At 55.5% G+C, this 230686-nt stretch carries 205 protein-coding genes, 4 tRNA genes and 1 pseudogene (1 of these 210 cut by a window edge); 105 read left to right on the top strand and 105 right to left on the bottom strand.

Features of this window, described 5'->3' with window-relative positions:
- On the top strand, positions 1 to 173 hold the 3' end of the coding sequence (locus ABJ205_RS01050; RefSeq protein ID WP_348159210.1) for a retroviral-like aspartic protease family protein. The gene continues 829 nt to the left of window position 1, outside the view; 173 of the gene's 1002 nt are visible here — the last part of the coding sequence; the start codon falls outside the window, past its left edge; it ends in the stop codon at positions 171 to 173.
- A 67-nt stretch (positions 174 to 240) separates the two neighbouring features.
- The gene (locus tag ABJ205_RS01045) at positions 241 to 2085 is read left to right on the top strand and encodes an ABC transporter ATP-binding protein/permease (protein WP_348159244.1); all 1845 of its coding nucleotides are present in this window, start codon (positions 241 to 243) and stop codon (positions 2083 to 2085) included.
- 15 nt (positions 2086 to 2100) lie between these two features.
- Here ABJ205_RS01045 and ABJ205_RS01040 read toward each other — a convergent pair whose 3' ends face one another.
- The 5 genes from ABJ205_RS01040 to bamE form a co-directional block, all read right to left on the bottom strand.
- Positions 2101 to 4965 (bottom strand): pitrilysin family protein, encoded by a 2865-nt coding sequence (locus tag ABJ205_RS01040; protein ID WP_348159211.1) that lies wholly within the window; start codon positions 4963 to 4965, stop codon positions 2101 to 2103.
- A 63-nt stretch (positions 4966 to 5028) separates the two neighbouring features.
- Positions 5029 to 5427, bottom strand: a complete 399-nt coding sequence (locus ABJ205_RS01035) for an ACT domain-containing protein (RefSeq protein WP_348159212.1) — start codon at positions 5425 to 5427, stop codon at positions 5029 to 5031.
- Positions 5424 to 6725 (bottom strand): ATP-dependent protease ATPase subunit HslU, encoded by a 1302-nt coding sequence (hslU, locus tag ABJ205_RS01030; protein WP_348159213.1) that lies wholly within the window; start codon positions 6723 to 6725, stop codon positions 5424 to 5426. The genes ABJ205_RS01035 and hslU overlap by 4 nt, the downstream gene beginning before the upstream one ends.
- Positions 6726 to 6837: 112 nt before the next feature.
- On the bottom strand, positions 6838 to 7398 hold the full coding sequence (hslV, locus tag ABJ205_RS01025; RefSeq protein WP_348159214.1) for an ATP-dependent protease subunit HslV: 561 nt from the start codon (positions 7396 to 7398) through the stop codon (positions 6838 to 6840).
- A gap of 58 nt (positions 7399 to 7456) precedes the next feature.
- A complete protein-coding gene (bamE, locus tag ABJ205_RS01020) occupies positions 7457 to 7915 on the bottom strand; it encodes an outer membrane protein assembly factor BamE (protein ID WP_348159216.1) in 459 nt (152 codons plus the stop codon).
- Positions 7916 to 8178: 263 nt separating this feature from the next.
- Here bamE and ABJ205_RS01015 point away from each other — a divergent pair, with 263 nt between their 5' ends.
- Positions 8179 to 8706, top strand: coding sequence for a ubiquinol-cytochrome C chaperone family protein (locus tag ABJ205_RS01015; RefSeq protein ID WP_348159218.1), 528 nt, complete (start codon positions 8179 to 8181; stop codon positions 8704 to 8706).
- Positions 8703 to 9245, top strand: a complete 543-nt coding sequence (locus ABJ205_RS01010; RefSeq protein ID WP_348159220.1) for a DUF177 domain-containing protein — start codon at positions 8703 to 8705, stop codon at positions 9243 to 9245. The genes ABJ205_RS01015 and ABJ205_RS01010 overlap by 4 nt, the downstream gene beginning before the upstream one ends.
- Here ABJ205_RS01010 and ABJ205_RS01005 read toward each other — a convergent pair.
- From ABJ205_RS01005 to ABJ205_RS00990, 4 genes are all read right to left on the bottom strand, one after another.
- Positions 9242 to 9382, bottom strand: a complete 141-nt coding sequence (locus ABJ205_RS01005) for a hypothetical protein (protein ID WP_348159221.1) — start codon at positions 9380 to 9382, stop codon at positions 9242 to 9244. The two genes, ABJ205_RS01010 and ABJ205_RS01005, sit on opposite strands and share 4 nt — an antisense overlap.
- 258 nt (positions 9383 to 9640) lie before the next feature.
- Entirely contained in the window at positions 9641 to 10195 is a 555-nt protein-coding gene (gene ssb / locus ABJ205_RS01000; RefSeq protein WP_348159223.1) for a single-stranded DNA-binding protein, read from the bottom strand.
- A 163-nt stretch (positions 10196 to 10358) separates the two neighbouring features.
- A complete protein-coding gene (locus ABJ205_RS00995) occupies positions 10359 to 11036 on the bottom strand; it encodes a COQ9 family protein (protein WP_348159225.1) in 678 nt (225 codons plus the stop codon).
- 12 nt (positions 11037 to 11048) lie between these two features.
- Complete coding sequence (locus ABJ205_RS00990) at positions 11049 to 11657, bottom strand: ankyrin repeat domain-containing protein (RefSeq protein ID WP_348159227.1); 609 nt, start codon at positions 11655 to 11657, stop codon at positions 11049 to 11051.
- 131 nt (positions 11658 to 11788) lie between these two features.
- Between ABJ205_RS00990 and ABJ205_RS00985 the strand changes: the two genes are divergently transcribed.
- From ABJ205_RS00985 to ABJ205_RS00955, 7 genes are all read left to right on the top strand, one after another.
- Positions 11789 to 12415 (top strand): SCO family protein, encoded by a 627-nt coding sequence (locus ABJ205_RS00985; protein WP_348159229.1) that lies wholly within the window; start codon positions 11789 to 11791, stop codon positions 12413 to 12415.
- Positions 12403 to 12879 (top strand): YcgN family cysteine cluster protein, encoded by a 477-nt coding sequence (locus tag ABJ205_RS00980; protein WP_348159231.1) that lies wholly within the window; start codon positions 12403 to 12405, stop codon positions 12877 to 12879. Before ABJ205_RS00985 ends, ABJ205_RS00980 begins: the two co-directional genes overlap by 13 nt.
- Entirely contained in the window at positions 12876 to 13613 is a 738-nt protein-coding gene (locus ABJ205_RS00975) for a YgjP-like metallopeptidase domain-containing protein (protein WP_348159233.1), read from the top strand. The genes ABJ205_RS00980 and ABJ205_RS00975 overlap by 4 nt, the downstream gene beginning before the upstream one ends.
- A 227-nt stretch (positions 13614 to 13840) precedes the next feature.
- A complete protein-coding gene (locus ABJ205_RS00970; protein WP_348159235.1) occupies positions 13841 to 14419 on the top strand; it encodes a DUF4402 domain-containing protein in 579 nt (192 codons plus the stop codon).
- Between the two features lie 128 nt (positions 14420 to 14547).
- Complete coding sequence (locus ABJ205_RS00965) at positions 14548 to 14988, top strand: hypothetical protein (protein WP_348159237.1); 441 nt, start codon at positions 14548 to 14550, stop codon at positions 14986 to 14988.
- A 29-nt stretch (positions 14989 to 15017) separates the two neighbouring features.
- The gene (ribD, locus tag ABJ205_RS00960) at positions 15018 to 15965 is read left to right on the top strand and encodes a bifunctional diaminohydroxyphosphoribosylaminopyrimidine deaminase/5-amino-6-(5-phosphoribosylamino)uracil reductase RibD (protein WP_348159238.1); all 948 of its coding nucleotides are present in this window, start codon (positions 15018 to 15020) and stop codon (positions 15963 to 15965) included.
- A gap of 29 nt (positions 15966 to 15994) precedes the next feature.
- On the top strand, positions 15995 to 16618 hold the full coding sequence (locus ABJ205_RS00955) for a riboflavin synthase (protein ID WP_348159240.1): 624 nt from the start codon (positions 15995 to 15997) through the stop codon (positions 16616 to 16618).
- 77 nt (positions 16619 to 16695) lie between these two features.
- Here the strand turns inward: ABJ205_RS00955 and ABJ205_RS00950 are convergent, their stop codons facing one another.
- From ABJ205_RS00950 to ABJ205_RS00930, 5 genes are all read right to left on the bottom strand, one after another.
- Positions 16696 to 19809 (bottom strand): hypothetical protein, encoded by a 3114-nt coding sequence (locus tag ABJ205_RS00950; RefSeq protein ID WP_348509973.1) that lies wholly within the window; start codon positions 19807 to 19809, stop codon positions 16696 to 16698.
- Positions 19810 to 19993: 184 nt separating this feature from the next.
- Positions 19994 to 20992: an OmpA family protein gene (locus tag ABJ205_RS00945; RefSeq protein ID WP_348159578.1), complete on the bottom strand. Its 999-nt coding sequence runs from the start codon at positions 20990 to 20992 to the stop codon at positions 19994 to 19996.
- 395 nt (positions 20993 to 21387) lie between these two features.
- Positions 21388 to 22314, bottom strand: coding sequence for a hypothetical protein (locus tag ABJ205_RS00940; RefSeq protein WP_348159576.1), 927 nt, complete (start codon positions 22312 to 22314; stop codon positions 21388 to 21390).
- Between the two features lie 317 nt (positions 22315 to 22631).
- The gene (locus ABJ205_RS00935) at positions 22632 to 23819 is read right to left on the bottom strand and encodes an aromatic amino acid transaminase (RefSeq protein ID WP_348159574.1); all 1188 of its coding nucleotides are present in this window, start codon (positions 23817 to 23819) and stop codon (positions 22632 to 22634) included.
- An 81-nt stretch (positions 23820 to 23900) separates the two neighbouring features.
- Positions 23901 to 24770: a DUF1134 domain-containing protein gene (locus tag ABJ205_RS00930; RefSeq protein ID WP_348159572.1), complete on the bottom strand. Its 870-nt coding sequence runs from the start codon at positions 24768 to 24770 to the stop codon at positions 23901 to 23903.
- Between the two features lie 359 nt (positions 24771 to 25129).
- Here ABJ205_RS00930 and ABJ205_RS00925 point away from each other — a divergent pair.
- From ABJ205_RS00925 to ABJ205_RS00900, 6 genes are all read left to right on the top strand, one after another.
- Positions 25130 to 25220, top strand: a tRNA-Ser gene (locus ABJ205_RS00925).
- 975 nt (positions 25221 to 26195) lie between these two features.
- The gene (locus tag ABJ205_RS00920; protein WP_348159570.1) at positions 26196 to 26465 is read left to right on the top strand and encodes a hypothetical protein; all 270 of its coding nucleotides are present in this window, start codon (positions 26196 to 26198) and stop codon (positions 26463 to 26465) included.
- A 72-nt stretch (positions 26466 to 26537) separates the two neighbouring features.
- Positions 26538 to 27281 carry a trehalose-phosphatase gene (gene otsB, locus ABJ205_RS00915; RefSeq protein ID WP_348159568.1) on the top strand — a complete coding sequence of 248 codons (744 nt, stop codon included), beginning with the start codon at positions 26538 to 26540 and terminating at the stop codon, positions 27279 to 27281.
- Positions 27282 to 27294: 13 nt separating this feature from the next.
- Positions 27295 to 29145 carry a glycoside hydrolase family 15 protein gene (locus ABJ205_RS00910; RefSeq protein ID WP_348159567.1) on the top strand — a complete coding sequence of 617 codons (1851 nt, stop codon included), beginning with the start codon at positions 27295 to 27297 and terminating at the stop codon, positions 29143 to 29145.
- The gene (locus ABJ205_RS00905) at positions 29142 to 30545 is read left to right on the top strand and encodes a trehalose-6-phosphate synthase (RefSeq protein ID WP_348159598.1); all 1404 of its coding nucleotides are present in this window, start codon (positions 29142 to 29144) and stop codon (positions 30543 to 30545) included. The genes ABJ205_RS00910 and ABJ205_RS00905 overlap by 4 nt, the downstream gene beginning before the upstream one ends.
- Before the next feature lie 173 nt (positions 30546 to 30718).
- On the top strand, positions 30719 to 31396 hold the full coding sequence (locus ABJ205_RS00900; RefSeq protein WP_348159565.1) for a phytanoyl-CoA dioxygenase family protein: 678 nt from the start codon (positions 30719 to 30721) through the stop codon (positions 31394 to 31396).
- A 174-nt stretch (positions 31397 to 31570) separates the two neighbouring features.
- Here the strand turns inward: ABJ205_RS00900 and ABJ205_RS00895 are convergent, their stop codons facing one another.
- On the bottom strand, positions 31571 to 32443 hold the full coding sequence (locus tag ABJ205_RS00895) for a LysR family transcriptional regulator (protein ID WP_348159564.1): 873 nt from the start codon (positions 32441 to 32443) through the stop codon (positions 31571 to 31573).
- Positions 32444 to 32548: 105 nt separating this feature from the next.
- Between ABJ205_RS00895 and ABJ205_RS00890 the strand changes: the two genes are divergently transcribed.
- Positions 32549 to 33511 (top strand): sterol desaturase family protein, encoded by a 963-nt coding sequence (locus ABJ205_RS00890; protein ID WP_348159562.1) that lies wholly within the window; start codon positions 32549 to 32551, stop codon positions 33509 to 33511.
- Entirely contained in the window at positions 33504 to 34097 is a 594-nt protein-coding gene (locus ABJ205_RS00885) for a hypothetical protein (RefSeq protein WP_348159560.1), read from the top strand. Before ABJ205_RS00890 ends, ABJ205_RS00885 begins: the two co-directional genes overlap by 8 nt.
- 205 nt (positions 34098 to 34302) lie before the next feature.
- On the opposite strand, the gene ABJ205_RS00880 is transcribed toward ABJ205_RS00885, so the two are convergent.
- Positions 34303 to 35826 (bottom strand): GMC family oxidoreductase N-terminal domain-containing protein, encoded by a 1524-nt coding sequence (locus tag ABJ205_RS00880; protein WP_348159597.1) that lies wholly within the window; start codon positions 35824 to 35826, stop codon positions 34303 to 34305.
- Between the two features lie 206 nt (positions 35827 to 36032).
- Between ABJ205_RS00880 and ABJ205_RS00875 the strand changes: the two genes are divergently transcribed.
- The 7 genes from ABJ205_RS00875 (at position 36033) to ABJ205_RS00845 (ending at position 47321) form a co-directional block, all read left to right on the top strand.
- The gene (locus ABJ205_RS00875) at positions 36033 to 37064 is read left to right on the top strand and encodes an AraC family transcriptional regulator ligand-binding domain-containing protein (protein ID WP_348159559.1); all 1032 of its coding nucleotides are present in this window, start codon (positions 36033 to 36035) and stop codon (positions 37062 to 37064) included.
- A gap of 199 nt (positions 37065 to 37263) precedes the next feature.
- Positions 37264 to 45036 (top strand): autotransporter outer membrane beta-barrel domain-containing protein, encoded by a 7773-nt coding sequence (locus ABJ205_RS00870; protein WP_348159557.1) that lies wholly within the window; start codon positions 37264 to 37266, stop codon positions 45034 to 45036.
- 429 nt (positions 45037 to 45465) lie between these two features.
- Entirely contained in the window at positions 45466 to 45966 is a 501-nt protein-coding gene (locus ABJ205_RS00865; RefSeq protein WP_348159595.1) for an antirestriction protein ArdA, read from the top strand.
- 85 nt (positions 45967 to 46051) lie between these two features.
- Positions 46052 to 46387: a hypothetical protein gene (locus ABJ205_RS00860; protein ID WP_348159556.1), complete on the top strand. Its 336-nt coding sequence runs from the start codon at positions 46052 to 46054 to the stop codon at positions 46385 to 46387.
- 110 nt (positions 46388 to 46497) lie between these two features.
- Complete coding sequence (locus tag ABJ205_RS00855) at positions 46498 to 46707, top strand: hypothetical protein (protein ID WP_348159555.1); 210 nt, start codon at positions 46498 to 46500, stop codon at positions 46705 to 46707.
- The gene (locus ABJ205_RS00850; RefSeq protein ID WP_348159553.1) at positions 46704 to 46934 is read left to right on the top strand and encodes a hypothetical protein; all 231 of its coding nucleotides are present in this window, start codon (positions 46704 to 46706) and stop codon (positions 46932 to 46934) included. Before ABJ205_RS00855 ends, ABJ205_RS00850 begins: the two co-directional genes overlap by 4 nt.
- The gene (locus tag ABJ205_RS00845) at positions 46935 to 47321 is read left to right on the top strand and encodes a Fic family protein (RefSeq protein WP_348159551.1); all 387 of its coding nucleotides are present in this window, start codon (positions 46935 to 46937) and stop codon (positions 47319 to 47321) included. It abuts the gene before it with no gap.
- 3 nt (positions 47322 to 47324) lie between these two features.
- Here ABJ205_RS00845 and ABJ205_RS00840 read toward each other — a convergent pair whose 3' ends face one another.
- Genes ABJ205_RS00840 through ABJ205_RS00830 form a run of 3 tightly spaced genes read right to left on the bottom strand, consistent with a single transcriptional unit; the run spans position 47325 to position 49065 of the window.
- Positions 47325 to 48182, bottom strand: a complete 858-nt coding sequence (locus ABJ205_RS00840) for a hypothetical protein (protein WP_348159550.1) — start codon at positions 48180 to 48182, stop codon at positions 47325 to 47327.
- A complete protein-coding gene (locus tag ABJ205_RS00835; RefSeq protein ID WP_348159549.1) occupies positions 48127 to 48654 on the bottom strand; it encodes a relaxase/mobilization nuclease domain-containing protein in 528 nt (175 codons plus the stop codon). The genes ABJ205_RS00840 and ABJ205_RS00835 overlap by 56 nt, the downstream gene beginning before the upstream one ends.
- A gap of 57 nt (positions 48655 to 48711) precedes the next feature.
- Positions 48712 to 49065: a hypothetical protein gene (locus ABJ205_RS00830; RefSeq protein WP_348159547.1), complete on the bottom strand. Its 354-nt coding sequence runs from the start codon at positions 49063 to 49065 to the stop codon at positions 48712 to 48714.
- Between the two features lie 273 nt (positions 49066 to 49338).
- On the opposite strand from ABJ205_RS00830, the gene ABJ205_RS00825 reads away from it, so the two are divergent.
- On the top strand, positions 49339 to 49455 hold the full coding sequence (locus tag ABJ205_RS00825) for a DDE-type integrase/transposase/recombinase (RefSeq protein ID WP_348159593.1): 117 nt from the start codon (positions 49339 to 49341) through the stop codon (positions 49453 to 49455).
- 251 nt (positions 49456 to 49706) lie between these two features.
- Here ABJ205_RS00825 and ABJ205_RS00820 read toward each other — a convergent pair whose 3' ends face one another.
- From ABJ205_RS00820 to hppD, 5 genes are all read right to left on the bottom strand, one after another.
- Positions 49707 to 53288 carry a M1 family aminopeptidase gene (locus ABJ205_RS00820; protein WP_348159545.1) on the bottom strand — a complete coding sequence of 1194 codons (3582 nt, stop codon included), beginning with the start codon at positions 53286 to 53288 and terminating at the stop codon, positions 49707 to 49709.
- A 15-nt stretch (positions 53289 to 53303) separates the two neighbouring features.
- Entirely contained in the window at positions 53304 to 54203 is a 900-nt protein-coding gene (locus tag ABJ205_RS00815) for an ABC transporter ATP-binding protein (protein ID WP_348159543.1), read from the bottom strand.
- Between the two features lie 131 nt (positions 54204 to 54334).
- Positions 54335 to 56968, bottom strand: a complete 2634-nt coding sequence (locus ABJ205_RS00810) for a M14 metallopeptidase family protein (protein ID WP_348159542.1) — start codon at positions 56966 to 56968, stop codon at positions 54335 to 54337.
- Between the two features lie 48 nt (positions 56969 to 57016).
- Positions 57017 to 57589, bottom strand: a complete 573-nt coding sequence (locus tag ABJ205_RS00805; protein WP_348159540.1) for a VOC family protein — start codon at positions 57587 to 57589, stop codon at positions 57017 to 57019.
- Positions 57586 to 58707, bottom strand: a complete 1122-nt coding sequence (hppD, locus tag ABJ205_RS00800; RefSeq protein ID WP_348159538.1) for a 4-hydroxyphenylpyruvate dioxygenase — start codon at positions 58705 to 58707, stop codon at positions 57586 to 57588. Before hppD ends, ABJ205_RS00805 begins: the two co-directional genes overlap by 4 nt.
- A 150-nt stretch (positions 58708 to 58857) precedes the next feature.
- On the opposite strand from hppD, the gene ABJ205_RS00795 reads away from it, so the two are divergent.
- Both ABJ205_RS00795 and ABJ205_RS00790 read left to right on the top strand, forming a co-directional pair.
- Positions 58858 to 59394: a VOC family protein gene (locus ABJ205_RS00795; RefSeq protein ID WP_348159536.1), complete on the top strand. Its 537-nt coding sequence runs from the start codon at positions 58858 to 58860 to the stop codon at positions 59392 to 59394.
- Positions 59394 to 60038, top strand: a complete 645-nt coding sequence (locus ABJ205_RS00790) for a carboxymuconolactone decarboxylase family protein (protein WP_348159534.1) — start codon at positions 59394 to 59396, stop codon at positions 60036 to 60038. The genes ABJ205_RS00795 and ABJ205_RS00790 overlap by 1 nt, the downstream gene beginning before the upstream one ends.
- An 11-nt stretch (positions 60039 to 60049) precedes the next feature.
- Here ABJ205_RS00790 and ABJ205_RS00785 read toward each other — a convergent pair whose 3' ends face one another.
- Entirely contained in the window at positions 60050 to 61573 is a 1524-nt protein-coding gene (locus tag ABJ205_RS00785; RefSeq protein ID WP_348159532.1) for an acetyl-CoA acetyltransferase, read from the bottom strand.
- Between the two features lie 10 nt (positions 61574 to 61583).
- Complete coding sequence (locus tag ABJ205_RS00780; protein WP_348159531.1) at positions 61584 to 62852, bottom strand: acetyl-CoA C-acetyltransferase; 1269 nt, start codon at positions 62850 to 62852, stop codon at positions 61584 to 61586.
- Positions 62853 to 62992: 140 nt separating this feature from the next.
- Here ABJ205_RS00780 and ABJ205_RS00775 point away from each other — a divergent pair, with 140 nt between their 5' ends.
- A complete protein-coding gene (locus ABJ205_RS00775) occupies positions 62993 to 63754 on the top strand; it encodes a crotonase/enoyl-CoA hydratase family protein (protein ID WP_348159530.1) in 762 nt (253 codons plus the stop codon).
- Between the two features lie 65 nt (positions 63755 to 63819).
- Positions 63820 to 64983, top strand: coding sequence for an acyl-CoA dehydrogenase family protein (locus ABJ205_RS00770; RefSeq protein ID WP_348159528.1), 1164 nt, complete (start codon positions 63820 to 63822; stop codon positions 64981 to 64983).
- 93 nt (positions 64984 to 65076) lie between these two features.
- Here the strand turns inward: ABJ205_RS00770 and ABJ205_RS00765 are convergent, their stop codons facing one another.
- Positions 65077 to 67659: a TonB-dependent receptor gene (locus ABJ205_RS00765; RefSeq protein ID WP_348159526.1), complete on the bottom strand. Its 2583-nt coding sequence runs from the start codon at positions 67657 to 67659 to the stop codon at positions 65077 to 65079.
- A 214-nt stretch (positions 67660 to 67873) separates the two neighbouring features.
- Positions 67874 to 69889, bottom strand: coding sequence for a TonB-dependent receptor (locus tag ABJ205_RS00760; protein WP_348159524.1), 2016 nt, complete (start codon positions 69887 to 69889; stop codon positions 67874 to 67876).
- Between the two features lie 123 nt (positions 69890 to 70012).
- On the opposite strand from ABJ205_RS00760, the gene ABJ205_RS00755 reads away from it, so the two are divergent.
- The 3 genes from ABJ205_RS00755 to ABJ205_RS00745 are packed head-to-tail and all read left to right on the top strand — an operon-like array spanning position 70013 to position 73004.
- Positions 70013 to 71524 carry an NAD(P)/FAD-dependent oxidoreductase gene (locus ABJ205_RS00755; RefSeq protein ID WP_348159522.1) on the top strand — a complete coding sequence of 504 codons (1512 nt, stop codon included), beginning with the start codon at positions 70013 to 70015 and terminating at the stop codon, positions 71522 to 71524.
- A 52-nt stretch (positions 71525 to 71576) separates the two neighbouring features.
- Positions 71577 to 72350 carry a molybdopterin-binding protein gene (locus ABJ205_RS00750; RefSeq protein ID WP_348159521.1) on the top strand — a complete coding sequence of 258 codons (774 nt, stop codon included), beginning with the start codon at positions 71577 to 71579 and terminating at the stop codon, positions 72348 to 72350.
- A gap of 24 nt (positions 72351 to 72374) precedes the next feature.
- The gene (locus tag ABJ205_RS00745) at positions 72375 to 73004 is read left to right on the top strand and encodes a DUF3885 domain-containing protein (protein WP_348159519.1); all 630 of its coding nucleotides are present in this window, start codon (positions 72375 to 72377) and stop codon (positions 73002 to 73004) included.
- An 11-nt stretch (positions 73005 to 73015) separates the two neighbouring features.
- Here ABJ205_RS00745 and ABJ205_RS00740 read toward each other — a convergent pair whose 3' ends face one another.
- The 4 genes from ABJ205_RS00740 to ABJ205_RS00725 all read right to left on the bottom strand — a co-directional run bounded on the left by ABJ205_RS00740 (position 73016) and on the right by ABJ205_RS00725 (position 76670).
- The gene (locus tag ABJ205_RS00740; protein ID WP_348159517.1) at positions 73016 to 73981 is read right to left on the bottom strand and encodes a dienelactone hydrolase family protein; all 966 of its coding nucleotides are present in this window, start codon (positions 73979 to 73981) and stop codon (positions 73016 to 73018) included.
- A 96-nt stretch (positions 73982 to 74077) separates the two neighbouring features.
- Positions 74078 to 74770: a 50S ribosomal protein L1 gene (gene rplA, locus ABJ205_RS00735; RefSeq protein WP_348159515.1), complete on the bottom strand. Its 693-nt coding sequence runs from the start codon at positions 74768 to 74770 to the stop codon at positions 74078 to 74080.
- 4 nt (positions 74771 to 74774) lie between these two features.
- Positions 74775 to 75203, bottom strand: a complete 429-nt coding sequence (rplK, locus tag ABJ205_RS00730) for a 50S ribosomal protein L11 (protein ID WP_348159513.1) — start codon at positions 75201 to 75203, stop codon at positions 74775 to 74777.
- A 240-nt stretch (positions 75204 to 75443) separates the two neighbouring features.
- On the bottom strand, positions 75444 to 76670 hold the full coding sequence (locus ABJ205_RS00725; RefSeq protein ID WP_348159512.1) for a serine hydrolase domain-containing protein: 1227 nt from the start codon (positions 76668 to 76670) through the stop codon (positions 75444 to 75446).
- 129 nt (positions 76671 to 76799) lie between these two features.
- Between ABJ205_RS00725 and ABJ205_RS00720 the strand changes: the two genes are divergently transcribed.
- Positions 76800 to 77873 (top strand): retroviral-like aspartic protease family protein, encoded by a 1074-nt coding sequence (locus ABJ205_RS00720; RefSeq protein WP_348159510.1) that lies wholly within the window; start codon positions 76800 to 76802, stop codon positions 77871 to 77873.
- Positions 77874 to 78317: 444 nt separating this feature from the next.
- Here ABJ205_RS00720 and nusG read toward each other — a convergent pair whose 3' ends face one another.
- On the bottom strand, positions 78318 to 78854 hold the full coding sequence (gene nusG, locus ABJ205_RS00715) for a transcription termination/antitermination protein NusG (RefSeq protein WP_348159506.1): 537 nt from the start codon (positions 78852 to 78854) through the stop codon (positions 78318 to 78320).
- A 27-nt stretch (positions 78855 to 78881) separates the two neighbouring features.
- On the bottom strand, positions 78882 to 79106 hold the full coding sequence (gene secE / locus ABJ205_RS00710; RefSeq protein ID WP_348159504.1) for a preprotein translocase subunit SecE: 225 nt from the start codon (positions 79104 to 79106) through the stop codon (positions 78882 to 78884).
- A 316-nt stretch (positions 79107 to 79422) separates the two neighbouring features.
- Between secE and ABJ205_RS00705 the strand changes: the two genes are divergently transcribed.
- Entirely contained in the window at positions 79423 to 80976 is a 1554-nt protein-coding gene (locus ABJ205_RS00705) for an alanine/glycine:cation symporter family protein (RefSeq protein WP_348159503.1), read from the top strand.
- A gap of 544 nt (positions 80977 to 81520) precedes the next feature.
- Here the strand turns inward: ABJ205_RS00705 and ABJ205_RS00700 are convergent.
- Positions 81521 to 81596 (bottom strand) — tRNA-Trp (locus tag ABJ205_RS00700).
- Positions 81597 to 81729: 133 nt separating this feature from the next.
- On the opposite strand from ABJ205_RS00700, the gene aat reads away from it, so the two are divergent.
- Positions 81730 to 82455, top strand: a complete 726-nt coding sequence (gene aat, locus ABJ205_RS00695) for a leucyl/phenylalanyl-tRNA--protein transferase (protein WP_348159501.1) — start codon at positions 81730 to 81732, stop codon at positions 82453 to 82455.
- Here aat and ABJ205_RS00690 read toward each other — a convergent pair.
- The 4 genes from ABJ205_RS00690 to ABJ205_RS00675 all read right to left on the bottom strand — a co-directional run bounded on the left by ABJ205_RS00690 (position 82404) and on the right by ABJ205_RS00675 (position 84634).
- On the bottom strand, positions 82404 to 82856 hold the full coding sequence (locus ABJ205_RS00690) for a DUF2155 domain-containing protein (protein ID WP_348159499.1): 453 nt from the start codon (positions 82854 to 82856) through the stop codon (positions 82404 to 82406). The two genes, aat and ABJ205_RS00690, sit on opposite strands and share 52 nt — an antisense overlap.
- Positions 82857 to 82941: 85 nt before the next feature.
- Positions 82942 to 83361 (bottom strand): NADH:ubiquinone oxidoreductase subunit NDUFA12, encoded by a 420-nt coding sequence (locus tag ABJ205_RS00685; protein ID WP_348159498.1) that lies wholly within the window; start codon positions 83359 to 83361, stop codon positions 82942 to 82944.
- Positions 83362 to 83426: 65 nt separating this feature from the next.
- A complete protein-coding gene (locus ABJ205_RS00680; RefSeq protein WP_348159496.1) occupies positions 83427 to 83942 on the bottom strand; it encodes a DUF192 domain-containing protein in 516 nt (171 codons plus the stop codon).
- Complete coding sequence (locus ABJ205_RS00675; RefSeq protein ID WP_348159494.1) at positions 83936 to 84634, bottom strand: regulatory protein RecX; 699 nt, start codon at positions 84632 to 84634, stop codon at positions 83936 to 83938. The genes ABJ205_RS00680 and ABJ205_RS00675 overlap by 7 nt, the downstream gene beginning before the upstream one ends.
- 140 nt (positions 84635 to 84774) lie before the next feature.
- Here ABJ205_RS00675 and ABJ205_RS00670 point away from each other — a divergent pair, with 140 nt between their 5' ends.
- Positions 84775 to 86508 carry a fatty acyl-AMP ligase gene (locus ABJ205_RS00670; RefSeq protein ID WP_348159591.1) on the top strand — a complete coding sequence of 578 codons (1734 nt, stop codon included), beginning with the start codon at positions 84775 to 84777 and terminating at the stop codon, positions 86506 to 86508.
- Here the strand turns inward: ABJ205_RS00670 and ABJ205_RS00665 are convergent.
- Positions 86505 to 88121 (bottom strand): TIGR00341 family protein, encoded by a 1617-nt coding sequence (locus ABJ205_RS00665; RefSeq protein WP_348159492.1) that lies wholly within the window; start codon positions 88119 to 88121, stop codon positions 86505 to 86507. The two genes, ABJ205_RS00670 and ABJ205_RS00665, sit on opposite strands and share 4 nt — an antisense overlap.
- Positions 88122 to 88319: 198 nt before the next feature.
- Between ABJ205_RS00665 and ABJ205_RS00660 the strand changes: the two genes are divergently transcribed.
- From ABJ205_RS00660 to ABJ205_RS00650, 3 genes are read left to right on the top strand one after another with little or no spacing between them, the layout of a single operon-like run.
- Entirely contained in the window at positions 88320 to 89552 is a 1233-nt protein-coding gene (locus tag ABJ205_RS00660; RefSeq protein WP_348159490.1) for a toxic anion resistance protein, read from the top strand.
- Positions 89552 to 90358: a hypothetical protein gene (locus tag ABJ205_RS00655; protein WP_348159488.1), complete on the top strand. Its 807-nt coding sequence runs from the start codon at positions 89552 to 89554 to the stop codon at positions 90356 to 90358. The genes ABJ205_RS00660 and ABJ205_RS00655 overlap by 1 nt, the downstream gene beginning before the upstream one ends.
- Before the next feature lie 3 nt (positions 90359 to 90361).
- Positions 90362 to 90658 carry a polyhydroxyalkanoic acid system family protein gene (locus tag ABJ205_RS00650; protein ID WP_348159486.1) on the top strand — a complete coding sequence of 99 codons (297 nt, stop codon included), beginning with the start codon at positions 90362 to 90364 and terminating at the stop codon, positions 90656 to 90658.
- A gap of 49 nt (positions 90659 to 90707) precedes the next feature.
- On the opposite strand, the gene ABJ205_RS00645 is transcribed toward ABJ205_RS00650, so the two are convergent.
- From ABJ205_RS00645 to ABJ205_RS00635, 3 genes are all read right to left on the bottom strand, one after another.
- On the bottom strand, positions 90708 to 91559 hold the full coding sequence (locus ABJ205_RS00645) for a class I mannose-6-phosphate isomerase (RefSeq protein WP_348159484.1): 852 nt from the start codon (positions 91557 to 91559) through the stop codon (positions 90708 to 90710).
- Positions 91556 to 92599, bottom strand: a complete 1044-nt coding sequence (locus ABJ205_RS00640) for a mannose-1-phosphate guanylyltransferase (protein ID WP_348159589.1) — start codon at positions 92597 to 92599, stop codon at positions 91556 to 91558. Before ABJ205_RS00640 ends, ABJ205_RS00645 begins: the two co-directional genes overlap by 4 nt.
- A gap of 82 nt (positions 92600 to 92681) precedes the next feature.
- Positions 92682 to 93407: an energy transducer TonB gene (locus ABJ205_RS00635; protein ID WP_348159482.1), complete on the bottom strand. Its 726-nt coding sequence runs from the start codon at positions 93405 to 93407 to the stop codon at positions 92682 to 92684.
- 120 nt (positions 93408 to 93527) lie between these two features.
- Between ABJ205_RS00635 and ABJ205_RS00630 the strand changes: the two genes are divergently transcribed.
- On the top strand, positions 93528 to 96746 hold the full coding sequence (locus ABJ205_RS00630) for an ATP-binding protein (protein WP_348159481.1): 3219 nt from the start codon (positions 93528 to 93530) through the stop codon (positions 96744 to 96746).
- Between the two features lie 86 nt (positions 96747 to 96832).
- Here ABJ205_RS00630 and ABJ205_RS00625 read toward each other — a convergent pair whose 3' ends face one another.
- The 3 genes from ABJ205_RS00625 to ABJ205_RS00615 form a co-directional block, all read right to left on the bottom strand.
- Complete coding sequence (locus tag ABJ205_RS00625) at positions 96833 to 100276, bottom strand: TonB-dependent receptor (RefSeq protein ID WP_348159480.1); 3444 nt, start codon at positions 100274 to 100276, stop codon at positions 96833 to 96835.
- A 270-nt stretch (positions 100277 to 100546) separates the two neighbouring features.
- Positions 100547 to 101491: a 2-oxoglutarate and iron-dependent oxygenase domain-containing protein gene (locus tag ABJ205_RS00620; protein WP_348159478.1), complete on the bottom strand. Its 945-nt coding sequence runs from the start codon at positions 101489 to 101491 to the stop codon at positions 100547 to 100549.
- Positions 101492 to 101537: 46 nt separating this feature from the next.
- Positions 101538 to 102782 (bottom strand): nucleoside transporter C-terminal domain-containing protein, encoded by a 1245-nt coding sequence (locus ABJ205_RS00615; protein ID WP_348159588.1) that lies wholly within the window; start codon positions 102780 to 102782, stop codon positions 101538 to 101540.
- A gap of 293 nt (positions 102783 to 103075) precedes the next feature.
- Between ABJ205_RS00615 and ABJ205_RS00610 the strand changes: the two genes are divergently transcribed.
- The 8 genes from ABJ205_RS00610 (at position 103076) to ABJ205_RS00575 (ending at position 118819) form a co-directional block, all read left to right on the top strand.
- A complete protein-coding gene (locus tag ABJ205_RS00610; RefSeq protein WP_348159586.1) occupies positions 103076 to 103726 on the top strand; it encodes a queuosine precursor transporter in 651 nt (216 codons plus the stop codon).
- Positions 103727 to 103828: 102 nt separating this feature from the next.
- The gene (locus tag ABJ205_RS00605) at positions 103829 to 104356 is read left to right on the top strand and encodes an RHS repeat-associated core domain-containing protein (RefSeq protein WP_348159476.1); all 528 of its coding nucleotides are present in this window, start codon (positions 103829 to 103831) and stop codon (positions 104354 to 104356) included.
- Positions 104357 to 105750: 1394 nt separating this feature from the next.
- Positions 105751 to 108978 carry a cytochrome P450 gene (locus ABJ205_RS00600; protein WP_348159475.1) on the top strand — a complete coding sequence of 1076 codons (3228 nt, stop codon included), beginning with the start codon at positions 105751 to 105753 and terminating at the stop codon, positions 108976 to 108978.
- 282 nt (positions 108979 to 109260) lie between these two features.
- Positions 109261 to 111222, top strand: coding sequence for a M1 family metallopeptidase (locus tag ABJ205_RS00595; protein ID WP_348159473.1), 1962 nt, complete (start codon positions 109261 to 109263; stop codon positions 111220 to 111222).
- 229 nt (positions 111223 to 111451) lie between these two features.
- Positions 111452 to 113296: a DUF885 domain-containing protein gene (locus tag ABJ205_RS00590; RefSeq protein WP_348159472.1), complete on the top strand. Its 1845-nt coding sequence runs from the start codon at positions 111452 to 111454 to the stop codon at positions 113294 to 113296.
- Positions 113297 to 113381: 85 nt separating this feature from the next.
- Complete coding sequence (locus tag ABJ205_RS00585) at positions 113382 to 116726, top strand: amidohydrolase family protein (protein ID WP_348159470.1); 3345 nt, start codon at positions 113382 to 113384, stop codon at positions 116724 to 116726.
- A gap of 313 nt (positions 116727 to 117039) precedes the next feature.
- Positions 117040 to 118140, top strand: a complete 1101-nt coding sequence (locus ABJ205_RS00580) for an alpha/beta fold hydrolase (protein WP_348159468.1) — start codon at positions 117040 to 117042, stop codon at positions 118138 to 118140.
- Between the two features lie 277 nt (positions 118141 to 118417).
- Positions 118418 to 118819 (top strand): PaaI family thioesterase, encoded by a 402-nt coding sequence (locus ABJ205_RS00575; protein WP_348159467.1) that lies wholly within the window; start codon positions 118418 to 118420, stop codon positions 118817 to 118819.
- A 4-nt stretch (positions 118820 to 118823) separates the two neighbouring features.
- Here the strand turns inward: ABJ205_RS00575 and ABJ205_RS00570 are convergent, their stop codons facing one another.
- A complete protein-coding gene (locus tag ABJ205_RS00570) occupies positions 118824 to 119279 on the bottom strand; it encodes a flavin reductase family protein (protein WP_348509972.1) in 456 nt (151 codons plus the stop codon).
- A gap of 148 nt (positions 119280 to 119427) precedes the next feature.
- Between ABJ205_RS00570 and ABJ205_RS00565 the strand changes: the two genes are divergently transcribed.
- A complete protein-coding gene (locus ABJ205_RS00565) occupies positions 119428 to 119658 on the top strand; it encodes a Na+/H+ antiporter NhaA (protein WP_348159464.1) in 231 nt (76 codons plus the stop codon).
- Positions 119659 to 119662: 4 nt separating this feature from the next.
- Positions 119663 to 120532 (top strand): alpha/beta hydrolase, encoded by an 870-nt coding sequence (locus ABJ205_RS00560; protein ID WP_348159463.1) that lies wholly within the window; start codon positions 119663 to 119665, stop codon positions 120530 to 120532.
- Here the strand turns inward: ABJ205_RS00560 and ABJ205_RS00555 are convergent.
- The 18 genes from ABJ205_RS00555 to ABJ205_RS00470 form a co-directional block, all read right to left on the bottom strand.
- Positions 120529 to 120903, bottom strand: a complete 375-nt coding sequence (locus tag ABJ205_RS00555) for a hypothetical protein (protein WP_348159461.1) — start codon at positions 120901 to 120903, stop codon at positions 120529 to 120531. The genes ABJ205_RS00560 and ABJ205_RS00555 overlap by 4 nt on opposite strands.
- A 15-nt stretch (positions 120904 to 120918) precedes the next feature.
- Positions 120919 to 122370 carry a flagellar filament capping protein FliD gene (gene fliD / locus ABJ205_RS00550; protein WP_348159460.1) on the bottom strand — a complete coding sequence of 484 codons (1452 nt, stop codon included), beginning with the start codon at positions 122368 to 122370 and terminating at the stop codon, positions 120919 to 120921.
- Positions 122371 to 122382: 12 nt separating this feature from the next.
- Positions 122383 to 123519: a flagellar type III secretion system protein FlhB gene (locus tag ABJ205_RS00545; protein WP_348159458.1), complete on the bottom strand. Its 1137-nt coding sequence runs from the start codon at positions 123517 to 123519 to the stop codon at positions 122383 to 122385.
- A gap of 9 nt (positions 123520 to 123528) precedes the next feature.
- Positions 123529 to 124347: a flagellar biosynthetic protein FliR gene (locus ABJ205_RS00540; protein WP_348159456.1), complete on the bottom strand. Its 819-nt coding sequence runs from the start codon at positions 124345 to 124347 to the stop codon at positions 123529 to 123531.
- 14 nt (positions 124348 to 124361) lie between these two features.
- Positions 124362 to 124634 carry a flagellar biosynthetic protein FliQ gene (locus tag ABJ205_RS00535; protein ID WP_348159454.1) on the bottom strand — a complete coding sequence of 91 codons (273 nt, stop codon included), beginning with the start codon at positions 124632 to 124634 and terminating at the stop codon, positions 124362 to 124364.
- An 11-nt stretch (positions 124635 to 124645) separates the two neighbouring features.
- On the bottom strand, positions 124646 to 125389 hold the full coding sequence (gene fliP, locus ABJ205_RS00530; RefSeq protein ID WP_348159584.1) for a flagellar type III secretion system pore protein FliP: 744 nt from the start codon (positions 125387 to 125389) through the stop codon (positions 124646 to 124648).
- A gap of 53 nt (positions 125390 to 125442) precedes the next feature.
- Positions 125443 to 125745 (bottom strand): flagellar biogenesis protein, encoded by a 303-nt coding sequence (locus ABJ205_RS00525; RefSeq protein ID WP_348159452.1) that lies wholly within the window; start codon positions 125743 to 125745, stop codon positions 125443 to 125445.
- Positions 125742 to 126209: a FliM/FliN family flagellar motor switch protein gene (locus ABJ205_RS00520; RefSeq protein ID WP_348159450.1), complete on the bottom strand. Its 468-nt coding sequence runs from the start codon at positions 126207 to 126209 to the stop codon at positions 125742 to 125744. The genes ABJ205_RS00525 and ABJ205_RS00520 overlap by 4 nt, the downstream gene beginning before the upstream one ends.
- The gene (locus tag ABJ205_RS00515) at positions 126206 to 127153 is read right to left on the bottom strand and encodes a FliM/FliN family flagellar motor switch protein (RefSeq protein WP_348159448.1); all 948 of its coding nucleotides are present in this window, start codon (positions 127151 to 127153) and stop codon (positions 126206 to 126208) included. The genes ABJ205_RS00520 and ABJ205_RS00515 overlap by 4 nt, the downstream gene beginning before the upstream one ends.
- Positions 127150 to 127728: a flagellar basal body-associated FliL family protein gene (locus ABJ205_RS00510; protein WP_348159446.1), complete on the bottom strand. Its 579-nt coding sequence runs from the start codon at positions 127726 to 127728 to the stop codon at positions 127150 to 127152. The genes ABJ205_RS00515 and ABJ205_RS00510 overlap by 4 nt, the downstream gene beginning before the upstream one ends.
- Positions 127729 to 127763: 35 nt before the next feature.
- Positions 127764 to 129551 (bottom strand): hypothetical protein, encoded by a 1788-nt coding sequence (locus tag ABJ205_RS00505; RefSeq protein ID WP_348159444.1) that lies wholly within the window; start codon positions 129549 to 129551, stop codon positions 127764 to 127766.
- 84 nt (positions 129552 to 129635) lie between these two features.
- A complete protein-coding gene (locus tag ABJ205_RS00500; protein WP_348159442.1) occupies positions 129636 to 130094 on the bottom strand; it encodes a hypothetical protein in 459 nt (152 codons plus the stop codon).
- Positions 130087 to 131454, bottom strand: coding sequence for a FliI/YscN family ATPase (locus ABJ205_RS00495; RefSeq protein WP_348159440.1), 1368 nt, complete (start codon positions 131452 to 131454; stop codon positions 130087 to 130089). The genes ABJ205_RS00500 and ABJ205_RS00495 overlap by 8 nt, the downstream gene beginning before the upstream one ends.
- Positions 131455 to 131460: 6 nt before the next feature.
- Positions 131461 to 132345, bottom strand: coding sequence for a FliH/SctL family protein (locus tag ABJ205_RS00490; protein ID WP_348159438.1), 885 nt, complete (start codon positions 132343 to 132345; stop codon positions 131461 to 131463).
- Positions 132329 to 133378, bottom strand: a complete 1050-nt coding sequence (locus tag ABJ205_RS00485) for a FliG C-terminal domain-containing protein (RefSeq protein ID WP_348159437.1) — start codon at positions 133376 to 133378, stop codon at positions 132329 to 132331. Before ABJ205_RS00485 ends, ABJ205_RS00490 begins: the two co-directional genes overlap by 17 nt.
- Positions 133378 to 135096 (bottom strand): flagellar basal-body MS-ring/collar protein FliF, encoded by a 1719-nt coding sequence (fliF, locus tag ABJ205_RS00480; protein ID WP_348159435.1) that lies wholly within the window; start codon positions 135094 to 135096, stop codon positions 133378 to 133380. Before fliF ends, ABJ205_RS00485 begins: the two co-directional genes overlap by 1 nt.
- Before the next feature lie 50 nt (positions 135097 to 135146).
- Entirely contained in the window at positions 135147 to 135506 is a 360-nt protein-coding gene (gene fliE, locus ABJ205_RS00475) for a flagellar hook-basal body complex protein FliE (RefSeq protein WP_348159434.1), read from the bottom strand.
- Positions 135503 to 136873: a sigma 54-interacting transcriptional regulator gene (locus tag ABJ205_RS00470; RefSeq protein ID WP_348159433.1), complete on the bottom strand. Its 1371-nt coding sequence runs from the start codon at positions 136871 to 136873 to the stop codon at positions 135503 to 135505. Before ABJ205_RS00470 ends, fliE begins: the two co-directional genes overlap by 4 nt.
- A 403-nt stretch (positions 136874 to 137276) precedes the next feature.
- Here ABJ205_RS00470 and ABJ205_RS00465 point away from each other — a divergent pair, with 403 nt between their 5' ends.
- Positions 137277 to 138095 carry a flagellin gene (locus tag ABJ205_RS00465; RefSeq protein ID WP_348159431.1) on the top strand — a complete coding sequence of 273 codons (819 nt, stop codon included), beginning with the start codon at positions 137277 to 137279 and terminating at the stop codon, positions 138093 to 138095.
- A gap of 103 nt (positions 138096 to 138198) precedes the next feature.
- On the opposite strand, the gene ABJ205_RS00460 is transcribed toward ABJ205_RS00465, so the two are convergent.
- The 15 genes from ABJ205_RS00460 to flgB are packed head-to-tail and all read right to left on the bottom strand — an operon-like array spanning position 138199 to position 151608.
- The gene (locus tag ABJ205_RS00460) at positions 138199 to 139017 is read right to left on the bottom strand and encodes a class I SAM-dependent methyltransferase (protein ID WP_348159430.1); all 819 of its coding nucleotides are present in this window, start codon (positions 139015 to 139017) and stop codon (positions 138199 to 138201) included.
- Positions 139014 to 141578, bottom strand: a complete 2565-nt coding sequence (locus tag ABJ205_RS00455) for an HAD family hydrolase (protein ID WP_348159428.1) — start codon at positions 141576 to 141578, stop codon at positions 139014 to 139016. Before ABJ205_RS00455 ends, ABJ205_RS00460 begins: the two co-directional genes overlap by 4 nt.
- A gap of 50 nt (positions 141579 to 141628) precedes the next feature.
- On the bottom strand, positions 141629 to 142633 hold the full coding sequence (locus ABJ205_RS00450) for a flagellar motor protein MotB (protein ID WP_348159427.1): 1005 nt from the start codon (positions 142631 to 142633) through the stop codon (positions 141629 to 141631).
- A 13-nt stretch (positions 142634 to 142646) separates the two neighbouring features.
- Positions 142647 to 143510: a flagellar motor stator protein MotA gene (gene motA / locus ABJ205_RS00445; protein ID WP_348159426.1), complete on the bottom strand. Its 864-nt coding sequence runs from the start codon at positions 143508 to 143510 to the stop codon at positions 142647 to 142649.
- A gap of 50 nt (positions 143511 to 143560) precedes the next feature.
- Positions 143561 to 144478, bottom strand: a complete 918-nt coding sequence (locus tag ABJ205_RS00440) for a hypothetical protein (RefSeq protein ID WP_348159425.1) — start codon at positions 144476 to 144478, stop codon at positions 143561 to 143563.
- Entirely contained in the window at positions 144478 to 145836 is a 1359-nt protein-coding gene (locus ABJ205_RS00435) for a flagellar basal body rod C-terminal domain-containing protein (protein WP_348159424.1), read from the bottom strand. Before ABJ205_RS00435 ends, ABJ205_RS00440 begins: the two co-directional genes overlap by 1 nt.
- Positions 145836 to 146147, bottom strand: coding sequence for a rod-binding protein (locus ABJ205_RS00430; protein WP_348159422.1), 312 nt, complete (start codon positions 146145 to 146147; stop codon positions 145836 to 145838). The genes ABJ205_RS00435 and ABJ205_RS00430 overlap by 1 nt, the downstream gene beginning before the upstream one ends.
- Positions 146144 to 147247 (bottom strand): flagellar basal body P-ring protein FlgI, encoded by a 1104-nt coding sequence (locus ABJ205_RS00425; protein ID WP_348159420.1) that lies wholly within the window; start codon positions 147245 to 147247, stop codon positions 146144 to 146146. The genes ABJ205_RS00430 and ABJ205_RS00425 overlap by 4 nt, the downstream gene beginning before the upstream one ends.
- Positions 147248 to 147261: 14 nt before the next feature.
- On the bottom strand, positions 147262 to 147942 hold the full coding sequence (locus ABJ205_RS00420; protein WP_348159418.1) for a flagellar basal body L-ring protein FlgH: 681 nt from the start codon (positions 147940 to 147942) through the stop codon (positions 147262 to 147264).
- A 16-nt stretch (positions 147943 to 147958) separates the two neighbouring features.
- Positions 147959 to 148750 carry a flagellar basal-body rod protein FlgG gene (flgG, locus tag ABJ205_RS00415; RefSeq protein ID WP_348159417.1) on the bottom strand — a complete coding sequence of 264 codons (792 nt, stop codon included), beginning with the start codon at positions 148748 to 148750 and terminating at the stop codon, positions 147959 to 147961.
- Between the two features lie 30 nt (positions 148751 to 148780).
- The gene (gene flgF / locus ABJ205_RS00410; protein ID WP_348159416.1) at positions 148781 to 149542 is read right to left on the bottom strand and encodes a flagellar basal body rod protein FlgF; all 762 of its coding nucleotides are present in this window, start codon (positions 149540 to 149542) and stop codon (positions 148781 to 148783) included.
- 24 nt (positions 149543 to 149566) lie between these two features.
- The gene (locus ABJ205_RS00405) at positions 149567 to 150379 is read right to left on the bottom strand and encodes a flagellar hook basal-body protein (protein ID WP_348159415.1); all 813 of its coding nucleotides are present in this window, start codon (positions 150377 to 150379) and stop codon (positions 149567 to 149569) included.
- 30 nt (positions 150380 to 150409) lie between these two features.
- Positions 150410 to 150826 carry a flagellar hook capping FlgD N-terminal domain-containing protein gene (locus ABJ205_RS00400; RefSeq protein ID WP_348159414.1) on the bottom strand — a complete coding sequence of 139 codons (417 nt, stop codon included), beginning with the start codon at positions 150824 to 150826 and terminating at the stop codon, positions 150410 to 150412.
- 2 nt (positions 150827 to 150828) lie between these two features.
- Positions 150829 to 151239, bottom strand: coding sequence for a flagellar basal body rod protein FlgC (flgC, locus tag ABJ205_RS00395; protein ID WP_348159413.1), 411 nt, complete (start codon positions 151237 to 151239; stop codon positions 150829 to 150831).
- 15 nt (positions 151240 to 151254) lie between these two features.
- Complete coding sequence (gene flgB, locus ABJ205_RS00390) at positions 151255 to 151608, bottom strand: flagellar basal body rod protein FlgB (protein WP_348159582.1); 354 nt, start codon at positions 151606 to 151608, stop codon at positions 151255 to 151257.
- A 254-nt stretch (positions 151609 to 151862) separates the two neighbouring features.
- On the opposite strand from flgB, the gene ABJ205_RS00385 reads away from it, so the two are divergent.
- Positions 151863 to 152543: a MotA/TolQ/ExbB proton channel family protein gene (locus ABJ205_RS00385; protein WP_348159412.1), complete on the top strand. Its 681-nt coding sequence runs from the start codon at positions 151863 to 151865 to the stop codon at positions 152541 to 152543.
- Positions 152543 to 153013 carry a hypothetical protein gene (locus ABJ205_RS00380; RefSeq protein WP_348159411.1) on the top strand — a complete coding sequence of 157 codons (471 nt, stop codon included), beginning with the start codon at positions 152543 to 152545 and terminating at the stop codon, positions 153011 to 153013. The genes ABJ205_RS00385 and ABJ205_RS00380 overlap by 1 nt, the downstream gene beginning before the upstream one ends.
- A gap of 86 nt (positions 153014 to 153099) precedes the next feature.
- On the opposite strand, the gene ABJ205_RS00375 is transcribed toward ABJ205_RS00380, so the two are convergent.
- On the bottom strand, positions 153100 to 154212 hold the full coding sequence (locus ABJ205_RS00375; protein ID WP_348159410.1) for a diguanylate cyclase: 1113 nt from the start codon (positions 154210 to 154212) through the stop codon (positions 153100 to 153102).
- 229 nt (positions 154213 to 154441) lie between these two features.
- Here ABJ205_RS00375 and ABJ205_RS00370 point away from each other — a divergent pair, with 229 nt between their 5' ends.
- The 6 genes from ABJ205_RS00370 to ABJ205_RS00345 all read left to right on the top strand — a co-directional run bounded on the left by ABJ205_RS00370 (position 154442) and on the right by ABJ205_RS00345 (position 159941).
- The gene (locus ABJ205_RS00370) at positions 154442 to 155002 is read left to right on the top strand and encodes a flagella basal body P-ring formation protein FlgA (protein WP_348159408.1); all 561 of its coding nucleotides are present in this window, start codon (positions 154442 to 154444) and stop codon (positions 155000 to 155002) included.
- Between the two features lie 89 nt (positions 155003 to 155091).
- Positions 155092 to 155421, top strand: a complete 330-nt coding sequence (gene flgM / locus ABJ205_RS00365) for a flagellar biosynthesis anti-sigma factor FlgM (protein ID WP_348159406.1) — start codon at positions 155092 to 155094, stop codon at positions 155419 to 155421.
- Positions 155421 to 155810 carry a flagellar protein FlgN gene (locus ABJ205_RS00360; RefSeq protein ID WP_348159405.1) on the top strand — a complete coding sequence of 130 codons (390 nt, stop codon included), beginning with the start codon at positions 155421 to 155423 and terminating at the stop codon, positions 155808 to 155810. Before flgM ends, ABJ205_RS00360 begins: the two co-directional genes overlap by 1 nt.
- A gap of 86 nt (positions 155811 to 155896) precedes the next feature.
- Positions 155897 to 157021 carry a transglycosylase SLT domain-containing protein gene (locus tag ABJ205_RS00355; protein WP_348159404.1) on the top strand — a complete coding sequence of 375 codons (1125 nt, stop codon included), beginning with the start codon at positions 155897 to 155899 and terminating at the stop codon, positions 157019 to 157021.
- Positions 157022 to 157080: 59 nt separating this feature from the next.
- Positions 157081 to 159198, top strand: a complete 2118-nt coding sequence (locus ABJ205_RS00350; protein WP_348159580.1) for a flagellar biosynthesis protein FlhA — start codon at positions 157081 to 157083, stop codon at positions 159196 to 159198.
- Complete coding sequence (locus tag ABJ205_RS00345) at positions 159195 to 159941, top strand: sigma-70 family RNA polymerase sigma factor (RefSeq protein ID WP_348159402.1); 747 nt, start codon at positions 159195 to 159197, stop codon at positions 159939 to 159941. Before ABJ205_RS00350 ends, ABJ205_RS00345 begins: the two co-directional genes overlap by 4 nt.
- Positions 159942 to 160161: 220 nt before the next feature.
- Here the strand turns inward: ABJ205_RS00345 and ABJ205_RS00340 are convergent, their stop codons facing one another.
- A complete protein-coding gene (locus ABJ205_RS00340) occupies positions 160162 to 160353 on the bottom strand; it encodes a hypothetical protein (protein ID WP_348160457.1) in 192 nt (63 codons plus the stop codon).
- A gap of 429 nt (positions 160354 to 160782) precedes the next feature.
- Here ABJ205_RS00340 and ABJ205_RS00335 point away from each other — a divergent pair, with 429 nt between their 5' ends.
- Positions 160783 to 161745, top strand: coding sequence for a bile acid:sodium symporter family protein (locus ABJ205_RS00335; RefSeq protein WP_348160455.1), 963 nt, complete (start codon positions 160783 to 160785; stop codon positions 161743 to 161745).
- On the opposite strand, the gene ABJ205_RS00330 is transcribed toward ABJ205_RS00335, so the two are convergent.
- The 4 genes from ABJ205_RS00330 to ABJ205_RS00315 form a co-directional block, all read right to left on the bottom strand.
- Positions 161742 to 163028: an acyl-CoA dehydrogenase family protein gene (locus ABJ205_RS00330; protein WP_348160453.1), complete on the bottom strand. Its 1287-nt coding sequence runs from the start codon at positions 163026 to 163028 to the stop codon at positions 161742 to 161744. The two genes, ABJ205_RS00335 and ABJ205_RS00330, sit on opposite strands and share 4 nt — an antisense overlap.
- On the bottom strand, positions 163029 to 164375 hold the full coding sequence (locus tag ABJ205_RS00325; RefSeq protein ID WP_348160451.1) for a phosphotransferase: 1347 nt from the start codon (positions 164373 to 164375) through the stop codon (positions 163029 to 163031).
- A 29-nt stretch (positions 164376 to 164404) separates the two neighbouring features.
- Positions 164405 to 165199: a M48 family metalloprotease gene (locus ABJ205_RS00320; RefSeq protein ID WP_348160449.1), complete on the bottom strand. Its 795-nt coding sequence runs from the start codon at positions 165197 to 165199 to the stop codon at positions 164405 to 164407.
- A gap of 127 nt (positions 165200 to 165326) precedes the next feature.
- On the bottom strand, positions 165327 to 166754 hold the full coding sequence (locus ABJ205_RS00315) for an aldehyde dehydrogenase family protein (RefSeq protein WP_348160447.1): 1428 nt from the start codon (positions 166752 to 166754) through the stop codon (positions 165327 to 165329).
- A gap of 177 nt (positions 166755 to 166931) precedes the next feature.
- Between ABJ205_RS00315 and ABJ205_RS00310 the strand changes: the two genes are divergently transcribed.
- From ABJ205_RS00310 to ABJ205_RS00300, 3 genes are read left to right on the top strand one after another with little or no spacing between them, the layout of a single operon-like run.
- Complete coding sequence (locus ABJ205_RS00310; RefSeq protein WP_348160445.1) at positions 166932 to 167636, top strand: glutathione S-transferase family protein; 705 nt, start codon at positions 166932 to 166934, stop codon at positions 167634 to 167636.
- A 40-nt stretch (positions 167637 to 167676) separates the two neighbouring features.
- On the top strand, positions 167677 to 168552 hold the full coding sequence (gene mtnP / locus ABJ205_RS00305) for an S-methyl-5'-thioadenosine phosphorylase (RefSeq protein WP_348160444.1): 876 nt from the start codon (positions 167677 to 167679) through the stop codon (positions 168550 to 168552).
- Between the two features lie 10 nt (positions 168553 to 168562).
- Entirely contained in the window at positions 168563 to 169834 is a 1272-nt protein-coding gene (locus ABJ205_RS00300; protein WP_348160442.1) for a Xaa-Pro peptidase family protein, read from the top strand.
- A 2-nt stretch (positions 169835 to 169836) separates the two neighbouring features.
- Here ABJ205_RS00300 and ABJ205_RS00295 read toward each other — a convergent pair whose 3' ends face one another.
- A complete protein-coding gene (locus ABJ205_RS00295) occupies positions 169837 to 170259 on the bottom strand; it encodes a YciI family protein (RefSeq protein WP_348160440.1) in 423 nt (140 codons plus the stop codon).
- A gap of 94 nt (positions 170260 to 170353) precedes the next feature.
- Here ABJ205_RS00295 and putA point away from each other — a divergent pair, with 94 nt between their 5' ends.
- Together putA and ABJ205_RS00285 are read left to right on the top strand one after the other, a co-directional pair.
- The gene (gene putA, locus ABJ205_RS00290; protein WP_348160439.1) at positions 170354 to 173539 is read left to right on the top strand and encodes a bifunctional proline dehydrogenase/L-glutamate gamma-semialdehyde dehydrogenase PutA; all 3186 of its coding nucleotides are present in this window, start codon (positions 170354 to 170356) and stop codon (positions 173537 to 173539) included.
- Between the two features lie 69 nt (positions 173540 to 173608).
- Positions 173609 to 174148, top strand: a complete 540-nt coding sequence (locus tag ABJ205_RS00285) for a hypothetical protein (protein WP_348160437.1) — start codon at positions 173609 to 173611, stop codon at positions 174146 to 174148.
- Positions 174149 to 174151: 3 nt separating this feature from the next.
- Here the strand turns inward: ABJ205_RS00285 and ABJ205_RS00280 are convergent, their stop codons facing one another.
- A complete protein-coding gene (locus ABJ205_RS00280; RefSeq protein WP_348160435.1) occupies positions 174152 to 174778 on the bottom strand; it encodes a methyltransferase domain-containing protein in 627 nt (208 codons plus the stop codon).
- Between the two features lie 163 nt (positions 174779 to 174941).
- On the opposite strand from ABJ205_RS00280, the gene dcd reads away from it, so the two are divergent.
- Both dcd and ABJ205_RS00270 read left to right on the top strand, forming a co-directional pair.
- A complete protein-coding gene (gene dcd / locus ABJ205_RS00275) occupies positions 174942 to 175496 on the top strand; it encodes a dCTP deaminase (RefSeq protein WP_348160433.1) in 555 nt (184 codons plus the stop codon).
- 2 nt (positions 175497 to 175498) lie between these two features.
- Entirely contained in the window at positions 175499 to 176287 is a 789-nt protein-coding gene (locus tag ABJ205_RS00270) for a hypothetical protein (protein ID WP_348160431.1), read from the top strand.
- Positions 176288 to 176373: 86 nt separating this feature from the next.
- On the opposite strand, the gene ABJ205_RS00265 is transcribed toward ABJ205_RS00270, so the two are convergent.
- Positions 176374 to 176811: a globin domain-containing protein gene (locus ABJ205_RS00265; protein WP_348160429.1), complete on the bottom strand. Its 438-nt coding sequence runs from the start codon at positions 176809 to 176811 to the stop codon at positions 176374 to 176376.
- A gap of 186 nt (positions 176812 to 176997) precedes the next feature.
- Between ABJ205_RS00265 and ABJ205_RS00260 the strand changes: the two genes are divergently transcribed.
- Positions 176998 to 178173, top strand: coding sequence for a saccharopine dehydrogenase NADP-binding domain-containing protein (locus ABJ205_RS00260; RefSeq protein ID WP_348509971.1), 1176 nt, complete (start codon positions 176998 to 177000; stop codon positions 178171 to 178173).
- Between the two features lie 88 nt (positions 178174 to 178261).
- Here the strand turns inward: ABJ205_RS00260 and ABJ205_RS00255 are convergent, their stop codons facing one another.
- Entirely contained in the window at positions 178262 to 180412 is a 2151-nt protein-coding gene (locus ABJ205_RS00255) for a TonB-dependent receptor (RefSeq protein WP_348160425.1), read from the bottom strand.
- A 25-nt stretch (positions 180413 to 180437) separates the two neighbouring features.
- Between ABJ205_RS00255 and ABJ205_RS00250 the strand changes: the two genes are divergently transcribed.
- On the top strand, positions 180438 to 180761 hold the full coding sequence (locus ABJ205_RS00250) for a hypothetical protein (RefSeq protein ID WP_348160423.1): 324 nt from the start codon (positions 180438 to 180440) through the stop codon (positions 180759 to 180761).
- Between the two features lie 28 nt (positions 180762 to 180789).
- On the opposite strand, the gene ABJ205_RS00245 is transcribed toward ABJ205_RS00250, so the two are convergent.
- Entirely contained in the window at positions 180790 to 181848 is a 1059-nt protein-coding gene (locus ABJ205_RS00245) for a haloalkane dehalogenase (RefSeq protein ID WP_348160422.1), read from the bottom strand.
- Positions 181849 to 182177: 329 nt separating this feature from the next.
- On the opposite strand from ABJ205_RS00245, the gene ABJ205_RS00240 reads away from it, so the two are divergent.
- Positions 182178 to 182945, top strand: a complete 768-nt coding sequence (locus tag ABJ205_RS00240; RefSeq protein WP_348160421.1) for a glutathione S-transferase family protein — start codon at positions 182178 to 182180, stop codon at positions 182943 to 182945.
- Positions 182946 to 183157: 212 nt separating this feature from the next.
- Here the strand turns inward: ABJ205_RS00240 and ABJ205_RS00235 are convergent, their stop codons facing one another.
- Positions 183158 to 183703, bottom strand: a complete 546-nt coding sequence (locus ABJ205_RS00235; protein WP_348160419.1) for a hypothetical protein — start codon at positions 183701 to 183703, stop codon at positions 183158 to 183160.
- A 106-nt stretch (positions 183704 to 183809) separates the two neighbouring features.
- On the opposite strand from ABJ205_RS00235, the gene ABJ205_RS00230 reads away from it, so the two are divergent.
- From ABJ205_RS00230 to cobA, 10 genes are all read left to right on the top strand, one after another.
- Positions 183810 to 184391 carry an ANTAR domain-containing protein gene (locus ABJ205_RS00230; protein ID WP_348160463.1) on the top strand — a complete coding sequence of 194 codons (582 nt, stop codon included), beginning with the start codon at positions 183810 to 183812 and terminating at the stop codon, positions 184389 to 184391.
- Positions 184388 to 185596 (top strand): CmpA/NrtA family ABC transporter substrate-binding protein, encoded by a 1209-nt coding sequence (locus ABJ205_RS00225; RefSeq protein WP_348160417.1) that lies wholly within the window; start codon positions 184388 to 184390, stop codon positions 185594 to 185596. Before ABJ205_RS00230 ends, ABJ205_RS00225 begins: the two co-directional genes overlap by 4 nt.
- A gap of 226 nt (positions 185597 to 185822) precedes the next feature.
- Positions 185823 to 187250 carry a CmpA/NrtA family ABC transporter substrate-binding protein gene (locus ABJ205_RS00220; RefSeq protein WP_348160415.1) on the top strand — a complete coding sequence of 476 codons (1428 nt, stop codon included), beginning with the start codon at positions 185823 to 185825 and terminating at the stop codon, positions 187248 to 187250.
- Between the two features lie 49 nt (positions 187251 to 187299).
- Positions 187300 to 188361, top strand: coding sequence for an ABC transporter permease (locus ABJ205_RS00215; protein WP_348160413.1), 1062 nt, complete (start codon positions 187300 to 187302; stop codon positions 188359 to 188361).
- A 17-nt stretch (positions 188362 to 188378) separates the two neighbouring features.
- Positions 188379 to 190082 (top strand): nitrate ABC transporter ATP-binding protein, encoded by a 1704-nt coding sequence (locus tag ABJ205_RS00210; RefSeq protein WP_348160412.1) that lies wholly within the window; start codon positions 188379 to 188381, stop codon positions 190080 to 190082.
- Positions 190083 to 190246: 164 nt separating this feature from the next.
- A complete protein-coding gene (locus ABJ205_RS00205) occupies positions 190247 to 191461 on the top strand; it encodes an alginate export family protein (protein WP_348160410.1) in 1215 nt (404 codons plus the stop codon).
- A 45-nt stretch (positions 191462 to 191506) separates the two neighbouring features.
- Entirely contained in the window at positions 191507 to 194026 is a 2520-nt protein-coding gene (gene nirB / locus ABJ205_RS00200) for a nitrite reductase large subunit NirB (RefSeq protein WP_348160408.1), read from the top strand.
- Positions 194023 to 194385 (top strand): nitrite reductase small subunit NirD, encoded by a 363-nt coding sequence (gene nirD / locus ABJ205_RS00195; protein ID WP_348160406.1) that lies wholly within the window; start codon positions 194023 to 194025, stop codon positions 194383 to 194385. The genes nirB and nirD overlap by 4 nt, the downstream gene beginning before the upstream one ends.
- A gap of 9 nt (positions 194386 to 194394) precedes the next feature.
- Positions 194395 to 196971, top strand: coding sequence for a molybdopterin-dependent oxidoreductase (locus tag ABJ205_RS00190; protein WP_348160404.1), 2577 nt, complete (start codon positions 194395 to 194397; stop codon positions 196969 to 196971).
- On the top strand, positions 196968 to 197762 hold the full coding sequence (cobA, locus tag ABJ205_RS00185) for a uroporphyrinogen-III C-methyltransferase (RefSeq protein WP_348160403.1): 795 nt from the start codon (positions 196968 to 196970) through the stop codon (positions 197760 to 197762). The genes ABJ205_RS00190 and cobA overlap by 4 nt, the downstream gene beginning before the upstream one ends.
- 145 nt (positions 197763 to 197907) lie before the next feature.
- Here the strand turns inward: cobA and ABJ205_RS00180 are convergent.
- Positions 197908 to 198273, bottom strand: a pseudogene (locus tag ABJ205_RS00180) (tyrosine-type recombinase/integrase); the annotation flags it as partial.
- On the opposite strand from ABJ205_RS00180, the gene ABJ205_RS00175 reads away from it, so the two are divergent.
- Positions 198157 to 198711: a hypothetical protein gene (locus ABJ205_RS00175; RefSeq protein ID WP_348160465.1), complete on the top strand. Its 555-nt coding sequence runs from the start codon at positions 198157 to 198159 to the stop codon at positions 198709 to 198711. The pseudogene ABJ205_RS00180 and the gene ABJ205_RS00175 overlap by 117 nt on opposite strands.
- 193 nt (positions 198712 to 198904) lie before the next feature.
- Here ABJ205_RS00175 and ABJ205_RS00170 read toward each other — a convergent pair.
- Positions 198905 to 198991, bottom strand: a tRNA-Leu gene (locus ABJ205_RS00170).
- A gap of 206 nt (positions 198992 to 199197) precedes the next feature.
- Here ABJ205_RS00170 and ABJ205_RS00165 point away from each other — a divergent pair.
- Positions 199198 to 199452: a hypothetical protein gene (locus tag ABJ205_RS00165; protein ID WP_348160401.1), complete on the top strand. Its 255-nt coding sequence runs from the start codon at positions 199198 to 199200 to the stop codon at positions 199450 to 199452.
- A gap of 27 nt (positions 199453 to 199479) precedes the next feature.
- Here ABJ205_RS00165 and ABJ205_RS00160 read toward each other — a convergent pair whose 3' ends face one another.
- Complete coding sequence (locus tag ABJ205_RS00160; protein ID WP_348509970.1) at positions 199480 to 200481, bottom strand: zinc-ribbon domain-containing protein; 1002 nt, start codon at positions 200479 to 200481, stop codon at positions 199480 to 199482.
- Positions 200482 to 200645: 164 nt separating this feature from the next.
- Between ABJ205_RS00160 and ftsE the strand changes: the two genes are divergently transcribed.
- From ftsE to ABJ205_RS00140, 4 genes are read left to right on the top strand one after another with little or no spacing between them, the layout of a single operon-like run.
- Positions 200646 to 201398 (top strand): cell division ATP-binding protein FtsE, encoded by a 753-nt coding sequence (gene ftsE / locus ABJ205_RS00155; protein ID WP_348160397.1) that lies wholly within the window; start codon positions 200646 to 200648, stop codon positions 201396 to 201398.
- Positions 201395 to 202339 (top strand): cell division protein, encoded by a 945-nt coding sequence (locus tag ABJ205_RS00150; protein WP_348160396.1) that lies wholly within the window; start codon positions 201395 to 201397, stop codon positions 202337 to 202339. The genes ftsE and ABJ205_RS00150 overlap by 4 nt, the downstream gene beginning before the upstream one ends.
- Positions 202340 to 202360: 21 nt before the next feature.
- A complete protein-coding gene (locus ABJ205_RS00145; RefSeq protein ID WP_348160395.1) occupies positions 202361 to 202897 on the top strand; it encodes a YdcF family protein in 537 nt (178 codons plus the stop codon).
- A 37-nt stretch (positions 202898 to 202934) separates the two neighbouring features.
- On the top strand, positions 202935 to 203654 hold the full coding sequence (locus ABJ205_RS00140; protein ID WP_348160393.1) for a lysophospholipid acyltransferase family protein: 720 nt from the start codon (positions 202935 to 202937) through the stop codon (positions 203652 to 203654).
- A 61-nt stretch (positions 203655 to 203715) separates the two neighbouring features.
- On the opposite strand, the gene ABJ205_RS00135 is transcribed toward ABJ205_RS00140, so the two are convergent.
- Positions 203716 to 204624, bottom strand: a complete 909-nt coding sequence (locus ABJ205_RS00135; RefSeq protein WP_348160391.1) for a prephenate/arogenate dehydrogenase family protein — start codon at positions 204622 to 204624, stop codon at positions 203716 to 203718.
- Positions 204621 to 205745 (bottom strand): histidinol-phosphate transaminase, encoded by a 1125-nt coding sequence (gene hisC, locus ABJ205_RS00130; protein ID WP_348160461.1) that lies wholly within the window; start codon positions 205743 to 205745, stop codon positions 204621 to 204623. Before hisC ends, ABJ205_RS00135 begins: the two co-directional genes overlap by 4 nt.
- Positions 205746 to 205865: 120 nt before the next feature.
- On the opposite strand from hisC, the gene ABJ205_RS00125 reads away from it, so the two are divergent.
- A complete protein-coding gene (locus ABJ205_RS00125; RefSeq protein WP_348160389.1) occupies positions 205866 to 206963 on the top strand; it encodes a homoserine O-acetyltransferase in 1098 nt (365 codons plus the stop codon).
- Positions 206960 to 207559, top strand: coding sequence for a methionine biosynthesis protein MetW (gene metW / locus ABJ205_RS00120; RefSeq protein ID WP_348160387.1), 600 nt, complete (start codon positions 206960 to 206962; stop codon positions 207557 to 207559). Before ABJ205_RS00125 ends, metW begins: the two co-directional genes overlap by 4 nt.
- 3 nt (positions 207560 to 207562) lie before the next feature.
- Here the strand turns inward: metW and ABJ205_RS00115 are convergent, their stop codons facing one another.
- Positions 207563 to 207955: a VOC family protein gene (locus ABJ205_RS00115; RefSeq protein ID WP_348160385.1), complete on the bottom strand. Its 393-nt coding sequence runs from the start codon at positions 207953 to 207955 to the stop codon at positions 207563 to 207565.
- 139 nt (positions 207956 to 208094) lie between these two features.
- Here ABJ205_RS00115 and ABJ205_RS00110 point away from each other — a divergent pair, with 139 nt between their 5' ends.
- The 4 genes from ABJ205_RS00110 to ABJ205_RS00095 all read left to right on the top strand — a co-directional run bounded on the left by ABJ205_RS00110 (position 208095) and on the right by ABJ205_RS00095 (position 211992).
- Positions 208095 to 208463, top strand: coding sequence for a hypothetical protein (locus ABJ205_RS00110; RefSeq protein WP_348160384.1), 369 nt, complete (start codon positions 208095 to 208097; stop codon positions 208461 to 208463).
- 81 nt (positions 208464 to 208544) lie between these two features.
- A complete protein-coding gene (locus tag ABJ205_RS00105) occupies positions 208545 to 209216 on the top strand; it encodes a glutathione S-transferase family protein (protein ID WP_348160459.1) in 672 nt (223 codons plus the stop codon).
- Between the two features lie 14 nt (positions 209217 to 209230).
- Positions 209231 to 209638: a peptide-methionine (R)-S-oxide reductase MsrB gene (gene msrB, locus ABJ205_RS00100; protein ID WP_348160382.1), complete on the top strand. Its 408-nt coding sequence runs from the start codon at positions 209231 to 209233 to the stop codon at positions 209636 to 209638.
- 140 nt (positions 209639 to 209778) lie between these two features.
- Positions 209779 to 211992: a PBP1A family penicillin-binding protein gene (locus tag ABJ205_RS00095; protein ID WP_348160381.1), complete on the top strand. Its 2214-nt coding sequence runs from the start codon at positions 209779 to 209781 to the stop codon at positions 211990 to 211992.
- 112 nt (positions 211993 to 212104) lie between these two features.
- Here the strand turns inward: ABJ205_RS00095 and ABJ205_RS00090 are convergent, their stop codons facing one another.
- From ABJ205_RS00090 to ABJ205_RS00080, 3 genes are all read right to left on the bottom strand, one after another.
- Positions 212105 to 213637: a Do family serine endopeptidase gene (locus tag ABJ205_RS00090; protein ID WP_348160379.1), complete on the bottom strand. Its 1533-nt coding sequence runs from the start codon at positions 213635 to 213637 to the stop codon at positions 212105 to 212107.
- A 160-nt stretch (positions 213638 to 213797) separates the two neighbouring features.
- Positions 213798 to 214640 carry a protease modulator HflC gene (locus tag ABJ205_RS00085; protein WP_348160378.1) on the bottom strand — a complete coding sequence of 281 codons (843 nt, stop codon included), beginning with the start codon at positions 214638 to 214640 and terminating at the stop codon, positions 213798 to 213800.
- 1 nt (position 214641) lies between these two features.
- A complete protein-coding gene (locus ABJ205_RS00080; protein ID WP_348160377.1) occupies positions 214642 to 215796 on the bottom strand; it encodes a protease modulator HflK in 1155 nt (384 codons plus the stop codon).
- Between the two features lie 74 nt (positions 215797 to 215870).
- Between ABJ205_RS00080 and ABJ205_RS00075 the strand changes: the two genes are divergently transcribed.
- The 4 genes from ABJ205_RS00075 (at position 215871) to ABJ205_RS00060 (ending at position 221928) form a co-directional block, all read left to right on the top strand.
- Positions 215871 to 216872: an Mrp/NBP35 family ATP-binding protein gene (locus ABJ205_RS00075; RefSeq protein WP_348160376.1), complete on the top strand. Its 1002-nt coding sequence runs from the start codon at positions 215871 to 215873 to the stop codon at positions 216870 to 216872.
- Positions 216873 to 216877: 5 nt separating this feature from the next.
- Complete coding sequence (locus ABJ205_RS00070; protein WP_348160374.1) at positions 216878 to 219187, top strand: molybdopterin cofactor-binding domain-containing protein; 2310 nt, start codon at positions 216878 to 216880, stop codon at positions 219185 to 219187.
- A 94-nt stretch (positions 219188 to 219281) separates the two neighbouring features.
- Positions 219282 to 220316 carry a ferrochelatase gene (hemH, locus tag ABJ205_RS00065; protein WP_348160372.1) on the top strand — a complete coding sequence of 345 codons (1035 nt, stop codon included), beginning with the start codon at positions 219282 to 219284 and terminating at the stop codon, positions 220314 to 220316.
- Positions 220317 to 220518: 202 nt separating this feature from the next.
- Positions 220519 to 221928 carry a cytochrome P450 gene (locus ABJ205_RS00060; RefSeq protein WP_348160370.1) on the top strand — a complete coding sequence of 470 codons (1410 nt, stop codon included), beginning with the start codon at positions 220519 to 220521 and terminating at the stop codon, positions 221926 to 221928.
- A 12-nt stretch (positions 221929 to 221940) separates the two neighbouring features.
- On the opposite strand, the gene ABJ205_RS00055 is transcribed toward ABJ205_RS00060, so the two are convergent.
- Entirely contained in the window at positions 221941 to 222123 is a 183-nt protein-coding gene (locus ABJ205_RS00055; protein WP_348160368.1) for a DUF1674 domain-containing protein, read from the bottom strand.
- Positions 222124 to 222183: 60 nt separating this feature from the next.
- On the opposite strand from ABJ205_RS00055, the gene ABJ205_RS00050 reads away from it, so the two are divergent.
- Positions 222184 to 223425 carry an RsmB/NOP family class I SAM-dependent RNA methyltransferase gene (locus ABJ205_RS00050; protein WP_348160366.1) on the top strand — a complete coding sequence of 414 codons (1242 nt, stop codon included), beginning with the start codon at positions 222184 to 222186 and terminating at the stop codon, positions 223423 to 223425.
- Here the strand turns inward: ABJ205_RS00050 and ABJ205_RS00045 are convergent.
- Complete coding sequence (locus tag ABJ205_RS00045; protein WP_348160365.1) at positions 223409 to 224233, bottom strand: hypothetical protein; 825 nt, start codon at positions 224231 to 224233, stop codon at positions 223409 to 223411. The two genes, ABJ205_RS00050 and ABJ205_RS00045, sit on opposite strands and share 17 nt — an antisense overlap.
- A gap of 2 nt (positions 224234 to 224235) precedes the next feature.
- On the bottom strand, positions 224236 to 224781 hold the full coding sequence (msrA, locus tag ABJ205_RS00040) for a peptide-methionine (S)-S-oxide reductase MsrA (RefSeq protein WP_348160363.1): 546 nt from the start codon (positions 224779 to 224781) through the stop codon (positions 224236 to 224238).
- Between the two features lie 135 nt (positions 224782 to 224916).
- Between msrA and ABJ205_RS00035 the strand changes: the two genes are divergently transcribed.
- The 4 genes from ABJ205_RS00035 to folK are packed head-to-tail and all read left to right on the top strand — an operon-like array spanning position 224917 to position 228022.
- Complete coding sequence (locus tag ABJ205_RS00035) at positions 224917 to 225786, top strand: hypothetical protein (protein WP_348160361.1); 870 nt, start codon at positions 224917 to 224919, stop codon at positions 225784 to 225786.
- 3 nt (positions 225787 to 225789) lie between these two features.
- Positions 225790 to 226662, top strand: a complete 873-nt coding sequence (locus ABJ205_RS00030) for a methyltransferase (RefSeq protein WP_348160360.1) — start codon at positions 225790 to 225792, stop codon at positions 226660 to 226662.
- Positions 226663 to 226679: 17 nt separating this feature from the next.
- A complete protein-coding gene (gene aguB, locus ABJ205_RS00025) occupies positions 226680 to 227546 on the top strand; it encodes an N-carbamoylputrescine amidase (protein WP_348160358.1) in 867 nt (288 codons plus the stop codon).
- An 11-nt stretch (positions 227547 to 227557) separates the two neighbouring features.
- Positions 227558 to 228022 (top strand): 2-amino-4-hydroxy-6-hydroxymethyldihydropteridine diphosphokinase, encoded by a 465-nt coding sequence (gene folK / locus ABJ205_RS00020; RefSeq protein WP_348160356.1) that lies wholly within the window; start codon positions 227558 to 227560, stop codon positions 228020 to 228022.
- Between the two features lie 88 nt (positions 228023 to 228110).
- Here the strand turns inward: folK and ABJ205_RS00015 are convergent, their stop codons facing one another.
- A complete protein-coding gene (locus ABJ205_RS00015; RefSeq protein ID WP_348160354.1) occupies positions 228111 to 228632 on the bottom strand; it encodes a PEP-CTERM sorting domain-containing protein in 522 nt (173 codons plus the stop codon).
- A 211-nt stretch (positions 228633 to 228843) separates the two neighbouring features.
- On the opposite strand from ABJ205_RS00015, the gene ABJ205_RS00010 reads away from it, so the two are divergent.
- Together ABJ205_RS00010 and ABJ205_RS00005 are read left to right on the top strand one after the other, a co-directional pair.
- Complete coding sequence (locus ABJ205_RS00010; RefSeq protein WP_348160353.1) at positions 228844 to 230415, top strand: tetratricopeptide repeat protein; 1572 nt, start codon at positions 228844 to 228846, stop codon at positions 230413 to 230415.
- A 138-nt stretch (positions 230416 to 230553) separates the two neighbouring features.
- Positions 230554 to 230629, top strand: a tRNA-Lys gene (locus ABJ205_RS00005).
- The last annotated feature ends 57 nt before the right edge of the window (positions 230630 to 230686 follow it).

Raw genomic sequence — 230686 nt, 5'->3', positions numbered from 1 at the left:
TGGGCCTTGGAAACCAACCTGTTCTTGCCTTGGGCATGCAGCATCTTCGCACTTTTGACCGGGTGGCCATTGATTTTTCAGAGAGCCGTATCTTGTTCGACGTCCCTCGCGATATTGAACGTGCTTTACGCCGGGCCCGCACGCGGGGGCCAGGCGCCCTCATACGTCCCTAACTCTTAATCGCCTAAAAGGCTGATAAACCTTGCGGTGACCAGCACTGGCCGCCACATGACGGCTGTAATGCCGCCTGATACCGCCACCTCTGATCGCCCCACGGCGCCCGCCGAAGCCGAAAGTTGGATAACGCTTAAGCGTTTTCTTCCTTACCTCTGGCCGGCCGATAATCCCGGTCTTCGTATGCGTATCGTTGTGGCGATGGCGTTGGTGATCCTCGCCAAGGCCGTCATTTTGTCCTTGCCCTTTGCGTATCGAGGTGCGGTCAATGCGATGGAGGACAGCGGAGTTGCGTCAGAAATGTCCGGCGCCGCTCAAGTCGCAATGGCGCTGGTCGCAGCTTATGTGCTTGGGCGGTTTACCTCGCTGTTGTTCGACAACTTGCGAAATGTCGTATTCGAGCGCGTGGGGCAGATGGCAACGTTAAGCCTTGCCCAGGACGTCTTCCACCGCCTTCACCGCCTCTCCTTGCGCTTTCACCTGACAAGGCGAACAGGTGAGGTCACCAAGATTATTGAGCGCGGGACCAAGAGCATCGACATGATGTTATATTTCCTGCTGTTCAACATTGCCCCTACTGCAATCGAGCTTATTGCTGTCGGCGTCATCTTTTACCTGAATTTCGGTTGGGAGTTGGTCGCAGCAACAGCTCTCACGGTTGTCGCCTATATCTTTACCACACGCTGGATCACCGAATGGCGAACCAAACTGCGCCGTGAGATGAATGACCTTGATGGGCAAGCCCTTCACCGCGCGGTTGATTCGCTCTTAAACTTCGAGACAGTCAAATATTTCGGAGCCGAAAAGCGAGAGGAAGATCGCTATTCGCAAGCAGCGCGCGCTTATGCAAATGCCGCAATGAAATCGGAAAATTCACTCGCACTTCTCAACGTTGTGCAGTCCGGGATCACCAACGCCTTGATGGCAGGCGCAATGATGTACAGCGTATGGGGATGGAGCAAAGGTGAGTTGACCGTCGGCGACCTTGTCTTCGTCAACACTTACCTGATGCAGCTTTTCCGTCCTCTCGATTTACTGGGCTGGGTTTACCGCACCATTAGGCAAGGCCTTGTTGACATGGCAGAGATGTTCCGCCTGATCGACACATCTGTCGAAGTCGAAGACAAACCTGACGCACCAGAACTCACCGTCTCACAGCCCAGCCTTATCTTCGACAATGTCACCTTTGGTTATGATCCAGATCGCACCATCCTGAACGGTCTAAGCTTTGAAGTTCCGGCCGGATCAACTTTAGCGGTTGTTGGACCATCCGGTGCCGGCAAAAGCACCATCGCAAGATTGCTGTTCCGCTTTTATGATCCAGGTGACGGCCGCATCCTTATCGATGGTCAGGACATCGCCGAATGCCAACAAGACAGCGTACGTTCGGCGATTGGAATTGTCCCGCAAGACAGCGTTCTGTTCAACGATACGCTGGCCTACAACATCGCATACGGCGCGGAAGGTACAGACGAAGAAGCGGTCGAACAGGCTGCTCGCGATGCGGCGCTTATGCCATTAATTGATCGACTGGGGGACCGGTTTGAGACGATGGTTGGCGAGCGTGGATTGAAACTCTCCGGCGGCGAGAAGCAACGCGTCGCAATTGCGCGAACTCTTGTGAAAAATCCACCGATACTGCTGCTTGATGAGGCGACCAGCGCGCTGGACACGCGCACAGAACAGGAAATCCTTGGCACTTTGAAACGGCTCGCACGTGGCCGCACCACAATTGCGATTGCACACCGGCTTTCAACCGTTGCGGATGCCGACCGGATAATTGTGCTGGACCATGGCACTGTCCATGAAAGCGGAACCCACAGCGAGCTTTTGGCCCAGCGAGGACTTTATGCCGAAATGTGGGCCCAACAAGCACAAGAGAAGCCTGAGGCCGAAGCCGCGGATCAATAGAATTTATCCACGAAGTTACTCTTCGATCACTTTGCGCAATGACGGGTTAGACAGGTCCAGATCATCCAGCCCGATCACCTCAATATTGTCTCTAATTTTCCTAAGGTCATCGAGGAACTTGGCCGCCTCACCAACCACAACAAGAGTGGCCTGATCGGCGTTGAGTACGCTGCGAGCAGCGGCGTTCGCCGCCGCGCTATCAACCTTTGCCAAGCGATCCGCCAAGCGACTTGCGTCCGATGCCGGTAAACCATGGAGCAATAGACCAGAGACAATGGAATTGAACCCAGCGCTCGTTTCCATCACGCGGCCATAGCTACCATCAAGATACGTCCGCCGGCGGTCGAGCAATTCTTGACCCAGATCTTCTTCATTAAGCCTTGAGATTTCGGTCAGCATGATCGCCGCAACTTCATCCGCCGTTTCATTGCGCGTTTGCGCCCTCGCCGTGAGGAGCGAACCGTCCTTGTGTCCCTCAATGCGCGAATATGCACCGTAGGAAAGGGAACGTTTGGTGCGGATTTCTTCAAACAGCCGCCCGCTCGAACCACCCCCCAGCACAGCGTTGGCAATTTGCAGAGCGTCGAAATTCTCTGCGCCGCGTGCCGGCGCGCGCAGCGCTACGAAGATCGCAGCCTGACCCGAACCAGGCATGTCCACGACAATTGTCCGAGGCGCCAATGCCTCACCACCAGCATCATCGACAATCAGGCCCACCCCATTGGGGGTCACCCAATCGCCAAACATCGCTTCTGCTGCGGCGAGGGCATCATCACTTGTCAGCCCCCCTGAAATGACAATCTGCATACGTTCAGGGTGGAAGAAGTGTTGGCGGTGATAAAGAAGGTCACTGCGATTGATATTGGCTAGGCTTTCCGGCGTGCCCTGAGGATGACTGCCGTAAGGAGCATCACCATAAAGCGCTGTTCGAGCAGCCCGGCGTGAAACACCGGTGGGATCTGTCATCGTCACGCGCAAAGTTTCAATTCGGCGAGCCCGCTCGCGCAGAAACTCTTCATCGGGATAAAGCGCGCCCTTCACAATATGCGCGACCAACTCTCCTGCTTCAGCTAAATTGGCTGTGGGTGCGGTTAAGGAGAAGATCGTACCATCATTGTCCGCCTCTCCGCTAAAATTCGCCCCCAAGCTCTCGAACCTTGCCGCAATAGTTTGTGCATCGACCTCGTGATACCCGCTCGCAGCAAGGGAAGCTGCCAGCTCAGCAATGCCGTCATGTTCTTGCGGATCGGTCTTACTCCCGCCGGGAAACACGATCGAAACAGTGGCGATCGGCACATTCCCGGTCTGAGCGGTGATTACCGGAATGCCATTGGATAGCGCAGACTGAACCATTTTAGGAGGCGCGATTGAAGGGGCTTTTGCAGGTCCGGGCGGTTGCTCTCGCGCTTCTTCAGGTTTGACCGAACGAATGGGAGCAGATGCAGCTGGTAATGTACCAAAATCGGGCATTGGAACCGGGTTTGCGTAAGAAGCAGCGTCCTCCGGTCCGCTGCTGTAATTGATCGTGACCCGGCGTTCTGGATCGAGATAGCGCTGGGCGACACGCAGCACATCACTCGCGGTGACTTTGGTTATCAAACGCAGACCGCGATCTGCGTAATCAGGATCACCGCTTGCCATTAAAGCTTCGCCGAGCTCAAATGCACGCCCTCGGGCTGTCTCGCGGCGGCGAAGTGAGCTTGCGACAATTTCGCTCTTGGCTTCGGCGAGTTCTTCTGGGCTTACCAATTCAGCCCGCAGCTTAGCGAGTTCGACGTCGAGCGCCTCACCAGCCGCTTCAATCTTATCCGGCCGGGCGAGTGCATAAACATTCAAATGACCCGCTTCCCGGAACATCGGCGCATTACCAGAAGCTTCAACCGCAAGCCCTTTTCGCACAAGCGCATTCGCGAGCCTGTTGTTCTCGCCCCCACTAAGGAGGGTCATTAAGACCCGGATGGCAGGCGCGTCCTCATGGGTGATCGCTTGGCCTTTCCAAACCCCTCCGATGACCGGCAATGGCACGTTGGGCGCGGTTGCGTGGATTGATCGCGGGCCGTCGATCTCAGGTTCGAACTGCTCGACAGCGGTCGAGATAGGATCGCTGCGCGCAGGGATGTCTGCGAAATATTGATCGACCAGTGCGCGCAGCGTTTCCAGTTCGAAATTACCTGCAACAATAAGGGTCGCTGTATCAGGTCCATAATAAGCTTCGTAAAAGGCGCGCGCATCTTCAAAGCTTGCCGCATCAAGATCCGCAATCGAACCAATACCTGCCCGGCGATGAGGCATAAGGTCATAGGCGTTTTCCGGGATAATGAAGCGTTGGAGCCTGCCATAGGGCGGTGCCAGCACCCTTTGACGAAGTTCCTCTTTGACAACCCCGCGCTCGGTTTCGAACACTTGTTCGTCGACGACCAAATTGGCCATCCGCTCGCGGTGAGTCCACAGCATTGTCTCGAGGTAAGCGGCGGGCACTTGCTCGAAGTAATTGGTTCGATCAACCCAATTGGACGCATTGCGCGTTCCCCCCACATCCGCTGTCAGCGAATAAATCAGATTGTAGGGCATATTCTCTGTCTTGCGACTGCTGATATGCTCAAACAAATGGGAGAAGCCGGAACGCCCCTGAGGGTCGTTCTTTGAACCGATTTCATACCAAAGAGACGTCGTAACCGTGCTGGTCCCGTCATCCCGAACCGCAATGACCCGAAGCCCATTTTCGAGCGTCCACATGGTGTATTCGATTGGGGGTGCGGTAAGTTCGGAGGCGTGTTCTACGCCATGGCCATCTGTGTGCCCATTGTTATGGGCAAAGGCAGGCGCGCTCACAGCAAGGCCCAATGCAGCCGTACCTGCGAGAAGAAAATTACGAAGCATTAAGGGAGCCTTTTTGGCGAGAAAATATCAGGCCCACACTTAAAGCGTGTGCGCCTGTTAGTTTCAACCTCCCCCACGCGGCTTTTCGCTTAAAGCGATAAGAAGTGTCATGGCCTCATCGCGGCGTTCCCATGGGACGAACAGGTGGTCGTGGTAATATCCGGCAATGACGTTGCAGGCGATGCCCGCTTTGGCGAGCGCGGCTGAGACGGCTGCTGTGAGCCCAACGCCTTCGAGGTCGGAATGAACCTGAAGGGTGATACGGGCAAATTGTGACTCCGCCTGCTCCTTGGGCAGCACCACCGTGGTTCCTTCGTTTTCGCGAATAACGGCAAAGGCAAAGGCAAAGTCTGGAATCTGCTCGCCTTCATCAAGAAGGGCAAAGGAGTAAGGCCGATCATCAAGCTTTGGTGACATGCCCGAAAGCATGGCCCCCAATGCCGAGACCGGGCTTTCACTCACAGAATATACTTGGAAAGATCGCTGTCGCCTGCAAGTTCGCCCAGCCGCTCGTGAACGTAAGCGGCATCGACCTTGATCGTCTCGCCCTCGTGTTCTTCGGCTTCAAAGCTAATCTCTTCGAGCAGCTTTTCCATCACCGTTTGCAAACGTCTTGCCCCGATATTCTCGACGCTTTCGTTCACTTGCGCAGCGATAGTCGCCACCGCCTGAACCGCGTCTTCGGTGATATCGAGTTCTACCTTTTCCGTGCCGAGAAGCGCGCTGTATTGTTCGACGAGGTTGGCGCGGGTTTCGGAGAGGATGCGCACAAAATCCTCCGTCGTAAGCGCGCGCAGGTTTACCCGGATCGGCAAACGCCCTTGCAGCTCGGGAAGCATGTCGGAAGGCTTGGCCACATGGAACGCGCCCGATGCAATGAAGAGAACATGGTCGGTCTTCATCGGACCATATTTGGTCGCAACAGTCGTCCCTTCTATCAGCGGCAGAAGGTCGCGCTGGACGCCCTCGCGGCTGACGCTTCCGCCGCGTACATCGGAAACGGCAATCTTGTCGATCTCGTCCAAGAACACGATGCCATTGGTCTCTGCATTTTGCAGGGCAGCACGGCTGACGTCTTCATCATCAAGGCGCTTATCTGCTTCCTCATCGACGAGCTTGTCCCAAGCTTCGGGCACGCGCATTTTCTGTTTCTTGGTTTTGGCCTTGCCGAACGCCTTGCCCATCATATCGGACAGGTCGATCATCTGCATATTGCCGCCCATATTGCCCATATCGAAGGGCATGCCATTGCCAGCATCGGTGATGTCGATCTCAACCTCAACATCGTTCATGGCATTTTGAACTACGCGTTGGCGGAAACTTTCGCGGGTGGCTTCAGACGCGTTATCCCCAACGAGGACCGTAAGCAGCCGCTCCATCGCCGCCTCGCTCGCGGCCTCGCGCACGCTTTCACGGCGGCGCTCTTTCTCAAGGCGGATCGATTCTTCGACCAAATCACGCGCGATCTGTTCCACATCGCGCCCGACATAGCCGACTTCAGTGAACTTGGTCGCTTCGACCTTCACGAAAGGCGCCTCTGCCAATTTCGCCAAACGGCGGCTGATCTCGGTCTTACCGCAGCCGGTTGGGCCGATCATCAAGATGTTCTTTGGCGTCACCTCATTTTTGAGCTCAGAGCCCAATCGTTGACGCCGCCAGCGATTGCGAAGCGCCACGGCAACCGCGCGCTTGGCTTCTTTCTGGCCAATGATGTGTTCGTCCAATGCGGCGACAATCGCCTTTGGGGTGAGATTATCCATTTCAGTTCAGCTTCCAAATCCAGAGAACCATGGTTCGTGCTGAGCTTGTCGAAGTACGATTGGCAAGCTCGAGGCCGCCCTTCGAAAGGCTCAGGGCGAACGGGTGCGGTGTTTAAACTTCTTCCACCGTCAAATTGCCATTAGTGAAGACGCAGATGTCGGCGGCAACAGCCATAGCCTTACGCGCAATTTGCTCTGCATCTTCTTCATAATCGGAGAGCGCACGGGCGGCTGCGAGCGCATAATTCCCGCCAGATCCAATCGCCGCGATCCCGCCTTCAGGCTCCAGCACATCGCCATTGCCGGTGAGCACCAAAAGGCTGTCTTCATCAGCAACAATCATCAAGGCTTCGAGATTGCGCAAGTATTTGTCGGTCCGCCAATCCTTGGCCAGTTCAACCGCTGCCCTCAAAAGCTGCCCGGAATATTGCTCAAGCTTCGCTTCAAGGCGTTCAAACAGGGTGAAGGCATCCGCGGTTGCGCCCGCAAAGCCAGCAACAACCTTACCGCCTTCACCAATGCGCCGCACTTTGCGCGCATTGGGTTTCATCACGGTGTTGCCCATGGAAACCTGACCGTCGCCCGCGACAACGATTTTGTCGCCGCGTTTGACGCCAATAATGGTGGTGCCGTGCCACTGTACAAGGCCGTGGCTAGCCGCTTTATCATCCATCACCCGAATATGGGGGGCCGGATCAATGCGTCAAGATAACGCAGGGTAAAGCCTCACCTTAAGGCCCTCCTGGACCACCAGCGCCACCAGGAGCACCAGCGCCAACCTGTCCGATATTGCCGAACAAATCTTCTAGGAAGCCGCGCTCACGGCCAAGGGTTGGCGTCTTGTCACCGTCAGGCTGAAGGAAGACAACTTCGTCCATGCCTTTGGTATCCACCGATGCAACATTGCCCGCTTCGTCAAACCGAACGGTCAGAACAGCATGATCATTGATGCGTGGCCGCACAAAAGGACGGCGGCCTGTGACGCTGGAAATGTAATACCAGGTCTTTTCGCCATATTGGCTTTCGTATGTTGGGCGGCCCAAAGCGCCTTCGACCGAACGACGATTGTCGATGCCCGGTTGCACTGTGCCTACCAACAGAGGGTCATTCACAAAACCGCGCGATTCGCGGATCGAAGAACAACCTGCGACGGCCAGAACAGCCATGCTGATCGCTGTTGCTTTGATCATTCGTTTCTTAGGCGATAGTGTTGCACGCATAAGTATAAGTTTAATCCCGTCTTGTCCTGCCACTTGCCGCATTGCGCGAGTGGCCTATATCGCGTTGCACACGCCTTAAGCCGTGTATCGGGCGCTGGCAATGTGCGTTCACGCGAAAGTGCTGGAGTTTGCGCGGTGAATTGCGGCTGAATACACAATAGGGCGGTAGCTTGTGAGCAGTCGGGAAGTGTATTCACAGCCAGACCGTTCACCGCTATTTCTGAAAGGAAACTATGTCATTTCTCTCCCGCCTCCTTGGCACTGGACCCGATCCTCGCGAAACGGTGCGCCCATTGTGGCACAAGGTGGTCGAGCTTGCCCGTGAACCTCAATTCTACAGCGCGCACATGGTCGCGGACACTGTTGCGGGGCGGTTTGATATGATCACCGCGATTCTTTGCGCGGTTATGGTCCGCGTGGAGGCAAGCGATATGCGGGCCGAGAGCGCACTTTTGGCTGAGCTTTTCGTAGAAGATATGGACGGCCAGCTGCGCCAGTTTGGCGTCAATGATGTCGTCATTGGCAAACGGGTAGGCAAATTGATGAGCGTGCTGGGTGGCAGGCTTGGGGCCTATCGCGGAGCGTTTTCGAACAAGGACCACGCGAAGTTATCTGACACCATCGCGCGCAACACCACTTTTAGTGAGGATGCCGATGAGGCCTCTTGCAGCGCTGGCATCGCCAATGACCTGCTGGCTCTTTCAGAGCGTTTGAACTCACTTGATGACAAAGCGCTCCTGAATGCGAGCGCAGTTAAATGAACGATCTTCCCCCAAGCGAGCTGGAGCGTCTGATCAAGATCAAAGGCCTGCCGGCAGAGCCCATCATTGTTGAAGCAGGCGCAAACGAGCGCATCGCCTTGGCGCAGCGTTTTGGCCTCGCAAGCATCGAAACGCTTCGTGCAAGCGTAGATGTAGAGCAACGCCCCAGTGCGATCCGAGCAACAGGCAATCTCACCGCGTCGATCCAGCAACTGTGCGCGATTTCGGGCGAAGAATTCCCCGTGGAGGTCAAAGAAACGCTCGATCTTAGATTCGTCGAAGAAGGTTTGATCGACCCTGCCCTTCGGGAAGACGGCGAGATCGAAGTCGAGCTGGACGCAGATAATTGCGACGAGATCGAATATTCAGGCGATGCCTTTGATCTGGGCGAAGCTGTGGCGCAAACCCTTGGCCTTGCAATTGACCCGTATGCCGAAGGGCCAAATGCCGATGAAGCCCGCAAAAAAGCGGGCATCCTTACCGAAGGTGAACAAGAAGGGCCGCTCGCCGATATGCTCAGAGGCTTGACGAAGGATTAGCCTTCAACTGGAAACTCGAAATAGGCCGCCAATTGATAGGCGATCGGCAGCGACGCAAGATAGTTGAGCACTATAGTTCCCATCACCTCTAACGCGAAACGCTGAACGCTTCGGCCTAGCCTATCTGATTGAGACATTGTGTTTTCCTAAGTTCGCGCAGACGGTTTTCACTCTGCTGCACCTCCAGAAAACGAGCCCTCCCGCGTCGCAACATGGCCTCGCTGGCGTCAGTCATATTTTGAGATGCTCATGGCTCACCCATACAATATGTAGAAACCTCTACGCATCTCGGAGTTGGAGATGTCGAAAGCTCTTACTTTTGGGGATGCGAACAAGAAAAAGGCCTCACGAATTGCTCGCGAGGCCCTTTGATCTGACTGAGTGCTGACCATCCATCAAAACGGAATGTCGTCATCAAGATCGTCATAACCGCCAGCATTGCCGCCAGTATTGCCGCTTGAACCACCAGCGCCGCCGCCCGAACCGCCGCCCGAACCGCCGCCCTGGTTCCAGCCGCCGCCACCTTGGCCGCCGCCGCCTGAGCCGCCACCTTGGCTCCAGCCGCCGCTTTGACCTCCACCGGAGCCGCCGCCCTCACCGCGTCCATCGAGCATAGTCAATGTCCCGCCAAGGCCTTGGATCACGACCTCGGTTGAGTAACGATCTTGCCCGTTTTGGTCCTGCCATTTGCGGGTTTGCAGCTTGCCTTCGACAAAGACCTTGGAGCCTTTTTTGAGGTAGCGCTCGACCACATTGACAAGGCCATCTGAGAAGATGGCGACCGTGTGCCATTCGGTTTTCTCACGGCGTTCGCCCGTGTTCTTGTCTTTCCAATTTTCAGACGTCGCAATGCGCAGGTTGGCAACCCGGCCACCGTTCTGAAACGAGCGAATTTCGGGGTCTGCCCCCAAATTGCCGATAAGCATTACTTTGTTAAGCGAACCTGCCATGGCGTGATGTCTCCCTAAAAATGGTGTGCGGCCGCATACGCCCCACGCGAATCTGTTGCACCATTAATAGGGAAGCGGCCCAAAAGTGGCTATTCGCCTTCGCGTTCGCATGGGCCGTTATCCCAATGAGAATTCTAAACGCCTTTCATGCGGCGCGTCAATTTTACCGGCTGGGATAGCGCAAGCGCCCCAAAAAGCGCGAAAGGCTGGGCAGCTCCACGTCATTGTTTAAAAACTGCGCCTTGGCTTTTTCGAACTTCATCACACCGTCGATTCGGCGGCCGAGAAATTCGTGAGTCTTTGCCTTGCCTTCGCTGTCATCGTTCACAAACACAGCAAGCGTTGCTGAGTAGATACCGCCAAGGATAGCGCGCTTGGAATAGTGGTTGTAATCGGTCGCAGTATCCCCTGCGAGCCGCCACATAATGTCCGCTGAACGCCAGCCTAGTTGTAGTGCGCGCGGGGCATTTTGCGGCATAGCCATGATTGAAAGCGCGCGGCGCAAGGCCTCATCCACATGCTCCACAGCGTTAAGCCGGAATGCCACAAGAGTGCGAATGCGCTCGCGGATCTTTAGCTCAGCAAGACGTTCTTGAGGCCATTGAGCCTCCATTGCCTCGTCAACATGGTTGATCCACGCCTCAATCATATCCATCGATTGCGACATGCCGCTGGGAAAGGCGAGCTTTGCCACATCAACGTCTGCACCTACCATCTCTGCTGCGGCCACAAGTGCGGTTTCATTCCATCCGTCAAACACAGCAGACGCAGCGATTTCTGGAGCAAGCGCCACGCGAAGCTCATCTAGCGTCATATCTGCGAAGTCCGGAGAAGATGTCATCGGTGGCAATTCCTAGAATGAAGGGCCGTATTGCTTCGGCTTGTCCTGACCGCCGCGTTTCTTATCAGCGTCTTCGAATTCACGAAGCAAGAGCGAGTTGGAGCTCAACCGCAGCATGTGATCGCGCGCGGAACGTCCAGTGTTGTCGTTCACGTCCGGATCCGCGCCATCTTCCAGCAATTGGCGCACAAGCGTCACATTGCGTTGATGCACTGCGGTCATAAGCGGGGTTTCACCTTGGCTGTCGGCGATGTCGACATCCGCGCCGCCTTTAATCAGTTCTTCAACGCCCTCGACAAAGTTCAGTCTAACGGCAATTTGAAGCGGGGTAACGCCTTTACTATCGCGCACGTTCGGATTGCCCCCCTTCCCAAGAAGGAAGCGAATCCAAAGCGTATCGCGGCGCAGCGTGACAATATGGATTCCAGTTTCACCCGTTGTGATATCACGGGTATTCACGATCTGTGTTCCGGGTTCACTCAACATTTCAGTGACAACATCCCCGTCGCGGTCCCCTACCGCTTGGAGGAACTTATAGCCATCCGACTGACCCTGAGCAAAAGCAGGTTGCATCGCGCTCACAGCGAAAAGGCTGACAAGCAAAACCATAGCAATCCGCATTTTTGATCCTAATTTGCATAAAACAGAGAAACCCACGCCTTGAACCTTTCGATTTTCCTGTCAGATAAACGGTTGATGGGAGATAGATAGTTACGTTCTTCCCCATGTCACCGATGAGCAATTAGCAGACCATGAACATTCAAGCCAATACCCTTCGTTCTTTTGTAAAACATGCCTGCTTCGGCCTTTTTGCGTCGGCTGCCTTGACTTTGTCTGCTTGCAGCGCCGGCAGCGCCCCAGCGCCAGAACCTCCACTCGCTGGCGCGGACATTGGCGGTGACTTTGAGTTAACCGACAAGAACGGCGAAACCGTGCGATGGAGCGATTTTGAAGGCCAATATCGAATTGTCTATTTTGGCTTCGCCTATTGCCCAGACGTCTGTCCAACGGACATGCAACGGACCGCCCAAGGGCTTGCCGCATTTGCAGAGTTCGAGCCTGAGCTTGCAAGCCGGGTCCAGCCGATTTTCATAACCATCGATCCAGAGCGCGATACGCCCAAAGTCGTAGGTGAATTTGCCAGCGCATTTTCGGATGACCTTATGGGCCTCACGGGAACGCCGGAACAAATTGCCGACGCCGCGTCAAAGTTCCGTGTATTCTATGCAAAAGGCGAAGAAAGCGAAGGGGGTGGCTACCTCATGGACCACTCGCGTATAGTGTATCTGTTCGGGCCTAGCGGCGAACCTCTTGCGACCTTGCCCGCCGACAAAAACGCCGACGCAGTGGCTCAGGAATTGGCAAAATGGGTGAGCTAAGAGACAGGTTTTGGGAGCTGCCACTAGCAGAGCTTAGCCGCGCCGAATGGGAAGCGCTTTGCGATGGTTGCGGCCGCTGTTGTCTTCATAAAATCGAAGACGCCGATACAGGCGAAATCGAGGACACCAATGTCGCTTGCAAATTACTCGACTGTTCGACCGCACAATGCAGCGATTACAGGAACCGTAAGGCATTCGTACCAGATTGCATGCGCTTGACACTGTCGATTGTCGAAGACGTGCCTTGGCTGCCTTCAACCTGCGCTTACCGGGTGCGGGCCGAAGGAAAGTCACTGCCTGATTGGCATTATCTGCTGACCGGGAATCGAGAGGACGCCGCGCGCGCAGGGATTTCTGTCGCCGGTCGAGTGATCAGTGAAACCGATGCAGGACCATTAGAACATCACATCGTCGATTGGGACGCTCGCGCAAGCGGAGCACTTTTTGAAGCAGATGAGACATGATCGACTGGCTCAAACGCTCCCATCTTGAACCCGAAATTGAACTCAACGAGGTGATGGTGCCAATCATCCTAAAACGGCATCGCACAGCCAAACGCCTGACCTTGCGGCTCGCCCCTGATGGAAGCGAAATTCGCATCACCTTGCCGCAATGGGCCCGTTCAACCGAAGCGGTCGCCTTTGCCAATTCGCGCCAAGAATGGCTGGCACAACAACACGCCAAGGTGCCCCGCAAGATCGAAGTTGGCGATGGAGCCACGATCCAGTTTCGCGGTTCCCAATTGCGGATTGATTGGAATGAAGCACATGCGAGGAAGCCAGCTCTTTGCGCAAACACTATAGCGGTAGGGGGGCCTAAGCCTGGGCTTGAAGGTCGCATCAAACGCTGGCTTGAGAAAGAGGCGCTCGCTCTGTTTGAAAGGGATGTGGCCCATTACACCAAAGTCGCAGAGCTTGACCTTGTGCCTGTGGGATTGTCGCGGGCACAAAAACGGTGGGGCAGTTGTTCGGACGGCGGAGCGTCAGGCTCAAAGCGTATTCGCCTTAACTGGCGTCTTGTGCAGGCTCCCGATAGCGTAAGGCAGTCTGTGGCCGCACATGAGGTCGCACACCTAGTGCATTTTGATCACAGCCCCGCTTTTCATGCGCTACTGGGCAGCATCTACGAGGGCGATATTAAAGAAGCTGATCGCTGGCTGAAGACCAATGGACGCGGGCTTTATTCAAGCTTCGGCTGAGGCGAGCTTCGGCTTTTTGCTATTCCAATGCTGGCCAAGCCCATTCGGGCCTCTCTGGCCTCAAATAGTCTCGCCGCCAGTTTCGGGTCAGGCCCTACATCTTTATACGTAGTGGTTCGTTAACCTTGTAAAATTAGAATGCAGTCATGTTTTGGACAGGCTTCATCCGGGATTTAAGAAAAGCCACGCGTCTTTTCGCGCCGCTAATGGTTTTGGCGGCCCTAAGCGTGTCCGCGTTGACCTTGCCTGTCTTCGCGCAAGGCAACTGTCCAAACTGCGATTTGCCTCCTGGTTGCCGAGGCAATGGTAACGGCAACAACAACGGGAATGGGAACGGGAACGGGAACGGGAACGGCAATAATGGCAATAACGGCAATGGTAACGGGAACGGCAGACCCAATTGCGAACGCCTTGCCATTTCGATCGAAAGCGATATTGATTTTGGCCGTGTCGTGCTTTTGGGCGATGGCGAAGGTCAGATAATTCTTGACCTTAGCACTGGCGAGAAAACCCTCGTCGGAGATGTCGATGATCTTGGCGGAATGCCTTTTACTGGCCGCGCGATGATTACCGGCGCACCATTTGAACAAGTGATGATCAGCCTACCCAGCGAAGTCAGTATGCGTGACAACCAAGGCGGTAACGCGATCATCCGAGATTTCGTATCCAATGTAGATACCTTCACGACGCTCGACAGTTTTGGACAATTGGAGTTTAGCTTTTCGGGCACATTGATACTCGCAGCGGACCAGCAAGCAGCAGGCAATTTACGTGGACGCGTCCCGATTAGCGTTGAGTATCCTTAAGCCCACTGGCGCAGCACTAAGACAAGCCCTATATCCATAGGCCTATGCGCAGCCGTCTTGCCAATTCTCGATTCAATCCGGCCCCAGGGTTCGCCGATTTCTGGAGTGAATTCCGGAAGCCGAACCCTTTGCGTCTTCCGATATTGCTGGCCTCTATGGTCCCCTTTGGGTTGATCTTATGGTGGCTTACGGGCGAAACACTTTACAAAGATCCCGAACGTCCAACCATCACCTATATCACGACCTTTGATCCTAACCGGACCGACGCAGAGATTGTGGCTTCGAACGAAGCAAATCAGGAGATCAACGACCTTCGGGAGGCACATGAAGAGGCCTTGGCCGATCGCAAGCGCGAACTCTATAAAGCTCTGGGCGCAGCTGCTGGCATGGACGTTGAGGAAATCGATCGGCGCGCACGCGAAGCTCGAGTAGCAGAAGAAGCTGCCGAACGGGCCGAGAGAGAAGCGGCGTTTGGGCCAGTCGATCAAGGTGCAGGCTCTGGGGTACGTTCTGGGGAACAGGGCAGCGAAGGCGGTGCTGGCTTCGAATCCGAAAGCCCAGCACCATAAGCGCCTCAGGCCCGAGCGATGCCGATTGGATGGCGGCGACCGCGCGGCTTTCCGCTAGAGCCTATCCGCATTGCTGCCCTAACCCCGGGGTCGCCGCTATACTCGTCAAAGAGGGGCGCGTTATCTCCCGCGGGATCACCCAGCCCAGCGGCCGGCCCCATGCAGAAGCGCAAGCCTTAGACGGCTTTGCCAACGGCGGTGCCGCCGGCACAGCATTATTCGTTACATTGGAGCCTTGCGCGCATAAATCTGACCGCGGTCCAGCATGCAGTGATCTCGTGGTCGCAGCTAAACCTGACCGGGTGGTCATTGGCCAATGGGATCCGGACAAGCGCACCAAAGGTATCGGGGCGAGGCGGATCGAGAAAGCCGGTATCAAGGTGACGGTTTTGGAAGATGACGCCTCACGCAATTCTCTTAAGGGTTATCTCACAAGAGAAACTCAGGCTCGCCCATACGTGACACTCAAACTGGCGATGAGCCTCGATGGGAACATCGCCTTAGCAGATGGATCAAGCCAGTGGATTACAGGTGAGGCCGCACGGGCCCATGTCCATGCGCAGCGTGCGCGGCAAGATGCAATCCTAGTAGGCGGCGGGACTTGGCGCGCAGACAAACCGCGCCTTGATGTTCGCTTGCCGGGATTAAGGGATCGCTCACCCGAACGCGTGCTGCTGACCCGAGGCATTGCGCCAGACGGCGTTCGCGTCATCAATGAACCGGCACAGATTGCACGATTGAACGGTGTACAATCCCTCTATGTCGAGGGCGGTGCGCAGGCCGCAGCAAGTTTCCTGGCTCAAGACCTGGTTGATGAGCTGCACCTTTACCGTGCGCCAATCCTTATTGGACAGGGGCAAAGCGCGCTTGGAGATATCGGGTTGGAGCATTTGGCCGCCGCACATGATCGCTGGCAGCTTAGCGAAACTCGTAAGCTTGGCATCGACACCTTCACCGCTTATGTGCGTGTTCGATAATTCGACCCGATAAAAGGGAAAGTCCGAAGATGTTTACTGGTATTGTCACCGCCATTGGCACAGTCGCCAAAGCAGATCAGCGCGGCGACCTGCGCCTGCGGATCAATGCGCCACTCGACCCGGCTCGCATCGACATTGGCGCATCGATTGCCTGTTCTGGCGTGTGCCTGACAGTGGTCGCGCGCGGAGGTGAGACAGGCAATGCCTGGTTCGATGTCGATGTCTCGGGCGAAACCGTCAGCCGCACCCATGCGGGCATGTGGGAAGAGAACGCAAAGCTCAATTTGGAGCCGTCCCTGCGACTTGGCGATGAACTTGGCGGGCATATCGTCACAGGCCATGTGGATTGCGTTGGCGAAGTCGTCACGGGCGAAGTCACGGGGGACAGTTGGAAGCTGATCATCCGCGCGCCTCAGGAAATGGCCCCTTTCATCGCTGGCAAAGGCTCGATCACGGTCAACGGCGTCTCTCTGACCGTGAATGAGGTCCATGACCAAGCCGATGGAACGTGCCACTTTATGCTCAACATCATCCCGCACACCGCCGAAGTGACCACCTTGGGAGAGCTTAAGTCAGCCGATCAGGTCAACCTAGAGATCGACGTGCTGGCGCGGTATTTGAAGCGGATGCAAGGGCTCGCCGCACAAGGTTAGAGCCCAGTCACCCAGATACAAAAAGGGCGGGAAAGCGATGTGCTTTCCCGCCCTTTTTGTTTGGTTTGCCGCAGGGCTTACTGAGTAACAGTGACCGAGTTGCCTGTACCGTTTTGATTGACGGTAGAGACATTGCCGTTGCTTGCCTGTGTCACTGTGGCGGTGTTTGTCGCACCGGCCTGAATGATCGTGCTTTCGTTCAGATCACCCGTTTGGAACAGTTCAGCAAACTGATCAGTGCCGCTTTGCGTCAGGGTCGAGATGCCATCATCACCGCTTTGGTTGATGTCACCCTCGTTCGATACACCGCCGACAAGCTGATTTGAAATGGATGTATTTCCAGCACCAATTTGGGTCACAAATACGCGATCATCAGTGCCCGATTGAGTGACATTGGCCGTGTTGCCATCCCCGGTCTGATCGATATCAGAAAGCGCACTAGAGCCGTCATTAAAGCCGTTCACAAGTCCATTTTGGAGCACCGTGACCGCATTGCTGTTACCGGTGATATTCACCTGACTCGAAATGAGGTCTCCCGCCCCGCTCACCACATTTGACGATTGGGTAACGGCGACGTTGTTCAAATCTCCGATCACATCCGTGGTCGACAATGTGTGCGTACCATCCTGGAACAACACCTCTGAGTTGTTATCACCGGTCTGAACGGTGGTTGCGAGGTTTGAGAAGCCGGTTTGGTTAGCGTTGAAGGAGTTGCCCGTACCATTCTGAGTGACCTGCGCCGCTGGCGAGGTTAGAGTGCTGCCATTGTTAAGGAAGTTACCAAAGCCACTGCCGAGAGGACCAGACACCTGACCCGTCTGATTGATGTTGGACACATTGTCAGCACCACCCTGTGTGACTTCCACACCGCCCGGGGCGTTAAAGACCGGGTCGGTCGAGCTGGTGAAGACTGTCGATGTCTGGTTTGTCCCTGTCTGATTGATATCAGCAAAGTTCAATGTACCAGCTTGGGTAACGATCGAAGTGCTGTCATCGCTGGCCTGATTGACAAGGACTGTCCCTTCGCTGGAGGCACCGGTCTGCACAACCACCGAGTTGTTGTCGTCGCCGTCTTGGTTGATGTCGACATTACCAAGAGTGCCGTCTTGGGTGACGGCTGAGCCGTTGCCAAATCCGCCGGTGACAACAGTTGCCAAATTGTCAGCGTTGTTCTGAACCACGGTTGAACTGTTCTCGTCACCAACCTGTGTGACCGTTGCATCCTGACCCGTGCCAGTTTGTGCGATGGTGCTTTCGTTCGTGAAGAGGTTGGGTGAGAGCAGATCAATCCCTTCTTGAAGGACAGTGGCAATGTTGCCTGAACCACCTTGAGTGATGGTTGAAGATGAAGCCAAACCAATCTGATCGACATCGGCCTCCACATCGACGCCGGTTTGAGTCACGAAGGACGTGTTCTCATCGGCGCTTTGAACAATGTTGGCGACATTCTGGTTAGAGAACTGAACAACCTCTGAGGTGTTGTCAGAGCCTGACTGCGTAACCGTCGCATTGCCAACGCCCGTGCCCGTGCCAGCATTGTCGAGTTGGTTGATGATCGAGCTGTTATCATCGCCAGTTTGCAGGATGATCGCATCTTGCTCTGCGCCAGCCTGAATGGCGTTTGAGAAGTTGTCTTCACCGGTCTGGTCAAGATCAACTTCGCCATCATTGCCGTTTTGCGTGATGAACGATGTGTTCCCAACACCGCTTTGGTTTACATCGGCAAAGTTGCTGTCATTGTTTTGTGTCACTTCGCTGCGGCTATTCAGGCCAGCTTGAAGGACAACCGCCTGCTGATCGGTGCCTGTTTGCGCAACGATCGAGGTGTCTTCGTCACCGTTTTGCGTGACGGCCACGTCGCTCAGGCTATCGGCCTGTGTGATAGTTGAAGAGTTCGAATCACCGTCTTGGCTCACGGTCGCGGTCACATCGGTGCCGCTTTGCGTGATGCCAGACGAGTTACCAACGCCGCCTGTGACAAGCGTCGCAGTGCTGAGCAAACCACTTTGCGCCACGAAAGAGCTGTTGTTGTCGCCAACTTGATTGACTGACGCGGTGTTGTCGCTGCCAGGTTGCAGAACGGTGCTGCTGTTTGCAGCCAGACTGCCATCGAGGTCGAATCCTTCTTGGGTGACAGTCGCAGTGTTGGCTGAACCATCTTGTGAGACGGTTGAGCTGTCGAATGCGCCCAATTGCGTTGTAGTCGACACACCATCTTCGCCCGGCTGGTCGACGCTTGCAAAGCTGTCATCGCCGCTTTGCGTGATCGTTGCGGTGTTTTCTTGGTTCGTACCGCTCGACAGCCCGTCACCCTGACTTTCAACACGGGCCTCGTTGCGGTCACCTGACTGCAGGATGGTTGCAACATTCTCTTCGCTGATCTGACGGACCAACGCGTCGTTGTCATCGCCGATTTGCGTGACGGTCACCACATTGTCGTTATCGAGAGGACCAGCGGCGTCGAGGCCTTGCTGGACATCGGAAGTGTTGCCGTCACCGCTCTGAACGATGACTGCCTCTTGGTCGTCGGAAAGATCGCCTTGAACCAAGAGCGAGGTGTTGGAGTCACCTGACTGCGTAATGACCGCCGTGCCATTCGACGCGCGCTGGAACACGGTTGAGGTGTTGTCGTCGCCCGACTGGCTAAGGACGGTGTCGTTATCAATCCGGGTTTCCTGCGTGATCGCACTGGTATTGCGATCACCGGTTTGGTCGATATCGATTGTGCCATCTTCATTCGACTGGACGATGTTAGAGATGTTGTCATCTCCGTCTTGGAACACATCAGCGAAATTGTCCGTGTCCGACTGATTGATCGTCGATGAGTTGTTGACGCCGCCCTGCGTCAGCAGAACTTCCATCGCAATACCGCCCTGCACGACGGAAGAAACGTTATCATCGCCCACCTGGGCGGACTGCACATCTTGCGTATCGCCTGATTGCGTTACCGTGCTGGTGTTTGTGAGGCCATCGACCACACCAATATCAAAGCCTTCTTGAGAGACTGTCACATTGCTGTTGTCGGCGCTTTGATCGATTGTTGAATCGTTTCCGCCATCAGGACCTGTCTGCGTCACACTAACCGTGCTGCTATTGCCGGATTGTGTAACTGCGCTTTGGCTCTGCCCAACAGCAGGCGCCGCGACAGACAATGCAAGGATGCTCACGCCGAGCAATGCGGTATTTCTCATCTGGGAATCCCCCTCTAACCCACGCCCAACGGGCGTTTTCAGGCGGGAGGGTTAACAGATTGTAAACCATATGCAAGTGCACTTAGTCACCTAGCCGGATTTTGTCGTTTTCAGTCCCAAAATGAAAAGGGCGACCCACGACTGCGCGGCCCGCCCTTGTTCAAATAATCAGTCGGATTGCACGTTAGCGGCGAGCGGTCCGCCCGGCGTCGCTCTGATATCCATCGACGCTTTTCGATACGAGTATATTGACCGCAACGCGGCGGTTTTGCGCTTTGCCTTGTGCGGTAGTGTTGTCAGCCACTGGGTTTGATTCCGACATGCCTGTCGGGGTTAGCATCCTGTATGGTGCCCAACCGCACTGCTGCTGAAGGAAGTTCACCACATTGCCAGCACGTTTTTCAGACAGGCGCTGGTTCACCTCCTGACTGCCGGTGGAATCGGTGTACCCGACTACAAGCAATAGAGCATTGTCGATCTCGTTGGCTTGAGCGGCTGCATTGCATAGCTCACCGCGCGCTTCTGCCGAGAGGCTCGATCGGCCTGAGCCGAAATAGACATTTGTGGTCGACTTGACGTTATATTGGTCGATATCGCCAAAGCGCCCGCGCAATTGTTCAGCCGCGGCGGCGTTGGCTTCGACGCCTTCTGCATTTTGGCCAATCAGCGCCTCGTTACGAACAAAGCGGCCGTTCGTGCCCTGTGCAATCATCAAAGCCGTTTCGTAGTCACTGCCCGAGAAACGGATGCGTTCAGCGGCCAGACCGCCTTTCCATTCACGAGTTGTGACTTTCACAGGCAGCCCATCAAGCAGCGCGTCTGCAGCAAGGTCCTTGCTACCAAGCCCCAGAAATCCGCCACGAGCCAGGATGCGTGTTTCAGGCGTAACTGCCAACATGACGGCTGCACCATCAGATGTAGTCACTTCAACGCGGTCACCGCGGCGGCCAGAGATAAAGCCCTCGACCTCCGGGCCAACAGCCAGTTCACCAAGCGCACCAGGCAAAGGCGCGGTCACTGTTGTCAGAACTTCTGCTGGACCATTCGCGGCCGGAACAGGTTGTACATCTTGCGCCGACGCTCCGGTTGCAAGCGCGGCCGCAGTCAGAGGCAGAGAAAAAGCGGCTGCCATCAGAATGGCTCTTGAGCTTTTCCCGGGAGTTTTCTTTGGGGTCAAATTCATCAATTTTGCTCCTTCAAGCATGGCCGCCAACCAAATTAAGATGTCGCTGCGGGACACAGTCTATCCTGTAACCCATTTAGCAGCTTCTTCAATCCACGGCTGACTTGCCTTCCCCCCATTCAAAAAACGGTTAATTCGCAGTCCTATTTGTATAACTTACGCCCATTGCAAACCTGCAAGAATTTCGAAATGCTGGCGCAAACCTTTCCGTCAGATGAACAAAGATCACGATCTGGTGCAATGCGCGGATGTTCAGTGGCAGCCTTGCGGTGAGCGGATTGGCGTAGTGGATGTCATTTCTACAAGCTTGCCATTGCATGGCAGAATCATGAAATGGGGCGCGCAGCTTCCGCTCCGCACCCCATCCGCTCCTAACCCGATCCGGTTGAATTGGCTTAGATCTGTGTGATCTCATTGATCATGCCGCTGCCCTCTTGATCGATAGTCAGCTCAAATCCGTCGCCAATCTGGTTAATAATCGCGCGGTTGCCGGATCCAGAGGTTGTCGCGTTCTGGTTGATTGTCAGACTGTTGTTGTTGCCGCTCTGCACACCTTCAGCATAGTTGCCATCACCGCCAAGGCCGGTCCCATTGTTGAAACCTTGATCGATGAACAGTGAATTGTTGTTACCGGTTTGGGTGGCGATAGCTTCGTTACCGGACCCATTTTGACCGATGGCGATCAAATTCCCTGATCCGGTTTGAGATGCGGTCGCAACATTTGTTCCTGTACCACCAAGGTCACCCTGGACGATAAAGACGACATTGCTCGAATCTTCTTGATCGACGGTCGCTTCATTGTTGTCGTTGACCTGAAGAATATCGACATCGTTGCTTCCACCAATGGTGTCGAAGTTCTGGCGAATGGTCGCTGTGTTGTTATCACCGTCCATACGGATCAAAGTGTTGTTCCCAACTCCATCGGCCCCTGCCCCATTGGCGAAGCCTTGATCGATAGACAGGACATTGCCCCCGCCATCTTGTGTCACAAGAGCGATGTTGGTCGTGCTATTCTGGGTGACGCCCACAATATTGTCAGAGCCGGTCTGACGTATCTCGGTTGAGTTTAGACCAATGCCACCTGTCACCCCTTGGCTAATAACAGTATTGTTATTGCCGCCCGGCAAAGTTTGGCGAACTTGTGCGTTCTGCTCGCTCCCCGCCTGAGTAATTGTGATCGAGTTCAGAACATCCTCTACTTGAAAGATGGATACAGAGTGATCGAGCCCGGTCTGGCTGATCGTGACGTCGGCCTGAGCAAAAACGGTCGCAGGGGTAAGAAGTGCCACTGCTGAAATGACGGCGATAGTGTGGCGATGCATGAGAGAAACCCTTTCCTTTTGGTCTCTCCGAAGCTGTCAGGGCAAGGGCTATCGCGCATCAGGATAATCCCTAAGTTATGGAGGTAAATTGCCTCCAATTGGGTTCTAGTTCGAACCACGTACGAGAGGTAAATACGCAAATGGTTGTTAGCAATCGCTTCGCGAGCGGACAGGTCGAGGATGTTTGAAATCCGAACACCGGCGTCGCCCGAAACCATTCACTGGTGCCAAAACCATTCACTGAGGTCAGAATCCATTGACTGGAGGTTGTCACACAAGAGAGTCAGCACGGCTAAAAACCGATCACCCCCTTTGGATCAGCCCGTTACATCGGCAATCGCACCGATAAATTTGTCGATATTGTCCATGGTAAGGCCAGCAATATTGATCCGGCCTGATCCAGCCATATAAATCCCGTGCTCTTCGCGCAGCTGAACCACTTGCTCCTTGCTCACCGGAAGAGTTGAGAAAAGGCCGTTCTGTTTTGCCAAAGGCGTGAGATCAACGCCCCCAGCTTGACCTGCATCACCAAGGTAATCGCGAACCTGCCGCATTCGGGCGCGCATCTGCTCGAGCTCGTCGAGCCATTCTTGCGTCAATTCCGGATCACGAAGGATAACGCGAACGGCGGCTGCACCGTGATCAGGCGGCATCGACCAGCTCGCACGTGCCAACGCGTTTGCATTTGAAAATGCTTTACCGAGGGTGGTGGAACCTTCGCTGCCCCCATTTGCAAGTATGTAGAACGCGCCGACCCGGTCACGATATAATCCAAAGTTCTTGTCGCACGAATAGGCGATAAATGCCTCAGGCACTTTGGCTAGGACACTGCGCAGTCCGCGCGCATCCTCTTCCATGCCAAAACCCAGCCCTTGATAAGCAGTGTCGATGATCGGGAACGTGCCGCTTGCAACTAAGGCATCGCCAATCGCTTCCCAGTCTTCAGGAGAGTAATCAATGCCGGTCGGGTTGTGGCAGCACCCATGGATCAAAACCGCCTCTCCTGGCCCAGCGCCGTTAATCGCAGCAAGAACTGCATCAGCATTTGCAGTGCCATCGGGATTGGCATGATCGAACGGTTCCCATTCGAGTGCAACATCCCTGATAATCTGCGCGTGGTTGGGCCAGCTGGGCGCGCCCATATGCAGTTTGGTAATGCCCATTTGCTTGGCCAAAGCGATGGCAAGGCGAACCGCGCCCGTCCCCCCAGGTGTTTGCATCCCTTCGAGCCGGCCGCCCATCGTGGCATCCGATCCGAAGATGTAAGGCATCAAGGCATGGACAAAACCCATGTCACCTTCTGGCCCAAGATAGGATTTGCTATCCTGATTATCGACAAGCCTCTGCTCAGCGCCTTTGATCGCACCAAAAACCGGCGTGTCGCCTTGGCCAGTGCGATAAACACCAACGCCAAGGTCAACCTTATCCAGCCTTGCGTCAGCGGCGTAAAGTTTAATAAGCGCAAGCAGCGCGTCGGGGGCTTGTTCTTTGAGTCTATCGAGCATGGGCAAGCCTCATAAGCAACCGCTACAAAGCTGCAACCACCTTTGCGCTATGCATGCCTAAAGGTGCCCTTCAATAGCCTCTTAAAATGGCAGCCAGCGGTGCTTCTTTGAAAAGCGCATATATCCCGCGTTTACGCCCAGCCTTAGCCCCGCACCAACCCTGATCGGGATGAGTACCACGTCGCCGCGCCGCATATAACTCGCATGCATGCCGCCCACGAGGTAGGCTTGGCCTTCGCCCGCAGGATATCGTTTAAAGATGTCCTCACTGTCGAACAGATTGTAGACAAGCACAAATGTGTTTCCAGCATTTGCCCCGGCATCAAGGCCGAGTGAGGGTCCTGTCCAATAGACCTTGCGCTCACCCTCAACCCTGTGATGCAATGTGCCGGAACCGTATCGCGCACCGAAGATGAATGCGCCGCCTGCCTCGCGCCCCACAATATAGCCGTTCGGTTCACCCTGCTTACGCAAGAGGTCTTCAATTAAACCGGCAAGGCCTTTCGCACCTTTTCCAAAAACTCCTTCCGCCGCGCCGATAAGGTCGTCTTGGCCATAGGTCGCAGCTTCGTCAGAAGCATTCGTGACCACGGGGTCTGGTGATGGATTGTCCCATTGCGGAACCGGCTGCACGGCAGCCACAGGCACATCCGTGCCCCAATTATCGGTCTGAACCGCGTCGCCCCAATCATTGACCTCATCGGTAAAACCGGGTTGTGCAGTTGGTTCGGCGCTAGAATCAAGCGACGGCGCCGTCCTGTATGCAGAACCCACTACATCGGCATCGACCACGCCAACCTCAGCAGCGACATTATCGGCTTCTGCTTGCAGAGAGCCTTGAACATCACTTGGCGTGGCTGTGTCAAAGACAGCGTTTGGATCAAATGTTTCCATCTCTTGCGCGTGCGCAGGAACAGACACCCCGACCAAAACTGCTGCGCATGCGCTCATTACAAACTTCGCGCAGACACTGCCTTGCGGCCTGGCTTTAGCAAAAATGGATCCAAGCATCTTCAATACCTTCTATCTGACCTGCGTTTTGGACGCTGGACATATGGTCCCAAGCATAAGCAGAGTCCTTAAGGGCAATTGCGGCAAATGCTGATCGGTCAAGCGAATCGGAAACGCGATGAATCGAGGATGATGCTGGCATGTTATACTCCCGCTGAATGCGTATTGAGGCCGCTCCCAAGGGGATTACGTGATCTAATCGGCGGTCAAATGGCAAATCATGCACATTGACCTCTTGCCGCCCTTGAATGCTGCGACTATAGCCCGCCGCCTAAAGCCAATACGCGCAATGCGTCAGCGGAGACGTGGGTGAGTGGCTGAAACCAGTTCCCTGCTAAGGAACCATACCTACTACGGGTATCGAGGGTTCGAATCCCTCCGTCTCCGCCATTTTTCAAATTTTCCCTGATTTTCTGATGTTTTGAGCAATTACAATTGCTTGAAATTGCCAACTGTAACACAAACCTGTAACACACGGGCATGGGCGAAGTGGGAAAACCAAGCGGGCTTACAAAGCGGAAAAACGGCGTTTGGTATTTTCGTAAGCGATGGCCGAAGCGCTACCTGCAAGACGGTGAAAGCCGCTCTGATTTTGCGCGATCCTCCCTTGGATATGTCACTTGGTACTGGAATGGAGATATTCGCTTCTGGTCTTCTACCGGTAACCAGATCAAAGGAAATGCCCTCAATGGATTGCATAACGGCAAGGTCTGGAGTGTTGCTTGGGCAGGGTGTGGAGCCGTTAGTAGAGGCGTTGACGGATCTTTGAGGCATTGGGAAGTTGGCTCTGAGGTGCGACTAAAATATGAAGCTAGGAAAGCTCATGATGGATCAGTCGATGGATTAGTAAGCTGGGAGTCCGGCTACGTTAGCTGGAAAAGGGATCATGAAATAAGGGTTTGGAATCAGAGGCTAGAGTGCGACGCCACAATTGTCCCTCCCAGTGGTTTCGATGACGTATGTTTCATAGGCGATAAGATGATTGTGTTGGGTAAGCACTGCTATTTTTATCCCTCACCATTTTTCAGATCAGACAGCTGATAGTGACGACAAAGATAGTGGCGCGCTCGCCTTTACGATTCTGTAGATCGCAATATGTACCCGCGCATGCGCTTGGGTCATCTTGTCTCGCCGCACTACGTTAGCTCGGCAGGGAGAGGTAGCTGCGCTTCTCCCGTGTACCCTCTCAGCTAAATCGAGCTCTGCTCGCTAAAATCGTAACGCCGATCAATCAATCACAAACATCAGGCGTGTTTGCATCCACCATTATGCAAGAAAGTCAGCATTGCATCGTTTACGACTGAGAACGGACATTCCGCTAACGACCCAATTGCGGCCGTTGCAGAACGAAGGCACAGTGGTCCAATGGACAGAAATACAAAAGACGTTATTGAGCAACTTCCGCTGACGGAGATCGACAAAGTCACCTTTTACAAGCGCGATGAAGTGACAACTGATTTGATCTGTTGTGATGTGGCGATTGCCGACAAGGTCTGGAGTTTCCATGAGGAACTTTCGGGCTGGAAGCTGTTAATGGATCACTTGCGCAGCCTTCCCAACTTTCGCGTCGATTGGTTCGCCTCGGTGTCGCAGCCGCCTTTCGCAACTAGTGAAACCATTGCGTTTTGCCGCTAGGTCGAACGCCCGCTTTCCACCATTTTGCGGACGCAAGTTGACCCTCACAGCAATGGCTATATGCGCAGAAATATGGATGAAATGTCTAGGCTCCCTGAACCGCCTCAATTATCGGCATTAATGCGCGATGGGCCGGTGGCCCTCTTCCTCGATTTCGACGGCACTTTGGTGGAATTGGCCGCGACGCCGGACGCGATTTCCGTACCTCGCAATATGCCGACCAAACTCCGCGCGCTTTCACAAGCATTGGATGGGCGACTAGCGCTGGTTAGCGGGCGCTCAATCACGGATTTGGAAAAGCATCTGGGGCAATTGGGTGTGGCTGTTGCCGGCTCGCACGGGGCGGATTGCCGGCTGGCATCGGGACAAGCGCTGGGCCAAGCGCCTCAGGGAATAAGCGCTGAGGCGCGCGCATCCCTCAGCGGCTTTGCTCAAAAAGAAGGTCTCGACTTGGAAGAAAAGTCGCATGGTGCTGCGCTGCATTTTCGCAACCAGCCTGAAAAAGAGCGCGTGGCGCATGATTTTGCATCTACGCTTTCCGACAAACACGGCTTGGCGGTGAAGACCGGCAAATGCGTTGTGGAACTGGTCGAAAGCGGCGCCAATAAGGGCGCTGCTGTAAACGCATTCATGGATGATCGCTTGTTTGCAGGTTCGGTGCCTTGGTTCATTGGCGATGATATTACCGACGAAGATGGTTTTAGGGCTTGCCAAGATAGGGGCGGCGGGGGCATTCTTGTTGGTGAGAGAGAGGAAACTCGCGCGGGCCATGCGTTCGCAGATGTAACAGCTGTCCGCCAATGGTTGGGCATCTAAAGCTGGATATGGAATGACGCGCACTCTCGATACGAACTCTAAAAACACTCAAAACCCAGAGCCGAACATTCCAAACTTGGAGTTATGGCCGATTGGAAACTGTCAAATCAGCGGCTTAATCGATAAGGCCGCCGGATTGGTGTGGGGCTGTGTTCCGCGCGTGGATGGCGATCCGGTTTTTTGTGCGCTTTTGAACGGTGATGCCCAAAATGCGGGTGTTTGGCGCTTTGAATTGGAAGGCCAAACCAGCTCTACCCAACGATATGAACGCAACACCGCGATCCTGATCACTCGGCTGGAAGCAGACGATGGATCGGCCGCAGAGATCTATGATTTTTGCCCGCGTTTTGAGCGTTCCGGCAGGATGTACCGCCCTGTTGCATATACGCGCATTGTGCGACCCGTAGCGGGCACTCCGCGTCTCAAAACCAATTTGCGGCCCAAACAAAACTATGGCGCCCAACTCGCGGAAACCAATCACGGCACCAACCATATCCGCTATGTCATGGGCGCGCAGACTATGCGTCTCAGCACAGACGCACCGGTAGGCTACATTCTGGAAGGCCGGTCTTTTCGGCTTGAAAGTGACCAGCATTTCTTCCTTGGCCCAGATGAACCATTTGTCGGCAATGTCCGTTCAGAAGTGCGCCGTATGGAGGCGCAAACCGCCAAATATTGGAAGCATTGGACGCGCGGGCTTCACATTCCGCTCGAATGGCAAGACGAGGTCATCCGCTGCGCGATTGCGCTGAAATTGTGCCAGCACGAAGAAACCGGTGCGATCGTGGCCGCCCTCACCACCAGCATTCCAGAAGCCGCGCATTCTGAGCGCAATTGGGATTACCGTTTCTGTTGGATCCGCGACAGCTATTACACCGTGCAGGCGCTCAACCGGCTCGGTGCGCTGGACGTGCTGGAGAAATATCTCGCCTATCTGCGTAACATTGTCGACGGGGCGAAGGGTGGCCAAATTCAGCCGCTCTATTCCGTGATGGGCGAAAGCGAATTGAACGAGGTGACGGCGGCGCATCTTGCTGGATATCGCGGCATGGGGCCGGTGCGGCGCGGCAATGCAGCCTACAAGCAAATCCAGCATGATTGTTATGGGCAGATCGTTTTGCCGACCGTACAAGGGTTCTTTGACAGCCGGATGCTGCGCATGGCCGATGAAGGCGATTTTGAAAGCCTTGAGCAAGTTGGCGAAATGGCTTGGGCTATGCATGATCAGCCCGATGCAGGTCTGTGGGAATTTCGAACCCGCGAAGAAGTGCACACCTATTCCGCCGTCATGTCATGGGCCGCATGTGATCGGCTTGCAAATGTTGCAGAACATATCGGTAAGGCTGAACGGGCGAAGCTCTGGCGGGTGCGCGCCGACAAAGTTTGCGCCAAAATCGAGGCTGAGGCCTGGGTCTCAACAGGCGAAGGTGGGGATGAAGGGCATTACGGTGCCAGCTTTGAAAGCGATTATCTCGATGCGAGCCTGCTGCAAATGGTCGAATTGCGGTTCCTATCGCCGGACAATCCGCGCTTTCAATCGACCTTTGCCGCGATTGAGAAAGAGTTGCGGCGCGGCGATCATATGCTGCGTTATGCCAAGGAGGATGATTTTGGCGCCCCAGAAACCGCGTTCAATGTCTGCACCTTTTGGTTGATTGAGGCGCTCCATTTGGCGGGCCGCGACGATGAAGCACGCACTCTGTTTGAAACGATGTTAAGCCACCGAACACAGTCGGGCATGCTGAGCGAAGATCTCGATTATAAGACGGATGAGCTGTGGGGAAATTTCCCACAAACATACTCTTTGGTAGGCGTAATCAATTGCGCCGGCTTGCTGTCAAAATCATGGAGTGAAGTACGATAGGACGCTTAGTTGTCATCTCGAACCGTGTCGCTGTGCCCAAGGCACGCGGAGCGGCTGGCGCGCAAGGCGGGCTCGCCGGTGCGCTCAATTCTGCTCTCAAAAAACACAAAGGCCTCTGGTTCGGGTGGTCAGGTCAAGAAAGCGAGGCAGAAACAGGTGAGAGCACCGGCAATATCAATATGCAACGGGCAGACGGCGTCACCACTGCAACAATTGATCTGTCCGCTCGGGATGTTGATGAATATTACAATGGCTATGCCAATTCCACGCTTTGGCCGTTGTTCCACTACCGCCTAGACCTCACCGAATATGAGCGAGAAACCGGGAAAGGGTATGAGCGGGTCAATGAACGCTTTGCTGAATGTGTTCAGCCGTTGATTGAAGAAGAAGACCTCGTATGGGTGCATGATTATCATCTGCTTCCCTTGGGCGAGCGCCTGCGAGCGCGAGGCCTTAAAAACCGCATTGGGTTCTTTCTGCATATTCCATGGCCGCCGACACGGCTGTTCGTTTCACTGCCGTTTCATGAACGGTTGGTGCGGACCATGCTTGATTATGATTTGGTGGGTTTCCAGAACAATGAATGGCTGGAGAGTTTTCTCCATTACTGCCGCAAGGAATTGGGCGCCCAGGTCGATGAAGACACAGGCGTTGTCAGCTTTGAAGGACGCACAGTTCGCGCAAAAGCCTATCCGATCGGCATCGATTGGGACCACTTCCAAGCGCAAGGCAAAACCGAAACAGCCCACAAAGCGGCTGAAAGACTGACGGACTCGATCCGCAATCGTGCTGCGATGATCGGGGTCGACCGGCTGGATTATTCCAAAGGCCTGCCTGAACGGATCGACGGGATTGGTCGTTTCTTTGATCAACACCCAGAGCGCGTGCGCGACCTTGTCTATATACAGGTCGCCCCGCCCAGCCGCGAGGATGTGGAAAGCTACCAGCATATTCGTGAGGTGCTCGAACAGAAAACCGGACAAATCAACGGAGCCCGTTCGGAGGTGGATCTCGTCCCGATCCGTTATGTGAACCGTGGGTATGAACATGCCGAGCTTTACGGTTTTTTCAATGCCGCCAAAATCGGATTGGTCACACCTTTGCGTGACGGGATGAACTTGGTTGCAAAAGAATATGTCGCCGCCCAAGACCCAGAGGATCCTGGCGTTCTTATCCTTTCGCGCTTTGCAGGCGCAGCCCAACAATTGAGCTGCGATGAGAAAGGCGCTGTGATGGTCAATCCGCACAGCCCGGATGATTTGAGCCATGCTATTCTGGCCGCGCTCGACATGCCATTGGCAGAACGAAAATCACGCTATGAAGCGATGATAACCACCATCCGTGAAGACAATGTACAAGCGTGGACTGCAGAGTTTTGTAGCGATCTTGCAGGTGAATGATCAGCCACTTTGAACGTCCGCTTTCCGTCTCAAAAAAGCCTCTTAGAATACCATCGGTTGATCTCGCTTGATGAATGGCAGCTACATCGACTTAGACACTGAAAGCCGACCTACTGCTAACGACCCAATTGCGGACGTTGCTCAGTAACCAAAACAGTGGCTACATAACCGAGATGAATGATCGGTCGAATTTTGATTTTGCCATTGATGGTGCACAGCTTTTCAAAGGCGCGTTGATACCGTGCAAGGCAAAACTAGAGGCGGCGCTTGTGGGACTACCACTTGACGAAGCTGGCACTCGCATACGCAACATAGGCGCGCTTTACCCCTTGCTAGCGAGCGACGGGTGTATTGGAGCCGTAGCTGCATCGGTTTTGGGTGAGCAATCGAAGCCGGTTCGAGCAATCCTCTTCAACAAGTCTTCAGAAACCAATTGGTCTCTTGCATGGCATCAGGACCGAACAATCTGCGTTAAGGAAAAGCGGCAGGTGCATGGCTTCGGTCCATGGACAGTCAAGGGTGGCATGCACCACGTCGCTCCTCGATTCGAGTTACTGGAGCGAATGGTCACCCTACGTGCACATCTTGACGATGTGCCTGCTTCCAACGCTCCGCTGCTTATCGCTTCCGGCTCTCATACTCGGGGCCTGATACCTGTTGGCGAAGTCAATGCGGTTGCAAAGGAATGCATCACAAGAACCTGCTTGGCCGAAGCGGGGGATATATGGCTTTACGCAACGCCAATACTTCACTCTTCGGATGCAGCCGAGAAACCAAGTAGCAGACGGGTGCTCCAAGTTGATTTTGTCGCAGAGCCCCTTTCCGGCGGGCTAGAGTGGTTAGGGGTCTAACGTCCGCTGCCCACCCCATAATCAGACTTAGATTGATCCCGCTCCGATGCCTGAAAGTGGACTGGCAGCTATCCGAGCTTTTCAGCTAAAAGCGGATTGTCTGGAAACGACCCATTTGCGGACGTTGACGCAAGCCTAAACGAATGCCCGCTTTGACCCGATATGCGCCATGCATCAAAGGCAATCGACGAAGTGCTCAACTGTGGGTTCTACTCCCGCATCATAAAGCACCGCGGCGCTCACCGAAAAATTGAACCCACCAGGATGTGGTAAACCATCGATCTCGCCTCGCTCAATCAGCGGACATGCTGCTGTTTTTGGGATCGCTGTGACAATGTCTGAACATCTGGCCAGATCAATGCACGCGGCTTGGCTGAGCAAGCGATATTTGGGGAAGTCATGCGCTTGCAACAGCGCTTGGACATCATCGGACAAGTTGTTCTCAAACAAATCATCAAATCCAGCAATCGCCCAATCGAAGCCGAGTATGTCCTCAAGACTGTCGCCTGCTTGCCTCACTGGATGCCCTTGTCGGAACAACATCCAATAGGGTTCATCACAGACGTTGCGAACGCGAAGTCGGTTGAAGTGCGCGACGCCACGCAGAGTGGCCTCATGATACAACACTAGATGTATCCGGCGTTGGACCAATTCCTCTACCGCAAGATGCGGCGGCATAGTTTCGACATTGATCCGTGTGTTTGGAAAGCGACGCGCAAACTTTTCGATTGCCAGCGGGATCATGTTTTCGAGAATCGCCGGGCCGCTGACAATGTTGAGAATATGTTCGCCGCTCTGGACCGAAGTGCGGACATTTTTGGCAAAACCCAGCAGTTCGACCGCCATGGGGTATAGTTTTTTGCCCGCTTCGGTTGCAACAACCGTCCGCGTTGTCCGGTGGAACAACTGGACATCCCAGCCATGCTCGATCTGTTTGATGCTCTTGGTCAGCGCCGAATGCGTAAGACCCAATTCGTCCGCCGCGGCCGAGAAACTCAACAGTCGATAGACAGCCTCAAAATGCCTCAAGAGTCGTAGATCATCCATTTATTCCATTTAGTAACAAATTTTGGTGTATTATTCAATTTTGCTCAATTCATCATTGGTCTACCACTGATCCATCGCCGCAATTGAACCTTGGGAGGGTGGTCAATGACACTCGAAAATATCGTCAATTCCAACATCGCGCTGATCGTCATTCCGATCTATTTCGCGAGTATCTTTGGTGAATCGATCTTCAATCACTTCTTTCACGAGCGCGGCGCTGGCGACTGGAAAGATAACACCGTCTCGATGGGCATGGGTCTGGTCAGCGCAGTCACCAATGGCGCAACTGCGTTCATATCAGTCGTAGCACTATTTTGGGTCCAGCAGTTTCAATTCTATGCCATTCCGTTGTCGATCGGCGCGCTGGTTGTGTGCTTTGTTCTCGATGATCTGCGTTATTACTGGCACCACCGGATCGCGCATCGGTGTCGCTGGGTGTGGGCAATGCATGTGGCACACCACTCTAGCACTCAGTATAATTTCTCCGTCGCCCTGCGGCAGGGATGGACCAAGCATTTTACCGGAACGATGATGTTCAAACTGCCGCTGGTTCTGATCGGGTTCGACCCTGTGATCGTACTGTTCTGCGGCGTTATCAATCCAACCTATCAGTTCTTCCTTCATACGGAGCTAGTGAACAAACTACCCCGCTGGTTTGAGGCGATCTTCAACACACCATCACATCACCGCGTCCATCACGGACGCAACCCGCGTTACCTTGATGCCAACTATGCTGGCACACTGATCATCTGGGACAAGATGTTTGGGACATTCGTGGCCGAAGAAGATGAGGACAAAGTCGATTACGGGCTGGTGAAGAACCTTGAAACGCTCAATCCATTTGTGATCGTTTTCCACGAATATTGGGGCATTGCGAAAGACATCTCCCAACGCCGGATCACTCTGGGTCAGCGGTTCCTTTATCTCCTTGCACCTCCTGGCTGGTGCCATGATGGCTCGCGGCAATCGTCGGAGCAAATCAAGGCGGAGTACTTCGCGAAAGAAGCCATTGCTGAGCGCGCGAATGCCACGCCCGGGCCTGCCGCAACAAGAAGCACGTATGCTTGATGTACCCGGCCCGCATTTCGCTCTGTCGGAATTGTTGATCGTAGTCGCGGCGATTACCTGCGGCGTTAGATTTGGCAAGGCAGGATTGTGGTTGGCAGCGACAGGGTCCCTGCTGTTCGGATTGATCGCAGCCATCGGAGCATTTCGCTTTGGCATGGGACAGATCGACGCATTGGCTGGCATTCACGGAGCATTTTCACAAACTGGCGGCGCAATTGCGATGTCGTTAATTGCTGCGCAACTGGCCTTGCACGGAGTCCTTGACCGCCGAGGTCTGGAGAGATGGGTGTATGGTACGGTCTTGGTTGGAGCACTCGCAGCCATAATCGTGCCAGTCGCTACATTGCCACTGTTTTTGCTCTGGCTCGCGATAGCCATCGGTTCCGCTGCTCTTATTCCCGTCATTGGGCCATTCCAAAGAATAGGCAGGGCGCTGCTGGTTGGAATCTTCCTGATCAACATATTGGCGGTTCGCCAGTCACCGTTACTTGGAGCAGGCCTAAGTTGGCATCTGTTCCATGCCTTGGTGGCAGTATGGCTAGTTTGCCTCCAATTTGCGTTCTCCAGGGCAAAGAACGCTGGCTAGCGGTCAGTCATCGGGTATCTCGAACGTCCGCTTCCACCCCCAGTTTCGGTCATTGAAAACTGACTTGAAGTGGGCCGATAGCTGACTGTCTGCTCTTGTCAGTGAACTTCGGCAATGCGGTCGTTCAACTCTTCTATTCAAATTGTACAGGTGGTGGCTGGAGGTTGTTCAGATCGCTTTGATGCAAGACCAGCCATTATCTGAACTAACTTAGTATCGCATCCGAAGCTTTCTCAGCAATCATCAAGACAGCAGCTTGAATATTCCCGCTGATTGGTGTTGGAAATACTGAGGCATCCACCACGCGCACCCTGTCCAGACCATTAAGCCGCAAGTTGGGGTCGACCACTGCGTCTTCCGAATTTCCCATCTGGCAGGTGCCGGCTGGATGATAGGCCGGGACAGCATGCTGTCGGATAACATCGGTCATGGCGTCAGCGTCGTTTGAGAGATTGTCCGGAAGCAGAAAGCCGTCGAAGTGATCCAAAAATGCATCGGACTCAAACAGCTTTATTGCCAATCGCGAGGCCGCGGTTAACCGCCTCAGATCATCGCTATCTGAGAACATTTGAGTAAAGAGAAGCGGCTGCAATTGCGCGGCGCTGCTCTGTAAACGCACCCTCCCCCGGCTTTTGGGATAGTTGATATTCACTTGAATCATGAAACTATCTATTGGCAATGGTTTTAGGCCGGTCTCGGTTCGCTCCAAACCGTATGGTGCGAAATGCAATTGTGCGTCTGGGAATTTTTCTTTGATGTCGGACCGGACAAAGGAAATTGCTTCATAAGATGCGGCGCTCAGCAGGCCGCCGCGGCGCACCCACCAGTTGTAGAGATGGCGCGGCATGTGCCAGGGCTTGTTTTGGGTGCTGATCGTTTTTGTCTTCGACCGCGCAACAATTTGTAAAGCCGGGTGTTCGTGCAGGTTCGCACCAATGTTTGGCCTGTCCAACAATACTGGCACGCCAACATCTTTAAGATGGTCCGCTGGGCCGATACCCGATCGCATTAGGATTGCTGGCGACTCAATTGCTCCGGCGCTTAGAATGCTCTCTTGGCGGGCCCTTGCCTGCTTCAGTTCTCCGCGATGGAGATACTCCACTCCCACAGCGCGAAATCCATCAACGATCAGCCGGGACACCAATGCGCCGGTTTGAATTTCTAGATTGGACCGCCTGCGCGCCGGGCGCAGATAACTGGAAACGCCAGACGATCTCCAGTGCCCATCATTGCTAGAGACAAGGATGGAGGCACCCTCCTGAGTACCACTATTGTAATCAGCATTGTGTTGGCCTCCGATTGCATTTTGCGCGTCGATGAAGGTTCGGCTCAATGGATGTGGATGCGACAGTCGGCGTAACGCCATCGTGCCGTCTGTCCCATGAACACCATCCGCCGCCGAAATCCGTTCGATCCTTCGGAAATAGGGTTCTACCTCCTGCCAACACCATCCGCTGCATCCCCCTTCGGCCCAACGGTCAAAGTCGGCCGCCGCTCCGCGAACATATACCATTCCATTCAGGCGACTGGACCCGCCCAACATCTTGCCACGCGGCCAATCTTGCGTCAGCCCGTTTCGACTGGCATCTTCTTGCGTCTGGTATTGCCAATCCAACTTGGAATTTCCGACCCCAAGCGCTGGACCAAGCAATGGAATTTCATACAAGGGACTTCGATTGGCTGGACCTGCCTCAAGCAACAATACCGAATGTCGTGGGTTTTCGCTCAATCGGTTCGCCAGAACGCATCCAGCACTCCCGCCGCCAATGATAACGAAATCAAATTCCGGCAAAACGGCTTCCTTCTAGGCGTGTCGGGAGCCGGATTGACCTCGACCTACTGGACTCTTGACAATTTAGAGTCCGCATTTTCTAAGTCAATTCACGAGTTTTCATCACCAATCGATTGTTAGCTCGAAGGTGGGTGTCCCGTTAAATGATTGATAATGAAAACCTAAACGACGGTTATCCGAATACGTCATCGGCCCAATATTGCGAAAGTTACTTCTCAACTTGCGTTGATCTGGGCGTAAAGTCTGCAGACTTGTTTGACATTTTACAGGCGTCACCTCGGTCGTTTGCCAACCCACTTTACCGGTTTCGATGTGACGCGATTTTAGACATGATTGCTCACGCGCAGAATGTCAGCGGCCACTGCTCAATTGGTTTAATGGCTGGCACTCATTTCAGACCATCGACATTTTTGGATGTAGGACAAGCCTTCATCTCAGCCAATTCTTTGCGTCATGCCCTGCGGGTAAACGCGAAGTATCAACGCCTCACTCAGCAATTTGGGACGACAGGGCTTGAGGTTGATCGACAGTCGGCACGTGTTACTTGGGCGCCTTATATTGAGGACGCCGAACGGCTACGCCCGATCACAGAAGCAGTATATGCAGGCTATGTGTCGATTGGACGTTGGCTTCTATGGCATTACAATGAAGACGCACTGGTGGTGCGCTTTCGCCACTCTAGACCATGCGATCCTGATCCTTGCGCAGAGTATTTCGGATGCGACATTCAATATGATCAGGACCTTGATTGCCTCGAGTTCAAAGCGGCCTTGGCGGATTTCAAGTTACCTCAAGCTAACCCGGAATTGTTGAAGACCCTCGAGTCTCGGTTGGACCGCTCTTTGGAAAACCTCGACAACCTCGATAGGGTCACCAGCAAAGTTCATCAATCTGTACTGTATACGATTGGGAAGGTTCCGGTGACCGCAGAGAGCATAGCTGAAATGATCGATTATACTCCTGCTGGAATGGCTCGAGGATTGAAGGATGAGGGCTCATCATTCCGCGACATATTGCGCGACGTACGGAGGCAGAACGCGGAATTTTACCTCTTGGAAAATCGCAAGACATTGGCGGAGATTTCACTCGCTCTTGGTTATAGTGACCAAAGCGCGTTCACCCGGGCATATCGCAGTTGGCATGGGGTTCCCCCATCACAAATGTCGCAGCGGTAGGTTGATTTCACTTTGGCGATCCCGAGGTTCCGCAATCGCTCGCGGTACAAACAGAACATCCCGACCCGAGATTGCATTTGTAAGAAAATGTAAAACTCAATCGTTGGAAACTGTCAAGACAGGCCATTTTCTGTGAGTTAGCCCACCCCAAGTGTCTTTTTGGCGAAAAGCCATCTGTCAATTTTCTTGGGGGCTTTCTGTGAAATCGATAACGTCTAGCGCGAGCAAATCACTTTTGTTTGGTAAGGGCCGACGCGGGCGTACGTTGGCTGTAACGACCTCTATTGGAGCAATGGCAGCGGCCATGTTGCCGTCGGTGGTTCACGCTCAGCTCAATACCGATGATGAGACTGCTGTCACTGAAGTTGTTGCCATTGAAGGGCAGGAATTGGATGGTGAAACTCTGGGCGGTTTCTTGCCCGTTGTTATTGGCGGCGATGGCGATCTGCTATTCTTAAGTCGGACAGCAGATGATAGCTTCATCACCTTCGATGGTAATCTAGACATTATCGCTGATGTCAGGCCGTTCGGATTGCAGAACATCGTTCGTCCTACTTACAGTATCGACAGTTTTGGCGACCAATTTGCGCTAACCACTCGAGATGGGATTTTTACCGGATCGGTGAGCGACAACATCGCGACGGAGATTGCGATCGGATCTGCTCTAGACGGATTTTCGACACGTGATCTGGGCAATTTGGGCAGCGGTGCAACTCCAATCATTCTTAACCAGCAAACCGCTTTTTTGTTGTCCAATGTCGGCGTCAATGAATCCGATGGAAGCTTTGTCGGGAACACTCAGAACTTTGTTTTATTCGCTGGGGCTGACGATACGCAGTTCGAATTGGTTTCAGGATTTACTGATGCAACCAGTTTGAATTTCGCCGGAGCGGAAGGCCTTTTCTCGAGCTCTTCTCCGCTTCTTTCGTCTGCTAACAGCGCACAAACATCCAATCTGTTCTTGTTAAATCTGAACGATGGCGCAAACGGGAATCCGATACAAATCGGCCCCAACGGCAATCCGCAGCTTGCAGGCGGCGTATTCTCCGGGGGAGATTTTACCTTCGCCGGCTTTACCTTTGTCGACAATACCGGAGGTGGATTCCTAGGCAGCGGCGCGAATTTCGACGCACGTTCGTTCTCGGCGAATTCGCTCAACCAGGCTTTTGTTTTAGGCAACGCCTTGCTCGGGCTCGATGGCGGACCCGGTGACAGCCTGCCTGGCGAGCTTCTGGTTTTTGATGATCAGGTAATCGCGGTTGGTTCGAATTTCCGGTTGGGGGTTCAGACCAGCGTTGGCGAAGTGGCCTTTCGCGATTTCGACAATGTCATCCTCGCTGAAAATGGTGACCTGTTGTTCACTGCTGAGGCCACGCAAACAAATGGGCAACCACTCAACAATCCAATTGGGCTATGGCGCGTGATCAATCCGGGATTGGCCAATCAGGCTATCGTCCCCGTGCTTACATCAGGCGATGGGCTTATTATTTCTGCGGCTAACCTGTCCCAATTATTTCAAGGAGGCGGTGCAACCACGGCATCTGTCGCTGGCTTTGACCTGTTCGACATTTCTCGGTCTCAGGGCATTGCGACCGATGGTCGGCCATCGCTTATCAGCGTCAATGAACAAGGCCATGTGGCAACCATTGTTGAGATCGAAAGCTCATCTGGTACGGTTGAAGCGATTGTGGCGCAGGACGACAATGGCGACTTCCATGTCGTCGCCTTTATTGGGCAAGTGATCGATGTTGATGGCCAGGGCGATCTTCGGCGGATCACAAACTTCACCGCTCAATTTGGCTCGAATGATATTGATGGTGCCGGCGATTTGTTCAACATTGATGAGCAATTGGGCTTCATCGTAACTCTTGATCGGGATTCCACGAGCGCAGTGGAATTTGACCAAGCCGTCTTCCGCGTTTCGCTGAACGGTATCACGATGGCCCCTATCACCGAATTTCTGTGGCAGGGCGGCTGCGGCGATGATGAATTTTTCACACGCTGCGAAATCAATGCTGAAAATGGCAGCAACTGGGTCAACGAAGACGACATCACAGAAATCTCACCCAATCCTCCCGGCGGCGATGCCGGACAGCACAGCGCGACAATCCGAGAATCAGATGTTCGCATATCTGTTGAAAGCGTAAATCTTGCCCGGCTTGATAGCGATTCCACCATCACCTTGCAGGACGGTCGCACTCTAACGCTTACCGGCGGCGGTGATATCAACCGATTAATTATTGAGCGAGGTACACTTGCAACCGCAGGCACGTTGAATGTGGACGCGCTTCAGGTCGACTTTGGCACGGTGACTGCGAATGGCCGGATCGTCGTTGAAGACAATCTAACCATCAGCGGCGGCCGGTTGGAAGGTAGTTCTGGGATCGATGTTGAGGTGGGCTCAGCTATTCAATCCACTCCTCCACAGGGAATGCTGAGCGGCAATCTGGAATTGGAGACCACGCTCAGGTTCTTCGACAGCAGTGCTGTAACAATCGACACGGCTACTCTGGATATTGGTTCGGTCGGGCAGTTGGAATTGAACGACGGATCAAACCTTACGATCCGTGGCTCCACGATTGTTGGTGAAGGTTCAATTCTGGTTGAGAGCGAGGGGTCATCGATCACCTCTGAAGGGCTGAACTTCGTTACCGCCTCGTTGAATTTTCAGGATGCGAATGCGGCGCGGACCAATGGCGCAGAGCCAGATTTGTTGCGCATCGCGAGCCGTACACTTAGCGTGAACCAACTAATATTCAGCGCTCCGAACCTTTCGTCGATTGCTGCCAATCAAGGGGCAGGTGTTGCCATTGATCCCGGTGCAACATTGGCGATCGCCGATGGCGGAAGCTTTGTTGTCCAGAGCTTTGTTGAGTTTGGCCAAACCGACGGCAGCATGGGGGATGACTTCCCTACCATTAGCTTCGGCAATGGCTCCACATTGGGTATCGACACATTCGGCACCGCATTGTTCGATTTGGGCGAAAACGGTGTCGTCAATCTCGATCGGACGACAGTTTCAGGCGGAGGATTGTTCGCCAATCGCTCAACACTCAATGTAAACAATAGCAATTTTGCAGTCGTTCTCGCCAATTTTGGAAGTGCTACTTTCGCAGGCGATAACATCATCGCAACCAGCGAAGGTGCAGCAACAACACGTCAGGACGATGAGCTTTTCCGGCGCGGAGTTGAAGTTGCGACGGGCGTCGATATTGGCGGCGGCGGCAATCCCATTGCGATATCGGCATTGCTGAGCGACGTCACCTATACCGGCGGCAACAATATGATCGCTGGTGATGGCGCGGCGTTCCTGATCGACAACCGGCTCGAAGGCGGAAGGTTGGATTCGACCGCCCGGACTCTGATCGCAGGGGACATTACCCTTGATGATCAAGCTGTCTTCGCGGTGTTTGGGTCCGAAAGTGCGCCGACGGCATTTGCGGTTTTGGCAACCGCTCCTGAAGCAACTTTGGAAGCGTCAGCGACGTTGAATGGTAACGGTTTTGCGTTGCTGGAATTCACAGAGATTCAAGGCCTGATCTCACCCAACAATGATCAGTTCCAATTTGCCAATTTGACCAATCGACTGGGTAGTGAATTTTTAACCGCCGATGCGGGCATCTTGAACAGTAACGCTCCTGTCGATCCCACTCCGGGAGGTTTCCTTCAGATAAGCAACAGCAGCATTGATGATGTGGCCCTAGTCAATGCAGGTGCAGCACGGCTCGAAAATGTTACCTTCTTGCCCCATGGGCAAGTGCTCAACGCCGGCCTGTTGAATATCGCTGGCGCAATCCGTGACAATTCTGAAATTGACGGATTCCGGACAGCAACGATCGTCAATGGCGATGATGGCAGATTGCAATTGACCGCTAGTGATTTGGTAGAAGTCATTGTTGATAATTTCGGACTGATTACCGTTTCGGGCGAGACAGTGAATGTTACGCTTGAAGAGCTTTTCACCGATGGTGCTAACGACGATGGGGAACTTGTGTTTGGCTTCCATGCTGTGAATGATGGCGCTTCATTGACGGTCAATTCCACCAATGCTCTCTTCGTGTCTGATGATCTCCTTACATCTGGCGGCGGCATTTTGAGCGCGGACTGGTTTGTCGAAGATGGAACCGTAAGGCTGCTTGGATCCGATGGTGGAACACCGCTTATTGATACGATTGACGCCAATAGCAGCGCTGAAATCATCGGCACCGGCACTATCAACAATCTGGATGCGAATGGCAGCGGTCTTCGGACGGTCAATGGCGTTTTTGTGGGTAGCGGCGGATTTCAGGGCGGCGATATTGATATCGGCGAACAGGGCGGATTGGTCTTTGATGAAGATAGCCGCTTTGATGCGCTCAACATTGCCAGCGAAGCTCAGTTAAATGTCCTTGGAAATGTGATCTTTAGCGATGCGGCTGTCGCCGGTTTGCTTATCGCGGAAAGCATAACAGGCGACAGCTTGGATGTGACGGGTCTGGACGCCGAGGTTAATCTCACATCCATCCAGTTGGACACAGAAATGCTCACGGCCGAGGTGGGTCAAATCGATGTTCGCGGCGGTGCTACACTTGCCTATCGCGGCACCATTGATGCAGACTTGATCAATGTTTCTGGGCTCGTGACGTCTGACGATTTCGAAGCATCAACTCTGGTCGAAGCCGTCCAAGCCGATAACGTGAACATCTTTGCAGGCGGCACACTCGTTGCAGAAGAATTGGCCGTAGTGGACACGCTGACGATCCGATCGTCCGGCCGTTTTTTACAGGTTGGAACTGGGGTCGTGTCAGCCACCGATGTCGAGCTCGATGGTTTGTTAATGGGTGAGAATATTTTCATCAATCGCGATTTACGCGTTGGCGAAACTGGCGTGCTCGATATCGCGAATAATGTTGATGTCGGCGGGCTATTCGAGGTTGACGGTACTTTGAACGCCGCTTTCCTGCGCGCCAACCTCGTGACAGTCACACCTGGTGCGAATCTGACTGTATCAAGATCAATAGACGTCTCTCAAGACATCGTGATCGACGGAATGCTAATCGCTCAAGCTGACGACAACGAGATTGACGGAAGTGAGGTAGACGAAGGCCTCGTGGCGATGCTCGGCGGCGACCTGCTCGTCGGAGCAACCGGAGTTGTCGGAGGTGAAGCCGACATCGACGTCGGAGGAGTGATTCAGACGGCGCAGGGCAGCCTGTTCGCGATTGATGGCTTGGTTGTTGCCGATGACGGTATTGATTTTCAGGGGGAAACTCAAATCGCGGCCCTGATTGGTGGGGCAAACATCGTCATTGGCGATCAAACGATAATAACCGGAACGGACGATCCCAGCCAATCCACAGCTGACCTAATACGCGCCGCGTTTGATGCTGCTGGAGGTTCCGCGATCCTCATTGACTTTGCGGAAGTCGATCTGGTCGCGGACGGTGATCTAACGGTTGAGGATTCCGCATCGCTAGCGGTTGATAGCGGCACATTGGTCGGAGGGAACTTGTTCGTAGACGAAGGCGCTGATCTTCTTACCGACGGACCGCTTGTGATCTCCGCCGATCTCTTTTCTCGACTGGCGGACTCGATCAACAATCTGGGCGGCGGGTTCGTCGGCGGAAATGCCGAACTGGGAGGGAATTCAAACTTTGGCCAGACGATCATCGGCGGAGATGCGACCATCTCGGGCGATAGTGTATTTCTCGCTATAGGCGAGATTGACCACAGTCCTCCGCTCGATCTTGTCAGAAGCGCAGTGGATGCATTTTTTGACTCCATCGATGGCGTAACTGATGATGACACTGCTTTTGAGTTCAGTCTGGGCTCGTTCACAGTTGGCGCACTCGGCAATTTCCAAATTTCGTCGGGCGCAACTATCGGCACAGATGGAGATGCCTTTGTTGGGGGTTCATTGACCAATGGCGGCGACGCATTGTTCGATGGAGATCTATTCGTAGGGTTTGAACCCGAAGACCCTGGCATTAGTTTCATCAACGAGGATGAAGCCACGATCCATGTCCGGGGACATTTGGGTGTTCAGGGCGGCTTAGTGAATTTTGGCAATGTCCAAGTAGACGAGGATGTCTTGGTAGACGGTGATGTTCGGAACAATGGTACCTTTAGGTACGGCCAATCGTTCACTATCAGTGACATTAGTAGTTTTGAGAACAACGGCGTTCTGATTGGAGGCAATCAAGAAGCCGCCTTCTCACTCGAACAAGGCTTTAGGCTCCATACTGGCGTCGCAATAAATCGTGGCCTTATTGGTGGAACCGGCACAATCGAGGGCGACTTCCTTCAGGAAGCACTCGATGATAGCGCATTGTTACCGACCTTATCGCCCGGATTTTCACCTGGCATTATCAACATCACAGGCGATGCGACCTTCAACGATGGCGTGATCTTGTTTGAGATTGGCGGCCTCACTCCGGGTACAGAGCATGACCAGATCAATGTCGGCGGCAACCTGACCATTGGCTCCAATGCGATGATCGTTGTCGACCTGCTTGAATTGGCTGATGGCAGCGGCATCTTTTTGCCTCAAACCGGCGATGAGATTGTTATTTTCACCGCCTTTGACATTTCGCCTGACGATGTTCAGCAGATCAACTTCTCGGTTCTTGATGAACTACCATTGGGCTTCACTCTGGTCCCGGATATTGTGCAAACTGGTGATGGAGAAATTTTCCGTGTTCTGCGGGGCTTCAACGGATCGACATTGTCCGGATTGGACGGTCTGGACTCTACCCAGTTGGCCGTCGCAGGCGCCCTTGATTTCCTTTCCACGGCGGAATCCGGTGTGCCCTCTCCCGAACTGTTTGAGATTGCGGTTGATCTTCAATTCACCGACGAGCGTGCAATGCAGTTGGATGGCCTGACAGCATTGAGCAGCACGGCGATATCGGCGATCCAGTCAAGCTCCATGCGCGCTGGCAGCATTGGCCGCAATTTTGCAGAAAGCAGACTTAGGCACCATGCCAATAGATTGCTGCGGCCCGATCCGCAGCCGGTCTCAAGAACCACCCAAAGCGGCGTAGCCCTGGCAAACTCGACAGGATCGTCGGGCGGGGTGCTGAACAACGAGGCCGCCGCTTCGATGATCGCTCAAAGAGCGTCACAGGGCGGCGGGACGGAGTTCCTCGCTGGGAACGGTTCAGTCTTCCGCGTAATCGGTAGCACTTCTCATCTATTCGGTGACAGTGCGTCCCGGTTGGGGACTGTCGGTTTTGATTATGATGGTTGGTCCGCAAATGTCGGAGCGGAATTTGAAGGTTCCGATGGCGGATTGTTGCTTGGCGCGGCCTTCGCACTCGGCAGCATCGACGCCGATCTGGATGACAACCGCGGCAATGTAGACACCGACAGTCTGGCGGCGACCATCTATGGTCAATACAAGGCTGGCCGCCTCACGATTGCCGCTGGTTATAGCATCGCCGATCTGGATATTGATAGCGAGCGCCAGGTTTTTGGAGCGACTGCCAGCGGCGAAACATCCGGTGAAGTGCAGCACCTCTTTTCACGCCTGGGTTTCGATTTTGTAGCAACCAATAAGTGGAGTGTTGGACCAGAGATTATGCTCGTCCATAGCGACTTAGACGTTGATGGATTTAGTGAGACCGGGGCTGGAGCGCTCAACCTTTCAAGCGGTTCTTTGGATCGAGAATCAACTCTGCTCAATCTGTCCGGAACGGCCACTCGGCAATTCGATGCAGGCGATTGGTCGGGCCTTCTGACAATCGGTGCTGGTTACCAATGGGCTCTGTCTGGTGATGAGTTCTCGGTAAGTCCGGCGGCGTTCACTGCGGCACCAGCGACAAATTTCTCAAACCCGTTGCGGCCTTTGGCAAATGATGGCTTTGATTTGTCTAGCGATCTATCACTAAGCAGCGGGTCAGGCCTTACCATCGCGCTGGATTATGACGGATATTGGGGCCAAACTGGTCAAGATATCCATGGTTTGAATTTCAGGGTCTCAGTTGCGTTCTGACGGGGTAAGCCATTGTTAGATGTGGTGTTCAGCGAGTGCTGAGATAACCTAGGAGAACGTCCGCTTTCGGGAACTAAGATTTCGGGTGGCAACGTCATCAATTGGGGCGCATTTCAGACATGATGGAAAGACCTTGACGCATCCGCCTGTGGCGGACCGGGCTTTCGTGAACCGAGCCTGCCTTTAGATCAGTCTCCGCCGTTCGGCTTCAATCCCTTGCGCAGGTAAGTCGTAGGGACCAGCCCCTCAGCGCACTTCAAGCAAAATAGACGGTCTCCCGAGGCTCCTTCGCCGCGCTCTGTGCGCCGGCCGCCGACTTTCCTTTCCGTTTGCACACCCCGATCTCGCCGATGGGCAAGGTTGCATGAGCAACCCTGAACCCGAGAAGGAACGAGAAAAATGAGAGGGAACAATCAAACATAATCAGAGATCAAAATCTATGTCGCGTGTTTAGCGGCCTACAATAATGGTGTCCTGTACGGGCGCTGGATCGATGCGAACCAAGACCCCTATGATATTTGGAATGAAGTCAGCACTATGCTTTTGGCTTCGCCCATCGAAGACGCCGAGGAATGGGCCATTCATGACCATGACGGTTTTGAAGGGGCACCCATCAGCGAATATGAGTGCTTTGAGGAGGTCTTACAGAAAGCTGCGCTTATTTCTGAGCATGGAGCGTTGGCCGGAAAGCTGCTCGATCATTTCAGCGATTTCGAAGAAGCCAGAGAAGCGCTCAGCGACCGCTACGCAGGTGAATATGAATGCCTCGCCGACTTTGCGCGTGAGCTAACCGAAGAAACCGCCGTTCCCATCCCAGAAAACGTGGCATTCTATATCGACTACGAGTGCATGGCGCGGGATCTGGAAATCAGCGATGTCCTCACTGTCGAGACACGATGCGACCAAGTGCACGTGTTTTGGGCGCATTGATATCGGCAAGATTGTAGAAAAGCGCATAGTCGAAGCAAGCCCAAGCCGATTGGCAAGCGGTAGCTGGTGCAGCCGTACAAACAAAATGGCTGGTGAAGGTGACATCTGCGCGAGTTACAGCGCGGATCGTATCGGCGGCGAGCAGCCCGTTCGTAGGCCTTTCTCCTTTGAAGGTCAGCTATGGGTCTGCATCGGATCGGATGGGCGAGATCGCCGCGCTTTCCAACTTGTTGATCCTGCAACGTTCCACGACCCGACATTCACTTATGGCGGGCGCGTCAGAGACGGCCATGAAGGTCGCAGAGACCCAAACGGGTACGGCATGCTGGTCACCCATCGCAGGGCGACAATGGTGCTGCGTGGTCCCGAAACCCGCTTTGTAAGAGGCACTGAGCGTCTGGGTGCCTTGTTTCACCTGTAATCAGCGTTCCAAGCCCGGTTTATGCTGGGCTTGGTTTTACCCGCAGATGATGCGGTTCACGCGTCCAAGAAAGCTCGCTTTCTGAGTGATTTCTGTGATAAACTGAAGATATGAGCAAAGAGATTGCCAGACCTGATTTGATAAGCGCAAAGCTGAGACAAGCTTTGGCGCTGCAAGTCATGGAAGATAACCCGCTCACCGACGATGAAGTGGCTATGTTCAAGATGTTTGAGGCCAAGCGCTGGAGCGACGAGCGATGTCGCGCCTACATCATGGAACAGCTATCTGGTGCCTCTGACACTCCCTTAGCCGCTGAATGAGCCACGAAGAGCGCGACACGGCGCTTTATCGATACCCGGACAGTTCCGTTCTAAGAAACAAGCTGGATATCCGCGATAAGGCAGAGCTCAATAGAGCAGAGCGCTTGCTTGTTACCCAGCGTCAGCGCGGCGATATTCCGAAGGGCAAATTCGACCTCGACCACATCTGTGCGATCCATAATCACCTGTTTCAAGATGTCTATAACTGGGCTGGTGAACCGAGGTAGGTGGACTTCCACAAGGGTGAGACCTTTTTCCTCCCGTACAGCTGCATCCCCACAGCCATGGATTACGTGCACAAGCGGCCAGAGGATCAGAGCTACTTGCGCGGCCAAAAGCAGCACGAGTTCGTTCGAGAAGCCGGGTCTGTGATCGGCGAGATCAACTACATCCATCCGTTCCGCGAAGGCAATGGACGCACACAGGCGCTCTACCTAAGGCAACTTGGGGCGCAAGCAGGGCACCAGATTGATCTGTGTCGGCTGAACAAGCGAGCATGGATGGAAGCGTCGATAGATGCAGCCAAAGGCAGCCCTAACTACGACAAGTTGCGGTGGTGCATCGACCGGGCCATCGAGCCAGTTCGGGATCGAACGCGCGACCGAGGCCGCTAGAGTCTAACGATCAAGCGACGGGCCGTTTTGGTCTCGGCCAGGATCTTTGGTCTCAGAACGCGCTTCTCGCTTGCGGCGTTCGATATGTTCGCGCCTTTGCTTCTCGCATGTCTCTTGAGCTGGCTCCGGTGGCGGTTGAGGACGCTGCGGTTCATGTGCGCGCTCTGGCCTGCGTTCCTGCGCTTCCTTCATGCGCATTACGAGGTAGCGCTGTTTGTCAGCCTGCAATTCCTTAGCGCGTTCTCCCAAGCGCTCGGCGCGAACTTTCGCTTTCGATTGCAGCGATCGACATTGCTCCAGCTGTTCGAAAGTGAGCTTGTCACGTTCCCGTTGATCGCGCTGCTGCGCTGCCAATGTTGCGATCTGGTTCTGTTCTTTGATGCGCCGGTGTTCGCCCGTTATTCGATCCCAAAGGCCTAGCAGACCGCGTCGGAACTGCTCTTGCCGTTGGGCTTGCTCTAGAACTTGGCGTTGTCGCAACTCTGTCATCAGCCTTGCGCGTTCGGCGCGCTGTTGTTCGACCAAGCGGGTTTTATCGCGCTCGAAGCGTTCTTTGTTGGCTTGTGCAGCTTTGGCTTGCTCGTTGTAAAGCCGTCCCAAGTTCTGGCCGATATCCTGCGCCATCGCGTCGCGGGCTTCATCCAGCGCTAGCAGTTCCTTAGGGTCACCGAGCCGCTCTTTGATCTGTTTGGTGCGGACATCGACTTGCTTGGGAACCGAGTACACTTCGTAATGCATATCAACCGCAACAAAGCCTCGCTTATCACCTCGCGCGAGATAGTAACCGCGTTCTTTGAGCGCGTGCTCAAAGGCTGAACGACTGTCTGAGATCGCCCAACGACTCTTTGACCTGTCCGGCATCCTTGCCAATCCTCATGGCTTGTTGCCATTGCTCCAGTGTGAAGTTGCGCGGATCGCTCTTGCTTCGATCAGCAAAGCCTTCGAGCATTTGCCAACCATGCTCACGATAGAGCTCGCGAGCGACCTCTTGCATCGGCTCTCGGCTGTAATCCATCCGCCTAGCGGTCATGGTCTCAGCATCAATACGAGACCACACCGCATGGGCATGGCGGCGGCCATCCTTCTCATGAAGGACGATGGCGCGCGGTTGGCCAGCAAGGCCAAGACGATCTTCCACACGGGCAATCGCATCATCAAATACCGGAGTTTCAACCCGCTCATTGGGGGGAGGATTGAGGGACAATGAGAAAAGGAACTTCTCGCACTTCGTTCCTCTGCTTATCGCATATGTTTCGTTCATCGCGCCGTGCAGATCGTCCGCAGCAAAGCCGCGCAGTTCGTACACGCTCACATGGTCGTTTTCATCCTTCATTAGATGATCCGCCAAGTTTCGAGCACCGCCACGGCTGTTGCCTAAGAGGATCATTGCTCAATCCTCACGCTTCACGCCAAGCGCCTTGATTAGATCGAGGCGGATTTTCTCGACCGTGAGGCAGGCCGCTTGCAATGAGAGCAGCACATCAGGCGATTCTGGCAGAGCGCCATTGCGAGCCGCTTCTGCTATGTCTCGCATGGAGGAAGGCATATCGGATGAGCCAAGCGACGCGAGGATACGCGCCAGCATCACCTCATCATTGCGAGGCTTACGTATGCGCTTCTTATTCGCTCCATCTTTGCCGAATATCTGTTCTCGGGCATAGTCCGACAGCGTGCGATTACCTGCCGTAGCGACTAGCTTAGCGTGTTGTTCGGCGGTCAGATTGATTGTCAGGCGCTTATCCACATTGCACCTCACAAATCCAAATCTAATGCTTGAAGTTGCTTCTCCCAGTCCGCAAGCTCGTCAAAGAAGTTCGAAGTCTCTCCCGGAGGCTCCGCCATTTTCCAAATTCCCCCTGATTTCCCGGTGTTTTGAGTAATTACAATTGGTTTTGTCAGACCAACGGGACACTTTTGAGACGATGTGCTCACTGCCCGGCATGAAACAGTGCGGTTCGGGTGGGGCAAAATTGGTCCGTTGTTTGTGGCAGATATCAAACGCCAGCACATCAACCGAATGCGCAGCTTTTGCCATTGGCGCTGCTACCGCGATCAAATGTTTGTGAAAATCAATGGAGAGACTCACTACCTATGGCGCGCGGTCGATCACGGATGCGAAGTGCTTGAGAGTTGAGTCTCTTAGAAGCGAGATAAATCGGCAGTTTTGAGGGCCTTGAGGAAGGCTGCTGGGTATCGAAGATCGCCGCAAAATGGGAAGGTGGATCAACAATCGCGCCGAGAACTCGCATCTACCACTGCGAAGACGGGAATGGGTCATGCAGCGCTTTCGGCGAATGTTGCGGCAAGGCGCTACACGCCTAGCAGAGACGAGTTCGCGTTAAACTGACAGTACCAATCCGCGTATTCATCGCCTCACGCGTCCACTTAATTCGGCTCCACAAGATTATCGTCAGAATTGCGATCGACGTATTTGTTGTAGGGATCAATGCCGAGCCAAGTTGGCCGCTTCTTCGTGACGATCTTGATGGTTTGAATGCCGGACATGATCGGATGGCGTTCCATTGAAAGCACGTTTGCGCGTTCAAAGACCCCGGCACCGGGACGTTCGGTAAAGGCACCGATTTCAATCTGATCGCTCAGATCCGCTTCGGTTTCATTGCCTTCGCCATCGGCATAATACTTGGCCGCCGCAATCGTCAGAGTTGTCTCAAACGTGCCATCGCCAAGCTCTTCCACCTCAGCCTCTTCAGCTTTTAAATCATAGACGGTAATCTTCTGCAGCAGATCGCGAACAAGCGCTCGTTCTTCCTCATTGCGGGCAAGCGAGAAGAAACCAGCGACCAGATCTTTTGAACTTGCGTAAGGCTGGCTCTTGAACCGGAAGCGATCAAGGAGATCGGCTAGCATGGCGTTGACGCGATCTTCGCCAAGGCGATCTTGGAGCAGATACATGACCACTGAACCCTTCCGGTAGTGGATATAGCCTTGGTCCTCGACCCGCTCCAATGGCAGCTCTTCGAGTGCCTCTCCGCCTCGCGAGGTGAGGTAATTATCAAGCTCAAATTTCAGGAACCGGCGCATATCGTCTTCGCCGTACAGTTCCTTCATCACCATGAGCGCAGAATATTGTGCCAGTGTCTCAACGAGCATCGTGCCGCCCTGCTGGTTGGCGGAAATAAGCTGGTGCGCCCAATATTGGTGCGCGGCTTCGTGCGCAGTGATGTAAGTGACGTAATCGATCTCACCAGGATCAGCCAGGTTAGCGAGGAAGCCGATGTCCTCCGAGTAAGGCATCGTGCCCGCAAAAGCCTGAGCAAAGCTTGCATAGCCCGGAAATTCGATGACCCGCGCATAGTCAAATTGATACGGGCCGAAATTAGCACGATAATATTTGAAAGACGCATCCATCGCGTCGATCATCCGTTCTGCGTTATAGGGGTGCTGCGGATCGTAATAGACTTGCAGGTTCACGCCGTCCGCATCGCGGTCCATGATCTCATAGCGCGCCGATTGGATTGAGAGAAAGCTCAATATAGGCGCCGTCGACTGGAAGCGCGCAATCCGGCGATCGCCTTCCACCACATCCGATACCCGCTTGCCCGGTGCGATAGGCACTTGATCAGCGGAGGTGGAAAGAGTGATCTCGGTATTCACCCAATCCGCGCCGACATAATTGTCCAAATGCTCATGCTCATCCTCGAGTTTGGCGGGCCGCAATTCCGGTTCAAGACCATAGCTGCGTCGCGTTGCCCGATCTGTGAGCAAGCCTTGTTCGTTCATCCCGATCTGAGGAGCAAATTCCGCATTGTTGAGGAACGTCCCGTTCTTCACCAGCCGCGTATCGTAACCGCTCGCGCTCATCGCCTTGTGCCAACGCTGAGTTTTAAAAGTCAGTGTTGCCGTTTCATCAGGCGCCAATGGCGTATCGAAACGATATATCCGGTGTTGATAGGTTTCGTCGTCCTTCTCTAGCTTTGCCCCTGATAAATCTGTTTCCAGCAATATTGTTTCGGCATCAAGAAGCCTCACATGAAGTGTCTCGACCGGCGTACCTGTATCATTCACCATCCGGAATGTGCCTGATGCTTCCATCCGGCGTTCTTCAGGATACAGATCAACCGCCAATGTCACATCGGTCAATGAAGGTTGTTTGAGCTTGGCGTATTGAAGGTATTCCTTCTCGTAATTGGCTAGCAGCTCCTCTTGCGCATCACTGTTGCGATAGGTGTTTTGGACATTCATTTGATTGTAGAGGAACGCGCCTGTTCCAACCGAAGTGAGCACGCCCACGAGGCCCAAGGCGCCTGCCGTTGACATCGCACGGCGAGGCAAAGCTTTAAGGCGAGGCATAAGCCGCGTCTCTGTGCCTCTACGCCACATAAGGTGGGCAAGCACTGCCATCACCAAGGCCATGCCGCCAAAATAGAGCCTGAGCCACCAGCCAAGCGCGCCTGCGACACCATCTGCGTTCATATCCGAAACCGGATTTGCGATACCACCGCCATAAAGGAGGAGCGGGTGATCAAGCCCGATCCCTGCGAAGGTGATCGTGGCCACAATGTAGAGGACCATGATGCCCCAACCAACATATTTGTTGGGGCTCAATGCCTGCACAAATACCGACAAGATCGCGATCTGCAGCAGGTCGACAGTCTGAGGCAAGACATACCACATGAGGTATTTATCAAGTTCAAAATCGAAGTATCCGCGGCTCGCCTGTACTGCCATTGCCGCAAGGACTGAAATAAACAACGTCGCAAAAAGCACCAAGGTTACAGCGATGGACTTGGGCACCATATAGGCCCAACCGGGCAGCGAAGTGCTGTCGACTATCTCGTGGAACTTGCGGTCGCGGTCGCGCCACACAAGCTCGCCGCCATAATAGATCGCGATGATCAACGGAATAATCGTGAATGTGCCAACAACGACCTCAATCAATGAGAAGGTCGCTGGGATGCGCGGCGTGCCATATGTTTCCGTGCCAAAGATCATACCAGCAAGGCTATTGACCAGACCAAGGAGCAGCAAAACGGCAAAGGCAGGGCTTCGCAGTACTTGTGAAACCTCAAATCGAGTCGTCGCGATCAGCCTAGCAAGTCCAGCACTCTCTGGCTGAGTTTCTGGCAATACCGGTACAATTTGCGGCTTTGTCCTGCCCAGCTTTTCAGCCTTTTTGGCAAGCGTTCGCGCCTTGCGGGCTGATATGCCTCGCTCAGCAAAGCTGAACCGCCAAAGCGCAATGCAAAGTGCGCCCACGCCCAGAACAATCGCTCCCAGACGGTTGAAGAGCATTGCCCCCGACATTGAAGGCAATTGGCTGTTGAGCTCCGCCACTGTCCAATAACGGGTTTCATTCGCCACTGCAGCAAGGCCCAAAGGTTCCAACAAGGCGGCAATATCGCGGTACTCTGGCTCACCGCCAACAACACCGGTGAAGACAAAATAGAGCACCAAAAAGCCGACCACCGCGACATAGGTGTACATCATCGACCGGGTGATTGTTGCGACCGCGAAGAAGATCGCGCTAAGCATAATCACACTTGGCGCGGCAAAGAACGCGAAACTTGCCGCATAGTCGTTGAACCGGTTTGGACCGACAGTCTCAGGATCGAGCCAAGGCGCCAAGGACCCCAAGAACACCGCAAGCGGTATAGCCGCAAAAGCAATCAGCGCGACAATCACGGCACCTGTGAAACGGCCCATCAGATATGAGAACTTTGTGACCTGAGTGGAACGGACCATAGGCCCAAAGCCGCTTTCATCGTCACGCACCACGACATTGGCTACAAAGGCCGTGGTCACAAACATAAAGAATATGCTCATGATCTGTTGAACCTGAAGGATCGCAGAAGGGCTGTTGATATTGACGTTACCCCCGCCGCCGATCTGAATTTGGTCCCAGACCGTTGCACCGAAGGTCAACAGGAAGAATATTATTAGCGCGACCCAAAACACCGGGTTTCGCAATTGGTAACGCAGCTCAAATAGCGCGATCGAACCGAACATGGATCTTCCCCCCGCTTACGCTGCTTGTGTGGTGTCAGAGGCCCCGCGGCGCGATGCGGCAAGGGTTGAGAAGTACACATCCTCAAGCCCCCCATCGACCGATTGAAAGCCATCGCCCGGATCATGATCGCACAAGATGTGAATGATCGTCTCACCAGCAAACAAGCGGGTTGAGATCACTTCGTACATATTGCGGTATCCATCCAACTCACTGCGCTCGATCGTCTTGGCCCAAACCGTGCCTTGCGCCTTAGTCATCAGCTCCTTGGGAGCACCCTCAAGCTTGATCGAGCCGTTCACCAAAACCGCCATCGACGGGCATAAATCCGCTACATCTTCAACAATGTGTGTAGACAGAATAATCACCACATTTTCACCGATTTCAGCGAGCAGGTTCAGAAAGCGGTTGCGTTCTTCTGGATCAAGGCCAGCGGTAGGCTCATCGACGATGATGAGGTCAGGGTTGCCGATCAGAGCCTGCGCAATGCCAAACCGCTGGCGCATACCGCCCGAAAAGCCAGCGATCGCTTTCTTACGCACATCCCACAGGTTCACCTGATTAAGCAGGGTTTCAACCGTATCCTTACGCGGACCTCTTGCCGAGATACCCTTAAGCACCGCCATATGGTCGAGCATATCGTATGCCGAAACGCGGGGGTAGACGCCGAAATCTTGAGGCAGATAGCCAAGCCGTTTGCGCAACTCCTCAGGCTCGGCGAGGATATCGAGACCATCAAATGTGATCTGCCCTGAACTTGGCGTTTGGAGCGTCGCCACCGTGCGCATCAAAGTCGATTTGCCTGCCCCATTGGGACCTAGAAGCCCGAACATACCCTTAGGGATCGTCAAGCTCACATCATCAAGCGCCTTTACGCCGTTGGAATAGACATGACTTACGTTCTTAAGTTCGAGCATGGCAATCAATCCCTCTTCTATACAGCGAAGCTAGAAGGGTGTGTTGCTCATGTAAAGCACCAGATTCAGATAGACCCCATCCACGACTGATAACGCTCGACAAATGGCAATGCGCTTGGCTGAGCCGCCCTCTATCGCACTCGAGAGGGCGCAATCAAAACGGCATTGGCGATCAACAAGTCAAGGCCGTCCAAATAGGCCCGCGTCGAAGGATCGTGTGCAAATCCAATCGTCAAGCCGCGCCCTGTCCCTTGCGCCATCATATAGGGTTTAAACGATAACTGACGCCGGTTTTCGTCCCAGACATAGCCGCTCTCGATCAGTGTTTCCGGAGCGGCAAAGCGCATGACATTGCTACCGTTTGACCGGTCGAGCGGGGTGTAGACCAAAGATCCGCTGGCGAGAACCACTGCGCCATCATCATAGCCGGCTGAAAGGAAGTGTTCGGTGTCCGCAACCGTGTTCAAGAGTGCACCGGGCAATGTGTCAGGAAGCGCTTCTTGGTCGGCTATCCTTTCGCGGTAATCCTCTTCGCTTGTAATTTCGGTCGCGCGTGTAAGCGAGCCTGCATCGCCGCTGTCATCATTCGCGGAAAGTCCTAGGGCTGCTTCACGCTGAACTGCGAGAAGCGGATTGTCCCCCGATGCAAATGCGCCCAGCGAATTCCCGATAGCGACGAGAACACCGCCGCGAGCCACAAAGCTGCGAAGGTTGCGAATGCCCGCTGCCCCCAAGGCGCTGCGCGGTGAGCCATTAGGGACTAAAACCACATCATAATCGGTCAAATCAGCGCGGCCAAACCGCTTAGTTCGGATTGGCACCACTGGAAGGCCAAGGCGTTGCTCAACAACGAAACGCAGACTGCCAGCGCTAAGCTGTGATACGCCTTCGTCCCATGCGATTGCCACTTTGGGCAGGGTCAGGCGAACAAAGGAAGAGCTACCAAGGTTCGGGCCATCTTCAACCCAGCTATCCGAAATGCCAACGGTATGTGCGCCCACTTGATCGGCAAGTTCCCGTAAACGAGCCATCTTATCCGGGGTGTTCGTTGCCACCGGGAATAGAACAGTACCGCGCGGGAATGTACGTCCGTTTTTAGTAAACGCTTCATCGGTCGCACGCGCATCAATTCCTTCACGAAGGGCAAGAGTAACCAGCCGCGCCTGTCCGCTATCCGTCCATGGAACCGCAACTGCATAGGCTCCTGAATGGTCGCCAACGGCAGCGATTTCTTCTTCACCTGTCATCGGTTGGCCGCCAACTTCACGGTTGCATAGATTGACCGTCACACCTGACATCAGGCCCACTGACCAAGACGTCACATCATAAAGTTCATGGGCCAGATCCTGGCTGCGACGTTTTTCTTGCTCAAGGATAAATTCACGCGGTAATTCGGTATCTTTATCAAGCAGGCTTCGTACCAACTTTCCGGCAGGCTGCGCTTGAGGCACTGCGATGTAACCTTGAGGATAGGAGCGACCGCACACGGTGACGAGGCCATCGCGGCGTACAACTTCGATGCCTTGCGCCGCCAATCTGCGACCAAGTCCTTCCGCATTCCAACGGCGGCTTGAAAGGTCGATCACATAAGAACCGCTGCCCGCCACACCGTTTGCATTTGCACGGCGATAATTGGCGTAGTCGCGCAGGAACCGGTCCGCGTTCATCGCAACCGCTTCGGCAGTTGAAAGGCTTGCAACAAAGTGATTTCGCACCGTCGCCGCGTAAGGCAGCACCGTTCCATCACGCCTATCCCAGACGAGCCCTCTCGCCGAGCCTTGTTCATAGGTCATGCCAATCGCGCCTTGGTGTGCGTTCCATGTATCGCCATAGCCGGGGTAGAAGAGGTCGAAAATTTCGCGGGTAAAATAAGGCTCGCCAATAGTGTCAAAGTTGCGCGCATTATTGCGCCCGATCACTTCATAAAGGTTAAGCTGTTCGGGCGTGATGTTAGGGTTCACAGGGTCCGCCGCAGGGGCGAAGAAATAGGTCTCATCACCGCCCATTTCGTGAATATCTGCGACCACCACCGGGTTCCAAGCCCGCAATGCCGCGACCTTACCGCGCGTTTCGGGCTGACTCAAAGTGAACCAATCGCGGTTGAGATCGAACATGTAGTGATTGACCCGGCCACTGGGCCAAGTTTCATCGTGCTCTGCAGCTTGACGGTCGCCAATCGCCGTCAGCCCCAGAGCGTCCCGGAAATGGTTGACAAAACGGGCTCGCCCATCAGGGTTTTGGATCGGATCAAGTACAACGATTGTCTCAGACATGATCTGCTGCACCCGCGAGTCATCGGTTGCTGCGAGCAGATGATAGGCCATCATAATTGCCGCATCGGTCGAAGCGATTTCGTTGCCGTGTACCGAGTAAGCGAGCCATGTCACCGGCAGAGCATCGCCATTGCTTGGACGCCCTGCTGCAATGTTGGCCATATCGGCTTGGACCGCGTCAATCCGGGCCATGTTCTCAGGCGCGGTCAAGACCACATAGTTGAGCGGGCGTCCCTGCCAACTGGTCGCATATTCGACCATCCGCACCCGGTTAGGCGCGGCTTTCGCCAGAGCTTCCAAGTACTCAACCGTCTCTTCAGGATTGGTTATCCGCTCACCCGGCTTGTGGCCAATCACGTCCGTCAACGTCGGGATCGCTGCATCAAAGTCAGCCTCAACAAATGACTGAGCGAAAGCAGCGCTTTGAAGAGAAAGGAGCGAAAAGGCTGCTGCGAGGATTGCGATGCAGCGCTTAAGAGCATGAACCATCATGCCCCCGGTCTTACTCGTAACGCCTATAAGCGCAAGAGAGGTATTGGGTCAGGCCTGCCCGTGTTCCTTACGCGCAATTTCATGCAGCCAATCAGCATGGCGCGGTGCAGTCTTAGTCTCGCTCCAATCGTCGAGCATCATAGGAGCAACCCGCTTGAGTTCCGTATATTGCTCCTCCGTGCCAATGTCGGTCGCAAGTTCCACGCGGTGGCCGTTCGGGTCGAAGAAATAGATCGACTTGAAAATGCCGTGGTGGGTCGGGCCCAGCACGTCGATGCCCTCGCCTTCGATATGTGCTTTCGCGGCCAGCAGTTCTTCCCCAGATCCGACCTTGAACGCGAAGTGTTGCACCCATTGGGGCGTATTCTCATCGCGGCCCATCTCTGGCTGATTGGGAAGCTCGAAGAAGGCAAGGATATTGCCGTTCCCCGCATCAAGGAAGACGTGCATATAAGGATCATATGCACCCGTTGAGGGCACATGGTCCTCTGCGAAGGCGGTGGTGTAGTCCATGCCCAGCACGCGGCCGTACCACTCGACGGTTTCCTTCGCGTCCTTGCAGCGAAGCGCCGTGTGGTGGACGCCGCCTAGTTTGACAGGGTGGGTTCCAGAAGCACTCATTGCGCTGGCTCCTCTTGGACGTTCAGAACTCCGCGCGCGACTTGGTCACGCTCAATGCTCTCGAACAGAGCTTTGAAGTTGCCCTCGCCAAAGCCGTCTTTGTAATCGCCCACGCGCTGAATGAACTCGAAGAACACTGGGCCAATGCGCGGCTCTGCAAAGATTTGCAGGAGCAGACGCGGTGCGCCGCCTTCAGTCGTTCCGTCCAGTAAGATGCCGCGTGATTTAAGCGCTGCTTCATCGCGGCCATGGCCGGGAAGACGCTCGGATAGCATCTCGTAATATGTCTCTGGCGGGGCGGTCATAAAGGGCACGTCGAGCTTCTTCAGGCGGTCCCATGCCGCGACGATGTCATCGCAGATAAGGGCGATGTGCTGGATACCCTCGCCGTTATATTCGCGAAGGTACTCTTCGATCTGGCCCTTGCCGTTTTCGCCCTCTTCATTGAGCGGGATGCGGATCTTGCCGTCGGGCGCGGTCAGCGCTTTTGAAGTGAGGCCGGTGTATTCGCCCTTGATGTCGAAATAGCGGATCTCTTGGAAGTTAAAGAGCTTCTCATAGAAGTCGGCCCAATAGGCCATGCGCCCGCCGTAAACGTTGTGGGTGAGGTGATCGATCAGCTGGAATCCGCAGCCCTCAGGATGCTTGTCGACACCGGGAAGATATTCGAAGTCGATGTCATAGATCGACAAGCCTTCGTCGCCTTCGCTCGCATAGCGGTCTACGAAGTAAAGGATCGACCCACCAATGCCGCGGATCGCAGGAATGCTCAGCTCCATTGGGCCCGGAGCATTGGCAACAGGCTCTGCGCCTTGTTCAAGCACGTGGGCATAAGCCTTGGCCGCATCACGAACGCGGAACGCCATCCCGCAGGCGCCGGGACCGTGCTCACGCGCGAAGTACCATGCGGCAGACTTGGGCTCATAGTTCACCACAAGGTTGATCCCGCCCTGACGCCACAAAGCCACATCCTTCGAACGGTGGTTGGCGATGTGGGTAAAGCCCATGCTTTCAAAAACCGGCTCCAGCATGCCCTTTTCAGGCGCGGAGAATTCGACGAATTCAAAGCCGTCGAGGCCAGCTGGATTTTCGAACAAATCACCGGGGTGGATGGTCATGGGTCAGTGCCTTTAGTTGATGAAATACGGCCAAACAGCCGATTCAATGAAATTTAGTTTCGTTTGAAACTATCTAGCCATGGGCCGCCTATTTGTCAATTGAACCGAACCACCTTTGCGTGCAGGGTCGCGTCCTGAGAGGTGAGAGAGATGATCAAGACCAAAGGAATCAACCACATCGCGCTTGTGTGCCGCGATATGGAGGAGACGGTGAAGTTCTACACTGAGGTCTTACAGATGCCGCTGTTCAAAACGGTCGAGCTTCCCGGCGGCGGTCAACACTTCTTCTTTGATTGCGGAGGCGGCATTGCGGTGGCGTTCTTTTGGTGGGCCGATGGACCGCCGGCAGCTCCCGGTATCGCATCGGTCAAATCCTTTCCCTATGACGCAAAGACCGCAGTAGGCTCGATGAACCACCTCGCTTTCGACATGGAGGAAAGCGAGCTTGAGGCAGCGCTTGATCGCTTGGAAGAAGCGGGCGTTGAACATACCCACGCGGTCATCAATCACGACGACAGCAAGATGGGAATGTCCAGAGATTTGCACGAGGGCGTCTTTGTGCGCAGCGTCTATTTCACCGATCCCAATGGCGTCATGTTGGAATTTGCCGCGACCACCAAAGAGTTCGGGCCAAACGATATCGCCCACAAGCCAGCGACCGCTGCCGACCGAGTGGAGCCCGCCTGATGCCGCGCCTAAGAGAAGTGCCCAAGGCCGAAGCCGACCCCTCAATCCTTCCGCTCTACAAGCTCCTTTTCGGAGACCGCGACCCGGCGCAGGAGCCCGGCACTGCAACCGGCACTTCCGGGGATTGGTGGACCGTGTTCGCCAATTCACCCGAAGCGCTCGCCCATGCAGCGCAAGGCTTTGCCTATTACCGCTCGCCAAAGCGCAAGCTTGACCCCACTTTGCGAGAGTTGGGGCAAACTTGGGCAGGCTGGGCGACGGGAAGCCAATTTGTCTTCTCACAGCACTGCAAATCCCTTCGCGGGCTCGCCTATCCCGAAGAGAAGATCGACGCCCTGCCCACGTGGCAAACGGCCACTTGCTACACCGAGAAAGAGCGCCTTGTCCTTGCCTATGCCGACCGCCTCGTGGTGCACCAAGGGCGCGTGCCAGACGCTCTCTTTGATGCGTTGAAGGCTGAGTTTTCCGATGAAGAGATCATGGAGCTCACCTACACCACTACCATGTACCTCATGCATGCCGTGATGAGCCGCGCGCTGCGCACAGAGTTCGACGACCGTGACGATCCCATAACCGAGGTGCCAGCACCCGAAGGATTCGACGCGCTCGATTTCCTCGGCGGGAACCGGGATCAGAAGGACTAGGCCCTAGCGGTTTAGGCGACGCGCCCGATATTGCGGCCGCGATCATCGCGGGTGACGGTGAGCTGTGCGCCGAACGGGCTGCCGCTCTCGAACGCCGCTCGTGTTGGTTCGTGTGAGAGGTCGCCATTGCCGACCACGCGCTCGCCTGCGTCATTGCGGCCAATCCAGACGGCATCTGCGCCCTTCTTGATCACGTTGATCGTGTAGCTTTCGATTGTCGCACTCTCGAAGGGTTCGCCCGAACGCGGCACTGCATTCTCGGCCTTGGGCACTTTGGCCACACGCGGGCGCGACCAATCGGCAGGGTTGGTTGAATAGACGCCGGTTGCATATTTGCTCATCCAACCGCCATTTGCGCCCACCAGAGCAAACTTGCCGCGTTCACCGCGGACCTTCTGAACCGCCTCAACAATCGCGTGGGCGGAGTAATTGTTTCCCGCTCCTCCAAAGAACGGCAATCCGCCCGTCAGCGTCAGGCCTCTCGGGTCATCGACGCTGAGGTCAAAATGCTCAATCTGGTTAAACACTGGGATCGCAAAGCAGGAATAGAAGTCGATAAAGACCATATCGTCCATGCCCTTGCCTGCAATCTCCAGCGCCTGCTGGGCGCTCGCAATCGAGGCGGGGTTGGCCGCCAAATCAGGCCGCTCTGACAGCTCCAGCTCCGTCGCCGAAGTGACGCCGTGGATATGCACCCACCTATCTTCTGGCACACCCAGCTCACGCGCTTTGGCAGCGCTGGCGATGATGATCGCCGCCGACTGGTTCACCTGATCGCGCGCCACAGTCATGCGGGCATAGGGTTCGGCGACGATGCGGTTGCGTGTCGTGATCGTGGCAAGTTCCTCAGCGCTACGCTCTTTAGGGGCCGCCGCATGGGGGTTCGCCGCCGCAACGCGGGTAAAAGGTTCAAACAGCTCGCCGATTTTGAGGCGATATTCATCAAGGCCAAGGCCCAGCTTTGCCCGGCGCGCATTCTCGGCCAAAGCATAAAGCGGGATGGCCCCTGTCGCGCCATGCGCAAACAAGCCCATCTCCATAAGACCATCATTGCCAAAGCCGCGGTCTTCGAGGGTGCCCTCAATTTCTTCAGACCAATCGGGTTTCTCACCCTTGGCAGCAAGCGCAAGAACGGTTGAGATCGCTTCCGCCCCCACAATCGCTGCACAGCGACTTGTCCCCGCAGTAATCGCCTCAGCAAACTCGCCAACGAGATATTGATTATACTGCCCGCCCGTGGTTGAAAGGATCGCCCTCTCAGGGTTCGCGCCCACCCGCGCCGCCATAGAACGCGGCACATTGTTGGAACCCCCGAAAGGCGGCTTTCGATCAGGGCGAGAGATTTCAAACGCCCGGATCGCTCCCACAGTATCAATCGCAGGCGCGATAGGTTGAGCAGCGCCGCTGTCGGCAATCGCTGCCTCCAGCGCGCGCCCGCCCAGATCCATATAGGACAAAGCTTCGTAGCCGGGCTCGCCGACTTTTTCGGAATATTGCCCGACGCCGATGATGACCGGCGTGTTGTCAGCTACCATCAAGGCGTCCTCAATCAACGAAGTCTTTGACCCGCTCAACGATGATCGCAGGGGCCATGCCTCCTGCTGCACACATAGTGACAAGGCCATAACGCCCTTCGCTGCGCTCAAGCTCGTCAACGATGGTGCCGATGAGGATCGACCCGGTTGCACCGATAGGGTGACCCAATGCGATAGAACCGCCGTTAACGTTCACCTTGTCCCAGCCAAGGTCCAAGTCTTTCATGAACTTGGCGGTAACCACTGCGAACGCTTCGTTGATTTCGAACAGGTCGATATCGTCGGTCGTAAGGCCAGCTTTCTCAAGAACCTTCTTCGCCGCAGGAACCGGTGCATTCAGCATCAGTGTCGGGCAATCGCCTTGGTTCGCCGTCGCAACAACACGGGCGCGCGGTTTCAGGCCATTGGCTTCGCAATATTCTTTGGAGCAAACCAGAACAGCCGCTGCGCCATCGACGACGCCTGATGAGTTACCGGGGCCGTGGAAGTGCTTGACCTCTAAATCGGGATATTTCTGATTGATCATCCCAACAAAAGTCGGCTTGCCTTCGCCCATCGACATGCCCGCCATTTTCTCAAATGAAGCGGGCAGGCCGCCAAGCACTTCCATGGTTGTGCCCGGCTTTGGAAACTCTTCCTTGTCGAGGATGACATTGCCGTCATCGTCGAGCACGGGGACGAGTGACTTGTCAAAGCGACCCTCTTCAATCGCGCGCGCTGCGTTCTCTTGGCTTTTGAATGCCACCATATCGAGCTCTTCGCGGGTGAAGCCTTCGATCGTTGCAATCGCATCGCCGCAAATGCCTTGCTGGGTCTGGGGGTGGGATTGGGCGAGGCGTTCATTGCCGCTGCCCATGCCAAGCGGCATGATGCCTGCCTGCATTTTTTCCTTCATCATCGAAGACGTAAGGCTCATCATCTCCGTGCCGCCTGCAACAACGCAGTCTTCCATGCCGCTCATAATAAGAGCGGCTGCAAGGTTCACAGAAGTGATGCCGCCGCCGCAAAACCGGTCGAGGGTCATGCCAGACGAGGTCACATCATAGCCCGCATCAAGCGCAGCCATCCGGCCCATATCGCCGCCCTGCTTACCTTCTTGAGAAGAGGTCGACCAGACCACATCGCCAACCGTTGCTGTATCGAGGCTGTTGCGTGTCGCAATCGCTTTAAGACAGGTTGCGGCGAGATGCTGTGGGTGTTCGCCGGCAAGCGCGCCTTTGCCCGCTTTGCCAATTCCGCGCGGGGTGCGCACTGCGTCAACGATATATGCTTCGGCCATGGTCTCTCTCTTCCCTAGAACTCGTTTTTATCGAAATTGCGGTTGACGGGTGCGTAAAGCGTCTGCACTCCATACACAAGAATTGAGTTTCAAATTGAAATGCCAATTGGCATCAGAAGTTCTGCAAGGAGAGAGTGCCCGTGAGCGAAGAAGTCCTGACCCAAGTCGAAGACGGTGTTCTGATCGTCACTATCAATCGTCCCGAAGCCAAGAACGCCATGACCAAAGCGGCCGCCGAAGGCATTGCCGCAGCAATGGATCGCCTCGATGCCGAGGATGACCTGCGTGTTGGCATTCTGACGGGTGCTGGCGGAACATTCTGCTCTGGCATGGACCTCAAAGGGTTTCTTCGCGGCGAAACTCCAAGTGTTGAAGGCCGCGGCTTTGGCGGCGTGGTTCAGGCACCCCCTGCCAAGCCTTTGATCGCTGCGGTCGAAGGATACGCACTTGCTGGCGGTCTTGAACTCATGATCGCATGCGACCTGGTTGTCGCCAACTCCGGCGCAAAATTCGGCATTCCCGAAGTGAAGCGCGGCCTTGTAGCGGCCGCCGGCGGGGTGATGATGCTGCCCGATCAAATCCCAGAGCGGATTGCGATGGAGCTCTCGCTCACCGGTGACTTTATCGGTGCAGGCCGCGCCTATGAGCTTGGCCTAATCAATACGGTGACCGACGGTTCAGCGCTTGAGGGCGCGATGGCTCTGGCAGCGAAAATTGCGGCCAATGGCCCGCTCGCGGTCAAGGTGTCGAAGCAAATCATCAAAGAATCGCGCGGTTGGGCGATGGAAGATCGCTACAACAATCAAGGCAAGCTGATCGCACCGGTCTTCGTATCCGAAGATGCGCGCGAAGGCGCAGCTGCGTTTGCTGAAAAGCGCGCGCCCAATTGGAAGGGCAAGTGATTTGCGTAGGGGCGTCCATCACGGGCACCTTTTCGTATTTAGGTTTGGGATTTTAGGAGAGAGATATGCCCGTCATTGACGTGCCGCAGCCCGAGTTCATGGAAGACGAGGAGATTTCGATCTTCGCGGACGCAGTGGGCAAATTTTATCAGCAACATGCGCCTGAAAAACGCGTCCAGAAATGGCGCGACGAAGGTCAGGTGGAGCGTGAGTTTTGGAACGAAGCGGGGGCAGCAGGCCTTTTGGGCGTGTCAGTTCCGACAGAATATGGCGGGCACGGCGGCGATTTTCGTCACGACATGGTCGTCCTCGATCAACAGTCGAAGAATGACGTCGATGGATTCGCAGCCTCGCTCCATAACACTATCATCCTGCCTTATATCGTGCGTCACGGAACCGAAGAGCAAAAGCAGAAGTATCTGCCAAAGCTCGTAACAGGCGAACTCGTCAGTGCTATTGCCATGACCGAACCGGGTGTGGGCAGCGACCTTCAGTCGATCACGACCACTGCCCTAAAAGACGGCAATGGCTACCGGATCAACGGGTCCAAAACCTATATCTCAAACGGTCAGACTGCCGATTTCATCGTCGTCGTCGCCAAGACCGACCCGAACGAACGCGCCAAGGGCATCTCGCTCATGCTGCTAGAAACAGACGGCGCAGAAGGGTTTGAACGAGGCAAGAAACTCGACAAGATCGGGATGGATGCAGCCGACACATCAGAGCTGTTCTTTGATGACGTCTTTGTACCAGCCGAAAACGTGCTGGGCGGGGTCGAAGGCAAAGGCTTTTATCAGCTGATGGGTGAGCTTCCTCAAGAACGCCTTGTCATCGCCATGGGCGCATGCACCGGGATCGAGAAAGCGCTCGACACCACAATCGACTACGTGAAGAACCGTAAGGCCTTTGGGCAAACCATCTGGGACTTCCAGAACACGCAATTTGTGCTCGCGGACCTGAAAGCACGCGGCACAGCGGCGCGGGTTTTCGTCAACGATTGCATCGCCAAGCTATTGAAAGGCGAGCTTGATGTTGCGACCGCTTCAATGGCCAAATATTGGTGCACCGAGCTACAGGGCGAGACCGTCGACAAATGCCTCCAGCTTCACGGCGGCGCTGGCTACATCAACGATTACCCCATCGCCAAAATGTACCGCGACAGCCGCATCACGCGGATCTTTGGTGGTTCAAACGAAGTAATGAAGATGTTGATCGCAAGAAGCATGTAAGCCTGCAGCCTATCTTCAATCCAAACTAAAAAGGGCGGCTCGATTGTTACCGAGCCGCCCTTTCTTTGTCCCCTCCCAGAGACGACTATCCGTTTAGAATTGGGTACGAAGGGTCACACCGTATGTGCGCGGTTCCTGAATGAATGCAGACCGCGAGTTACCGCGTAGCACAGTGTTAAATGTAACACCTCGCGTCACAACATCAGTCACGTTCTGCGCCCAAACTTCAAGTCCCCAAGACTTATCTTGGCTTCCGATACCAGCCCGTAGGTTGATTTTGGTATTGCCGTCCTGGACATCAAACGGCAGCGGACCAGCCGCAGCAACCGCTGCATCAATTGATCCAGCTGCAGCAACCGCAGCATCATCCGGTAGAATGATCGCTTGAGTCGAAGTTCGACGATCACTTTCCGTCCGGATTTGCCCATTAACAAACCAAGTCAGATTGTTACCGATATCCTGAGTGTAAGTGCTGCCAAGGATGGCAACCACTTCCGGCGCATTCGTTAGATCATTGCCGCACAGGCCTTGCACATTAACAGGTGCCAGAGGATCGTTGCCATCACAGTCTCCCGGATACCGAGCATCCGTCCAAGTCAAACCAGCATTGATGGAAAGGCCATCCGTTGGACGGATAACCGATTCAATCTCAACACCTGTCGACAAAGCTTCTGGGACGTTGAAGGTTTCGAACTGCGCACCAGTGAATTCCAACACTTGGAAGTTCGTGAACTCCTCATGGAATATAGCGAAGTTGAACGTCACTGCATCATCAAGGAACTGCGCCTTCAAACCAACTTCATAGGCGTCCACTTCTTCTGAAAGGAAGGTTGGATCAGCACCGGCAATTGCAGCTGTTGAATCCAAATTTATACCGCCGGATTTATATCCATGCGTAAAGCTTGCATAAACATTGATTGGCGCCGCAAATTCATATGACGCTTTGACCGTATAAATCAGCTCATCATCGTTAAAGGTGGTCCCAGCAAATGTCACTGGGGTCGGGATACCAAGAGCGGCTGTCGGCAAATCGGCAGGCGCAGTGAACGCAAAGCAACCCAAACCGAACAGCCCGTTACCCAACGCAGTACCAAGCGGCGGTGCTGGCGCCGCGCCCGCAGGTGGGGTGCCCAATGCAACATTACTGATAATCGCCGAGCAAAGGTCATTATTCACGGCAGATTGCGAGAAGCCACCGGTCTTGCTTTCGTCTGACCAACGCAATCCAGCCGTCAAGCTCAAGTCATCGGTGATATCGAAGGTATTGTGAGTGAAGATTGACCAACTCTCACTGTCCTGCGCAAAGTTATTGGTGTTAGATATACCGTTAGGGCTAATTCCGCCAGAGAACAGAGCCAGTGGTGCCGGACCAGCAGCGCCCCCAAAGAGAGCACCGGCCAATCCATCGAAATCAGCTCCAAGCGAAGCAGAAGTTGATGAATCGATCGTCTCATCAGAGTAGAAGCCACCGACCAACCAAGACAGGCGCCCATCGAGCAAATCACCTTGGAAGCGAAGCTCTGCTGTGAATGTCTGAATTGATGTGTTGAGATCATCAATGTTGAAAACATCTAGCCCAGTGAAATCTGAATCGTAATTTTCGTTGGATTCGAAGTCACGATAGGAAGCGACAAAGATCGCGTCTGTGCTATCGCCGAGAGGGACTTCAATCTCTCCGGTCACGCCCCATTGATCGACCTCAACGATTGGCAAAAAGCTTGCCGTGGTTGTCCGAGCATCAAGAATATCTGTGACGGCTGCTTGATCAAATGGATTATCGGTAAAAGTTGGTGTCGACTGCCCACCGCGAGCACCAAGGCCCACCGCAGCGAAACCTCCGCCAGTTTCTACTGTACCTTGTAGCAGTTCGACCGCACCGCAGCAGCTTGATGTGCTGCGCGAGTAATCACCGATCAGACGACCACGAATTCCGCCGTCTGACTCAAATCCCAACTGCCCGCGAACCAAAAACTGATCGGTGTCATTTGTCGCACCAATGTCCCCGCCATCGCGATCGAGAACATCCAAAAGGCCATCGCGCTCGCGATAGGCACCTGTAACACGAAGAGCCAAGCTGTCTTCCACGATAGGAAGATTCACGGCGCCTTGCACGTTAAGCAGGTCAAAATTACCGTAAGAAGCGTTTGCGAAACCGCCAAATTCACTGAGGTCCGGACGGACGTTGGTTATGTTTAGCGCACCAGCCGAAGTGTTCCGACCAAACAAAGTTCCTTGCGGACCGCGCAAGACTTCGACGCGTTCTACGTCAACAAATTCAGAAAGGGCAACGCCCGGGCGTGACTGGTAAGCTCCGTCAACAAAGATGCCGACCGCCGATTCAAATCCGATGTTGTTCGATGTCGTGCCGACACCTCGTATCCGCAGCACCACCGATCCGGAGGCGATCTGCGCTGTCGAAGTAGAAAAGCTCGGCGAGACACTTCCAATATTTTGAACGTTTACAACGCCCTGTTGCTCTAGTTGTTCCGGGCTCACCGCTGTCACAGCAATCGGAATATCTTGAACATCCTCGGCCCGACGTGTCGCCGTCACAATAATGACATTCGTATCCTCATCGGGAGCTGCCAGCGGTGCGTCCGCTTGAGCGAATGCCGGTGCGGTGAACGAACTGCAGGCCAAAAGACCGGCGGAATAGGCAGCGAACTTGCGTGTCATAATTTGCTCTCTCCATGTGGCGCCCGGCTTTTTGACCGGTACGTTGTCCGATTAGTAAGAGTATCAGCGCTATTCATCCTGCCAAGAGAGAATGGCCGGTTGTTGGCTGGTAGTGTCAAAAATGCAACATTGTATGCTGCGCCGCAGCAATAATGTGGATATGCCCGTTTTGACCTAATTTTGTTTCAGGTGGAAAGCCTGATCGGCGAACTGGCTAGAGACCAATCTGCACACCAAACCACACGGTCCGCGGCACACCAAGGTCGATTGCGCCATTCGAATTGCGAGTGACGATAGTCTCATCAAAGACGTTTTCTGCCCTGGCGATGATCGACACATTATCGCTCAAGGGAACCTGCGCAAACAGGTTGAGCGTCGTTGCTGCGGACAAAATGTCGGTTTCCTGATCGTCTTCAAACTGAGAGCTCACATGACGAAGTGTTCCTGCAAGACGCACCCCTTGCGAGGGCTCCCAAGCCAAAGTCGCCGAGGCGGCAAAGTCTGGCGTTTGCGGTGGGCGATTGCCATCGAGCGCGATCGAAGCCTCTTCACCATCAATTGTTGCGTCGGTGTAAGCCAGAGACGCGTCCAAGCTGACCGTGCCGAAAGCGAGAGCAAGCGTGCCTTCGATCCCTTGCGCATCAATCGCGGGCAAGTTCTGGCGTTGGCGCAAGTTTGGTTGAAGCGTCACGTTCGCAATCGCATCCTTCACTCGGTTGTCGAATGCAGTGAGCGAGAGAGCCACATCGCGTGATGGCTGCCAATCAAAGCCAAGCTCGAAACCCTCCAGCCGTTCATTTTCAAGCTCAGCATTGGCTTGCGTAACAACAGGGAAGACAACGAAAGGACGGTAAAGCTCGTTCAATGTGGGCAAGCGCAGTCCTGTATAAGCTGCAGCACGAAGGCTAAGTCCGCGCGCGGCATTGACGGTCCCGCCCGCGCGCCAACTCACCGCCCAATCTGAGCGGTCAGGCGCAATCGTCTCGCTAACCAAAGAGCCATCAGGATTGACCGCGCGGAAGAAACCATCCTCAATCCGCGTGTGATCTGCCCGAAGACCGCCGGTCAGAACGATGGGTCCGATCGACCAATCATCTTCAAGAAAGAAACCAAGGTTGCTGTTCACCCCGCCTGCGCGGCGACTTTCGGTAAGGTTACCGGTAAAGGCACTGAAAGCATCTTCTTGCAATTCTCCGTCACTGCGACGGTAATCAGTTCCGATCCGTATATCATGACCTTCGGCCACTGGAGGGCGCAGTTCAATCTTTCCGCCAAGCCCAGTCGAAGGTGTGTTGCGCTGATCCAATACCTGAACAAAGCGAGTAGAGCTGATGATGACATTGTTAAAATTGCGCGCCTGCACATAGGCCAGCGCATCAAACTGCCAATCACCGCGGCCAACAATCCGAATGCTCGCATCTTGCCCTTCATGATTGGAATCTGCGCCATCGAGACGCAAGGTCCGGCCTTCATCAAATGCGCTCACTCTTGCCTGAAGTTCGACATCAGAAGAAAGCGGCGCAACCGTGCGCAGTCCCACCTGCCAGCTATCGAATGCAGCCCGAGCGCTGGCTGGCACGCGTTGGTCGTCAGGTGCGGTGAAGAACCCTTGCCCACGATCCCAACGCCCGCTGACAACCGCAAACCCGCCGCCCAGCTTTTGTGCAACCGCGCCGCTCAGCTCTGTTTCCTCGCGGTCATTGACCAAAAGGCTTGCCGTCGCATTGCCTAGGGTTGCTGGCCCTGCGCTCTCCAACTCGATGGTCCCCGCCAATGCGCCAGCTCCAAACGGGCCAGAACCACCGCCGCGTGTTACGCGGATGTTGGACAACGTATCAGGTGAAATTGAAGATAGCGGGATATAGCCAAAGAACGGATCGGCAATCGGCACGCCGTCGAGCAATACCAAAGCGCGACTTGTCGCATTCCCTCCCAGCGCCCTTAGCGTCACGCCTTGGGCGGTAGGGTTGGAAGAGCGGCTGTCCGAACGGCGGAACTGTTGAAATCCAGCGACACCTGAAAGCACATCTTCGATCCGGCCAGAGCCACTTGAGACAATAGCATCGCGGTCAATTTCAACTGTTGAATAGACGATGTTCGATAGCGCGGGTTCGAGCCCTTCACCTGTAACGACAATTTCGGGTTCGCTCGTTTCATCCTGCGCTACCGCTGGAGAAGTGACACACAGAGCAATGAGAGAAGAGGCGGTCAGCCGATAGAGGGTCTTCATGGCCGCAGCGCCTAGCGCCTTCCCCATGCAGTACGCAACCCAAAGTCAGTTGCTTTTTGCAATCATGACTCGCTTTTGCGCTGATCGTGTGGTTACATCTGCACAATTGGAGAGAGAACACCCATGTTGGCAACACCACCCGATTTCGACGTCCTCATCGTTGGTGCAGGTATTTCCGGCATTGGCATGGCCGCGCACATGCAAATGAAAGCGCCAAATCATACCTTTGCGATTGTGGAACGCCGCGAAAATCTGGGCGGGACATGGGACCTGTTTCGTTATCCCGGCATCCGTTCAGACAGCGATATGCACACGCTGGGTTTTGATTTTGAACCATGGCGGCACGAGAAAACCATCGCCGATGCGCCCGCCATCCTCGAATATCTCAACAAGATCGTCGATGATCGCAATATCCGCGAACGCATCCGGTTCGGCCACAAGGTCATCAGCGCAAACTTCCGCGAAGACGAAGCGCGTTGGCATGTCGAAATGGAATTGGGTGACGGTTCTCGAACGCAGCTTACCGCTAACTTCCTTTATCTCGGCTCTGGCTATTACGACTATGACGAACCGCATGATGCAGGCTTTGAACTAGGCGAATTTGAAGGCCAGGTGCTGCATCCGCAGTTTTGGCCAAAGGACTTGGACTATACCGGCAAGAAAGTTGTTGTGATCGGATCGGGGGCGACCGCGGTCACCATCGTTCCATCCATGTCGGACAAGGCCGAAAAAGTCACAATGCTTCAACGCACACCGACATGGATGTTTGCGCGGCCAGCAAAAGACGGCATGGCGAATTTCCTTCGCAAAATCCTTCCCGAACGTGTCGCCTATGCGATTACACGGTTCAAAAATATCCGCTTCCAGGATTTCGCCTTTAAGCAAGCCCGCAATAAACCCGATAAGGTCAAAGAGGCGCTCTTTAAAGGTATCGAAAAGTCGCTTGGCCCTGATTATGACAAAGCCACCTTCACGCCGCCTTACGACCCTTGGGAACAACGCCTATGCCTTGTTCCCGACGATGACTTGTTTGAGGCGATGAAGGCGGGCAAGGCTGAGATTGTCACAGATCATATCGAGGCATTCGAGAAGAACGGCATCCGCCTCAAATCGGGCAAACTGCTCGAGGCTGATATCATCGTCACCGCAACAGGACTGAAACTCGCTATTGCAGGCAAAATCGCGGTCAGCGTGAACGATGAAGCCGTCGATTTCTCGAAAGCCTATTATTACAAAGGCTGCATGTATTCCGACCTTCCAAACCTTGCAGTGGTGTTCGGATATATCAATGCCAGCTGGACCCTGCGCGCCGATATCAATTCGGACTACGTCTGCCGGATCTTGAATGAAATGCGCAACAGCAGGACCAATATCGCCAACCCGGTGATGACGCCCGCAATCAATGCAACCATTCAAGACGAGGATATCTTCGCCGACTTTTCAAGCGGGTATCTTGAACGGTCAAAAGACATCAATCCTAAGAATGCGACCGAATATCCCTGGCGGCTTAATCAGGAATATGTCCTCGATAAGAAACGCATGGCGAGCGACCCCGTCAATGATGGCGTTCTGATCTTTAGCCGCGCAGGCGCCAACGCGCAAAATGCGGATGAGCAGCTTGAGGCTGCGGAATAAATTGGCCGCTTAGGATTGGATTTCATGGGGTATTTGCCGTAAGCAAGATCCCATGAGTTCTCCCGACAACAGCCAAGCTAAAATATGGACCGCAGGCCTCGTCATTATCGGCGATGAGATCCTTTCCGGACGTACACACGACAAGAACATCGGACAGATCGCCAGTTGGCTCCAGGTCCAGGGCATTCGTCTTGCAGAGGTCCGCGTGGTGGCCGATGACGAAGACAAGATCGTTGCCGCGGTAAACGCCCTTCGCGCAGAAAACGATTATCTCTTCACAACCGGCGGAATTGGCCCAACCCACGATGACATCACCGTTGATGCCATCGCCAAGGCGCTGGGCGTTGAGGTCGTAATCCACCCAGAGGCGCGCTCTATGTTGGAGGGATATTATTCTGAACGCGGCGGCCTTAACGAAGGGCGTCTGCGCATGGCCCGTGTACCCGAAGGCGCCGAGTTGATCCGTAATAAGAAATCGGGCGCACCCGGCATTCGCCATGGTAATATCTTCGTGATGGCAGGCGTTCCGCACATCACCGCAGGCATGCTGGATTCGCTTACCGGAGAGCTTGAAGGCGGCGCGCCTCTGCTCTCAGAAACCGTGGGTTGTTGGACCGCCGAGAGCGAAGTCGCCGGACTCCTTCGCGAAGTCGAAGAGGCGCATGAAAATTGCCAGATCGGCTCCTACCCCTTCTTTCGCGAGGGCCGGGTCGGCGCGAACTTCGTGATCCGCTCCACCGATGCGGAGACTGTGAAGAGCGCTGTCGATACGCTCACCGATGGGCTGGCGACCAATGGCTTGGACTTCACACCGGGCGGGATTTAAGCGCGGGATGTAGGAGCGGAGAGCATGCCTGTCGAATTGAGACCCGATTGGGAATTGGCGTTTCAAAACTCGCCTTATTGGCTGAGATTTGAAGGCAGCGAAGGCAATCCAAGCTCCAAGCAAAGCTATGTCACGATGTTCACGCGCAGCTATGACCGCGCGAGAACTTTAACGCGGGCGCTGTTTGGAGAAACTCCTCCAATCAGCATTTTAGCCGCCGACCCAGACCCCGCGAGGATACTGGGCGCAGAGCGCCATGGCTGGCAAACTGGGTCCGCTTGGCAGCATTTGGAGGAATTGCTTCGTCACTCAACCGAAAACGCAATCGCATCTTGGTCGGGTTTTTTCTGGCCGATGGATCGCGAGGATGAGGAAGCGGAAAAGTCGCAACATCGCGCCTTGCAGCTAAGCTGGGACCAAACAGACGTGTTGCTTTGGAACCAAATAGCGGCAGATATGGGCGTATCACCTCAGGCTCCGGTGCAATCCAAGCTGCTTGATCCAACCCGTGGTCTCATGCTGCATGCTTATGATGATCGCGGGCTGGACATAATTGCCTTGGGAGGCGGTCAATTGGACACCCTCTATCGAGAGTACAATAACTGGCTGCTTGATTATGACCGCGAGCGCATGAAAGCTATATTCGAAGGTTAGATGGCCTTCCGCTAAAGCGAGCTTTCCCAAAACCCCAACATATCTTCGCGGAATTGATCGGCGAGCGTTCCGCTTGATCCAAGCTGCGCACCTGTCACCATAAAGCCTGCTTTCGCCGCATAGACCAAAAAGTCGCGGTCCGTGCCCGCTGGATTGGCCGTGCCAGTGATCGGATCAATGAAAGCGCCCGCATCGTCAATGTAAACCGTAGGTGCCCGCGGGGCGACGGTGGCGGTGGGGAAGGTCTCCATCCCTTGCTGCCTGTCATAGGAATGGTGTGCGCCTTCATACATTTTGAAAGTCAGGTCGCCCGAACTCGCCAGCCGGATCGCCTGCGCATAACCTTGCGCTTGTTGGGGGGAGCACCATTCGTCCTGCTCCCCGATCACGATGCGCATGGTCACGTCGCCAATATCGGGGTTCAGGAATTGCTGCCCCGCCCATGGGTAAACGCCGTAGACCGTTTTGATGGCCTCGCCCTCGCCAAGCACTGTGCGCTGCATCGCCTTCATCGCGGCTTGAACCACTGCGGCCCCGCCTCGGCTGTGGCCTTGCACGCCAATGCGCGATGCATCCACCTCTGGCCGCGCGGCCATGGTTTTAACGGCGGCAAGCACATCATAAGCGCTGGCGGCGAAAGAAAACTGGGTTTGATCGTCATAGGTGACAGCCACCGAGCGCGCGCCAAACGGGTCAACGATAAAGGCTGCATAACCCGCCGCGCACAAGGTTTCGGTGTGCATCAGATGGCTTTCCGCCACGCCAACACTTCCCGGCACGACAATCACGCAAGGCAGCGGCGACCCGTCATGGTCCGGCGGCAGGAATAGCTTCCCGTCGATTGTGATCTTGGGAACATCAGCCCCATTTAAAATGTCATGAAAGTTCGCTGGTCCCGCGCTTTCAAACTCAATCGCCTCGCCAATAGCTCCATTGGCGAAGACGATTTCCCTCTCTAAGAATCTCTCCATAGCCATGATGATACCGCCTGTTTCCAATCGGCGCAAAAAGGGCTGGGAGATCGCTCTCCCAGCCCCTTTTTGTCTTCTAGCGAAGCAAGGAAAGGTGCTTACTTACGCGCCTTCTACCTCGCCAAGATCAAGCTTGAGGCCTGGACCCATGGTCGAGGTCAGCGAGATCTTTTGGACATATTTGCCTCTGGCGCCCGATGGCTTGGCTTTCACAACCGCTTGCGTCAGCGCTTCGAAGTTCGCCTTCAATGCCGCATCGTCAAATGACAACTTGCCGATGCCGGTGTGGATGATGCCCATCTTCTCAACGCGGAACTCAACCTGGCCGCCTTTGGCGTCCTTCACGGCTTGCTCAACGTTTGGAGTAACCGTGCCCAGTTTCGGGTTTGGCATGAGGCCCTTTGGACCAAGGATTTTACCCAAGCGGCCTACGACGCCCATCATATCAGGGGTTGCGACCACGCGGTCAAAATCGAGATTGCCGTTCTGCATCTCTTCCATAAGGTCTTCTGCGCCAACTTTATCAGCGCCCGCAGCGGTTGCTTTTTCAGCGTTGTCGCCGCGCGCAAACACAGCGACTTTTACGTCTTTACCTGTGCCCGATGGCAGAGAGACCATGCCGCGAACCATTTGGTCAGCGTGACGTGGATCAACACCAAGGTTAATCGCCAGCTCAACGGTTTCGTCAAACTTCGCTTTGTGCGTGCGAAGTGTCGTGATGGCTTCGTCAACGGTGTAGAGCTTTTCTGAATCCAGCTCTGCAACGAGTTTTTGCTTTTTCGTTTGTTTCGCCATGATCTTAGCCCTCCACCTCGAGGCCCATCGCGCGAGCGGAGCCTTCAATGATCTTCATCGCGGCTTCGATATCGTTCGCGTTGAGATCTTTCATTTTCGTCTCAGCGATCTCTTTGACCTGAGCTGAGGTGATTTTGCCGACCTTGTTCTTGTTCGGCTCACCAGAACCCGATTTGATCTTCGCTGCTTTCTTAAGCAGGTAAGATGCTGGCGGGGTTTTCGTGGTGAAGGTGAACGAACGGTCTGCGTAAACCGTGATCGTGGTGGGGATCGGAGCGTTCTTCTCAAGGTCCTGTGTGGCAGCGTTAAACGCCTTACAGAATTCCATGATGTTGACGCCGCGCTGACCCAAAGCCGGGCCGATTGGCGGGCTCGGGTTTGCAGTACCAGCTGGCACTTGCAGCTTGATATAGCCTTCGATTTTCTTGGCCATGAATGGCCTCCTTTCGCACTGTTGCCGCGCTCTTTCGAGGGTGGCTCATGTTAAGCGGTCAAACAGTTGATCTAGCGATTAACCTTCCGCGCTGGTTCCCAATTGGGATTCGCGCACAAAACGCGAGGGCGTGCCAATAGCGATCTGCGCCCCTTTAGCAAGGAAAAAAGCCCGTGTGCGCCTCACCATCTGACCCACTGAAATCCAAAGCTTCTAGGGCACTGAAGCAGGAAACGGCCCTCAATCGTGACGCAAGCCTTCGGGTTCATCAAAGTCATCAGGGAAATTGACCTGCCATCCCAGCTCGCGCTCAAGGCTAATCCTAACCTCATAGGCGAGAGTTCGGCCTCCAGCGCCATTGGTGAGGACGACCACGCCGTCGCCCGTGTGCGGATGCGCTTCGAACCAGCTCTGATAGCTGTTGTTCGAACCGCCATGATGAATGACATGCTTTTCGTCTGCACCGTTCACACGTGGGCCAAGGCCATGCCAACTGTTTGGTTGCCGCGTGAACATGGCGGTCCGTAGCTCTTCCGAGAGAAAGCCATCATTGGTGAGCAAAGCGCTTAAGAATTTGCCCATATCCGCAGCGCTTGTCCAAAGACCCGAGGCAGCCACTTCGGGCATAGACTCATAACCGCGAGGAAGTGCTGCTGGTCGCCCCTCGCGGCCATGCGCATAGGCGATATTGCCATAATCCTCGGGCAAGGGGTTGGCGAATGTGCTGCGCGACATGCCGAGAGGATCGAACACATATCGCCTTGCCGCCTCTTCATAGGTCTGCCCGGTCACATCGGTAACAACCAGTTGGCTGATGGTGATACCGCCGCCTGAGTATTTCATCGCGCTGCCTGGCTCGAACAAGATTTCGATCGGATCATGTTTGGCAGGAGAAGCACCGTTCAAAGTCTGGATCACTGTCGGAAGCCGCTCACCCGGATCAAAGTCCCCAAATCCGTGCAGATTGATGCCCGCTGAGTGGGACAGCAAACGGCGAAGGGTGACTTTCTGCGTCCGCGTGAATTCAGATTGCGGAATCTTCCATGAAGAAAGGTAAGTGTTAACGTCAGCATCAAGGTCCAACACACCCTCGTCGACGAGCCGAAAGATCAAAGCAGCATTGACGAGCTTGCTCACCGACCCTGCCGAAAACACTGAATTCTCATCCACTGGGATCGCTTTGCCGGCAACGGCAGTTCCGAACCCTCCAGCCCAGTCGACTTTCCCATTTTTGATGACCGCAACAGCGACGCCGGGAGTGTTTGCCTCCGCCATACGCTCCTCGATGGTTTCGCGCATGGGACTTAGCTTCGACCGATCCTCAAGCGGGATCAGGCCCGCGGCAAGATAAGGAATGTCATGCGTTAACGGTTCGTCATCCTGCGCTTGGACCGTTTGAAATTGTGCAAGAATGCCCAGACCAAGGCCTAGGGTCACAACGAGCGAAATAGATAGCTTTTTGATCATCTCATCTCCGAAAAATTTGAAGAGGAGTAGTGCGGCATAAAGAGCCAGCGCTGATCCAATCGGCGGACCATCAACTCGACTAGATGAACTGCATGCCGCGAATTCACAAAACTATGCTATCGAGCCGTCATGGACTGGTTAGGACATAAGCTCACATGCGCTCTCGCGGTTTGCGCCGCATCCTTGCTTTCGGCATCAGGGACAGCGCTTCCTGCGGCCGCTCAGAACTCCGAGGTTAAGCCTGTTAGCGAAGAGCAGCAAAGGCGTATGCCCGAACTTCCCCCCGCAGAATTTGATGAGGGCCTGTCAATCGGCGGAGACGAGATCGATGCCAGCAAGCTGCGCAGCCGCATGACGGTTGAAGTGAACATCAATGGCACTGGTCCACACAGATTCGTGGTCGATAGCGGCGCCGACACTTCGGTCATTGGTCAGAAACTGGCCGCCGAGCTAGGCCTGCCCGGTGCCGGGCCGGTGCTGCTGCACACTATGACCGAAAGCACAGTGGTCGATAGGGTGGAGGTCGACACGCTCGAGCTTGGCCCATCAACCATCAGTGATCTTGAACTCCCCGTCCTCAAAGAAGCGTTTATTGGCGGGGATGGCATGATCGGTCTTGATGCCCTGGTTGAACAGCGGTTGATGCTCGATTTCGACAAGCGGATCATCACGGTCGAGGACTCCGAAGAAGAGCCTGTAAGTTTCGGGCGCAATGAGATTATCGTGACCGGAAGGCTCCAACGCGGGCAACTCATCCTAACCGAGGTTAGGGCGCAAGGCCGCAAGGTCGACGCCGTGATCGACACCGGCACCGAAGTCACCATTGGCAATCTTAAATTGAAAGAAGAATTGATCCGCCGCCAAAGGAGCGGCGATCAGTCATTCGAGATTTTTGGTGTAACCGGCGCCACGGCTGAGATCGAGTTTGCCATTATTCGCCGGCTCCAAATGGGTTCTGTCACCTTTAGCAACGTGCCGATTGCATTCGCAGATGTCCCGCCATTTGAAGTGTTCGGGATCAATGACAAACCCTCGCTGATCCTTGGTACTGATTTGATGGAAAAATTCCGCCGGGTGTCGCTGGACTTCGCGGAGCGCAAGGTGCGTTTTCAACTCAAGCACTGCAGCTCTCAAGTCACAAGAATTCGGACCGTGCGGCATGCATCGCGCCTAAGAGCAACCGAACAAAGCGCATGCGAGTGATGGGCCCGGTTGGCCTTGCCCTGTTTATGGCGGTGGCGAGGTCGTTTCTTTCTTTGGATGGTCGAGAGATCATGGCGACTTGCGACTGGCGCATTTCTTCAGCCTCCACCTGATGCAAACCGATATGGGTGGAATACTGTGACAGCGGTTTCAGGGGTCACGGTTGTTCGGTTGAGAGCTATTACGGCGCTTTTCTTTCAAGCACTTTCGGGTCCGCCTTTTTGGCCAGCTTAGCCTCACGCCGCTTGATCAGCTCAAATTCGGGCAGTTTCATACCCTTTGTCTTGCTGGTGAGGTGGAATTGGCGGCACAGCTCACATTTGTAAGCGCGCAAGGTCACATGCGCATCGGCCGCGACAGCTTCCGCTGCCCCGCGACTGGCAAATCGTTTCTTGCGATTGCAAATGCGCGAGGTGGTTTTCCTTAACCCGCCCCGCACAGCGCTTACTTGACCAATTCGACCTGTTCAAAGTCGAGTTCAACCGGGGTCGCACGACCAAAGATCGATACCGATACTTTGACCTTGGCTTTGTCAAAGTCGAGCTCTTCGACCACGCCGTTAAAGCTTGCAAACGGACCATCGAGAACCTTGACTGAATCGCCGATTTCATAATCGACAGTGATGTCTTGTTTCGGTGCGGCTTTAGCTTCTTCAACCCCTCCGAAGTAGCGGGCTGCTTCGCGCTCGCTGATCGGTTGCGGCTTATTGTTATTGCCAAGAAAGCCAGTTACCTTCGGCGTGTTTTTGACAAGGTGATAAATGTCATCGTTCATGCGCAATTTGGCCAGCACGTAACCCGGCATAAACTTACGCTCGATTTGAACCTTTTTGCCGCGTTTTACTTCGGTCACAGTTTCGGTCGGAACTTCGATTTCCTCGACACCTTCAGACAGGCCAAGGCGCTCTGCTTCCGAGATGATCGCTTCTTTGACCTTGTTTTCAAAACCGGAATAGGCGTGGATGATGTACCAACGAGACATGGAAATTTTGTCCTTGAAATAAAGCGCTTATGCGAGCGTCAACAGGAAGTTGACGACGGCGTTGAATAGGCTGTCGATCCCGAAGAAGAACAGGGAGAGCACCACCATGAAGATAAAGACAAAGATAGCCGTTCGAACCGTCTCTTCACGGGTGGGCCAAACCACCTTGCTGGTCTCGGTGCGAACCTGATTCACGAACTCAGGAACAGAGGTCTTGCGCTTCTTCTCAGGTGCTTTTTGTGCGTCAGCCATTTTTGCCATCTTTCACGTTACGCGTGAGTGTGTCGGTGTATCCGGCTCTCAGGTAGGGCTCATCGCCGCCGGGAACAAGGTCTCGGGTGGGCTCTAATTGCTACCAATGTCGGAATTGAGTCGCGAAATACGGCGAAACGCAGCCTTTGGCAAGAGTATCCAGCATTGATGCTACCATTTCACGCTCGCCCCGCTCATTTTTGCCTAGCCAGCCGAGCTTCGCGGCTTTAGCGTAGCCACTATTCAACCGCGCCCGATACCTGTTGGAAGCAGGCAAGCGAGGCGTCTACGGGAAACTATCGGGGAATTTCTTCAAATGGCAGCCAATCCGCAAGGCGGTAAAAGCTTAGTTGATCACGTCGTAAACGTGTCTGATTTTATCTGGGGCGGCGAATGGAACGGGGAACCCGTCTCTTGGCTTAGCATCGGCGAAGTCGCGGTGCCCCCCATGGTGGTCATCCTGCTGGGCGTCGGTCTCTACATAATGGTTGGCCTCCGGTTTTATCCGATCGTTAAATTCTGGGCGTCGCTCAAAGGATTGTTCGCAAGCCGCAAAGGGAAAGGCGCAGGCGAAATCTCGCCGTTCGCCGCACTCTCCACCGCTTTATCCGGGCAGGTCGGAACAGGAAACTTGGCAGGTGTCGCATTCGCGATTGCATGGGGAGGACCAGGCGCTGTCTTCTGGATGTGGGTCACTGCTATAATCGGCATGGCGCTCGCCTTTGCAGAAGGTTCGCTTGCAATCCGATACCGTGAGAAAACCTCTGACGGGGCATATCGCGGCGGGCCGATGACATATATCATGATGGGCTTGGGGCCGAAATACACTTGGCTTGCGATCATTTTCTGCCTTGGCACATTGTTCTCTGCCTTGGTGACAGGCAACTCAATCCAAGCGAATGAAGTTGCCACTGGCCTAAACGAATTGTTCGGTATCGAACGCTGGGTCGGCGGCCTAGTCGTCGCATTTGCCGTGTTTGTCGTGATCATCGGCGGAATTAAATCCATTGGCCGGGTCGCAGAAAGCGTCGTTCCTGCGATGGCTGCGGCATATATTTTGCTCGCGATTGTGGCGTTGATCCTCAATGCTGGCGACCTGCCAGAGACGTTTAGTCGTATCTTCGCAGGGGCGTTCAACAATCAAGCAGCAGAAGGCGGCTTTGTCGGCGCGCTGATTATTATTGCAATCCGTGCAGGTGTCGCACGCGGCCTCTTCTCAAACGAGGCCGGCCAAGGTTCCACGCCAATCGCGCACGCGGTGGCTCAAACCGATGATCCTGAACAGCAAGGCCGTATGGCGATGCTCGGCACGTTCATTGACACCATCGTGATCTGCACCATGACCGCTCTGGTGATCCTCACCGTGCAGGGCGATTTCACTGGCGGCGGGCAAGCGGTTGATCATGTGTGGCAATCAGACCTCAGCACGGTTGAAACCGCAGGAGTAGCGACCACTATCGCTGCCTATGCGGCGGCCTTCCCGACCCTGATCGCAGGTGTTCCGCTGGGGACGTTGGTGGTGAGCGTTGCGCTCATTTTGTTCGTATTCACGACCTTGCTCACTTGGAGCTATTACGGTGAACGGGCGATCACCTTCATCTATGATCGTGTGCCGGGATCAACCCGCAAGGGTGAGAAAATACTTCACATTATTTGGCGGGTTATTTGGTGCGTTGCGATCTTTGTAGGCGCGACACAACCTTCGCAATTGGTCTGGCGTCTTGGCGACATCTCAAATGCTGCGATGACATTGCCAAACCTTTTGGCACTGATCCTGCTCTCTGGGGTGGTATTCAAATTGGCGCGGGGCGACAAAACGGCAGGCGAGGATCACCATGCCGATACGCCCGAAGAGCCTGAGGAATATTAATTCTTCAATAGCCAGAAACGGAAATGGGAGCGTTCTATTCGCAAGAACGCTCCCAACACCCGGATAAGGGTCCCCCTTTATAAGTTGCGGCCCTTCTAAAGAGCCCTCGAGGGGCTCAAGCACCCTTGATCAACTTCGCTATAAGTCACTGCCCTTATGGCGAGAGCTTCTCAAGCTGGACGTCAAAAGACTGCTTTTCGACGTCAGGCCGCGAGCAGCGATATGAAGGTTTGGCACACAATGATCTTACCCCCAGTTCGATCATCACATGATATCATCATCAGGCTCTACCCAGAGAGATCTAACCTGATACCAAGCCCTTCGAATCGCTGAACTCGGGGAGGAATTTGGCGAGAGGTGAGTGCGCGCGATGTGCAAATTGGCACATCCGGAAAAATGCGTGGCTTAGCGTGGCAACTCCAGAAATTGGGTAGGCGGCAACGCTGATAAGGCTTGGCAGGACGCATTTGGCAAACGCTGCAATCGCAACGCCCTGCAAAAGCGCGATCAATATGATCACCAGAGATTAAATGGATTCCAAAAATGGCAGGGGCACAGAGACTCGAACTCTGGACCTTCGGTTTTGGAGACCGACGCTCTACCAACTGAGCTACGCCCCTACGCGTGGAAGCGGCCTTTAGAACGTGCATTGGCAATAGGCAAGTTCACAATGAACCGGCGCCCCTTTTTGTAACTTCGCCGGTCAATTGCGTGCTGACGCATCCACAGCGCGGTGGTAAGCTTCACCCCATTATGCACGCGCCCCATCACCCTCAGATGCCTATGCCGGTCCCGGTCGAAACCCTGCTGCTTGCCTATCGCAGCGGCATTTTCCCGATGGCAGATAACCGTGAGGATGAAGAGATTTTTTGGGTGGAACCGCGCGAGCGGGCGATTATTCCATTGGAAGGCCTCTACGTCTCTAAATCCTTGCGCAAGGTGCTGCGCTCTGACCGATTTACTGTCACCATGGATCAGGACTTCGAAGCTGTGATGCATGCCTGTGCTGCGCCCCGCCCTGGCCACCCGGAAAGCTGGATCAGCGGCCGGATCGTTGAAAGCTACAAAGGCTTGCACCGGGCGGGTCATGCCCATTCCATTGAATGCTGGGAACATGATGAAGTCAGCACCCGGCGTCTGGTTGGCGGCCTTTACGGCGTATCATTCGATTCGGTTTTTTGCGGGGAAAGCATGTTCAGCCATGCCGACAACGCCAGCAAAGTCGCGCTGTGTTGGCTGGTTGCAAGTTTGAGGGCAGCGAATTTCAAACTGCTGGATTGCCAGTTTATGACAGATCACCTCGCCAGTATGGGCGCGGTAGAGATGCCGCAAAAAGCGTATTTGAAACTGGTTGGGATGGCGCAGAAAAAACCTGAATTAGAACTGTTCGAGGCTTTCACACGGTTCGCACACGCCCCTGCTGCCCCTCACTCTTCTCCGGGAAAGCTCATCGCACAGTCTTTGACCCAAACGTCATAGACCGGGTGCTCAACCACATTAAGGCTGGGGTTCTCCTTAAACAGCCAGCCTGAAAACACGCGGGAGTGTTCATCCTGACCGCGCTCCAATACGTCGAGTTGGACAAACGCGCCTGTCTCTTGCGGAAATTCATATGGCGCGGTGCGCTCACACGCGTCCAGCCGCACAATCACGGGACCTTCTTCGACACTTTCACCGGGACGAAGCTCGAAATCCTGGCTCAGATTGTTGCGTTTGTTGAGAAGACCAATGGTGGCGACCCGCTGTGCCATTGGAGTGGCACCGTCCTCGGCCTCAGCTGCGGCCAAAGCGGCGGCGACTTCATCCGAAGGCGCACTGATCTGCGACGCGTCGTTCTCTGCTTCGCCTTCGTCCGCTTCTGCTCCGAAAAACGAGCTCACCGCTCCGCATCCCGTCAACGCAAAAGCGGCGAGAAGCGGAAGGGTCAAAGAAAGTCTGCGGTTCACAGTCACTAATACTGGCAGGTCAGCCCTCAGGTGCCCACGCTTCGTAATCGCCATCGGCTTTGGCGCGCTTTCCGCCGCGTTCAATCATGCCTTGCGGCAGATACGCATTGGGTGTGCCGGTTGCGTTGGGCGTGTATTCGGCTTCCCACACTTTGGCAGGGGGCAGATTGCTTTCTGGTACATCATCAAATGCACCGTGAAGCCAGCCGTGCCATTCGCTGGGCACGCGGCTTGCATCATTCACGCCGTCATAGATCACCCAGCGGCGCTCTTTCTGCGTGTAGGATCCCGTGTTGGCACCGCCCGTCCCTTTGGAACGGTAATATTTGTTGCCTTCGGCGTCCGTGCCAACATGCTCGCCGCCAACGCGTTTGGCCCACAAGTGCGTACCAAGCGTCGCACCGTCCCACCAAGTGAATATCTTACCTAGGATTCCCATAAGCCAAGCCGTTAGCGGAATTGAGTGAAGAGGCCAAGCGAGAGCTACTACGTGGCCGCGAAAAACTACAAACTTGCGTCTTTCGGGAGTTCGAATTCAACCAAATCACCCTCGCCAATGCCCAATTCCTCCGACAGTCCGCCGCGGATTTCAAACACCGCAATCGACATGCCGCGCGATGTCACACTATCCAGTGAATAAGGAACACCCGCCTCGATGTTCGTAATACGCTTGTTCGGCCCGATAAAAATGATGTCGAGCGGAAGCGGTGTGTTTTTCATCCAGAAGCTGCGAAATTGCGGGGCATATGACGGGAACAACATCCCCTCATCATCGCCCATTTCGGTACGGAACATCATGCCTTTGGCTTGTTCCTCTTGGCTCGCAGCCAGTTCAGTCTTAAAACTGCGTCTCGTGTCACCGCTCACAATCGTTACGTCAATCAGGCGAAGACCGGCTTCCGAGACCTCGGGAGTTGCCGTAGCAGGAGCAGGTGCGGACGCAGTTTCTTGCGCTGACGTGCCATTCGGAGAACACGCCACCAACGCCAAACCAGCCAATGCTGCTGCAATTCTCACCATGAATTTGGACCTTCTTCTTCTCTGGCTTCTTCTTCGGCTTCGATAAGCCATTCGTCTATGCCACCTTCTTCCCGTGCATCAAGGATGAACGCGATGTGGTCGAACTTGTGGCCTGCTCTTAGCATTGCGGCAACCTGTTTGTCGCGGCGCTTGTGGGCGGCCTGCTCGGATACATCCTCATCTATGTGACGAGCGAATGGCCCAAACCCGCGCTTCTTCGCAAGTAAAATGGCCGCGCGCCGTGTCTCTGCCTCATTCGGAGCAGTTTCTTCACGCGTATGCTCATCAACGCCTGCCGCCCAAAGCGCCTGCTCCACCCGCCGCGCGCCATACCCTCTCGCCGTCAAGTCGCGGGTCTTTGAACGTGCATAGGCTCCGTCATCGACATAGCCGAGTTCAATCAGTCTAGCGACAAGAGCGGGGACATCAGGCGTCTGGACCCTGCCTTCTCCATCCTCAGCGACACCGCGTTCGCGAAGCTTTCTCGCAAGGTATCCTTCAAGCTTTGCGCCAGTCGTGGCGAAGCGTGCGCAATAGGATAATGCAAGGTCGCGTAAGGACGTTTCGTCGAGAGGACGCACCTTTTTGCGTTTACGCACACCTTTCGCACCTGCGCGTTCAGAGCCGTTTTCTGCCGAAAACTGGGCATTTCCGCTTGTCTGCGGTGACGTTTTGCTTCCCTCGGAGGTCATTTCGCCTTATTCGTGCCACAGTCCTTATCAAATGAAAAAGACAAAACCCGTTTTAGAGATGTAAATTCACCAAAAATGGGTTGGGATCGAAAGGGTGCGTTGTAACAAGCGCACAGGAAATGACGGGTACTGCAAACACTATGACCGACGCCGCTTTGACGCCGACGCCGAATGACTGTGAATTGCCAAGGATCCGCGCTCAGTTCGCGACCTTTAATGACGCCATCGACTATGCCGCAAAGAGCCGAAAGGGCCTGAACTTCCACGATATGCGTGGGAATTTGGAGCGCGTGTATCCTTATTCAGAGATGCGCGATGACGCCATTCAAATGGCATACCGCCTGATCGCAGCAGGGATTAAACGGGAAGACCGTGTTGCCTTGATCGCTGAGACCGGACCTGAATTCGCCGCACTCTTTTGTGCCTGCGTCTATATCGGTGCATGGCCTGTGCCGCTCCCATTACCTACAAGCTTTGGCGGCAAGGAAAGCTACATCGACCAGCTTGCTGTGCAATTAAACAGTTCAGACCCAGTCGTCCTGATCTATCCGGAAGAGATCGCCGAAATGGCGAGCGCTGCGGCGCAGCGGCAGGAATGTTCCGGCATCAGCTGGCAAGACTTCGCAAAATATGACGCGGTTGAGGTCGAGCTGCCAAAAACTTCACCAGATGACATTTGCTATTTGCAATATTCATCCGGCTCGACCCGTTTCCCAACCGGCGTTGCGGTCACACATGAGGCATTGCTGCACAATCTGTATGGGCATGCGGTATCGATGCAATTGGGTGAAAATGACCGCTGCGTCAGCTGGCTCCCTTGGTATCACGATATGGGTCTGGTGGGTTGTTTCCTGTCACTCATCGCCAATCAGTTTTCAGTCGATCTGCTTAAACCGGATGCCTTTGCGCGCCGCCCGCTGGCATGGCTCGATATGATCAGCCGCAATCCCGGCAACACGGCCAGCTATTCGCCGACCTTTGGCTATGACATTTGCGCCCGCCGCATCTCTAGCCAAACAAATGTCGCGGAACGCTTTGACCTGTCGCGCTGGCGCATTGCGGGGAACGGCGCAGACATGATCCGCCCGGATGTAATGCAAAGCTTCGTCAACGCATTCAGCGATGCCGGCTTCAAGGCATCCGCATTCACGCCATCCTATGGCCTTGCAGAGGCAGTGCTCGCCGTAACGGTGATGCCACCTGGTGAAGGGATTAAGGTTGAGCTGGTCGAGGAAGAGCGACTGTCTGGTACGCCCCGCGACCTCAGCCGCCCTGCCCGTTACCGTGCAATTGTGAACTGCGGCAAGCCGCTGCCCGATATGGAAGTCTTCATCTCTGGCGAGAACGGAGAGCGCCGCGAAGACCACCAGATCGGCAAGGTCTGGTGCCGCGGCCCAAGCGTGATGCATTCCTATTTCCGCAATACCGAAGCGACCGAGGATTGCCTCGTCGATGGTTGGTTGGATACAGGCGATATGGGCTACACCGCTGATGGATATCTGTTCATCGTTGGCCGCGCCAAGGACATGATCATCATCAATGGCAAAAACCATTGGCCGCAGGATATCGAATGGGCTGTCGAACAGCTCCCTGGCTTTAACCACGGCGACATTGCCGCGTTCTCACTAGAGACAGAAAATGGTGAGGAAGCCCCGGCCGTCCTTGTTCATTGCCGCGTTTCCGATCCGGTTGAGCGGGTCAAACTGCGCGAACAGATCGCTGACAAAGTGCGGTCGGTCACCGGTATGAGCTGCGTGGTCGAATTGGTCCCTCCAAGGACACTTCCGCGCACCAGTTCAGGCAAGCTGAGCCGCGCTAAGGCTAAGAAGCTTTATTTGGCGGGCGAGATCGTACCGTTGGAATTGGCGGCCTAACGTCCGGCCCAGTCGGCTCTTACCGGGCCAAAGCTGGGTTCAACTTCTACGCTTACACCGTTATTTCTAAGCCGCTCAGCCGCTTGCTCGGCCTGCGCTTCGGAGCCCGTGAGCACAATCGGCAGGCCCGTGCGTTTTGCCGCCCATTCGATCACCGCCAATGCCTCTGCGCCTTCGCTTGTTAGGCCGTCATCATCAAATTCAACCCCACCGGGCAAATCGCCAACTGGCGGGAGCAATTCGATCACCCAATCTGGCTCCGTCGCGGCAATGCGCATCTCTAACGTCCGGTAGGCAGCAAATTCTGCACCATCCAATCGCACCGCGCGCACTGTCGCACGGCGGCGGGTCGAATCAATCGTCACATCGCTTTCAGGGACACCGGCCACCAAGGAAAGCCGGTTAGCCAGAGCATTTGCCCGCGCTGAGGCTGCTTGTTCCTCGCTTGCCCTAACTGCGGCAAGCTCCGCTTGTTCCGCATCACCCGCACCAGAACCGGTCTCCACCTGCGCTATCGTCAGTTCAACCTCGCGGTCCAATCGCTTGCTCAATGCATCAGCGATTGAGGCATCGGCATCAGAAATAAACTCAGGACTAAACATCGTAGCCGTCACACCAACGGCACTTTCTGAAAAGGCGATATCGAGCTCTGCCAAACGGCCTTCGCCTTCGAATGCATCGGTGATTTCCTCGCGGACAATCCGCTGCGCATTGGCTTCCCAAGCAATGGTCCGAAGCGACAGCCCCAAGGGTACAGCTAACGCGAAGAACACCAGAATAATGACACCGTTTTGGAACTGCGACTGGCGCTGGCTCAATCGGCCTTCGAACCCGTAGAGCTTGGCAAGCCCCCAAGCGGTAAGAGCGATGGTCACAAGGTTGGTAACGTAAAGCAGGAGTGCGCCGGAAAATACTGTCCAGTTAAAGGTCGCTAGACCAAAGCCGACGACCGCCAACGGCGGCATCAAGGCGGTTGCGATGGCAACCCCGACAATGGCGTTGGCCCTGCCCCTGATCATCGCATATGCGCCTGCAAGCCCGGAAAACAGCGCAACAAACAGATCGAACAAATTCGGCTGAGTGCGTCCGGCGATCTCTGGAGTTATGGTTGTAATAGGTGAGAAAAAGACCAGGAGAAAGCAAAGGAATACGGCCAACACGCTGCCCCAAAAGAGCGAGCGACCGGCCTGTTTGAGCCATTGATAATCGCTTATCGCAATTGCGAAGCCGAGACCAATAATCGGTCCCATAAGCGGCGATAAAAGCATCGCGCCAATCACCACTGCAGTTGAAGATTGCAGCAAACCGATAACCGCAATCCCTGCGCTCATTGCGGTCATGAAAAGATAGTGTTCCGACATGGCGCATTCATCGCGGCGCTTTTCGATGACATCATCGTGCTCCACCGCTCCGATCACATCATCGCGCCACCAACCGCGGAAGGTCGCTATAACGCGCATCAGGCCATAACGGCTTTGCGTTGCGGCCCTTACCGCTTCACCTGCACTGTCCACTTTGCCAAAAACTGCGCCCGGTTCAGGCGCGCCGCCTTCGGGAGCAGGGGCCTTGCCCGGGTGGTTTTCCGTGGTTTGATTATTGCCCTGATCTGTCACTTTGCCCCCTCTGCCTAACAAGGTTAGAGCCAATCTTCGGCAAACAAAAGCGCGAAAGCGGAACTCCTGCTCGCAAAAGCATGGACGAACGGAGCGGAAACGGGCAGTCTTGAAGAACGTGTTTTAGATGCCTAATACAGTAGTGTAAGCAAGGCCGCCTTATGCGGTGGTCAATGAGGGAGCGACAATTTTTTCGCCATGAGCACCGAGACAACACCTGAGCCGAACGTTTCAGCACCGACCAAAACGGCTACCGATTTTGAACTCACTCCGCCCACCCCTGTGCCCCATGTGGCCCCGGAAAAGGCATCGGGCCTTGTGCCGGTCCCAACCGAACAGCAATCGAAGCTGGAATCGAAAGCCGACGCTTTTGTGAATGACCTGATCTCGGTTGACGCAAACTCGCCCGAATTTGGTGCGAAGGTCGATCAAATCACCCGCATGGGTCAGGAACAAATTCGCGCAGCCGCTGCGCATTCCAACCGTTTCCTTGATCGTCCCGTTCGCGCAATGGACGCAGATAGCGGCGTTGGCAGCGATTTGGCCGAACTTCGCCGCACGGTTGAAGATCTGGACCCGGGTAAAAAGAGCAAGTTGCTTGAACCGCGCCGCCTGTTTGGGATCATCCCATTTGGCAGTAAGCTCAAGAACTACTTTGACAGCTACACCAGTAGCCAAGGCCACATTCAGGCGATCCTAGAACGGCTCGAAAACGGCAAAAAAGAGCTCCACATGGACAATGCCGCGATCGACACCGAACGCGCGAAATTGTGGGAAGCAATGGGCGAGTTGGAACAGATGATCCACATCGCCAAGACGCTCGATGCAAAGCTTGAAGCCAAGGCTTTGGAATTGGATGCGAGCGATCCCGAAAAAGCGAAAGCTCTGCGAGAGAGCGCCTTATTCTATGTTCGCCAACGCACCCAAGATCTGCTCACCCAAATGGCGGTGAGCGTTCAAGGCTACCTCGCGCTTGATCTTGTTAAGAAAAACAACGTTGAGCTTGTCAAAGGTGTCGACCGTGCCGGTACCACCACCGTTGGCGCACTGCGCACCGCTGTGACAGTTGCCCAAGCGATGACCAATCAACGTTTGGTTCTGGGTCAAATCACCGCGCTCAACCAAACGACAAGCGATATTATCGATTCCACCAGCACTCTGCTGCGCGAACAGACCGGACAAATTCATGAGCAAGCCGCCTCCAGCACTATCCCGCTCGAAACGCTCCAACGCGCATTCCAGAACATCTATGACACCATGGATGAAGTCGATGACTTCAAGGTTCGCGCCCTCGATAGCATGAAGCAAACCGTCAACGTGCTTTCTGATGAGGTGGAAAAATCCAAAGGCTATATCGCGCGCGCCGAAGGTCAGGCACAGGCGCAAGCCAAGGTTGCAACCGAACCGTCCTTGCTTGCTTTGGATAGCTAATGCCCGACAGCACACGCGAAACTGATCAAATCATGCGAGCGGCAAACCTGTCGCTCGACGCCAATCGCAATGGCGGCGTGCATCGCCGTGCAGCCTCGATTGGCGCCGGCTCTGCTATCGCAAAACGCAAAGTTTGGATGAACCGTGCAAAATATTTCGCAGGCGCGGTTCTCACCATTATGGTCAGCGCGTCAGTAGCGGGCATTGTTCTCGATGGAATTGGGTTTACCGGGGTGATGATGGCTGCACTAGCCGTAATGGCGGCGGCGTTCGTCTTTACCAAATTTCCCAAGATCAAAATTCCAAAACGCTCTGAACTTAAGCAAGGCAACCCCAAGCAAATGGTAACGCGCGTCGAGCTTTGGCTCGAAAATCAGCGCGAAGGCCTGCCGCCGATTGCTGCGACAATTGTCGAGAAAATGGGCGGTCAATTGGATGCGCTCGCTGCGCAGCTTGAAACGATGGATGAAGCCCACCCGGCCATGTCCGAAGTGCGCGAGCTGGTGGGAGATTACATCCCAGAGACCATCGACAATTACCGCAAGATCCCCGCGCATTTGCGTTCAGAAGAGCACGCAGGCGGCACTGCCGACGACCGTTTGGTTGAGAGCCTCTCCAAGCTTTCAGGCGAATTGGACCGTGTGACCCGGCGACTGGCCGAGGGCGCAATGGACGATCTGGCGGTGAAATCGCGCTATCTCGACTACCGGTTTGGCGGAGATGACCTTCTCGAAGACGGCTCTGGAATGCCTGATACGGGCGTTCCATTGCCTGATCTAACACCAGCGACAAAAGCCAAGGGGTAAAAGGTGCGGATAGCGCTTCCCCATAAGCTTGGCCGCGAAGAGGTCCGCCGCCGTATGCATAGCCATGCACATGAGATCGGCAGCTATTTACCTCCCGGCATGGCAAGCGTGGAAACACAGTGGCCCCAAGAGGATCAGATGGACCTGTTCATCACCGCCGCTGGACAGCAAATCGAGGGCAGTATCGACATCACCGATGAAACGGTTGTGATCGAAATCGACCTACCTGCCATGCTGGGCTTTCTGCGCGGCAAACTTGAAAATGCAGTGCGCAAACAAGGTGGTAAGCTGCTCGAATAGGCAGCTCAAATAGACTGCGCAGACCCTGTTGTTTGCCAAAGTATAGCCTTCAAACGCTGCGCGTGAGCAAAGTCACCTTTGCTTCACTGAAATCAAGAGCATCGATGCTGGAGGCGAGAAGACATTCTCCTTCTTCCCCAAGGATCACTCCTGTCCCAATCCCAGCAGCACTTTTCACCGTGCCCGCAAGAGGAAGCGCTAGCAAGGCATCCGGATAAGCTTGCTCAATTTGCAGTCCAGGGGCGCCTTCAATGCGATCAAGCCGGAATTGCGCTCCATCGATTAGCGTTTCCCCGCGGGTTTCAAGGGAGCCTTTAAGATTAGCGGGAAACGGCGCACCAGATACAACAGCCAAGGCGCGTTCAAGATGCAGTTCTCTGGGCCGGCCATAATCATACAGCCGAAAAGTGGTATCGCTGTTCTGCTGCACTTCGACCAGAGACAAGCCCGGACCAATGGCATGGACGGTACCCGGAGTAAGGTGAAAAATATCGCCTGCCTTGACATCATGCCAAGTCAAAAGCTCTTCGATTGTGCCATCTCTGGCCGCTTTTCCAATTGCCTGCGGGTTGATTTCTTCATTGAAGCCAATTGCCAATTGCGCGCCGGGTTGCGCATCCAGAATAAGCCAGCATTCCTCCTTGCTGTCCTCACCATCCTGCATCGTATCTTTGCCCGGATGGACCTGCACAGACAATTTTTCACTGGTGAATAGATATTTGACCAGAAGATCATTCATTTCAGGCGGAGGCTCAAACCAAACCTCTCCGATCCGCTGTCCTGCTGGCGCTCTGAAAGGGACCGGCAATTCCTCACAGCCCCAGACTTTTTCAACCATACGCTTGGACAGTTTGCGGACAAACGGGGCCGAATTGGCGCGATCTTCTTGCCGATCTATCATTGGTTGGCCGCGCCAGGGAGTTTCCCTACCTTCTGTGCGCCTTCCCGCGTGGTTACGAGGACCTCCCCATTGGCAACAACTATGCAGACATCCTGCAATCCGACGGCCGACACACGCAGACCATCGCTCATTACTGTTACGTTCTGGCAATCGATTAGGTCGACGCTTCCTTTAGAAACGTTCCGTTGTTCCGCACCATCGCTGTGTTCAATCAAGGCGTCCTGTAACGCGGCCCAGCTGCCAATATCCGACCACCCCATATCGGCAGGCACCATTGCGGCCCGATCTGAATTTTCCATAACAGCGTAGTCAACAGATTCGCCCTCAATCGCTGCAAAGCTCGCCGCATCGGGGTGCACGGTTGATCCATCGTTCGACGCGCCAGCGATTGAGAGTTTAACTGCATCAGCCATGGCGGGGCGATGTTTTGCCAAAGTATCAAGAAACGCACCGGCGCGAAACGCGAAGATCCCGCCGTTCCAACTATACTCGCCGCTCGCAAGATAGGTTTTAGCGCGGTCCAGATCGGGCTTCTCAACAAATTCGCCAATCGCAAATCCGCTTCCAAGAGCCTCGCCTTGACGGATATAGCCATAGCCGGTTTCCGGGCGATCGGGCGTAATCCCAAAAGCAGTAAGGTAATCCTGCGAAGCCAGCGCACCTGCCGCGACAGACACGTCACGAAAACTCTGCGCGTCAGCGATGTAATGATCGCTAGGGCATACCAGCATAATGTCATCGGGCGCGAGCATTGCTGCTGCCAATGCAATTGCAGGAGCGGTGTTCTTGGCCTCTGGTTCAACAATCAATCGGTGCGGCGTCTCACCCAATTGCTCTTTAATTAGGCCCGTATGCGCACTGCCAGCAACGATGATAGGCGGAGCAAAGCGATCATCCACGGCGACACGTTCAATCGCTTGTTCAAACAGGCTGGTGTCTCCGACAAGCGGAAGAAAGGGTTTGGAACGCGATTTCAAGCTCAATGGCCAAAGCCGAGTGCCGCTGCCGCCGCATAAAATTACCGGGTGGATCACATGTATTCCTATCTTTGCTCCAAGTACCGCCCCGCCTGCAAGCAATGCATCTATTCATTGAGCAGAACAATGGTTGGATACAATTGATTTATCGCTCACGAAAATCGACGCGGTAGCCATAGCGGGATGGAACAAAGTCGCCATTCCTTGTTTGCGCAGGATTGAACCTAACCTTTTGGACGACCAAACCGCACACCAATGCGGTTGTTCCTGCATCGGCCGTTGTGCGCGCGACGGAACAGTCACTGGCTCGGCCATCGGGCAAAACGGTGAAGACCACGGTCACTGACATTCCAAATCGGGTTTCGCGCCCGCCATCGGGCACCGGAAAATCGCGCCTGGCGTCAAGCGAGCCGGAACGCACACTGGGTTTGACCGCCACACCATTGCCTTGGCCGCCTCCACCATTGCCGCTTCCAGTACCCTCTCCCTCGCCTTGATTGCCGGTACCATCTCCAGCATCAGTTGCACCCGATACGTTTGCAGTACCTGTCGATGAAGCACGTGGGCGAGGTTCTGGACGCTTTTCGATCATTGACGGACTTGGGGCAGTTACGGGTTGAGGCACAGCGTCTTTCCCGGCCTCACCTTGCGCCCCTTCATCAGGTTGCGGCGGTGTTTCGGGTTCAGCAGGTGCGGTAATCGTCACGGTCAGCGCGCTTGCCACTTCACGCTCAATCGAGGCGGTCAATTCCGGCGCGAGCAGACGCGAGAGACCGTAGAGCGCCGCCAGGTGAAAAACGACAATTCCGGCAAGCAAGGACCATCGCGGAGATCGCGGTTTTCCCTGATAGCGCGGTTTGGTCTTGATCATCTATTCTCTGCGAGAGTGAACGTGGAATTTTGTGAGTGTGAAAGAAGTTAGCCGCAGACAATCGAGGATCAAATAATCCCGAACACGGCTTGCTCGTTCAACCACCTCAGGTGAATTGCTATGGAGCCTACAATTAGAAGCGAAGCGCAAGCTTGTCCAACAGCTCCCGCCTCTTCAAGGCGCGAAGAGGCAATCGTTGATCGGCTTCCCCAAAACCAGACGCAGGGTTTTGACACCCCCTTCTCCGGCATAAAACTTCACGGTCTCTTCGCACGTGGCGATGGTTTGCGATCATGGTTTTTTGGCGCCGGGCTTGGATTTGTCTATTTCCTAGCTGGGATTTTGTGCCTTTCGATTGCACGCTTTGACGCAACCTTGGCGAGTGTTTGGCTTCCCAATGCAATCGCGATCGCTGCCTTATTTCTAATGCGTTTGCGCAATGAATTTCCAGTGTTTGTGGGAATAGCTTTGGCCAGCATCGCTGCCAACATGGTCTTTGGCACACAGCTCTTGACGGCGCTGGTATTTACGGGCGCCAATCTGGCGAACATTTTCCTCGTCACTTGGCTGACAAGGCGCAGCTGCGGTGCATTGCCCGACCTTTCGGACCTTTCCCATTTAGGGCACTTTCTTCGATATGGCGGTGTGATCGGCCCTGTCGCCGGCGCCCTGATCGTCGCTCCTGCCATGGGCCCAGATTTGGTTGTGATTTGGCAAGGCGTGACAGCATGGTTTCTGGTTGAAAGCCTTGGCATTATCCTGATTGTTCCGGCCTTCTTACTGCTTGCGCAGTTGAGAGTTTCTCCACTGCCGATTGCTCGAAAGGGCTTTCTCGAGGCGGTGCTAATTTCTGCAATGGGCCTTGGCGTTGTCTATCTGGTGTTTCACCACGGCTCGTACCCGCTGCTCTTTCTCATCCCGCCGATCACGCTTCTTGTCGCCTTTCGGTTGGGCACGCTTGGAACCGCCCTGTTTGTGCCTGGCGTCGCAATCGTTGCCTCGCTCGCAAGCTTTGCGGGACTTGGTCCCATCGCAGAAGGAGGGCTTGAAAAAATCGCTCAGGTCAATTTGATCCAGACCTTTGTCGCCGCCAACTTTCTCACCGGTCTCCCGATTGCGGCCATCTTGGCCGGGCGCAAAAGGTTGACCGAAGCGCTGGACAAAGGTCAGCGGGAGCTTGCCCTGCTTACTGAAGGCATCACTGACGCGATATTGATGCTGAATTTCGATGGCGTGTGCACTTATGCCTCGCCTTCCGTTGCAGATGTATTGGGTAGCCCAGCGCAGCACTTGGTCGGGCAACGGTTTACTGATCACACCCATGAAGATGCCCATGAGCGGATCATGGAAGTGTTTGCCAAATTGACCCGTGGGCAAAGTGATAAAGAGCGTCTCACTTACCGCCGGCAAATGGATAGCACGGATGGCGATCCCATCTTCATCGAGGCCGACTGCGCTGTCATCAAGGACAAAAGCAGCTGCAAGCGCACCGGCATTGTGATGTCTGCACGTGATGTAACCGAACGCGTTGAACTTGAACTGCTTTTGACCCGGGCCCGTCGCTCCGCTGAGAAGGCGGCAAGCGCAAAGAGCGAATTTCTAGCCAATATGAGCCATGAAATCAGAACTCCAATGAACGGGGTGCTCGGGTTCGCTGAACTTATGCGCGAGGGCGAGCTTAGCGACGAAAACCGCCGTCACGTCGACATGATCGTCCAGTCTGGACGCTCAATGATGATGCTCTTGAACGACATTCTCGACTTATCAAAGATCGAGGCCGGGCAGGTAGGCATAACGGATGAACCTGTGGATCTTGTTGCAACCATATCTGAATGCGCAGACCTTTACCGTCCTACGGCTGAGAAAAAGGGGCTGAAGCTCAAATTTTCAATGGCCAGCGCATGCTCAAGCTTGGAATGCGATGATGATGCTTCAGGTAAGAGCCCCTGGATCAGGACCGATGGTCTTCGTCTGCGCCAAATCATCCTGAACCTTGTTGGAAATGCCATCAAGTTCACCGAATCCGGCCATGTCGAAATCGCCATGTCGAGCGATGAAGAAGCGATACTCGTCGATATCAAAGACACAGGGATTGGGATCAGCGAAAAGCGCCTGAAAACCATCTTTGCCCCCTTCACCCAAGGCGAAAGCGACACTGCAAGGCGTTTTGGCGGAACGGGTTTAGGCCTTTCAATAAGCCGCCAATTGGCCGAACTTTTGGGCGGCACTATCATGGTTGAAAGCAAGGCGGGCGAAGGGTCGAGCTTTCGTCTCACACTGCCTGCGAATTACACTCGATCACCAACCCGCGAGCCTAGGCTGGATGAGCCGGTCGATCCCTCCATGATAACCCAATCCGCCAGCATCCTTCTGGTCGAAGACCATGACGTCAACCGATTGCTGGCCTCAGAAATGCTCGAAAGGTGCGGCCAGAGTGTGGCGGCGGCGCATGATGGGAATGAAGCGATCGCGATGGTGATCGATTCTATAATGCGCGGCAAACCGTTTGATCTCGTGCTGATGGATATCCAAATGCCCGGTTGTGATGGCTTTGCCGCGACAAAAGCCATTCGCATGGAGGGCATTACTCCCGAAGATCTACCGATTATCGCCTTGACCGCAAATGCTTTCCCAGAGGATTTGGCTGCGGCACGCGATGCAGGTATGCAAACGCATCTGGCAAAACCACTGGTCTTCGCAGATCTGGCGCGGGCGCTGCAACGCTGGTTGCCTACACGGATTGTTGCAGAGCTTGAGAGTGATCAGGCCCCGCGTACCGACACGCCATTGCCAGAAGCACGAGATGACTTAGTTCGAGGCGCCGAGGCACGACAAGCCGAAGCCGGCGGTGCGCAGCGGTCAGGCGAGCATCCAGAAAACGTCCGAGCCGATGATCTGCCCAAACCCACCACTGAGATTGTCGACATCTCGCGCAGCCGCTCGGCGCGACCTCCTAAGATCGGGGAGATCGCTCTTCCTGAAACACAGATAGAGAACGAGCGCAGCTCTAGCCTATCCCAATTCCACTCTCCCAGCCTCATCAAACGCTGGACAAAGCGAAGGAGCGAGGCAGTAGAAGCTGTACGAATTGCGCTCGAAGATGGTTCTTTGAGCGATGAAGGTGGCTCACCTGAAAACTGGGATGAGATCGCAAGATTGGTCCACAAGCTCGCTGGAACCGCTGCGATATTTGGCGAAGCTGAGTTGGGTGATCAAGCGGCAGCTCTTGAACATGCCTTACGCATGGGTCTTCCTAGCGATGTGCGCGAAGCGTTGGCGTTTGAGCTGCTCACCGTGGCTGATGATCCGGCAGACACTCTCTCCAAGATCGGTGCATAGCGCCGGGCTACAATGGCTTTCCAACAAAAAAGCGGCGGAACCCGAAGGCCCCGCCGCTCTTATTTCATATCGAATGCAGACGCGAATTAGAATTCGTAGCGAATACCCAGTTGGATGCGCCATGCCGAGCTTGAGATCGCGATGTCGTTGTCGTCGTCCGGGTTGAAACCGTCGATGATATAACGACCTTGATCGTCCACTCCGCCATCGACAAGGTCGACGAACTGACTACGCGTGCGGCGGATATTGGCGCCGCTGTCTAGCAGGTTGAGGAAGTTCTCGAAGTCAGCAAACACTTCGATACGGTCTTCTTTGATGCCGGTCAGGCTTCCAATGAATGGAAGCTCTTGGCTAAAGCGCAGATCCATGTCGTAGTGCCAATCATTGCGGCAGGTGTTGCGTGCAATTGATTGACCAAACTCGAAGTTACACGCTGCTGTGATCTCGGACCCATCCGCTCCAGAAGCGGTAGTGCCGCCTTGGAGATAGGTAATGAGGTCTGCAACGTCTGCCGCATCAGAAAGAGGCGAGATGTTTGGATCGTTAATCCCGGTTGGGATATAGAGCAGCGCATTATCGTTACCCGACGAGCTGTCGGCAAAGACACCGCCGCCATCGAAGGTCAAGCTGTAAGGCAGGCCTTCTTGCGCACGGAAGAGAACCGCAATGCCGGTGTCGAAACCTTCGAAGAACTCTTCACGAACAAAGAGCGTTGCGGTGAAATTGTGCCGCGTCTCGAAGTTCGAGGTGGAGTTCACTGGGTTCTGACGATCAAAGGCGGCTGTTACGTCGAATGACGAGGTTGCGGTCGATGACCCGACGTTACGGAAGTTGTCTGAGTCAGTGAACGCATAGCCAAAGTTTGCCGTCACAGAACCGCCTTCGGTGAATAGACCTTCGCTGAAGGTCTTGTTCAAGACGATTGAGGCAACGTGGCTGTCGAAGCTGCGACCATTGGTCAGCTGGATGTTATCATCGCGGCGCGTGTTAAAGCACTCAGCGGTGAGCCCTTCGTAAACAGGCGGCGTACCACCAGAAACCAGTGTCGCGTTACAACCAGCAGCCGTTGCATCGACCGCCTGATAGATCGGGCGACCATCAACGGTGAAGCCGCCATTGGTGCGAATGTCAGGTGCCTGTGACAGATCAACGAAGTTCAGCGTGTCATTGAACCGCGAGTAGATGTAATCGAGGTTCAAATTCCAATCGCTGAAGAAACCGCTTTGCGCGCCAATGGTGGTCTGGAAGCCAAGGTTCGCACGAACAACGGTCGGTACATCGAAGTCTGGGTCAGTTGACTGGACATCGTTACCACCAACCGCTGCGACCGCTGCACCAGCAGCCACCGCGCATGCAGGGAACCCTGTGAAAGTGCCACCGCTAAGGGCATTGAAAGAGCCATTTGCGTCAATAAGGCCAGCGCACTCAGAATCAAACGTGTCGCCATTCGCACTCGCAAAGCCATCGTTTGAGAAGGCGTTCGAGTAATAAACGACCGGATCACCCCCTGAGAAGATGCCCACACCGCCAGTTACGCGGCTGTTTGACAAGAAGCCATCGTTGAAAAGCTCATACGTAGCCGAGAGACGCGGCAGGATTACCGGATCAAGACCGCCAAACGAATTGGCGTTGCTGAAGCCATAACGCTCCAAGAAGTTCGGGTTCGCACGAGGTGCATCACCATCGTACAATTGCACACGAACACCGCCATTGATCGACAGTTGATCGGTCGCCTGCCACTCATCTTGAGCATAGAATGAGTAGATGGTCCGGCCAAACTCTGCCGCCGCATTGTTGATGTCACCGTTAAGGCTGGTTGCGATGGTTGCACCGCCCAAATCTCCACCTCCAACAAGGTCATCTACATCGCCAAAGACAGACGAGAAGAAGCCTGGCGCAACCACGCCAGCTTCAAAGTCATCGAGACCGTCGAAGAAGATCGTACCTGTTGCGTTAATGGCGAACAGATTGAAAATCTGGAGATCGTTTACTTCAACACCGAACTTTAGGAAGTGACCTGAGCCGGCATCGATGTTCATCTGGAAACGAGCTTGGTCAATCCGTGTATCAAGCTGGTTCGCCGAACGGAAAATGCCGGGTCCTGTTGAAAGAAGACCGTTCTCTGTTGAAGTACCGTCAGGGGCAACACCCACAGCAAGGCGAACGGTTGGATTGTCAGATTGCGCTTCGCCAAAGCCCAACGGGCCCTGAACGTCGCCAACTTCAGAACGGCTTACACGAAGCTCAGTTGAGATCGTGTCAGTCCAGTCTGAATAAAGACGCACAGCATAGTAGTCAGAGATCGTGCCTTCATCTTCGAAGCTGTTAAAGCCGGTGAGATTCTGACCGCCAAAATCGCTCTCGATGTTGGTTTCTTCGAGACGCTGATAGCTAGCTTCAAGACGGTGATCATCGCTGATGATGGCATCGATACGAGCAAAGTAACGTTTTGAGCTTTCATCGAGCTGTGTTGGGAAGCCGCCAACGTCCTGACCGTAAACGCGGTTTGCGATTTCAGCGAAGCGATCAAACTGGGCCTGACTTACAAAGTCAGCTTCGTTGGTGAAGCCACCGCCAGCTGGACCAAAGTTGTTGCCATCGCCAAGATCGGTTTCTTCATAGCCGAGCGAGAAGAACAGGCGATCTTTGATGATCGGACCGCTAAGGGTTGCACCGTAGCGCTCTTCGGACCCTGCGTTGAGTGGGCGTCCGTCGATTGAGTTGGCGAAGAGGCCTTCGTCAAAATAGGTGTAGAAAGCAGAGCCATGAAACTCGTTTTCACCTGATTTGGTAACAACGTTAACCAAGCAACCAGTGAATTCTGAGTACTCAACGTCAAATGGTGCGAATTCGACCGAAGTCTGCTCAACCACGTCAAATGGCAGCGGCAGTGCGTTACGCGCGGCGAAAGGTGTACCGTTAAGTCCGAAAACGTCGGCTTGAACAGTGCCGTCAACGGTGAACGTGTTTGAACGGTCGTTGCCACCCAGACAGGATACGCGATCAACATCATTGGAACGATCAAGGCTTACGCGGGGATCGATGCGGATGATGTCGCGAATGTCGCGGGTGATCGAAGGGAAAGCTTCGAGCGTTTGTGTGTCAAATGCGGTACCCGGGCCCACAGCAACCTGACTGACTTGAGCGCGAACACCGGTAACAACGATCGTGTTGCCTGCGTTTTGCGAGCTCAGGGAGAAGTTGAAGCTGGTGTTGCCTGAAATGCTCAGGAACACATCTTCGACGGTCTGGCCTTCGAAACCATCAGCGGTCACAGTCACAGTGAACGGGCCGCCTGGCTGAAGCGACTGAACACGGAAATTACCATCGGCACCAGCGGTAAGCGTGCTGGCTTGGTTGGTGCGTGTATCGGTTACGACAACCGTTGCACCGTTCAGGGCACTGCCTGATTCATCGGTGACTGTGCCTTCCACGCCCGACGTAATTTGCTGTGCGTGAACAGGTGTAGCGATAGTCGCTGCCGCTGAAAGACTGACAACACTTGCTGCTAGGAGATATTTTAACTTCATAAGAGGGAGCCCCATACCACTTGAAGGATTGGAAAACTGGACGGGTTCCTAAACCCGCTAATGAGGCCCATGATGAGGTTTTTGTGACAGGTCCATGACGGCCACGCGAGGTGCCCGGTAAAACTCCTCTTCAAACACTATTTGAGAGGCAGAAAAAGCTAGGGATTCCGGGCCCTACAGCTCGGTGTTGCACCGATGCCACGCCATCTACCTTTTTGAATCTGGTGTAACCAGAGCTCGCCGAAACACGAATTTAACGAATCGGAAGCCTCAAGCGAGGTTGATTTCGCGCAGGCGCTGGAGCAGAAAATCATGCGAACTGATCGGCGCTTCGGGGTTCGCGCCTCCTTTCGTGGCGCAACTTTCCAGCGGATCAATCATATAATCGGGACGGAAATGAAGGAAGAATGGCATGGAATAGCGCGAACGGCGTGCACCTGCTCCTTTTGGATTGACCACACGGTGAGTGGTGGAGCGCAGCACACCCGCCGTTAGCCGTTCGAGCATATCGCCAACATTGATCACAATGGACCCTTCCTCGGCGTAGACCGGATGCCATTCGCCAGACTTTGTCAGCAATTCAAGACCGGCTTCTTCCGCGCCGAGTAACAAAGTGATCGTATTGATATCGCCATGCGCTGCGGCGCGAATGGCTCCATCAGGAGCGTCCGGCCCAAGCGGTGGGTAATGCAGCAAGCGCATAACCGAGTTGCCATCCTCAACGGTCGCAGCAAAGAAATCTTGAGGCAGATTGAGATGCAGCGCAATCGCTTGGAGTACCCGAAGGCCCGTCCGTTCAAAAGCCGCATACAGCTCACTAAAGGTCGCCTCGAATTCGGCGATCTCCTTGGGCCAAACGTTGGGAGCCATAAACTCGGCTAAAGCGTGGCCTTCTGGCAGTTCCCGGCCAACGTGCCAAAACTCCTTGAGATCAAAGACGTCTGCGTCCTTCGCCTTCTCGGTTCCGAACGGAGTGTAACCGCGTGCACCGCCGCCGCCTTCAAGCTTATAGCCACGCTTCACCTCGTCTGGCAGCGCAAAAAATGCCTTGGACGTTTCTTCCGCGCGCTCGATCAGCTCTTGTGAAATGCCGTGATCACGCACCACAGCAAAGCCATACTCAGCAAAGCTAAGTCCCAGTTCCTCGGCGATATCCTGAGGAGGCTGAGCAAGGGAAACAGATGCGATGTCGGCGGATGTTTGTGTGTCGGTCATGACCCACACTTAGTGGAGACATCCGCCCCATTCCAGAGTGTTTGCCCTAAAACGGCAAAAATAGACTCGCCAAGGCGGCGCTCATCAGATTGGCAAGGCTACCAGCAGCAAGCGCTTTCAGGCCAAGACGCGCAATCACCGGACGCTGGTTCGGGGCAAGCCCTCCCGTCACCGCCATTTGAATGGCGATTGACGACAAATTGGCAAATCCGCACAGGGCAAAAGTGACAATCGAACGGCTGCGCTCAGTCAAACCTTCGACCGCACCAAGTTCGATGAAGGCGACAAATTCGTTGAGTACGATCTTTGTACCGAACAATCCCCCAGCGATTTGGGCCTGATCCCAGTCCGAGATGCCGATCAGGAACATTACCGGTGCAAAAACATAACCCAGCAATTGCTGGAATGTAATGTCAGGATAGCCAAACCATCCGCCGACGCCGCCGAGCATCCCATTGGCCAACGCAACTAAGGCTACAAACACCATAACCATCGCGCCAACAGCAACCGCCAGTTTGACGCCGGTCGTCGTGCCTTGCGCGGCTGCTTCGATGATGTTGGCAGGCTTCTCGCCCTCCTCAAACGTCTCTGAAACGGTGACCGTTTCCATCAGCTTGTCGTGCTGCGCGGCTTCCTCAGGGTCATCAGGCATGATGATCTTTGCCATCAAAATTCCCCCGGGAGCAGACATGAAGGCCGCAGCCAATAGGTAAGGAACCGCATCTGAACCCAAGAAAGAGGCATATGCAGCAAGGATAGTCCCCGCGACCCCTGCCATGCCGACACACATCAGAGTGAATAAGCGTGATGGAGGAAGCGCAGCCAAATAGGGCCGCACAACAAGCGGGCTTTCGGATTGGCCCACGAAGATATTCGCAGCGCTGCCCAAGGCTTCAACCTTGCTGATGCCGGTCAGCCAGCCAATTGCTCCGCCAAGCCAACGCACCAATCGCTGCATGACGCCAAGGTAATAGAGGATCGAGACGAGCGCCGCGAAAAACACAATCACCGGCAATGCCGCGATCAAAAAGGTGTTTGCGAACGGGTTATCTCCCATCGGTCCAAACAGGGTTTCAATCCCGACCACCGAAAACCCAAGCAGGGCGATCACCCCGTCTGACAAGAATTGGATCGCGACCACGCCAAAACCCGTGCGCAATACAAGGATCGCCATCAACACCTGCAAGGCGAAAGCTGCCCCCACAACACGCAGTTTGATCTGCCGCTTTCCCGAAGAAAGTAAGAAAGCAATCGCCAGAATTGCGACAATCCCAAGGACACTCATCAGCATCGAAGTTGCAGTTTCACTCACCCAAGCACCCAGCCGCAGGTCATCAGCGTTGCAGCCATGACCTGGCCCCTTTTCCTGTTTTGTTGCGCGAGAGGTGGCAGTTTGCACGAAGCTTCGCAAGAGGGCTTCGCAAGAGGGCTTCGTAAGTGGGTTTGGGAAAGAGCCCCGTTGACAGCTGTCACCCGCCCGCTTTCCTTTTGGCAACGCCTCGCCTAGCCATGTTTGTTATGAATGACACCGCAACACCTGCACCCGCCGCTCAATCCGACAACCCAATTGAGTCCGGCATTTCCATGCCTTTGGGATTGTTCGTTTTCACATTGCTTTACGGCGGAATGACGGTTCTTGCTGGCGTCCTTGCATATAAGCAGGTGCAATTGGTGCCGACCGACTTGGCGGTGGAATCGGGCATTTTCGCCTTCCTCCTGCTCGTGGTGATTTCAAGCACGCTGGCACAGCTTTACGGCAAACAAATCGCAACTCGGATCGTGTGGTGGGGGTTCTTGCCCCTGTTGATCGCATCGGTGTTAATGCAATTGGTTTTACACCTGCCGGCTTCCCCAGAAATGCTGGGAGGTCGCGGGGATGATCTGGCCGCGTTTGAACGTGTGCACTCGACCGTTTGGCGGGTTTGGGCAGCGGGCCCTGCGGCCTATATCGTCTCGCTGCTCCTCAATATTTGGATTTTTGACAAGCTTAAAGGGTCAGGCGAAGCGACCACAATTGGCCTTATGATCCGCGGCGCAATCGCCTCAGCGCTTAGCCAAGCGCTCGACTCAGTGATTTTCATCACGCTTGCCTTCTATGGCCTGTTCCCAATCATGAACCTTTTGATCGGCCAAATGATCGCAAAAGTAGCGCTAAGCATCGTGCTCGTACCGTTCCTCATCACCTTTGGCGTGAGAGCCGCACGTTGGCTGGACGCGAGGAAAACCGCGGCCTAACTCCTACGATGAATACGGCATTCCTGACACCGCGTCAGTGGACGACGTCGCGACTAAGGGGCGGTTTCGGTATAGCGCGCCTCGCACAAGTGTCGGGGACACTTGGAGAAGCAAGCGCAGGCGTGGATCCCTGAGCTGGGGCTCGGCTTGGGGCAGTGCCCCCGGCGCTGCCGTCGCCTGCGCTACTACTACAAAGCCCGCATGTATTCGCCCACCATCGGCAGCTTCCTCCAGACCGATCCCATTGGATATGAGGACCAGTATAACCTCTACGCCTATGTTGGGAATGATCCGATTAATGGGATCGATCCGACAGGGTTGGAAAGCAAATGCGTTCCCAATCCAGATGGTGGCCCCGCTATATGTGACGAAGCTGAAGAGAATGAAGTTGTCGTCGAAGGTGAGCGTGAAGAAGAAGGAGACGATGGATGTGGCGCGGAAAGAAGCGTACTTAATGTGGGTAATCTATTTGAAGCTTGTGCTGCCCATGACATCTGTTGGGGAACACCAGGAGCCTCCAAGAGCGAATGCAATACGACTTTTGGGGACGAGATGCTCCCTGAATGTGCTAAGTCTGTTTTAGCTACAGGTGCCGGTTGCAATATCCTTTTACGACTTTGTGCGGATTGATCCCCTCGGTGCTTTTAAGGCGGCTCAGGAAAGCGCCAAACGGCATGTCAAGCGGTACGAGGCTCAAAATTAGTATCGACTGAATATCGGAGGGTTGAAGAACCAATATGAGAACACTCAAGATTTCTCTTTTTTGTAGCTTACTTTTAGGGCTGTTTACGATGCTTTGGAGCAATGCGAATCCCTATGAGGTTTATGTCGGCTCATTGTTATACTGGACTGAAAACCCAAGTGTTGGTCGGCTGTTATTTAGCATTCTGCTCTGGGCACCTGTACCCTGTCTCATGGTGTTAATAGTTAACAAGTTCAGGGAAGGTGAACCAGAAGAGTGAGTTTGGTTTTGGCGATCCGTTGTTGTTCTTTAAGTTCAAGCATTCAGCGAGCTAATCACTCCCGCCGTAAGGATGCCCCCGAATAAGGATCATAGTCCGCAGGCGGTAACTCGGGTCTTGTGAACTCCACCGTAAATGTCGGACGAATTTTCGAAGCGTGTGACGGCCATGACATCTGTTGGACAACATTTGGTGCTGATCGTGCGCAGTGCGATGAAGAGTTTCGCGAAGGTATGCGCGCTGAATGTTTGAGCCGGAGCCCAGACCCAGAGAGTCATGGGGCCTGCCTGGCTATTGCCGAAGCCTTCTATCGTACGGTACGAGGTCGTCTAAGTAATCCAGCGTGGAGATCAGCTCAGAACGAAGCTTCGATCGGAAAATTTTTATACCGGAAACGACAATTGAAAACGATCATTTTGCTCCTTCTTTTTTCACTACCTAGCTTGCTTTTTGCGTCTGTGGTTAGCGGCCTACTAGATTACGGATTCTTCGAAACATACTTATATACTATCAAGTATTTCGATTTCGGGGATTCGTGGAGTTATGTTTTACTCATTTCTCTATACTATCCGATAATTCTCTTTTTGATCGGACCTATGCATTTTTGGCGAAAGAACGGAAGTTAGGGGCTTTGGAACGATCCGGGTTCATTCACCGGATCGGGTCTCGCGATGGTGGAATTTGGGGCGCGCACCGTACGCAGCGGTGCTGGCAAGTAAGCCATTGAGATGTATAGAGAAAACGGCAATGTCCTTTTCTGTGCCAGTAGTGGGTCAGTGCGGTTCTAAGCTGTTGTAATTTCTGACTGATCGAGTGGATATTAGGTCTTGATCAATGTCTCAAACGCCTCCCGCCTCGGGCAATTTGCCGTCACTCTCACCTCAGCGAAGCTCCCGAATAGGGATCATGATCCGCAGGCGTTAGCTCAGGCCTTGCAAGCTCGCTCGCCACACACTCGTCTTGATAAACCACTTGCGGCGAAGGCTTCTCCCCCGCAGCGTCCTGTAAAGGCGGTGCCCGGCTGAGCTTTGCAGGCTCTTTCCTGTCTCGGCTTCGTCTGGCATGACCATATTCATGGTATCCTCAAACGAGCTCAGCCCGATCCCACAACCTCCCGGAGCGCCGGTTCTGGGTAACGCTTTCACGGTAGATTCTTCGCGCCTGATCCAAGAATTGATGCGATTGGCCGACGAATATGGTCCGATCTTCAAACTCGAAGTCATGGGCCACACTCTTATATTTATCTCAAGCGCGGATTTGGTCGCTGAGGTTTGCGACGAAAAACGGTTCGACAAAACCGTGCGCGGCCCGCTCAAGCGGTTACGGCTGATCGCTGGCGATGGGTTGTTTACTGGCGATACCGATGCCCCCAATTGGTCAAAAGCACACAACATCCTGCTGCCTTCCTTTAGCCAAAAGGCAATGGGCAGCTATCTGCCGATGATGCAGGACATCGCTAGTCAATTGATGCTCAAATGGGAGCGTATGAATTCAGACGATGTGATCGATGTTCCCAAAGATATGATCCGCTTGACGCTCGATACGATTGGGGTTTGCGGTTTTGGCTACCGCTTCAATTCATTCTACCGCGAGGACTTTCACCCTTTCATCGAGGCGCTCAACCGCACTCTGAGCACAACTCAAACCATGCGCGGGCTTCCGGGTGAGAAGTTGGTGAAGGCCGCTCAGATCAATCAGCTGCAAAGCGATGCAGCCTATATGAACAATCTGGTCGATGAAATTATTCGCGAGCGCCGCAATCAGGGCGGCGACGGGCCGCAAGACCTGCTCGACTTCATGTTGTCAGGGCGCGATGCACAAACAGGTGAAAGACTGTCGGATGAAAATATCCGTTATCAAATCAATACATTCCTGATTGCAGGGCACGAGACCACATCGGGCCTGTTGTCTTTCACGATTTATTACCTCCTCAAGAACCGTGATGTACTCACCCGCGCTTATGCAGAGGTCGACGAGGTTTTGGGCCGCAATATCGATCAGCTGCCAAGCGCTAAACAAATTGGGCGCATGCCTTATGTCCGGGCCATCCTGCTTGAGGCTTTGCGCCTATGGCCGACCGCTCCGGCATTCGGATTGGCACCGTTTAAGGATGAAGTGCTGGGCGGCAAATATGCAATTCCCAAAGGCACTTTCACCACGGTGGTGATCCCTTCATTGCACCGCGACACCAATGTGTGGGGTGATGATCCCGGCGCGTTTAACCCGGGCAATTTCACTGCCGAAGCGGAGGCTGCGCGCGATCCAGCCGCATACAAGCCATTTGGAAATGGCCAAAGGGCATGCATCGGACGGCAATTTGCCATCCAGGAATCAATCCTAGTGCTCGCCATGATTTTGCAGCGCTTCGAGCTCTACGACCATTCCAATTATGAACTCGACATCAAAGAAACTCTGTCGATCAAGCCCAATGAATTCACCATCAAGGCGCAGCTGCGCGAAGATGTCGAGCGGCTTGGGGCCGATACTTCCGAAACAGATAATGCCGACCCTGTATCCAGCGCCGTTCGCGTGGCCAAACATGGCACGCCATTGACGGTCCTCTTCGGTTCAAATCTCGGCTCAAGCGAAGGTTTCGCCAGGGAACTTGCCCAAAGAGCAGAGTTTGGCGGCTTTGACGTCACACTTGCACCGCTCGACGCTTTTGCTGGAAAGCTGCCTTCAAAAGGCGCGGTGGCGATTGCCTGTGCCTCCTACAATGGAATGCCTCCTGATAATGCTGCCAAATTCGTTGATTGGCTTGAGACAACAGACGCACCGTCTGCAGGGTTAGAGGGCGTTTCATATTTCATGCTGGGGTGCGGCAATAGCGATTGGGCCGCAACTTTTCAGGAAGTCCCACGTAAAATTGATGCGCGCATGAAAGAACTGGGCGCGGCGCGGATTGTGGACAGCACCGAACTCGACGCACGGGCCGACGTCGATACGCAGTTTCATAATTGGCTTGATGCTCTGATTCCGCAATTGGGCGAACATTTCGGACTGGACCTTGAAGACAATGCCACTGCGGTAGCTGAACCTCTGTACTCGGTTGAGATCACTGAGAGTATCACCGCCAATGCCGTTGCTGACCGTGTCGGCACGCGCGAAGTCACCTTGGTGAGCGCCCGCGAGCTTAAGGACATCAGCAAAGATGATGGCCGTTCGACCCAGCATATCGAAATCGAATTGCCAGAAGGGATGGTTTACGAAGCTGGCGATCACCTCTGCGTGGTTCCGGTCAATGACACCGCAGTGGTCGAACGATTGCTAAGGCGGTTTAACTTAGACGCCGATACCTATGTGCGGATTGAATCGCGCAGCGATATGCGTGGTCCCTTCCCCAGCGGCAGTACGTTCTCTGTGCTAAACCTTGCAAAAACAGCGGGCGAATTGCAGGCTGTGGCAACGCGCAAGGATATTTCAACGCTCGCTCGGTTTGTGGAGTGCCCGAACTCAAAAGCCGGATTAGAAGCGCTTGCCGCTCAGCCTGCTGATGACGGAGGCGATCTCTACACCGCCGAAGTCTTGGCGAAGCGCAAGTCGGTGCTCGATATACTCGAAGACTTTCCCGCCTGCGATTTACCGCTCGCTGTCTTTCTCGAACTCATACCCTTCCTCACCCCGCGCTATTATTCAATTTCGTCGTCACCATCACAAACGCCAAACCGCTGCTCGATCACGGTCGGCGTTGTAAAAGGGCCTGCGTTATCGGGTAAGGGCGAGTTTAGAGGCACGTGCTCAAACTATCTTGCAGGGCTTGCCCCCGGAGACCGGTTTCAAGCGCTCGTGCGCAAACCCACTGCAAACTTCCGTCTTCCTGATGATCCGGCCAAACCCATCATTATGATCGGGCCAGGCACAGGCATCGCTCCATTCCGAGGGTTCCTGCAACAACGCGATTTCTTGCAACATCAAGGAGCAGAATTGGGGCATGCCCTTCTGTTCTTCGGTTGCCGTCATCCTGATCACGATTTTATGTACCGCGAAGAACTCGCCGATTTCCATGAGCGCGGCATTGCCACTGTCCACACCGCATTCTCTCGCCATGAAGGCGCAAAGACCTATGTCCAGGACCTGATCGTGCAGCAGGCCGACACTGTGTGGGACATGATCGATGCGGGCGCGCGAATTTACATCTGCGGAGACGGCGCCAAAATGGAACCAGACGTGCGCCGTGCCCTTTCCCAGATATGCATGGACAAACGGGGCTGCGACGAAAAAGCAGCGGAATCCTGGATCGACACGATGATGGACGAAGAGCGCTATCTGCTGGACGTGTGGGTGGGATAGGAGCGCAGTAGCGAAAACCAAACCATGCTGCGGGTCGCCCATACGATGATGGTCAAACCAACCTTTTGGCGTCTCTCGATCCCGAACACTTGAAGGAACTAGTCCGCAAGGACCAGAAACGGCTGAAGCACTTCGCCCCGCCCACTCAATGCGAAAGCCAGCCTCCGATTGTTGGGAAAGCGTCAAAGAGCGATGGTGGGGATGGTTTATTGATTCAGAGGCTGGCAACTCGCTCTGGATCATGTAATCCAGCCCGATATTCTCAATCGTCAGGATCTCCCGATGCGCGCCTACGTTTCATTTCTTGTGCTACCATTTCTGTTCCTCCTTGCCGGTTGCGGCGATCTGGTTTCGCAAGACCCAGATCAACGTGGCGAGATCGCACCGATACTGACAAGCGAAGAAGCGTTTGATGATCAGACTTTTGCAAAGCCGCAAGAGGCGCGTGTTACGCACGTCGACCTCGATCTGGCGATGGACTTCGATGCGAAGACGATCAGCGGGACGGCCACTCTAGATATTCTGGCGGCGGATGAAGCAAGCGAGGTTATCCTCGACTCTAACGGTCTTCGTGTTTCCGCGGTTACCGATCAGACTGGCGATGCTCTGGAGTTTGCGCTTGGCGAGACGGTCGAAGGCAAAGGCGAACCTTTGACCATCGAGCTACCGGCTCAAGAGCTGGAACGAAGTGCCGATCTCGCCGAGGGCGAACTTGCTCCAACGCACCGCATCATGGTCGAATATGTCTCTGCTCCGCAGGCCGAAGCACTGCAGTGGCTAAGCCCTGAACAAACAGCGGGCAGCGAACATCCTTTTCTCTTCAGCCAAGGACAGGCGATCAATAATCGCACTTGGATTCCCACTCAGGACAGCCCCGGCATCCGTCAGACTTGGGAAGCGACCATCTCGGCGCCCGAACCTCTCAATGTCGTCATGAGCGGTGTGCTTCAAGGCGATCCCGAAGCCGAAGACGAGAACCGCCGCGACTTCCGTTTCGTGATGAACAATGCGGTGCCGCCGTATCTGATTGCCATTGCTGCGGGGAATATCGAATTTCGCGAACTTGGCCCGCGTTCTGGTGTCTGGGCCGAACCCGAAGTTATCGAAGCCGCTGCGCAGGAAGTCGGCGATACAGAAGAGATGATCGATGCCGGGATTGCGCTCTTCGGCGACTATCGCTGGGGCCGGTATGACATGATCGTCCTGCCGCCAGCCTTCCCATATGGCGGAATGGAAAACCCGGTGATGACCTTCCTCACACCGACATTCATTGCAGGCGACCGCTCTAACAACGGGCTCGTTGCCCATGAATTGGCGCACAGCTGGTCCGGAAATTTGACCACCTATTCGAGCTGGCGCGATGGCTGGCTTAACGAAGGCGTCACTTCCTATTTTGAGAACCGTATCGTTGAAGCAGTCTATGGCAAAGCCCGCGCCGAGCAGGAATATGCTCTAAGCTATGCCGGTTTGGTCGGCGGCATTGAAGATGCAGGCGCAGACAATCCCGTCACAGCCATGCGCTCACCCAATTCAATAAGCCCGTTCGATACGAGGGGTTTCGCAATTTACGACAAGGGAACCGTGTTCCTGCGCACGGTGGAGAACATCATCGGCCGCGAGAAGTTTGATGCTTGGCTGACCGAGTGGTTTGATGCCCATGCGTTCGAGCCGGTGACATCTGAAATGTTCCTCGCTGATCTGCGCGAAAAGCTGATCGCAGGCGACGCTGAGCTCGAAAACCAATTGATGCTCGACGAATGGGTCTACGGCACCGGCCTGCCGGAAAACGCATGGAAGCCTGATGCGCAAGCCTTTGCCGAAGTGGATGGCGCGGTTTCGGCTTACGCGAACGAGAGCACGATTCCAGATACCGATGCTTGGCGTAACTGGACCGCAGCGGAGCAACGACGTTTCCTTGAGGAACTCCCGCAAGAATTGTCTGCTGAGCAGCTGGCTTCCCTCGATGCGACCTTGGGGCTCTCGCAAACCAACAACAATGAAGTGCTGTTTTTGTGGTTGGAGGCGGCGCTGCGCAATGAATACGGCCCCGCCGTTCCGCAAGCCGAACGCTTTTTGGCGAGGGTGGGACGCAATAAATTTGTCAGCCCCTTGTTCACAGCGCTCAACGAAACGAATTGGGGTAAGCCAATCGCGCAGCGCATCTATGCCGAAACGCGGAGCAGCTATCATGCCTATACGCGCGGCAATGTTGACGAGACGCTGCAATATGATGCGGCCGCTTAGGCGGGTCTTCCTCAACCACGAAGAACCCATCAAAGATCAAGCGTCGTTCGATTTAACAATGGGTGCAAGCTCTCGCGGCAACCATCAGCGGCCAGCGAAGTGTGACACCCGTTGGCGGCGATCATTCGCCAAGCGGAAGGCAGCAACTGGGTCATCCACTTTCGGCTCATTCGCCTGCGCTGCATCTGGCATTTGACTTGGTCCATTCCGCGCGTCAAACCTCGAAGCCATGACCAAAAGACATTTCGATTTAACCCGCCGCCAAACTCTCGCCGGACTTGGCGCAACCACCGCTCTCAGCCTTTCCGGATGCAATATGATGGGCGGTGATGGCCCAGTGACATCACTCGGCCCGGATGATTGGCTCGAACAAGTTGGCTACAACCTGCTGCGCCACGAACCGGAACGCGCGACAGGCCTTGGCGTGGATACCGGTCAATTTGCGAACTTGCGCGGAAAGCTCGAAGATCAATCTCAAGCGGGTCAGGATGCTCTTGCGGAGACGTTGCGGCACGATCTGGAGGTGACCAAATCCTATCCGCGAGATGAGCTTACCCCTGAACAGCTAACCAGCTTTGAGGCAGTCGAAAGCGGCTATCAGGTTGCGCTGGACGGTCTCGCGCTGCCCTACGGCGACATCCCTGTCGGTAGCTGGCGCACTGCGCCTTATGCGGTGATCCAAAATGTGGGGTCTTATCTGGACCTTCCGCGGTTCATGGATTCGAGCCACCCGATTGCTGATGACGATGATGCAGGGTTCTTCCTTGAACGCATGAAGCAGATGCCTGCCGTTTTTGATGGCGAGTTGGATCGGATGAAAGCCGCAAGCGATATAGGCGTGATCCCGCCCGGTTTCCTCATCGACAAAGCCATCGCTCAGATGGAGAGCACGATTGCCACCGCCCAGCGGGCCGAATTGTTTACGACGTCACTATCCGAGCGGTCCGCTGAGGCGGGGCTAGAGAATTCTCCAGTGGAAGAAGCCGCCAAGGTTGAAAGCGAGCAAGTTGTTGCCGCGCTGGGACGACAGCTTGAAGAGCTGAAGCGTCAACGCAAGCTCGCTACAGACGACCCCGGAATGCGCGAACGTCCGCAAGGGGAGGAATGGTATGCGTGGGCCCTTCGCTCCAGCACCACCACCAATCTCAGCGCTGATGACATCCACAATCAGGGCCTCGAAGAACTTGATGAACTGCATGCCCGGATGGACCCCATCCTCCGGGAAATTGGGTTCACCAAGGGAACGGTTGGTGAGCGGATGCAAGGGCTTAGCCAAGACCCGCGCTACAAGTTTTCCGAAGGCGATCCCGGGCGCGCTGAGATCATGACCTTTATCAAAGAGCGGATTGATTGGATCAAAGGCGAAATGCCGCGCGCGTTCAACACGTTGGTTGATCCCAATCTTGAAGTACGCCGCTTGCCGCTTGCCGAAGAGCCCGGCGCGCCAGGGGCTTATGGCGGCGCTGGCAGCAAGGATGGCAGCATTCCGGGGCGAATGTGGATTAACCTTCGCACCACTGACCTGCATCGTAAGTATGATCTTGCCGACCTAACCTATCACGAGACCATCCCGGGCCATGTCTGGGAAGGCGAATATTCCAATCGCCTCCCGCTTATCCGGTCGATTCTCGCCTTTAATCCGTTTTCGGAAGGTTGGGCTCTTTATGCTGAACAGCTGGCGGATGAATTGGGCGCATATGATGATTTCAAAGTCGGGCGGCTGGGCTATTTGCAAAGCCTTGCCTTTCGTGCGTGCCGGATGGTGGTCGATACAGGCCTCCATTCCAAGGGTTGGAGCCGGCAACGCGCCGTCAATTTCTTTGTTGAGCGCAACGGCTCTAAAGAACAGGAAGTGGCAAGCGAGGTCGACCGCTATTGCAGCTGGCCGGGACAGGCGACCGGGTACAAATTGGGCCATAGCCGGATTGCCGATCAGCGGGCCAAGGCGCAAAGCGAACTTGGCGAAGCCTATGATTTGAAAGCGTTCAACGATGCCGTAATCCTTGGCGGGAATGTTCCTATGGATGTGCTCGCCAAGAACGTTGCCCGGTATATCAACGCCGCCAAAGGTTGAATGACTGCTCGCGGCCGCTGGCCTCGTGACAATATAAAAATGCCAGACTACCAGCCATTGGGGTCTGCCAAGGGAGTTTTTGTACATGCGCCGTCTTACCGTTCGCCGTTTTGTCACCGCGATGCTTTCAGGATCCATTTTGGCGAGTGCCAGCGTCGCACTCGCAGACAATAACGAGGGCGATCAGGCCAAATGGGATGTTCAGGCACCCACCGGCGCAACTATCCGCGAAGTTCCTATCGAGACAGACGAAGGCACATGGATGGACGTCGATGTGTCGCCCGATGGCCGGACCATCGCATTCACTATGCTGGGCGATATCTATACCGTTCCGATCACAGGCGGCGAGGCGACACGCATTGCACAAGGAATGGCGTGGGAGGTGCACCCGCGTTTTTCACCTGACGGCTCGCTTATCGCTTTCACGTCCGATCGCGGCGGCGGCGATAATATCTGGATCATGAACGCAGACGGTTCCGACAAGCGCCAGCTGACCAAAGAGAGCTTTCGCTTATTGAACCAACCCACTTGGTCTCCGGATGGGCGCTTTATTGCGGCCAAGAAGCACTTCTCCACTCAGCGTTCGCTCGGCACGGGTGAGATTTGGATGTACCATGTCTCGGGCGGCGGCGGCGTCCAAGTGGTTGAGCGGCGCGACGAAGAGCTGCAAAAGGAGCTGGGCGAACCGATATTCGCGCCCGATGGCAAGGCCATTTACTACACCCGCAATACGACCAGCGGGAACACGTTTATCTACGCCCAGGATTCCAACGCGGGTGTGTTTGCAATTGAAAAACACGACCTTGAAAAAGGCGAAGTCTCAACCGTGGTCGATGGCTATGGCGGCGCTGTGCGCCCCGCGCCGTCGCCCGATGGTAAGGAGATCGCTTTTGTGCGGCGCGACAAGGACACCTCCCAACTGTGGGTGAAAGACCTTGCAAGCGGGCGCGAGCGGATGATCTACGGCGCGCTTGATTTGGATGTGCAAGAGACCTGGGCAGTCACGGGTGTCTATCCCAATATGGATTGGGCACCGGACAGCGGCTCAATCGTCTTTTGGGCGGGCGGCAAGCTTAACCGGGTGGACCGCGACGGGGCGAACCATGCGGTGATCCCTTTCAGTGTGAATGACACGCGCGGTATTGCGGATGCGCCGCATCCCGTCATCGAAGTTTCGCCCGATCGCTTTAGTACCAGAATGGCCAAGTTCGGCATGCTTTCCCCTGATGGCAGCCGCGTCGTGTTTGAAACGCTCGGCAAATTACACACCAAATCGGCGCGCGGCCGCGATGCCGCTCGCCCAATGACAAGCGGCAACAGCGATGCTGTCGAGGCCTACCCTGCCTTTAGCCGAGACGGTTCGAAGCTCGCCTTTGTGCGCTGGACCGATGAAGGGCTTGGCGAGATTGTTGTGGCGGATGCAAATGGCGCGAACGGCAATGTCGTCTCGCCTGCGCCCGGTCACTACGCCAACCTTGCCTGGTCACCCGATGGCCGGATGATTGCTTACGAAAAGCGCCGAGGCGGCTATCTCACCGCGCCTGAGCAATCGGAAAATCCCGGCATCTACTTGCAAGCGGCGGGTGGCGACGATCCCGTGTTTATCACCCGTAATGGCTCTACGCCGCAATTTGGGGCATCAAACAACCGCATTTTCATGGTCGGGCGCGACGGCGAAAAGCTTGCCCTAATGTCTTCTGATCTGGATGGCGAGAAAGTGCGCACCCACGCGACGGGAAGCCTCGTTAACGACTTTCGCATCGCGCCCGATGGCCAAACGATTGCCTTTCGCCAAAACTACGAAGTGTTTGCCATGCCGGTAATACCGGGCGGCAAACCGGTCGATGTCAGCGAGGCCGAAGGGCCAGTGCCCATCACCATGGTCTCAAAAGGCGGCGCAGACTTTATGGGCTGGGCGCGCGGCGGAGAGACCTTGTTCTGGTCGATTGGCCCTGAATTGAAGCAAGCACAGGTCAGCGACTTCTTCGCCTCAAAGCCCAAAGGCGATGACGACGAGGAAGCCGGTTACGAGACGCCTAGCAGCGCAATCTCTATGGCTGTCACCGTCACTAAGTCTGCGCCTTCGGGGACTGTTGCCATCACTGGTGCGAAAATTCTCACTATGGCAGCTGGCCTCGATACCGAAGATGCCGGAACAATTGAGAACGGTGTCATCATCATTGAAGGGGACCGGATCGCGGCTATCGGCGAAGCTGGCGAAGTGGACGTTCCAGCAGGGGCCACAATCGTCGATGCGAGCGGCAAGGTGGTCATGCCCGGATTTGTCGACGCGCACCACCACGGCCCTCACGGCACAGGCGAACTCGTGCCTCAACAGAACTGGAGCCTTATTCAGGATCTGGCGATGGGCACGACGACCACGCACAACCCGTCCAGCGATGCGAGCCTGATCTTCGCCTCAGCCGAACGCCAGATGGCAGGCACACTTTTAGCGCCTCGTATCTTTTCAACCGGAGAGATCGTCTACGGGGCCAAGGCGCCCGGCATTTATGCGCGGATCGATACATATGAAGAGGCGCTTGCCCACGTTCGCCGGATCAAGGCCCAAGGCGGCATCTCGATCAAGAATTACAACCAACCCCGGCGTGAACAGCGTCAGATGGTGGCGCGTGCGTCAGCAGAGGAAAACATGCTGGTGGTGGCCGAAGGCGGATCGCTGTTCGGGATGGATATGAACCTGATCGCAGATGGCAACTCGACCATGGAGCACAACGTGCCCGGCGATGTCTTCTACGAAGATGTACTGCAATTCTTTGGTCAATCAAACACCAATTATACGCCCACTTTGACGGTCACATATGGCGGTCTTGCAGGCGATCCCTATTGGCGTCAGGCAACCGATGTTTTCGATCACCCGCTGATGATCCACTCGCCGCCCAAGGTGCTTCTCGCAAACAACGCGCGGCGCACCAAGGCGCCAGAATGGGCGTTTGTGGATGACAATGCTGCACGCGAGGCCAAGAAGATTTCCGACCGCGGGATCAAGGTGTCGATTGGCGCTCATGGCCAGCAGCCGGGCCTGGGCGCACATTGGGAAATATGGAGTTTTGCACGCGGCGGCTTTAGCGCGGTGGAAGCGCTCAAAACCGCGACAATTTACCCCGCGCAGTCGCTGGGCATGGAAAAGGACGTAGGCAGTCTTGAGGTGGGCAAGCTGGCCGACCTTTTGGTCCTCACCGCCGATCCCACCATCAATGTGCGCGATAGCGATAAGATCGAAAGCGTTATGATCGGCGGGCGGATGTATGATGCCAAGACGATGCAAGAAGTCGCCACAGGTGACGGCGGCCGCCGCGCTTATTGGTGGGAATCGGGCATGGGCGGCAACGCAGGCGGCTCCGAGCGTGCGACCCACGCTGGCGGCGGTCACAATCATGGTGACGGCGATGGTGACAGCCACTCCTATTAAGGATCAAATCGAAGACTGAAGGCGGATGGCAGCAACTGGATCGATGAACGATGGACCGGTGTGCGGCTGCAATCCGCCTGAATTGGTCATTCCGCTAGCGACCCAAATGCGGGCATCAGGATTAAACTAAATTGACGCCGAAAGCCGACATTCGCGCGAAGGTAATCCGGTATGCTCCCAGCCCGAGGAACTCTCACTCATTGATCGAATGCAATTGCCCATTGATCGATGAGTTGTCGCTTAGGCAAAACAACTCAACGAGGATCCAATTACATTTGCACGCAAAAGGTGACTATCCGACGGAGCATGTTCGATGAGATTGATGGTGAAGGGTGTGGCCAAACTGTGGTTGCTGTTGATTATTGGGATTTCTCAACCTGTTTTGGCGAGCAGTGAGAGCAATCCGATCACCTTTGCGGCCGATGGCAACAAGCTCTCCGGACTTCTGGACGTGCCTGCCAACGGCGAAGCGCATGCGCTGGTAATTATCGTCCATGGATACGGTAAGACGAACGTCGTTGAGCAGAACTGGTACTTCGACTTGCGCGTTCATTTTGCCAAGGAAGGTATAGCAACCTTTGTATGGGACAAGCCCGGCTGTGGAACGAGCGAGGGCGAGTTCGATCCAAATCAACCAGTCAAAAGCAGCGCTGGCGAAGTGCTGGCAGCAGCACAATTTCTGCGCGATCAAAACATACCTGGATCCCAGAAGATAGGCCTTTGGGGCATCAGCAGAGCAGGTTGGATAGCACCCCTAGCCATGTCCCAAGATGACGAGATCAAATTCTGGATTTCGGTCAGCGGTGTGGATGCCAAGGAATCATTCGGTTATCTACTGCAGTCGAATTGGAAACTAGAAGGGTATGATAATGCCGAGATCGAGCACTTGTATGGCCAATGGCTCAATGGCAATCGCATAGTCGCCAATGCGGGAGCTTTTGATGACTACCTTGCTGCTACAGTCGATCTGCGTTCCGATCCATTTTTCGACTACATGTCAGGTGGTGACACCTCCATCGGCAAAGCCGGATTTAGTGCTTTGGTCGAAAATTGGAGAGAGCTTGGACAGACGATAGACTCTGACAGCGGCCTCGCGCTTTACGTTGAGGGTTTCCCAGAGATGCTCGGCCAGCTCGATGTGTCGGTGCTAGCACTGTTTGGGGAACGCGACAGTATCGTCGATTGGCGTTCAACCCGGCAGCTCTATGAGGAAACAATCGGGCAAAATCCCAATGCCACCCTCAGGATTGCAACGTTCCCGGATGGCAATCACAACCTCCATCAGAGTGAAAATGGCTCATTCAAAGAGATGTTGGAAATACTCTCCTCACCCAAGATTGTCGCCGGATACTATGACGCAATCTCGGCGTGGATTAGCGAAGTCGTTGCCGCCGAAGAGGAACCAGAAAGCTGACGGTCTGCTTCCACCCCCAGTTTCAGACCTCAAACAGAACCGTTCTTCGAGCTAAAACCGGACCTGCCGCTATCTTGGCTTTGCAGACAAAGACGGCCCTGTCCGCCAAGGTCCCGGCTGCGAACGTTCAAACCACGGGGGCCCCATGGCGACAATAGGGGCAAAAGCAAACTTTGTTATCGGCGCGCTTTGATGGACGTTGCCAACACCTTGCACCCATTTTATTGCGCCGCAATCATCGTACAGGGTGATGGCACACGCCCGATTGGAGAATGACATGAGCGACCCACGCTTTGATCCCGAAAAAGGCGGCCTTGTTCCTCATATGGGGATCACGCTCTTGGACGAAGGAGAAGGCTGGCTTGAGGCCCAAATGGTGATCCAGCAACATCATCTGCGGTCCGGAGCAAACGCGTTGCATGCTGCTTCCATGATCGCTTTAGCGGACAGCGTCTGCGGCTTTGCGGCGGGCAATGTTCTTCCCGCCAGTGCGAAGGGTTACACCACGATAGAACTGAAATCGAACTTCCTTGGGACAGCAAGCGAAGGCACATTAATTGGGCGTGCCCAGGCAGATCACCTTGGCCGAACAACCCAAGTTTGGACCTCAACCGTTACACATCAAGAGACAGGCCGAAAATGCGCCCTGTTCCGCTGCACTCAGATGATTTTGTATTAAAACTCTAGCTTTCGGGAACGCTGACAAATTCGCCTCGATGGAAACCAAGCGCAGCGCTGGCTCCATCCATTGCCCCCGAAATCCCCGTCACCTCCCCAAGGATCATAGTATGATCGCCAGCCGGGTGGTTGCCGAACGCGCTGCATACGAAGCTCGCAAGTGCACCTGCGAGCACAGGAAGCCCGTCGCTGGCCCGTTCAAAATCGCTTTCCCTCGGCGTGTGTTCGGCGCGTGATGCATACGCCGCGGCTTGCTCACTTTGATTAGACGCCAGAATGCTGATCGAAAAGCGCGGTGCCTTTGCAAACATTTCGAACCGGCCCGAATCGTTGTGAAGGCTCCAACTGACCAGCAAAGGCTCCAACGAAACCGAAACAAAGGAGTTGATCGTCATGGCGGCTATGCCACCTGTTTGCGCTTCAATCGCTACAACGCAAACGCCCGTGGGAAATTGGCCCATGGCTTTCCGAAAATCCGCAGCACTTGGCGGCGTTTGGTTCTGAACGTCGCTCAAAAATGGCTCCGGTGGATGACAATGTTTGGACTTCGCCTGCGCAAAGACATTTGTAAGCGCGTTCGGCGCAAGCTAGGCAATTGTCAATGCATGGGTGCCCGCCAAAACAGGTGTTGGATGGCGCAATATCCACGGACTTTCATTGCTGGCGGCGATCGGCTTCACCATGAGCCTGTTTATCGGCAATCTTGCCTTCACCGACCCTGCATTGATTGATGCGGTGAAGGTGCCAGTTTTGTCTGGATCATTGATCACAACGTTCGCCGGGTTTTTTATGTTGAAATCCGCTCTTTCCGAACAGGACACAAACGGGCAAAGCGTCTGACCAGATGAGTCAGACAAAACAGCCCATAACCCGCCAAATCAAGGCGGGGGACATCACCCTCGCCTATCACGAATGGACTGCGCCCATTGGTGCGCCAACCCTTCTGATTGCACATGCAACCGGATTTCACGGGCGGTGCTATGACGCGATTGCCGCGCATTTCCCCGAAACCCGAGTGATCGCAGTGGACATGCATGGCCACGGACAATCAACCGGCGGCCCCTTGAACGAGTGGCAGATCGTGGTGGATGAGTTCACCGATTTGATCGACCATTTGGAGCTTTCAGATACGGTCGCAATGGGTCATTCCATGGGTGGTCATGCGGTCCTTCGCGCGGCCGCAGTGCGTCCAGACACATTTCGGTCGCTTATCCTGTTTGATCCGGTGGTTTTGACCCCGGAATTCTATGGGATGAATATTGAAGGTTTTAGCGCAGGCCAGATGCACCCCGCTGCACGGCGCAAGCGCGACTTTGGCTCGGCCCAGGAGATGATCGAAAGGTTCGAAACCCGCGATCCCTACAAGCTATTTCGCCGTGACGTGTTTGAAGACTACTGCCGATATGGCCTCACTTCATTGGAGGGCGGCGGATTTGAACTGTCTTGCGCGCCCGAAACGGAAGCCAGCATGTATATGTCGAGCCTATCTGGAGCCCCCGCGCTTGACGCTGCTCGCCAAGTTCAAGTTCCAACCACAGTGGTGCGCGCGATGCAGCTGAAGGAACGCGACTTTAAAGGTTCGCCAACATGGCCTGGCCTTGCGGATAGCATGCCAAAAGGGATCGATATGGACCGGTCTGACATGACCCATTTTCATCCCTTTCAAGACCCCGATGACGCAGCGCGTATCATCAAAGAGGCGATGGCGATTTAAATCTCGCGCGCTGCGCGAAAAATGTCGGCCAAATCATTCCGGGCACGGGCAATATCGAGAGGGGAACTCCGGGTCAGGTTGCGGGCGATCGTCGCCGCCACTCCACCATAAAATTGGGTCAATGGACCGCCCAATGGATTATCTTTGGAAACACCTCTAGCAAGCCAGATTGCAATCCCATGCGCACGCGAAAGCGGCTCTTGCGGGACGTCTTGGGGCCTTTGATCAATTGCCGCCAAAGCTTGACCTAAGGCCGCAATCGCTTCTTCAAGGCAGATACGGGTCAAATCCTCACCCGAAGACGCCTCGATGCGCGCATCCAAATCAACCTTGCGATACGCGTTCGCAGCCTCGTGTGACAAAGGCATCATTGCTCTCTGGCTCCCTTAGTTTGATGAATTGAACGCGTCGATCTGCTGCTGCAAGAAGCTGAGTGTCGACTGCGATTGGGTCACATTGCTTTGCGCTGCGATAAAACTCCGGGTGAGCCGATTACGCAAGGATTCCTGATTATCGGCAACTCGCGAAAGGCGTTCCTCATTGCGGTCAATTTGCGCCTCGTAGCGGGTGATCGATCCTCCCAAAGACCCTGGATCGCTAAACAGAGTGTTTTCGCGCGCCAAACCGTCGATGGTTGCAAAAACACCAAACGCGCCTGCGGTAAACATAGCCGCGGCCCCATCAGGTGATGAAGCAAGCGTTGCGTCAAGCCGTTCAGTATCGAGTTGGAAAGTACCTTCGCGCGTGATCGAAAGACCAAGATCGCCCAACGTGCTCGGCTCACCATCTTCTGCGCCCGGCATTACAATCTCGCTCGCAAGAGATGACAGATCGGCGCGAAGACCGCGCGCACCTGAATCGTTGCCAAGCGTGCTGCCAAGGCCCGATGCTTCCTCGTTGAGAAGAAGCACCACATCATTTAGCGCTGCGACGAAATCGGTCATCACCGCAGTGATCGCGCCATCATTGGCGTTAAAGCTCAAAGTGGCAGGCGCACCGACGTTTGTTTCGTTTAAGGTAAGGCCAATGCCTTCTGGCAAGCCTGTAACCGTGTTCGATGCGCTGGTAAATTCGACCGTGTCGAGGTTAAACACTGCATCTTGCGCGGCTTGGCGCAGTTCGCCGGAATCGCTGGCAGGATTCCAATTCAGATAATCAAGATTGCCTGGGGTGCCGCTGGGCAAGGAACCCGTGCTGACCGGCTCCAACACAAAGCCGTTTTGCGCCCCATCTTCGCCTTTGATCACCAATTGCGCGCCGCTTGATCCTTGTGCGACATAAGCAAACAGTTTCCCATCACTGCCCGTGGAAATCTTCGCTGCAATCGAAGCGAGCGTATCATCAGCCGTGACCTCAATCGCCAAACCGTCTTGCTCAGTGTCCTCGGTAAAACTCGTCCCATCCACTGTGCCAAATCGGATATTGAGCGTGCCTTCGCCCACCAGATCCGTGCCTGCGCCGTAACTTTGCGAAGCGAGCGTTTGGCTTTGTGCAAGCTGCGAGACTTCGAGCGAATAGTTCCCCTGCGGCGCAATACCCACGGTGGTTGTTACATCGGCAATCGCAGAATTACCCAGGCTGGGTTGAGGCGAAAGATCGCCATTGCGCACCCGGTCGCCAAGCGCCCTTGCAAGATTGTTCAATGAGGAGCGAAGCAAGGTCGCAGAGGATATCTGCGCTTCGAGGGCCGTGTTGCGGTTTTCCAGATTGGCCCTTCGCGGTTCAAATGAAGCTTCGGAGAGGTCCGAGGCAAGCTGAATAAAATCAATGCCGCTGCCAGCGCCAAGCGCTGTGATGATCGATGAGCCTTGGTTTTCCATGTGTCCAAGGACGGCCATTTGGAAAATTGCTTAAGGCGTTTTTTGAAGGTTTCCATCGGTGTCAAATTGCAACGCCTCTGGCACAGAAATTTGCGGCCTTGTGACCCGCTCCCCGCGTTTTAGGGACAGAACAAATGCAACCAAAGCCGCAATCGCGATATACAGCTCTTCGCGCACCATCTGATTGACCCTTGTGGTGAAGTAAACTGCACGCGCCAATTGTGGGTATTCGAGCACGGGGAGAGCCATTTCCCCTGCCATTTCGCGCATTGCTAGGGCCGTTTCGCCGCGACCTTTGGCAAGCACAATCGGCGCTGGCGCAAGATCGGGATCATACGTCATGGCAACCGCAAAATGCATCGGGTTCACGACCACGAACTGGGCATCTTTCATGGCCTTGCCAAAGCTACCCCGCGCAAGATCACGTTGGCGCTGACGCCGGGCCGATTTCATCTCGGGCGAACCTTCGGCCTGCTTGGTTTCATTCTTGAGATCCTCAAGGCTCATCTTGAGGCGCTTGTTGCGCTGAAATGCCTGAATTGGATAATCAATCATGGCGATGATCACGAGGCCCATGACCAGCAGCAGGATGAGCGACCCACCGGCCTGCCAGGCATAGGCCAGCTGCGCTTTCAATGACCCGCGTCCAAGTCCAAGCAAGCTGGTGAGAGTGGTCGATATCCAATAGGCAGCAATAGTGCCAAGCAGCACCAGTTTTAGGATCGATTTGCCCAATTCGATCAGCCCTTGTGATCCGAACATGCGCTTTAACCCGTTCAGGGGATTTATGCGCTGCCCCTTGGGTTTGAGGTTCTTAGGCACAAACCGCCCCTCACCCAGCAGGAGTTGGGTTGCCGATGTGACGATCATGACCGTCAATCCGATCACCAAAATGGGAGGGAGGATCGCCGAGCCTGCGTTCCATGCAACAATCGCCGGATCAAATTGGGTGGTGCGATTGAACTCAAACTGAAAGCTCGCAAGGGCGACCCCGGCGACGCTGTCCATCAACCAAGGCCCCTCAATGGCCATCATCGAAATGCCGGTGAGCATGGCAACAGCAGTTGCGACCTCTTTGGAACGCAGGACATCGCCATTTTGCGCCGCATCCGCCTTGCGCTTTGGGGTTGGATCAAACCTCTTTTCGCCCGGGGTTTCCTCAGCCATGGGTCGTCCTCACCCTCCCACCCCATTTAGGCCCAAATCACTAATACTGGGCGTGAGTAACGCTGCGGACTGCTCCAAGGCTGTCTTAAGAACGAGTGTGAATTGCTCGACAAATATCGGCATTGCGATGATCATCGCTGTGATCCCAGCAAGCGTGCCCGCCGGAAGACCAAGGGCAAACAGATTGAGCGCGGGAGCGGCACGCGAAATGGTGCCAGTGATGATCTGGACGCAGAGTAAAACCAAGATAACCGGCAGTGCAATCGCAGCCGCTACCGCGATACAATAGCCTGCGAAAAGCACGATGCTCTGCGCTTCAACACCGCCAAACCCTCCACTGCCCGCAGGAAGCAATCGGTAACTTTCCATGATCAGGCGAAACCACAAAAGATGCCCGCCAATGATATAAAAGAGGAGGGTGAGGATTAGCCCAAAGAAGCTGCCTAATGCACCTGATTGTGCGCCGCTTGACGGATCAATCGAGGTTGCAATCGCAAGGCCCATTGTGCCCGATATTTGCTCCGCAGCAATAAGCGGGACCGCAAAGGCAATCTGTAGGACAAAGCCCAATGCAGCGCCGATAATCACTTCTTGGAGCACGGCAAGGACCGCGGCAAAGCTGAGCATATCGGGAAGTTCGGGCACAGGCATCCAAACACCAACAAAGATCGCGATGACGAAGGCGGCCATGGCTCGCGCGGTGGCCGGGACGACCATCCCGCCAACCATAGGCGCCGCCAGCATGGCCGCCCCGCACCGGATCGAGAGGAAAAGGAGCTGCCAAAGCTGCTCGATAAGTGTGTCGAAGCCGAGGTCGAGAAAAGTCATAAGGCTCCGCCGCCCTATCGCGCCATGCCGGCGACCTGCGCGAATATTTCCCGCGTGAAATCTCCGAGGAGCGCCATCATCGTGCCTCCCAGAACGACAAAGACCAAGGCTGAGATCGCAAGTTTTGGCACAAAGGTAAGCGTTTGTTCGTTCACTGACGTTGCGGCTTGAATGATCCCCACGATCAATCCCACGGTGAGCGCGGATATTAAAACCGGCCCTACAATCAAAGCCGTCACCCACAAAGTGCGGTCGGCCAATGCCAATAGCTGCGCGTCGTCTTGCACCCTTCCTGCTCCTATCCAAAACTCATCGCGAGGCTGCCCATCAAAAGCGACCAACCATCCACTAGGACGAATAGAAGCAGCTTGAACGGCAAGGAAATGATGGTGGGCGAAAGCATCATCATGCCAAGGCTCATCAGAACACTGGCCACCACTAAGTCGATCACGAGGAAGGGTAAGAAAATCATAAATCCGATCTGAAACGCGGTTTCGAGCTCGCTCGTCACGAAAGCGGGGAGAAGGATTGAGAAGGGAATATCCTGCCCATTCTCGAACCCTCCTACCCCGGCAATATCGGCAAACATCAAAAGGTTTGTCTGACGCGTTTGACGCAGCATGAATTCGTGGAATGCTCCACCTGCCGCAGCGATGGCATCATCGGCTTCCAATGCGCCGCTGGCATAGGGTTCGATCGCGGCGGTGTTCACCATATCGAGGGTGGGCGCCATGATGAACAAAGAAAGGAATAGCGCCAGACCCACCAAAACCTGTGTTGGTGGTGATCCTTGAAGACCCAAAGCCTGGCGCAGAATTGAAAGGACGATCAGGATACGAAGAAATGACGTCATCATCAGCACGATCGAAGGCAGGACCGTGAGCAAGCTCATCAACATGAGCAGTTGAATTGAGAAGCTTAGCGGTGTGTCCTCGCCGGCCCCATCTGCGCTCAGCGCGCGTTCAATCGCGCTGCCAATGCCAGCCGCGTCAGGCTCCGGCACAGGAACCGCCGCAAGAGCGGGGAGCGATGCGAAGAACATGGTTAACGCAGCAACACCCAAAAACCCCGAGATACGAGTGAAAGCGCGCATGGCTAGATCTCCGCCTTTTGCGCAGAGCCTTGGAATTCACACCGCTCAACCGCGTGTGCTTCGCCCAGCCGCACAATCCCATTTCGCGAACATCCAAGCAGGATTTCGCGCCCGTGAAAGCGCACCACAGCCAGTTTGAGACCGGGGGCAAGCAGGCTCGTTTCCACCAGCTCAAGCGATCCCGATCCGCTGCCCATGCCGACGAGGCGTGTTTGTAAATAACGGGTGAGCTTCAAACTGCCCCAAATCATCAATCCCAAAAGCGGGATAAGCAGCGCCAATCGCATGAGATAGTCAGCCATCATTGGGCGTCGTCTTGCTGGAGCGCGGGTTCGTCAGAAGGTGAGGAAGGTTCACCGGACGCATCAAGCTGAGTATCGCCCTCAGCGCTATCCGAACGCGGCGCTGTTGGTGGCGGTACTTCGGGTGCAGTCGGAGTATTTTGAGCAGAGACATCTGGCATGGGCCCGCTGCTCGGCTTGGTTTTGGGCGGTGAAACTACAGGTTCATCTCCGCCCGCTAGGCTGACAATGCGCAGGGCAAATTTGCCATCTTGCGCGATGACTTCGCCATGCGCGATCACTTGACCATTCGCGGTGATGTCGAGCAGTTCATCGGTGAGCCTGTCGAGTGTTACAACGCTCGCCTCGGCGAGGGACAGCACGTCCTTCAGCGCCATTTGAGTTCGGCCAAGCTCAACCGAAAGGCGAACTGAAACTCCACCCAAGCGTTGTAATGCCGGGTTGAGTGTGTGGCTTAGCGCGCTCATGATCCGCTCTCCATAGGCTTTGCCGCTGGCCCTAGGCCCCGGTGTGGTACGCTTGTTAGGCGCAGCGCCATTTGGTTTTCCTGTGTGCCCGGCGTTCCGTAGGCAAAGACATCTGCGCCAATCCTAAGCGGCAATTCGCGCGGGATATGAAGTGCGACCTCATCGCCAGGGGATAGGTTCTGCAAACGCGCTAAGGGCATTTCAACTTCGCTCAAAACCGCCTCAACCGACAACGGCAGGAAGTTGTAAGGATCACCGCCTTTTGAGCTTGTTTCTTCGGATGAAGACCGGGTCGAATTGGATTGAGGCAACAATTCTTCAAGTCGTTCAGAGGGAAGTGCCAACAGCATCTGCCATTCGACATTTGTCCCATGGGACGCAGTCATCTCTAAAACCGAAATCTCTGCCTCGCCGCTAAATGGTTTTAGCCGTGCGACGTTTTCACTGCGCACCAAAACATCGCCTTGCGCTGGCTCTCCTGTGCCGCGTACCATATCGATGGCTTGCGCGATCTGGGCTCCCAATTGCTCAACGAGAAGGCCTGCCGACCGCGGCAATTGGGCAGGCGCCTTGGTAGGCAGCGAACCATCGCCGCCAAAGGAACTATCGGTAAGTGCAATTGCGGTGGGGTAATCGAGGCTGAGCAATGCCGTCTGATCGCCCGAACCAATGCGCAGCAGGCAGTTGACGGCGACAGGTCCGATTGTCTCGAACACTTTGCTTCCAATCATCACTTGCGGGGCATTGATCTTCACTTCGAGCTTGTCGCCTTGAAGGATTTGCCCAAGCTCCTGCGACAATTCGCTAGAAAGGTCGCGCGTCCATGCCGCGATCACACCGTCGCGTTCGCCGGGGCGCGGGCCGCGCCAAGTCAGTTCATTACAATGCCGTGCAATTGGGCGTGCAAAGGCAAAGTCATCCGCAAAGGTCCCGGCCATATTCATTGGACAAGAAGCCCTTTGAAGTGGACATTTTCGACGCCGCCAAAACCCTCTTTTTCCTCCAGCACAGTGTTGATGGCTTTGGTAAGACGCTTTGCCAAAGCTTCCTTGCCTTCAACCGTGTAGAGATCTTGTTCGCTGGTAGATGCAAGCTGGACGAGCAAGGCGGACCGGATCGCCAATTGATGATTGTGAACCCATTGCAAAACGCGCCCGTCGCGCTGGGTCGAGGCGGCCAATTCCACTTGAATAAGCCCGCTTGAATCCGCCAAATTGGAAGTGAAGCTGTCTTCGAACGTGTAATAGGCGGTGCGAAATTCACTGCCGCCTTCGCCGTGAACCATCGCGCCTGCATCATCAGCGTCGCCGGGCCCCGGATACGGGTCTGCCTCGCCTTTGCGCACCAATTCGGGATGATTTGGACCGCTCTCGCCCCCATCACCAATCAGGCCTGCAGCAAAAACGCCATAAGCACCGCCCGCCCCCACACCAAGCGCAACGACGATCCCAATGATCATCTTCATTGGGCCGCCGCCCTTCTTGCCGTCGTCTTCATCTTCTGGTTTTGCGTCAGCCATCGTGGGTCATTTCCCTGTTTCGGTAGTGGGACAGTTCAGGCGAAAATCTCACCCTCACCTTCTGGCCCATCGCCGCCGATCAACCTGCGGTTGCTGGGATCTGAACCAGATTCTTCGTCTCGGCCTTCGGTTTGCCCCGAGTATGGTTGAGACGTTCCTTGACCTGACCCCGTGGAAGACCCGTAGGTCCCTCCAAAACTCCACCCCTGACCATGACTTTGACCACTCGCCCCGCCAGACGTGCTGGATTGGTGAGCGGTTTGGGACTGGGAGTTCGAACCGGCTTGATCATTGCTCCTATTCGCATTGCCGCCCGCTGTTTCGCTGCTCGCTGCTACGCTGCGTTCAGCAAGCGCGGCTTGGATTGCGGGTACAAAACCGGGATCGCGCGCGGAAAGCGTGGCACGCAAATCGCCCGCAGTCGTCTCAAGCCGCATGGTGATCGCACCAAATTCTTGGTGACGAACGGTGAGCTCTGGCTTGTTTGCCTGCGCCGCGCTGCGGGTTTCGGCGAGCTGTTCGATAGCGTTCTCAAGCTGCTGCGCGGCCTTCGGTGCGCCTGCATCAACGATTGGAGCAGGCGTGTTTGTTGGCACAGGCGGGGGTGCGGCGTTGGCTTGGAGCTGAGAGGTTAGTGTTTGCAGCGCAGATGTGTCAGCTTGACTGTGCACGGGTGGCTGCGCCTGAGACAGCGTCTGACCTGAACTCTGGGCTACGTTAGATGCCGCTGCGGGGAACGGCGCCTTTGGACGATCAGGATCAAGGTCGAGGCCGGCATCAGGCCCGCCTACATTCAACACAGCCAGTTGCAACGGATCGACGTTTGCTCCCTGGATCAATTCCTGCGAAGCATTGGATAGGAGAGCGATCTTGGGGATAGTTTGCACCCTCAAATTATCACCCGCACCATTTGCGCGCCCTTGGACGAAACGCCCTTGCGGTGCCTCTGGATTGGCGACGAGGTTTGCTTGGCTGGCGGATTGGGTGGCTAGTGCAGCAGCAGAGTTAGAGGGAGCATCCGGAACCTCAGCCTGATGGAGCTTCTCATTTGATTGCGCCGCGACCCTTGGTTCGGCGCTCGGTCCCGTATCCGGCGCGGTTTTCAACCGGCGCGCACCATTATCCATGAGCGCAGCCGCTTCGGTACGTATTGCGTTTTGGGGCTGGGCAGGATCGACAGGCGGGCTCTCTGCGCGCGCATCACGATTGGACGGAGGCGCGATTTCGACCGGCTCGACCGAGTTCGGCGGCACTGCATGGCCATCCGGCCCCGTCATGCCGACGCTTTGCGGCTGCGCCTCTGCGCTCGCCTGAACAGGCGTCCCCGGTTTTGGCTGGGCAATCACTTCCTCGGCGAAGCGAATATCGGAAGAATATACATCCAATGACGAGGACTTGACCCTGCTAGCCTCTTGTCCTTGCAATGGCGTTGCAAGGAACGCGTTCGGGCCGATCAAACCTTGATCTACGCCAAAAGGACTTTCGCGCGCTGGAAATTCAAGGTCTTGTTCCCCAAGCACCGGCCAATCCTGATTAAGCGGCGCGTCCTTGCTAAGCGGCAAGGTTGTGCCGGATTGGGGAAGGAACTTGCCGGAATGTTGCTGTGTCGCAGCTTGAATTTCGATCGGCTCACCAGCGCTTTTTTGCGCCCCAAGTTCCAGATCAAAGCCATCTTGGGCCAGCCCCTCTTTTGACGTCGCGTCGCTTGCCTCAATCCCATCCAGCAAGCGCGGGAAATTAGTCTTTGTGATCAGCTCTTTAGGAGCAGTTCCAGACGCGGGAAGAACGGGCGCAGAGGTGAAATCTGATGGCAAAGAGATCAAGGCTTTTGTCCATGGGCTGGGGTTGCAAAGAGGCAGGCTTGGCCAATGCGCCGAAACGCGCCAGCCTCACCCAATTGGTGACTTTCATCGTTTTGGGTTTTGCAACTTGCGTGCCAGCCCAACCAAGCCCGCCAATTCAGGCGGAATATCCCGCCTAGATTTCAGATCAGCCATAGCGCGCTTTTCATCAGTCACCCGACCTTCATGCGTATCCATGCGGGTTTCAGCCGCAGCAAGCGCGCGCATCTGCCATTGTGCTTGGTCTTTTGCATCACTATGCGCCCCTTGCGCATCTTCAGCCATCACTTGAAGCGAGCGAACAAAGGTCAGATTTGCCTGCAAGGTCTGGCTGAGCAATGAAGCATCACCTTGCGATGCACGCTTTGTATATTCGTTCAAAAGGTCTTGCGCGCGTGCATGAATTTGCCCGCTGCGCTCCTCTTCGGCCAAAGCATTGGCCAAAGCAAAGCGCGCCTCTCGCCTTGCAATTTGGGCCAATGCCAATTGCCTTTTGGCGATATTAAGACGTTTGTCTTCACGCATTGTGCGAAGCGCCTACGCTTTGCGTTTGCCGGCTCAAAGCAAGCAGCGCGTTCAAACTCTCGTCAAACCCAAAGGCCTGTCCGCGAGCTTGTGTCAGAAAGTCATCGATGGTGCGGGAATGTTCCAGCGCGCTATCCAATGCCGGGTCGGATCCCTCACGGTACGCCCCCATCATAACCAGATCGCGGTTGTCCTCGCGCGCTGAGATAAGCGAGCGAAGGCCTCTTGCTGCCTCGACAATTTCCGGGGCCACCACCGCGTCCATCACCCGGCTTAAAGATGCGGGTACATCAATCGCTGGATAGTGGCCGCGCTGTGCAAGGTCACGCGATAGGAGGATATGCCCATCAAGGATCGCGCGAGCCGTATCAACGACCGGATCATTCATATCATCCCCATCTGCAAGCACGGTATAGACCCCAGTGATGGAGCCGCCAGACGCGGCCGAATTGCCCGCGCGCTCCACCAGCCGCGTAATCGCGGCCAAAGCAGAAGGCGGATAACCGCGTGCGGCGCCGGGCTCTCCTAAAAGCAAAGCCAATTCGCGCGCGGCATGGGCCACACGGGTTAGGCTATCGAGCACGAGCATCACACTCTTACCTTGGCCCCGAAAATACTCCGCAATAGAACTTGCATATTGCGCTGCGCGCAGGCGCAGATTGGGTGCGTGATCGGCAGGAACGGCGACAACCACCATCCGGCCGCGCCGTGCATCGGTCATATGGCGCAGGACAAAATCGGACACTTCACGCGCGCGCTCTCCGATCATTGCGACCACGGTGATATCGGTCTCAGCCTCACCGGCAATAGTGTCGAGCAGCACCGATTTACCGACCCCCGAGCCCGCGATCACGCCCACCCTTTGCCCTCGGCCCATTGTGGTCAAGGCGTTAATCGCACGCACTCCGCAATCGAACGGCTTTGTCACTGGCGCGCGTTCAAGAGCGCTTTCGCGCCTGCCTCCCAATGGCCAACTTTGGCTCAATTCTATTGCCGGCCCGCCATCTATCGGTGCGCCAAGACCATCGACCGCGCGGCCCAATAAGGCCTCGCCAACGCGCACCATGCCCGGCATCCCTACAGCGCGCACAGCTGATTGCGGGCGCAGCATCTGGGTGTCGCCCAAAAGCATCATCAGCGAATGCCCGCCGCGAAACCCGATAACTTCGGCCAAAGCTTGGTCATCGTAGGAGCCGCCGTCATCACCAGCGATCACCCCAAGCGAACCAATCGGAAGCGGAAGGCCGGAAACCTCGATCAATCCGCCATCGCAGGCGACAACCTTGCCGCAAAGCACAGGTCCAGCCTCCACTTTGGCCGAGCGGTGCCGGGCAAGTTCGATTTGGAGTTCGGCAAGCATCGAGTGCTATCCTTCTCCTCGCCCCCTGATGGCCGCCGCAATCGCGCACCGCCAATCCGATGGTCTATCGCTGACAGAGCCATCCTCACCCTCGAACTTCAACCCGCCTCGCTCAGCAGTGGGATCACCAACCATGGTCCAGTGGCCAAGTCCCCCTTCGTCAATCAAACGCAGATCGTCAGGGTGCAGGTATAGCGTTGCCCTACCCGCGCCTGAGCCTAACCGCTCGGCCGCCTTAAGACAGCGTGCATGGAGCGCACCGGGATCAGGGGTGAATTCGGCCATGGTTTGGGCGCACAGGGATATGACAGTCTCACCTAGCTCGCCTGCTAACGCATCCATTCCCGCTTGATCGAGCGCGCGAAAAGCCTGCCTTAGGTTCAGCTTAAGCGCCGCCTGGCGCCCGTGTTCTGCGTCCGCAGCCATCTTTCCCGCGGCCATCTTTCCCGCAGCCTCTCCGCGCTCAAATGCCTCGGCAATAGGGTCGGAAACAGGTCCGATTTGGGGTTCGGCTTCAGGGTGGGTTTGTGTTTCATGCTCGGATAAGGATGCGCCCACCTCTGCTTGCCCATTTTCGCCCAAAGCGTCGCGAAGAATATCAACCAAATCATCGCCGAGCATCTCATGTGCGGCATCGGCAAGGTCCGGTTCGCGCCGATCCGCGCACACTGGATCGAATGTCGGAGCGGGCACGCGGGGGGGACGGCCAAACGGCAACCCCTGAACAAACCTAATTTGCCCGCCTTGGGTAGACCCGCAATCAGAAGGTCCGATCAGCTCAGAAAGCCAGCCGCTACTTTGAACACCTGCATCGTCACCGTCTTCCTGTTTTGGCCGTTCAAGCAGGGGGCCCAACCAATCTGAGGAGGGTGCATTATATGAATTCGCCATCCCCGCCTCCAAGGTCGATCTCGCCTTGCTCAGCAAGCTGGCGAGCGAGCTGAACGATTGTGCGCTGCGCGTCTTCGACGTCCTTCTTGCTCAGCCGCTGACGCATTTCGATCTCGTCTTTGATGCCATCGGCGGCGCGCGAGGACATGCAGCGGAAAAACACATCGCGCTCGTCCTCTTCAATGCCTTTAAGTGCATCGATAAGTGCATCGCTGTCGACATCACGCAGGACGCGGCCCATCGTCTTGGCATCGAGTTCAAGGAGCATTTCAAACGTGAATAGCTCTTCTTCAATGCGTTCAGCGAGCGGCGCATTGCGCTGGGCAATGGCAGGCAGGATAGAGCCCTTGAGGTCGCCAGCGCCCGCATTGATAAGGGCGGCCGCGTCTTTCGCCCCGCCAATGGTAAGCGCGGCCGGACCAAAGCTTGCGCCAATGCGCTGTGACAAGAGCTTGTCGATCATGTCGATCGCTTGCTGGGACACCGGCCCCATTGTGGCGACCTTTTCAACCACCACCGATTGGATCGTTGCAGGCAGGTTTGAAAGAACCTCTGCGGCGGGCACCGGTTCCAGCATGAGAAGGAGGGCTGCGATAACTTGTGGGTGTTCATCCTCGACCAATTGAAGCAATACAGATGGCGCAAGCCAACGTGCCATTTCAAGGCTTCGGGGACCCGGTTCTGGATCGAGTTTGAGCATCATGCTCTCTGCCTTTGTCGGGCCAAGAGAACGCTCCATCATTTCGCGCACTTGTATTTTGCGATCAGGCACAGGCATGCGGTCGCTGGCGCTTTCGCTCACGAAATCCTCGAGCGCTTCGTTCATCATTTCGCGCTTTATCTCGCCCACCTCAAGCATCGTGGCACCAATAAGTTCGAGCTCATCAGGATCCATCCGCCCCATAAGAGCGGCCGCCTCTTCGTCGTCGAGCAACATCAAGAAGATCGCAACACGTTGAACGCGGGTGAGGATTGACCGTGGCGAAGCTTCGAACAGTTCGCCATCCTCGTGTTGGGCATCATGGTTTTCCATTACGATGCCTCCTCTTCGGCATCTTCGGGCAATTCTTCGGGCTCATCGATCATCCGCTTAAGCACTTCGACGGTGCGTTCTGGTTGTGCCAAAGCCAGTTGGCGGGCGGTTTCAATACGCTTGTTGAACATCTGCTCTGGAGTAAGCCCAGCGTCTTCGACCTCGACAAGGACTTCGGCTTTCAGGGTGCTTGTCCCATCATCATCCAAGGCCGCGTGGCCCGGGCCTTCACCGGCCTTTGTGATCAAGTTGCTGTCCTCAGCCTGATCTTCGAGCTCCGCCTGATCGCCGCCTTTTGCTTTCTTACCCTTCTTGGTCTTGTCTTCTTCAGGCCCTTTGGCGGCCTCGATAAGAGGACGCACAGCCAAAAGCAGGACCAAAAGCACCGCGATGAGCGCCGCAACAATCCGCAATAGCTGTGCGAACCAAGCTTGCTCGTAGAACGCGGGCATCGGCATTTCGGTGCTGTCAAAAGCGCCAACGACAACCTGAACTTGATCTCCGCGTGCATCATCTGCGCCAACAGCTGCGCTCACCAATGTTTGCAACTGTTCAGCGGTCATCGGGGCCGCAGCCTCCAAAGCTGCTTCGCTGACTGCAATCGCAACTGACAGTTTCACAAGGCCGCCGGGGCCGGCAGATGTTACAGCGACCTCGCGGCCAAGCTCGTAATTGCGTTGGAACGCGCTTTCGGTGTCGCGCGGTGTTTGCGCATCTGCGCCTGCCTCCGCTTCTGGATTAGGTGCGCCTTCGACAAGTTCGGGATCGTCGGGCGGCGTGTTCGTAGCAGCCCCCGGGATACCGCCGGGACCGCTCTGCGCAATCCGTGTGGAGTTCCGCTCACTTTCTGAACGTACCGCGCCATCCTGATCGTAGCTTTCGCGCGCTGAAGTCACTTCCTCGCGCACCAATTCGGCCTGCACTTGGCTTGAGAAATTGCCCTCACCCAAAAGCGGCGTGAGAAGGCTGGCGACCTGCTCTTGCAATTTGGCCTCGAACTCGCGCTGTAGTAGCAATCCGTCGAGCGAATCCTCGCGCACGGCGGAGAGTAGGCGTCCGTTTTGGTCCACCACACGCACAGTATCCGGGGTCATGCCAGGAACAGAACCAGAGACCAGATTGACGATCGCTTCCACCTGACTTTGGGCAAGCGAACGGCCACTCGCAAGGCGCAACATCACGCTGGCACTGGGCGGATTGTTCTCGCGCACGAACACCGAACGTTCCGGCGTGGCGAGGTGAACACGTACGTTCTCCACCGCGTCGATTTCGCGAATGGTCAATGTAAGTTCGCGTTCGCGTGCAAGGCGCATACGTTCACCTTCAAGCGTTCTGCTTGAACCCAAAGGGATGGAATCGAGCATTTCGCTTGCCCCCAATGGCGCTGCGATTCCGCCCTCTCCTGCGAGAAGCATCTTGGCCGGTTGAAGATCGGTTTCAGCAACCGTTAGAATGCCGGTATTGGGATCAATATTATAGCCAATCCCGCCTGCCTCGAGCAGCTGCACAACCTGCGCACGCTCTGTGTCATTGAGGTTGGAATAAAGGATGCGTTGGGGCGGGGACGAGATCGCCAGATAGACCGCCGCAATCGCTGCCACCGCCCCAAGGCCAATAAGCCCAGGCAGCGCCCGCTTGAAAGCAGGTTGATTGGTGAAGGCGCTCAATTGCGCGCGCCAGGCTCCGCCGTTCGCAGCGCCGGCGGCGGGGTTACCCATGGGTATTGCACCTTGCGCAGGGACAGGAACACTCATCTCAGCCACCTAGCTCAGCTCCCCATCCGCAGAATGTCTTGATAGGCTGACAAAAGCTTGTTGCGCACCTGAATGGTCGCTTCAAAAGCAACGCCGGCTTCTTGGCGCGCAAGCATGACCTTTGCGACATCGGTGACCTCGCCGCGTTCATAGGCTGCCTGCATATCACCAGAGCGTTTTTGTACTGCACTTACGTCCTGCATCGCGTTTTGTAGCGTATCGGCAAAGCCTGCGACCTGACCTGTCGCCCCGCTTGCAGGTTTCTGCGCGTCCCCAGTGCCGCGCACTTCTTGCAGCGCTTGACTGCGCGCGAGGATTTCTTGGCGCAAAGCCATCACTTGCTGAATGCCGCCTGCTGTGCCCCCAACTTTCATGCTTCAGCTCCCGTTTTCAAGAGCCCGTTTTCGCGCATAGATGCGAGGCGATAACGCAGCGTGCGCTCTGATATGCCAAGGCTTGCCGCAGTCCTAGCGCGGTGGCCGCCATGGTCATCCAAGGCGCGCAATATCGCCTGTGCTTCAGACTGAAACGCAACATCGGAAAGCGAGGAGGCGCTGGTAGGAGTAGTCAATGCGCTGGACCTGACCACGGTGGCTTCTTCTCCTGGCGCACTTGCGAGAAGCGGACGGGCAAGCGGAGAAGGCACCTGATCGAAAACGACATGCTCGGTTTCGATCACCGCGCCGTCGCCCGCCAAAAGGATCGCGCGGCGGATTACATTTTCAAGCTCCCGCACATTTCCGGGCCAACCGTGTTCCTCAAGCCGCGCAATCGCGCCGCTCGACACCCAACTTGGCAACGCGCGGCTCGCCCCGTGGCGCAGCACCATACCAAAAGCCAAAGGCGCAATATCGTCAACCCGTTCGCACAATGGAGGCAGGATCAAGGGAAAGACGTTGAGCCTATAATAAAGATCTTCGCGAAACCGTCCGGCGGTCACTTCCTGCGACAACGTGCGGTTTGTGGCGGCAACGATGCGCACATCGACTTTTACCGGCTTAGTCGCGCCAAGGGGGAGCACCTCGCCTTCTTGCAAGGTGCGCAAGAGCTTTGCTTGCAGCGCAATCGGCAACTCACCGAGCTCATCGAGCAGCAGCGTGCCCCCATCTGCCGCCCGAAAAAGCCCTTCGCGCGCCTCTCCTGCTCCTGTAAATGCTCCCTTGCGGTGGCCGAACAACAAGCCTTCGAGCATCGCTTCGGGCATGGCTGCGCAGTTGACCGCAACAAAAGGACCACTCGAACGCTTGCTCATCTTGTGAACGAAGCGGGCAAAGACTTCCTTGCCTGTACCAGTGGGGCCTTCGAGAAGGACCGGAATTTCGCTTGCCGCGATCCGTTCGCTTAAAGTGAGGAGCGCCAAGCTTTGCGTATCGCGTGCAATTGGCCAACCCCCATGCGAAGCGCTGGCGATCAACGCCGCACGGGCTTCATCGAGGGATGCATCATTGTAGCGAAGGTTGATCTTACCATCGCTAATCCGGGTAAGGGCAGGGACGCCGCCGTCGGGCAGCTTACAAAGATCAACTGCAACCCGGTCGCTGCGAGTACGCAATGCGGCTTGGCTTGGGGTAGAACGTCCGAACTGGCCGTTATTTCCAAGAACCAACCGATCTTGCAGCCAGTTTTGCGCCAGCAAAGGCACAGTGGGATCAATCAAGCTTGCATGTTTTGCCCCCCCGCTTTGCGGTTGTCCCCGCTCACCCTCATGTTTCGAAGAAAGGCTGCTTTTGTGAGCCTGCATTATTCCACTCGCTTGGCTTTTGCCGTTTGATTGCTGGTGGAAAGGATTTGCCGCCCGGGCGGACAAGATAGAGCAAATTTAAGCACTCGTAGGCGCACTTAGGGGACTCTACTATTTTGCCTCCAAGCCCTTGGAAAAGCACAGCTGCGCGCAAGCCCGCGAGCGAGTCTTTCTTCGCAAAAACTGCCATGCTGCGAACGGAAATGCGGCAAGAGGCGGCAAAAGAGCGGCAAAAAAGGACAGGAAACTCGCTCCATGCTCAGCGGCCGAATGCGCCGTTCGAACAGGGCCTCTCATTTTTTCACTTAAACATTTTCAGCAATGTCCGGTCTTAGCTTCGACAGCTGCGGCATCAGGCTGCTCTGTTCCAACAACTTGCACTTGGAAAACGGGAGTAAGACCCATGTCTGTAATCAACACCAATATCTCGGCACTGCGCGCATCTAACGCTAGCGCAGAAGCCAATGAAATGCTCGGCAAATCGATGGAGCGTCTATCGACCGGTAGCCGCATCAACAGCGCGGCTGACGATGCGGCTGGCCTGTCGATCGCAACCGGCTTTACCAGCGACATTCGCGCTCTTAACCAGGGTGTGCGAAATGCGTCGGACGGTATTGCGCTTGCACAAACGGCCGAAGGTTCATTGGAAGAAGTCTCCAACATGCTTCAGCGTGTTCGAGAGCTTGCCGTTCAATCACAAAACGGCACACTCGATGACGTCGACCGCGGCTTCCTCGACACAGAGGTGACCGAACTGGCTTCACAGATTGACGACATTTTGACGAACACCGAATTTAACGGCGTATCTGTCTTCAGCACTACCAGCGGTAGCGATGTATCGGTGAACATTCAGATCGACGCTGGCCGCTCGATCACGCTCACCAGCACTGCAATCGACGATTCCAACCTTGACGCCGCTGGCCTTGATGTAAGTTCAGCAGCCAATGCGGCGACCGCCATCACCAATGTGGATGCTGGTCTCCAGGCTGTGAACACCACGCGTTCATCGCTCGGTGCGGGTCAAAACCGTCTTGAAAGCGCGATTAACAACTTGACCACGACATCGACCAATTTGGCAGATGCTCGCTCTCGGATTGAAGACACTGACTTTAGCCAGGAGACCACCGCATTGGCCAAGGCTCAGATCTTGGGACAGGCATCAACCGCGATGCTTTCTCAGGCGAACCAATCGCAACAGAACGTCCTATCGCTCCTGCGTTAAGGCAATATCTGACACAAAGCTCCCCACCGGGGTGGCAAGGAAACCCGGGGTTCCGATAAGGGCTCCGGGTTTTTCGTGTTTCTTGCGGCATAAGACACGCAAACTAAGACGCGGCCTTATCCTGATAATCAACCACTTCGAGCCAATTGCGCAGGCGGTTTTCCTCCAAGCGTGCAATCAATGGATTGGCGTGAAAGGGAAGGAGAAACTCAGCCAATGCGCCCGACCAATCCGCATTCGCATCAAAAATGATCCCAAGGCCCAAGACCGCCGGCACATGGACGTAGAATAGTGGGCGTTCTTCTGTATCAGCCTCTTTCAAGAAATCCTCAACCGCGGTCAGTACGCCGTTGCGCTCTCCGCCCGCCTGTAAAGCCACAGCAAAAGAACCCATGCCGCGAAGGCCGCGCCCCGCGAACACGCCATCTTCGCCAAGGCGCACCCCGTGATCATAGCTGTGAGGGTGCCGCCACCCCGGCGGCACACGGTCGGGCGCATAGTAGAAATCACGCCGCGCGCACGGCCAAGACACGTCATGCATGAAAGCAAGCAAGGGCTTGCCCGCATCGCGCTGTACCCGGTCAATCGCGGTAAGCTCGTGATAGACGGTGTAATAGTTGTGATCGCCATCGACAAACCATGCATCGACAGGCTCTACCCCATCTTGCAATGCATCGAGCGAGGGCAGACCAATATGTTTCACATTGCCCTGCGCTCTAGCCCAATCGGCAAAGCCATCGGCGGGTTCTGGATCGATGCACGTCAGCGTTCCTCCCGCCTTCCCGGCATGCTGTGTCAAAAGCTTCGACATACCGCCAAACTCGCTGCCGATTTCTGCGATATTCTTGGTTTTTGCATGATCGAGGCAGGGCAAGATCAAGCTTGAAAACTCCGACATGGAATGGATCAATAGCTCACTCATAGCGCAGCCTCCCGCTGCGAAATTAGGAGTGCGGGCTCTGCGGCCTGTCGCTTGATCAAGGGGTCGGAAACTTGCGGCGCAGAAACAGGGTGTGCAACGCCGTGAGTGTGTGTCTTTCTACGGATAAGTGGGCGCATCACAATTTCGATCATTTTGGGCCCAACCTTTTCGGTCGCGCTCTCATCACTTTGATGCGGTGCCTTGACCAGCAGAAATGCCGCCGTCTCGGTGCATTCGAGAATGCCGGGCGCATGGGCCTTCAGACCGTCAAATTGCGCACTAATCTCCTCTATACGTTCTTCGCTTTCGTTCTCGCCTTTCAATGAATCGATGCTGGAGATGCAGATACTTCCAAGCTCAAACCACTCGAAAACCGACCCGATTGTGAGCGCGATACTCTCCACTCCAGCAGGAATTGGGACCCGCGCGCTGTAAAATCCTTCGTGGGTTGGCTGTGCGTGAACGGTGCTTTGTGCGCTGTCGGTTCTGCCCATGAAAAAGGCCGGTATGGCAATCGAGCCTTGCGAAGTGTCGCTATAGGTCAGGCCAAGGCCAAAGCGCTTTTGCACCATTAGGGAGAGCCTGGAGTTGATGTCCTCCCCTTCGAGCTCTGCAGGCAGGAACATGCGCTGCGATCCCTTCATATAGAACAGGCCGCGCCGTTTAAGGCTCTCTTTCGCAAGGGCCTTATCGAACAAAGGCACCATGCGTTCAGAGCCCAAATTCACGTCATGCTCAAACGCCTTGAGCACGCCAAGCTCGCCAGCTTGGGGCAGGAACATAAAACGCGACAACACGCCCAAGGCGCCGGAACAAAGAGCGCGGGCAGCATGAGAGCATTCCTGGCGAATGGCGGGCATGGTCTGCACCGCTTTGACGTAACGCAAGACGCCCGCCTGCACTTTGCCGCGCACCTCGCTTTGCGCGCCTTTGACACCCACCTCTTCACGGATCGGTTCGCCTTCTGGTGTGAAGTCTTTTACCGACCCAAGCTCACAGGTCGCCAATTGTTCAAGGACGGCAACATTGCTGCACAAAGCATCGATCAAATCCAAATCATATTGCCGCTCATTGATGAAGCCCCGCTTATCAAGACCCGTCGCCGCCAACTCTCGCAAGAGCAAATAGCGGCCCGCGACATGGCAATTGAATGCCTTGGTCAAAAGTCCATCCAAATGGCTTTGTACTGACCCATTATAACCAAGATCGACCAACATAAGCGTGTCACCGGCCTCTGGATTGACGCGGTCACGCACATGGGCAATCAGGCGGTCGGCTCTTTCGCGCGCACGGCGCCGGATGATCTTCTGTCGCCGACCTTTCTTGAGTTCGTCAGCCAGCCTATGACTGCCCTCGAGCATGTCATGGTCGGTTGCATCGACACCCACGATCTGAATGATTTCATCCTCAGTAAAAAGCATCTGGCGCGCAAGCGTTGACGGTTTACGGCCCAATTCAGTTGCGAAATATTTAGTGTAGGCCTCCTTCGTAGTGAGCGAGGCCGCGACCGCGACAAAGCGGCTAATCTCAACCAAGGCGGTGCTCGGCGCCGTGCCGCCGACTTCGTGCACCCTATGCGGCAGATACCCATCGCGCAGCATGAAGAGCCAGTGAACCCGTCCTCCGCGTTCCTTTTCCAATGCCTCTGCTTCGGCGCGAAGCCATTGATCGAAAGCATGAAACACGGGACCCAATACGGTCATGCCCAACGCCGTCTCGCGCCCTGTGGCTTTGGGTTCCTCACTAGCCAACACATTACGGTGCGGCATGAGCCCCCGCGCCTCATCCCTGGGCCGGTCTTGGGCATCTCCCACCAATTGCTGGCACGCGCGTTCCAATCGCAGGCGCTGCTTCGCGGTTTCGCTGAATTGGACAAGGTGTAGAGCAGGCACGCCAAGCGCGCGAGAGGCTTCGAAATCGGCGGTACGATTGTCTCCGATGTGAAGCACCTGAGAGGGCCTAACTTTAAGGGTCTTCATCACCTTTTGTAAAAGCCCTTGCGATTTAGAGATGCCTGCTTCGGACGAAACAAAGACCCTGTCGATCAACTCGGCCACCTGCATCCCCGCGGCACTTTCGATAAGCTTTTGGAGTTGACGAGCGCTCAAATAGGTGTCGGAGACTATGACAACCTTATGCCCATGCGCCTTCGCATTGCGCATCAGTTCAACCGTTGGGGCAAAGGCAAAGCAATTGCGTGCCTCGGTATCCAATTCGCGCATAACGGCTTCGGAACGCACCGCTACATCTGCGCCGGGCATGGCATGTTCATAGATCGCCTCAATCCCAACTTCTGTGCGCTGCTTTAAAGTCGCCTCGGCTTTCCGGGCCATCTGCTCTCCAACGATCCGCTGGCCGACAGACAAGTCAGGCAGGGCTGCAAACAGATCGCTTGGTGAATGGCAATCGCGCCATAGAAGTGTGTCGAAACAATCAAGGGAAAGCACTTTGATCCCCTCGCCGACCCGGCCCAGCGCCGAGGGCAGTTCATGCGGAAGAATTGCGTAACTTGGGGTAGCGGTCTGTGATTGCGGGGTGGGCGCGGGTTTGGTCTGTGGCATCTCTCGGATCTCCCAATGGGTGGCAGTCTCGAAAGGTAAATGCTCGTGGTTTACGGTATTAGAGCGCCGCCTTCAGAGGTTTCGCTTAAGGTCATTTGCGGAGTCCCTTCCTCCACAACCCCGGACCCTTCATCTTTGGGCCCAACAATTCTGGGCCCAACAATTCTGGGCCCGCGCCTGTTATTGGCGTTCCCTTGCCCCTCTTGCAGCAGCAGCAATGAGATACGCCGATTGCGCGGATCGGCTGGATTATCAGCGATCAGGGGCTCAGTTTCGGCAACCCCTTCGATCCGGGCAAAGCGCACAGGCGATATGCCGCTGCGAATCAATTGTTGGCGCGTGGCCTCTGCACGGCCAGCGGAAAGCGACCAATTGTTCGCCTGAACTCCATCGCGCCATGGCAAAGAGTCGGTGTGTCCGCGCAGGATCAATGGCTGGCTTTCATCCGCGACAATCTGGCCGATCACCTCAATGATCTTGCGTGCTTCCGGAGTTAGGATCGTCGTTCCCAATGCAAACATTGAGAAATTGGCGTCATCTACAAGATCAATCCGAATGCCATCTTCGGCGCGCCTAACACGGACCTGTTTGGCATATTCGGAAAGTTCTTTGTTCTGCGCCAGTTCTTCGGAGATTTCCTTCTTGATCTCCGCCAACTTCTTTTCATCAAATTGCCCTTCGTGCCCGCCCTCTTTGGGACCCCCCGTGGTGGCGCGCGGCACAGTGATCGTGCGCGTTCCGGTTTGGCCCATGGCGTTGGGGTAATTGTCGACATCGGTCAACGAACTGCCGCCCAGCATGCCATTGGCAGAGCCGGCCGATTGCTGGCGCGTCTTAACAAGAGTGGGCGAGAAATAGTCGGCGAGCCCTTTGCGTTGGTTTTCCTCTGTCGCCCCTAAGAGCCAAAGCAGCAAAAAGAACGCCATCATCGCCGTCACGAAATCGGCATAGGCAACCTTCCAAGCGCCGCCGTGGTGACCGCCTTCTTCGATGGTGATTTTCTTGACGATTATCGGAGCTAATGCTTCCCCTGCTGGAGCGCTGTCATCGGCCATGTACCGTGCCCCCTCACTTACCGCGCATCATGTCGAGAAGATCGGTGAGCTTAGGCCTGTGTGCAGGCGGAAGGCCCGATCGCGCAGCCTCAAGGACGAGCGGCTGTGGGTGGCCATGAAGGCTGGCAACGATCACCTGCTTGATCGAGTGATAGATTTGCATGTCGTGTGTGATGACCTGTTTCACCCGGCTCGCCATGGGACCTGCAAGACCATAGGCAAGGAAAATTCCAAGGAACGTCCCCACCAGCGCGCCGCCGATCATCCCGCCCAATATCTCAGGTGGTTCGTTGATCGAACCCATCGTCTTAATCACGCCTAAGACCGCAGCAACAATGCCAAGTGCCGGGAACGCATCGGCAAGACCTTGGATGGCGTGTTGCGGTTCTTCAAGCTCATGCGCCTGTGTCTTGATTGCATTGTCGATCACATCCTCCACCGCATTGGTGTCGAGCGTGCCGGACGAGACCACCATAAGGGTAAGCGGATCACAGATTAGGCCCGATACCACCGGATCGCTTTGCAGTTTTGGATACTCGCTGAAAATCGCAGAGGTTGACGGTTCTGTTACATGCGACTCAAGCGCCACTGCCCCTTCGGAGCGCAGCAATTTCATTAGCTTGCTGGTCAAGGCAATGGCATCAATATGGTCCTGATCGGAATATTGGGGACCTTTAAAAACCTTGCCGAAGCCGCCGCCAAGCAGTTTGATTTCATGCATAGAATTGCCGATCAAAGTCGCGCCAATTGCCGCGCCGCCGATCATCATCATCTCAAGCGGCAAGGCTTTAATGATCGGACCCATAGCGCCGCCTGCAAGCGTGTAGCCGCCAAAGACCATAATTAAGAGAACAACGATGCCAATCCCTGCAAACACTTTGGTGGTTTCCTTATGTTACGCCGTAGCTGCCTGAAGAACGGCGCGGATTAGATCGCGTTGAAGAGGGTCAAATTACTAACCCGCGTGAAAGTGGTTTGGCTGGCTTCCAATGCGGTCAAAGTCTGCTGCAAACGCACGATCACATCGGCGATATTGGTGTCGCCAATTTCTGAGCGTTTCTCGGCAACGTTGATCGCGCGTTCGGCCTGATCATCTTCAATGGCCTCGACCCATGCCGCCCTTGTGCCGACAATGGTTTGATTGCGATTGGCCGCGTTAAGCGCTTCGTCGATCCCTGCTAAGGCAGTTTGTGCGGCGGCTTGTGGATCGGCAGAGCCCCCGCGAAGGTCGCTTGCGAGCTGGGTGAACACTTCAAAGCTGCTGGTCGGAGTACCGGCCACCTCAAATTCGAACAATTGGTCGCCTGTAACTCCGCGCTCGATGTCGGTACCGGGTGCGACCGGTACTGTGCCAACCTGCCCATTGCCAATGTAAGTCACCGAACCATCAGGTGCCCGCGTAAAGGCAGGCGCCCCAGCTGTTCCAGCGAACAACGGCGCGCCTGTGATCGAAATGGCGTTGGAGCGCGTGAAAAGCTCATCGGCCATCTGCTCCAATTCATCGGCAATCGCCGCACGGCCGTTTTCGCCTTGCGTATCGCTTGCCGCCTGTACCGCAAGTTCGCGCGCACGCTGGATAAGCTCGACCACGCCGGTGATCTGGCCCGATGTCTCTTCCAAATCCTGACGCAGGCGCGCCGCGTTCTCTTCTTCGGTTTCGCCGCGCACTTCGAGCCGGGTGAGCGCCCGCAAACGCGAGGCGGCAACGGGATCTTCCGATCCGCGTTGGATGCGAACGCCAGTGGAAATTTGAGTCTGAAAGGTCTCAGCGCTCTCGCGAAGGGCCGAAAGCTCACCCAGAGACCGCTCAAAGAAGGCGCCGGTCGAATTGCTGACAAAGCTCATCAGTTGAGCCCCAGAATTGTGTCAAAGATTTCGCCCGCGACCTCAATGATCCGGCTGTTTGCCTCAAACGCCTGTTGCAAACGGATGAGAGCCGCGGCCTCTTGGTCAAGGTCAACGCCTGTCTCACTGAGCAATTCGGCTGCCGCGCTTCCTGCGATAATCGACAAACCTTCGCGTGTGTTTTCGAGGCTCGAAATGCGGCTGGAAAGCGATAAGAGCATTCGATCTGTTTCGGCAATCGGCCCGTCATCTGCGCCTATTGCGGCAACCAAACTCGATAGGTTTGTGGTGTCCCGGCTTCCTGCAGGTGAGCCGAGCGGCGCAAGCGCCAATTGGTCGCCACTTGCCAAAACCATCTGAATGTCGCTGGCATTGGTCCCGGCAAACAGCGGCTGCCCCGGTGTCCCGTCAAGCGATGCCCCATTGGCCTGAGCGGAGTTGGCCCGCGTGATCGTCGACAACGCAATTGCATCCAATGTGTCCGCCCGGTCCCTTAGATCATTCAAGGCCGACACGCGGCCGGCTTGTGCACCGCTCACAGGGGTGAAGGTAAGACCATCAAGCGCGAACGACGCGGTGCCATCAGCAGCAATCGTGGATGTGATCGCATTGCTAGCGGGACCATCAACCAGGACGGGACCAACTTCGCCCGCAGGCGCAGGTGTTGTTACAAGGCGAACGGAGGCCGCGCCGCGCGCGTCAAACTCCACCGCAAGGCTGAATTCTTCCGAGATATCGCGCAAAGCTGCATCGCGCGCGTCAAACAGGTTTGCTTGAGAGGCAGAGCCCGGCCTTACATTCACAAGCTCGCGGTTGATCCGGGCAAGCTCGGTCGCGGCCGCATTTGCTTGGTCTGTGCCGACGCCAACTGCATCCTGCGCCAGATCGCGCGCATTGGTGATGCCGAGCTGTGCCGATTGGAATGTGACCGAAAGCTGTCTTGCGGTTTCGACCGCTCCGGTCCGTAGCGCGGGATCCGTGGGATCGCTTTCAAGCACGGTTAGCGAGGCTTCAAATTCAACGAGCCCCCTGAACAGGCCGGATTGCTCAATCCCAAGCTCTGCATCCCGAAGTGCCGCGATATCGGTGTCCGCGCGCTGCACATCGGCCAAACTGTCGCGGGCTCGCGATTGAAGGAGTTGATTGTCAGGGCGGACAATTCCGCCAATGCGTACACCAGAAAGCGCATCGCTGGTCGAAAAGTCGATGACGGCAGAGCCAACAAACTCTTCCAACTGCAAGCTTCGCCGGACGTAGTCGGGGTTGGCCGCATTGGCGATGTTCTGCGCTGTCACCTCAATGCTGGCGCGCGCTGCTCGGGCCCCGCTTTGGCCGATAGATATAAGATCGATGGGCATTACTCATCCCTTTTGACAGAGATGAATTGAGCAAGCTGTTCCTCGATACTCCGTGCAAACCCTAATCCGCCATTCGATACGGCTATGTCGGCAAAGTGTTCATCACGCATGGTCTTATATTGCTTCATCCCGCCCCCTGTGAGCGGTGTATCCTCTGTAAAAGGTGTCTCACGCGCAGCCTCAAGGAACTTGCGGATCATGATTGCCTCAAACCCTTGCGCCGCCTCGCGAAGCTCTTGTTGCTCGGGGGTGAGGGGTTCAGGCTTCGCCATCGCGGCGGCACCCAAGTGACCATCAAGCGGGCCAATCACAAGATCACCATTTCGGCTTGGAGTGCGCCTGCTTGCTTCATGCTTTCAAGGATCACGACAAGGTCGGATGCCTGAACGCCGAGCAGGTTCAATGCATCAACTATTTCGTTGAGATTGGCCGCCCCAGGGAACAGCGCCACCCGGCTATCCGCCTCTTCGATGGTGATCTGCGTGTCTTCTTCAATAGCAGTTTCACCATTGGCGAAGGGTGCGGGCTGCACGACGGTGGGGTTTTCGTCGATGCGGATGACAAGCTTGCCGTGACTGATCGCGGCAGGGGCAAGGCGCACCGCTTCATTGATAACAACGGTTCCCGTGCGCGAATTGATGATCACCTTCGCCGCAACTGGGGCAGGCGTTACAGGGAGCATTTCAATCGCAGCAAGCGCGGCGGAACGTTCATCATTGCCAAACGGCAGCGCCAATTCGATGCTCACGCCATCGGCAACTTTTGCTATGCCCGGATACATCCCATTCACCGCATCACGGACCCGCGCAGCGGTTAGGAAGTCGGCTTGATGAAGGTTAAATCGCAAAGTGCCTTCGCGGTCGAAACCTGTCGCAACGCCTTTCTCAACGGTTGCGCCATCGGCAATGCGGCCAACGGTGGAGACATTGACCGACACCTGAGAGCCATCGCGCCCGGAAACACCAAGGCCGCCGACGGCCACATTGCCTTGTGCCATCGCATAAATTTGACCGTCCGCTCCATAAAGCGGCGCGAGCACAAGCGCGCCCCCGCGAAGGGAGCGCGCCTGGCCCAGGGTTGATACAGTGATGTCGATGCGTTGGCCTGGCTTTGAAAAAGCGGGCAATTCGGCGGTAATTATAACGGCCGCTGCGTTGCGCAGATTGGGGCTGACGCCCGGCGGCAATTGCAGGCCCAAACGGCCCGAAACACCGCGCATCGCCTCGCGGACATATTCAAGGTTATCATCGCCAGTCCCCTGAAGGCCAACAACTATGCCATATCCGGTCAATTGGTTGGCACGAAGCCCTTCAAACTGGCCCAGATCGCGGATCCGTTCCGCATGCGCATTGGCTGGCATTATCGCCAACAAAACTACGATAAAGGTGGCACAGATTCGGGAAAGCGACATCGCGGCTGTCCTCCTTAGAACGGTGAAATTGTGCTGAAAAAGCGCTGAAGCCAGCCGGGGCGGCTTGCCTGTTGAACGGCGCCTTTGCCGGTGTAAATGATCCGCGCATTGGCCACGCGTGACGAGGGTAGGGTGTTGTCGCTGTCGATATCGACAAGGCGGATGCGCCCTGCAAACTGAACCCATTCATCCCCTTGGCTTAGTGCCATCTGTTTCTCGCCTACAACTTCGGCGGTGCCATTAGGATAAACCGCCGCGATCGTGACTGAGACGAGACCATTCATCTGGCTTTGTTGAGACGCGCTTCCATTACCTGCAAAAGAGCTTTGCCCGCTGCTGGCAACGGAATTGGGATTGAGAAAGGCAAGCGGGCCAGCAGTCGGCGGGATCAGGCCAATGGAACCGTCGCGATCAGTTGCACTATTGGTGCTTTTCGATGTGCTGGTGCTCTCCACCAGAGTGATCGTGAGCATATCGCCAAGCGTGCGCGCACGGGTCCCCACGACCAGAGCCGCATAGCCTTGAGCAGCCTGATAGATCGCCCCCTTAGTACCCATATCGGAACCCGCCACTTGGGCAGGCGCGATGGGCGGCGGCGGGGCGTAAAAACCAACCTCTCGCTTGAAACCACCTGACATGCAGGCTGACAAAGACAGGGCACAAAGGCCGATGGAAAAAACCCGAAAAACCTGCATGGCAATTGCCCCAAAATTAGAGTGTTTGTCCTGCGTTGCGCAGCATCTCATCAACCGCGCTCACCATGCGGCTGTTGATCTCGTAGGCACGCTGGGCCTCGATCATCTCGACGAGCTCCTCGACCACATTGACGTTGGAACCTTCAAGCATGCCTTGGCGGATATTGCCGCGCCCAAATGTTCCCGCGGCCCCTACATCGGCAGGACCACTGGCAGCCGTTTCGACAAGGAAGTTGTCTCCGATTGCCTGAAGACCTGCTGGATTGATAAAGTTTGCGATCTGAAGTTGCCCCAATTGAACGGGCGCGGCTTGACCGTCCTGCGCCGCGCTAACCGTGCCATCGGGCGCAATCTGGATGCTGCGCGCGCCTTGTGGGACCTGAATGGGTGGAGAGAGTTGAAAGCCTTGAGCGGTAACAAGATTGCCTTGCGCAGAGAGGCTGAAATTGCCGGCACGCGTGTATCCGATCTGACCGTTGGGCGGCACTTCCACTTGGAAGAAACCCGGCCCATCCATTGCCACATCCAAAGTATTGCCCGTCTGGTTCAGCGTGCCTTGGCTTTGTATTCGGCTGGTACCCATGACCTGCACACCCGTGCCAAGATTTAACCCCAAAGCAAAAGCCGTCTGACTGGTCGATTGCTGACCTGCGACACGCTTTTCTTGATAGGCGAGCGTTGCAAAATCAACCCGGTCGCGTTTGAAACCCGAGGTTCCGATATTCGCCAAATTGTTGGCGATTACCCGCATCCGGGCATCTTGCGCTTCAAGGCCAGTTTTGGCGACGTGGAGAGCTGATGTGGGCATTTCTAATGGTCCTTAATTTCAGCGCCCAGATCAGCGCATCGTGAGAAGGCTAGAGCTGGATTCGTCGAGCTCGCCAGCGGTTTGGATAATGCGGGCCCGCTGTTCAAAGGCGCGCTGTGCATCGATCATTTCAACGAGCGCCTCGGCAGTGTTGACGTTGGATTGTTCAAGTGCACCGGGGGTAACATTGGCAGTGGGATCGGCAGGTAACGCGCCGCCGCCGGGGACTTTCAAAAAGCTATCGATACCTTTGACAAGCGGGCTTCCTTCGGCCGAAACCAGCTTGATTTTGTCGATGGCGGCGGCCGGTTGATCCGGCGCAGCAGGGTCAGCGCCAAGCACCGAACCATCACCTGAAATCCTGATCTGAAAGCCAGCAGGGACCGTAATTGGCGCGCCCGTCTCGCCAAGGACAGGAAGCCCTTCGCCATTCTCAAGAACCCCGGTGGGCGACACCCGCATATCGCCGCGTCGTGAATACACCTCGCCGCCATCGGGAGCCTGAAAGGCAATCAAACCATCGCCTTCTACCGCAATATCCAAGGGCTGGCCGGTCGGTGTCACACTGCCTTGCGCCATATCGGCATTGCGCACGAAGCCCCGCGCCATCGCCCGCGCTTCTAACCCAAGCGCATTGCTGCGCGACGGGTCTGTGACCGTGGCAGAAGTCACGGAGAACACTTCCTGACGAAAGCCCGGAGTGTTCGCATTGGCGAGATTGTTCGCGGTCATCCGTTGGCGGTTCATCGCCGCGTCCATGCCGGTCATTGCAGTGTAGATCAGACGATCCATGGCTTACCTCCTAGCCTCACAAGATTAGCTCTGAAGGTTGAGAACGATCTGAGAAATCGCGGTGGCCGTATCAAGCGCCCGTGCGTTCGCCTGGAAGTTTCGTTGAGCGGTTAGAAGCCCGACCATCTCTTCAGCCAAATCCACATTTGAACGTTCCAAAGTGCCATTGCGGATCTGTCCGAAATTGCCTTGCCCCGGATTGCCATATTGGACCGGGCCGGATTCAGCCGTGGCTTCCCATTTGGTTTGGCCAATAGAACGAAGACCGCCTGTAGCTGGGAAGGAAGCGAGTGCAATTTGCGCTACGGGTTCACTGGTTCCGTCGGAATATGACGCACTCACCAAGCCTTGCGCGTTGACCGAGACATTCGATAGGCCAGATCCGGCAGCATTGGCCGTGGGAATATTGATCGAAGCAGGCACAGTAGATGTCGGCACGCCAGTCGCATCGACGGCAAACCCTTGAACAAGTTCACCACTGGAATCCACCAAACCGCCATCAGCCTGCACTTCGAGCGCGCCATTGCGCGTGAATGTCAGGTCACCCGTCGCCACATTTGAAGTGGCGAAGAAACCATCGCCGCTAATCGCCAAATCAAGGCCGCGGCCCGTTTGCACAAGCGAACCCAAGGCAAAGTCTTGCGTGATGCCTTGTACCGATGATCCGATGCCCGGCGTCAAACGCGGGTCAGTGCTGCCCCCGGTTGCGACGATATCAGCAAAGGCCGTGTTGCTTTTTTTGAAGCCAGTGGTCTCGGCGTTGGCGATATTATGCGAAATTACTGCCAGATCGGTCTGCGAGTTTCTCATGCCGCTAAGCGAAGTAAAGAAAGACATGGGGGTTTCCTTTCCAAAGGGGGAATTGGGTTAAATGACGCTTTGGGTTCCTGAGGGATTGGTGCCAGAATTGTTGGCGGCCGCGTTGTTCGCCGCCGCAGCAGCGGCTGCCTCTGCTGCTTGCGCTGCGGCCTCAGCTGCCGCCGTTTGCGCGTCGATCAAAGCGTCCAATTTGGCCGAAATATCATCAAGCCGCGAATTGCCCTCGATGTTGGATTCAAGCGAAGAGAACTGCGCCAATTGAGCCAGCATCTGCTCATTGCTTTGGGGTTCAAGCGGGTCCTGATTGGCCAATTGCGCGGTCATCAGCCGCAAAAAATCGGCAGAGCCCAACTGTGAGGCCGCGCTTTCTTGGACGACTGTGCTCGGCGCATTAAGCCGATCAAGCGTCTCATTAAGCACGGCTGGCTGATTGGTGTTGATACCATTGGTTGAAACCGGGGTCATCTCTAGTTGCTCCTCAACGTATCCATCATTAGCTGTTTGGCCGTTTGGAGCGCTTGCACCATGTTCTGGTACTGACGTGCGCTTTCCATAATCTCGACCATTTCGGCGGTCTCATCGACGGCCGCATCCCACACTTTGCCTTCGTCATTGGCGAGAGCATTGGTCGGGTCGTAGCGTTCTTCTGGCATCGTATCGCTGCGCACCAGCCGCGTGGATGAAACGGTTGCAATGCCCGAAACCTTGTTGAGCTCTGTCTCGAACACGGCGCGGATCGGGCGATAAGCTTGCGCTTCGGACCCTGACACCGCATTGGCGTTGGCAAGGTTAGATGTCGCGGCATTGATCCGCACAAGCTGCGCAGACATTGCGCCTTCAGCGAGGCTGAACAGAGTGGGCGGGCGGTTATCAGGCATGGTCAATCACCTCGCTTATTCGCCTTTGAGGGCCCGAGTGATCGCGTTCACCTTGCCCTTCACAAATTCGAGCGTCGCCGAATAGGCCAGCGCGTTTTCCGCAAAAGCAATCTGTTCGCGGCCAAGCTCAACCGTGTTGCCATCAAGCGAAGGCATGACGGTTTGGCGGTATAAAAGATCGGGCTCAGCCGGGGCAGACGGATCGCCAGCACTTGCCGAAAGCTTGGCTTCCAATCCTGCAGCGAAGTCAACGTCGCGCGCTTTGTATCCCGGCGTCGCCGCATTCGCGATATTGGACGCGATCACCCGCATACGCTGTGACCGTAATTCAAGCGCGGCGCCGTGTATTCCGAAGATTGTATCGCTCATCATCAAGCCTCGTCGTTGGGGCTAACTCGTGTGAAGCTTGTTTTGCACTAAGCGTGCCAAACCCAGTTTCGCGCGGTATTGCCGGCCACAAACGGGCAAAACGGCAAGCGTTTGCAGGAGATCGGCAAGACCCTGCCCAAAGCGGCGTGAAGGCTTAATCCCAAAGGCAATTGACCGTCCTTGGCTTTGCCACCAATTCATCCAGCTCCCTGCAACCCTTGTGCAGGAGCCGCGACGGGAGACCCAAGATCGCCATGCAAGAGGTTACCGGCCTGTTTGACCCAATGGCCTTGGGGATCGTCTTAATGGGGACAATCCTTGCGACCTATGCCCGCGAAGGAGGGCAAGATGTGGCGGCCGCTATTGCATCGGCTTTCAAGCTTGGCCGAAAAGGGTTCGATGCTGGCGCAACCCGTTCAGCGCTCGCGCGTACAGTCGGTGAGATCAAGCGGCTCGGCCATTTGGGAGCACATCCCATTGATCCACCAGACAACGCCACAACCAAATTGCTCAATGCCTATATTCGCAGCGGTTCAATCGAGGCGATGTTAAAACTTGCCCAGTTACAGCGAATGAAGCGCGATATTCAAAGCGTCGCCGCCACCCGCGTTTATGAGACCGCAGGCGAGCTTGCTCCAGTCTTTGGCCTCGTGGGCACCTTGATTGCGATCACCCAGCTCATGCCAGATATGGAATCGAGCGCTGCTGACATTGTTATGGCAAGCGTCGCCAGCGCGGTTCTATCATCGCTCTATGGTGTGCTGAGCGCCAACCTTTTGTTCTTCCCGCTCGCTCGTGCGATCGAACGGCGCGGAGATCAGGAGGAAGCAGAGCGAAATTTGATCCTGGAATGGTTCGAAAACGAACTCATTGATGGGCGCCAGTCGCCTGCGCCTAGGCCCGCTAATTTAAAGAACATGCGCGGCGCCGCATAATGATTGACTATATGATCGTGAGGGGCAAAGGCTCAACCAACAACGGGTGGCAATTGGTGCTTGCTGACCTATCTTTGATCCTGTTTCTGGTAACACTCACCGCGCTGGTAAACACAAGCGACGAGGCCAATGCCTGGCATGCACGTACAAGCGTCGTCGCCCCGTTACATGTTGCCCCGTTACATGTTGCCCCGTCATATGTTGCACCTTCGCAGGCTCTTTTCCGGCCCACGGCGCGCGGACCAAACTTGGCTCAATGGCTGGCTGAACAACCGGCCGATCCGCGCGCAACCCTAACCATCATTGCCAAATATTCCAGCACTGACAAAGACCTTGTCTGGGCAGATGCGCATAGGATGGCATCGAGCATCGCTCCTTCCGATGTGCCGGTAAGAGTGGTGATCACCAAGGGCGAGCAAAGCGATCTTTACGCCAGCCTTGCCTATGATGAGCCAGAGTTGAGCAACTGACATCCAATCGTGAAAAAAGGCAAAGGCGCATGAGACCCGAGCCGTCCCATGCGCCTTTCATGCGTTGGTTTGCAAACGCCTGCTACCTAACCAATATGAACTCTGTCTCGGCCTGACTCTTTGGCTTCGTATAACGCTGCGTCCGCCCGTGTTAATGCGCCGCGAGTGTCATCGGGATTTTGCACCGCACTGACCCCTGCTGAAAAGGTGATCCTGCCAAAGGATTTACCATTGTCGCGGTTGACCATTTGGCGCGAGGACAGATCAATCCGGATCTCATCCAAGCGATCTGACGCATCCTGCGCGTTAAGCCCCGGGAACAGGACCACAAATTCCTCGCCGCCGTGGCGCGCTGCGAAAAGATGTTTGCCTGCGTGTTTCTTAAGGGTGTTCGCAATCGCGACCAACACTCGGTCGCCTGCATCATGGCCGTGGGTGTCATTGATCGACTTGAAATGATCGACATCGCAAAACCCAAGCGAAAGCCGATCACCATTTTCCTCTGCTCGCTTCGCCGCCAATTCAAGTTGGCGTTCAAAAGCCCGGCGATTTGGTAGGCGCGTGAGGTGATCAACATCAGCCTGCGCCCTTGCCTCGGCAAGGTTCTCTTTTAACTCAGCGGTTTCCGCCTGACTTTTCTTCATCGCCTCTTCAACTTGGACGATCCGTTCCAGCATGACGCGGGACAGATCGACAAGACGATCGATACCTGTACCCGGCCCGACCGCCGCCGCGCTTTCAGCCAATTCAGAAATCTGCGCGTCAATCGCACCGCGATGCTCGCTGGTTTCTGACTGAGCGTTTTGCGTGGTCTCGGTGAACTTTGAGAGCGAGGACTCTACCTTGTCGAGCAGGCCTTCGAGCGCATCAGCGCGTTCATCTTCGCGCGACCGCATCTTGCCTACTTCGTCAAGCCAGCTCTGCGAAATCGACTCTCGCGAAATTTCCCGGGTCGCAAAAATCCGGGCAAGTCCAGCGTCCGAACCCGATAGGCCAGCAACAATCGTGGCGAGGTTTGATCCGGTCAACGCCACATCGTGTTTCATCACGAATTGCGAGACCCGCTGCATCAATTCCTCCCGGCCCTCTCTGGCCCGGTCACGTTTGCCTGCGGTTCCGGTCTTGTTCGGAGCAGTCCCCAACTTAGCGTGATCGACAGCCTCGGTTCGGCTCGTTTTCTTTGGCGACGCTGCGCTCATCTCGGAGGTCCTTTTGCGATCGATTTTGTTGGTGAACATTGAATATCGCTTGAGGCTTAAACTGCGCCTTTAGTCGACACTGCGGCTTCCCCTTAGACAGGTCATCAGGCTCGCATTCGCCGCACGCCGACGCTTCCATACGGGTTGGTACGCAGAGCGTTTGGCACAAGCTTTGCAGCTTCAAGTGCGCGGGATTTTCAGCCCGCTTTGCCAACCGGAAGGAAATGCGATGAATACTAAAATCAGCGCTCAACGTCTCGAGATACGGCTCATCACCACCGCATTGGTGATTGCCGGCCTCCCCCTTTTCGCAGCCCTCGCCTCCGCCCAGGCTGCATCCGCTGACAGCTATATTGATCCTGCCGAAATTGACCGCGCGGTTGAGCAATTCACCGGCTTTGGCATTGGCGAAGCAGGCGGTGCACGTTTGCCTGCAGATCGCCGGTTAAAGCTGGCTGCCTGCGAAACGCCGCTTGGTATTAAATGGCATGGCAGGGCGCAAACCATCGTGCGGGTGGATTGCCCTATCTCCCGTGATAGCGCGGAAGGCTGGCGCGTTTTCATCGCCACAAGCTCTATCAAACCCGCATCTGAAATTACCAAAGTGGTTGCCCGCGGGGACCCGATTACCGTGCTTGTGCGGGGGCGGGGCTTTACCGTTCAGCAAAGCGCAGAAGCGATGGAAGCGGGTGCAATTGGGGATTGGATTGCTGTGCGCACACAAGCACGCGCCGATGCCATAAGCGCCCGTATTGAACGCCCTGGCCTTGCCGTTATCCCGGTGGGTTGAAAACGCTTCAGGCAGATTTTTCTAGCGCACCCTTAATATGTCCATGTGGTGACCGTCTTTAGCCATGTATAACCACCGGGAGACGCTTCATGTCCTCTTTCGAAATGAACAGATTGCAGTCAATTTCGGGTGTTAGCCCGGCCTCTGCTGCTGACCGTGCCAAGGCTAGGTCCTCGTCTGAAACAGGCGTGCCTGGCGCTGGTGGTGTAGCAGGCTCTGCCAATGCTTCGGCTGTTGCTGGGGCGGCGGCAACGGGCGTTGCTGTCGAAATCACTGCCCCTTCCCAAAGCGGTCCCCCTGTCGACACCGACCGCGTGGCGCAAATCCGCGACGCTTTACGCGAAGGGAGCTATCCGCTTGTTCCTGCCAAAATTGCCGATGCAATGATCGCGGCGCAATTGAAGTTTGAGATCGAATAATGACCACGCATACGCCCAGAGTTGCTGTGCCAAATGAGCAAACGTCCGGTACCGACCGGCAAAGCCTGTGCGGCAATTTGCGGCAAATGATTGCCGTCCTGCAAAAAGAGCGGCAAGCTCTTGCCACATTGGAGGCCGATACCCTCAATGCGATAACCCGCGATAAAGACGAACTTTGCGGCAGGCTTGCTGATTTTGGGGCTGAGTTTGGCGGCGAAGTTGGTGTTGGTATCATAGACCCCGAGGCGCGCGCCTTGGTCGAAACAGCCAAGGCGCTGAACGACGTTAATCGCCGGGTCCGCAACCTTTTGGCCGCCAATGTTTCAGGCCGCCTGGACGCCTTGGGAACAGACCGTTCCGGGCGCCACGCCTACACCGCCCACCCCTAAACCAGCTTTGCTCGCAGCCGTTTCTGGCACGATGCTTGCTCAACCTTTCTGGACGTTAACCATACCAGAAAAAAGAAGCAGCGCCCGTGTCCAATCCTGTGACCCAGTCCCCGTTTCCTCCAGCCGCAGCAATGCCCGCGTTTGAAACAGCGCAGCGTAGCTTTGAGCAAGTCCGGGCAGATCGCGAACGCTTCGAAAACGGGGCCTCGCGTCAAATCACGCAGGCGGCCACCGCCAAAGCAAACGGTCCCATTACTGTCGAAGGCGCCATCGCCAGCGCGGCGCAGCAGACGGGGATCGATTTCGACTTTTTGATTGCGCAAGCTCAGGTCGAAAGCGCGATGGACCCATCAGCCAAGGCACGTACGTCCTCGGCAACTGGGCTTTATCAATTTATCGAAGGTACTTGGCTTGAAACCATGCAGCGCCACGGGGACCGGTTCGGTCTTGGCAATGTCTCTTCCCAAATTCGAACGTCGCAAAATGGCAATGCCTATGTGTCCGATCCCGGCACACGCAAAGCGATCTTGGATCTTCGCAACGACCCTCAGATTGCCTCGCTTATGGCCGCCGGACTTGCCGAAGATAACCGCGCGCATTTGGCCCCCATCCTTGGCCGCCAACCTGAGCATAGCGAGCTTTACCTTGCGCATTTCCTTGGGGCAGGCGGGGCTGGGCGTTTTCTGTCCGCTCTTGAAAGCAATCCGCAGGCAAATGCCTCTCAACTTTTCCGAAGGCCAGCGGCGGCCAATCGCCCTGTCTTTTACGAGGCAGGCGGAACCCCGCGCTCTTTACAAGGGGTGATGGATTATCTGTCTGGCAAACTTGAAACTGCACGGAGCAAAGCGCCGCAATCGATCCCAGACAGTTACGCCATTGCAGTCTTGGTTCCGCCTCAAATAGCGGGAGGCAACAATACAAATCCGGCACCGCAGCGACCGCCTTACATGATCGCAGATGAGCGGGTCTTCCAACCCCAATCACCACCTGTGATCACGGGAAGAAACCGGCTGACGATAGCCGCAAGCCCGCCGTTGGAACTTGCAAGGCCGGGTAGTCAGCAGCCAATCTCCAACATGCTTCGTTCGACCTTCGACGCAGCAGACGAGAATGATGCAGGCCAAAATGGTGTAGGCCAGAATGGTGTAAGTAGGGCCACTCAAGACCAGATCGCGCGCGCTTATGAGCAGTTGAAGGCGCTTGGATTTTGATCTTGGAACCGTTTTCTAACGTGTCTTGGGCCGAACGCCTGCGAAGCGCTCCTGCTGCTATGGCATTGCCAGTGGGCATTTTCGCGCTGTTCGTATTGATGGTGCTCCCAATCCCGCCGCTTTTGCTCGACATGTTCTTTGTGCTGAACATCGCAATTGCGATGGCGGTCTTGATGGTGGCCTTGAACGCGCGTGCGCCGCTTGATTTTTCATCTTTCCCAACCGTTCTTCTGTTCGCAACGCTCCTACGGCTTGCGCTCAATGTCGCGTCCACCCGCATTGTGTTGGTGAATGGTCACGAAGGGGGCGCAGCGGCAGGCGAGATCATTCAGAGCTTCGGCCAATTCCTTGTTGCAGGGAACTTTGCCGTTGGCCTGTTCGTTTTTGCCATCCTGTTGATCATCAATATGATTGTCATCACCAAGGGCGCAGGCCGTGTGTCCGAAGTCTCCGCCCGTTTTGTGCTCGACGCTTTGCCCGGCAAACAGATGGCAATTGATGCGGATATCGCAGCGGGGCTTGTCACCGCTGATGAAGCGCGCGAGCGCCGCCGCGAGGTCACCATCGAGGCCGATTTCTATGGCTCGATGGATGGCGCATCAAAATTCGTGAAGGGCGACGCGATTGCCGCGCTGCTGATCCTTGGCGTCAACATTATTGCAGGGTTCGCGCTGGGTATGATCAGCCACGGACTTTCCGCCGCCGAAGCGGGCGAGCTTTATATCACCCTCGCAGTAGGCGATGCTTTGGTGGCGCAAGTGCCCGGTCTCCTCTTGTCTATCGCGGCCGCAGCAATTGTGACCCGCGTTGCCGACAAACGCGATCTGTCAGGTCAGATCGGCGGCCAATTCTCGGACCCTCGCGGCTGGCTCCCGGTTGCAAGTATCCTTGCAGCCATCGGCACCGTGCCAGCAATGCCGCAGCTGATCTTCCTTCCAGCCGCCGCCATTGCGGGCGGGATTTGGTGGGGTCTTCGCAAAAAGGCGCAAGAGCCCGAAGTGGTCGACGAACCCCAGCAGGAGCCCAATCCCGACGCAATTGATATCACCGAGGTTTCCGACCAAACATTGGTCACGTTAGAGCTGGGATATGGCCTTGTGCACCTTGTCGATGAGGCGAAGGACGCCCCTCTTCTCAAACGCATCACCGGCATTCGCAAACAGCTCTCGCGCGAACTTGGATTTGTTCTTCCCCAATTTCGCATCCGTGACAGTTTGGAGGCAGGCGCCAATGAATATGGCGTGATGCTTGGCGGTCTTGCGATTGCACGCGGCAATATCAAGCCCGGAAAAATGTTGGCCATCGACACCGGGGATGTGCGCAGCAGCCCACCTTACACTGACCTAGGCATAAACGGCGAATTCACGCGGGACCCCAGTTTTGATTGCCCAGCATTGTGGATCGACCCGCCGCTGCGCGACCTTGCTACTGCCGAAGGCTTCATGTGCGTCGACGCCAGCACCGTTGTCGCCACCCATGCCAATCAAGAATTGCTTACGCAAAGCTATCAATTGCTGGGCCCATCCGAAGTCAGCACGATTATCGAAGACCTAAAGGCGCGCGCGCCTGCGCTGATCGATGCGGTGCATCCAGACCCGCTTTCTCTCGCCGCTCTTACTCGTATCCTGCGGGCACTCATCGCAGATGGGATTGGCCTTAATCACCCGCAACCTGTGTTCACATCGCTTGCCCTCGCGCTTCAAACAACACAGGAATTCAATGCTGTTATCGATACCGTGCGCGCGGACCTTGGCGCAAGGTTGGTAGCGCGCGCGGCGACCCCGCAAGAACGACTTAAAGTCGTAACCCTCGATGCAGGGCTAGAAAGCGCCATCCTTGGCGGGATGATCGACCCATCAACAGGGCAGCCCATGATCGAACCCGGCTGCGCAGCGCTTATCGTTGAAAGAGTGAACGCGGCCATCACAGAGGCGGGCGGCTCGGTTGCGCTGATTGTTCAACCCCCGGCTCGCCGAGCGGTTGCGGGCCTTTTGAAACAACGCACAGCAAGAGCGCTGGTCTTGTCAATCAATGAACTTCCCCCGACCCAACCAGTCGAAGTTGTGGGTGTGATCGGGCAAGATGCGCCCGTGCCAAATGCGCGCCCTAAGGGTCTTCCCGCACCTGATGGTGAAACGGATGCTCAGGCCGGCATGCCACAAGATGTGACAGCATGAAGCACGATGTTTCAGGATTTCGGCCCCCTACTCATGGGCAGGCCTATGGCGTAGCGACATACACTGCCGCGAGCCGCGAGGAAGTGGACGACCGCGTGCGCCGGTTCCTGCCTCTGGTTCACCGCGCAGCGTGGCATATCTATGGTTCGGGCCGTGATGGATTTGAGGTCGAGGACCTTGTTCAATCCGGCATTGTCGCGCTCACCGAATGCGCGCGCCGCCATGATGGACCAACCGAAGATGGCTTTGCCGCCTACGCCAAAATCCGTGTGCGCGGAGCGATGTTTGACCTCATCCGAAAGCAAATGCACGACACGCGCACGGCGCGAAAGAAACGCGCCCGCGTTGTGCAGGTGGTTGAGGAATACAAAACCCTAACCGGCGAAGAACCCAGCCGCGATCAGATAGCAAAGGCGCTTGGGATTAGCGATGCAGAGCTTTTGGAGATTGAGGCTAGCGCCGTCACCCTCACCTCGATCAGCGACGCTTACGATGAAAGCAATTCTGCCTTCGCCAGCGAAGAGCCCGACCCCTTCGACATCCTCTCAGGCCAAGAAGACCGCGAACGTTTGGTGGCCGCGATGAGCAAGCTGCCAGAACGCTTGATGCTGGTGCTGCAATTGTTCTTTGTCGAGGAGCTCAACCTCACCGAAATCGCCGAGGTGTTGGAAGTGAGCGTGCCGCGGGTGCACCAGCTGCGGGCGAAAGCGCTGAAGGATTTGCGGGGGATTTTGGAGGGGTAGTGCTATGGCTCTGCCCACCCCCAACCCCTCCCGCAAGCGGGAGGGGTTGGGGGTGGGCCGCGTTTGCCGCTTTATGGCGAAGATTGTCTTGCGCATCCCGCCCACGCCCCGATACCTAGGCACCATTAGGTACATAATGCTTCCCGCCCAATCGACTTCATTCTCTGATCGCAGCAATGCAAACAAAGTCTGATCGCCGGGTAAATCCACCGCGACCGCCTCACCGCGCGCGCATCCGCATCGCACCGTTGACGATGACAGTGCCGCGCTTTGCCACCTTGGTACTAACCTCAATAACGCTTGAGCCGGTCTTAAGCCCCTCCGGCGTATCAACCTCAACCGTCAAGCGATAGCGATAGTCGGGTGCCACATCCTCAGCACCGCACCCGCCAAGCAGCAAAGCGCCAGCCAAAACTGATGCAGCATTTTCCTACTCCGCTTGGTATCAAGATGCTCGCATCTAGGAGTACGGTCTTAAATCGGTGCAAACTCCCGCCCACCTTTCCTACAGCGCCCGTTAAGAGCTAAACCGAGGGCATGACACAAGCTTCTTCCTCACGCCTTTTGCCCCCTCAAACGGCCAATTTGGGCGGCGAAGCGTTTTTTGCTCTTGGACAGTGTGTCAAGTGTGTCAAAACTTGCGATAAGCTGCGCCTTTTCAGATATTTGAAAGAAGTCCGATTTCTACACATCCTCGCCAACCCCCAGCCACTGGCCTATGACCTATGGGCGTCTACGACTCCCCGCAACCGGGAGGGGTTGGGGCTTGTGCAGAGACGAGAGAATTCCGTCACCCCAACGGAAGCTGGGGTGACGGTGAGAGTTGCGTTAGGAGCCCCTCATGTTAGTCCGCCTCACCAATAACTTCGCGCTGCTCACCGTTGTCGGTGTGGCGTTCGCGTGGTTCTATCCGCCTTCCATGACATGGATGACCGATGGCTCGATCCGCATTGCGGGACAGCCGCTTTTGTCGGTCGCGCTGGGGCTGATTATGCTCGCTATGGGGCTGACGCTCAGTTTTGAGGATTATCGGCGGCTCGCTCAGCTTCCCAAGGCTTTGGTCGCCGGGGTGGCGTTGCAGTTTGCGGTGATGCCGCTTGCTGGGTTTGGGATCGCTTGGGGGCTAGGCCTTGAAGAGGGTTTGGCGGTGGGCCTTATTCTTGTCGCCTGTTGCCCCGGCGGGACCGCGTCAAATATCGTGACCTATTTGGCGCGCGGCAATGTCGCGCTTTCGGTGGCGATGACCATGGTTTCGACCTTTGCCGCGATTGCCCTCACCCCCGTGCTGACGGGAGAATTGGCAGGCGCCTATGTCGAGATCGACCGCTGGAATTTGCTTAGGAACATGGTGGCGATTGTTCTGGTGCCGGTGCTCTTGGGAAGCCTCCTTAACCGCCTCTTCCCGCGCGCAGCGGAACGGGTAAGCACGTTCCTGCCGCTCATCGCGGTGGTTTTGGTGATCCTGATCGTTGGCGGGATTGTTGGCGGGGCAAAGGCGCAGATCGCTGAGCATGCCGGCGTGCTGCTGATCGCGACACTGCTGCTCCATACGATAGGTTTTGCGCTTGGCCATGGCCTTGGTCGGATGCTTGGGCTGGGCGTCCAAGAGGCGCGCACGATCTCAATCGAAGTGGGAATGCAGAACTCCGGGCTCGGATCAGGCCTTGCCAAAACCCCCGCTTTCCAAGCGCAATTTGCCAGCGTCACCCAAGCCGCCCTGGCCCCTGTACCAGCCGCAATCTCGGCGGTTTGGCATGTGCTGATCGGGTCGATCTTAGCAAGCTATTGGCGGCGTAAGGGTTAGCCGAATTGCCCTCGCTTCGGACCCAAATAGCCAAACAGATACGCGCCCACTTTGCGCATCTGGATCTCTTCTGCGCCCTCGGTGATGCGGTAGCGGCGGTGGTGACGGTAGATGTGCTCAAACGGTTTGTGGCGCGAATAGCCGATGCCGCCGTGCACTTGCATCGCGCGGTCGGCGGCCTCGCACACCAGACGGTTCGCCCAGTAATTGCACATGGAAACCTTGTCACTGATCGTGCGCTCAATCTCTTCGTGGGGCATATTGTCCATCTCCCACGCGGTCTTGAAGATCAGCAGGCGCAGCATTTCGGCCTGCGTCGCCAATTCCACCAGCGGAAACTGGATGCCCTGGTTCTTGGAAAGCGGCTCCCCAAAGGGCTTCCTTTCGCGGGCGTAACGCACGCTTTCGTCGATGCAATACATCGCCGCGCCGCAGGAACTTGCCGCCTGACGGATGCGGTTTTGGTGGACGAAGCTTTGCGCCAAAGAGAGGCCCCGCCCCTCGACGCCAAGGATTGCGCTATCGGGGACCCAGACATCGGTGATCGACAAGCGCGGGTGATCGGTGGGCATGTTGAAGGTCCACATCCACTCCTCGATTTTGAGGCCCGGTGTGGGATTGGGAACAAGGAAGCAGGTGATACCGCTCGCCTTCCCGTCCTCACCGCTGGTCCGGGCAAAGGCGGCGCAATGGGTTGCGACATGCATGCCGGTGATCCACATCTTCTCGCCATTGATGAGCCAGCCATCAACACCGTCACGGGTCTCCCTAACGGCTCTGGTTTCCATATGCGTCGCGTCAGAGCCATGGTCAGGTTCGGTGAGGCCAAAAGCGACCCGGCGCGTGCCTTCAAAGCCGCCGGCGATGAATTCTTGTTTCTGCTCTTCGCTCCCCCATTGCTCGAACATTTCAACGAAGGGGAAATTGCCAACGATGCTGTGCTCGTTTTGGAGGTCATTGTGGAGGCCAAGCCCTGCCCGCGCGAAGTGTTCGCGGATCACCGCCATCCAAAGGTTGGAGCCATCCTTGCCGCCATATTTCTTGGGCGCCGAAAAACGGAAGTGACCCGCTTTGTCGGCGCGGTGTTTGGCTTCGCGCAAGAGCTCTTCCCAGTCCTCGCGCGGCAGACCGCCCGCTTCGAAATCCGTGCGCGCATATTCGCGGCGATGATCGAAGAAACGGATGTTGTCGTCTTGGTTCTCAAGCGGTTTGATCTCGGCCTCGATAAAGGCGTCGAGCTCGTCGAGATACGCCTGCAAGTCGGTGGGAATTGCGAAGTCCATTTAGTCGTCTCCGATCCATTTTTGGCGCGCAACCGCAAGGGCTGGGTACTTGGGTACATCCTGCATAATGGTTGCAAGGATAGCCTTGCGAAGCTCCTCCAAGAGACTTTGGTCTGCAAGGTTTGCATCTCCGCTCAAAATGCGCTGCGCCAAAGGCGCATTTTCGAACCCAGGAATGGCAGCTGCATTGTGGCGGGAGATCATACCAAGCGCATTGCACGCAACCGCCCACTGGAATTTATCGTGACCCTCAAAGCGATCTTTAACGCCTGCCAACCACTCTGAAACCGCAAGGGCAAGCTCACCATCGGTTGCCTCTCCTACTTGCGGCGACGGCTCAGTCAGCTCCACCCGCTTAGCCCGCTCCTCTTCTGGCGCATCTTCCTCAAGCAGCATCAAAAGATCGAGTTCGTTCTCACTCGTGCGGCGCGAAATCACCACGCGTTCCAGCATCCGATCCTCGCCCGAGCGCCAGACGCGGGCCATACGCAGACACCCGAGCGCCCACCACACGGTGCGGTGGATCAGCCAATAGCGGAAGCGTGTCCGGTCCACTTTGCGCCCGCTCTGCGCTTCGTAAGCGGCGAAGTAGTCTTCCAACGACCCCAGCCCCAATGCTGGCCGGTCGTAACGATGGAAACGCCACACGGCCATGCAGCCAAAGGCCAAGTCTTCATGCGGATCGCCGAAATGCGCCAGCTCCCAGTCGAGAACGCCGGCCAGCTTCCCGGGCTCAGCCAGCAGATTGCCCATGCGGTAATCGCCATGGATGAGGACCGGCTCGCATGGATCAAGGCAATTGTCCTCCATCCATTTAAGGCCGAGCGCGATAATCGGGCGATCACCGCCTGCTTCTTCGAATTGGGCTTTAAGCTCTGCAATGGCCTCCCGGTAATCCATCACCGGAACAACGTCAGGCGCATCACCCGGCTTGATCGAATGGATGCGCGCCAGATCGCGTGCAGCGCCTTTGAGAAGAGCGCCTGCACCCTCAAACTCCAATATCTCCTTGGGGTTGGGCGTCCCGGGAAGCGCGCCCATCACGAAGCCCGAACCGATGCCGTCGTCAGGCTCCAGCACAGCGATCACGCGGGGTGCAGTCACGCTTGCAGCACCCGCTGCACGGATGATAGCCGCCTCTACATCGTGACCAAAAGGGCGGCCTTCCATGAACTCCAACGACGGAGCGCGGCGAAGGACGAAACCGCATTCGCCGCTAAAAAAGTGCCAGCTTTCCATAGTCGCCCCGCCCGTCAATCGGGTGAGGCCTGTGGGTTCATCCAAGCCCGCACGGGCACACACCCGTGCAAGACCTTCCGTCAATTGATCTTTTGAAGCGTCACCCATAAGCGCTCACATAGCGCTCTCGGTTGCGCTTAGTCGATCTTTTTGCGCATCCGTTTTGCGCGCGCTTTGGGACTGGGATGAGTGGCAGTCCAAGCCGCCAATCCGCCGCCGCTGCCGCCGCTCATCGCCTCCAGCTTTTCAAGCGCAGTGACGCATGCCTGTGCATCATAGCCTTTGTCCTGCATGAATTCCAAAGCGTAATCATCCGCTTGGCGTTCGTGCTTTTGGCTGTGCTGCGCACCGATAACATCGCCGAAGAACTTGCCAAGCTCTGAGCCTGCGATTGCATTGACCTTGCTGTCGGCTGTACCCGCAACGCTTAAAGCGGCTTCGCGTTGGAGAGCGCCTTGCATCCGTTTCTTGGTGTGTTCGCGCTGAACGTGTCCAATCTCGTGACCGATGACATAGCGTACTTCGTCATCAGTGAATTGATCCATCAGGCCAGCAAAGATGCGGATCGTGCCGTTCGCCATAGCGAAGGCGTTCACATCGCTCACCAGATAGGCTTTGATGTCGAGGTCAAGACCATCATAGTTTTCAAGTCCACTTGAAAGCGCCGCCAAGCGCTGACCATAGGGATCATCGGGGCCGGCAACTGGATTTTTGGAATCCATATCAGCGCTCATCTGATCAAAGAACACTCTCATCTCTGCATCAGAATAGCTGGAGGCTTCAGCAACCTTTTTCGCCGATCCCAATATGTTGCCCAAACTCTGTGCACTTGCCGGTCCTGCAAGGCTCATCCCGCCGAGCAATGCCGCCATCGCAGTGAAATCGCGCCTAGAAACTGCTTTGCGCGAAATTGTGTTGTTGGAACGACCCATGATCTTTCTCCCCAAACGAATATGCAACTTAGAATCAAAAGAGACGAGACCTATGTCGCGCTAGGTCCCGTCTCCGGAAAAGTGTTATAGCCTAATTTGAGCTAAAACTTAAGCGACGGCCCAAATTTTAGGCCACGACATTGTCTTTCTTAATTGTGATGACTTGAGGATAGGTGAATTCTTTCATGCCATCGAGGCCATATTCCGCGCCAAAGCCAGACTGTTTGTGCCCGCCAAAGGGCGCAAATGGCGACAAGTGCATAAATTCATTGACCCAGACCGTGCCGGTTTCGAGTCTTTCTGCGATCTCAACGCCCTTGTCCGTGTCCGCCGTCCAAACAGCGCCAGCAAGACCGTATTCGGAATTGTTCGCCCGCTCGATGACTTCTTCTTCGGATGAGAATTTCATCAAAGGCATAACCGGACCGAACTGCTCTTCGGCAACGATGCGCGCATCTTCTGGTGGGTTATCAAGGATGGTGATCGGCACATAATACCCCGTGCCCGATGGGTCTTTGTCCCCGCCAGTCAGGAATTTGTAACCGTTGTCCTTGGCATCTTCGATCAACTCAAGCACGCGCTCATACTGTTTCTTGTTCTGAATCGGGCCAACACCGGTCCCTTGCTGTGAACCATCACCCACTTTCACCTGCGCTGCGTATTCGGCAAGTGCCGCAGACAGCTCATCATAGATGTCTTCGTGGATGTAGACGCGTTTTGCGGCGATGCAGACCTGGCCTGCGTTTTGGAAGCTTGACCAAAACAGCTGTTCAGCCACCTTTTTAGGGTCCGCATCTGGCAGAACAATCGAAGCATCATTGCCGCCCAGTTCCAGCGTAATACGTTTAAGATCGCTAGACGCGCCTTCCATGATTTTCTTACCGGTTTCGGTGGAACCGGTGAAGGTGATTTTATCAATGTCCGGATGGCCCGTAATCATCGGACCCAATGCGTCTTCTCCGGTAATGATGTTCACCGTACCAGCAGGGACCTTATCCGCGATCAATTCTGCAACGCGCAAGGTTGTCAGGGGCGTGAACGGCGACGGTTTGAGCACGATGGTACAACCGCTCATCAGCGCAGGCACAATTTTTTGGATCGCCATCATCAGCGGGAAGTTCCACGGCACAATGCCGCCAACCACGCCAACTGGAACACGGCGGGTACGCGAAAGTCGCGTATCTGAATCTTCGCTAATCACATCTTCGAGTTTGAGCGTCGATTGCGCTTTGGAAATGCCAGCTGCACCAAAAATCTCGCCCTTAGCCTGTGCATGAGGTTTACCCTGCTCAGATGTCAGAAGACGAAAAAGCTCGTCCGCATTCTCTTTGATCGCAGCGGAGATTGCCATGCAAGCCGCCTGACGTTCTTCGTGGCTTGTGTTTTTCCACGTCTTGAAAGCGGCGCGTGCTGCGCCAACTGCACGGTCGAGATCATCGGCACCGCAGGAAGGTACCTGCCCGATCACTTCTTCATTGGCCGGGTTTACAACGTCCAGCCACTCGCCGGTTTCGACCATCTCACCATTGATAAGGTTTTTGTATTGGGTGACCATTTCTCTCTCCGTCACATGACTCAGGGGATTCCTTGCTGGATAAGGTGGAGCATTGGCCGGAAAAATCAATTGCCAATTGCAACGCGATGAGGCTCATTTGCGATAAAAAGGGCCGCGAACGCGTTGCGATTAGGCAAAGGTCCGCTATCTGTGTCGGACACCTAAGGAGAATTCTTGATGACCGATAACGCCCACGACCTTGTGATCTATGGCAGCCCCGTTTCGCCTTTCGCTCGCAAAGTGATGGCCGTTTGCATTGAAAAAGGTGCAGACTTCGACTTTGAAGCGGTCAACATCATGCCAATGCCCGATTGGTTCAAAGAAATCTCCCCTATGCGCCGCATTCCGGTTCTGCGCGATCGCTCCATTTCAGAAGAAGGTGAAGCAGGAACAATCGCGGATAGCTCCGCGATCTGCGCTTATATTGAACGCAAGCACCCTGAGCCCGCGCTTTTTGGTACAACCAATTATGGCCATGGCCGTGCGCTGATGATCGAAGAATATGCCGATACGACGCTCGCGATGGCTGGGGGGCTTGGCATTTTTCGGCCGATCTTCTTCAACCTGATCCAAGGCAAAGAGCCCGATATTGAAAAAGCGCGCGAGACTTGGAGCAATGAGTTTCCCGCGATCCTTGGTTACCTCAACGGTCAGCTCGAAGGATCAGAATTCTTCGTCGACGATACTCTCACCATTGCAGATATCGCGGTGACCGCCTGTTTGATGCAAATCGCCCTTGTCGCGGACATGCCTCTTGGCGATTATCCAGCACTGGCAAAGCACTATCAGCATATGACAGCGCGCGCCTCCATTGCTGGACCTTTCGCAACTGCTGAACGGTTTATCCGCAAACCCTTGCCCGAGCGCGTGAAACTGACCTAAAGCGGCCTTGGACACGCGAAGAGGGATACACCCAAACAATATGGCCAAAAACTGGTGCATCGGGATCATCGGAGGCTCTGGCCTATACGATATTGAGGGAATCGAGGACGAGCAGTGGCTCGCCTTGGAAACCCCTTGGGGTGATCCGTCAGATGAAATCTTGTTTGGGCGTATTGGGGACGTGCAAGTCCGCTTTCTCCCGCGCCATGGCCGGGGGCATCCTCTTTCTCCAAGTGAGCTAAACTCGAGGGCAAACATTGACGCTTTGAAGCGCGCAGGCTGCACTGACATTCTCGCGATTTCGGCGGTGGGTTCACTGCGCGAAGAGATTGAACCGGGCCGCTTTGCGATTGCTGAACAATTCATCGACAACACTAAGACGCGCACCTCCAGCTTCTTCACCAGCGGATGTGTCGCCCATGTCTCTATGGCTGATCCGGTCTGCCCGCGCCTTTCGGAAATGGCCGCCAAAGCGGTTTCCGCTGCCAAAGGCGGGGTCGCGGTGGGCGCGACTTATTTGGCGATGGAAGGGCCGCATTTTTCCACCCGCGCGGAAAGCCATATGTACCGGGCATGGGGTGCCGACATTATCGGCATGACCGCGATGCCAGAGGCAAAATTGGCGCGCGAAGCAGAGCTACCCTACGCCCTAATCGGCATGGCGACCGACTATGACTGCTGGCGCGAAGGCGAGGATGCGGTGGACGTGGCATCCGTCATGAAAGTGATGAAGGCAAACGGTGAGCTTGCACGCAAAGTTGTGCTGAGCTTTATCAAGGCCTTGCCAAAAACGCGCAAGGCCTCCCCTATCGACACCTGCTTAGACACGGCAATCGTCACCGCCCCGGAAGAACGCGACCCTGCACTTTTGACAAAGCTTGATGCGGTGGCTGGGCGAGTGCTCAAATCAAAATAGGAATTTGGCAATGACAACTCGGCGTGACGTTTTGCAATATGGAGCGCGCGCAGGTGTTCTAGGAATGGCCGCGGGCGCTGTGCCGTTTGGAATGGCTGGCACTCTCAGTGCGGCGAAAGATCATTCTACCTCCGGCGCCATTACCATACCTCCTGCGATCACCAATGAAGAGCGGACCACCCGCATCCGGACCGCGCAAAGCATGATGCAAGCCCAAGGGATGGCAGGCATTGTCGTGGAGGCGGGCAGTTCAATGATGTATTTCTCTGGCCTTGGCTGGGGACGAGGCAGCAGGCTGACCGCTCTGGTGATCCCGGCAAACAGCGATCCGGTAGTTGTCACCCCTGCTTTTGAAGCAAGCAAATTGGCAGAGCTTATGGTTATGCCCATGGAGGTACGCACCTGGGACGAACATGAAAGCCCCACCGCGCTCATCGCTGAAGTGTTCGCAGTGCAGCCGGGTAACGGTTCCCTTGGCGTAGAGCGCACAACGCGCCATTTTGTGACTGACGGCCTTCGCAAAGACGCGCCTTCGCGCAAAATCGTCTCTGCCGACCCAGTCGTCTCCGCGCTTCGTCAAATCAAATCACCACAAGAAATCGCTTTGATGCAGGCTGCCAATGACATCACCATGGCCGCCTATCGCGAAGTTTACGCCCAAGTCCAACCCGGCATGGTCGGCGGCCAGATCGGCGCAATCATGAGCGAAGTTACCCGCTCTCTTGGCGCGCGTCCGACCTTTTCGTCGGCTCAAGTAGGCGAGGCAAGCGCCTATCCCCACGGCTCGAAACAGGTCTATGAAGTGGCAGAAGGCGAAGTGATCCTGATGGATTGCGGCTGCGATGTGCACGGCTATAAATCGGACATCTCACGCACTTGGGTCCACGGCGGTGCAAATGCGGAGCAGACGCGCGTCTGGAACACGGTGCGCAAAGGCCAAGATATCGTCATGGAAATGGCCCAAATCGGCGGCTCATTCGGAGCAATCGATGATGCTGTTCGCAGGTATTACGAGAGCGAAGGTTTTGGCCCCGACTACAAAACCCCCGGCCTTTCCCACCGCACTGGCCACGGCATCGGGATGGATATCCACGAAGATCAATTTGTGGTGCGCGGCAATGAAACACCGATTGCCGTTGGAATGTGCTTTTCAAACGAGCCGGGCATTTACCTTCCCGGCAAATTTGGTGTGCGCAATGAAGACTGCATGTACATGACTGAGGATGGACCAAGGTTGTTCACTCTGCGGGCCCGGTCGATCGACAATCCGATGAACCTATAACCCTATCGGTCTTTCCAGCGGCCTTTCACTGGTTCAAACTTGTCTACCCGGATCGACTGCCACACGCCGCCGGTGACATAAGGATCATCATTGACCATTTCACGCGCCGACGCTTCGTCTTCGGCTTCAATGATTAAAAGCGATCCAACAAATTCGCCCTGCTTGTTGGTGAGAGGCCCGGCGGCGAGGTAATTTTCGGAATGCTCCGCCATATGCTTACGCTGTTCCTTGAGGTGCATCTCGCGCAGCGTCTCTGAGTCTTCGCCATCGCGGCAATAAAAGCAGAACAGGGCCATACGGGTTTCTCCAAAGGTGCGCGCCGGGACACTCACGCCAATATCATACAAGGTGCTTGCGACAAGAGGTACGTGCGCAGCGGCCAACTTTCTATAAGGCAGGTTATCAACCACGCTCACCAAGGTCATAATCGACTTCGCTTGATTGTCGAAGCCGACGCGGGCACAGGCGAATTCAGGGGCGAAAAAGCGCGAATTAAAGGGGATAGGATTTGCTAAGATTATGACCACAAACGACCTGCCAACATCGTCATTCCAACCGCTTGACCGGAGCGATCTGCGCCGGGCTTACCGCGAAGAAGAAGAGGCGTGCATTCGCGAACGTTTGAAGCAAGCCGCCCCGGCCCGAAAAGTGACAAGTGGGGCCGCTAATCTGTCGGAGCAATTGATCGAAGGCGCCCGCGCCCACAAGGCCAGCGGTATTGACGCATTCCTTCAACAATATGGCCTTGACACCGAAGAAGGCATTGCGCTCATGTGCCTTGCCGAAGCGCTCCTTCGCGTACCGGACAATGCGACCGCCGATGCCCTGATCCGCGATAAGATCGGCGACATTGATTGGAGCGAACATCTGGGTGAAAGCTCTTCCACATTTGTAAACGCTGCGACATTCTCATTGATGATGACCGGTGAAGTGTTGGAGCAGCCCGAAGCACAACAGCGCGGGATGGGCTCCACGTTAAAACGCACGATGAACCGGCTGGGTGAACCGGTCATTCGTACCGCCACCTTGCAAGCGATGCGTATTTTGGGCGGCCAATTCGTCTTTGGCCGTGATATGGATGAGGCGTTGAAACGCGCGGCTCCTGAGCGCGCAAAAGGCCTCACCCACAGTTTCGACATGCTGGGCGAGGCGGCAATGACTTTTGCCGATGCGGAAAAATACCGTACGTCTTACGAACGCGCAATTGAACGGCTTTCAAGCGAGGCTTCGGGCAGTGTTGGCACATCGCCCGGTATTTCGGTCAAACTCTCTGCGCTCCATCCCAAATACAGCTATCTCCACGCCGATCAGGCCCGCACCGACATCGTCCCTATAGTCCGCGATTTAGCGATCAAAGCGCAGCGTGCGAATATCCACTTCACCATCGATGCAGAAGAGGCCGAACGCCTTGAACTTAGCCTCGATATTATCGAAGAGTTGATGGCAGACGATGCGCTGTTCCGGCGCTCTGATGGCTCTTCGTGGGAAGGCTTTGGCCTTGCGATCCAAGCCTATCAAAAACGCGGTGTGCCCTTGTGTGATTGGGTCGCGAAATGCGCGCGCCGGCATGGCCGCAAACTCTTTGTACGGCTTGTCAAAGGCGCCTATTGGGATGCTGAGATTAAGCTGAGCCAAGTGGGCGGGTTTAGTGACTATCCGGTTTTCACCCGCAAGGTTGCAACCGACGTGTCGTACCTCGCCTGCGCCGCACGATTGTTCGAACATGAGGACGTAATTTATCCCGCTTTTGCCACCCACAATGCCAACTCTGTGGCGGTGGTGAAGGAGCTGGCTCGCATTCCGGACTTAAGCAACGACGCGGAACGGCAGCCAAGATACCGCCCGTTCGAGTTTCAGAGGCTCCACGGCATGGGAGAGGAGCTGTATCAGGCTCTGGCCAAGCTTGAAGACAACACCCCTACGCCGGTGCGCATTTATGCACCCGTTGGCGGGCACAAAGAACTGCTGGCCTATCTTGTGCGCCGTCTGCTTGAAAACGGTGCGAACACCAGTTTCGTCAATCGCATGGGCGATGCGGAATTTGCAGCAAAAGACCTTGTGCGCGATCCCATGGCTGAGATTGAGCGCCGCTCAACATTGCGCAATCCCGCGATCGTCTTGCCAGAGGATATTCTGGGCGCGCGATTGAACAGTGCAGGCGTCGATTTGTCCGATCCTCTTGTGCTCGAACCTTTGGAGGCAAAGCTCAAAGAGCTCGAGCAATTGCAATGGCGTGCGGAACCGACCTTCGTGGACGATGAAGTGGGCGTGATATCGCCCATTACCATGCCGCATGACCGCTCCATCACAGTCGGCAATGTCCGTGAAGCGGTCGAATCAGAGGTGGATGCAGCTTTCCTACGGGCCGCCCAAGTTCAACCGGGATGGGATGCGCTTGGCGGTGACAAACGTGCGCTCTTATTGGAAGAGGCAGCCGATCTGTTCGAGGCGCACACGCCCGAATTCTTGTCCTTGTGCACACGCGAGGCAGGCAAGACGCTGCTGGACGGTGTCGCAGAACTTCGCGAAGCAGTCGATTTCCTGCGTTATTACGCTTGCGAAGCCCGGCGGCAGTTTGAAGACCCGGTTCAGCTTCCCGGACCAACCGGTGAAGACAACACTCTGAGCCTGCACGGGCGCGGCGTCTTTGCGACGATTTCCCCTTGGAATTTTCCACTCGCGATCTTCACCGGCATGGCCTCGGCAGCGCTGGCCGCGGGTAACTGCGTCATCGCCAAGCCAGCACCGCAAACACCGTTAATCGCAGCGCTTGCGGTTAGGCTGTGCCACGAGGCTGGAATCCCAAAAGAGGCTCTGCAGCTGCTCCCTGGCGGCGGCGACGTCGGGCAAATGATTACTCGCAATCCGCATCTTGCAGGAGTTGCATTCACTGGTTCGACGGCAACGGCTAAGGCCATCAACCGCGCGCTGGCAGATCGTGATGGGCCGATTGCCACCTTGATCGCGGAGACCGGCGGTCAAAACGCGATGATTGTCGATTCATCCGCGCTTCCCGAACAGGTCGTTCGTGATGTGCTGGCTTCCTCTTTCCAAAGCGCTGGACAACGTTGCTCCGCCTTGCGCGTGCTCTATCTTCAGGAAGACATTGCCGATGGTATGATTGAAATGATCAAGGGCGGTTTTGACGCGCTAGAAATTGGCGACCCAGGGTGCCTTTCCAGCGATGTCGGTCCGGTCATTGATGACGATGCCAAAAGACACCTTGAGGCGCATGTTGCCAAGCTTATTGGCGAACGCAGGCCCCTTTGGCGGCGCGAGCTCGGTGAGTTTGCCAGCAAGGGATGTTTCGTCGCGCCAACACTTGTTGAGATCGGCTCAATCAGCGATCTTTCCAGGGAGCATTTCGGACCCGTCCTTCATGTCGTCCGCTATCATGCACAAGATCTGGCGCGCGTGATCGAGGACATCAACGCCACCGGATATGGCCTCACCCTTGGCCTTCATAGCCGCATCGAAGCGACCCACCGTTTTGTGACTGCGCATGCCCGAGTGGGCAATATGTATATCAACCGCAATCAAATCGGCGCGATTGTCGAAAGTCAGCCGTTTGGCGGTGAGGGTCTTTCAGGCACTGGCCCAAAGGCAGGTGGACCGCATTATCTCGCGCGCTTTGCAACCGAACGGGTGATCTGCACCGACACAACTGCCGCGGGAGGCAATGCAAGTCTGCTGGCTAGTCTTTAGGCCAGTATTTATGCGCGCCTTTAATGCCGCCTTGCAAGGGTTCAGAATTGACGCGATAGAGGGCGGGTCATGACGCGCGCATTCACTCGTATCTTAGCCCCGCTTCTGGCCCTCTTCGCACTGTTTTCAAGCGGCGTGGCCATGGCGGCAGTGGAAATTCATTTCCATTCCTTCAATGGCTCTGTTTTTGGGCGATATCCGCATACCTTCATCGTGCTTGATGGTACGCTGGAGGCTGATGGCCGCACCGTAAAAGAGAATTACGGTTTTTCCGCCAAGAGTTCGACCGCCGCGATTTTGAGCGGTTGGACCGAGCATATGGTGTATGTCGAGAAGGAGAAATACATCGGCAAAACCAATCGCCATTTCTCGATGACGCTCACTGATGAACAATATCTGCGGATCGTAGAAGAAGTGCGAAAATGGAAAAATGAGCCGGGTGAGCGTTACAGTCTGGGGCAACGCAACTGCATCCACTTTGTAGGCGAGATGGCAAAGATACTGGGTTTGAAGGTCGAATATCCGCGCAATATGCTGAGGCGGCCAAAGAAATGGCTCAACCACATCACGGGGCTCAATCCTGAATTGGGCGCTGTGCGTATCAAATAGGCGTTAGGCCGCTTTCCAACCCCAGGTAAGGTGGTTGGGTGGCACGTTCATCAGGACATATTTCTTATCCACCCGATCAAACGCTTGTTCGGTCAGTCGGCGTGCTTTTAGGCGGTATTGATAGGTCAGAAATGCGCCGCCAGGTTTCAGTACGCGGTAAGTCGCATCCACCATATCTTCGGCAACTTCTAAAGGAAGGCTGGATATCGGAAGGCCGGAAATCACAATGTCTGCAGCCTCAAACCCTGCTTCTTTCACAATCCGCTCAACATCGGTGGCTGAACCGAAAACCGGCTTGAAGCGCGGATCAGAGATCGTCTTACCTAAATGCTCAACAAAGTGGGCGCTGGTATCAATTGCCAGAAGCTGTGCATCTTCCGGCAAATGAGCCAGCAAGCGATGGGTGAAAGTGCCGACCCCTGGCCCATACTCTACCACCAACTTGCAATTCTTCCAATCCACCCGCTTCATCATATTGTCGATTGTCGATTTGGAAGAAGGAAAGACCGCGCCGACCATTCCCGGCTCTTTGATCGCACCTTGAAGGAAGACGCCAAACGGCCCCAAAAGCCGCGTGCTTAGTTTCACACCGCCGCGTTTCACTTTCTTGGCACTGATATTGCCTGTCATGGACTTCCTATTCCCCCTTAACGCATGTCTTTAATGAAGCCTTCGAGGTCGGCTGTGAAGGGCCAATCGACAGAGCGCGGCAAGTGACCGTTGAGCAGACTCATCGGGATAAGTGTGCAGCTTACCTTGCCGTGCCCGCTGCCTTCCGGAATCAATCGCGGCCATGGCAATTTTATCAGACAAATGGATTCGCGAAGCGGCACAAAACCGCGGCATGATTGAACCTTTCGTTGAGGCGCAGCGCCGCGAGGGCGTGATCTCATACGGCCTTTCCTCTTTTGGTTATGACGCGCGGGTCGCGCCCGAGTTCAAGATATTCACCAATGTGAACTCGGCCACGGTCGATCCCAAGAATTTCGATGCGGAAAGCCTCGTCGACCGGGAAACAGATGTTTGCATTATCCCTCCCAATTCCTTCGCGCTCGCCCGCACGGTTGAATATTTCCGTATTCCCGAAGACGTGCTGGTGATCTGCCTTGGCAAAAGCACTTACGCGCGCTGCGGTATTATCGTGAATGTGACCCCGTTGGAGCCCGGTTGGGAGGGTCACGTGACGCTTGAATTTTCGAACACTACGCCTCTGCCTGCAAAGATCTACGCCAATGAAGGCGCGTGCCAGTTCCTGTTTTTGCAGGGCAATGAACGGCCCGAGGTTACCTATGCCGATAGGGCAGGAAAATACATGGGTCAGCGCGGCGTCACGCTGCCTAGGCTCTAAAGGTGCCCGCAGGTTTTCCATTCTGGCGCGTCGTTCCATCTGAAAGCGGGCGACAGGGTGCCTACACTCTCCCAGTCATGCCGCCTGCCACTGTAGGCCCCGAAGGCGCTCCTCATATTATGGGCGGGGTCGCATTGGCCGCGATAATTGATGCGATGGAAGTGGAAAGCGGACAGCCTGTTCTTTGGGCCAATGCCCAATTCCTTAGCCCAACCCAGCACGCAGAAGAACTGCATATCGAGTGTGAGCAATGCGGCGGAGGGCAATCGGTGGGACAATGGATGGCGAATGCCCATGTCAATGGACGCCCCACCCACCGGGCAAGCGCAGCCCTTGGCGCGCGCGAGCCAAGCGAGAAGGAGGTCTTCATCCGTCCTCCCGACCTTCCTGGGCCTGATGATTGCGATCCAATCGAAGAGGAAAGGTGGAGCGCGCCTGGATCTTTGATTGATCAATGCGAGATGCGGCTTGCGCGGCAGGAACCGGAAACCGGCTTTAACGCGATATGGGTGCGCAATGCTTCAAGCTTTGACAATGACAGCGGTTGGCTAGCAGTGATTTCGGACTTTTTCCTTGGCGCACACCCGAAAAGCGCACGCGGCGGATCGAGCCTCGATGCAACCTTCCGCTTCGTACAATCGGCGCCAGCAGGATGGGTTTTATCCGTCACGCAAATGGGAGCCATTGGCCGGGGCGTAATCCACGGTCAGGCTCAGCACTTTAGCGAAGATGGACAGCTGCTGGCACTGTCCAGTCAGACAGGCGTGTTACCTCGATACCCGCTAGGTTAAGCATGTCGTTTTGGAACAACATGCCGCTGCTGCGGCTTTGATCAGGTAAAATCTGATTTGCAAGCGGTTGGAACTCCGCTCGGCCTCTAGCCAGCGCGTACTTTGTCTTCAGCTGCGATCAAAATGTCAGCAAGCATCCAATAAGCATCGCCCCAAGCATCCAATACTTCGTCTGTGGCAACATCCGCTCCCAAAACATCGCGAATTGCAGGCAGCAATGCCTCTGCGACAAAGGGATAATGTTTCGCCTGAACACCGGTTTGGACATGGCGAGCGACCATCGCCTCTACGGCCGGACCAAGGTTGCCGAGTTTGTCGATATTCTTAGCGTAAGCGAGAATAGCCGCCGCTAGTTTGCGCGGTTGCTCGCCGCTCTTTTGCGCGGCCGCATCAAACATCGCTTTGATTTCTTCATCTTTGAACAAGCGCGCATACATCGCAGTTGTGATGTCTTCGCCATACTTTTGCAAAGCCGGAGCCGTCGACTTCACGATAGCCATTTTTTCCGCAGATACTGTGCGCACTAACTCTTCTCCTAGGGGAATGAAGATCTATCCAATCCGGTCAAATCTTGTCTTGGCGCCCACTACGGCAGGATGTGATGCCGAGCAACTGCAAGATGCTCGTTCAAAGAGCTACGAACGCGCAATTCCCATTTTGACTCTCGTCGCCCCTCGCCCCATGGATCGAGATCACAGGAGAAAATTGCCATGGCTGAGACTGAATTCGATATCATTGTGTATGGCGCCACGGGCTACACAGGCCGTTTGGTCGTAGAATATTTGAACAACCACTATGGCCCGCGCGATGACGCTCCGACATGGGCGATGGCGGGCCGCTCGCAAGAAAAACTCGAAGCGGTGCGCGACGAAGTGGGCGCTCCTGCCGATACGCCTTTGGTGGTCACCAATGCCGATGATCCCGCAGATCTTGAGGCGATGTGCGCGCGTACCAAAGTGGTGCTCACCACTGTGGGTCCATACCAGATGTACGGCGACAATCTGGTCGCGGCCTGCGTCAAGACAGGGACGGATTATGCCGACCTATGCGGAGAGCCTGCGTGGATGGCGGAGAAAATCGCCGAGCACGGCGAGGCTGCTAAAGTTTCCGGCGCACGCATTTGTTTCTCAAGCGGGTTCGATTCCATTCCCTTTGATCTGGGAGTGATGATGACCCAAAAGGCAGCAAAAGAGCGTTTTGGCCAACCATCCCGCAAAATTCGCGGACGTGTGCGGGCGATGGCTGGCACCTTCTCAGGCGGAACTGCGGCAAGCCTTACAGCGACGATGAAGGCGGCGGCTAAGAACCCCGGCATCATCAATGTGCTGCGCAATCCCTTTGCTTTAGCAGAAGGTTTCGATGGTCCCGGACAGCCCACCGGCATGGTACCCATGTATGAAGCAGACCTCGACAAATGGGCCGCACCATTTGTGATGGCGCCGATCAACACGAAGAACGTGCACCGCACCAACTTCCTTCTCGGCCACCCTTACGGCAAAGACTTCCAATATGATGAGATGATGCTCACCAGCCCCGGCGAAGCGGGCAAGAAGATGGCCGACGCGGCCGTTGAGATGATGAAGAACCCATTCGGTGCAAAGCCGCCCAAGCCCGGCGAAGGGCCAAGCAAGGAAGAGCGTGAGAATGGCTTTTACGATGTGCTGTTTGTGGCTGATGGTCCAGACGGTGAAAACCTGCATTTCGGTGTCAAAGGCAAGTATGATCCGGGTTATGGCTCAACCAGCCGAATGATTACCGAGACCGGCATTGCCCTGCTTCACAGTGATGCGGAAGGCGGCGTTGGCACACCCGGCGCGTTCTTGGGCGAGGCCTTGGTCGACCGGTTGCAAGATCATGCGGAGATACAATTCGCCGCCGAGAATTGATCTTGGTATTTGAGGCAAAGCAAAAAGGGCCCGCCGATCCAATCGGCGAGCCCTTTTTCTTTAGAGCTTCACAATCATACTCGCGGAATTAGAATCTAACCCGTGCACTCGCACGAATGTTGCGGCCGGGAAGGGTCACGAAATCCTTCGTGAAACTTGAATGGCGACGACCGGTTGAAGCAAACAGGTTTTCTCCTGCCAATTGCAACACAACGTTCTCATTGTCCGCAAGCGGACGCCAAGACAGGAAGAGATTGACGAATGTGAAATTGTCAGTCGCCGTCTCAAGGCCTGGGGTGCCAGCCTTGCCATCGGTATATTGCACTTCGCCGCGAAGAGTGAACGCATCCACATCCGCTTCAAGCGCGCCAAGAAGACTTAGCGGCGGGATACGCGGCAAATCGCCGTCAAGCTCACCAGAAAGGTTGGCCTTGACGTAAGATGCCCGAAGGTCCGCCGTCAGATTGAAGGCATCGTTTTCAACCAGAGGGATGTTCGCATCGGCTTCGAACCCGTAGAATTTGGCATTCGATTGCAGAAATTCGAACACGGGCAGATCGTCCTCTTCCTCTCCCGTAGGGTTCAGGAAGATGTAGTCGTCAAATTTCTGATAGAATGCTGAGAGGTTTAGCGTTGTGCCGTTGAAGTCCAACCGAGTGAATGCTTCAAGACCCCAAGCGCTCTCAACATCCAAGTCCGGATCGCCGATTTCGAATGTTTGCGTCGCAATGTGAGGGCCGTTGGCAAACAGTTCTTCACCAGCAGGCGCACGTTCTGAACGCGAAAGGGTGACGCCAATTCGTCCCAAATCATTTTGAAGTTCAGAGACGATCGAAACCGCGCCAGAAAAGAGGTCAAAATCGCGGTCTACACCGACGCTGTCCGATTCAACATCAACGCGTTCGTAACGACCCGCCAATTCCAATTGAGCTGCGCCAAGGTCGATTTCCTGCACAGTGAACAGTGCCAGTTGAGTGGTTTCATTAGGCGCAACAAACGCCTCTTCGCCCACCGCTTCAAAATCGCGCGACGTGACTTGGACGCCAATCACACCGCCGCTCGATTGGATAAGCTCGGCGCGCGCTTCAAAGGTTTCGGTTTCAAAGACCGTTCCGACTTCGGTCCCCTCGAATTCGGTGTGAGTGTAATCAGAATAGCCTGCTCTAACCTTCAACCGGTCTGCAAACCCGCCGCCAAGCGCGATATCACCGCGGAAATCAAAGCGCCATTGTTCAAGCCCGATGGAGACTGTTTCTTCTTCCTCGCCCTCTTCCTCTTCACCTTCTTCGCCTTCTTCACCATGATGGCCACCTTCTGGATTGCCAACGATCCCGTAGAACGTGTCATAGTATCCAGCAGAAGCGCCAAACGTCGTGTCGCCAAGGATAACGCCAATACCGCCATTGAAGGTGTAGGTTTCCGTTGCACTGTTAGGGAGGAAACCCTCTTGAGCCGCCGCTTCGCGCAGCTCTTCGGCTTCTTCCAATTCGCCTTCTTCTTCTTCCTCGGCCGCATCGGCGAGAAGGTCAGCGCGCAAGTCATCGGTCAACTGGAAACCCGGAATCTCCAGATCATCAGTTTCGCGGTAAGAACCATCCACGTGAACAACGAACATATCGCCAAGTCCCACGTCAAGCGATGCACCGCCGCTGCGAAGATTGCTAACGGTGTCGAATGCGGTCAGAGCGTCAAACTGGAAACCACCTTCGGGACTTTCAGTAGGAATGCGGCGATCGAGCACATTGACCACGCCGCCAAGCGCCTGACTGCCGTAAAGCAGGGCTGCCGGACCGCGCAAAACTTCGACACGTTTAACGGTCAATGGATCAATAGTTGTTGCGTGGTCCGCCGATGTGTTCGCCGCATCAGCGGTCCCAAGTCCGTCAATCAAAACCCGCACACGCTCACCGTCCTGACCGCGCAGGATCGGACGCGAAGCACCGGGTGAAAAGCTGGTGGCGGATACACCGGGAAGCTTGTCGAGAACTTCGCCAATTTGACCATCAAGATTCTCCTGAATGTCCTCTTCTTCAAGGGAATCTTGACCAGCGATAAAGTCGAGCTCTTCAAGGCCTTCGGCGGAGACGACAATATTGCTGGCGATGTTGACAATGGCCGGCGTTGAAGCGCGATTTGTCGCCGCTTCGCTTTCAGCGTTTGGATCTGCCAGCGCAGGTGCCGCAGTCGCGGCGAAAGAAAGGGCAGTTGCAACTGCGAGATAGGAGGGGATGGTTTTCATAGGAATAACGTCGGCCTTCAATGTTATGTTACACTATATCATTGAGCGCACCAATGACGGCATTCCTCCCGCGCGTCCAGAGCAAAACACTGTGAACACGATGGGTTTGAGGAATGATTGGAAAGGTGCGGCAAAAAGGACACGCGGAACCGAGCGCCTTATCGCTTTGGCCGATCCTTGGGCCAAAGCGATAAGGCGCTCAATCAGCAAAGGGTTGGGCAGCGGCTTCGACCAGGCCGGTGTCTGCTACTTGGGTGCCAAAGCTGACAATCAAGTGGTCCTACGCCAGTCTGCCTTTTCAAGCTTGCGGCGCAGATATGCGTTAAGCTCCAAGGTTCTGGACAACTGATAGCCGCTTAATGCCCAAGGCCTTCTCGCTAATTCGCGCGAATAAACTGGTCCAGAATTCTGACGAGTTCTTCCGGTTGGTCCTCTTGAATAAAATGGGCACCGCCTTCGACCAGAGTATGCGCCTGACCTTTGGCCCCCGGAACATCGTCTTGCCATTGCTTGTCCCGGCCCGCCATCAAGTTGTCATCGGCCCCGAATGCCGTGATGAGAGGTTTATCCCAATTGGCGTAGAACTGGTCAAAGATCGCCTGGTTTTGCCTGAGTTGGCTGGCCACCAATGATGGGAACATCCTTACTCCGGCCATGGTCTCTTCGGTTGGGTATGGCGCAGCATAGCCGGCAAGTTCAGCATCAGACAATTCGCGCGTGGTCCCATTTTGGAAGAGCAAGGAGAAGTCGAATGTGTCACTGGTCTTTGCATAGGCAACCCAAGTCGCAAAAGAGAAATCCTCGCCGCCAAAGTCCAATTCCTGAACATCGCCTTCGTTCCATACAGACGCCCGGAACAGTGGGTATCCAAGCCAACCTTGCACTCCGTCCGCCGCTGGCAAAGTTGTGTTCGACAGCATTATCCGAGCAAAGCGGTCAGGGCGTTGCTCAACCACACGAAGCCCAATTAGACCGCCCCAATCTTGGGCAAATAGGGTGGCGTCTTCGAGCTCAATCGCATCGACGAAACCGGCCATGACATCGACATGCATTTGATAGGAATGATCTGACCAATTCACTGGCTTATCAGATTTACCAAACCCAACATTGTCAGGTGCAATGACCCTATATCCGGCGTCAGCCAGCAAAGGGATCATATGGCGATAGAGATAGCTCCACGACGGCTGGCCATGCATCAATAACACGGTTTGACCGTCCTTTGGGCCCTCGTCGACATAGTGAATCCTATAGTCCGCCACTTCGACATAGTTTGGTTCAAAATCGTAGTCGGGCAGGTTTTCAAATTGGCTGTCTGGGGTGCGAACAACTTCGCCGGTTGTCCATTCTTGCGAGGATTGCATTGAGACAACCGCGACCACTCCAAGCACAGCAAGAACGCCGACACCAATCAGCAGGCCTTTGATTATTTTCATCATAATTTCGCGCTCTTTACTCGTTCTTGGAAGTGTATTTCTAACGCCAACTCAAATGGCCATTTGGCGATTGATACGGAATTTCCGTCCCTTTGTCTTCGTATTTTATTGCCCCGCGATTTCGGCATCCAACACATCAGTTGGGGACATTTCATCGGCATGCAAATGGACCTGCTTGTGGTCGCAGCGCCCCACCAAACCGGGCCTGAGTTGCGTGAATTTATCCGTGTGCAATTTGTGCCTTAGCCACCGCATTGATTGGGCTTTGCCTGTTCAACCTGAGTTCGAAAGAGTAAGCGTTCCAAGGATCCAATGAAAGTGAGATTATTGCGATGAAAGCTGTCAAACTCTACGGCTATGCGACCAGCCCTTTCGTGCGCAAAACCGGTTGCTTTCTTCACTATAAGGGAATTGAGTTCACACATATCCCAGTCGATCCGACAAAGCCTAACGAGACCATCGGTTTTACCGGGCGGACACAGGTTCCGGTCTTGGAAGTCGATGGAGAATGGCGGCTAGAATCGTCTGCGCATGCACATTGGTTGGATGAACTGTTCCCTGAAGCCCCCCTTTGCCCTCCACAGCATCGTGCAAAGATCAACGAGATCGATGCATGGATAAGCGATAGCTTCCTTTTGAGCATTTTCCGGTATCCGATTGACGGCCCGGACACCCTTCAATTTCGATATCGCGGTTGGAGGCTTGCAGCGCTTTTAAGCGCGCATACACCGCTTCCCGAAGAGGTGCGTCATCAGTGGCCCAATGCGCTTCGCAAAGCTCCTTTCATTCGAGCGATGGCTGAACAAATGGACCTTACCGAGAGCATATCTGACATGCAGATGCGGATTGCGATGGAACTGGTCGCGCATATCGGGGAAGGGCCCTTTCTGGGAGGTTTCGCCAAGCCTACCATGCTCGACCTAGCGGTCTTCCCGCAATTGGTATGGAGTTATATGTTTGGTCTTGAAGAGCAGCTTAGTGCTGCTGCGCACCCGGCAATCAAGGCTTGGTTGCAACGAGTTTCTGAGTACCTACCCCCAAACCCCACTCTGGTATCCGACAAGATGTTAGTAAACTCGCTACAAAGCGGACTTAGATAGGTTGGCATTTTCATGCGTGAGAGATGACCGATCATGGAGCGTAAGCTGATCGGCCCTATTCCGGATTTTATCAGCTAGAACCAGTCATTCCGCTTACGCCTCGTCAGCTGACTGCCTGATTTGGCAATAGGTCATGGTTAGAGCGGACATTTCGCGCAGATTGTGCGCGCAGCTTAGCCATTATCTAAGATGCGGAACTTCGCCCCTAGCTTTCAAGAGTCACAGTTACGTTGATATCGCCGGAAAGTTGTGCTTGCGCGACAATTCGGCATTCCAATCCACCTGCAAATGTCACCGTTATGTCTGATAGACCCGCCAAACCGCTGACTTGCGTGTTGCCGCCCCGCGCCTCTGAAGCAAGTCGATTGAAAGCCTGAAGCGGTGCTTTCAATACCGAGCGCGACCGCATTTTCGCCCGTGGCGCTGGCACCAATGCCGCTGGCCGAATTGAGCGCGAAAAACTCAAGCTCGGCCTCATTGGCCTCAGCCACGGCCACGGCCATCGCACCATTCGCAGTTGTTTGAGCCGCCAGCGCTTCCTCGCGCGCGGTATCGGCATCGGCCTGCGCTTCCACAGCGGTCTCGAAAGCCATATCGGTTTGCTCTTGAAGCTCCTCCATATTGGGATCGGCACCTGCAAGTGCCATCAAAGCGCGCTGTGCATCCGCGTGGGCGGCATCGGCTGTGGTTTGAGCGGTGGCTGCATTGGCCTGTGCATCGCCCCCAATTGCGACAGATTCCAACCCAATTCTGGTCAATTGGTGTTCGCCAGAACGTCACCAGAAATGCCTTCGCCTATCTAATTCGCCAACAACAGCAATTTGAGCTTGCTCAACTATGTTTGTGCAGTGCAACATGCTGCATATGCGAATCGCAATTGTCGATGAAAGCGCGCCACGCGCCTCCATTATTGAAGAGGGCCTAGGCTCGTTGGAGAATTGCGAGATATTTACGCTGACTACTCGCGAACGGCTCGTGGATCGCATCGCTGAGATTGCGCCTGACATTGTTTTTCTGGACTTGGGCAACCCCTCGCGCGACGTGCTCGAAGAGTATTTCACCGTTAGCCGCGCGCTTGATCACCCTATTGCGATGTTTGTCGACAACAGCGACGAAGATTCCATCGCTGCCTCGATTGATGCCGGCGTCTCGGCCTATGTGGTTGACGGTCTATCGGCCAAAAGGATCCAGCCGCTATTGCAGACGACAATCCAGCGCTTTGAGGCCTATGCACGGCTTGAAGCGGAGCTCGCTGAGGCGCAAGGCAAGCTTGCCGAACGCGAAACTATCGACAAGGCAAAGCGGATTTTGATGAACACTAAGGGCGTTTCAGAGCCGCAGGCATATGCCGAACTCAGACAGAAAGCGATGTCGTCCAATCGTCGGATTGTCGAGATCGCCGATGCTGTTGTCACAGCACATGATTTGATAGGAGATGTTTCATGACCAATCGCTTGCGAATAGGTTTTCTCCCCCTCGTTGATGCCTGCCTTCCCATTCTTGCGCATGAGCATGGCTTTGCGGAGGAAGAGGGGCTTGAGCTTACTTTCCTGCGCGATGTGTCCTGGGCCACGGTAATGGACCGCTTGCTGTATGGACACAGCGATGCAGCGCATATGTTAGCACCGCTTGCGATCGCGGCGAGTTTGGGACGCGGACGGCCTGCGCAGCCACTTGCTGCGCCCTTTGTGCTTGGCCTCAATGGCAATGCTGTCACCATTTCCAATGCTCTTGCCGACGCACTGGAGACAAGCGGCGAGTTGGAAGGTCCCAAAAGCCTGGGAGAACGACTTAAACGCGTCGCACAAGAGCGCCGAGCAGCTGGCAAGCCTTTGCGATTTGGCGTGGTGCACCGTTATTCGACCCACAATTACATGCTGCGCTATTGGCTCGCCAGTTGCGGGATCAAGCCCGATGAGGACGTCGAGATCGTCACTGTCGCTCCGCCGTTTAGCGCGGATGCAATGGATGCAGGCGAGATCGATAGTTCTTGTGTGGGCGAACCTTGGAACTCCATCGCGGTGGAAAAAGGCGTGGGGCAAATCGTGCTCGCCACCGCTCAAATATGGCGACGCGGAGTGGAGAAAGTTCTGGCGCTGCGTGAAGAACGGCTGGAGGAAATTCAGCCCAGCGTCGAGGGCCTTATCCGGGCCATGCGCCGGGCGGGTGAGCATTTTGTTGATCCAGAGAACTGGGACACCAATGCTGCGATCCTTTCACGGCCTGAATATTGCGATGCGTCTCACCAATTAGTGCGCCGAGCGATCTCCGACAGGTTAGTCTTGCGCCAAGGCAAGGCGTCCCGCGAATATCCAGATTTCATGTTCCAATACCACGAAGCAGCCAACTTCCCATGGGTAAGCCAGGCCGAATGGCTCTATAGCCAATTGGTGCGCTGGGACGGGATGGAATATGACGCCGATCACGCGAAAGCTGCTTCCCGCGTGTTCCGACCTGACGTCTATCGCAGCGCCTTGAAGGATACCGACAACCCCTTACCCACAGCCAATTCAAAAGTTGAGGGAAGCGTTTCTGAGGCGCTTGAAGCGTCGGTCCAAGGCGGAACTATCCTTCTTGAAAACAACACTTTTTTCGATGGCGAGAGTTTCGATCCAGACTTGCTTGAAGGCTACATCAATTCGCAAAAGTAATGCTGCGCTGCAAAAATAGATTTGCATAAACCTCGAACCGAGACTATTCGATTCGAACACGCGGACAAGTTCCAACGCAGGAAACTTACCTCTCCCTCCGTCGTGAATAACAAAATTCGTGGCAATGACGCCGCCCGTTTGCCCTTCCACTTGGGAGAGCTTCGTGGCGGCTTTTTTGCGTTCTACTTCCAGGGCCTTTTGAGGGGCCAGAACAAGAGAATGGGTTATGAAGAAAAAGCTAGGCTTCTCCTTTGATCGTCGCGGTGCTGTCGCCGCTGTTTTGGCGAGTTTCGCACTCGCAGCTTGTGGAGGCACACCGGAAGCTTCGGGTGAAACCGTTGTCGCGGCCTCGCTTGATGGTGAGATTGAAAAACCCAATCTGAAGTTCGGCTTCATCAAGCTGACCGATATGGCGCCGCTCGCGATCGCGAAAGAGAAAGGCTACTTCGCAGAAGAAGGCCTCAACGTAACGCTTGAGCCTCAGGCCAACTGGAAAGTGCTGCTTGATGGTGTGATCGGCGGACAGCTTGACGGGGCACACATGCTCGCAGGACAGCCGCTTGCAGCGACCATCGGTTACGGCACCAAAGCCGACCTCATTGCTCCGCTCAGCCTCGACCTTAACGGCAACGCGATCACCTTGTCGAACAAGGTGTGGGACATGATCAAAGCCGACCTTCCAAAAGGCCCAGACGGCAAGCCGATCCACCCGATCAGCGCCGAGCACCTGAAGCCGGTGGTTGCCGCGTTTGAAGAGCAAGGCAAGCCGTTCAACATGGGCATGGTGTTCCCAGTTTCGACCCACAACTATGAGCTTCGCTACTGGCTTGCCGCTGGCGGTCTGAAGCCTGGTTATTACTCCGATGGCGATGTTCAAGGCGTGATTGACGCCGACGTCAAACTCTCCGTCACCCCCCCTCCGCAAATGCCAGCGACCCTCGAGGCGGGCACCATCGAAGGGTACTGCGTTGGTGAGCCATGGAACCAAGCGGCGGTCTTCAAAAAGATCGGCGTGCCAGTCATCACCGATGACCAAATCTGGAACGAGAACCCAGAGAAAGTCTTCGGCCTTCGCGAAGATTTCGCTGAGAAGTATCCGGCAACCACGGCCGCTATGCTTCGTGCAATCATCAAGGCTCAGCAATGGCTTGACGCTGATGGCGGGGCGAACCGCGCCGAGGCCGTCGAAATTCTCGCACAGCCAAACTATGTGGGTGCCGATGCCGAAGTGATTGCAGCGTCTATGACGGGCGTGTTCACCTTTGAGCCGGGCGATACCCGCGAGGCAGAAGGCTTCAACATCTTCTTCGATAAGTATGCAGGCTATCCGTATTACTCAGACGCCATTTGGTATCTCTCGCAAATGCGTCGCTGGGGCCAAATCGCCGAAGACAAAGATGATAGCTGGTACTTCGAAACATCGAAGGCCGTGTATCGCCCTGACCTTTATCTCGCCGCTGCCAACAAGCTTGTTGAAGATGGCGTGATCGCGGCGGAAAGCGTGCCAGAAACAGACGGTTTCCGGGGCGAGCAAGAAGGCTTCATCGACGGCATCACTTACGATGGCTCGAAGCCTAACGAGTATCTCGCCAAGTTCCCGATCGGCCTCAAAGCTGGCGACACGGTGACAGCATCAGGGGTGAGCGGCTCTTAAGCCGCCACTTCCGAACAATCCTCCCCCTTTCCTTCACAGGAGCGCCATCATGGCCACAGCCTTTGTAGAACCCAACGAGCCAGCCGAAAAAGCGGCGGCAAATGGCAGCAGTCCCACCGTTGACAAGGCATCTGAAACGACATCTTCTGTGGAGGAGGGGGCCTCTTCTGAGCCAAATCCCAATATGCTCAAACTCAAGGCCATCGGCACTGCGATGCTGTGGCCAGCTCTAGGGATCCTTGCATTTCTTGCCATGTGGGCCGTCCTTGCCCCGCAGGTCGACACTTCGCTTGGCACTTTGCCCGGTCCTGTAGCGGTCGCGGAGGCAGGCGTCTCGCTCTACGGCGAATACTCTGCTGCGAAAGACGCCGAAGGTGCTTTCTACGCGCAGCAAGATGCCAACAACCAGGCCGCTATTGCAGCAGGCAATCCGAGCGCGGTTCGCGATTTCTCATATGCCGGTCCGCCAACCTTTCTCGACCAGATTTTCACCTCGCTTCAAACAGTGGCCTTGGGCTTTATTCTAGCGACGGTCTTCGCGGTGCCGATTGGCCTCATGGCTGGCCTTTCAACGCGCTTTAATGCGGCGATCAACCCGCTGATCCAGATCATGAAACCGGTTAGTCCGCTTGCATGGCTTCCGATTGTGACCATGGTCATCTCCGCCATGATCACCAGCGCCGATCCGCTGCTTCCAAAAGCTTTTGTGATCTCCGCTCTCGTTGTGATGCTGTGTTCGCTTTGGCCAACGCTGATCAACACAGCCGTTGGAACGAGCTCCATCGACAAAGACTTGCTGAATGTGGGCAAAGTGCTTCGCCTTGGTTGGTTCGACAAGCTGACGAAGCTCGTTCTTCCTGCATCGCTGCCTTACATCTTTACCGGTATGCGCCTGTCATTGGGTGTGGGTTGGATGGTTCTTATCGCGGCCGAAATGCTCGCGCAGAACCCGGGTCTTGGCAAATTTGTCTGGGACGAATTCCAAAACGGCAGCTCTCAATCGCTTGCTCGCATCATGTTTGCGGTGGTGGTTATCGGCCTCATCGGCTTCCTCCTCGACCGGTGCATGATGGCGCTGCAAACCCTCGTTTCAAAGAACCGCACGGTTTAATCGGGAAGGGCTGACAGATGACTGACACACCTTTTCTATCGCTTAAAGACGTCCGCAAGGATTACACAGCGAAAACCGGCGAAGTGACCCATGTGCTGGGCGGTATCGATCTTGAAATGAAGGAAGGCGAATTCGTTGCTATCCTTGGCTTTTCGGGCGCTGGCAAGACGACACTGATCAATTCGATCGCGGGGCTGGTTGAACCGGACAGCGGTTCCATGACCCTTCGCGGGAAAGCCATCGATGGACCGGATAGAGAGCGGGGCCTTGTGTTCCAATCATACTCGCTTTTTCCATGGCTTTCGGTTGAGCAAAACGTCGCTCTTGCGGTCGATGCGGTCCACAAGGATCGCAGCAAAGAAGACCGCGCCGCTCTGGTAGAACAGAAGGTCGCGTTGGTGGGCCTCGACCACGCGATGGATCGCAAGCCGGCTCAGCTTTCAGGCGGCATGCGTCAACGTGTGGCGGTGGCCCGTGCTTTGGCGATGGAGCCGGAAATCCTGCTCCTCGACGAGCCGCTTTCAGCGCTCGACGCTCTCACCCGTGCAAAGTTGCAGGACGAGATTGAGCGTATTCGCAAAGAAGAAGGCCGCACCATTCTCCTCGTCACCAATGACGTGGATGAGGCCTTGCTCTTGGCTGATCGGATCGCAGTTCTAACCCCTGCGCCAGCGGCCAAGATTGGCAAGGTTTACGACGTGAACGTTGCCCGCCCGCGCGACCGTGAAGCGGTGAATGTTGATCTCAACTACCAAGCTTTGCGTAAAGAAATCGTCGGCTATCTGGGTTCGCTCAATTCAGAATCTGGAACAGTGGGCGATAGCGAGAATGAGCTTCCCAAGGTCACGCCGATCGATCTTCTTGCAAAGAAGAAAGAGGAGGAGCTGCCCCAAGCGTACCTCGATGCGGCAAAAAGCGCTGTCAAACAACGTTACCTTGAGTTCTTTAAGCTCGACAAAGTGTACCCCACTCCTAAGGGGCCATTGAAAGTCGTCGAGGATTTTAACCTCCTCATGGACAAGGGCGAGTTTATCTCGCTCATCGGCCACTCGGGCTGTGGCAAGTCAACGGTGCTCACTATGGCAGCGGGCCTTAATGAGATCAGCGGCGGCGGCATTGTGCTGAACAACCGCGAGATTGAGAGCGCTGGCCCCGACAAAGCTGTGGTCTTCCAAGCACCCAGCCTGATGCCATGGCTTACCGCGCGCCAGAATGTGTCGCTGGGCGTGGAGCGGGTTTATCCGCATGCCTCCAAGGCTGAACGCGGCGATATTGTCGACTATTACCTCGACCGGGTTGGTTTGGTTGATGCGAAAGACAAGCTCGCCGCTGAAATGTCAAATGGCATGCGCCAACGTGTCGGTATTGCCCGCGCCTTTGCGCTGTCACCGCGCTTGCTGCTCCTTGATGAGCCTTTCGGAATGCTAGACAGCCTCACCCGTTGGGACCTCCAAGACGTGCTGGTCGAGACGTGGAACCGCACCAAAGTGACCGCGATCATGGTCACGCACGATGTGGACGAAGCGATCCTTCTCGCAGACCGCGTGGTCATGATGACCAACGGCCCGCGCGCCACGATTGGCAAGGTTCTCAAAGTCGATCTGCCGCGCCCGCGCAATCGCAAGGAGCTGCTCGAAGATCCGAAATTCTACCAATATCGTCAGGAGGTTTTGCACTTCCTTGCCGAATACGACCATGGGCCGGGCGCAAAAGCCGCCTGACCCAACCAAGCTTCCAGGTGGTGAAGGCGCAGCAATGGCGCTGTCCTTCGAAAAAGCCACACCTCTCCATCGGTGCTCTTCTCGCACCTTAAGGCCCTGAGCAATGACGCTCGGCATCCCACAAAACCAGCGCCCCTAGGTTCGGGGCGAAGAAGGGAAAACACATGCGTCACACAGTTAGTACTCTCGCCGTTCTCGCCGCTCTTACAGCAGCTTCACCTGGTATTGCTGGCCCGCTTGATCCGGTTGAGGTCGCCGAAGGCGTTACTCTCGACCCCATCCTCGATGTGCGCCTTCGCTATGAAACATCGGACCAAGATGCGATCTTTGCTGATGCCGCAGACTCGGTCACCATCCGCACCAGAGCGGGGGCCAAAATCTCAAGCGATGGCTTTTCATTGCTCGCCGAAGCTGAAGGCACCGTCGCCCTTGTCGATGACTTCAACGACACGATCCCCCAGAACGGGATTGAGCCCTTCCCTGTTGTCGCAGACCCGAACAGCTTTCAGCTGAACCGTCTGCAAGTGGGCTATAATAAGGGCGGATATGGGGTCACCGTTGGCCGCCAGCGCATCATCCTTGGCAATGCGCGCTTTGTTGGCAATGTGGGTTGGAGACAGAACGAGCAAACCTTTGACGCGGTTCGCGGCACAGCCAAGTTTGGCCCGGTCAACCTCGATGCGACTTACGCAATTCAGCAAAACACGATCTTTGGCTCGCGCTCACCAAACGAAGACTTCGACGGCGACTTAATCTTTTTGAACGCGGGCGTTGACCTGAAGCCGGTGAAGCTGGGCGCATATGTCTATGACCTCGATTACGACACGCGGGTTGGCGCATCGAGCACATCTTACGGCGCATACCTCACTGCCAGCGTTCCAGCAGGTCCGCTAAAGCTCAATGGCCGTCTCGAATTTGCGACACAGTCTGACACTGGCGCAAACCCGGTTGATTACAGCGCTGATTATATCGCCGCTGAACTCGGCACGAGCATTTCAGGGTTCGGCCTTAAAGTGGGTTATGAAGAGCTTGGTACAGATGGCGGCGTTCAAGCCTTCCAAACCCCGCTTGCCACGGGTCACAAGTTCAACGGATTTGCCGACCTTTTCCTTGCGACGCCTGCAACCGGACTTCAGGACAAATATGTGACGCTCTCTAAGAGTTTCAAAGTCCCTGCCCTTCCCGGTCTTCGCGCTTTCGTGACCTATCACGACTTCAACAGCGACATTGGCGGCATTGATTACGGCACAGAGTGGGATGCCGTGGTGGCTTTCAAAGTCGGCCCGGTCGGCATGCTTGCGAAATACAGCAATTACAACGCCAACAGCTTTGCCACGGACACCCAAAAGCTCACCCTCCAAGCCGGGATCAGTTTCTGATCTCGGCCTTGGCTAAACTATCCAAAAATTCGACGGAGATACACAGTGAACGCGCAGACCGGATTTGAGAAAGGCACATCAGTGGCCCCTCAAGAGCGCCTCGTGGTGATTGGCAATGGCATGGCAGGCTGCCGCGCGGTGGAGGAGATCCTCAGCCTGGCGCCTGACCGCTATGCCATCACAATTTTCGGTGCCGAACCGCGGGTAAACTACAATCGCATCATGCTATCCCCCGTCCTTGCAGGCGAGAAAAGCTTTGATGAGATCGTGATCAATACCACCCAGTGGTATGAGGATAACGGGATCACTCTCGTGAGCGGTGATCCCGTTATTCACATTGACCGTGAGGCTTGCCAAGTTGTCTCAAGGGCCGGACGCATCGAGAGCTATGATAAGCTTTTGATCGCCACAGGTTCCGATCCCTTCGTCATTCCGGTGCCGGGCAAGGATCTGCCCGGCGTCGTCACCTTCCGCGATCTCGACGATGTTGAGACCATGCTGGAGGCGGCGAACACCAGTTCCAAGGCTGTCGTTATCGGCGGTGGCTTGCTGGGGCTTGAAGCAGCGCACGGTCTTTCGCTGCGCGGCATGGATGTAACCGTCCTTCACCTGATGCCCACCTTGATGGAGCGTCAGCTCGATGAGGCAGCGGGATACCTACTCAAATCGGAGCTCGAAGGCCGGGGAATAAAAATCCTCACTGGCGCTGATACCGGAGAGATCATCGAAAAGGATGGCAAAGTCGGCGGGGTCAAACTGAAAGACGGCACCGGAATCGAAGCCGATCTGGTCATTATGGCTGTCGGCATCCGTCCCAACGGCACGCTTGCCAAATCATCAGGCGTGATGGTGGAACGCGGGATTGTGGTCGATGACCATATGGTCACCTCGGACCCTAATCTGCTTGCGGTCGGTGAATGCGTTCAGCACCGCGAGCAATGCTATGGCCTTGTCGCACCCCTTTGGGACATGTGCCGTTCCTTGGCCGCCGGCCTTGCTGAAACGCCGAAACCTTACGAAGGCTCCGTCACATCGACCAAGCTTAAGGTCTCTGGCGTTGACCTCTTTTCCGCTGGCGATTTTTCGGGCGGAGAGGATTGCGAAGACATCGTCATGCGCGACGCATCACGCGGGATTTACAAGCGTGTGGTTGTCAATGATGACAAGATCATTGGCGCGGTCCTTTATGGCGATACAGCGGACGGCAATTGGTATTTCGACCTCCTCAAAAAAGAGGAAGACATCTCCGAGATAAGGGAGGCGCTCATCTTTGGGCAGGCCTTTGCCTCGGGAGGGGCCGCGCTGGACCCTAGCGCGGCCGTTGCAGCACTTTCGGACGACGCAGAAATCTGCGGCTGCAACGGCGTGTCCAAGGGCCAAGTTGTTTCATGCATCAAAGAAGGCGCAAACAGCCTTGATGCGGTGCGCGGCGGGTGCAAAGCCTCTGCAAGCTGCGGATCATGCACCGATCTGGTCGAGAACCTGCTTGCCCTGACGCTGGGCGATGAGGTTGAGGAAAGCGCGCAAACCATGTGCGGCTGCACCAGCTTTGGCCATGATGATGTGCGCAAAGCGATCGCTGAGCGCGGCTTTTCATCGATCCCCGAAGTCATGCAGGAGATGCATTGGTCTACGCCCGATGGTTGTTCCAAATGCCGCCCATCATTGAACTATTACCTGCTGTGCGCAGCCCCAGGTGAATATGTCGATGATCAGAAGAGCCGTTTTGTAAACGAGCGGCTTCACGCCAACATTCAAAAAGACGGCACTTACTCTGTGGTCCCGCGTATGTGGGGCGGCGTCACCAATCCGCGCGAGCTGCGCGCGATTGCCAATGTGACTGAGAAATACAACGCGCGCATGGTGAAAGTCACCGGCGGTCAGCGTCTCGATATCTTTGGGATCAAAAAGGAAGACCTACCCGCCGTTTGGGCAGACCTCAATGCCGCTGGCATGGTTTCTGGCCACGCTTACGGCAAATCTTTGCGCACGGTGAAAACTTGCGTTGGCTCTGAATGGTGCCGCTTTGGAACGCAGGATTCCACTGGACTTGGGATCAAGCTTGAACAGATGAGCTGGGGCAGCTGGATGCCGCATAAGTTCAAGATGGCCGTTAGCGGCTGCCCAAGGAACTGTGCCGAAGCGACCATCAAAGACTTTGGCGTGATCTGTGTCGACAGCGGCTATGAAATTCACATCGGCGGCAATGGCGGCATTAAAGTGCGCGTCACCGATTTAGTCGGACGGGTGGAAACCGAAGAGGAAGCGCTGGAACTTAGCGCAGCCTTCATCCAGCTTTACCGCGAGGATGCATGGTACCTTGAACGCACTGCCCCGTGGGTGGAGCGCAAGGGTCTGGAATGGGTGAAATCGCAATTGTTCGATGACCCGGCGACCATTCCGACGCTGGCTGAACGCTTCCGCTATTCGCAAAGCTTCATGCAGGATGATCCGTGGGCTGAGCGTGCTGCGGGCGCACGCAAGGACTTGCACAGCCACGTTGGTTCTATCGGTGCAGGACCGCCTGCGGACGGCGCAATCAAAGAAGTGGAACCCGCCGAATGAGCGTCTCAACACCAGACTGGGTGAGCATTTGCGCGCCCTCTTCGATTGAGCCGGGCATGGCCGGCACTGTCCCTGTCGAAGGCGCGCCTGAAGGAAATGGCGAGATCGCGATATTCCACACCATTGGCGGTGAATTCTACGCGCTGGTCAACAAATGCCCCCACAAAGGCGGACCGCTTTCACAAGGTATCGTCCATGGCGATAGCGTGTCGTGCCCGCTGCACAACTGGCGCATTTCACTAAGGTCTGGAGAGGCTTTGGGCGAGGATGAAGGCTGCACGCCTACCATCCCGCTTAAGGTTGAAGAGGACTTGATCTGGCTTGACCGCGCGGCCATATTGACGCGCCAAGCGGTCTAGAGAACAGCCGTGCGATCGATCAAAACCACCTGTGCGTATTGCGGTGTAGGATGCGGCATCAAGGCAAGCGTCACGGGCAAGCGATCGGTCACAATTGAGGGCGATGTCGATCACCCCGCCAATCGCGGTTCGCTATGCTCTAAAGGCACGCATTTGGGGGAGACCGTTGGGCTTGAGGGGCGCTTGCTCCTCCCGATGATCGGGGGCGAGCCCGTCAGCTGGGACCAAGCCACCACCGAGGTCGCCTCACGCATGAAAACGTGCATAGACGAACACGGGCCAGACAGCGTTGCTTTCTATGTCTCAGGCCAGCTGCTCACTGAAGATTATTACATCGCCAATAAGCTGATGAAGGGCTTTGTCGGCTCCTCAAACATCGACACAAACTCGCGCCTTTGTATGGCGAGCGCCGTGGCCGCGCACAACCGTGCCTTTGGCGAAGATATCGTGCCGTGCACTTATGAGGATTTGGACCATGCCGATGTGATCCTGCTGGTCGGCTCCAACACTGCATGGTGCCATCCGGTGATCTGGCAGCGGATCGAAAAAGCGCGTGAGGAAAACGGCACTAAGCTCGTCGTTATAGACCCGCGCCGCACCGAAACCGCTGAACGCGCAGACCTACATATTTCGGTTGAGCCCGACGGTGATGTTGCCTTGTTTGATGCTCTTTTGGCGGCAAGCGATCTGGACCACGCCAAAGTTGCTGAGACCTGCGAAGTGCCGGAAGGGTTCTGGGACAGCCGTTCGCCAGACCACGGCATTGACCCGCAATTGTTCGCTGAATTGACGCAAATGGTCGCGGGCTCGCAAAACCTCATCACCTTATTCAGCCAAGGCGCAAACCAATCGCGCTGCGGCACGGACAAGGGCAATGCGATCATCAACCTCCACTTGGCGACTGGCCACATAAACCGGCGCGGCGCGGGACCCTTCTCGATCACCGGTCAGCCCAATGCGATGGGTGGGCGCGAAGTGGGCGGGCTTGCCAATATGCTCGCCTGCCATATGGGCTTTTCCGATGAGGAACGCTCAGCGGTCGGCGAGTTCTGGCAAACGGACCGCATCAGCCAAGACATGGGCCTTAAAGCCGTCGATATGTTCGAGGCCGTGCACCGGGGCGATATCAAGTTCATCTGGGTCATGGCGACCAATCCAGCGGTCTCCATGCCCAACGCCTCCCGCGTGCGCGAAGCATTGGAACGCTGCGAGACAGTTGTGATCTCCGAAGTGCTGGAAGACACCGACACAGGGCGGCTCGCCCATATTAAGCTCCCCGCGCTTGGCTGGGGCGAGAAGGACGGAACCGTCACCAATTCGGAGCGTGTGGTGAGCCACCAGCGCGCTCTGTTCCCTGCTCCCGGAGAAGCCCGCGCAGATTGGCGCATCATGGTCGATGTGGCCCGCGCGATGGGCTTTGAAGCTGCCTTCGATTTTGACACACCGGCCAGCGTATTCCGCGAATATTGCGCAATGACTGCGATTTCAGCGGCTCGCGGGCGCAAGCTTGATATGACCCACTGGGCAGACTGCTCAGACGATGAATATGAGGCGATGGAACCGTTTCGTTGGGGCGGTGATCACCCTCTTGCCGCAGGCTATCCCACCCGGTCTGGCAAGGCGAAATTGATCCCGGTGAGCGCGCCGGAGCGCCGCCCACTGCCAGACGCTTTCCCCATGCGCCTCAACACCGCGCGTTACCGCGATCAATGGCACACCATGACACGCACCGGGTACAGCCCGCGGCTCGCGCATCACCGCCGCGAGCCTCTGGTCGAAGTGCATCACGATGACGCGCTGGCTCTGGGCATTGCGGACGGCGACCTTGCTAAGGTCGCGACCAAGCACGGCTCCAGCCTATACCGCGCGCAATTGAGCGCTGGCCAGCAACGCGGCACATTGTGCGTCCCCATGCACTGGACCGACATCACCGCCAGCGCCGGGCGCACCGGCAAACTTTCAAGCGATGACACAGACCCATTCTCCGGCCAACCCGGATTTAAAGACGCGCCCGCCTTCCTAGAATCTGTGGTGCCAGCATGGCGCGGCTTTCTCGTTTCGCGCATTAACGTGGAGACCGCGCCCGAAACCTTCTTGGGCGAATATTGGGTAAAAAGCCGGGTCGAAGGCGGCTGGCTTTATGAACTTGCCGGGATGCAGGAATTGGATTTCGCAAGCCTGCTCCCTGTCGGAGCATTGAGCGAGGTTAGCTTCCCCTCCAAAGGCATGCAGCGCTTTGCTGTTTGCGATGAGGGCGGCGTTCTAGACGCGGCATTGTTCATCACGCGCAACGGAGATTTGCCAGCGCGCGATTGGGTGGCAAAGCAATTGGGCGAACCTCTCGAAGACCTCCCCGCGCTGCTTGCCGGACGCCCCCGCGTGGCCGGACCAGACCGAGGCGCGATTGTGTGCGTGTGCCATGACATCGGCACATTTGAGATTGAGGATGCAATCGCAGGAGGCGCAAACACTCTGCCCGCCATCGGCAGGTCTTGCCGCGCGGGCAACAATTGCGGATCATGCCGCCCAGAGCTTGCCCGTATGCTTGAAAGCGCTGTGCAAGAGATAAAGGAAGCCGCCGAATGACCGACGGTGCGCCCAGCGACTTTCCCAAAGGCACCGTCTGGCTTGTTGGCGCAGGTCCCGGCGATCCCGAACTTCTCACCCGCAAAGCCGAACGCCTGCTGTGCGAGGCAGACATCGTTTTCCACGATGCATTGGTGAGCCAAGGCATCCTCGACCTTATCCCGCAAAGCACGGCTATCACATCGGTGGGCAAGCGCGCAGGGCGCCATTCAGCGCCCCAGCCGCTGATCTGTGATTTGATCGTAAAGGCCGCCAAGCAAGGCCGACGTGTCCTGCGCCTCAAAGGAGGCGACCCCTCCATCTTTGGGCGCTCAGAAGAGGAGATCACCGCCTGCCAAGAAAGCGGCATATTGGTTCAGGTTTGCGCCGGTGTCACCACAGCAAGCGCCGCCGCCGCCTCGCTCACTGCCTCTCTGACAAAACGCGGCCTTGCGCGCCGCCTGACTTTTGTCACCGCACACACAAAAGGCGGCGTAGTTCCTGAGCTGGATTGGGCGTCATTGGCCGATCCGCAGGCAACAATCGCTGTTTACATGGGTAAAAGCTCCGCATCGCATATCTCGCGCGGTCTGTTGGATGCAGGGCTGGCAGCTGAAACCCCTGTCGTGCTTATTGAAAATGTCAGCCTCCCAGAAGAAAAACGCTTTGTTTCCGATTTGGAGCTCCTTCCGATCTCTGCTGGCACGGTCCTTGGAGATGGTCCCGCGCTCATCCTAATTGGCGAAGCTGTCGGCGCTGCGCTGTGCTCGCCTGCCAAACTACGGCGGGGAAACACTCGTGCACAGCTCTGAATGCCTGGTCATAGGAATCTATATGAAACGTTATCGAAAAGCTTGGGAGGCACAGCCAAGCTGAAGCTTATCTGCAAACACCGAGATGTCTGCTTTCACCCCAAAAGCAAACGCCAGCCCATCGTGGGCTGACGCCCAGAAACAGTCAGATTTCGGTCTTCTCAGCGAGCATGAGCGCATCCTTAATATCGACGCCCAGGTATCGGACGGAGTTTTCGATCTTGGAATGACCAAGCAAGATCTGGATGGCTCTTATGTTTCCCGTAGCCTTGTAGATAATCGAAGCCGTGGTCCTCCGCAGTGAGTGGGTGCCATATTCAGCAGGTCGCAAACCAATCGCTTTGACCCACTCATCGACTAGCCGAGCGTACTGGCAAGTGCTGAGATAGCGGGCATGATCAACCCGGCTGGGAAAGACAAAGTCCTCGACCGCTCCTCCACGAAGTTCAAGCCACGCGAACAGGCTTTTTCATGCATCCTTGGCAATCTCAAATTGACCCAGGATGGGCTTGATGCGCGGTGGCTGGAGCAGGCGCTGGCCAAAGCAAATTTGCTAGTGGCAAACCTGAGAAGCGGGACCGGCGATAAGAAGGCAGGCCTCATCAACGCCTTGGTTGATCGCACAAATCTGACTGAGACCGATATCACGGTCCAGCTCAACAAAGCTGGCCTGATGGATGCGCTTATCCTTCCTCAAGGCCAGAATGACGCGCCGCCAATCTCGATCTGTATCCCAGCCGTAAAGGTGAGACTCGGGCATCAGCTTCGCTTCATCATTCCGGGTAAAGACCCCGAGCGCAGCACACTAGCGCAGCGTGACCCGAAGCTCATTGCGCTAATCGCTGAGGCGCTGGCGGCTCGCAAACTGATTGAAGAAAGCCCCGAGCGATCAATCGCCAGCATTGCTGAAGAGAATGGTCGATGCCGAACGAGGCTCGGCATCGGCTAAGGCGCAATAATCGATTGCAGTCAGAATACTGGGCGACTGAGACAGGCGCCCTTTTTTGCGTCTAAAGCCGATGAATGACAGCAGTCTCTGACCGCAATTCCATAAGGGGCACGGCACGAATGGCGCAGAACTGCGCCGTTCCTGTCAGCAGCTCACCCTGCATGGGGAACTTGGTCTGACGATATGGACTGTTTGGTGCGGTCGAGAAGACTCGAACTTCCACGGGCGTTAGCCCACAACGACCTCAACGTTGCGCGTCTACCAGTTCCGCCACGACCGCACTCTTTCAGGTAAAGGGCGGCAAGACTCGCTCACTGCCCCTGGTAGGAGCGCGCCACTAGCAAGGGGTTTGCGCGTGCGCAAGGGCTTTGATGCTTACCGGCGTTGTGGGCATCGCAATTAACATCTCAAGGCCCTGTGTCCCGCATCGGGATAAGGTTTCTGACGTACTTGCAGAAATGGTGAACGCGCTCGTAACCATCTCGCATGAGCTTCACCGCTGCCCTCTTAATCGTCGCCCAAAGCGCGGCACCGCAGATTGCTGAGGCTTCCGCAGCTTCGCCAGCATCAAGAGCGCGTCCGGTTGCTGTACAAGCTCGTGCCAGCGCCCGTGTTCTTCGCCCTGCACGGATCGATTTTTCGCAGTTGCAAGCTGCCAGCACTCAAGCGCCAAACGCATCAGTTAATGGAATGCAGCGCGGGCGCGATGCCGCGGGCACAGAGTGGGTCGAATTTAACTAAGAGCTTTTCAGCTCGGCAGATTGCCCGTCAGTTGGGCGACCAGCCGATCTCTGCGGCCTGTGCGGATGGTGGAATATCCGTGATCGCCTCTGTCACATTCAGGCTTTCGCCTGGTGCAAGTTCGCGTTTGGACGGGACCACGACCCAAGAATAAACACTCTTTTCGCGTGCATCGCGAAACACAATCAAGAGGCTGGGGACGCCAACGCTCTCTTGTCCGACATTGTTGATCGATCCGCGCACTTGGAAAATCTCTTCGCCGCTTTCCAGCACTTCTTTGCGTTGCTGGCTTGCTGGGAAATCGAGCTCTAGGTCGGATTTGCCGATGCCAAATTCTGGCCGCTGAATTGGGACCCAGTCGGGAAGACCATAGTAATTGGCCGCGAGAACCGTGCCTGTTGCAAGGGTCGCAAAGACAGCCGCTGCGATGGTCCACATCTTGAGCGAATTGCGTGGCCGCGTGAATGGCGGGCGATAATCAAAGCTCGACGCCTCGTCATCGTATTCGTCTTGTTGGCCATCGTAGTGATCATCATCGCCAAAGGCGCTATCCGCATCATCGAAATACGGGTCGTCATCGTCTGCGTTTGCCAAAGGGTCGGATGTCCCAGCAAAGCTGTCTTCACCGGATTGCGTGGTTTCAGCGGTTGCCGCGCTTGTGGGTTCACCCTGCGCATCACTGCGCCAATGATCAACCGAAGGCCCTGGAACCTTTGCGTCAGAACCCCCCGTGGATGAGGCTTGTTCGGATGGGACGGGTTCTGGTGAGGGGGCGTCGGCAGTTGCCGGGACGGGTGCAGGTGATGGGGCCTTTGCTGGTGCTTCAGCGGAAGCGGGATCAGGTTCGGGCGTTGTAGCTGCAGCGGTGTCCGCCTCGTCTTCAAGTTCAAGCGGGGTGGAATCTTGAAACCAGCTGTGTTTGCATTTGGCGCAGCGTACCGTGCGCCCTTCTGGCCCGATGGCTGTTTCGGGTACAGCATAGCGTGTTGCGCAGGCAGGGCAGGAGATGATCATTGCGTACAGATGCATGAATCACACTGTGCCGCTTCACAAGGGTGTTAACCGGCGCAAGGAGCAAATCCGCCCCTTTTTCCACATAGAAGCACATTTTTGGGGCAACCTTTGCGAATTGCCGGGGTTTGGCACTTGCTTGGGCTTCCCCAACTGCGAGCACGCTGATAAATTACCAAGCCATGAGCGACAGGCCTTCGGAAATTGTGAAATTCGACAATGTGGGCCTACGCTATGGCACCGATGCTGAGGTGCTGTCTGATATGTCTTTCACCCTTTTTCCGGGTAGCTTCTACTTTCTCACTGGTGCCAGCGGGGCAGGCAAGACAAGCCTTTTGAAGCTGCTTTATCTTTCACAGCGCCCGTCGCGCGGCAGCATCCGCATGTTTGGCAAGGACATGATCACTTTGCCGCGAGGCCGATTGCCTGATTTTCGCAGGCGTCTGGGCGTCGTGTTTCAGGACTTCCGACTGGTCCAACACCTCTCAGCCTTCGATAATGTTGCTTTGCCTTTACGGCTTGCTGGAACCGATGAGGCCAAAGTTCAGCGTTCTGTTTCCGATATGCTTGAATGGGTCGGGCTGTCGCACCGCATGCAAGCGATTCCTGAGACCATGTCAGGCGGTGAACAGCAACGCGTTGCGATCGCAAGAGCGGTGATTGCGCGGCCGCAAATCCTTATCGCGGACGAACCGACAGGTAACGTCGACCCGGAAATGGCGCTCAAATTGCTAAGATTGTTCGAAGCGCTCAACCACCGTGTCGGGACCACTGTGATTGTTGCCACCCACGATGTGCATTTGCTCAAGAAAGTGCCAGAATCCCTGATTATGCGGCTCAATAAGGGACGCCTATCTGACCCCACGGGCGCGCTTCGTTATCCTCCTGCTCCCAAATCAAGGGCAGGCGTCGATCCAGTAGGGGGCGGCAAATGAGTGAAACTCCTTTCCCCGAAGCCAGCTCTCAAAATGACGATCTGAAACCTGCCAAAGACATTTCGGCGGGTCTTGCCCCGCCTGCACGGCTAAGCGGACCGATCCCTTGGGTGATCGCAATCTTGATTGCACTGGTCGTTATTGCGGCAGCGGGAGGGCTTTCTTTGCGCAATTTGGCGCAGAATGCGCGCGCTGACCTGGCCGATGCCGTCACGGTCCAGATAATCGAAGCTGACGCAGATGCTCGCAGCGTCCAGGCACAAGCCGCAACCGCTGCCTTGGGTGATCATCCGCTGGTCACATCGGTGCGCCTTGTACCCGAAAATGAACTGCAAGAGTTGCTCGAACCCTGGCTTGGCGGCGGCGCGGCGAGCGACAATGTGCCCATCCCTGCATTGATCGATGTGGAGCTTTCCCGGCGTGCGTCAGGTGATGAATTAGCGCAGTTGCAGAGCGTCCTTGACGCAGCGTTGGAACCACTGGACGGCAGGGCCCGTGTTGATGCGCAGTCACAATGGCTAAGGCCGGTCTATGACGCCCTTGCAGCGCTGCAATATCTGGCTCTTGCGCTCATCATATTGGTTTCTCTTGCCACAGCAGCAGCCGTTTGGCTTGCCTCGCGCAACGCCTTTGTCAATCACCGCGAAACTGTCGAGATTGTCCATTTGTTGGGCGGAACCGACACACAGGTCACTCGCATGTTTGAACGCGCTGTTATACGTGAAGCGGCCTTTGGGGCTATCATCGGGCTCGTTATTGGCCTTGCAGCCGTTTGGCTTTTGGGACAGCAGTTTTCCAGCCTTGATAGCGGAATGGTGGGCGGCGGCGGTCTTGGGCCGGTCGATTGGGCCATCATCGCTGCTATTCCTGTCGCAGGGATATGCCTTGCGCTCCTAACGGGACGAATAACTATCGGATATGCCTTGAGGTCCATGCTCTAAGGGTCGATATTGCAGGCAGACATGAAGACGTTTCGGAATATCGCAGCCACTCTTGTGATGGTTTGGGCCTTGGGTTTCTTGTGGTTCACAGTCTCCTTGCCTCAGCCTGCGGGCGATGAAAAAACCGATGCCGTGATCGTGGCAACGGGCGGCGCGGGTCGCATCGCTCAAGGGCTCGCTGTGCTTGACCAGGGGCTTGCACCGCGCATGTTGGTGACCGGCGTCGATCCAGAGGTAACACCCGAAGAGTTTGCTGCTGAATTTGAAGTCCGTCCGACACAAATGGATTGCTGCGTCACCCTTGGGTTCATGGCAGTTGACACGCGCGGCAACGGGACCGAGGCGTCCTCTTGGGTGGAGCAACAGCAAATCCGATCCATTCGCCTTGTGACGACAGACTGGCATATGCGAAGAGCAGCCAGGGAGGTATCGCGGCGCCTACCTGACAACGTAACAATTGTTCGTGATGCGGTACCATCTGCGCCAAGTCTTGCGAGCCTATTCCTTGAATATCACAAGCTCATCGCCAGTTTTATAGCAGGCCTTTTTGGCTATTGAGTGCCCGCGCCCCCATATCTACATTGTAATGTGAAACGTGTCCGTAATTCGCAACCTTATCTTTTACCCGCTTTTTTATGGGTTTAGCGCTGTTCTGGTGATTGCATCAGTGCTGGCGATCCCATTTGGACGCGAGGCGTTGAAGAAGGTTGTGGCGATCTGGGGGGATTGGCACCTTTGGTGTGTTGAGACCGTTCTCAACATTAAAATCATCCAAACGGGCGTGATCCCGGATGAGCCGGTCTTGATTGCCGTCAAGCATGAGAGCTTTTTCGAAGCCATCGATATGCCGCGCTTGTTTAGCTTCCCGACTGTTTTTGCAAAACGTGAGTTGTTCTGGATTCCAGGATGGGGGTTCTCGGCGCGTATCTATGGCCTTGTGCCCGTCGCCCGAGATGGCGGGGCAAAGTCGCTACGCAAGATGATTGCAACGGCCAAACTGCGTGTCGGTGAAGGGCGTCCGTTGGTCATTTTCCCCGAAGGAACCCGCGTACCTCATGGAAAAGAGGTGCCTTTGCAATCGGGCTTTGCCGGGATTTACAAGCTGCTTGGTTTGCCCGTTGTACCGGTCGCCGTGAACAGTGGACCGTTTTACCACCGCATCATCAAACAGCCGGGCACCGTCACATACTGTGTTGGTCAGACAATCCCAGCGGGTCTTCCCCGCGCAGAGGTGGAACGCAAGGTTCACCTTGCGATCAATGCACTCAACAAAGGTGAAAACGTGCCCGCTGGAGGCATTCCCGCCGGCGCCTAGGCTGTTCGTAAGAGCTCAGGTCATCCGCGTGGTCAAGACGGCGAGCCTTCGTGAGCGCAAATCAAGAATGATCCTTACGTCCAAAGTCAGGGCGTTCGTCGTCCTGACCTTGGTCGATGACCTCACGTCTGATCGCGCGCGTACGAGAGAAGAGGTCGTGCAAGGTGTCGCCGTCACCCGAACGAATGGCACGTTGGAGAGCGGTAAGGTCTTCCGTAAAGCGTCCCAAAACTTCGAGCACGGCGCCCTTATTGTTCAAGAACACATCGCGCCACATCACTGGATCAGAAGCAGCAATCCGGGTGAAGTCGCGAAATCCGCCAGCGGAGTATTTGATGACTTCTGAGCGGGTAACCTCTTCCAAATCGCTAGCTGTGCCCACAATCGTATAGGCGATAAGGTGGGGGATATGGCTGGTTACTGCCAGCACCAGATCGTGGTGCGCCGCATCCATGATTTCGACCTTCGCGCCAAGCTTTGCCCAGAAATCCGACAGCGCTGCGACAGCGGTCTCGTCAACGTCCAAAGGCGGGGTCAAAATGCACCAACGATTGGTGAAGAGCGATGCAAAACCGGCCTCGGGCCCGCTATGTTCTGTCCCTGCGACGGGGTGCGCCGGGATGATCGTGTGAGCCGGAAGGGCGTTGGTAAGCGCCTTTGTCACGCTCTCTTTCGACGAACCGACATCAGAGATGATTGCGTTCGGCTTTAGATGCGGGGCCAATTCGCTCGCGGCCGTCTCCATCGCTCCAACGGGTACGCACAAAATCACCAAATCGGCATTGCGCACCGCATCGGCCGGGATTTCGCATACTTCATCAACGAGCCCGAGCGCCGCGGCACGTCCGCGCACATCAGCATCGCGATCATAACCTGTGGTGGATATAGAGTTGGCATGCTCTCGCACGGCAAGTCCAACCGACCCACCAAGCAATCCAAGTCCGAGAATGGCAACGTGTTGAATGCTCACTGTGCTTCTCCGCTCAGATTGACGCAAATCGACCGAAGGCAGTCAATGACATTCGCCATATCTTCACTTTTACCGATCGTAATGCGCAGAGCATTCGGCAGGCCTTGGGACGGTAAATGCCGTACGGCGTAACCAGCGTTTGCCAGCGCCCTTAGCGCGGTTTCGGCCTGCACCTCGCCTTCAAAGCGCACGAGGACAAAGTTCGCTTCGCTTGGTACACAGGAAATCCCATGATTGCCAAGCGCGCTGACCGCCTCGATAAACCGCGCACGTTCCGCGGTATTGTGGTCGCGGCTCATCTCGACAAATCCTTGGTCGCCAACCGCAGCGAGCGCCGCCTTTTGGCCGGAAGTCGTCACATTGAACGGTCCACGAATCCGGTTGAGCGCGTCGATGATATGCGGCGCACCTGTCGCCCAGCCAATACGTTCAGCGGCCAGACCGTAAATCTTGGAAAAAGTGCGGGTGACAAGAACATTCTCATGCGCGTTGGCAAGGTCAAAGCCGATCATCTGATGTTCGGGGGCTAGATATTCGCTGTAAGCTTCGTCGACGACAAGGAGCACATGGCTAGGAAGCCCTGCGTGGAGCCGTTTCACCTCGGCAGGTGGGAGCCAAGTGCCGGTGGGATTGTTGGGATTTGCAAGAAACAAAACCCGCGTCCGATCGCTCACTGCCGCCAGAAGCGCATCGACATTAGCGGTGAAATCAGTGTCATCGACCTCAACCGGCGTTGCTCCGCAGCGGCGCGCAGCGATATCGTAAACAGCGAAAGAATGGCGCGAAAACAACACTTCGTCGCCAGCCCCTGCAAAAGCCTGTGCCGCCAGATTGAGAAGCTCGTCAGAACCGGTCCCGCAAACAACCTTATCTGCGTCCAATTGATGAAGTTGGGCAAGAGCGCCGCGCAAATCCTTGGCATCGGGGTCCGGGTAAGGCGCTGCGCCGGCCGAGGAACCCCGCGGCGTTTCAAGCTGTTCCATTGCAGCAATCGATGACCCGAGTGGATTTTCATTGGCTGACAGCTTCACCAGAGGGCGACCGTCTCTGCCGCTGGACTTGCCAGGCACATATGCGTGAATACCTAATATGTATGGCTTGGGTTCAGGACGGTTGGTCATAGCGGGATCGGGCGATAACGGCTTGACGAGCACAAGAACAGCCCAATCAGCACGTTGCAGCAAATGACATGCTGACCCAATTGACATGTCGTAGGCGCTCCCCCAAGCCGCGATGCAGCCATGACGAATACCCTCGCCTCCAAAGTGCACGCGCTAAATGACGCTCTACCGCTCGATAGTGGTCAGGTGCTGGAGCATTGCGAGATTGCATATGAGACATATGGCGAGCTTAACCCGGAGAAATCCAATGCGATCCTCCTGTGCCATGCGCTCACTGGCGATCAATATGTGGCAAGCAATCATCCAATCACCGGCAAGCCGGGTTGGTGGGAACGCATGGTTGGACCGGGCAACCCCATCGACACGGACCGTTTTCACGTCATCTGCGCCAATGTGATTGGCTCATGCATGGGCTCAACTGGGCCCGCTTCGATTGCGCCAGATGGAAAACCTTATGGGATGCGATTTCCGGTCATCACCATCCGCGATATGGTGCGCGGCCTTGTCGGCCTGCTTGATGGGCTAGGCATTGAGAAATTGCATGCGGTAGTTGGCGGCTCGATGGGCGGAATGCAAACGCTGAGCCTTGCTGCCAATTGGCCTGAGCGCGCTCAGCGCATATTGGTTCTGGCCTCCACTGCAAGGCATTCTGCGCAAAATATCGCTTTCCATGAGCTTGGTCGCCAAGCAATCATGGCTGATCCCAATTGGGCGGACGGTGCATATTATGGAGGGGATGCAAAACCTGATAACGGCCTCGCTGTTGCCCGCATGGCCGCGCACATCACCTATCTGTCTGAAGAAGGGTTGACCGAGAAATTCGGACGCCGTTTGCAAGACCGTGATGCCAAGAGTTTCGGGTTTGAGGCCGACTTTCAGGTTGAAAGTTACCTGCGCTATCAAGGAAGTGGGTTCACCCAGCGTTTTGATGCCAACTCCTACCTCTATATCACGCGAGCGATGGACTATTTTGACCTCGCGGAAGAACACGGCGGAAAGCTTGCCGATGCCTTTGCCGAAACATCGGCGAGGTTTTGCCTGATTAGCTTTGACACCGATTGGCTTTATCCAACGGCAGAGAGCCGCCACGTCGTCCACGCATTAAATGCAACATCCGCCAAAGTGAGCTTTGTTGAGCTTAACGCCACTGCGGGGCATGACAGTTTCCTATTGCCCCACGATCAACTTGATCGCGTGGTTCGGGGGTTCATCGAATGAGCACCTTGCGTTTCGACCTTGCGGCAATTGCTGATCAAATCGGCCTTGAGAAGAAAGATGCACGTGTCCTTGATGTGGGCTGCGGCGATGGTGCATTGATGGCCGCACTTGAAGCCGAACACGGTGCCGATGTGCGGGGGGTCGAATTGGATCCGGTGAAGGTTGAACGGTGTGTGTCGCGCGGGCTTTCGGTTGTCCAAGGCGATGCTAACACCGACCTTGCAAACTATCCGGATAAAGCGTTTGATTTTGCTGTTCTCAGCCGCACGCTTCAGACCACAAATCGTCCGGACCAGGTGCTTGAAGAGCTATTGCGCGTTGCCGGAGTTGCTTTTGTGAGCTTTCCCAATTTTGCCCATTGGGGCACACGCGCTGCCCTAATGTTTGGGGGGAAAATGCCGGTTACGAATGCGCTTCCGGTGAGCTGGTATGAAACTGAGAATATCCACCATGTGACAGTGGAAGATTTCCGCGCGCTTGTTTCCCAAAAAGGGGCTAAGATTGCCCGCGAATGGAATTTTGCAAATGAGCGCGCCATCGGCTCGCTAGGAGCCAATTGGCGCGCTGAAATTGCTGTGTTTCAGCTAAGTTGCTGAGGCTCAGCTAGGACGGTGAAGGCCGCAGATTTTGTGGCCGTCAGGATCGGTGAAATAGCACAGATACATTGGACCCATTGAGCCTTCGCGAAGGCCGGGAGGGTCTTCGCAAGTGGTACCGCCGTTTGCGACCGCAACGTCGTGGAACTCCTGAATTTGCTCAGGTGAATCGCATACAAAACCAAGGGTAAAGCCATTGGAAGGTTGAGCAGGCTCGCCGTTAATTGGTTCGCTGAGCGAGAAAGTGCTGCCTTTGTGCATGTAGAACAAGCGAGTTTGTCCCGTGTCATTGACATGAGCCATAGGCTCACCAGCACCAAGAACGCCAAGAGCAGCGTTATAAAAGGCTTTGGACTTTTCGATATCGTTGGAACCGATCATCACGTGATTAAGCATGGAAATTGTCTCCTCTCATGCATTGAACATGGAAGGAGGTAGGTTGCAATTAGAGACGCGGCAAGGTCAAACTTTGCCATGCGGTGCCGGCACGCAAATCGTAGTCGCAGGTTCAGATGTATCCAGCTAAGAGAAACGCATGATCCTTTCCTCACTTGCAGCAGCTCTAGCGCTTCAGGCGGCCACACCTGTTCTTGCCAAACCTTCTTCATTTGCAGATCTGTCACTTGAAGAAGCCACAGCACCGCGATGCGGCGTGGCCTTTGCCATCGTACAAGGATGGCAGGTTTCAGGCGATACGCGCGGCGGTGCTTGGCCAAGCATGGAAGAGGTAGGCGCGCGCGAGTTTTTTCTTGGCGCGATAGCGCGTCTAATGGATAAATATGGCCTTGAGCGTTCCGAGGTGAGCACGCTTATCCTAGGCGAAACGCAAAGGCATCAAACCGATGATTTTGCACGCGTGCAGGCAATGATGCCCGGCTGTTTGGTCCTTCTTCAAGGCACATAATCGACTGGCGGGTGATAGGCTGACGTTGGAGCCTTAAGTTGGTGGATTTTCGATTGCGTTTGAGGCATGACTGACCACGCAATGTGGCATCTCTATCAATTTCCCTTGTGTCCGTTTTCTCGCAAGATTCGCCTTCTTATGGGGGAGAAGGGGATCGCCTATGACCTTGTGCGCGAGGACCCTTGGGCACCGTCCGACATGTTCCCCAACTTGAATGCTGCGGGGACCACTCCGGTGGTGGTCAATCAGGAGAAGAACATCACGCTTGCTGACAGCCGGGCGATTGGTGAATATTTCGAAGAGACGGTTGATACATCGCCAATGATCAACGGAACCGCCGCGGGCCGCGCAGAGATCCGCCGTCTGGTCGCATTGTTTGATGAAAACTTTTACCGCGATGTCACTGCCCCGCTTTTGATGGAGCGGATGAAGAAGCGGTTGATTTACAAACAGCCTCCCAACAGCACCGTTTTGCGCGATGCGATGAAGAATGCGCATGGGCATTTGGACTATATGGATTGGCTTATCGACAATCGTCCTTGGCTCGCTGGTTCCACGATGAGCCTTGCGGATCTGTCTGCTGCTGCCCAAATCAGCGTTGCCGACTACCTCGGCGGAATTGACTGGAAAGGGCACGAGCAGACGCGCGGTTGGTATTCCGTTTTCAAAAGCCGTCCAAGTTTTCGTCCGCTCTTGTCTGAGCGCATGGACGTGATCAAACCTCCGGCGCACTATGCGCTTGTTGATGGCTAGAGTTAGGAACCCCGATGAACGATGATCCCAAGGCCGTAGCCGATGAAGAATGGCGGGCACGCCTCTCGGCGGAACAATTCCACATCTTACGCGAAGCGGGAACAGAACGCGCATTCACCGGGAAGTATGACAAATTCTACGAGAATGGCGAATATCTGTGCGCTGCATGCGGGACCCGGCTCTTTATTAGCGCGGCCAAATACAACAGCGGATGCGGTTGGCCTGCCTTTACCAAGCCTGCTGATGCAGAAGTCATTGACGAACACCGCGACGTATCATTCGGCATGATCCGAACCGAGGTTCGTTGCGGGAAATGCAGCGGGCATTTGGGTCATGTCTTTCCCGATGGGCCACCACAAGAAGGCGGTCTTCGTTATTGCATCAACTCAGCCGCACTCGCATTTGCGCCTGAAGAAGACTGAACTTCGCACAATTTGGCGCATAATTCAGACAACTTGTGGGGATGAGCCTGTCCCCGGCGTTCACGCCTCGTTACAAGTTCCTTAGACATAATGTGTCAGAAATTGGGCAGGTGGCCTGCAACGAAGTGCGAAAACGCTAGATGTCGAAGCGAGGTGACAACCTCTCAAATAAGAACAAGCGTGGCTCGCGCCGCGCCGCTACTGAGCGCTCGGCTTCTGGGAAGTCGAAGAAATCCTCTTCAAAAAAGAAGACGACATTGAAACGCGAAGGCGCACCTTCCCCGTTCTGGAAATGGACCAAACGCTTTGCGGTGTTCGGCGGGGTTGCTGCGCTTTTGGGGACGGTTTTTCTAGCGTTCGCGGTCGGCTTTGCTGCCCGTGAACTGCCCAGCTTTTTCCAACTTAAGGCCAGCCAAGCGGGGCAGACCATACTGGTGCGCGCACGCGATGGTAGCGAGATTGTCGAGATCGGCCCAAGCTTTGGTGAATGGCTTGAGTTTCAAGACATCCCTGAAAATATGCGCAATGCCATGGTCGCGGTGGAGGATAAGCGGTTCTATTCGCACTACGGCGTCGATCCGATCCGGACGACGGGCGCCGTTGTAGAAGGCTTTACCGGGGCGCGCTCGCGTGTGGGCGGAACCTCCACGATTACGCAGCAATTGGCCCGCAACCTTTTCCTAAGCTCGAACCGGACCTTCGATCGTAAGGCGCGCGAGGCGATACTTGCGATGGCGCTGGAGTGGAAGTTTTCCAAAGAGCAAATCCTCGAACTTTACCTCAATAAGGTCTATTTCGGCGGCGGCGCGTATGGTGTCGACAGCGCGTCGCGCAAATTCTTTAGCCACCCGGGCAAGACATTGAGCGTTGCCGAGGCCTCGATTATTGCAGGGCTCGTAAAGGCACCCAGCCGTTACTCCCCCACTGCCGATGTTCAGGCGGCGGTTGACCGGGCGGCGGTCGTGCTCCGCCTAATGAAAGAGCAAGAGTACATCACCTCCGATCAGGCTTCGGTCGATGTGGATGCTGTCCAACTGAAGCAGCAAGCCGGTCAAAACTCAGTCCGCTATTTTACCGACTATGTACTGCCACAGCTCGATATCATCTTGCCGGAGACCAACGCTCCCTTGGAGGTATGGACCACTTTGGACGTGGGAATGCAGCGCGCGGCAACCGCAGCAGTTGCATCAAACTCTCCCGATGGCGCGCAGGGTGCCTTGGTAAGTCTGGATCGTGACGGCGCGATCCTCGCTTTGGTCGGAGGCACCGATTATGTTGAAAGCAATTTCAACCGCGCAACCGACGCCATGCGCCAGCCGGGCTCTTCGTGGAAGCTCTTTGTATATCTTGCCGCTTTGGAAGCAGGCTACACACCTGAAGACAAGGTCGTCGATACGCCGGTGACAATTGATGGGTGGAGCCCGCGAAACTCCAATGGTCGCAATGTGGGGGAGACAAGCCTTCGCACATCCTTCGCTTTTTCGATCAACACCGTCGCTGCGCAATTGGGCAATGAAGTCGGCTTTGGAACGGTTGCGTCTATGGCCAGACGTTTCGGCATCAGTTCGCCGGTTTCAACGTTCCCATCCATGGTTCTGGGCGCCTCTGAGGTTCGCCTTCTTGAAATGACGCAAGCCTTTGCGGGTATTTCTGCACGCGGCATGGCGGTCGAGCCATATGGGATCTCCAAAGTGGTGACCTCGGATGGAGAGACGATTTATCAACACAAGACGCCGCGCGAAACCAAGCTGGTGCCTGATTATGTGGCCGCTGGGATCACTGACCTTTTGCAGGCTGCGGTACAGACGGGCACGGGCCGTGCAGCGCAAATCGGGCGGCCGGTCGCCGGCAAAACCGGGACCACCAGTTCAAACAAGGACGGTTGGTTTGTAGGCTTCTCTAGCGGGATAACCACCGGCGTATGGATGGGGCGCGATGACGCAAAACGCGTTGCGGGCCTCCAAGGTGGCCGCGCGCCCGCAAGAGCATTTGCTGCCTATATGCGTTATGCAGTGAAAGACAGGGCGGTGGAGGAGTTCGATACTGAGTTGAACTTGCCTGAATGGCGGCTTGAGCCTGATGAAGAGGCTCTGTTTGGCGATCCGGACGACTATTATTTCATCGATGAACAGGGCAATCTTATCGAGCCAGGGCGCCGCGATCCTGACAGCCCAGCATTCGACATTGATGGCGAGCGTCCACTTGATCCCGTTGAAGAGCCGCCCGCGGCGGTCACTGATGATTTCCTAGAACAGGCGATTGGCGGTGAAGCGAACTCGCCGCCTAACACACCGGAGCCGCCAAGCTCGGTCTCTGACCCGGGTTTCCTGCGTGAGGATGACCCGCCGTTGTAATCCGCAGCTCGCTAGCCTGTGACCAGAGCCAAGGCCTTCACGATGCGCAAACAAAAAGCCCCCGGAGCCGATGTGGCAGCGGGGGCTTTTCCATTCGGTTGCGGCTTAGCGTTTAGTTGCTGCGAAGCCGGATTGGAAGGAAGCGCGGTGGTTGACCACGGCGTTGAATGCGCAAGAGAACCGCATCACGGCCATCGGCTTCGGCGGCGGTGATTTGTTCACGCAGCGCTTCAATCGTGCCAACAGCGTTGTAGTTCGCAGACAAGATCACATCGCCGCGGCGAAGACCCTTGCGGCCCGCATCCGAGTTTGGATCAACTGCGCCGACCACAAGGCCCACCGTATCGGCATCAACCCCAAGGCTGCGCGCGATTTGCGGGGTCATTTCGAGAACTTGGAGGCCAAGCTTCTCAGCAATCTGATCGTCCATCTGATCCGGGTTCATTGGTTCTTCTGAATCCGGGTCGAAGTCTTGCTGTTGTTCGGCAAGCTCATCTTCGCTTGGACGGCGAGCAAGAGTGGTGTCGAGCTCAACCTCGCTGCCTTCACGTAGAACCTTCACTGGGACGGTCACTCCCGGATCGATGTTGGCGACAAGGAAGGACACCGTTTGCTCGGAAGAAACCTCGCGGCCATTGACCTCAACGATGATATCACCTGCCTGCATTCCAGCGCGTTCTGCCGGGCTGTCATCGGTAACAAGCTGTACGATTTCGCCGCGATTGCGATCAAGACCAAGCGAATCGGCCAGATCATCGTTCATCGGCTGAAGGCTAACGCCAAGATAGCCGCGCTCGATTTCCTGACCTTGCTTAAGCTGATTGACAATCGGCTCTGCTATCTCGCTCGGGATTGCAAATCCGATCCCGACACTCCCGCCAGATGGCGAGAAGATCGCATTGTTAATGCCAATCACATTGCCGCGCATATCGAACAGAGGACCGCCCGAGTTGCCTCGGTTGATGCTGGCATCGGTTTGGATAAAGCGGTCATAGGCGCCGCCTTGTCCGGTGTTACGGTAAACTGCAGAGATGATCCCGGAGGTAACGGTACCACCAAGGCCAAAGGGATTGCCGATCGCAACGACCCATTCGCCTACGCGCGATTCGGCACTATTGCCGAATGTCACAAATGGGAACGCATTCTCAGATTTGATCTTGAGTACCGCCAAATCCGACGCGGCATCTGCCCCGACCAATTCAGCTTCGTATTCGGTGCCGTCTGGGAATGTGACGGTGATCTCTTCAAGACGAGCGCGGTTGTCAGGGGCGACCACGTGATTGTTGGTCACGACAAAGCCATCGGCGCTTATGATAAAGCCCGAACCCAAGGATTGCGCTTCGCGACGCTGCGGCTGATTGCCTCCGCGGCGGTTGAACAGTTCGGCAAAAGGCGTGCCTGCAAATGGGTTGCGATTGACCTCGACCGATTGCCGTGTCGCGATGTTGACCACGGCAGGCTGTAATTGCTGCGTCAGATCAGCGAAGCTCGCCGGCGCACCAGCGACCGGCACGACGTTCTCCATCACGCTGCTATCGTTTTGCGCGACTTGCGCTCCTGCCGGGATACCCGTCATCAGCGAAACCGCTGCGCCTCCAACCAGAAGCGCGCTCGTCAGTCCATAAACATACCGCACGTTGCTCACGTCCTCTCATTCCTTCCTTCATGAGGCACCCATGCTAAAGCCGGGGCCTTGAGATACTCTAAGTTACGCCTGCCTTTAGGCCTTACACGCACTTAACCGCGATTGAACACGAATGTAGTCGGTAGTTCGCAGTCAGCCGTTAGTCGGTTACCCGTTTCCATCAACGACCATTGAACTGGTTGAAGTATTCATTGTCCGCATCAAGGACCATCGTACTGTCGCCTTCACCATTGATGAAGGTTTGACGATAGCTCTCCATGGCGCGGTAGAAATCGTAGAAATCCGGGTCCTTGCCATAGGCAGCAGCATAGGTTGATGCGGCCTGCGCGTCGGCTTCGGCACGGATGATCTGCGCATTCTTGCGCCCTTGCGCGCGGATGGTTTCAGCCTGCTCTTGGCGTTCGGAAATCATCCTTGTGAAGGCTGCTTGCAATGGCGTCCCTTCGGGCAAGTCGGCTGCCTTAATCCGTACATCGATGATTTGCGCACCGTATTCGCGCGATTGCGTATCGAGCGTTTCGCGAATGCGGCTCATGGCATTACCGCGCTCGGCTGTGAGGAGACTCGCGAATGTCCGGCGGCCCAACTCCTGACGCAAAGCCGAGCGAAGGATACGTGCGAGCTGCACATTCAGCCTCGATTCGTCACCGGCGCGTTCGATCATCGTTACCGGCTGAATGATCCGATAGCGCGCATAGGCATTCACGCGGAGACGCTGCTGATCACTGGTGAGCACTTGCTCGTTGTCCATGTCCAAATCGAGAACGCGGCGCTCGACCATTTGCACACGGTCAACGAAGGGGATTCTCCACCAGATGCCGGCCCCTGTCAGACCATAGGGATCTTCAGGATTGTACATGTTGACGATGTCTTGCGGTTCACCCGTTCGAATGATGACCGCTTGTTGCGTTTCAGGCGTAACGAACAGAGTCGATGCAGTCGCTGCAAGGGCTACGATCGCTGCAATGATCGGAAGGCGAAAACGAGTCCAGATGCTGTTCATGTTATTGGCCTCCCGTCGCTGGAGCTGCGGGTTCGGCGGAGCGCCGCTCCACTTCGCGTAGAGGCAAATAAGGGGTCACGCCATCAGCATCGATAATGGTCTTGTCTGTTCGGGAAAGCACGGCTTCCATTGTCTCGTAATACATCCTTCGGCGCGTCACTTGCGGGGCAAGGCGATATTCGCCGTAAATCTGATTGAATTGTTCTGCGTCACCTTCGGCGCGGGCCAAGAGACGCTGTGAATACCGACGTGCACCGTTCAATTCACGTTCGGCATCCTGTTGGGCTGCAAGAACGTCGTTAAAGGCCTCAACCACGCTTTCAGGGGGGTCGGTTTTGTCGACTTCGACACCCAGAACCGAGATCCCCGCGCCATAGGCGTCGAGGATACCTTGCATCCGGGTTTGGACGTTGCCCTGAATATCAGCCCGCCCTTCGCCCGAAATCACTGTGTCGAGCGTTTTTTCTGCAACCGATGCGCGCATCGCGGTCTCGGCTGCCTCACGCACGGTTTCAATGGGATCGGCGAGCTGGAATTGGAACAACGAAAGGTCATTGATATTCCAACGAACGGAATAGCTGAGGTCAACCAAGTTTTGATCGCCGGTCAGGATGAGCTTGCTTGGCACTTCCTCAATCCGGGCGGCTTCCACGTTTTCGATCTCGACGATGTCGATTGGATAAGGAAGGGACCAGTTCGTACCTTGAGAGAAGCTATCGACATATTTGCCGCCGAAGCGGGTCACGGTCGCTTGCTCGCCGGGTTGGATGAAGTGAACACTTGAGAAAATCACCCAAACAGCTGCGGCCCCGACAAGAAGCACGGGTAGCCAACTGCCACCGCCCGGACGTTCCGGCATGCGCAGCGTTGGGCCGCCTCCGCCACCAGCGCGGCGCGGGCCTTCCGGGCCTCTGTTCTTGAAGATGTCTTCAATGCTGGCCGAACGGCGTTTGCCATCATCGGAACCACCACCACCGGGAAGCCAAGGGTTACGCGGTCCATCCTTTCCGGGGCCATCGGGCTTGTCATCGGATGAGCTTTCACCCGATGAATCGCTGCCGTCACCATCTCCATTTTCATTGGGTTTGCCCCAAGGATTTTTCTTACCAGCCATCGCTAGGCCAATCTGCTGTTTAAAACCGTCAAAAATTCGCATGTTCTTTCTATAGGATGCGTTTGCAGGAAAAACAGGGGTTGAAACGCGGATTTTGATGTTAGAGCGGTTTCATCATGAGTAGCGATGACACCAATCAGCCCGAGTTAGACCAAGATGAAGCCCTTTTGCGAGGGGCATTGCCGGTTGAAATCCAAGGGCGAATTCGTTCGGCACGCTTGAAAGAAGGCCGCGCAATTGTGGTCGCTGAGGCGGGCGACCTCGGCGCAAAGGCGCGCGAAGAGCTTGAGAAGCTAATTGAAAACGCTTTACAAGGTTTGGCCAAGGTGGATGAAGCGCGTGTTGCCCTTATCGCAGAACGTCGTCGCCGCATGATTATCGCAATTGGATCGGGCAAAGGCGGCGTTGGCAAATCCACGCTGACAACCAATTTGGCCGTGGCTTTGGCAAAGATGGGTCAAAAGGTCGGTGTTATTGATGGCGATATCTACGGGCCGTCACAGGCACGCTTGCTCGCGACCGAAAAGGCGAAGGCAGAGGCGGATGGCGACAAGCTTGTGCCGATTGAAAGCCCGCACGGTGTGAAAATGCTCTCGATGGGCAACCTCGTTGCGCAGGGTAAAGCGCTGGCGTGGCGCGGGCCCATGGCAGGCAAAGCTCTCACCCAGATTGTTGATGCACAATGGGGCGATACCGAGCTTTTGCTGATCGATTTGCCGCCGGGTACAGGGGATGTGCAAATTTCGATGATGGCCGATAACAAGCCCGATGGCGCGGTGCTTGTCTCAACGCCCCAAGATTTGGCGCTTCTCGATGCGGCCCGCGCAGGCCAGTTGTTTGAGGACGGCAATGTGCCGATCATCGGCCTTGTCGAGAACATGTCTGGGTATGCCTGCCCAGAGTGCGGTCATGTCTCCAACCCATTTGGCGAAGGCGGCGTAGAGAAATTTGCCGGGGCGCTTGAAATACCATTTCTTGGCCGCATCCCGCTCACGATGGAAACACGGCTCGCAGGTGATGCTGGCAAGCCCCCAGCAGTAAATGACGATGAAGGCGCAAGGCCGTTTATAGCCATCGCCGAGGCGCTTGATCGCTGGATCAGGAACGGCAAAGTCTAATCGTTATGGAGATTACCCGGCGAGGATTGATTGGAGGCGCTGCTGTTGGCGGCGGGCTTTTGATCGCGTGGTGGGCTTTACCGCGCAATTACCCCAACCCTTTGACACCCGCGCGCGGAGAATATGTGTTGGGCGCATGGCTCAAAATCGCAGAGGACGGGGTGGTGAGCGTCGCTGTGCCCCAACTTGAGATGGGGCAAGGGATTACCACTCTAATCCCGCAGATTGTGGCTGAAGAACTCGGCGCAGATTGGCGGCAGATTGCGGTCGAGCCTGCTGCCGCCGCAGCCGCATATGCCAATGCACCGTTGGCAGAGCGTTGGATTGGCCTTTGGGACCCGGTGACTGCTGGATTGTCCGAAAATACGGATGAAATGCTTGCGCACAGATTCGCAACCTCGCAACGATTCACGGCGACCGCTGATGGCACCTCTTTGGCCGCATATGAACAACCCGTGCGCGAAGCGGCTGCTACTGCGCGGGCCATGCTGGCGATGGAGGCGGCCACCCGGTGGGAGACTTCTTGGGAGGAATGCCAGGTTGAGGCAGGCATTGTGTCTTTTGGCGACAACCGAGCCACATTTGGCGAACTTGCCTCGGGCGCTGCAGAGCAATCGCCGCCTGATCCGCCGCCCCTGAAGCCGGAGGCGCCAAACGCGAACCCACATAGCAGCCAGACGCTAAACAATCAGTCAGGCGGCGCATTGACTGGATCATTCCCACGCATCGATCTGCCTTCTAAAGTGGATGGATCACACAGGTTTGCGGGCGACGTTCGCCTACCGGGCATGGTCTATGCCGCGATCCGTCATGGCCCCAACAACGGCAGTGAACTGACCGATTTTAGTGTGGAGGCTGCGCAAGGGATTACTGGGATTGTCGGCGCGGTAAAGACTAAGCGTTGGCTCGCTGTGGCGGCAACAACATCATGGGCTGCACAGCGGGCATTGCAAGCGATGGAACCGCAATTTACCGCAGACTTCCCCGTCAGCAGCGAGGATATCACCGCAAGGCTCGACACGCTTTTGACCTCCGGAGATAGCTTCAAGATCGCTGAAATCGGCTTCGGCGAAGAAGCGATGACCCGGGTCGATCTCGCTCGGCGTTATGAAGTGGATGCCTTCCACGCGGCCCCGGTCGAAACGGCAAGCGCAGTGGCGCGCTTTTCTGATGGCCGTTTGGAGCTTTGGATCGCTTCACAAGCTCCTGAGCAGGCAAGGGCAGCCGCCGCTAAAGCTGTAGGACTAAGCGTCGAAGACGTCGCCCTTTACCCCATGTCTGCAGGCGGAAGCTTTGATGCACGCTTAGAGCATGACCACGCGATTGAAGTGGTCCATATCGCCAAGGAATTGGGAAAACCGGTTCAGCTGACTTGGTCCCGGCGAGAGGAGATGATCCGTTCACGACCATCTGCGCCGGTCTTTACCTTGATCGGTGCTCAGCTAGCTGGCGGCGAAGGGGCTGGCCCTCCTAGCGGCATCATTGACGCGCTGAAACTGCGCGTGGCCACTCCGCCTTCGACACATGAATTTGGCAAGCGCCTTTTCGGCAATCTCACTCCATGGGCGGCCATTAGAGAGACGACTGGTCAAAAGGACGCGCTTGCGGTTGAAGGCACTGTTCCTCCTTACGATCTACCCAGCGTCACAGTGCGCCACATCCCCGTGGAGACGGGATATCCTGCCGGACGGGTGCGGGGCAATGCGCATGTGGCAAGTGCTTTTGGAATTGAGAGCTTTATCGATGAAATCGCGACAGAAAGCGGGCGCGAGCCCTTATCCTATCGCATGTCGATGCTCGGATCTGATGTCCGGCTTGCTGCTTGTCTTCAGCGCGCAGCCACTTTGGCGCAATGGGACGGCGGCAGCGATCAAAGCGGCCAAGGGCTAGCCTGTTATCGCATTGGTGATGCCCCAACCGGAGGCCGGATCGCTTGTGTCGCGACAGCCCGGCGCGGTGAAGGTGGGCTTCGGGTGACGCGCCTTTCTGCTGCCGTGGATATTGGCCGGATCGTCAATCTTGATATCGCACGCCAACAGATCGAGGGAGGGTTGCTTTTTGGTCTCGGCATTGCACTTGGCAACTCGCCTACGATGCGCAGCGGCCTTCCCGAGAGTTTTGAATATAGCGATCTAGGTCTTCCCAAGCTTGTTGATTGCCCAGAGATCGTCGTTGATTTTCTGCCGAGCAGTCAACCGCATGCAGACCCCGGAGAATTAGGCGTTGCCGTCGCATCTCCCGCTATCGCAAATGCGCTGTTTTCGGCTACAGGCTTGCGCTTGAGGCGACTGCCTCTACTTTCAGGTGGGCTCTAGACCCACATCATTGGCGTGCGAGATAACGGCGAGTTTTTAGGAATTTGTTGGCGCGACTGGACCCGAAACTCTATTTAAAGCGTTGCCTCAACTTATGACTTGGCAAAAACAACACCTTCCCAAAGAGCACCCGCCGGTTTCGAGCGGATTTGTGGGCGTACTTCTGGTCAATTTGGGCACACCTGATGCCCCTGACCCGGTTGCTGTGAAACGCTATCTAAAGCAATTCCTGTCCGACCGGCGCGTGATTGAAATTCCAGCAATCGCTTGGCAGCCGATCTTGCGCGGGATCATTTTGAACACTCGCCCTAAGAAAAGCGCCGCTGCTTATTCCAAAGTTTGGACCGATCGCGGCTCGCCTTTGGCCGATATCACTTCGCGTCAAGCCGAAGCGATTGCTGGTCGGTTTGGTGAGAATATCATCGTTGATTACGCCATGCGCTATGGCAATCCGTCGCTCGAAACCCAGCTGACCAAACTGATCGAGCAAGGGTGCGACCGCATCCTGATTGCTCCTCTTTACCCGCAATATTCCGCTGCCACGACCGCAACTGTATTTGACGAAGTGGCCCACGTCTTAAATGGGCTGCGCTGGCAACCGGCTTTACGGTTTTTGCCGCCTTATCACGATGACGAGCTGTATCTGAATGCTTTGGCCGAAGACCTCACCGCCCAGATCGGTGCCCTGACGTTCAAGCCAGAGGTGATGCTTTTAAGCTTCCACGGGATGCCCCAACGCACACTTGAAAAAGGTGATCCCTATCACTGCCACTGTCAAAAGACATCGCGGCTTCTGCGGGAGCGCTTGGAAGATCGCCCCGATTGGAAAGGCATTCGGTTTCAGACAACCTTCCAATCTCGGTTCGGCCCGGCTCAATGGTTGGAGCCCGCGACCGATGACACACTTGTGGCTGAAGGCGAAAAAGGCACAAAGCGGATGGTCGTCGCCGCGCCCGGCTTTTCTGCCGATTGTGTCGAAACTTTGGAAGAATTAGCGATCGAGGGTCGAGACGAATTCCTTGAGGCGGGCGGCGAGGACTTTGCTGTACTCGAATGCCTGAATGTTTCGGGATCAGGCGTCAAAATGCTCGAAGCGCTTGTGGCACGCGAGTTGTCTGGCTGGACTTAATTCCGACACTGTCAGGCCGTGATTTTGGCCGCCGATGTTTAAACGTCTGTTCAGCAAGAGATTTGCCTTAAGTTTGGGTGACACCAAAGCGTCCTCAAAAATTGATGAGGTCACGGGACGTCTTTAACTTGGAAGTGGCGTTGCAATTTGATAGGTTTCAATCCGTGTACTTAATCTCAGGTGTTTCGGAGCAGATCAAATTATGGCGACCTTAGCCCAGCCCCAGCCAACAGGCTCCGCGCGCCCTACATTTGCGCATTGGAGCGAAGGTATTCCAACCGAAGCTGACATTTCCCATATCCCGGGTGATGCGGGCCTGCCTTTGATAGGCAACACCTTTCGCCAATTGGCCGATCCCCATGGTTTTACCAAACGGATGATCGAAGAGCATGGCAAGGTTTACAAAACCCGTGCCTTTGGCGGCTGGAATGTGGCGCTTATCGGAGCTGAGGCGAATGAGCTGGTTCTGTTCAATAAGGATAAGATTTTTTCCAGCGAGCAAGGTTGGGGACCGGTACTGGATCAACTGTTTCCGCGTGGGTTGATGCTGATTGATTTTGACCATCACCGCATTGATCGCCGCGCACTCTCTATCGCGTTTAAGCCTGAACCGATGCGTCATTATTGCGGGTCATTGAATTCCGGGATCGCGCGCGAAGTCGCAGGCTGGGAAGGACCGATGCGGTTCAATCCGGCGATCAAGAGCCTGACACTCGACCTTGCTGCCGACAGTTTCTTGGGCATTCCATGGGGCCCGGAAGCGGATAAGATCAACACCGCCTTTGTCGATATGGTTCAGGCGAGCGTTGCGCCGATCCGCACACCTCTGCCCTTCACCAAGATGAAAAAGGGTGTCGATGGCCGTGCGTACATGGTGGAGTTTCTCACTAAAGAAGTGGTCCGGCGGCGCAAGGAAGGCGGCGGGCAGGACATGTTCAGTCAATTTGCAACCGCGACAAAGGAAGACGGTTCACTGCTTGAGGTTGATGCAGTTGTCGATCACATGAGCTTCCTTTTGATGGCAGCGCATGACACGATCACATCCTCGGCGACGTCATTCATGTACCACCTCGCGGTCCAGCCTGAGTGGCAGGCAAAGCTGCGCGAAGAAATCTTCGCTGTCACAGGCGGTCCAGATGCAGATGGAAACCCGCGCCCGTTGTCGTACGAAGACCTTGGCAAGCTCGAACTTACCGAAATGGCCTTCAAAGAGACGATGCGCATGATGCCGCCGGTCCCGTCAATGCCGCGCCGGGCGCTCAAGGACTTTGAGTTTGGTGGATACCACATTCCAGCCGGGCAATTGTGCGGGATCAATATATATTGGACCCACCATTCAGAGGAATATTGGGATGATCCCATGACCTTTGACCCGATGCGCTTTACGCCTGAAAAGGTGAAGGCGCGGCATAAATACGCTTGGGTCCCATTTGGTGGCGGCGCGCATATGTGTTTGGGGCTTCACTTTGCCTATATGCAGGTGAAGATCCTGCTTGCGCAGCTATTGCAGCGCTATCGGATTGAAGCAGAAGCAGGATACGCGCCCGAATGGCAACCATGGCCGATCCCGCAGCCCAAAGATGGCCTACAGATCGAGTTCAAGAAGCTCTAAGCCAACCCCTTTTTAGAAATCCCAAGCGATGCCGTCTTTTTCCCAATCGCCATATCGTGTGGGAGAAAGGTCGCGCGGTTCGTCTTTGTTAGGATCGACCGCTTTGGGTTTTGGCGCAGGATCATTGGTCCAATGATTGGGTTTTTGAAAGGCTTTGGCAGCTCGATCTTTGGGGCTAGCTTTTTCTTTGGTCATGGTTCTTCCTAAATGCGCAAGCTGGCGCTTGGTTTCAAGGACCGCTAGAGGCGCGAAGCTATGGCTCAACCTTCAGGATTCCACGCGCGCCGCGCTGCGCTCAAAATGCTCGATGCAGTCTTACGTCGGGGGGAGACCTTGGAGCAAGCGGCGCCGCCCGCTTTGCGCGATGTCAGGAAGCCCGCTGACCAAGCTTTGGCGCGCGCGATTGTGGGAGAAACGCTGCGCTGGCTCACTGATATTGATGCTCTGATTGACAGCGCGACGAAGAAACCGCTTCCCCAAGATGCCAAACCGCGCAGCGTGCTGCGATTGATGTTGGCACAGGCTCTGAGGCTTGAGACCCCGCCTCATGCTGTCATCGCGACGGGCCTACCGCTCCTTTCAGGCGGGCCAAGACGGCTCGCGCATGGTGTTTTCTCGACCTTGGTGAAGCAAGAGGTCACCCTGCCCGGGGCCCCGACTTTGCCGGACCGTTTGCTAGAACGCTGGGACGGGATGGCGCATGGACTAATCCAACCTCCCGAAGTTGACCTGCATTTGAAAGACGTCAGCCAAACCAAACAATGGCAGGCAAAGCTTGGCGGGGAGAGTTTCGCACCCGGACACATCCGCTTGCCACGAGGTACGCCAGTTGAGCAAATCGAAGGTTATGAAGAGGGCGCTTGGTGGGTTCAGGATCTCGCCGCGCAATTGCCAACACGCCTTTTAGGTGACGGCGAAGGGAGGCATGTCCTCGACCTGTGCGCAGCACCGGGCGGTAAGACCATGGCTCTGGCAGCCAAGGGTTGGAAAGTTACCGCGCTTGATATTTCAAAAAGGCGGTTGGGGGTTCTTAAAGACAACCTCAAGCGCACAGACCTCAAAGCCTCCACCTTGCGCGCGGACGCGCTGACGTGGGAGCCCAAGCATCGGTTTGATGCGATTCTTCTCGATGCGCCCTGCACCGCGACAGGCACATGCCGCCGCCATCCTGACGCCCTCCACCGCATTGGCCCGCGCCAAATCGAAGAGATGGCCGAAATTCAGCGCGCTTTGATCGAACGCTGTGCCCAATGGTTGAAGCCAGGGGGGACGCTAGTCTACGCGGTATGCTCGCTTGAAACAGAGGAAGGCGAGGATCAGGCCCGCTGGATCGACGAGGCGTTTGGCCATACCTTGGCGCCAATAAAGTCAGAGGAACTCACCGCAGGTCTGCAACCTTCTCAGGAAGGCTGGCTGCGCACCCATCCCGGAATGTTGGCCGATCAAGGCGGGCTCGATGGCTTTTTCATTGGCCGCTGGACTACCAGCGAAGCGTAATGTCAGCGCACGGCTTGCCGAGCTGTTCAAGCTCAAAACCGATGCTGTCGGCCTCGTTCGACACGACCTTCAGCTGCAAAGGCGTACCTAGCTCAACATAGCGTTTCATCGTCATTTCGCCGCTGGTGTCGATATCTGCGCGGCCTTTGATCAGGAACAGCGCCTGGCGTGCGAGCTCATGAAAATGAGTGGAATTCACATGGTCACCTGATCCGCCGATCACAGGGTTACCGGGCGCGAGGCCGTTTTCCAAAGTCACAAGTGCATCGATGTGCGCCGCATTGGCACCCAATGGGGCGACTAGCACGCGCTCCTGCTTGGTCAGGCCTAGCGCGTTAGGGTGTGCGAAGACGAAATCATCGGACGCACCAGCTTTGAGAGCCTCGTTTTTTGAACCCTCACGCCATTTCTCAAAGTTTCGTTTGCGAAAAACCACTCCGCGCCCTTGGATCGTGACCACCCGTGCGCCTGATTCGTTGAAAAGGTCGAGCGAATAACCCAGGTTCTCAGCTTCACCGCCGCCCTCGCGGCGATAGACGCCGACGGTGACGTGACCTCCGCTGGCAACGCCCAGTTCCCAATCGATCCAAGTTAGGGCAGTCCACTTGGTTGCTTCCCAACCTTGCAAAGCAGTTGAAGCTCCAACAGCGGTCCAAAAGCTCTGCGTTTGAAGAACAACCGGATGGTGCGGTGGGAGGGTCAGCCAAGGGTTGAGTGCCGCATCGCGAGAACATTCGAACACAACCGATCCATCGGCTTGGACTTGGTGCGCGAAGGAATAAGGATTGGCCGATTGTTGGGGAGGCATTTTTAGCTCTTCACATATTTTTGGAAGCTCTTCCTCAGTTTCATGATCTTGGGCGGGATCACAGCAAGGCAATACGGGTTACTCTGGCCTTCGCCCTCCCAATATTCCTGATGGTAACCTTCGGCCGGATACCAAGGCGCGGTTTGTTCACCGCCTTCCAGGCCTTCAACGGTCGTGACGGCAGTTTTCCCATTGTCAGTGTTCCATCGCTCGATCGCGGCCTTAGCCTCTTCGCCCTGGGCCGCCGACAACGGGAAAATGGCGCTTCGGTATTGTGTGCCGATATCGTTGCCTTGGCGGTTCAACTGGGACGGATCGTGCGTGCCTAGGAACACGTCATAAACTTGCGCAATACTGATCGTGCCCGGATCGTAAGTCACGCGGATCCCCTCGGCATGACCGGTCGAACCAGTGCAAACCTGTTTGTATGTTGGGTTAGCAACGCTGCCGCCGATATATCCACTCTCAACCTGGCTCACGCCAATCACGTCGCGGAACACAGCCTCTGTGCACCAAAAGCACCCACCTGCGATAATTGCTTGTTCCATAAATTCTCCGATCAATCGTTTCACCAAGAGATAGGATGTGAAGGTTATTTTCGAAAGACCCCTTAGCCTCTCTTGTCATGTGCTCGTCACGCCCTAGAATTGATAACAGTCTTACCGTGAGAGGATCCCGGACCAATGAAATTCAATTCCCTTGCCCCGCTCGCCCTGCTTGCTGCTGGTTCTGCAATGCTAACTGTTGCCGCTCCTGCGGTTGCCGACGGTCATTCAGAAACGGCCGCGCCTGCCCTTTCCGATGTTCTCGCGCATGAACGGCGCTATGACGACCGAGCTCGCGATCAGTACCGCAACCCAGAAGAAACGCTCGCATTTTTTGGGGTTGAGCCGACGATGACGGTGGCTGAATATGGCCCCGGCGGCGGATGGTATACCCGCGTGCTTGCACCTTATGTGATGCCTGCTGGTTCATACATTGCATTCAATGGCGACAGCGATGGCCGCGCTTACCGTGATCGTGCTCAGGAAGCGCGTGCCAAAGGTTGGACTGAGCGCTTCAAGCAAGGGCTTGCTGAAGGCATGGGTGTGGAAGCCGAAGATGTCGTCGCCTTCGAGATTGACGAAATGCCCGAAGAGGTCGCCGGCACAGTCGACCGCGTACTAATCTTCCGTTCCATGCACGGTCTTAACATTGGCAACACCGCCGATGAGATTATCCGCGGAGTGCGCGCTATGCTGAAAGACGATGGAATGGTCGGTGTTGTTCAACACCGCGCGCCAGAGGGTGCTTCATGGGACAATTATGTGGGCAGTCAACGTGGATATCTGCCACAAGAAGTTGTGGTGAAAATGTTTGAGGTCAACGGGTTTGAGCTCGTGAGCAGCAGCGAAGTCAACGCCAATCCCAATGACACCGCTGACTATGAAGGCGGCGTTTGGACGTTACCACCGGCACTTGGGTTTGGTCGCCAATCTGAAGAAGAAATGGCCAAGCACCGCGCCATTGGCGAAAGTGACCGCATGACCCTTCTGTTTAAGAAAGCGAACTGAGCCATGAGGACTTTTGTTGTCGCCGCCATCAGCGCCCTTGCGCTCACGGCTTGTGATGCGGGAGCCGGTTCATCTTTAAGCTCTGAAGAGTCTTCTACGGAGCTTTCGGCAGAAAAGATCGCTGCAGATTTAAACGATGAGTTGGCGCATGAGCGCCGCGCCGAGGACACAGCTCGTGATGCTTGGCGCAATCCAGCAGAAACGCTTGGCTTCTTCCAAGTTGCGCCTAGCCATACGGTGATTGAATATGCACCTGGCGGCGGCTGGTACACCCGGATTATCGCGCCGTATTTGGCTGAGAATGGCCAGTATGTCGGCGTTGGCTTTGCTCCCGAAGCGGCTGCAAGCCTTGGCGATGAATTTGTCGAGCGTGTGCGTGCCGGCGGCGAGTCTTTTTCTGAAACACAGTCCGAAGCCTTAGGCATTCCAACGGAGAAGCTGCCTTTCTATTTCGGCAATGCTATTCCGGACGAGCTTGCAGGCACTGTGGACCGGGTATTGATGATCCGAATGATGCACAATCTATTGCGCTGGGGCATCGCTGATAGTGAGACAGAGGCGCTGTTTGCGGCGCTAAAGCCAGGCGGAATGCTCGGTGTTGTTCAACATCGCGCCAAACCTGACGCACCAGAAGAATATGTCGATGGCAATAAGGGCTACCTCAAGGAAGCCGAGCTAATCGCCTATTTCGAAGGCAAAGGATTTGAGCTTGTTGGCACCAGCGAGATCAACGCGAATCCAGCTGACACGGCGGACTATGAGGCCGGTGTATGGACCTTGCCGCCATCTCTTCGCTCGGGTGATGAAAATCAGGAAGCCTATGAGGCCATTGGCGAGAGCGATCGCATGACCCTGCTTTTCAAAAAGCCTGCTTGAGTTTACAGGGCGGCGGCATGAGCACTCTCACGGTCGCCGCCTTGCAACTTTCTCTAAATTCTCATGATGAGAATACAAACATCGCTGCGGTGAGCGCGATGGTTGAAGAGGCGGCTGCGCGCGGGGCCAAAGTGATCCTGCCGCCGGAACTTTTTTCAGGCCCTTATTTTTGCCGCGAAGAAGATGAGGCACTGTTTGCGCTGGCCCGCCCCACGCTGGATCATCCCAGCGTCATCGCCATGCAGGCGCTCGCAGCCAAACTCAAAGTCGCCATTCCCACGAGCTTTTTTGAGCGCGATGGTCATCATTATTACAACACGCTCGCTATGATTGGTCCTGATGGATTGATCATGGGCACATACCGAAAGAGCCATATTCCTGATGGTCCGGGATATGAGGAAAAATTCTATTTCCGGCCTGGCAATGATGGGTTCAAAGTATGGGACCTGCCAGGCGACAATGGGCAAGCTGTTCGCATTGGCGTGGGTATCTGCTGGGACCAATGGTATCCCGAATGCGCCCGCGTCATGGCTCTAAAGGGAGCCGAAGTGCTGCTTTATCCAACAGCTATTGGCTCAGAGCCATATGACGCCAGCCTTGACACTAGCCGCATGTGGCGCCGCGCGATGATTGGGCACGCCGTTTCCAATTGCATGCCGGTGATCGCCGCCAACCGAATTGGCAATGAGGGCGAACAGAGTTTTTATGGTCATTCTTTCATCAGCGATGAATGGGGCGATCTGGTCGGAGCATTCGGCGCAGGCGAAGAGGGTGTCATCGTGGCCAGCCTCGATCTTGCAAAGGCAGCAAAGCACCGGGCGGGCATGGGTTTCTTTCGTGATCGCCGTCCCCAGCTTTACGGCCGCATTGCTGAGGATATTTGAGCGCAGCCTATATGAGCAGTTCTTACCTGATCGCGCTGGGCTCCAACCGGCGACACCGCGTATTCGGTCGCCCGCGCGAAGTTGTTCGCGCTGCAATGGAAGAGCTTGCGGCACTAGGCACAGTGACTGGCCGCTCGTCGGTTTTTTCCACTGATCCCATAGGCCCTGCTCAAAGGCGCTTTGCCAACGCGGCTCTTGTTATCGAAAGCGAATATGACCCGCTGGCTTTGTTGGCTGGGCTCAAACATATCGAGCGTGAGTTTGGCAGACGAACTGGGCGGCGATGGGGCGATCGAGTGCTTGATTTGGATATTGTGCTTTGGAGTGGAGGAAAGTTTGCGTCTCACACACTTACCATCCCTCACGACGAATTCCGGCTGCGTGACTTTGTCTTGAGACCTGCGAAGATGATCGCACCCAATTGGCGTGACCCCGTAACGGGCTCAACCATCAGACAATTGAGCGCGCGGGCTTAAATGCTCGATACGGGAAGGGCGCCTCGCCGGTTACCCAGCGACGCGCCCTTATTACTTACAGAAGGACCAGTTCTGTGAGACTAATTCATTAGGCTGCTGCGGCAGCTTTGATGCGGCGCCGGCGCCGACCAAATCCGAGAGCCACAAGCGCAAGACCAAAGAGGCCGAGAACGCCAGGCGCTGGAACGTCAATGACGCGGTAATCGCTAATGCCGCGGACATAGTCGCCGGCAACAACGGGGTTACCCCACCATGACCAAAGGTTAATCTGGCCGCTGTTGGTGGTTAGGAGCATCCACGGGTGGAAACGTCTCCCGTTTTCACGGGTCGGAGTGTAGTCGATGCCGCGAATAGTGCGCGTGCCCGTCAAATCCGAAAGTGTGAACGAAAAGCTTGGATTGTCTCCGCCTTGGAAAGAGCGAATATCATTGCCTTCAAACGAAACATCTACGTCATCACCAATCCATGTGCCGGTGCCGTTATCTGTATCGATGGTGAGAATGTCGCCGTCACTCATCGTGTATTCAAAGATCGCTGCTGATGATGGAGCAGAGGCAACCATAGTGGTCGCTGCCATTGCAAATGCGGCGGTTTTGATCGCAGTCTTCATGCTTAATCCCTCGGACTTTCAGTCATCGGAAGCAAAGCGTTCGCAACCTCGACCAGCGTGTATTCATTGGTTAGCGACAACGAAGCAATCGCCGTGCCAAACTCCCGCAAATCTCAGTTTTCAGCCAATCTGTTGGTTAACGCAGATCCCCCTTGATAGTTGATTGTCAATTTTTCCGACGGTTTGAATCGAAACAAGAAGCCGTTAACTCATGACCTGTATTGCGACCACTATGAGTTTGCGCCTGAACCTTCTTCGTCTTAGCGGTGCGACCGCCCTGGTCCTAACCCCTGCGCTTGCAGGCTGCGATACTGGACCATCCGATCCCTTCGCTGCTGCTCAAGAAGCATTCGCCTCTGGTCAGCCGCGCACGGCGCTTGATTTGGTTGGGAAGGCTATTGATGCCCAGCCAAACAATCCTGCAGTTCGTATGCTTGCAGGGGACGCTGCTATGGCATTGGACAATCCCGACCGGGCTATCGCAGAATATCAAAGTGTGTCTGAGGATGCACAGGAGTATTCAATTGCACGCGCCAAACTCGCCGAAGCACAGGTGATGGGCAATTATCTTGAGGCGGCACGCGAATCTGTCGAAAGCCTCCAGATGGATAACGCACACGCGTACACGGCAAAAATTGCCTTCCACTTAGCGCGCGGCGAGACTGATGCAGCCTATAACACTCTCGACGAAGGTCTTGCGCAGTTCACCGATGATCCACGCCTTGTGACGGTCGATGCCGAACGGCTTTGGGCTCAAGGCAAAGCTGTTGAGACTTTTGATCGCCTCGCTCCGGTCCTGAAATTGGAACCAGCGGTCAGCCACGCCCATTTATTCGCAGGCAAACTGCGTCTTGGTATGCGCGATGCAAAAGAGGCTCAAAGCCACTTCCAAAAAGTTCTCAGCGTTCGGCCAATGCACCAAACTGCGATGCTTGCGATGGCAGCTATTGCGCGTGATGCGGGTGAAACTCAGGAAGCTGGCAATTGGATCAACAAAGCCAATGACGCAGGGCCCGCTCACCCAATCGGCTTGCTCTTTGCTGCACAAATGGCGTTTGATGCAGGCGATTTGAACCGTGCGTTCGAGTTGATCGAAAAGGCTCCTTCCGCCGTGGTGAACGAACCTGAATTTGCGCGTCTGCGCGGGATGATCGACGCCGGTCGCGGTCAAAACGCTATGGCGGCCCTAGCACTTGGCGATTATGTTGAGGCGACAGGAGGTGATCCGTTTTCGCGCCAGGTTCTTGCAAATAGCCTTGCTGAGCAGGGAAAGTTTGACGAGGCATGGGCAGCGATTTCGCCGGTCATTGACCACCCGCAATCTGATCAGAAAACTCTGGCTATCGCCCTGGCCTTGGCAGAGAAAACGGGCGAAGGGGACCCGGCGTCGATCCGAGCCAAGATAGAGCGTAAAAAGAGCGCCCCCTCGATAGAAGCAGAGATGCGCGAGGCGGCAACCGCGATCCGTGCCAGCGATTGGGCTAAGGCTGATCGCATTTATGCACCCCTGATCGAAGGCGCAGGAAAAGAGGATCCGGGACTTCTTAACAACGCGGCTGCTGTAAAGACTAAGCTTGGCGATCATGATCAAGCTGTCGCGCTGGCACGGCGTGCATTGGTGCATGCTCCAACCAGCGCTGAAATCATGGACACTCTTGGGTGGGCTTTATGGCAAGGTGGCGGAGATAAAACTGAAGCCCGCAAGCTACTGCAAAAAGCGCGAGAAGTTTCGCCAGCGAACCGAGAAATTGCCGAACATTGGGCTATTGCAAACGCGCTTTAGCCGGGCAGTGACGAGAGAAAATGCAACAAAGCGCATGCAATACTGCCGAGATGGCTTGACCGACCGCCTTTGCCTGCCTAGTGGGGCGCTTCTGCGAGCAACATGAGATTCTCGCACTTACCGAGTCACCTCGTTTGTGGGCCCTTAGCTCAGTCGGTAGAGCAACTGACTTTTAATCAGTAGGTCGCTGGTTCGAACCCAGCAGGGCTCACCATCAAGTCCTTGTTTTTAAACAACAAGGCGCTCTGCCCATCTGCAAACCGGCTTACCT

This window comes from Erythrobacter sp., from assembly GCF_039988855.1.
Lineage (GTDB): Bacteria > Pseudomonadota > Alphaproteobacteria > Sphingomonadales > Sphingomonadaceae > Erythrobacter.
Note: the sequence above shows the minus strand (reverse complement) of the source record. Positions and strands in the feature narration are given on the sequence as shown.

Excerpts from the sequence above, each read along its gene's own strand:
- ABJ205_RS01045 (WP_348159244.1), top strand. The coding sequence starts at position 241 with ATGCCGCCTGATACCGCCACCTCTGATCGCCCCACGGCGCCCGCCGAA.
- ABJ205_RS01040 (WP_348159211.1), bottom strand. The coding sequence starts at position 4,965 with ATGCTTCGTAATTTTCTTCTCGCAGGTACGGCTGCATTGGGCCTTGCT.
- hslU (WP_348159213.1), bottom strand. The coding sequence starts at position 6,725 with ATGGATAATCTCACCCCAAAGGCGATTGTCGCCGCATTGGACGAACAC.
- hslV (WP_348159214.1), bottom strand. The coding sequence starts at position 7,398 with ATGGATGATAAAGCGGCTAGCCACGGCCTTGTACAGTGGCACGGCACC.
- bamE (WP_348159216.1), bottom strand. The coding sequence starts at position 7,915 with ATGATCAAAGCAACAGCGATCAGCATGGCTGTTCTGGCCGTCGCAGGT.
- ABJ205_RS01015 (WP_348159218.1), top strand. The coding sequence starts at position 8,179 with ATGTCATTTCTCTCCCGCCTCCTTGGCACTGGACCCGATCCTCGCGAA.
- ABJ205_RS01010 (WP_348159220.1), top strand. The coding sequence starts at position 8,703 with ATGAACGATCTTCCCCCAAGCGAGCTGGAGCGTCTGATCAAGATCAAA.
- ABJ205_RS01005 (WP_348159221.1), bottom strand. The coding sequence starts at position 9,382 with ATGTCTCAATCAGATAGGCTAGGCCGAAGCGTTCAGCGTTTCGCGTTA.
- ssb (WP_348159223.1), bottom strand. The coding sequence starts at position 10,195 with ATGGCAGGTTCGCTTAACAAAGTAATGCTTATCGGCAATTTGGGGGCA.
- ABJ205_RS00995 (WP_348159225.1), bottom strand. The coding sequence starts at position 11,036 with ATGACATCTTCTCCGGACTTCGCAGATATGACGCTAGATGAGCTTCGC.
- ABJ205_RS00990 (WP_348159227.1), bottom strand. The coding sequence starts at position 11,657 with ATGCGGATTGCTATGGTTTTGCTTGTCAGCCTTTTCGCTGTGAGCGCG.
- ABJ205_RS00985 (WP_348159229.1), top strand. The coding sequence starts at position 11,789 with ATGAACATTCAAGCCAATACCCTTCGTTCTTTTGTAAAACATGCCTGC.
- ABJ205_RS00980 (WP_348159231.1), top strand. The coding sequence starts at position 12,403 with ATGGGTGAGCTAAGAGACAGGTTTTGGGAGCTGCCACTAGCAGAGCTT.
- ABJ205_RS00975 (WP_348159233.1), top strand. The coding sequence starts at position 12,876 with ATGATCGACTGGCTCAAACGCTCCCATCTTGAACCCGAAATTGAACTC.
- ribD (WP_348159238.1), top strand. The coding sequence starts at position 15,018 with ATGGCGGCGACCGCGCGGCTTTCCGCTAGAGCCTATCCGCATTGCTGC.
- ABJ205_RS00955 (WP_348159240.1), top strand. The coding sequence starts at position 15,995 with ATGTTTACTGGTATTGTCACCGCCATTGGCACAGTCGCCAAAGCAGAT.
- ABJ205_RS00950 (WP_348509973.1), bottom strand. The coding sequence starts at position 19,809 with ATGAGAAATACCGCATTGCTCGGCGTGAGCATCCTTGCATTGTCTGTC.
- ABJ205_RS00945 (WP_348159578.1), bottom strand. The coding sequence starts at position 20,992 with ATGAATTTGACCCCAAAGAAAACTCCCGGGAAAAGCTCAAGAGCCATT.
- ABJ205_RS00940 (WP_348159576.1), bottom strand. The coding sequence starts at position 22,314 with ATGCATCGCCACACTATCGCCGTCATTTCAGCAGTGGCACTTCTTACC.
- ABJ205_RS00935 (WP_348159574.1), bottom strand. The coding sequence starts at position 23,819 with ATGCTCGATAGACTCAAAGAACAAGCCCCCGACGCGCTGCTTGCGCTT.
- ABJ205_RS00930 (WP_348159572.1), bottom strand. The coding sequence starts at position 24,770 with ATGAGCGCATGCGCAGCAGTTTTGGTCGGGGTGTCTGTTCCTGCGCAC.
- ABJ205_RS00920 (WP_348159570.1), top strand. The coding sequence starts at position 26,196 with ATGGACAGAAATACAAAAGACGTTATTGAGCAACTTCCGCTGACGGAG.
- otsB (WP_348159568.1), top strand. The coding sequence starts at position 26,538 with ATGGATGAAATGTCTAGGCTCCCTGAACCGCCTCAATTATCGGCATTA.
- ABJ205_RS00910 (WP_348159567.1), top strand. The coding sequence starts at position 27,295 with ATGACGCGCACTCTCGATACGAACTCTAAAAACACTCAAAACCCAGAG.
- ABJ205_RS00900 (WP_348159565.1), top strand. The coding sequence starts at position 30,719 with ATGAATGATCGGTCGAATTTTGATTTTGCCATTGATGGTGCACAGCTT.
- ABJ205_RS00895 (WP_348159564.1), bottom strand. The coding sequence starts at position 32,443 with ATGGATGATCTACGACTCTTGAGGCATTTTGAGGCTGTCTATCGACTG.
- ABJ205_RS00890 (WP_348159562.1), top strand. The coding sequence starts at position 32,549 with ATGACACTCGAAAATATCGTCAATTCCAACATCGCGCTGATCGTCATT.
- ABJ205_RS00885 (WP_348159560.1), top strand. The coding sequence starts at position 33,504 with ATGCTTGATGTACCCGGCCCGCATTTCGCTCTGTCGGAATTGTTGATC.
- ABJ205_RS00875 (WP_348159559.1), top strand. The coding sequence starts at position 36,033 with ATGATTGATAATGAAAACCTAAACGACGGTTATCCGAATACGTCATCG.
- ABJ205_RS00860 (WP_348159556.1), top strand. The coding sequence starts at position 46,052 with ATGGCTGGTGAAGGTGACATCTGCGCGAGTTACAGCGCGGATCGTATC.
- ABJ205_RS00855 (WP_348159555.1), top strand. The coding sequence starts at position 46,498 with ATGAGCAAAGAGATTGCCAGACCTGATTTGATAAGCGCAAAGCTGAGA.
- ABJ205_RS00850 (WP_348159553.1), top strand. The coding sequence starts at position 46,704 with ATGAGCCACGAAGAGCGCGACACGGCGCTTTATCGATACCCGGACAGT.
- ABJ205_RS00840 (WP_348159550.1), bottom strand. The coding sequence starts at position 48,182 with ATGCCGGACAGGTCAAAGAGTCGTTGGGCGATCTCAGACAGTCGTTCA.
- ABJ205_RS00835 (WP_348159549.1), bottom strand. The coding sequence starts at position 48,654 with ATGAAGGATGAAAACGACCATGTGAGCGTGTACGAACTGCGCGGCTTT.
- ABJ205_RS00825 (WP_348159593.1), top strand. The coding sequence starts at position 49,339 with ATGCGCAGCTTTTGCCATTGGCGCTGCTACCGCGATCAAATGTTTGTG.
- ABJ205_RS00820 (WP_348159545.1), bottom strand. The coding sequence starts at position 53,288 with ATGTTCGGTTCGATCGCGCTATTTGAGCTGCGTTACCAATTGCGAAAC.
- ABJ205_RS00815 (WP_348159543.1), bottom strand. The coding sequence starts at position 54,203 with ATGCTCGAACTTAAGAACGTAAGTCATGTCTATTCCAACGGCGTAAAG.
- ABJ205_RS00810 (WP_348159542.1), bottom strand. The coding sequence starts at position 56,968 with ATGATGGTTCATGCTCTTAAGCGCTGCATCGCAATCCTCGCAGCAGCC.
- ABJ205_RS00805 (WP_348159540.1), bottom strand. The coding sequence starts at position 57,589 with ATGAGTGCTTCTGGAACCCACCCTGTCAAACTAGGCGGCGTCCACCAC.
- hppD (WP_348159538.1), bottom strand. The coding sequence starts at position 58,707 with ATGACCATCCACCCCGGTGATTTGTTCGAAAATCCAGCTGGCCTCGAC.
- ABJ205_RS00795 (WP_348159536.1), top strand. The coding sequence starts at position 58,858 with ATGATCAAGACCAAAGGAATCAACCACATCGCGCTTGTGTGCCGCGAT.
- ABJ205_RS00790 (WP_348159534.1), top strand. The coding sequence starts at position 59,394 with ATGCCGCGCCTAAGAGAAGTGCCCAAGGCCGAAGCCGACCCCTCAATC.
- ABJ205_RS00785 (WP_348159532.1), bottom strand. The coding sequence starts at position 61,573 with ATGGTAGCTGACAACACGCCGGTCATCATCGGCGTCGGGCAATATTCC.
- ABJ205_RS00780 (WP_348159531.1), bottom strand. The coding sequence starts at position 62,852 with ATGGCCGAAGCATATATCGTTGACGCAGTGCGCACCCCGCGCGGAATT.
- ABJ205_RS00770 (WP_348159528.1), top strand. The coding sequence starts at position 63,820 with ATGCCCGTCATTGACGTGCCGCAGCCCGAGTTCATGGAAGACGAGGAG.
- ABJ205_RS00765 (WP_348159526.1), bottom strand. The coding sequence starts at position 67,659 with ATGACACGCAAGTTCGCTGCCTATTCCGCCGGTCTTTTGGCCTGCAGT.
- ABJ205_RS00760 (WP_348159524.1), bottom strand. The coding sequence starts at position 69,889 with ATGAAGACCCTCTATCGGCTGACCGCCTCTTCTCTCATTGCTCTGTGT.
- ABJ205_RS00755 (WP_348159522.1), top strand. The coding sequence starts at position 70,013 with ATGTTGGCAACACCACCCGATTTCGACGTCCTCATCGTTGGTGCAGGT.
- ABJ205_RS00750 (WP_348159521.1), top strand. The coding sequence starts at position 71,577 with ATGAGTTCTCCCGACAACAGCCAAGCTAAAATATGGACCGCAGGCCTC.
- ABJ205_RS00745 (WP_348159519.1), top strand. The coding sequence starts at position 72,375 with ATGCCTGTCGAATTGAGACCCGATTGGGAATTGGCGTTTCAAAACTCG.
- ABJ205_RS00740 (WP_348159517.1), bottom strand. The coding sequence starts at position 73,981 with ATGGCTATGGAGAGATTCTTAGAGAGGGAAATCGTCTTCGCCAATGGA.
- rplA (WP_348159515.1), bottom strand. The coding sequence starts at position 74,770 with ATGGCGAAACAAACGAAAAAGCAAAAACTCGTTGCAGAGCTGGATTCA.
- rplK (WP_348159513.1), bottom strand. The coding sequence starts at position 75,203 with ATGGCCAAGAAAATCGAAGGCTATATCAAGCTGCAAGTGCCAGCTGGT.
- ABJ205_RS00725 (WP_348159512.1), bottom strand. The coding sequence starts at position 76,670 with ATGATCAAAAAGCTATCTATTTCGCTCGTTGTGACCCTAGGCCTTGGT.
- ABJ205_RS00720 (WP_348159510.1), top strand. The coding sequence starts at position 76,800 with ATGGACTGGTTAGGACATAAGCTCACATGCGCTCTCGCGGTTTGCGCC.
- nusG (WP_348159506.1), bottom strand. The coding sequence starts at position 78,854 with ATGTCTCGTTGGTACATCATCCACGCCTATTCCGGTTTTGAAAACAAG.
- secE (WP_348159504.1), bottom strand. The coding sequence starts at position 79,106 with ATGGCTGACGCACAAAAAGCACCTGAGAAGAAGCGCAAGACCTCTGTT.
- ABJ205_RS00705 (WP_348159503.1), top strand. The coding sequence starts at position 79,423 with ATGGCAGCCAATCCGCAAGGCGGTAAAAGCTTAGTTGATCACGTCGTA.
- aat (WP_348159501.1), top strand. The coding sequence starts at position 81,730 with ATGCACGCGCCCCATCACCCTCAGATGCCTATGCCGGTCCCGGTCGAA.
- ABJ205_RS00685 (WP_348159498.1), bottom strand. The coding sequence starts at position 83,361 with ATGGGAATCCTAGGTAAGATATTCACTTGGTGGGACGGTGCGACGCTT.
- ABJ205_RS00680 (WP_348159496.1), bottom strand. The coding sequence starts at position 83,942 with ATGGTGAGAATTGCAGCAGCATTGGCTGGTTTGGCGTTGGTGGCGTGT.
- ABJ205_RS00675 (WP_348159494.1), bottom strand. The coding sequence starts at position 84,634 with ATGACCTCCGAGGGAAGCAAAACGTCACCGCAGACAAGCGGAAATGCC.
- ABJ205_RS00670 (WP_348159591.1), top strand. The coding sequence starts at position 84,775 with ATGACCGACGCCGCTTTGACGCCGACGCCGAATGACTGTGAATTGCCA.
- ABJ205_RS00660 (WP_348159490.1), top strand. The coding sequence starts at position 88,320 with ATGAGCACCGAGACAACACCTGAGCCGAACGTTTCAGCACCGACCAAA.
- ABJ205_RS00655 (WP_348159488.1), top strand. The coding sequence starts at position 89,552 with ATGCCCGACAGCACACGCGAAACTGATCAAATCATGCGAGCGGCAAAC.
- ABJ205_RS00645 (WP_348159484.1), bottom strand. The coding sequence starts at position 91,559 with ATGATAGATCGGCAAGAAGATCGCGCCAATTCGGCCCCGTTTGTCCGC.
- ABJ205_RS00635 (WP_348159482.1), bottom strand. The coding sequence starts at position 93,407 with ATGATCAAGACCAAACCGCGCTATCAGGGAAAACCGCGATCTCCGCGA.
- ABJ205_RS00630 (WP_348159481.1), top strand. The coding sequence starts at position 93,528 with ATGGAGCCTACAATTAGAAGCGAAGCGCAAGCTTGTCCAACAGCTCCC.
- ABJ205_RS00625 (WP_348159480.1), bottom strand. The coding sequence starts at position 100,276 with ATGAAGTTAAAATATCTCCTAGCAGCAAGTGTTGTCAGTCTTTCAGCG.
- ABJ205_RS00620 (WP_348159478.1), bottom strand. The coding sequence starts at position 101,491 with ATGACCGACACACAAACATCCGCCGACATCGCATCTGTTTCCCTTGCT.
- ABJ205_RS00615 (WP_348159588.1), bottom strand. The coding sequence starts at position 102,782 with ATGCTGATGAGTGTCCTTGGGATTGTCGCAATTCTGGCGATTGCTTTC.
- ABJ205_RS00610 (WP_348159586.1), top strand. The coding sequence starts at position 103,076 with ATGCCTTTGGGATTGTTCGTTTTCACATTGCTTTACGGCGGAATGACG.
- ABJ205_RS00600 (WP_348159475.1), top strand. The coding sequence starts at position 105,751 with ATGACCATATTCATGGTATCCTCAAACGAGCTCAGCCCGATCCCACAA.
- ABJ205_RS00595 (WP_348159473.1), top strand. The coding sequence starts at position 109,261 with ATGCGCGCCTACGTTTCATTTCTTGTGCTACCATTTCTGTTCCTCCTT.
- ABJ205_RS00590 (WP_348159472.1), top strand. The coding sequence starts at position 111,452 with ATGACCAAAAGACATTTCGATTTAACCCGCCGCCAAACTCTCGCCGGA.
- ABJ205_RS00585 (WP_348159470.1), top strand. The coding sequence starts at position 113,382 with ATGCGCCGTCTTACCGTTCGCCGTTTTGTCACCGCGATGCTTTCAGGA.
- ABJ205_RS00580 (WP_348159468.1), top strand. The coding sequence starts at position 117,040 with ATGAGATTGATGGTGAAGGGTGTGGCCAAACTGTGGTTGCTGTTGATT.
- ABJ205_RS00575 (WP_348159467.1), top strand. The coding sequence starts at position 118,418 with ATGAGCGACCCACGCTTTGATCCCGAAAAAGGCGGCCTTGTTCCTCAT.
- ABJ205_RS00570 (WP_348509972.1), bottom strand. The coding sequence starts at position 119,279 with ATGGGCCAATTTCCCACGGGCGTTTGCGTTGTAGCGATTGAAGCGCAA.
- ABJ205_RS00560 (WP_348159463.1), top strand. The coding sequence starts at position 119,663 with ATGAGTCAGACAAAACAGCCCATAACCCGCCAAATCAAGGCGGGGGAC.
- ABJ205_RS00555 (WP_348159461.1), bottom strand. The coding sequence starts at position 120,903 with ATGATGCCTTTGTCACACGAGGCTGCGAACGCGTATCGCAAGGTTGAT.
- fliD (WP_348159460.1), bottom strand. The coding sequence starts at position 122,370 with ATGGCCGTCCTTGGACACATGGAAAACCAAGGCTCATCGATCATCACA.
- ABJ205_RS00545 (WP_348159458.1), bottom strand. The coding sequence starts at position 123,519 with ATGGCTGAGGAAACCCCGGGCGAAAAGAGGTTTGATCCAACCCCAAAG.
- ABJ205_RS00540 (WP_348159456.1), bottom strand. The coding sequence starts at position 124,347 with ATGACTTTTCTCGACCTCGGCTTCGACACACTTATCGAGCAGCTTTGG.
- fliP (WP_348159584.1), bottom strand. The coding sequence starts at position 125,389 with ATGTTCTTCGCATCGCTCCCCGCTCTTGCGGCGGTTCCTGTGCCGGAG.
- ABJ205_RS00525 (WP_348159452.1), bottom strand. The coding sequence starts at position 125,745 with ATGATGGCTGACTATCTCATGCGATTGGCGCTGCTTATCCCGCTTTTG.
- ABJ205_RS00520 (WP_348159450.1), bottom strand. The coding sequence starts at position 126,209 with ATGAGCGCGCTAAGCCACACACTCAACCCGGCATTACAACGCTTGGGT.
- ABJ205_RS00515 (WP_348159448.1), bottom strand. The coding sequence starts at position 127,153 with ATGAATATGGCCGGGACCTTTGCGGATGACTTTGCCTTTGCACGCCCA.
- ABJ205_RS00510 (WP_348159446.1), bottom strand. The coding sequence starts at position 127,728 with ATGGCTGACGCAAAACCAGAAGATGAAGACGACGGCAAGAAGGGCGGC.
- ABJ205_RS00500 (WP_348159442.1), bottom strand. The coding sequence starts at position 130,094 with ATGCGTGAAGACAAACGTCTTAATATCGCCAAAAGGCAATTGGCATTG.
- ABJ205_RS00495 (WP_348159440.1), bottom strand. The coding sequence starts at position 131,454 with ATGCTTGCCGAACTCCAAATCGAACTTGCCCGGCACCGCTCGGCCAAA.
- ABJ205_RS00490 (WP_348159438.1), bottom strand. The coding sequence starts at position 132,345 with ATGGCGAATTCATATAATGCACCCTCCTCAGATTGGTTGGGCCCCCTG.
- ABJ205_RS00485 (WP_348159437.1), bottom strand. The coding sequence starts at position 133,378 with ATGGAAAACCATGATGCCCAACACGAGGATGGCGAACTGTTCGAAGCT.
- fliF (WP_348159435.1), bottom strand. The coding sequence starts at position 135,096 with ATGGGTAACCCCGCCGCCGGCGCTGCGAACGGCGGAGCCTGGCGCGCG.
- fliE (WP_348159434.1), bottom strand. The coding sequence starts at position 135,506 with ATGAAAGTTGGGGGCACAGCAGGCGGCATTCAGCAAGTGATGGCTTTG.
- ABJ205_RS00470 (WP_348159433.1), bottom strand. The coding sequence starts at position 136,873 with ATGCAGGCTCACAAAAGCAGCCTTTCTTCGAAACATGAGGGTGAGCGG.
- ABJ205_RS00465 (WP_348159431.1), top strand. The coding sequence starts at position 137,277 with ATGTCTGTAATCAACACCAATATCTCGGCACTGCGCGCATCTAACGCT.
- ABJ205_RS00460 (WP_348159430.1), bottom strand. The coding sequence starts at position 139,017 with ATGAGTGAGCTATTGATCCATTCCATGTCGGAGTTTTCAAGCTTGATC.
- ABJ205_RS00455 (WP_348159428.1), bottom strand. The coding sequence starts at position 141,578 with ATGCCACAGACCAAACCCGCGCCCACCCCGCAATCACAGACCGCTACC.
- ABJ205_RS00450 (WP_348159427.1), bottom strand. The coding sequence starts at position 142,633 with ATGGCCGATGACAGCGCTCCAGCAGGGGAAGCATTAGCTCCGATAATC.
- ABJ205_RS00440 (WP_348159425.1), bottom strand. The coding sequence starts at position 144,478 with ATGAGCTTTGTCAGCAATTCGACCGGCGCCTTCTTTGAGCGGTCTCTG.
- ABJ205_RS00435 (WP_348159424.1), bottom strand. The coding sequence starts at position 145,836 with ATGCCCATCGATCTTATATCTATCGGCCAAAGCGGGGCCCGAGCAGCG.
- ABJ205_RS00425 (WP_348159420.1), bottom strand. The coding sequence starts at position 147,247 with ATGTCGCTTTCCCGAATCTGTGCCACCTTTATCGTAGTTTTGTTGGCG.
- ABJ205_RS00420 (WP_348159418.1), bottom strand. The coding sequence starts at position 147,942 with ATGCAGGTTTTTCGGGTTTTTTCCATCGGCCTTTGTGCCCTGTCTTTG.
- flgG (WP_348159417.1), bottom strand. The coding sequence starts at position 148,750 with ATGCCCACATCAGCTCTCCACGTCGCCAAAACTGGCCTTGAAGCGCAA.
- flgF (WP_348159416.1), bottom strand. The coding sequence starts at position 149,542 with ATGGATCGTCTGATCTACACTGCAATGACCGGCATGGACGCGGCGATG.
- ABJ205_RS00405 (WP_348159415.1), bottom strand. The coding sequence starts at position 150,379 with ATGTCTTTCTTTACTTCGCTTAGCGGCATGAGAAACTCGCAGACCGAT.
- ABJ205_RS00400 (WP_348159414.1), bottom strand. The coding sequence starts at position 150,826 with ATGACCCCGGTTTCAACCAATGGTATCAACACCAATCAGCCAGCCGTG.
- flgC (WP_348159413.1), bottom strand. The coding sequence starts at position 151,239 with ATGCCTGATAACCGCCCGCCCACTCTGTTCAGCCTCGCTGAAGGCGCA.
- flgB (WP_348159582.1), bottom strand. The coding sequence starts at position 151,608 with ATGAGCGATACAATCTTCGGAATACACGGCGCCGCGCTTGAATTACGG.
- ABJ205_RS00385 (WP_348159412.1), top strand. The coding sequence starts at position 151,863 with ATGCAAGAGGTTACCGGCCTGTTTGACCCAATGGCCTTGGGGATCGTC.
- ABJ205_RS00380 (WP_348159411.1), top strand. The coding sequence starts at position 152,543 with ATGATTGACTATATGATCGTGAGGGGCAAAGGCTCAACCAACAACGGG.
- ABJ205_RS00375 (WP_348159410.1), bottom strand. The coding sequence starts at position 154,212 with ATGAGCGCAGCGTCGCCAAAGAAAACGAGCCGAACCGAGGCTGTCGAT.
- ABJ205_RS00370 (WP_348159408.1), top strand. The coding sequence starts at position 154,442 with ATGAATACTAAAATCAGCGCTCAACGTCTCGAGATACGGCTCATCACC.
- flgM (WP_348159406.1), top strand. The coding sequence starts at position 155,092 with ATGTCCTCTTTCGAAATGAACAGATTGCAGTCAATTTCGGGTGTTAGC.
- ABJ205_RS00360 (WP_348159405.1), top strand. The coding sequence starts at position 155,421 with ATGACCACGCATACGCCCAGAGTTGCTGTGCCAAATGAGCAAACGTCC.
- ABJ205_RS00350 (WP_348159580.1), top strand. The coding sequence starts at position 157,081 with ATGGCATTGCCAGTGGGCATTTTCGCGCTGTTCGTATTGATGGTGCTC.
- ABJ205_RS00345 (WP_348159402.1), top strand. The coding sequence starts at position 159,195 with ATGAAGCACGATGTTTCAGGATTTCGGCCCCCTACTCATGGGCAGGCC.
- ABJ205_RS00335 (WP_348160455.1), top strand. The coding sequence starts at position 160,783 with ATGTTAGTCCGCCTCACCAATAACTTCGCGCTGCTCACCGTTGTCGGT.
- ABJ205_RS00330 (WP_348160453.1), bottom strand. The coding sequence starts at position 163,028 with ATGGACTTCGCAATTCCCACCGACTTGCAGGCGTATCTCGACGAGCTC.
- ABJ205_RS00325 (WP_348160451.1), bottom strand. The coding sequence starts at position 164,375 with ATGGGTGACGCTTCAAAAGATCAATTGACGGAAGGTCTTGCACGGGTG.
- ABJ205_RS00320 (WP_348160449.1), bottom strand. The coding sequence starts at position 165,199 with ATGGGTCGTTCCAACAACACAATTTCGCGCAAAGCAGTTTCTAGGCGC.
- ABJ205_RS00315 (WP_348160447.1), bottom strand. The coding sequence starts at position 166,754 with ATGGTCACCCAATACAAAAACCTTATCAATGGTGAGATGGTCGAAACC.
- ABJ205_RS00310 (WP_348160445.1), top strand. The coding sequence starts at position 166,932 with ATGACCGATAACGCCCACGACCTTGTGATCTATGGCAGCCCCGTTTCG.
- mtnP (WP_348160444.1), top strand. The coding sequence starts at position 167,677 with ATGGCCAAAAACTGGTGCATCGGGATCATCGGAGGCTCTGGCCTATAC.
- ABJ205_RS00300 (WP_348160442.1), top strand. The coding sequence starts at position 168,563 with ATGACAACTCGGCGTGACGTTTTGCAATATGGAGCGCGCGCAGGTGTT.
- ABJ205_RS00295 (WP_348160440.1), bottom strand. The coding sequence starts at position 170,259 with ATGACCTTGGTGAGCGTGGTTGATAACCTGCCTTATAGAAAGTTGGCC.
- putA (WP_348160439.1), top strand. The coding sequence starts at position 170,354 with ATGACCACAAACGACCTGCCAACATCGTCATTCCAACCGCTTGACCGG.
- ABJ205_RS00285 (WP_348160437.1), top strand. The coding sequence starts at position 173,609 with ATGACGCGCGCATTCACTCGTATCTTAGCCCCGCTTCTGGCCCTCTTC.
- ABJ205_RS00280 (WP_348160435.1), bottom strand. The coding sequence starts at position 174,778 with ATGACAGGCAATATCAGTGCCAAGAAAGTGAAACGCGGCGGTGTGAAA.
- dcd (WP_348160433.1), top strand. The coding sequence starts at position 174,942 with ATGGCAATTTTATCAGACAAATGGATTCGCGAAGCGGCACAAAACCGC.
- ABJ205_RS00260 (WP_348509971.1), top strand. The coding sequence starts at position 176,998 with ATGGCTGAGACTGAATTCGATATCATTGTGTATGGCGCCACGGGCTAC.
- ABJ205_RS00255 (WP_348160425.1), bottom strand. The coding sequence starts at position 180,412 with ATGAAAACCATCCCCTCCTATCTCGCAGTTGCAACTGCCCTTTCTTTC.
- ABJ205_RS00250 (WP_348160423.1), top strand. The coding sequence starts at position 180,438 with ATGTTACACTATATCATTGAGCGCACCAATGACGGCATTCCTCCCGCG.
- ABJ205_RS00245 (WP_348160422.1), bottom strand. The coding sequence starts at position 181,848 with ATGATGAAAATAATCAAAGGCCTGCTGATTGGTGTCGGCGTTCTTGCT.
- ABJ205_RS00240 (WP_348160421.1), top strand. The coding sequence starts at position 182,178 with ATGAAAGCTGTCAAACTCTACGGCTATGCGACCAGCCCTTTCGTGCGC.
- ABJ205_RS00230 (WP_348160463.1), top strand. The coding sequence starts at position 183,810 with ATGCGAATCGCAATTGTCGATGAAAGCGCGCCACGCGCCTCCATTATT.
- ABJ205_RS00225 (WP_348160417.1), top strand. The coding sequence starts at position 184,388 with ATGACCAATCGCTTGCGAATAGGTTTTCTCCCCCTCGTTGATGCCTGC.
- ABJ205_RS00220 (WP_348160415.1), top strand. The coding sequence starts at position 185,823 with ATGAAGAAAAAGCTAGGCTTCTCCTTTGATCGTCGCGGTGCTGTCGCC.
- ABJ205_RS00215 (WP_348160413.1), top strand. The coding sequence starts at position 187,300 with ATGGCCACAGCCTTTGTAGAACCCAACGAGCCAGCCGAAAAAGCGGCG.
- ABJ205_RS00210 (WP_348160412.1), top strand. The coding sequence starts at position 188,379 with ATGACTGACACACCTTTTCTATCGCTTAAAGACGTCCGCAAGGATTAC.
- ABJ205_RS00205 (WP_348160410.1), top strand. The coding sequence starts at position 190,247 with ATGCGTCACACAGTTAGTACTCTCGCCGTTCTCGCCGCTCTTACAGCA.
- nirD (WP_348160406.1), top strand. The coding sequence starts at position 194,023 with ATGAGCGTCTCAACACCAGACTGGGTGAGCATTTGCGCGCCCTCTTCG.
- cobA (WP_348160403.1), top strand. The coding sequence starts at position 196,968 with ATGACCGACGGTGCGCCCAGCGACTTTCCCAAAGGCACCGTCTGGCTT.
- ABJ205_RS00175 (WP_348160465.1), top strand. The coding sequence starts at position 198,157 with ATGATCAACCCGGCTGGGAAAGACAAAGTCCTCGACCGCTCCTCCACG.
- ABJ205_RS00165 (WP_348160401.1), top strand. The coding sequence starts at position 199,198 with ATGAGCTTCACCGCTGCCCTCTTAATCGTCGCCCAAAGCGCGGCACCG.
- ABJ205_RS00160 (WP_348509970.1), bottom strand. The coding sequence starts at position 200,481 with ATGCATCTGTACGCAATGATCATCTCCTGCCCTGCCTGCGCAACACGC.
- ftsE (WP_348160397.1), top strand. The coding sequence starts at position 200,646 with ATGAGCGACAGGCCTTCGGAAATTGTGAAATTCGACAATGTGGGCCTA.
- ABJ205_RS00150 (WP_348160396.1), top strand. The coding sequence starts at position 201,395 with ATGAGTGAAACTCCTTTCCCCGAAGCCAGCTCTCAAAATGACGATCTG.
- ABJ205_RS00145 (WP_348160395.1), top strand. The coding sequence starts at position 202,361 with ATGAAGACGTTTCGGAATATCGCAGCCACTCTTGTGATGGTTTGGGCC.
- hisC (WP_348160461.1), bottom strand. The coding sequence starts at position 205,745 with ATGACCAACCGTCCTGAACCCAAGCCATACATATTAGGTATTCACGCA.
- ABJ205_RS00125 (WP_348160389.1), top strand. The coding sequence starts at position 205,866 with ATGACGAATACCCTCGCCTCCAAAGTGCACGCGCTAAATGACGCTCTA.
- metW (WP_348160387.1), top strand. The coding sequence starts at position 206,960 with ATGAGCACCTTGCGTTTCGACCTTGCGGCAATTGCTGATCAAATCGGC.
- ABJ205_RS00115 (WP_348160385.1), bottom strand. The coding sequence starts at position 207,955 with ATGCTTAATCACGTGATGATCGGTTCCAACGATATCGAAAAGTCCAAA.
- ABJ205_RS00110 (WP_348160384.1), top strand. The coding sequence starts at position 208,095 with ATGATCCTTTCCTCACTTGCAGCAGCTCTAGCGCTTCAGGCGGCCACA.
- ABJ205_RS00105 (WP_348160459.1), top strand. The coding sequence starts at position 208,545 with ATGTGGCATCTCTATCAATTTCCCTTGTGTCCGTTTTCTCGCAAGATT.
- msrB (WP_348160382.1), top strand. The coding sequence starts at position 209,231 with ATGAACGATGATCCCAAGGCCGTAGCCGATGAAGAATGGCGGGCACGC.
- ABJ205_RS00095 (WP_348160381.1), top strand. The coding sequence starts at position 209,779 with ATGTCGAAGCGAGGTGACAACCTCTCAAATAAGAACAAGCGTGGCTCG.
- ABJ205_RS00085 (WP_348160378.1), bottom strand. The coding sequence starts at position 214,640 with ATGAACAGCATCTGGACTCGTTTTCGCCTTCCGATCATTGCAGCGATC.
- ABJ205_RS00080 (WP_348160377.1), bottom strand. The coding sequence starts at position 215,796 with ATGCGAATTTTTGACGGTTTTAAACAGCAGATTGGCCTAGCGATGGCT.
- ABJ205_RS00075 (WP_348160376.1), top strand. The coding sequence starts at position 215,871 with ATGAGTAGCGATGACACCAATCAGCCCGAGTTAGACCAAGATGAAGCC.
- ABJ205_RS00070 (WP_348160374.1), top strand. The coding sequence starts at position 216,878 with ATGGAGATTACCCGGCGAGGATTGATTGGAGGCGCTGCTGTTGGCGGC.
- hemH (WP_348160372.1), top strand. The coding sequence starts at position 219,282 with ATGACTTGGCAAAAACAACACCTTCCCAAAGAGCACCCGCCGGTTTCG.
- ABJ205_RS00060 (WP_348160370.1), top strand. The coding sequence starts at position 220,519 with ATGGCGACCTTAGCCCAGCCCCAGCCAACAGGCTCCGCGCGCCCTACA.
- ABJ205_RS00055 (WP_348160368.1), bottom strand. The coding sequence starts at position 222,123 with ATGACCAAAGAAAAAGCTAGCCCCAAAGATCGAGCTGCCAAAGCCTTT.
- ABJ205_RS00050 (WP_348160366.1), top strand. The coding sequence starts at position 222,184 with ATGGCTCAACCTTCAGGATTCCACGCGCGCCGCGCTGCGCTCAAAATG.
- ABJ205_RS00045 (WP_348160365.1), bottom strand. The coding sequence starts at position 224,233 with ATGCCTCCCCAACAATCGGCCAATCCTTATTCCTTCGCGCACCAAGTC.
- msrA (WP_348160363.1), bottom strand. The coding sequence starts at position 224,781 with ATGGAACAAGCAATTATCGCAGGTGGGTGCTTTTGGTGCACAGAGGCT.
- ABJ205_RS00035 (WP_348160361.1), top strand. The coding sequence starts at position 224,917 with ATGAAATTCAATTCCCTTGCCCCGCTCGCCCTGCTTGCTGCTGGTTCT.
- ABJ205_RS00030 (WP_348160360.1), top strand. The coding sequence starts at position 225,790 with ATGAGGACTTTTGTTGTCGCCGCCATCAGCGCCCTTGCGCTCACGGCT.
- aguB (WP_348160358.1), top strand. The coding sequence starts at position 226,680 with ATGAGCACTCTCACGGTCGCCGCCTTGCAACTTTCTCTAAATTCTCAT.
- folK (WP_348160356.1), top strand. The coding sequence starts at position 227,558 with ATGAGCAGTTCTTACCTGATCGCGCTGGGCTCCAACCGGCGACACCGC.
- ABJ205_RS00015 (WP_348160354.1), bottom strand. The coding sequence starts at position 228,632 with ATGAAGACTGCGATCAAAACCGCCGCATTTGCAATGGCAGCGACCACT.
- ABJ205_RS00010 (WP_348160353.1), top strand. The coding sequence starts at position 228,844 with ATGACCTGTATTGCGACCACTATGAGTTTGCGCCTGAACCTTCTTCGT.